We start from the raw sequence: 212,359 nt of genomic DNA on the forward strand, positions 1-212,359 counted from the left end.
GCGGATCGCCCCGGAGTCCAGGGTCGTCTACGTCGACAACGACCCGCTGGTCCTGGTCCACGCCCGCGCACTGCTCGTCGGCAACTCAGAGGGTGCCACCGACTACATCGACGCCGACCTGCGCGACCCCCAGCACATCCTGCGGGCGGCGGCGGAGACCCTCGACCTCACCAGGCCCGTCGCGCTGATGCTGCTGGGAATCCTGCACCACCTCACCGATGACGAGGAGGCGGGAAAGGTCGTGAGGGAACTGGTCGACGCCGTCCCCTCGGGCAGCCACCTGGTGATCGCGCACGCCACCGCCGAGGTTCACGGCGAGGCGATGCACGAGGCGATGCGACAGTTCATGGAGCGGGGCGGCACCCCGATCGTGGCCCGCGACCGCCACCACGTCGCCTCGTTCTTCGACGGCCTGGAACTCCTGGAGCCCGGCGTGGTCTCCTGTTCACGCTGGCGTTCGGAACGCACCCCGTGGGGCGATTCTCCTGAGGTGTCCCAGTTCTGCGGTGTCGCCCGCAAGCCCTGACAAGTCCTTCTCCGGCCTTTTGTCGTTTGCGTCCTTCCGGCCTCTCGGTGCGCACCGGCTTCGGTGCTCCGATTGCCGGCACATCGCCCCGTACGTCCCCTGTGGGGGCCGGATCGCGCCCCCTCGATGGCGCGGCGCGTCACGGAGAGCCCTCCCGCGCCCCACCAGGGGGCGGAGTGCCCAACTTCGGGCACCCGACCGGCGAGAAGATTCAGCGGAGATCGTCAGACACGGCCCCCGAACCGGGTTTATTCAGGACGCTCCGGTGCAGTCCCATAGTCGTCCGCTCGTTGCCTCCCGCAGCAACCAACTGCGACAAACAGTGACATATCTCCACAAAAAGATGTTTTTTGTAACGCCGACCCCGGATCGCGCACCACTCATCCGGCCAGGCCGTCGCGAAGATCAACGAAGATCGACATGGGAGGTCGTCTCCATGAACCCCGCTCAGGCCCCCGCCTCACCGCCCCCCGGCGCCGTACTGATCGTCGTCATGGGGGTGACCGGTTCCGGCAAGACCACCGTGGGCGCCGCCCTCGGCCAGCGGCTACGGGTGCCGTTCGCCGACGCCGACGACTTCCACAGCGAGGCCAACATCGCCAAGATGTCGGACGGGATCCCCCTCGACGACGAGGACCGGCTGCCCTGGCTGCGCGCGATCGGCACCTGGCTCAGCGAGCACGCCGCCACCGGTGGTGTGGCGAGCTGCTCAGCGCTCAAACGGAGCTACCGCGACATCCTGCGCGAGGCCGCGCCGACGGTGAGCTTCGTCCACCTCCACGGCGAGGTGGACGCCGTACGCCGCAGAGTGGCCGGCCGCCCGGGGCACTTCATGCCCACCTCGCTGGTCGAGTCGCAGTTCAAGACGCTGGAACCCCTGGAGCCCGACGAGCAGGGGATCGTCCTCGACTTCTCCGCCTCCGTGGACGAACTCGTGGACGCCTACCTCGCCGCGACCGCCCAGACGACGTCCGCCCCCGGAACGGAAACGAACCCGCCCCCCGCCGACTCCGCCGCCCCGGCCGCGTCCCGGACCTCAGACCCGGACGACGAGGCCGGGAGCCCGAGGTGAGCCCCCTCCTCACCACCCTCGCCGCGCCCGCCGACACCTCCCCCGGAAGACTCATCCCGGCGGCGCTCGTCGGCATCGCGCTGATCGTCGTACTGATCACGTACTTCAAGCTCCACCCCTTCCTGAGCCTCACCCTCGGCTCGCTCGCGGTCGGAGCCGTCGCGGGCCTCGCGATGACCGACACCATCGCCGCCTTCAGCGACGGGTTCGGCAGCACCGCGGCCGGTGTCGGCACGCTCATCGCGCTCGGCGCGATGTTCGGCAAGCTGCTCGCCGACTCCGGCGGGGCCGACGAGATCGTGGACACGATCGTCGGCCGGTCCAACCCCCGATCCCTGCCCTGGGCGATGGCCGCGGTGGGCGCGCTGATCGGCCTGCCGATGTTCTTCGAGATCGGCCTCGTCCTGCTGATGCCGGTCATCTTCCTGGTCTCGCGCCGCTCCGGCCTCTCCCTGATCCGGGTCGGCATACCCGCGCTCGCGGGCCTTTCCGTGATGCACGGGCTCGTTCCCCCGCACCCGGGCCCGCTGGTCGCCATCGACGCGCTCAACGCCGACCTCGGCATCACGCTGGGCCTGGGCGTGCTCGTCGCCATCCCGACGGTCGCCATCGCGGGGCCGCTGTTCGCCAAGTACGCGGCCCGCTGGGTGGACGTACCGGCGCCGGAGCTCTACGAGGCCCGGCCCTCGGCGGAGGACACCCGGCGCCCGTCGTTCGGCGTCACGCTCGCCACCGTGCTGCTGCCGGTCGTGCTGATGATGGGCAAGGCCCTCGCCGACATCCTCCTCGCCGAGGGCAACGTCCTGCGCACCGTGCTCGACTTCCTCGGTACGCCGTTGGTGGCGCTGCTCATCGCCGTCCTCGTCGCGATGTTCACCCTGGGCCTCGGCGCCGGAATGGACAGGAAGGCGGTCGCGAAGTCCCTGGAGCAGTCGCTGCCGCCGATCGCGGGCATCCTGCTGATCGTCGCCGCGGGCGGTGGTTTCAAGCAGACGCTGATCGACACCGGGATCGGCGACCTCATCGCCACGTGGGTGGAGAACAGCGGCCTGTCGGTGCTGCTGCTCGCCTGGCTGGTCGCCGTGCTCATCCGGCTGGCCACGGGCTCGGCGACCGTCGCGACCGTCACGGCCTCGGGGATCCTCGCCCCGCTGGTCGCCAACCTCAGCGTCGGGGAGACCTCGCTGCTCGTGCTCGCCATCGGCGCGGGTTCGCTGTTCTTCTCCCACGTCAACGATGCGGGCTTCTGGCTGGTCAAGGAGTACTTCGGGCTCACCGTGGGCCAGAACATCAAGACCTGGTCGGTGATGGAGACGGTCATCTCGGTGGCCGGCCTGGTCTTCGTCCTGATCCTGAGCCTCTTCCTGTAGTCCCGCGAGAGCCGCGGCCTTCGCGCGGCCCGGGACCGGTCAGTGGTGTCCGGAGACCGTGTCGCGCAGGCAGCGGACGGCGGAGGCGACCCGCTCCAGGCTCTCCTCGTCATCGGGCCCGGGACCGGCCGGTTCGCGCCCCTCGCGGACATCCTGCGCGATCTTCTCCAGGGAGTCGGCGAGGGCGCGGACGGCCTCCTTCGGAGGTGGCGGCGCGCCGCGCCCGGTGCGCGCGACGGTGGTGGCGGTCGCGTCGGCCACCTGTTCCAGCGCGGCCATCGCGGGCATCCAGGTGGTGACACGCCTGCTGATCACCGGCGGTTCGGACAGCGCCCGCTGGAAGACCGTCCGCAGGTCGGCCAGGGCGTCGTACGCCCCGCGGTGCAGTCGCGTCCCGCCGGCGTGCCCGCCGTCGAACGCGTGCCGCAGGTAGTTCGCGGTGGCCGTCACCGCGTCGGCGAACCTCGGCCCGACCGGCGCCTCCCAGCTCGACGACCACGGCAGGTAGCCCAGCACCAGGACGATCACACATCCGACCAGCGTGTCCACCAGCCGGATCCTCCCCAGCTCGGGTCCCCCGCGGGTGAGCAGGTCCACCAGAAGCAGGACCAGCGGCGCCTGGAAGGCCGACATCAGGCCCCAGTTGCGTTGCAGGCCGTACGGCAGGAGCGCCGCGCACACCGCGATGGGAGCCAGGAGCAGCGGGCCGTACGGCACCAGGACGAGTACGAGGGTGCCGATCAGCGTCCCCACGAGGGTGCCGAGCACGCGCTGCACGGCGCGGGCGAACACCGACCCGAAGTCGGGCTTGAGCACCAACGCGACGGTGAGCATCATCCAGTAGGACCGCTCGAACCAGCCGAACTCGCTGAGCGTGGTGGCCACACCCATGCACAGCGCGAGCCTGACCGTGTAAACGCGGGCGAGGTGGCCCCGCCACATCTGCTCCAGCACGCCACGGAGCCGGGAACGGTAGCCGACCCGTTCGTACGGCAACTGGTCCTTCGCGACCTCACCGCCGGACACCAGCTCGACGGCCCCCCGCACCGCGAGACACAGGGCGCGCGTGACGGGCGGGTCGCCTCGTTCGCAGGAACACGACGGCACCCGGGGCGCGGGTCCACCGGCGAGCGATGCGGCGACGGCCCCCGGGGCGGAGGCGGGTCGCACGAGCGGCTCGGGCAGCCCGCGTTCCTCGTAGCGCAGCGAGAGCAGGGCGTTGCGGATCAGCGAGGCCTGGTTCAGCAGGGCGACCAGGCGGGTGCGCTCCGGGTCCAGCCCTCCGGCCAGGGAGCGTGCGCCGAGCACGACGTCGTAGCCGTTCTTGAGAGTGGTGTCGAACGTCCTCAGCGCGAGAGTGTCGTGATCGGTGAACAGCCGGTCGAGAGCCTCGTAGACCGCGATCACGGCGGCCCTCTCCGGCGCCCGGGGGTGGAACGGCCAGTCGGCGACCCCCAGCACGATCACCCAGAGCGCGCCCAGCAGGAACGCCAGCGCGTTCGCGCCCGGCGCCCCCGGCAGCTTCACCCCGGTGGCGATCACGGTCATCACCAGCAGCTGCAGCCCGGCCGCCGAGCCCGTCGCCCCGCTCGTGCTGACGAGCGCGGACAGCACGGCGACCGCCACCACAACCGGCACCGTCCACCAGCCGTGGCCGTGGGCCGCGGCCCCGATGAGATATCCCAGTGCCCCCGCGACACCGGCCGCGCCCATCCTGGCGATCCTGACCAGGTAGGGACCACCCCGGTCGGCCAGACCGGCGTTCGTCGCGCCCATCGCGGGCAGCAGACCGGCCACGACGTTCCCGGAGACGAGTGCCACGAGAAGCGGGCCGGTCACCGCCACGGCCATGCGCAGCATCGGCCACCACCGCAGCGGCGCGGGTGCGGGCCTGACCGTCTCGACCAGCCAGCCGGGAGCGGCGTCGGCCAGCCGGTCGGCGGTCCGCCGGAAGAGCGAGGGCATCGCTCGCCGTCGCTCAGGGGACGATGGCGTCGACGTATCCACCGTCGACGCGCAGGGCACCACCCGTGGTGGCGGAGGCCTGTGGTGAGCTGAGGTAGACGACCATGTTGGCGATCTCCTCCGGCTCGATCAGCCGTCGCAGGAGCGACTGCGGGCGGTGCTCTCGCATGAAGGCACGCTGGGCCTCCTCCCAGGGCAGGTCACGGTCGACGAGTTCGTAGACGAACTCCTCCACGCCACCGGTGTGGGTGGGGCCCGCGATGACGGAGTTCACGGTGACGCCACTGCCCGCGGCCTTCTTCGCGAAGCCGCGTGAGACGGCCAGGAGCGCGGTCTTGGACATGCCGTACTGGATCATCTCGACGGGGGTGACGATCGCGGAGTCGCTGGCGATGTACTGGACGCGGCCCCAGGAGCGTGCCACCATCCCCGGCAGATAGGCACGGGTGAGGCGGACCGCCGCCAGGACGTTCACCTCGAAGTAGCGGCGCCACTCGCCGTCGGTGATCTCCAGGGCGTCCTTCGCTCCGAAGATCCCGAGGTTGTTGACCAGGATGTCGACCTCCGGCAGGAGGTCCACCGCGTGCTCCGCGCCCTCCTCGGTGGCGAGGTCCGCCGCGAGCGGGACGATCTCCGCACCGGGGACCTGCGCGCGCAGCGCCTCGCCGGCGGCCTGGACCTTGTCGGGTGTGCGGCCGTTGACGGCCACCGTCGCGCCCGCCCGCGCGAGGCCGACGGCGATGGCGGCCCCGATGCCCTGGGTGGACCCGGTGACCAGCGCCGTCTTGCCGGTGAGATCGATATGCATGCGTCACGTCCTTGGAACCCGGTGCGGAGCCGCCCATCGGCGCGGGCGAGACCATCACGACCTGGTGATACGTCGTCCAGCTGATCCGGTGTTCGTTCCCGCGCCCATCGAGGTGGAACGCGCGGGCAGCGATCATTTGCAGAGAACCGGTCCGCATGACGACGCTTTTCCCGATAATGCGCTCATGTCCCTGTTCGGCACCGACGCGTACCGGAGCGAAAGCTGCCGCCTCCCTGGCAGGTGATCTCAGCACCGTCATCGGAGTTCGCCGCCCCCTTTGGCCCGTTGCTCGGCGTACGGCGCGGTCGCGTCGGTTCCGAGTGGCGCCGGAGTCGAAGACGGTCCCTCAGTGGTGGTAGGAGTGGACGACGGCGTGTCCCCTGCCTCGGCCGATGATCCACTTGTTGATGGGCGTGGTGACCAGGAAGGCCACCAGGAGGGCGAAGGCGAGGGCGCCCCAGAAGAGGCCGGAGGTGAGTTCCGCGTCCATCGCGCCGGGAACCGCGATCATGACGGTGTTGTCGACGATCTCCATGACGAGGATGGACAGGGTGTCGGCCGCCAGCGCCAGCCGTACGGCCTTGCGCCAGTCGACGCCGGCCCTGCGCAACCCGAGCAGGGTGAGGGCGTAGCCGAAGAAGAAGGCCAGCACGATGGAGAGGACGACGGTGGACACGTTCGGCCATCCCAGAGCCGTGCCGATCACCATGCCGAGCACCTCTCCGATGGCGCATCCGGTGAGGCAGTGCAGGGTCGCCGACGCGGCGACCCGCCAGGTGGCCTTCGGCGGGTGGTGGCCGGACCCGTGATCGGACCCGTGATCGGACCCGTGATCGGATCCATGGTCGGCCCCGTCGTCGGCGTGACTCGCGTGCCGTGCCGGTTCGGACATCCCTACCTCCTCGTAGCTCTCTGGCAAGAGCCTCAATTTATACCGGTGGGGGGTATGCGACAACCGCCAGAGAGCCCGGAGGGCGAACCGGTCGCCCCTATCTGTCGTCGCCGTCCCAGGCGAAGGCGTGGAACGGCGGGTCGAGGGGCGCGTCGATCAGACGGTTGGCGAAGGTCGAGATCGTGTACGCGCCGACGCCGAGGACGACCTCAAGGGCGTTTTGCGCGCTGTAGCCCGCGTCGAGGAACGCCCGCGTCTCCTCGTCGCCGACCGCGCCATGATGGTCCATGACGGCGAGGGTGAACGACCGGAGCGCCTCGGCGCGCCCGTCCGGGAGCGGCTTCCCGGCGCGGAGCGCCTCGACGACCTCGGACGGGGCCTCCAGCCTGACCAGCGTGGCGGTGTGCATCGCCACGCAGACGTGGCAGCCGTTGCGGGTGGCGACCGTCATGACGACGATCTCGCGGTCGATCGGATCGAGGGTGGTCTGCTCGAAGGTGGCGCTCGCCGCCAGGAATCCCTTGAGCAACTGCGGGGAGGTGGCCATCCGGCCGACCGGCGCGGGGACGTAGCCGAATTTCCGCTTCACGTTCTCGACGGTGGAGCGGGCGTCGGCCGGGGCGCTCTCGGTGGTGTGGGTGGGGAAGAGGGGGTGGACGTCAGTGGTCACGGAAGCCTTCTCTCTGGGTGTTCCGAGCCCTCGGAACACGGGCTCGGCGATCGCACGTCACGGCGGTATCGTCAATGTGGTTGTCTATACCGTAAACGAGGTTGACGACTTTGGCAACGGCCGCCCCCGGACGCGGGCCCGCGAGGCTCAGCCGCCGCGGGCGGCGGTGATGAAGTCCCTGATGAGGCCGGGGTCCTTCACCCCTGGCGCGACCTCCACACCGCTCGACACGTCGACTCCCCAGGGCCGGGCGGCGGCGATCGCCTCGGCCACGTTCGACGGGGCCAGTCCCCCGGCCAGCATCCAGCGGCCCGCCGGGCGCCCGCGCACGGCCGCCCAGTCCCACGGCTCCCCCGAGCCGGGCCTGGGCGCGTCGACGATGAGCAGGTCCTCGTCGAGGGCGCCGCAGCGCAGGTCGGTGCTCGCGGCCCCGGCGCGGACCAGCGTGACGCCGAGGTCCTTCAACGCGGTGAAGTCCTCGTGCGGGTGGTCACCGTGCAACTGGACGGCGCGCAGTCCCGCCTCCAGGGTGGCCGCCCTCACCTCCTCGGAGGGCTCTCCGGCGAAGACCCCGACGGTCAGCACGTGCGGGGGCACCGCCGAGGCCAGCTCCCTCGCCCGCACGGGGGTGACCCGCCGCGAACTCCTGGTGAGGACGAACCCGATGGCGTCGGCCCCCGCCTCGACGGCGGCCGTCACATGTCCGGGCTCGCGCAGCCCGCAGATCTTCACGTACACCCTGTGTACGGTAGCCCGTCTCCCCCACCCGGAACGCCTCAGAGGGCGTTCAGGAACCTCGCGGCGATCGGCGCCGCGACCTTGCCTCCCGCACCGCCGTGCCGGATGAAGACCGCGAAGGCGAGGGAACCCCGGTAGCCGATGAACCAGGCGTGGTCCCCGCCGCCGGCGACTTCGGCGGTGCCGGTCTTGCCCGCGGTGTCCGGCGGGAGCCCGGCCTGGGCCGCCGTTCCCTGGGCCACCACGGCGCTCATCATCGTCCGCAGCCCCGCGGCCACCTCCTCGTCCAGCGGCACCGGGGCGGGCGAGTCCGCGGGAGGCTCGTCGGTCGTGATCGCGGGCTTCCAGACACCGCTCGCCACCGCGGCGGCGACCTCGGCCATGCAGAGCGGGCTCGCCTGCACCGAGTTCTGGCCGATGGCGTCGGAGCCCAGCTCGTCCGGGTTTCCGGGCGGCTGGATCCGGCAGGAGCTCAGCCCCGGCTTCTCCCGGAAACCGAACCGGTCGGCCGCCTCGGCGCGCAGCTGGCCGTCGCGCAGCCGCTCGTACGCCTGCTGGGCGAAGGTGGTGTTGCACGAGAGCGCGAAGGCCGTGGTGAAGGCCACGCCGCCGTGGTCGACGCCGTCGGAGTCGCTGAAGCTCCTGCCGTTGGGGATCGTGTAGCCGGCGGGGCAGGCGACCTGGGAGTCGGGGGTGAGGCCACCGCGAAGCAGCGCGGCGGCGGTCACGACCTTGAACGTCGAGCCTGGCGGGTAGAGCCCGTTGAACGCCTCCCGCCCGTCCAGCGTGTCCGCCACCGCTCGCACCTGGGCCGTCCCGACGTCCACGGCCACGATCGCGGCGGGCTGGGAGACACCGTCCAGGGCACGGGCCGCGGCCGCCTGCACGGGCTGGGAGATCGTGGTCTTCTTCCCCGAGGTCGGCGGGAGCGGTGACTCCCGCAGCACCTGGCCGGAAGGCTCCTCCCGGACTTTCAGGATGACCGCCGTGTCGCCCAGCCCGGTGAAGTAGTCCTCCGCCCTGCTGTCCTGGGGGAACGGCACTCCCTCACGGGTCACCGTGGCCGGTCGCCGGACCTCGGTCTCCTCCAACCGCACGCTCCCGCCGTTCTTGAGCGAGGGGTGCATCGTCTCGGGGGTCCAGCGCACCTTCCACACCCCGAACCGCGACTCCAAATGCAGGACGGAGGCGAACGGCCACTCGCCCAGCCCCGTGACCTGTCGTACCCCGTTGAAGGACATCTCGGCCGCGTCCTCACCTCGGTGACGCAGGTCGCCGGGGGCGAGGGAGAGCGAGGAGATCCGCAGGTCGCCGTCGAAGCCGCGGTGCCGCAGGACGAAGTCGGCCGGGGGGTCGACGACCATGCCCTCCATCGCGGCGAGGTCGCCCCCCTGCCAGGCGGTGAGATAGTTCGTCGCGGTCGTCTCGGGACCGCTGTTCGGGTTCGGCGTGGCCGGGGTCAGCGTGACCAGGTTCGCCGGCGGCGAGGCGGGCACCGGGTTGGGCGACTCCCCCGCCCGTACCGCGTTCGTCCTGACGTCGGGGTCACCGGCCGGCGAGGGCGGTGAGGCAACGACGGCGCCCGGCGCGGCCACCACCGCGTACACGCCGAAGAGGAGGATCGTGGCCGCCGAGATGACCAGTGCGAGGAGCCGTCGATCACGCATACCGTCTACTCCCCCGGGTGTGCAGAGTTGCATACCAGAGAAAAGATCGTAAAGGCGACAAGAAGCGGCGAACCAGATTTTTCCCTACTTCGGTATGACACCGTATCCCACGGCGCAACCGGGGAGCCCCACGACAGGTCACCTCTCCCCGGCCGGGGACCTCTCCCTAACGGAGACCGTCGAAAAGGTCGTCCTCTCGATCGCCCGCGGCGGGAACGTGGTTGATGTGACGGATGAAGGCCTCCTGCGCGAACACCTGGTGCTGCGCCTCCGCGGGCATGCGCAGCAGGAAGATGCTGTCGCCCTGGCTCGCGTGCGCCTCCAGCGCCTTGCGCTTGCGCTCCACCTGGGAGGACACGTCGACCACGGCGGTGATCTGCTCCTCGGGAACGCCGAAGTCGTCGGGAAGCTCGACGTCCTCGGGACCGGCGCCGATCGAGCGGAGATACGCGAACAGTTCGGCCGTCCGCTCCCGGGGCACGGCGGTGTAGTAGAGCTTGCGGGGAATGCCGCTCGCCTCGGTGGCGGCCACCGCGATCCGGTGGGCCTGGATGTGGTCGGGGTGGCCGTAACCGCCGTTCTCGTCGTAGGTGACGACGACCTGCGGGCGATAGCGCTCCATCAGCTCGACGAGCCTGCCGACGGCCTGCTCGAAAGGCACGTTGGCAAAGGAGTCCGGCGCCTCGTTGGCCGCCCAGCCGACCATGCCCGAGTCCTGGTAGCCGAGCAGCTCGACGTGGGAGATCCCCAGATGGGTCGCCGACTCGCGGAGCTCCTCCAGCCGCAGCGCTCTCACCGCCTCCGCGTCGTGGCCGGCCTCCCCCGGCTTCACCCCGCCGGGACCGTCGCCCTGCTCGCCGTTCGTGCAGGTCACCAATACGGTACGGACACCCTCGTCCGCGTATCTGGCGAGGATCCCGCCGGTGCTGATCACCTCGTCGTCGGGATGGGCGTGCACGGCCATCAGCGTCAACTTCTCATCCATGATTTTCCACCCATTCGCAAAAAGCCATGCGGACCGGCCCACTCTACGACCGCTGCCGAGAGGCCGAGCGCGACAGGCGGATCACCTGGAACGACGTCTCCGGGCGGGAGGCGTCCAGACCCTGAACACTCCGGGGCGAGCGGCCCACCCCGCGCCCCGCGTCGCGGGTCCACCCTCGTCGGGTACGCCGCGCCGGCCGCTATCCGGGCGGGGGGTAGAGGTCGAACCCGTACAGGCCCTGATCGCCACCGGCGGCTATGGCGAACCCGGTGGGAAACCAGGCGAGGCAGTTGAGGCCCGCCTCGACCCGTGCCCCGGCGGCGAACGAGTCGCCGTACCTGTCCCACACCCGGATGGTGCCGTCGTCGGAGCAGGTGGCGAGCAGGTTGCTGTCGGGCGAGATGGCCACCGCGCGGATCCTTCCCTCGCCGCCGGACAGCCTCGCCCGCTCCGTGCCACCCGCCGACCAGACGCGGGCGCCGCCGTCGTCGAAGTAGGCGGCGAGCCAGGTGCCGTCGGGGGCGATCGTCACCCCCCGAGCGGGGCCGGGGCATCCCTTGAGCGAGGCCCGCGACTTGCCGTCGGCTCCCCACAGGCCGGCCGTGCCGTTGGCGGAGAAGATGGCGAACCACCTGCCGTTCGGCGCCACGGTGATCTCCTCGATCGCCTCCACCCTGCTTCTCAGCGTGGCGTACCTGGCACCGTCCGGCTTCCAGAGCTGGATCTTCCCGTAGATGGACAGTGTGGCGAGCCAGCCGCCGTCCGGGGAGACGAGGAGGTGTGCCGTCGCCCTGATGTTCGCGACCAGGACGGCGCGCTCGGTGCCGTCGGCCCACCACACGCGGGCGGTGCCGTCTTCGGAGCAGGTGGCGAGCCAGGTGCTGTCGGGAGCGATCACCACCTCGCGCACCGGCCCGGTGTGACCGTTCAGCACCGCCCTTCTGCTGCCGCCCGCACCCCACAGTCGTACGGCCCGATCGGCCGACCAGGTCGCGAGCCAGGTGCTGTCGGGGGCGATCGCCACCCCCCGCAGGCGTCCGGCGTGCCCCGTCGGAATGGCTCGCCTGCGGCCACCGGCCCCGCGTATCCGCACGACGTGATCGGTGGACCAGACGGCGAGCCACGTCTTGTCCGGTGAGACCACGCCGTGGTGACCGTCTTCCAAGGGAACGGTGAGGGTCGCCTCCTCTATCCTGTCCTCGTTCCAGAGTTTCACCGATCCGTCACCGGAGTGGGTGGCGACCCAGCTCCCCTCGGGAGAGATCGTCACCTGGCGGACCGTCCCGGTCCTCCCCCTGCGGCTCTGCCTCGCGGCGCGCTCCGACTGCCAGATCCGGATCGTCCCCTCGTCGGAGCAGGCGGCGAGCCAGGTGCTGTCGGGAGAGATCACCACCTGACGAACCACCCCCGCATGCCCCGTCAGAGCGGCCCGCTCACCACCGTCGGCCTCCCACAACCGCACACTCCGATCACCGGAAAGCGTCGCCAGCCAACCCCCGTCCGGAGAGATCACCACCTGACGAACCACCCCCGCATGCCCCGTCAGGACGGCCCGCTCACCACCGTCGGCCTCCCACAACCGCACACTCCGATCACCGGAAAGCGTCGCCAGCCAACCCCCGTCCGGAGAGATCACCACCTGACGAACCACCCCCGCATGCCCCGTCAGGACGGCCCGCTGCCTGCCGTCGGTCTCCCACAGCCGTACGGGACCGGTGGACGACCAGGTCACGAGCCACGAACCGTCGGGAGAGATCCGCACCCCCGCCCCCGCCCCGGTGTGCCCCGTCAGGACGGCCCGCTCGACGCCGTCGACCCCCCACAGGCGCACGCTCCCGTCTCCGCAGAGGGTCGCCAGCCACGAACCGTCAGGGGAGACGACCAGCGCGGAGACCTTGCCGATCGGCCTGTTCCTGCCGGGGACCTTCTCGTCCTCCTGGTTCCAGCCGCGCATCCTCAGGACGTCCTGCAGCCTTCGCGGCTTGGTTCTCACCCGCACCCGGCTTCTGAGGATCAGATGTCTCTTCCCGGCGGGGCTCCAGAGAGCGACCCCTCCCGTCGCGGAGCGGGTCGCCAGCCACGAACCGTCGGGCGCGGCCACCATACCGGTGAACTTGCCCGTCCCCCTCCTGAGGACGGCACGCCTGCTCCCGTCGAAATTCCAGAGACGGACTCCTCCCCTCGCGGAGCGGGTCGCCAGCCACGAACCGTCGGGCGCGGCCACCATACCGGCGAGCCTGCCGATCCCGTTGCGCAGGACGGCCCTCTGGGCGCCGTCGATCCCCCAGATCTGCACCCTCCTTCTCCCCGAGCGGGTCACCAGCCACGCGCCGTCAGGGGAGACGGCGACCTCGTGAACAGGTCTGCCGTGCGTGGCCAGCGTCGTCCGGGTGGTGCCGTCGGCCTTCCAGATCTGCGCGCCGCCGTCGCGGGCGTGCACGACGAACCGTGATCCGTCCGGTGTGATCGACACCTCCTCGAGGTGTCTCGCCGCCGAGGTCAGGGTGCGCAGGAGGCGGGTGGAACCGTCCTCGGGCAGTGGCCAGCGGGCTCTCAGGAAGGTGGTCTCGTTCTCCCTGCTGTAGCGCTCGACCGACGCCCGCATCGGCGGGAACGCGTAGAGGCGGGCGAGCAGGTTCGCCGTGGAGACGGCGTCCGACTCGAAGGGGGTGAGCAGATGGGTGCTGCGGGCGATCAGCCGGCGGACCCCCGCGACGGAACGGGAGGTCGACAGCGTCAGATCCGACTCCGCCGCGGCCACCCCGAACGCGCGTACGCGGGTGACGAACCAGCGCACGTCATGCAGCAGGGCTTCCAGCTCCCGGTATCTCCTCGCCTCGGAAAGATGGAACAGCAGGTGGTTCCAGAGGTAGGGCACGGTCGGGGGCAGCCTCCACCATTCGGCGTCCGCCGTGAGATCGTCGTCGGGGACGAGGTTTCTCGCCTCGTCGAGGAAGTCACGGTTGGCGACCTCGGCGCGCTCCTTGCCCAGGCCGTCCTCCGAACGGAGGGCGGAACGGACGACGTCGTGGATCGTGATCGACGGCGCCGCCCCCTCGGCGGGGTGCCTGCCGATCAGCGCGAGGTCCTGAAGCCGTCCGCAGAGCCGCTCGGCCTGCTTGGCGGTGAGCCCCGCGGTGCCGCGCCAGAGCAACTCGACGACGGCGGCCGGTATCGCGACGTCCTCGGGGAAGACGCCCAGTTCCAGGAAGCGGGCGCGGTCGAACGCGCCGAGGGCTTCGAGGCTGTGCTCCACGGTGGCGAGCACCGCGCTCTCCCGCTGGGAGGCGACCGTGACGTCCAGGGGGGCGGAGACGGTCCGGCCGAGCCGACCGGCCGCCCGGCGAGCGGCGACGTCGGCGTTCGTCCCCGCGCCGTGCTCGTCGCGCAGCCGGGCGTTGAGCAGGGACAGCAGTAGTGGCCACCTCCCCGTCAGGGCCACCAGGTCGCCGAGGACGCCGGGGTTCATCGGCGGCAACCCCCGGCTCAGCACCTGGACGGCCACCCTCGGCGCCAGCTCGTCGACGATCATCGCGATCGCCTTCGGGGGCAGCGCCCTGGGCAGCCGGGTCGTCACCAGCACCCGGGACCTGGTGGCCGCGGACAAAAAGGGTCTCAGCTGCTCGAGGCTCCACACGTCGTCGACCACCAGCAGCATGTGGCCCCGCTCCGCCAGGGCCTCGGCCATCCGGTGGCCGGCCTGCTCGGGGCTGGAGAACTCCGGCCGGACGCCCAGCACGGCCTCCGTGACGTCGTTGGCGAGCGCCGCGATGTCGGCCCCGGCGCGGTCGCGGCCCACGGTGACCCATATGACGCCGCCGTCGAACCGCTTCCTCACCTCGTCGCTGTGACACACCTCCACGGCCAGGGAGGTCTTGCCGAACCCGCCCGCCCCGGCGAGACCCGTGGTGAGCCCGACCGTGCCCGAGCGCCGCATCGTCAGGGTGGAGACCACGTCGTCCAGCTCGCTTCTCCTGACCCACCCCGCCTGCCTGTCCGGCACCAGGAAGAGCCCGCCGCGCGTGCGTGATTCCATCAGTTTCGGCGTCAGCCGTGTCAGCAGAACGACAAGGAAGGCGGTTAATCCGAAAACAACGACCCATTCGACCCTGCGCGCGACGACCGTTTCCGGCAGATATTCTTCGACCGTTCGCACCGGAAGTCCGACCAGAATTCCGAAAACCACCAGAATCGCCACGGCGACATCGGCGATTCTTTTTGTGCGGCGAGCCACCGACCACCTCTACAGTGCCGACCCCTGCCCCGACGGGCGCCGGGAACCCTGGAGGCACGATATCTGTTCCCCATTGACCCCGAGTTGAATCACCGACATCCCGGCGATTAAAGCGCATACGAAAAGCCACGTTGCACAGTTTGAGCCGCTATGTCCACGACATCACATCTACCATTCCAGCCCGCATTCAAGGTAGATCTTTTTCCGTGACGACGCGATCGCCCTTGGTGACCCCTTTCGAACTCATCCGACAGGGGCGGCTCATCCGGGAGGCGCGGACCGGGAAAGGCGGGGGAACGGCGAACCCGCCCGGCGTCCACCGGGCCGGAGACGGCGCGGGACGCCGCCGGGCCCCCTCCCGCTCAGGCGCGCATCCGCCGCCCCTACTCAGGCGCGCATCCGCCGCCCCCGCTCAGGCGCGCATCCGCCGCGCGATGTCCCGTACCGCCGTCGCCAGCAGGTCGACGTCGTCGCGGCTGGTGAAGAGCGCCGGCGTCACCCGCACGCAGTCCCCCCTGGCCGGCCCGCCGCGGTGCACCGTGAAGATCCGGTACCGCTTCATCAGGTCCGTGGCGATCGCGACGTTCTCGGCCTCCGACGTACGGCCGGTGATCCGGAACGCGGTGATCGTGCCGTACATGGCGGGCTCCTCGGGGGTGAGGATCTCCAGGTTGCCGATGTCGAGCACCTGGCCCACCCACCGGTCACGCAGGAAGCGCAGCCTCGCCTGCTTGGCTGCGGCACCGAGGGCGTCGTGGAAGTCCAGGGCGGTGCCGGCCGTCAGGAAGGGCGCGACGTCCATGGTGCCGGAGTGCACCCGTGAGCGGATGTCCTCCCGCGGGAAGGTCTCGTCGCGGAACGCGACGTCGATGTCGGCCAGGCGGCTGTCGCGGATGTAGAGGAAGCCCGCACCCAGCGGCATGCCCATCCACTTGTGCAGGGAGAACCCGGCGAAGTCGGCGCCCAGGTCGTCCACGGTGAAGTCCAGGTGTCCCCAGGAGTGGGCGGCGTCCACGATCACGTCGATGCCCCGCTCGCGAGCCATCGCCACGATCTCCCGCACGGGGACCACCAGCCCGGTGCGGTTGTTCATGTGGCTGAGCAGCAGCAACCTGAGCTTCGGATGCTCAAGGAACGCCGCGGCGTAGGCGTCCAGCACCGCCTGCCGGGTCGCCGGCTCGGGGATGACCAGCTTCTGCACCCGGACGCCTCGCCGGTCGCTCAGCCAGTTCATGGCGTACTGCATGCTGTGGTAGTCCAGGTCGGCGTACATCACCGAGTCGCCGGGACGCAGCCGCCGGTAGCCGGCGATCAGCAGTTGCAGGGCCTCGGTGCCGCCCCGGGTGAGGGCGATCTCCTTCATGGAGACGCCGAGCATGGTCGCGATACGCCGCCTGACCTGGTCCGCCTGGTCCTTGTAGGCGGTGCGCAGCAGGTAGGAGTTCACCTCGTTGAGGTGGTCGGTGTTGCGATGGTAGGCGCGGCGCACCGGCTCGGGCATGATCCCGTAGTAGCCGTTCTCCAGGTTGACGAAGTCCCGGGTGACTCGATACTGCCGCGCCACCCGGCTCCAGAAGCCCTCGTCCTCGGCGAGCCGCTCGGGGGCCGTGCCGACGGGAGCGGCGACAGCGCCGGACGGCGGGGACGGCCGAACGTCCTGGCCGGCGGGCGGCGGTGGGGGCGGTGAAGGCGGGAGGGCCAACGCCCCGAGCCCGGCGACCATCTCACGCCTGGACAAGCTCATAGAAAACCACTCCACCCCGGTCGGCGAGAGCCCGCGGCGGCCCCGGCCTGTTCCAACGCATCACTCCCAGTGTGCGCGGGGCCGGCTCCGCGAGCGGGCATCCGTACAGCTCAGGCGTGGCGTGGCGGCGGCGACACGCCACACCCCCGGCTCCAGGCAAGCAAGCGCGTGCTTGACGATCAGGGCGATACGCGATCTCTTAGATGAGGCGGCGGGTCTCCTGAGAATCTTGACGTCATTCAGGTGGCGTGCTGTGATCCGGATACACGTTATTTCATACTTGTTCAGTAGGAAATGAGGCGGTAGTGAGGGTTCTCCGGCGTGCGGCCGCGATGGTGGCGCTCTTGGTGGGCGCGGTCGGCATCCAGGTCGTCCAGAGCGGAGCCGCCCAGGCGGCCCTGCCCACCGCGGCCGTCGCGCTCGGCGACAGCTTCATCAGCGGGGAGGGCGCGGGAGCCTACCAGCCCGTCGCCGACGCCTCGGGGACGCCGCAGTCCTTCCCCGGCTGGTCGGCTCCCAACAGCAACGCCTACTTCTGCCACCGGTCGGCGAACGCCTCGCTGTTCAAGGCCTCACTCCCCGGCATCCAGGACCGCTTCAACCTCGCGTGCTCCGGCGGCCAGCCCGCCGACATCGCCAACCCCTCCGGCGCCCGCGCCAAGGGCCGCTCCGTCGCCTCGCAGCTCGACCAGCTGCGTGCCGTCGCGCAGACCCACGACATCGACGTCGTCCTCATCGGCCTCGGCTCCAACAACACCCAGTTCACCTTCGGCGACGTGGCCACGCTGTGCGCCAACCGCTTCATCGCCGACGCCTGGACGGGCTGGTGGGAGTTCTGGGCCTACCTGGGCGGTGACGTGCCGCAGGAGCCCTGCACCGTCTCGGACCTCGCCTCCGACGCCGAGGTCGCCGCGGCCACCACCGAGACCACCGCCGCCCTGCGCCAGATCCTCGACACCCTCGCCCAGATCGACGCCGACGGCGTCCACAGCGTGATCCTGCAGACCTACACCAACCCGCTGCCGCTCGACGTCGCCCCGCAGTACCGGGACGAGGACAACCGCACCGACACCCGCGACAAGTTCCGTGCCCTCGGCGCCGAACGGTACGCCGCGGGCTGCCCGATCCACCGCGCGAGCCTCGCTCCCGGGCACGTGTTCTCCCAGAACCTCGGCTCCCTGGTCAAGAACGCCTACACCACGCTGGCGGCCGAGCGTCCGACCGCCGACCTGCGCGTGCTGGACGTCCAGAAGGCCTTCGACGGCGCCCGGCTCTGCGAGAACCCCGGCAGCCCGACGGGCGCGCTCGCCACCCCGATCCGGGTGCAGGACGGGCCGTCCGGCACGTTCGTCACCAGCCTGTCGGGCTGGGACAAGATCGGTGTCCAGCGGGTCGCGAACACCTGCGTCACCTACTTCCAGACCTGCCAGGAGGGCTGGCACCCCAACGCCGCCGGCCACACCGTCCTCGGACATTGCCTCACCGGTGCCCTCACCGCCGCGTCCCGCACGGTCATCACGTGCGCCCGCAACGCGAACGGCACGCTCACTATCTCCTGACGTCCCCGGCACCACGCGGCGACGCGGTGACGGGCGACGTGACGACACGGTGACTGAAAGTTTCACCGTGGGTTGACGGATACGGGGCGACCCCTGACGATCATGTTGCCTCCGGGTCAGGGAGGGGGCGTCGAGTGAACGCCACTATCCGTTGCGAGGTGCACCGATGCCGAGAACATCAAGAACGCCGGGGACACCGGGGACGCCAAAGACGCCGAAGAAGCTGTTACGGGCCGCGTCGGCTCTCCTGCTGACGCTGTCCGTCCTGCATGTCCCCACGGCGCGTGCCGACGAGGTCGCCCCGGTCGCGGTGACCGTCAACGCCCGCGCCGCGCTCGCCACCGTCCCCGAGACCGGCATCGGCACCAACCATGCGATCTGGGACACCAACCTGGGCACCGACGCGACCGCCGACCTGCTCAAGGACGCGGGTATGAAGCTGCTGCGCTACCCCGGCGGCTCGTACTCCGACATCTACCACTGGGCCGACCACACCGCCCCCGGCGGCTACGTGGCTCCCAACACCGACTTCGACACCTTCATGCGCGGTGCGCGGCGCACCGGGGCGCAGCCGATGGTGACCGCGAACTACGGCACCGGTACGGCGGAGGAGGCGGCGGCCTGGGTGCGGTACGCCAACGTCACCAAGGGCTACGGCGTCAAGTACTGGGAGATCGGCAACGAGAACTACGGCAACGGCCACTACGGCGCCACCTGGGAGGCGGACGACCACGCCGACAAGAGCCCTGCCGAGTACGCGCGCCACGTCGTGGCCTACTCCGACGCGATGAAGGCCGTCGACCCGACCATCAAGATCGGCGCGGTGCTGACCACACCGGCGAACTGGCCCGACGGGCTGGTCGCCGAGGGCGACGCCGGGACCTGGAACGACGTCGTCCTCTCGGCCGCGGCATCGAAGATCGACTTCGTGATCCTGCACTGGTACCCCGGCGCCCTCGACAAGGTCGGGCACGTCCCCGACATGATCGATCTCACCCGCCGGCAGATCGCGCGGTACGCCGGGGCCGGCGCCGAGCGGATCGGCATCGCGATGACCGAGTTCAACACCGGGTCGAACGAACGCGGCACGACGACCCAGCCCGGTGCGCTGGCCGCCGCCGACGCCTACGCGACACTGCTCGCCAACGGGGTGTTCACCGTCGACTGGTGGAACGTCCACAACGGCATCGGCAGCGTCACACAGGTCGAGGGGCACACCGACTACGGTGACTTCGGCCTGCTGTCGAGCGGGACGTGCACCTCCGACGGCAGCGTCTGCGAACCCTCGGTCAACACGCCCTTCGCGCCGTACTACGCGCTCCAGATGGTGAGCAGGTTCGCCCGCCCCGGAGACCGGTTCATCAGGGCCGCGACCGACCAGGCGAAGGTGACCGCGCACGCCGCGCGCCGCCCCAACGGCGACCTGGCCGTCCTGCTGATCAACACCTCGTCCGACACGTCCTATCCCGTCGCGATCGACTACTCCGGCTTCAGCCCGGCGTCCGGGGCCCCCACCGTGCTGACCCACACCAACGGCGCCACGAGCATCTCCACCTCGACCACCGGCAGCGCGGCCGCTCAGACGCTGCCGCCGCTCTCGCTGACCACGATCGTCCTGCGGCCCGCCGGCGCCCAGACCGGCCTGCCGGGCACGCCGGGGCAGCCGACGGTCTCGGAGGTGACCGACAGAGCCGCCACGATCTCCTGGCCCGCCGCCTCCGCCGGCGCGCGTCCGATCGTGAAGTACGAGGTCCACCGCCAGAACGGGGCCGTCGGCGGGCAGTTCGGCGAGACCGCCGGCACCTCGTTCACCGTGAACAACCTCAAACCGGGAACGCGCTACACGGTCAACGTGGTCGCACGGGACAGCGGCGGTGGCGTCTCCGCGCCCTCCGCACCGCTGACGTTCACGACCGGCACACCCGCCTCCAGTTCGTGCTCGGTGCGTCTGACCAAGCAGACCGACTGGGCCAGCGGCTACGTCGGCGCCATCGACATCACCAACCACGGCGCGCCGGTCAGCGGCTGGACCCTGAGCTTCAGCTGGCCCAGGACCTGGCAGAGCCTGGGCAGTGGCTGGGGCGCCGTCTGGACACAGGACGGGCAGGACGTGCAGGTCGTCAACGAGTCCGGCAACGGCTCGCTGCCCACCGGCGCGTCGGCCACGATCGGCTTCGTCGGCAACTACAGCGGCCCGAACACACTGCCCGCCGTCTTCACCCTCAACGGAACCGTCTGCACGACCCGGTAGCGGCGAACCGTCCGCGTCCCCACGGCACACGGTCCACGTGTCAGATCCCCGGCCCACCGTGGGCCGGGGATCTGACACACGTCAGGCGTTAGATCTGAGGCAGGTCGGGCGGGCGATGTCCCACCGGTGGATCGTGTGGTCGTAGACATGGGCGGCCATCCCGCGTGTTCGCCACCTTCACCGCTCCGTTCTTCGGCGCGGTCCACGCTCACCGCACGGGTAAGGACGGCAAGTCCCTGCCCTGCCGTCCCCGGCGCGACTCCCCCACCTGCCCCCATGGCCGATACGAGGGCTGCGGCAGGCGTCACGACCGCGATGACCCGCAAGTGGGACAACCGCTCTGCGTGGACTGTTACGACACTCAGTCCATGCTTGTAGGTGTGGATGTCGTTCCGGTGGTCTGACCCGTGCTACGACACTCACACGCACTCGCCGCGGCAGCGTGAGCACAGGCCGGTCGATCCGATGACGTGGAGGCCGACCGAGGACCGAGATTGGTGAACAGGGCGGCGGCGTCACTCTCACCGAAGGCGGCGACCGCCCTTTCTAGCAGCGAGGCGAGGCTGTGATGCGTTTCCTCGGTATTCGGGGCCGCGAAGGTCTTGTGCTCGCTGACTCCTTGACCCCATACCAGCAGACGAAGCCGATCCGCTATCGTGCCTGATGGCGAAGTCCCTCAAGGAGGCCGCCATGGGCATCCGGAATTCAACGTCGTTCACGACGGCTACTCTGACCGGTTTTCGTCTCATAGGACTGACGACGGTCACCGCGCTCCTCCTCAGCGCCTGCGGTACGCCTCGTGATGAAGAACAATTCATCATCATTAACGCCACACAAGAAACCGTCACGGTGAAGGGGAAGCTCAACAAGGGGTCCTTCGCCGTCCTCGCTCCGGGAGAGGACGTCGGCATCAGCCTGCCGGACTCCATGTGCCATCAGCCTGAGGCGACCGACGTTCTCGTGGCGACCAGCACGAAGACAGGAAAGTCTTATACATACGGTCCGCCGATCTGTTATGGCACAAGATGGAAAATCGGAGGCTGACCAGAGATCTTCAGATGGGGTCAGGCGGAGCAATCCGCCGCCCCGTGACATCGGCGGGTAGGATCATCCGCGTGGATCTGGACGCCGCCGCCCGGCTCGGGGTGCCCGTCGAGGACGTCGACCGCGTGCACCGGCTCGCCGGCGACCGGCCATCGGCCCCCCTGCCCGCCAAGGCCGACGCGCCCGCGATCCTCGATCGGCTCGCGGTGCGGCCGGACGACGCCGCTGAGATCATGGAGGGCTGGCCCGACCCCGGATCCCCGCTGTGGACTCCGGAGTTGCGCTGGCTGCTCGACCGCTCGATCGCCCTGGTCCGCGCCGATCTCGGCGGCCACGGCTGGTTGTCGCCCGGTCCGGAGCTGCCGCGCGAACGAGGCCCCGCCTGGCGGCATCTCTACGTGTACGCGTACCTCGCCCTGGTCGGCGTCACCACGGGATACCACCGCGACCACGGCGTCGCCGACGCCGTGTCATGGGCGAGCCTCGCCGACCTGGGCCGCAACCTCGCGGTCGACCGGCGGATGCGCGGCGAGGGCTGGCCCGTCATGCAGAGCTGGCTCACCCTGCACGCGCGCGGCAGCATCTACGAGCTGGGCCGGTTGCAGTATCACCGCGGCGGCGCCACCCTCGACCTGCACATCCCCGAGTCGGGGCCGATGACCCCCGAGGCGGTCGCTGCGTCGCTCGACGAGGCCCGCGTGTTCTTCCCGCGCCACTTTCCCGACGAGCCCTACACGGAGTTCGCCTGCGGTTCGTGGCTGCTCGACCCGCAACTGCTGGAATACCTGCCGGAGGACTCCAACATCGTCCGGTTCCAGCGGAGGTTCGAGCTGGAGCCGTACGAGGAGCCGGAAGGGCTGGACGCCGACGTCGAGGTGCGGCGGTTCGTGTTCCGCGACCTGTCCACGCCGCTCGACCGGCTGCCATGCCGCACCGCGCTCCAGCGCGCGGTCGTCGACCACCTGAGGGCCGGCCGCCACTGGTACTGGCGCCGCGGCCGCTTCCCGATCCAGCCACACCCCTGACGCCTATTTCGCCGGAGCGGCTCGACATGCCGACCTTCCTGAAAACGACAGAACTCCATATGGGAGTCATTGATCGTTAGGATGCCGGATGGAGGCGTTCAGGTGCCTGGTGGCCCGCCCAGTCTTCGAAACCGGTGACGCCGCGTATCTCGGCGCGGGGGGTTCGATTCCCGTCCGCCTCCGCTGAGCCGCTGCGACCGAGCAGGAGCGCCATGGGCATCGACGATGTGCTGACCGCAGCCTGGGCCGGGCTGCGGCGACTGCATCCGGCCGAGGCATGGACAGCGGCACAGGAGGAGGACACGTTCCTCGTGGACACCCGGCCCGCTTTCCAGCGCCGCGTCGGCGAGGTTCCGGGAGCCATCGTCATCGAGCGCAACCACCTGGAGTGGCGGCTGGACCCGAATTCTTCGTCACGGATACCCGAGGCGGTGCACACGGACATCCGGTGGATCGTCCTGTGCGATGAAGGGTACTCATCGAGCCTGGCGGCTCTGTCCCTCAGAGCGGTCGGCTTGCCGCATGCCACGGATGTGATCGGGGGGTTTCAGGCGTGGACGGCGGCGGGACTGCCGTTCACTCGCCGGTCTCGCCCGACCCGCCCCAGAGGTCCCGGCGAAGGAGCGGAGATCTGAGCAGGGGCGACCTGTCCGGCGAGGTGGTCGTGATCGGCGGCCCAGATCACGGAATCTACACAACGGGGCAGATCCGAAAGAGGCGATGCCACAGGGTTTCTCGGCGCGGCCACCGGCTCGACGGGCACGAGAGCCCACTCCTCTCCGGGGAAATCCGCGCCCCAGTTCATCGAGGAGGCGACCGCGTGAGTCTCCTGGCTCTCGGGTCGAGGCTCGTCCCGGCCTTCCCACCCGTCATCCGGGCAGTGGCTTCGTCGGGATTCGCTCGCCGATCACGGTGGCGGGACCGCGCCGGATTCACACCGGCTTCCTCGTTCCGCGCTCGCCTACGCCGATCATGCTCGCACACCGCCGATCAACGACAAAGGGCGCACCACCTGTCAGACTCGGTGCGCCTCCTTACGTTTCACCCCAAGAGGAGAACGACTCGTCGGGCTGCGGCTCAACCACCAACGCCAGGCGCCGAGGGAGGAATCCAACTCTCATCTTCGACTCCTCACTCTCAAGTCGACTCTCAAGATCCGCGCCGGACTCTCAAGTTCGACGGCGCCAGACAACCCATCCCACCGCCGCCCCGCTGTTGACAACATCAAATGAACGTTCTTTTAATTGACGCATGGGGCGTATCGCGGGCGTCAGCGCCGCCGAGACCCGTGAGCGATTGCTGCGCGCGGCGGCCGAGTCCTTCGCCGCGCGCGGCTACGACGGCACGCGCGTGGCCGACATCGCCTCCGCCGCCGGGGTGAGCAACGGTGCCCTGTACGCGCACTTCGGCTCGAAGGCCGAGCTGCTGGTGGCCGCGTTGCGCGAGCACGGGCCGCGGCTGCTGGCCACGTTGTTCGCCGCGGATCCCGAGCAGTCGATCACGAAACTACTCGCCGTCGTCGGCCGAGGGCTCCCGCACCGGCGGCCCGACGCCCACAACCATCTCATCGTCGAGGCGCTCGTGGTGGCACGCCGTGACGAGGACGTCGCCCGGCCGATGCGCGACTACGTCGGCGAGCGCACCGACTGGCTCGCCGGGCTCGTCCGCGCCGCACAGAACGACGGCGAAGTGGACGGCACCCTCTCGCCGAACGCGTTGTCGCATCTCTGCCTGCTGCTCGCGATGGGCAGCGCGCTCGTCACACCCGACCTGCACACGGTCGACGAGGAGGAGTGGGCCGCGTTGCTCACCCGTCTCGTCGCCGCCTTCGCCCCTGACGGCGACACGCCACAGCCCTCGTCCCCTGCCGACAGCACAGCACGGAGAGAGGCGCGACAGTGAGAGTGAGAATCAACCCCGAGGGGTGCCAGGGACACGGTCGCTGCTACGTCCTCGCCCCCGCCCTGTTCGACGAGGACGACGAGGGCTACGGGCAGGTCGTCGGCGACGGCGTCGTACCGCCTGGCGAGGAGCGGGCGGCGCGCCTGGCCGTTGCGAACTGCCCGGAAAGAGCGATCGAGATCCTCCAGGAGGCGTGACATGACCATCGATGACCGTTTCAGTGAGCAGGCGCTCGGAGGGAGGCAGCAGAACCGCCCCGACGGCGTGCGCAACGAGATCATCACCGGACCTGTCTCGGACTGGGCGACCGACTTCTCCCACACCGAACCGGAATGGGCGGCCGACCCGTACCCGATCCAGGACGACCTGCGGCGGCGCTGCCCGATAGCGCACACCGATCGGTTCGGCGGCGCCTGGCTGCCGACCCGCTACGAGGACGTCGCGGCCATCGCCTACGACACCGAGCGCTTCTCCTCCCGGTCGATCATCGTGGGCAACTTCCGGCCACCACGCGAGGTGGCCCCGGTGGGCGGCACACCGCCGATCTCCTCCGACCCACCCTTCCATCACGACGCGCGCAAGCTGCTGCTGCCGATGTTCACCAAGACGGTGGTCGCCAGGCAGGAGCCGGCGACGCGAGCGTTCTGCCATTCGCTCGTCGACGCGCTTGAGGGGCAGGACGTCGTCGACGCCGCCCGTGACTACGCCCAGCACATCCCGGTGCGCGTCATCAGCGACATGCTGGGCTTCCCGCCCGAGGACGGTCCGCGGTTCCGTGAGTTCGTCGAGAACGCGCTGGAGGGCGTCAACCGGCCACCGGAAGAGCGTATCGCCAGGATGGACAAGCTCTTCGACTACCTGCTGGAGCAGATCCGCGACCACGTCGCCAACCCGCGTGACGACCTCACGACCTACCTCGTCAACGCGGAGCTGTACGGCAGGAAGCTGGAGCCGGCCCATGTGGCGGGCACGATGGCGCTGCTGCTCATTGCGGGCATCGACACGACGTGGAGCGCGATCGGCGCGTCGTTGTGGCACCTGGCCAAGACTCCGGCCGACCGTGAGCGCCTGGTCGCCGAGCCGGCTCTGCTGCCGACCGCGATGGAGGAGTTCCTCCGGGCCTACGCGCCGGTCACGATGGCCCGGCTGGTCAAGGAGGACATGCACTGGAACGGTGTCGACATGAAGGCCGACGACTGGATCCTGCTGTCGTTCCCGGCGGCCAACCGCGACGAGGCCCAGTTCGACCGGGCGGGCGAGGTCGTCATCGACCGCGAGGTCAACCGGCACGCCGCGTTCGGCCTGGGCATCCACCGCTGTGCGGGCTCGCACCTGGCCCGGATGGAACTGCAGGTCGCCCTCGAGGTCTGGCTGGAGCGGAATCCGCGCTTCACGCTCGACGACCCGGCGGCGGTGACCTGGTCCACGGGCCAGGTCCGCGGACCACGCACGCTCCCGCTGCGCATCGGCTGACCCGCGCCCGGGTCTTGTCCGCCCAGCGTGGCGCCCGGCTTTCGCGGCCGGATTCGACGGCGGCCGGACTAAGGTGGCGGTGTCCGTGTAGATCCGTGTAGATCCGTGTCGCGCGACCGACGATGTGCGGCCGCTCCCCCCTCACGCTTCGGAAGAGGCAGAGGAGAGAGCACCATGTCCCGTCGCCGCATCGCCACCACGGGGGGCACTCTGGCGATCACCGCACTCGCCCTGGCGTCTCTTCCGGCCGTCGCCACGCTCGCCCTGACGCCCCCTACCACCGTCACCACACCCCGGACGGCGGGCACCGTGCCCCCGCACAAGACCCGCCTCTCGGGCGCCGCGTGCGCGCCGACGCCCCGTCCCACCGTCACCACGCCCCGGACGACGTGCCCCGCACCCGTACCGACCGCCGGTCCCAGCGTCACCGCGCCGCCGCCGGACCCGCCCATCCTGTCGAACCTGCCGCCGGGCTTCATCGAGGCGCTCCAGCGCGACCTCGGTCTCACCAGGCAGCAGGTCGCGACCCGGCTGCTCAACGAGGCCCGGCTGTCACCGGTCGAGGCGCGGCTGCGCGAGGAACTCAGCGACCGTTTCGGCGGCTCCTGGTTCACGGGAACCCTCGCGGAGACCCTCATGATCGCCACCACCAGTGCCGCCGACATCCCGGCGATCGTCTCCGCGGGCGCCACACCCAAGGTCGTCCGCGCGTCACTGGCGACGCTGAGAGCGGTCAAGGAAAGGCTCGACGACGTCCTGTCCGCCCACCCGGACGGCGGGACCATCCGCTACGTCGACGTACGGATCAACAAGGTCGTCGTCCTGTCCAGGAACGCCCCGGCGACCCTGAATGTCGTCAAGTCCATCGGGACGGACAGCGACCTGGTGGTCGTGGTGCACTCCGAGGAGAACCCTCGGCCCGCGCATGACCCGAAGGCGGCGACGCCTGCCACGCCGGTGCGGGGCCCCGCTCCCTCCAGCCGGTCCGCGAGATCCTCCACCTGACCCCGCCGGCCACCGTCTCAAGCTCTGCGAGCCGGTGGCCGGCGGGGTCAGCCCGCGAAGAGGAGGAAGAGGCCCACCACCGTGTAGACCACCATCAGCACGAGGAGGGGAATCTGCCCGAGGACGGCGGTCCTGCGGGGGAACAGGGCGAGCGCGCGGTCGTGGGCGAGCACGGTGCCGAGAACGTGACCGACGATGATGACCGTCACCTGGAGCATGGCGATCCCGGCGGGCGAGGTACCGGCCGCCTGGACGGTCCAGTCCGCGGTGCCCAGCCAGTCGGCGCCGGTGCCCAGCGGATCGGAGAGCAGGGCGATGGTCCGCTGCCCTTCGAGGAGGAGCAGCGTGTAGTAGTGGGCGACCACGTATCCGACGGCGATCGGGACGACCGCGTGGGCGAGTTCGCCCGACGTCGTCCCCGGCTCCGCCGCCCCCCAGCGACCGGCGAGCGCGGTCGCCCCGCGATACGCCGCGAGCACCAGGCCGATGACGATGAACAACCCCGCCGTTCCCATGACCGGTGCCGGCAGCGAGCTCTCCTGCACGAAGCGCACCCAGACGGGGGCGTTGGAGAGGCTGTCGTACATGGTGGAGCCGAGAAGCACCACCACCAGCACCGTCAGCCCGGGCACCGGCCGGAGCCCGGCCATGCCGTCGAGCGAGTTACGCCAGGTCACGACGCCGTCGGGGCGCCTGGTCACCGGGGCGAGGTGGCCGACGAGGGTGCTGTAGACCTCGAACGCGTCCGCGTGGTCGAACCAGCGCGCCCCGAAGAGCACCGCTCCCCCGAGCACGAACACGACGTACACGGCGAGCCAGGCCCCGATGACCGGCAGGGTGGCCCGTTCCGGGGCGACCAGCTCCAGCCAGACGAAGGCGAGGAGACCGCCCGCCGCGGGCCAGTAGCCGAGCCCCGGCGGCAGCGGGCGCATCCCGGTCTCGGGATCGCGTCCGAGTCCCCGGCAGGCCAGCAGGTGCAGTGTCCGCAGCGGGTTGAGAACCGGCCACACCGGTCCGAACAGCAGCGAGAGCGGCACCAGGCCGACCCAGAACAGGACGTAGAACACTCCCGCCGTGGGATTCTCTACCCGGTCGGGGCCGAAGAGCAGGCCCACGCAGAAGTACGCCGCGGCGACGAGCCCGGCGACCCGCCAGACCCACGGCCACGCCCGTGCGGAGACCATCCTCTGGACCAGGGGGGCGAGTGGGCGGGGACGGCGGGCGTCGAGACCCAGTCGCGGCTCGGTCCACAGGGCGCCCAGCGCCACGAACGACACCAGCAGGGCGAGGATCGCGCCGATCAGCGCGGCCTCGAAGGGGATCGGCAGATCCTGGCGCCCGCCGATCCCGTGAGCCAGGAACATCACGCCGGCCTAGCGCACCACGAGCTGCAAGAGCTGCAGCTTCGATTCGTGGGTCTCGAACTCGAACAGGCCGTCCTGGTCGGCGACGAACTCGATCGTCGCGGGCGTGCCGGGCGTCAGGGTCACGGCCTTGTCGTAGCCGTGGACGTGCGCCTCGTCGGGCGCGTCACCGGTCACCGTGATCCGTACCGTCTGCCCCTTGGTCACGTCGATCCGGCCGGGCGGGGGCGTCACCTGCCGTCCGGCGATGGTCACCGTGATCTCCTTGACCGTCGAGGCGCCGGGGTCCGCGGCGGACGAGCCACAGGCCGTGGCCGTCAGCAGGGTCGCACCGAGCATGAGCACGGCGAGCAGGCGGCGGGCAAGGGTGGGCGTCATGACTTTTCTCCTGGGGGGTCGGTGGTCGGGCCGACGAGTCGGCGGGGGGCGGGGACGGTGAATCGGTATGAAAACAGTGAGGTCGGTACGGGACCGGGTGTCGTCGGCGGAGCCGGAGCGCGGAGGGGGCGGATCAGCGTCGTTTGGCGGACTTGACCGCCTTCGCGCTCCCCGTCCTGCGCGACGCGGCCGTCGGCCGACCCGCGGGTTTCCTTCCGGGCGGCCCGGTGGAGCGCCGACGGACCTGCGCGCCGGAGGGCGCCGGCCGCCGTGCCGCCCGGACCACCATGAACCCCGCTCCGACGACGAGGAGGGCGGGCAGCAGCCACACCGACAGGTCGAAGCCCGAGGTGGCCTGGGGCGCGTTCGAAGCCGCGGCCTGGGGCGTGGTCTGCGGGGTGGCCTGCGGGACGGCGGGTCCGGCCGCCGGGGCCGACGGCGTGGTGGCGCCGGGTTCCAACATGGCGAGCAGCGCGGGGTCGGGTTCGTTCGTGGGGGCCTTCCAGCCCTTGGGCGGACCCGACGTCGGGCCCTTGTAGGTGAACCGGACCTCGCCTTCCACCTTCTCGCCGTCCGAGGCGACCGATATGTAACGGGCGACGTACAGGCCCTTCTCAGGCCAGTGGGCGACGGGGACTTTCGCGGGGAAGCCGGTGTGGTACAGGCTCGGCTGCCAGGTACCGTCCACGAGGTTGTATTCCCTGACCGGCTCGTCGAGGCGCTCGGGCTGCCCGTGCGACCAGGGCTCGTCGACGCGGACGCCGCTGGGGGCGGTGACGGTGAAGTACGCGTTCGGAGCGGGCTTCTCGGTGAAGTAGAGCGCGAGCGACTCCAGCGGCTCTTTCACCGTGCTGTCCTTGGCCGGCGTCGACATCGCGAGCTGCCCGTGCGCGGAGGCGGGCGTCGCGAGGGTGGTCAGCGCGACGACGGCGACGACGGCCAGCACGAGCAGCTGGCCCAACCAGCGCGCCATCGCCACCCCTGCTCTCCACCGAAAGGCCCGCTGGCCTGCGGAATCACGGACGATTCCGGCCGATCACGGTCAATGCTCGTCGAGAATAACCGCTTTTGTCCCATATGAACAGAACTTTGGCACGCATCCAACCGAAGAACGCCAAGGACTGTGAGCCTCACCCTTCCGCACCTGTTCATGCCGGTAGGGCGCCCCGCCCCCCGACCCGCTCCCCCGCGTCCACGTCCCGCGCCCGTCCGGCACCTGTTCCGCGGCACGCGACGGCCTCCCCGAAGCCCGGCGGCCGAGCCCCTTCTCTCCGCTCGACGTGACCGGGTGCGAGCCCTCCCCGGCCGGGCCCACCGCAGTACGCCTGAGCCATGCCGTTCCGGATCCCGGCTCGCCACGGATCCGGAACGGCGGGGACGTATCGTCCGGCCTCAGTCGTCGACCCAGCCGTGGGACCGGGCGAACGTCAGGAGACGATTCCTGACCTGCCCGATCTGCGCGCCCGTCAGCGTGGGCGCGTGCTCGATGAGCAGCTCGGTCACCGCGCCGTTGAAGGACTTCGCCGACAACACGTCGCACACCCCGTCGTCGTCGCCGAACTGCTGCGAGGAGACGGCGTCCGAGAGAGGCACGGCCGCGACCGGCCGCCGGCTCGGCGGCGGGTCCAGAAGACTGACGGTCGAGACCTTCAGCCCCCGCTCGCCCTCCATGACCTCGTACTCCACTCGCAGGCCGGGCTGGAGGACGTGCCTGCTCTCACCGAAGTCGTTGGCGTGGAAGAACACATCCTCACCCCCGCCGACCGCGGCGATGAACCCGTACCCGCGTACCTCGTCAAAACGAAGGATCGTACCGACTGCCACCACAACACCACCTACACCGAGGATCGCACCACTGCGCGCTCACCTTCCGGCACTGTCCGGCCGGTGAATCCGGCCTGCCTGTCACACCGGACGACCCGATGCTAGACCGGACGGCGCGCCGTGTCCTCATCGTCCTCGTCGATTCCGTGCCGCGCCCCCGCGCCCCCACGGCGCCGTCCCAGCCGGCACCGCGCACACCGCCTCACGACACCGCGTACGGGTCGCGTGCCGGGGATCGTCGGACGGCGGCGCCCCCGGTACACCGCCCGCACGACGGGAATGCCAGGCTTCGAGGAGCCGCGCCGACCGAGGAGAGCCAGCCGATGTCCCAGTCATCGACGTCCCCGATGCCCCTTATGTCCCCGACCTACGACGACGTCCTGAGCGCCGCCGACCGCATCGCTCCGCAGGTGCACCGCACCCCCGTGCTGCGCTCACGCCGGATCGACGAGAGCGTCGGCGCCGAAGTGGTGTTCAAGTGCGAGAACTTCCAGCGGATGGGCGCCTTCAAGTTCCGCGGCGCGTTCAACGCGCTGTCACGGTTCACCCCCGAGCAGCGACGCTCCGGCGTGATCACCTACTCCTCGGGCAACCACGCCCAGGCGATCGCCCTGGCCGCCCGGCTGCTCGACATCCCGGCCACGATCATCATGCCGCACGACGCGCCGGCCTCGAAGGTGGCCGCCACCGAGGGGTACGGCGGGGAGATCATCCGCTACGACCGCTACACCGAGCACCGGGAGGAGATCTGCGGCGCGCTCGCCGCCGACCGCGGTCTCACCCTGATCCCGCCGTACGACCACCCCCACGTGATCGCCGGTCAGGGCACCGCCGCCAAGGAGTTGTTCGACGAGGTCGGCGACCTCGACGCGCTCTTCGTCCCCCTGGGCGGCGGCGGGCTGCTCTCCGGCACGGCGCTGTCGGCTCGCGCGCTGTCGCCCGGCTGCGCGCTGTACGGCGTCGAGCCGGAGGCGGGCGACGACGGGCGGCGGTCGCTGCGGCAGGGCTCCATCGTCCAGATCGACACGCCGAAGACCATCGCCGACGGCGCGCAGACCCAGCGGCTCGGCACCCACACGTTCGAGATCATCCGCCGCGAGGTCGACGACATCGTCACCGCCACCGACGCTGATCTCGTCGACGCGATGAAACTCTTCGGATCGGCGATGAAAATCGTCGTCGAGCCCACCGGATGCCTCGGCCTGGCCGCCGTCCGCGACCTCGCCGACCGGCTCGGCGGGAAACGGGTCGGTGTGATCGTCAGCGGGGGCAACGTCGACCTCGACCGCTACGCCTCACTGCTCGCCTCCTGACCGCCACGTCCGGGGCCCGGCCGAAGGGCCGGTTCCCGGGACGGTCTTCGCGGGGCCTCGGGACGAACCGGCCTTCGCCGTGAGAGCCTCCGCCGGGCCGTCAGTACCCTCGCCACCCTCGCCACCCTCGCCACCCTCGCCGTCAGGTCGTACGGCCTGGTCAGCGAAGCGAACGGTAGGCCGGGATCGTCGCCATCGGGGGGCGTTCGGCGACGGCGACGTCCCTGACGCTCACCTGGTGGCCGTCCGCGCCCCGGCGGAACTGGGCCAGGCGGGGAGACGGCCGATGCAGGGAGACCATCATGTTCTGGCGCTCCAGGCGTGACCAGGAGGTCTGCAGGATCTGGGCGGCCATCCCGCCGAGCGCCTCCGTCGACTGGTGGGAGTGCACCCGGCGTCCCAGATCGACCTGGGCCAACGCGTCGAGACCCGCGAGGTCGAGCAGGTCGATCAGCAGGGCGAGCTCCACGCCGTAGCCGGTGACGAACGGGACGCGCTCCAGCACGGACCTGCGCCCGGCGTACTCCCCCGCGAGGGGTTGCACGAACCCGGCCAGCCGTGGCCAGTGCAGGTTGAGCAGGGGGCGCGCGACCAGCTCGGTGACCCGCCCGCCACCGCTCCTCGCGTTCCACAGGGGCCGGTCGTAGCAGCCCTTGACGTAGACCACCGCCGGATCGGCGAGCAGCGGGCCGAGCAACCCGGTCACGAAGGACGTGCGGAACTCGCGCAGATCGGCGTCGACGAAGACCAGCAGGTCGCCGGAGGTCGCGGCGAGGGACTTCCAGAGCGCCTCGCCCTTGCCGTCCAGCGGTTTGAGATCGGGCAGGACCTCGTCCTGGGCGACCACCCTCGCCCCGGCCCGCGCCGCGCGTACCGCGGTCTCGTCGACGGAGCGGGAGTCGATGACCACGAGTTCGTCGACGAGCGGAACGGCCTCCATGAGATCGCGGCGGATCGCCGCGACGATCTCCCCGACCGTCTCCTCCTCGTCGCGGGCGGGCAACACGACACTGATCGTCGTCTCACCCTTGGCTTCCAGCAGCTCCGGCAGCGCCCAGTCACCCGAGGATGAGGTGCGCCCGCGTAGCCATGCCTCGACCTCAGGCAGCACGACCCACCCTTTCCATCACCTCGGCGGTTAGGGGTATCACCCTATGTGGCGCTGATTCCGGACACCTACCGGCTCCCGTCTCCGCCACGCAGGTGGGAAGATCAGTTCAGTCCGGAATGAGGGGGGACGAGATGAACCCGGTAGCCGTGATGCGGGCGGCGCGCGGCGTCCGCGACGAGCTCGACAGCCTGATGGGGGGCGCCTCCGGCGAGCTTCGTGACCGGCTGGATCCGCTGCTCGCCGAGGCGGGCAGCCGGCCCTCCGACCAGCTGGCGGACGCGGTCATCAGGCTCGTCGCCGAGTACGGCCCCGCCTGGGACCGGCTCACCGCGCTGCTGAGCCTGGAGCGGGGCGTCACCCCCGAGCAGGTGATTCCCCTGCTCTCCCGGCGGCCGGGCGCCGAGCCGGGCTCGCCCGGAGGCGGGAGCGGTCTCGGCTTTCCGCCGGGCGGCGCGGGCCCCACCCCGTCCTCCTGGGGCGCGGCGCCCCCGAACGGCACGGACCCCTCCGGCTGGGAGCCGATCGACGCTCCGGCGACCGGTGCCTACACTCCCGCCTGGCTGCTCCCCGACATGGGCGGGCAGAGGCGTCCCGCTCCGGGGTCAGGGCAGACGCCCGGAGAGGATCCGCCACCGTTCCCCGAAGCGCCGCGGACAGCCCCGGAGCCACCGCCCCCGACGCCTCAGGCACCGTCACCGCAGGTCCCCGCGCCGCAGCCTCCGGCGGCATCGTCGACGGCCGCGGCACCGGGTCCCGCGGAGAGCCGGGGCCCCTCGGTTCTCGACCGGCTGACCGGGGCCTTCCGCAGGCGGCGCAAGGAGACACAACCTCCGGCACCGGGGCCCGGCTGGGAGGTGATCCCGCTCATCGAGGCTCCCGCGGAGGTGGTCGCGGGCTGGGGCTCGGAGGTGACGGTCGGCGTCGCCCCAGGCCAGGGGCAGGACGGCACCGCGACACCGCGCGAGCCGATCGACCTGGACATCCAGATCGTCGCCGAGGGCTTCGACGCGCCCGGCGGCCGGCGGGTGCGGCTGCGTGCCGACGAGACGTCACCGTACCCACGGGCCGTGGTCGACCTCGTCGCCCTGGCTCAGGAGGAGCCCGAAGCCGCCCGGCAGATCCAGGTGACCTACTCCGTAGGCGGCCAGGTGGTCGGGTTCGGCCTGCGTGCGGTCACGGTCCACGGTTCGCCCGGCGCCCTCGGTGGACACGAGGCGCTGGAGCCGGTCTCGGGCACCCGCATCCGTCCCGCCCTCGTGGGAGAACCCGCCGACGTCACGGCGATCATCGTCCACGGTGACAGGCCGGGACTGCTGTGGTGGACCTACCAGTCACCGCACTTCGTCACCCCGGACCAGGCCGAGCCCTGCGACCTCGGCACCCGGGCCTCGGAGTTCGGCCGGCAGCTGACCGATCGGGGCCGTCTCTCCGAGGAACTGGGGCGGGAGGTCGGCTCGCGCGTGCCCTGGGGTTTCTGGGAGCTGCTGTACGCGGTGGCCGGCCGGGTCGCGCCGCGCCGCCCGAACGTGCTCATCCTCTCCCAGGAGCCGCACGTGCCCTGGGAGCTGGCCGTGCTCGAGCAGCCGTACGATCCCTCGCTGCCCCCTTACCTGGGCTGCCAGCTGGCGACCGGCCGCTGGCCCCTCGGCGGACGGCGTCCCGAGCTGCCCCCTCCCGTGCACGCGCGGGCCGACCGCGTCGCGGTGGTGTACGGCGAGGCGCAGGCACATCCGCTGGTGACGGAGTACGGCGCCACGCAGGTCTCCCCCGCGCTCGGCGACGTCCTGGGCGCGCTCAGGCAGGGGCCCGACATCGTCCACTTCACGGACGGCGGGTCCGCCTCCGAGGCGCTGGACTACGAGCTGGCGGGGGCCCCGTTCGTCTTCCTGGAGGAGCCGGGGGACGCCCAGGCGTTCCTGCTCGCGGGCGCGAGCGGGGTCGTCGCCCCGCTCTGGCCCGCGGGCGGCGGTCTGGCGCCGGAGTTCTATAGGCGCTGCTTCGCCGGTGAGCCCCCGGCCGAGGTGCTGCGCTCCATGCGCGGGCAGGCCCCCGACAGCGCGGGTGCCTACCGGTTCCACGGCCACCCGTCCCTGACGCTGCGCCGGACGGCCCCGCCCACGGGGTGACCGCCGCCGGCTCGCGACACGGGTACCTGTGGCGGGGATCCTCATCGCGCTCGGAGGGCGCACCGCGCGTCTCAGCCCGCGGCGTGGCGCTCCAGGAACGTGTAGACGTCGGCCTCGTCCACCCCCGGGAAGGATCCGGGGGGCAGCGCGGCCAGGACGTGGGAGTTGCCGCGGGCCGAGGGCCAGGCGTACCCCTCCCAGCGCTGGGTCAGCTCGGCGGGCGGGCGGCGGCAGCACTCGCCGGTGGGGCAGCCCGATCTGGTGCGGGTGGTGGTCTCCCTGCCACGGAACCAGCGCGACTCCCGATAGGGAACGCCGAGGGTGATGGCGAAGTCACGCTCGCGTGAGATGTCGACGTGCGCGAGACAGAAGTAGGTGCCGGTGGGCGAGTCGGAGTACTGGTAGTGGACGGAGAAGCGGTCGGGTGACAGGAAGACCTGGCGCCCCGACCACTGCAGGCACATGCGCTGGCCTTCGATCGCGCCCTGCTCGTCGGCGGGAAAGACGATGCCGTCGTTCTCGTACGCCTTGTAGATGATCCCGTCGGCGTTGTTGCGGACGAAGTGGCAGACCAGGTCGAGGAAATTGGTGGCCAGGTTGGTGAAGCGGTGCGCGGCCATCTCGTAGGAGACGGCGAACACGTCGCGCAGGTCCTCCACGCTCAGCGCGCGGTCCTTCTTCGCCTCCCGCAGGTACGGCACGGCGGCGGCCTCGGGCACCAGGACGGCGGCGGCGAAGTAGTTGGCCTCGGTTCGCTGGCGCAGGAAGTCGGCGAAGTCGCGGGGCCTGTGGTGGCCGAGGGAGAGATGACCGAGGGTCTGCAGCAGGATCGTGCGCGGGGTGTGCATGCCGACCTGTTCGTGCTTGACGTAGATGCGCCGGTTGCGCAGGTCGGAGATGGAACGCACGGTGCGCGGCAGGTCCTGGACCGTCTGGACGGTGTAGCCGAAGTGGCTGACCAGCGCCTGGACGGTGCTCTGCGACAGCGCGCCCGAGCGGTAGCCGACCGCGGCGAGCGCCTCGGCGGCGGCCTGCTCGATCTCCGCGAAGTAGTTGCCCTGCTCACGCTGCTTGCGGCGGAGTTCGGCGTTGGCCGCGCGGGCCTCCTCGGGGGTGGCGGTCCCCCTGGCCTGGCGTGAACGCAGTTCCTCGTAGAGGCCGAGGATGTGTTCGAGCACGTCGTTGGGGACCCGGGCGGAGATCTTCAGCCTGGCCAGGCCGAGCCCGGCGTACAGGGGGTCGCGCTGCGCCTCCTCCAGCGCCATCTCCAGCTGGGCCCGCCGGTTGGGTGCCTGCCTGCGGAGCAGTTCCTCGACCGGCACGTTGAGCGCGGCGGCCAGCGACTTCAGCAGCGACAGCTTCGGCTCGCGCTTGCCGTTCTCCAGCAGGGAGAGCTGGCTGGGCGCGCGGCTCACGCGTTCGCCCAGGTCGGAAAGGGTGAGGCCACGCTGTTTCCGCAGGTGTCTCAGCCGCTGGCCGAACGCGATGAGATCGAGCTCCTGCGTCAAGGAAAGCGGTTCTTCACCGACCAAAGATGCCATGACCCGATGCTAAACGAAATTTCCGAGGAAATTTCGCCCCCGGCAGGTCGCGGAGCGGGCATCGCCGCACCCGCGCCCGGAGCCGCCGGAGTCGCCCCTCGCATCGACGCCACCCGGAGTCGCGACCGTCAAGCCCTCGCCACGGCCAGGAACCGGCGACCGCGATCACCGGGTCCCGGCGCCGGAGCTCGCACGCGTCCCCGGTGGAGGGCATGCGCACACCCGATCCCGGCACAAGAATTGGTCTAGTCCATAGAGAAAACTATTAACTTCTTCTCCCCTGAATACCAGCGAGTATTGATCTGAGGAGAATAATTTCTAGTTTTTCGTCCGACTCGACCTTGTTTGACCGTTTCGTCGGAGCACACACTCGAAGTAGGCCACCCAGGGGACGAAAAGGAGTCACCGATGAACGATCGCCTCAAGGGAGCCGCAGACGAGCTGCGGCACGAATGGGAGACCAGCCCTCGCTGGAAGGGGACCGAGCGGACCTACACGGCCGAGGACGTGGTTCGACTCCGAGGTTCCGTCCAGGAGGAGCACACCCTCGCCCGGCTCGGCGCCGAGCGGCTGTGGGACCTGCTGAACAGCGAAGAGTACGTGCACGCCCTGGGCGCGCTCACCGGCAACCAGGCCGTGCAACAGGTCAAGGCCGGGCTCAAGGCCATCTACCTGTCCGGCTGGCAGGTCGCCGCCGACGCCAACCTCGGCGGCCAGACCTACCCCGACCAGAGCCTCTACCCGGCCAACTCGGTCCCCGCCGTCGTGCGGCGTATCAACAACGCGCTGCTGCGCGCCGACCAGATCACCTGGTCGGAGGGCGACCGGGACGCGCCGCACTGGCTCGCGCCGATCGTGGCCGACGCCGAGGCCGGCTTCGGAGGCGTGCTGAACGCCTTCGAGCTGATGAAGGGCATGATCGCCGCGGGTGCCGCCGGGGTGCACTGGGAGGACCAGCTCGCCTCGGAGAAGAAGTGCGGCCACCTCGGCGGCAAGGTGCTCGTCCCCACCGGCCAGCACATCAAGACCCTCAGCGCCGCCCGCCTCGCGGCGGACGTGCTGGGCGTGCCGACCCTGATCATCGCGCGGACCGACGCTCAGGCCGCGACCCTGCTCACCACCGACGTCGACCCCCGCGACCAGGCGTTCACCACCGGCGACCGCACCGCGGAAGGCTTCTACCGGGTCCGTAACGGCGTGGGCGCCTGCATCGCCCGCGGCCTGGCCTACGCGCCCCACTCCGACCTGCTCTGGATGGAGACCTCCACCCCCGACCTGGACGTGGCCCGCGAGTTCGCCGAGGCGATCAAGGCCGAGTACCCCGACCAGATGCTGTCCTACAACTGCTCGCCCTCGTTCAACTGGAAGAAGCACCTGGACGACTCCACCATCGCCAAGTTCCAGCGGGAACTCGGTCACATGGGCTACAAGTTCCAGTTCATCACGCTGGCGGGCTTCCACTCACTGAACCACTCGATGTTCGACCTCGCCCGAGGGTACGCCGAGGAGGGCATGACCTCCTACGTCGAACTCCAGGAGGCCGAGTTCGCCTCCGAGACACGCGGCTACACCGCCACCCGCCATCAGCGCGAGGTCGGCACCGGATACTTCGACCTGGTCAGCACGGCCATCGCGCCGGACTCCTCCACCACGGCCCTGAAGGGATCGACGGAGGAGCAGCAGTTCGCAGAGGCTCACTGACTCTCCGGACCGAGCTCGCCGGCGACCTCCAGGGCATGGGAGGTCCCCCGAGACGGGCTCGACGACCAGGTCGTCGATCGATCGGAGGGCCCCGCCGCACGGACTTCCCCCGAGTCCGTGCGGCGGGGCCCTCCCGTCTTCCCGCCCGTCCCACGTCCGCGACCTGGGGTATCCCGTTCGGCCGCCCGCCGTTCCCGGGAGTCCTCCTCACGGGAACGGCGGGCGGCGGCGGGTCGGGGACATCTCAGCGGCCGACGGCCTCGATCAGCTTGCGGCGCTGCTGGGTACCGAGACCTCCCAGCCGACGCGCCTCGTCCACGTCGGCCTGCTCCATCAGCTGCGCGGCCTTGACCGTTCCGACCCCGGGCAGGGCGCGAAGGGCCTGGGACACCTTGATGCGCTTGGCGATGTCGTCCTCACGGCCAAGCAGTTGCTCCAGGCTGAGCGCGCCGTTCTTGACCTCGGCGAGAAGCTTGGCGCGAGCTGTGCGGGTCTCGGCGGCCTTGACCAGGGCGGCCTGACGCTGTTCGGGGGTGAGCTTGGGCAAAGCCATGGTGTTTTCTCCCTGATGACGGTAATTCCAGGGTCCTGCTACCCAAAGCCACCCGGTTAATCATCGGAGGACATACAGATAGATCCCCGATATACGTACTGCGCATCACGATATGCCTGTTTGGTTACCCCGCTCTTACCTGGTTCTCCGTAGCCTCGGGCTCATGGGTATCTGGCGAAGCCCTCAGGGCATCGAGGTTGAGGCGATCGTGGTCCACGACGGCCCCTGCCTGTTGGTCAGCCGCCGGATCGACGGACGGCGGGTCCTCGTGGCGTACTGCATGAGCATCCGCGAGGTCGGAGAGCACGTCGACCTGGCGGAGCTGGTTCCGGCGTAGACGGATCCCCGCGCATGCCGGCGATCGAAGTCGGATCAGGTTCGAGTCTTGTTCGGTACGCCTGTCAACTTCCGAGACCACTGGGACGTCAAGTAGTCAGGGAGGCTCGATGGATGTTCTGATCGGCCTCGTTGACGAAGATCTCCTCCTGGAGCTCATCCTCGTCGAGGCACTGCACACGGAGGCGGAACGGCTGGCCGCCCAGCCCGAACGCTGAACGAGGACGGGTGCCCGCCTGAAACGGCGGGCACCCGCGCGGCGAGCGGGGCAACAGGGCGCAGGGGCGTTACCTTCGTGGCCCGGTTCACCGGGGAGGCATCCCGCTCCCCCGACCGGTGCGAGTGGGGAACGGGGCTCGATTCACCCGGTGGTGATGGCGTTAACTGTTCCCTATGAACAAGCGCGAGCTGATCGAGAAGGCCGCCGCCGAGGCCGGGCTCACCCGGAGGCAGACGGCCGCGGCTCTCGACGCGATCCTGGGGACGATCCAGACGGCCGTGGCGGCCGAGGACAAGGTGGCGATTCCCGGGTTCGGGTCCTTCGAGATCGTCCACAAGCCCGCACGGACCGGACGCAACCCGCAGACCGGGGAGCCGCTGGAGATCGCGGAGACCTGGACGGCGAAGTTCAAGCCCAGCCCGGGGTTCATGGGCCTGATCCGCCAGCGCAAGAAGGACTGACCTTCCCGCGACCCTACGCACCGACCGGCCTCCTCGTGCCCGCGCAGACCGTCCGGGGCCTCACCCGAGACGTGGGCGGAGCCGAGGGCGACATCGGGAAGACGGCGGCCCCCGGGGAAGTATCCATTCCCCGAGGGCCTGGAGTGCCGCCATGTCGGGGCACCGGCACGTTTAAGGACCCGGGTCACTCATGATGAGGTCGCACTCTGCCGTTAAGTTATGGGCGCACGTGGAGCACCCAGCGGGATTCGAACCCGCACTCGACCTCGTCGCCCGCATCCGTTCGATCCGGCGCCCGGCGGCGAATGCTGAATCTGGAGCGAGAGTCTGAGCGTGAGCGGCTGCCTCTACCAGTTGGGCCATCCCGGCTCGACGGTGCCGGGAGAGGGACTCGAACCCCCACTGTGACCGCGTGTCAGTCTGACGGTTCAGTTTCAGCTTTCGCGCTTTCGCGCATCCCCGTGCTCCAACGGGGAGTCCTGTGATCTTACCCGAGAACGTAGCCCAGCACCTTCTCGCCGACGCGCTGGTAGGTGATCTCGGTGCCGTTCGCCTCCTCACGGGCGAACTTCACCGCGTTCTGCAGCCTGCCGACCCGCTCCAGGAGCTCGTTCACCCGCTTCTGGGGCACGGCTCCCGAGAAGGTGACCTTGGTCCAGAAGCCGACGACGATGTCCTCGTGGTAGACCTCTACCTGGGCCGGATGCTTGTCGGTCGCCTCCGCCTTGACGTGGTTGCGGGGCACCTTCTTGGTACGGGTCGTCTTGACCGGCTCGGTCCGCCAGCAGTCGGTCGACTGGTCCAGCGTCCACGCCTCGGCGGCGTCCAGGACGGGCAGCTTGGCGATGAAGGTGTGCAGGTCGACCAGCTGCTTCTCCAGGAACAGCAGGTAGGTGACGGGCACGTCCTCCAGGAGGGTGGAGCCGTCGACCTTGATGTCGGCCCTCGCCGAGCAGTTGGCCCAGTCCTTGGTGGCGGTGACGTCGAACAGCCGGGTGAGCGCGGCGCCCACCTGCTTGAGCAGATCCTCGCCCTGCACCTGCACCCGGGTCGACTCCGGGGGCAGCTGCTCGCCCTCGTCGTCGATGGGCTGGTAGGTCCGTGAGAGACCCGACAGCAGGGCGTTCTTCTGGATCGTGTGGTAAGCGTCGGTCACCTTGCGCTGGGTGTCGGACTTGACGCCCTTCTCCACGGCGAGGATCTGGTTCAACTTGGTCGCCATGGGTGACACCGTAGCGGGAAGATCACCCACATAACACCGCTTTTCCGCAGATCACCCCGCGCGGTACCCGCCGCGGACCGCGCGGGCGGCCCAGCGACCGTCGAAGTGGTCGACGCGCAGCGGACGCCCGAAGCACTCGGAAAGGTTCTCCGCGGTCAGGATCTTCGCCACCGGACCGCCCACCTGGACGCGGGCGTCGCGCATCAGCAGGGCGTGGGTCGTGGTGGCCGGGACCTCCTCCAGGTGGTGGGTGACGGTGACCGTGGTCAGCGCCGGGCGGACCTCCGCCAGATCCTCCACCGCGGTGATCAGATCCTCGCGGGCGGGCAGGTCCAGCCCGGCGAACGGCTCGTCGAGCAGCAGGATCACCGGCTCGGACATCAGCGCCCTGGCGACGCGGACGCGGGCGCGCTCCCCCTGGGAACAGACACGGAAAGGCCGGTCCGCGAGATCCTTGCAGCCCAGGTCGGCGAGCAGGTGATGGGCGCGCTCGTGCTCGGCGGGGCCGTAGCGGTCCCAGAGCGGGGCACTGGTCCCGGTGTGGCCGGTCAGCACGACGGTGTGGGCGGTGGCCCCCTCCTCCTCCAGCAGTTCCTCGTCGACGAGCCGCTGGCTGGCCGCGACGAGACCGATGTGGCGGCGCAGCTCGCGAAGGTCGACCCGGCCCAGCCGCTGGCCGAGCACGGTGACGGCCCCCTCGGTGGGGTGGCGCACGGCGGCGGCCAACGAGAGCAGCGTGGTCTTTCCCGCCCCGTTGGGGCCGAGCACCACCCAGTGCTCTCCGTATCCGACCCGCCAGTCGATGCCTTCCAGCAGGGTACGGCCGACCACCCGGACCCCGACGCCGCTCAACTCCACCGCACCGGACACAGGCCCGCCCATCGGTATCCCCCTCCGCGTCGATTCGCGGCGCTCACTTTAACCGATGCGTCGATACCTTCCCGTCCGTCGCCCGCGAAGCGGGTCTCAGCCCATCTGTATGGACGGGCCCGGGGTGGGGTGCGGGGTGATGGTCGTCCCCGAGGGGGCGGGGACGGTGGGGGTCGGGCTCTCACCGTCGCCCGTCTGCGGGATCTGGGTGAAGGAGGGCTTGGTGCCGCCCGAGGGCCTGGGATCGTCCGAGGCCGTCGGGCAGTCCCTCACCCTGCCCTTGCCCCTGGCGGTCGTGTCCGCGCAGTCGCGCGGGTCGTCGCCGTCGTCGGGCGAGTCGCCGGAGCCACCGGGGCCGCGCGGGCGTTCTGGCGCCGGTTCCCGCCGTCCGTCGCCGCCGTCGTAGCTCGTGGTGGGCGGTGAGACGGTCCTGGTGGTGGTGATCTCCACAGTGGAGGGGGTGGTCGGCGTCCGGTCCCGCGGCGTGCCGGGGGGCGGACGGGTGGCGGCGTGGAAGATGGAGGCCGTGGGAGTGCCCTCGGCGGGGAGAACCAGCGGCACCGACTCGGGGACATCGAAGCCGCCGTCCGAACCGGAACCGCCGCCACCGGTCGCCGCGGCCACGGTGACCGCCGCCATGGAGACCGTGGCGAGCGCCGCGAAGCCGGCCTGCGACAGGTGCGCACCCTTGCGCGCGGCCCTGCGGGCCCTCTTGCCGGAGATCTCCACCGGGATCGAGGGCTCGTCATGCGTACGGACGGGCGGGGAGGACCGGGCGAACGCGTGCGACAGACGCGACGACGGCGACTGCGGTGATGGCGGGGCCTCAAACGATGGCGGGGCCTCAAGCCGCACCCTCCCGGCTCCCGGGGTGCGGGGCATCGGTGTCCAGATCTCCGCCAGCACCTCCGCGACCGCCTCGCGCAGGTCCCAGGGATCGCCCACGCCGCCCGCGGCGAGCAGCGCTCCGAGCAGGTCGGCCGCACCGGGTCGTTCCGCGGGGTTCTTGGCCAGGGACGCCTCGACGGCCGGGCGCAGCAGGGCGGGAACCGAGGCCACCCTCGGCGGCTCGACCAGGATGCGCCGGGTCAGCGTGTCCGCCTCCCCCGCGCCGAAGGGGTGGTGGCCGCCGGCGGCGTAGGCGATCAGGCAGCCCCAGGCGAAGACGTCGGAGGCGGGCATCGCGAGCCCTCCGGTGAGCCGTTCGGGGGCGACCCAGCCTGGGCTGCCCATGACCTGCCCGGCCTGCGTGTGCGCGGCGAGCACGTCGACGTCCCTCGCGATACCGAAGTCGATCACCCGGGGACCGGTGTCCGACAGCAGCACGTTGCCGGGCTTGAGGTCGCGGTGGACCAGCCCCGCCTCGTGCACCGCCACCAGCGCGGCGGCCACCCCCAGGGCGACACCGTACGCCAGATCGGGGGTGAGGGGGCCGTACGCGGAGACCACCTGGGAGAGCGCGGGGCCGGGAACGTACTCCGACACCAGGTAGGGACGGTTCCCGTCGATGCCGTCCTCGATCACCGCGGCGGTACAGAAAGGCACCACTCTTCGGGAGAATCGCACTTCTTCCGCGAAACGGGCGCGGAGCGTGGCATCGTTGAGATGCACCGGATGCGGCGTCTTGAGCGCCACCACCCCGCCCTGCGGATGCTCGGCCAGATAGACGATGCCCATCCCACCCACCCCGAGGCGGCCGAGCAGAAGGTAGCGGCCGATGCCGATCGGGTCTCCGACGGTCAGCGGACGCACACCGGTCGGCATGCCGTTTCCAGGACCTGCTCCCCCACGTGCCATCCTCGTTGAGCCTCTCGTGCGCGGGCTACCGGCAAGCACACTGTGGCGGGATTCGAGCGTCCTTCGCCCCCGACCGGCCAGAAGGGGTATGAGAGGTAAGGCGAATGATCCCTCAGGGTAAGAAATCCGTGGTGTGCGGGATGCCCTTGGGACGTGGTGGAACGGTGTGACCAGCGCGGAAGGCCCGCGGCCTGTCGCGGGCGCCGCGTCTCAGGCGGCGGCGGATCCGGGGCGTCCGGGACGTCCGGGACGCCCCGGAGGCACTGCTCGCTTGCGGAGCGCCGGAGCGGTGTCCTCGGGAGTGAGATCCGGCACGGAAAGGTCGGGAACGGAAAGCCCCGACGGGAGAAGGTCCGGCACGGAGAGATCCGAAGCGGTCAGGTCCGACGCGGTGAGGTCCGGCATCGCGCGCCTCCGCTTCGAGCCGTCATGGACGGGCGGGAGGTCCTGGGCCGCGGCGAGGAAGCGGGCGATGTGCGGATACACCTCGCGGGCCTCGGGGACGACGTCGGCGAGGATGGGGAAGACGTGCGGCATGCGGGGCCACTCCTCGTACGTGACCGGCACCCCCGCGGTGCGGGCCCGCTCGGCCACGCGGCGGCCCTCGTCGCGCAGGACCTCGGTGGAGCCGGTGACGACCATCAGCGGGGGCAGGCCGGTGTAGTCGCCGAGGACCGGGGAGAGCAGGGGGTCGTGGGGGTCGAGGCCCGCGGTCCAGCGGCGGGCGAGCCAGTCGACGCGACCGGCCGGGATCATCGGGTCGAGCAGCCGGTTGACCCTGCGGGGCGCGCCGGTGAGATCCGCCCACGGGGAGAGGCACACGGCGGCGGACGGCAGCGGCATCTCCCGGTCTCGGAGCGCCAGGAGCGTGGCGAGGGTGAGGTGACCTCCGGCGGAATCCCCGCCGAAGACGACGTCGGCGGGGTCGTACCCGTTCTCCAGGAGACACTGGTAGGCGGCGATCGCGTCCTCAAGGGCCTCGGCCGGCCGGTGGACGGGCCCCTGGCGGTAGTCGACCGCCAGTACCGGGCGCCGGGTCGCGGCCGCCAGGCGCCAGGTGATCGGCCGGTGGGTCACCGGGGAGCAGGCGAAGTAGCCTCCGCCGTGGAAGTAGAGCAGGACCTTGTCCTCGTCGAGTTCCTCCCCGGCGCGTACCCACTCACCCGGGCACGGTCCCGCCTCGTCGGGGGTGACGGTGACGTGGACGGGCAGGCGGAACGGCACCCTGCCCGCCAGCGCGACGATGCGGGAGGCCGCGGCGAAGCCGACGTCGTTCCTCAGCAGCAGGTCGGAGATGGGCTTGAAGGTGCCACGCATGATCACGTTAAGGGCTGCGGCCTGCCAGCTGAAGGGATAGGCCGGACTGACGTCCATATCGATCTCATCGTGCATGGGGGACCTCCAAAAAAGGACATTCCCCCCAGAATGGGCTTCTATCGGCGATTGAACATATCGAGAAGATTACAACTATGTATCACGCAGGTACAAGTCACTCTAAAGACACACCTGAGCACCGAAAGTAACCATCCTCGAACTCCTGCTCAGGCCGTCCCGGCGACCGGCCTCCCGCCGCGTTCCACCTGGGGGCGCCGCCGAAAACCCGTTGCCCCTCCCCGGAGCCCCCAAAGAGGATAGGAGGGTTGTCCTGACACCTTCGGGAGGCAGCCTTCCTGCTCTACGCGCGCATCGCCGGATACGGCTTCCGCCGCCACTCCACCTACCGCGCCGCCGCCGTCGCCGGAGCCTTCACCAACACCATCTTCGGCATCCTCCGCGCCTATGTCCTGATCGCCCTCTGGCAGGCCCGTCCCGGCCTCGCCGGATACGACCTCGCCGACGCCGTCACCTTCTGCTTCCTCAGCCAGGCCTTCATCGGCCCCATGCAGGTGTTCGGCGGCGGCCTGGAGCTTTCCGAGCGCGTGCGAAGCGGGGACGTCGCCCTCGACCTGCTCCGCCCCGCGTCCCTGCAGATGTGGAGCCTCGCCGACGACCTCGGCCGGGCCGCCTACCTCCTCCTCGTACGAAGCCTGCCGCCCACGGCCGTCGGCGCCGCGCTGTTCGGCTTCGTCGTGCCGGTCGACCCGCTGACCTGGCTGTCCTTCGCGGCCGGCCTCGTCCTCGCGGTGATCGTCAGCTTCACCCTGCGCTACCTGGTCGCACTGTCCTCTTGCTGGGTCATCGACGACCGGGGCGTGCAGACGATGTCGCTCGTGATGACCCTCTTCTTCAGCGGCATGGTCCTGCCCCTCAACCTCTTCCCCGGCTGGCTCGGCACCCTGGCCGAGGCGCTCCCCTGGTCGGCCATGGTCCAGGTCCCCGCCGACATCTACCTCGGCAAGCGCGACGTCCTGGAGGCCCTGGGGTTCCAGGCCGCCTGGGCGGTGGCGCTGCTGGCCCTGGGCGCCCTGGCCACGAACGCGGCCCGCAGGAAGGTCGTGATCCAGGGTGGGTGACGAAGGCGGCGGGAACACCGGAGACTCCAGGGACCCCGGGGGCGACGGTGACAACGGGCCCGCCGCGCGGGAGACGGCCGAAAAGAGCGGGCGACGCCACGGGAAGACGGCCACGGGAGGCACCCGATGGTGAGGACGTACCTCATGCTGGCCTGGACCTGGCTGAGAGCCTCGGCACAGTACCCGGGATCGTTGATCATGATGATGCTGGGCTCGTTCGCGGTCAACGCGCTGGACGTGGCGGCGATCTGGGTGATCTTCGAGCACACCGAGTCGCTCGGCGGCTTCGAACCGGCCGAGGTGATGTTCCTGTACGGCACCGCCGGCCTGTCCTTCGCCCTGGCCGACATGCTCTTCGGCAACGTCGACCGGCTCAGCCAGCACATCAGGAGCGGCGACTTCGACACCATGCTGATCCGCCCGGCGAGCGCGTTCACGCAGATGGCCGTCGACCGCTTCGGGGTACACCGCTTCGGCAGGGTGACCCAGGCCGCCGTCGTGCTCGCCATCGCCCTGCCCCAGCTCGGCCTCTCCTGGAGCAGGACCTGGATGATCCCACTGATGGTCGTGTGCGGGCTCGTCATCTTCGCCGCGATCTTCACGCTCGGCGGGGCCATGCAGTTCCTGCTCACCGACGCCCCCGAGGTGGCCAACGCCTTCACCTACGGAGGCGGCACCCTCACCCAGTACCCCCTGAGCATCTACGGCTCCGAACTCGTCAAAGGAGTCACCTTCGTCGTGCCGCTGGCGTTCGTGAACTGGCAGCCCGCCCTTTTCGTACTCGACCGCGACGATCCCCTCGGCCTGCCGTACTGGCTCCGTTTCGCCTCGCCCCTGGCGGCCGTCGCCCTGACCACCGTTGCCGCCCTCGCCTGGCGTGCGGGCATCCGCCGCTACCGTTCGACGGGAAGTTGACACATGATCGAAGTTGACCGGGTCGGCCGCTCGTTCACCGTGGGCCGCCGCAGGACCAGGAAGACACTGCACGCCGTACGGGATCTGTCGTTCACCGTGGAGCCCGGGGAGTTCGTCGGCTACCTCGGCCCCAACGGCGCGGGCAAGTCCACCACCATCAAGATGCTCACCGGCATCCTGGCCCCGACCTCGGGCAGCATCCGGGTGGCCGGGCTCGATCCGACCCGCCGCCGTACGGCACTGGCGCGCAGAATCGGAGTGGTGTTCGGCCAGCGGACGACCCTGTGGTGGGACCTGCCGCTGCGGGACAGTTTTGAACTGATCCGGTACCTTTACAAAGTAGATCAACCGGATTTCCGCAGGCGACTGGCCGAGCTGACCGAACTCCTCGGCCTCGCCGACTTCATGACCACCCCGGTCCGCCAGCTCAGCCTCGGCCAGCGCATGCGCGGCGACATCACCGCGGCCCTCCTGCACGACCCCGCCGTGCTGGTGCTCGACGAGCCCACGATCGGCCTGGACGTGGTCAGCAAGGCCGCCATGCGCGACTTCCTCCGGCGCCTCAACGCCGACCGGGGCACCACCGTCCTGCTGACCACCCACGACATGGGCGACATCGAGAAGCTCTGCCGCCGCGTGATGCTGATCGACCACGGCAGCCTGGCCTTCGACGGCACCCTCGACGACCTGCGCGCCACCGCCCCCGAAGGGGGGTCCATGGAGGAGGTGGTCGCCCGCCTCTACTCCGGCTGATCCTCTTGAGCCCGGGAAAGGCCGGCACCGGCTTTCAGGGGGCCGCGACGCCCACCACGAATCCCGACCACAGCGAAAGTGATGTTTATCACATTTTGGGCGATCGTCGCGAACCGCGGACACTACCTCGGTGCGCACTTGAAGCCACCTTGACCCGAATGATCTCTCCCATACATAAACCCGGCCTTCGGGAAGCGCCATCCTTCTCTCTACGCCACCGAAACCCCCTACACATAGCCGCGAACGCCATCGGGAAGATGTAGGTAAAACACGACTGAAAAAGGTCGGGTGATCGCCGCCACAGGCAAGCCGATCATCATGGATGATCTACCAAAAGTGGCCTTGAGCAGGAGATTCGTCAAGGCGGGGAAAGCTTTCATGGAGTAATGCTGTCACCTTGTCAAATAGATTCTGACATACCGTAATGCTATGGACAGCGACAAGTTCCTAGGTGGGTTCCTGTGCGCCCGGCGTGAACTCATCGCCCTTGAACAAGCGGGCCTCCCGCCATCAGGCGGCCTCTCCGCGCCGGAGTCGTCATGAAGGACATGAAGGGGCCGCGACTGCGCTCGATCCAGGCGCGATACACGATCGTCACGACGATGGTGCTCCTCGTCATCCTCGCCGTGGTGGGAGCGAGCATCGACATGGCGATCCGCTACCGGCTCCAGGACGACGCCTTCGGCAACGCCGAGCAGGTCGCGAGCCAGTGGAGCGCTATGGCGAGGCTCGGCACCCTTCCCGATCCGATCCCCGGCTCGGCTCCGGTCGATCTCGTCCAGGTGGTGAACGCCAACGGCGTGGTCGTCAACTCCAGCACGGGAGCGATGGGCATGGCGCCGATGAGCTCCTTCCGCCCTCCGTCCGACGACCGGTTCCAGCAGCTGACCGAGGGCTCCCTCATGGTCGTGGCCTTCCGGGTCTCCGCCGCGGCCGACTCACCCGTCGTCTACGCGGGCCTCAGGGAGCCGGCGATCCTGTACAAGAACCACCTGGAGTACTTCATCAGCGCGGGTCTCCTCGTTCTCCTCGCCCTGGCGTCCTGGATGACCTGGTGTGTCGTGGGCCGGACGCTACGGCCGGTCGCGGCGATACGCGGGCGGATGTCCGAGATCACGGTGAGCGACCTGAGCCTGCGGGTGCCCGTCCCGCCGGGCGAGGACGAGATCGCGCTGCTCGCCCGCACCGCCAACCAGACCCTGGCTCGGCTGGAGGAGGCCGTGGAACAACAGCGCCGTTTCGCCTCCACCGCCTCCCACGAGCTCAGGACCCCGATCACCGGGCTGCGCGTGCAACTGGAGGAGGCGCTGCTCTATCCCGACGACACCGATCCTCGCGACACCATCCGGAGCGCGCTCACGACCAGCGGCCGGCTGGAGGCGATCGTGAACGACCTGCTGCAGCTGGCCAGGCTGCGCGCCGCCGCCCCCGCGCCGCGGGAGCCGATCGATCTCGGCGCCCTCGTGAAGGAGGAGGCGACCCAGGGCACCGGGATGCCGATACGAGTCCAGGCGTCCGACGGGGTGTGGGTCCGCGGCTCCCGGATCCAGCTGATCCGGGTGGTGGGCAACCTGCTGAGCAACGCGCGGCGGCACGCCGACAGTCGCGTCGAGGTCTTCGTCGGCTCCGAGGACGGCAAGGCCGTCGTGGCCGTGGTCGACGACGGCGCCGGCATCGCGCCCGCCGATCGCGAGCGCGTCTTCGAACGCTTCACCCGCCTGGACGACGGGCGTCTGCGCGACTCCGGCGGCAGCGGGCTCGGCCTCGCCATCTCCCGCGACATCGCCCACGCCCATCGGGGAACCCTGCTGATCGAGGACTCGCCACGAGGAGCGAGGTTCGTCCTGCGGCTACCGCTGTCGGACGCGCAGCCGAGCGGGAACGGTTCGCAGGCCACGTTCGACGACACCTCGAAGGCACCACCGCCCGCCGGGAACGCCACCGGCGAGAAGAGCCCAGACGAGGAGAGCACCTCCGAGAAGAACGACGGCGCGGAGGGCCGCTGCGCGGAGAACCCGGTCAGCCCGGCCGGGCACCACCGGCGGTGACAGAGGGTCACGCTCATCGGACTTCTTCGTAGTCCTCCTCGTACTCCTCGTCGTCCCGGAACCGCGGTGCCCAGCGGGAGGGCATCAGCACCGGCAGGAAAAGCAGGATGCCGAGGAGTGCGTAGACGCCGCTGGTCAGCAACAGGCCCATGCCGCGACCGGCCTGCAGGAGCACCTCGTGGAAGGTCGGATCGTCCGGGACCAGGCCCATGGCACGCCTGACGTCCAGGGCGTAGACCACGGTCCAGGCGAGCAGGACGATCGACGGGACGAAGGCCGCCATCGGGGAGACACGACCGGCGACCACCAGTCCGACCAGGAGACCGATCCCGGCCATCACCCCGAGGGCGATCCAGGTCCTCGAACCGCTCTCCGCCGAGGGAACAGCCGCCAGGCTCGCCCCCGCCTCCTGCACGGCCCAGCCCGCACCGAAGAGGAGAACGGCCGACACGACCAGTCCGACCAACACCCCAGCGACGTGCCGCATCGCCATCACCTCGGCTCGAAGGAGCTCTCACGGTCGCGGCAACCATAGCGACAAAAACCTTAAAACGGCAGACGCCCCGGAACGTGAGAATATGTGGGTCACCATGCGCGCTCGCCTCCCATTACGCCTCCTGCGCGCGGCCGCCTTCTCGGCCGTCTGCCTGGCACTCGCCGTCCTCGGCCACGTGGCCGCGGGCGGTTCGGTGCCGGGGCCGTGGGCGGTGACCGCGGCGGGCGCGTCGGTCACCGCGATGGCCACGCTGCTCGCGGGACGGGAGCGGTCGGCGGTGGCGATCGGTGCCGGGCTCGCCACCCTGCAGCTGTCGCTGCACGAGGTGTTCGCCCTCGGTGACGCCACGGGGATCTCGCTTCCGCATCCGCACGTCAGAGGGTTGGGCGAGAGCCTCGGCATGCTTGTCGCGCACCTCACCGCGACCCTCGTCACCGGCTGGTGGCTGGCCCGCGGCGAGAGTGCCCTGTGGGCGCTGCTCCGTTCGGCCGGCCGGCGTCTCGGCGCCATGTTCCCGCTGCTGCGGCCCCCGGCGGCCGTCGCCGCTCCGCCACGTCCCGCGTACGCCTCGGTCACGCCCGTTCTCCCGCGTGCCGTCCTCCGTCACTTCGTCAGCCGGCGCGGTCCTCCACTTCCCGCCGCCTGACTCGACCAAGGAAAACCCCAACCCCCGAATTTTCGAAGTGGAGAACCTCCATGTCGCTCACGCATGCCTGCCGTCGACTCGCCGCCGTCACCGCCGGTGTCACCGCGCTCACCCTCGGCCTCGCCCTTCCCGCCCTCGCGCACGTCACCATCAATCCCAATAGCGCCCAGCAGGGCGGTTTCACCAAGGTCGCCTTCCGGGTCCCGAACGAGCGTGACGACGCCTCGACGACCAAGCTCGAGGTGACCTTCCCCACCGACCACCCGCTGGCGTTCGTCTCGGTCAAGCCGGTGCCCGGCTGGGAGGTCAAGGTGGTCGAGGGCAAGCTCCCCAAACCGGTCACCACCGAGTACGGCGAGCTCACCGAGGCGGTCACGAAGGTCACCTGGTCGGGCGGGAAGATCGATCCCGGCCAGTTCCAGGAGTTCGAGGTGTCCATGGGAGCCCTGCCCACCGACACCGACCAGCTCGTCTTCCCCACCACCCAGACCTACAGCGGCGGCGAGGTCGTGAAGTGGGCGGACGAGCCCAAGGCCGACGGCTCCGAGCCCGAGCGCCCGGCCCCGACGCTGAAGCTCACCCCGGCCTCCGCCGAGGGAGACGGCCACGGCGCCGCCGCCTCCGCCACCCCCTCGGCCGCGGCCCCCGCGTCGGCACCCTCCGTGGCTCCCGCCGCCTCCGCCGAGAGCTCGGACGGCACCGCCCGCCTGCTCGGCGGGGCCGGGCTCGTACTCGGGATCGCCGGGCTCGTGGTCGGCGCCCTCGGCCTGCGCCGCGGGCGCGCCTCCTGAACATCCTTCGATCGCCTTGTGATCGTCTTCTGGTCGCGCGCGGAACGGCCCCGGGAAGGCTTGGGTTCACGAGGTCGTCGCGACTCCTCGATCCGAGGAGTCGCGACGCCCCCTTGAAACCACCAGGAACTTCCCGGGACCGTTCCGCGTCCGCCCGCACCTTTCCCGGAGACCGGCGCGGGCCCCGGCACGGAGGCGGCGACGGCGCCGTCCGAGATCAGGCGGATCAGGCGGATCAGGCGGATCAGGCGGTGATGTCCTTGCCGGTGAAGCGCGCCCAGGCGACGGAGCCGAAGACGGCGACGTAGGCGGCGAAGACCAGCAGCCCCTGCCCCATCTCACCGGTGGCCACCGGATCTCGCAGGACACCGTCGAAGCCGCTCCACCAGTGGGTGAGCAGGTAGGGCTGGATCGCCGACAGCTGCGGGATGACCCCCAGCAGCTGGGACACGATGACGACGACCACGGTCGAGGCGATGGCGCCGACGGACACCTCGGTGAAGGTCGACAGCGCCAGCGCGACGGCGGCCAGCGCGGCCATGCCCGCGGTGACGTACAGCGCCACGACACCGATTCGCAGCACGCCGTCGAGGAAGGGGATCGTCCCTCCCGACAACAGCGTGATCGGCCCCGCGGGGAACAGCAACAGGCCGACGAGCAGCGCGGACAGCGCCACCGCGGCGACGGCGGCCAGGCAGAAGACGACCGCGCCGGCGTACTTGACGGCCAGCAGGCGGGTCCGGCCGGCCGGGGCCGCGAGCAGGTAGCGCAGCGTGCCGATGCCCGCCTCCCCCGCGATCGAGTCACCGGCGACGACCGCGACGGTGACCGGCAGCAACAGCTGCACCAGGACGGAGAACGCGGCGAAGGTGAGGAAGAGCCCGTTCCCCGCGACCTGTTCGAAGATCGCCGACCCGCCGCCGGCGCCTCCCTCTCCCCCCATGGACCCGCTGAACATCCGCAGCGCCGCCCCGATCAGCGCCGGGATCACGGCGAGCACGGCGAGCATCGCGATGTTCCTCGGCCGCCGGAAGATCAGGCCGATCTCCGAGCCGAGCAGCCGCAGCCACGCCCGAGGGGCGCCCACCGCCCGCGCGAGCGGAGGGGCACCGCTAACCGTCGACATCGAATCCCTCCCCGGTCAGGCCCACGAACATGTCCTCAAGGCTCGGTCGCTGGACGGCGAGGCCGCGGACGGCGACGCCGTCGGCGACCAGGGCGGCGCACACCCGCTCCGCCGCGCCGCTCCCCAGCGCGGCGCCGACCTCACCGTCACCGAGGCGGATCTCCGCCAGGCCGAGCCCCGCCAGCACGGCCGCCGCCTCGACGGTGTCGGGGGTCTCCACCCGGATCCTCACCGTCTCCCGCGCGCGCAGATCGGCGATGGATCCCTGGGCGACGAGCCGCCCGGTTCGCATGACGGCGATGTGGGAGCACATCTGCTCCACCTCGGCCAGCAGGTGGGAGGAGACGAACACCGTCGTCCCCTCGGCGGCGATCTCCTTGACCAGGCCACGCACCTCGCGGGTGCCCTGCGGGTCCAGGCCGTTGGTCGGCTCGTCGAGGACGAGCAACTCCCTCGGGCCGAGCAGCGCGGCGGCGATGGCCAGCCGCTGGCGCATGCCGAGCGAGTAGGCGCGGTAGCGCTTGCCCGCCGCGGCGGCGAGGCCCACCCGTTCCAGCGCGTACCCGATCCTGGCCGAGACCGTGCGCGGATCCGCGGAGGGATCGGCGGCGTCGTAGCGGCGCAGGTTGGCCTCGCCCGACAGGTAGGGGTAGAAGGCCGGCCCCTCGACGAGGGCGCCCACCCTCGGCAGCACGCCGCCCGCCGCCGAGGGCATCGGCGCGCCGAGCAACCGCCACTCCCCCGCCGTCGGGGCCACCAGACCGAGCAGCATACGAATCGTGGTGGTCTTTCCCGAGCCGTTGGGGCCGAGGAAGCCGAACACCGACCCGCCGGGTACGGCCAGGTCGAGGGCGTCCACGGCCACCTGACCGCTTCCGAAGCGCTTGGTCAGCCCGCTGGTGACGATGGCGAGATCCCCGTCGGCGGCGGGACCCGGCACCGGTCTCTCGTCCGTCAGCACGGCACCCCCGGCCACCCCGCCGTCCCCGACCTCGCCGGCTCCGCTCTCCGAGGTCTCGCCGCTCCGGTTCTCACCGTCCCCGCCGTTTCTCGCGTTCTGGACGATCGGCACTTCTCCCCCACTGCTCGTCGGTCGTGGGACGGCCGCGCGGCCGTCCCGTCTCATCTCACGCCCCGGACGTTCGCGGGCCGCCGGATCCGCCGGATCTCCCGAACGCCCGCGTGGTCCGGAGGGGCGTCCCCGGTTCACGCCCCCTGATCCCGCACACGGGATCGGAGGACGCCCGCCGGGAGCCGGGCGCGGACACCTGACTCCCGGCGTCGTGTTCACTTCCGACCGGCCGCCTCGGACAGCTTCTCCGGGGTGACGGCACCGACCAGCAGGCGGCCGTCGTCGGTCAGCAGCGCGGAGACCAGCTTGGTCTGGACGACCTTGCCGCTGCCCCACGTGCCACTGATCGGCTTGGCCGACTTCAACATGGCGTCGGTGATCGCGTCGGCGTCCTGTCCGACCGCGTCTCGTGAGGCCTCGTCCCGTGGTGCCGAGGTCAGCTTCCGCATCTCGGAGGCGGGGATCACCGCGACCGTGGTCCAGCCTTCGCCGACGATCTCGGCCTTGTTCCTGATCTCCTCACCTTCCCTGAGCTTCTCCCCCTGCCGCCCGCGCTCCTCGGCGAGCTCGCCGAGCGACGTCTCCTCGACCTTGGCGCCCGCGGGCGGGGTGAAGGTGAAGTTCTCCGCGGCGGGCGGGGAGAAGGTGACCGAGGTGAAGCCGATCTCGAAGGCGGGCTCGGCCGCGCTCCTGGCGTACACCTGGATCCGCAGCGGGACGAAGGTCTCCCCGTCCAGCGCCACCTTGACCTCCTTGACCAGGGAGGAGGCGTCCTTGGGCGCGAGGACGAGCTGGTAGGCCGCACGGTCGGCGACCTTCTCGGTGTTGGTCACACTGATCGCGGTGTCGTCCCCGGCCTTCTCCAGCAGCTGCCGGGCGAACTGCTGCGGTGTGGCCGCCGTGGGCAGCGCGCTACGTGCGGCGCCGTCGGCCGGCCCCCCGTGCCCGAGTCCCTCGGCGTCCTTCGCCTCCCCCACCTTGATACGGGTGGCCTTGTTCGCGTCGCTCTGCCACATCCACACCTGGTCGCCGTTGACGATCAGGTTGGTCTCGCTCATCCGCCCCGGAAGGGCGAAGCGGACCTTGTCCTCACCGCCGTACCAGACCTTGAGCTCGTGCGAGCCCGCGAGCAGGCCCGCGGGCGAGGATCCCCCCATGCCCGCCACGTCGGGCAGCCCCGGCAACCCGAGTGAGGCGGTCTGCACGACGGTGCCCGACATGGGTTTGAGCCCGGTCTGGCTCGCCTGGACGGCGTCGGCCAGCAGCTGCTCGGCGGTGCGCTCGGGCAGCGCGGGATCCCCCTGGACGGCGGCGATGACCGGTCCGGCTCCGATGGCTCCGGCGACCACCGCGATCGCGGCGACCGGCACCGCCCACCTCACCGCGCGCCCCCGTCTCGCTTGCTCAGACATCTCATTCCTCCACGGTATGCCGTCAATCCCTGTCAGCAGCAGCCTGCGCGACGGGTCCTGTGCCGAAGCTGAGACAGACTGAGAGGGCTCACAGGCTTCTCAGCCGCCTCTCAGGCCGGGTGGTCGAGGATGGGCACGTCGGGACGGTGAAAGGGGCAGTCATGCGGGTTCTCGTCGTCGAGGACGAGCGGAGGATGGCCGCCGCCCTGCGGCGTGGTCTGCAGGCCGAGGGGTTCGTGGTCGACCTCGCGCACGACGGGGAGGACGGCCTGCACCAGGCGAGACACGGCGACTACGACGTGGTGGTGCTGGACATCATGCTGCCCAGGATCTCCGGCTACAACGTCTGCAAGCAGTTGCGGGCCGAGGAGAACTGGGTTCCGATCCTCATGCTGTCGGCCAAGGACGGTGAGTACGACATGGCCGACGGGCTCGACCTGGGCGCCGACGACTACCTGACCAAGCCGTTCTCGTACGTGGTGCTGGTGGCCAGGCTGAGGGCGCTGCTGCGGCGCGGGGCGAGCCGGCGCCCGGCCGTGCTGAGGGCCGGAGACCTGGAGCTCGACCCGGCTCGGCGGCGCGTCACCAGGGGGGAGACGCCGGTGGAGCTGACGCCCAGGGAGTTCGCGCTGCTGGAGTTCCTGCTCCGCCACCACGACGAGGTGGTCTCCAAGACGGAGATCCTGGAGCATGTCTGGGACACCTTCGACACCGATCCCAACGTGGTGGAGGTCTACGTCGGCTACCTGCGGCGCAAGATCGACGTGCCGTTCTCCCGGAACGCGCTGCAGACGGTACGGGGAGCGGGATACCGGCTGGCCGGCGATGGCGGCTGATCCGGCGCACCGGGATTTCGGGGACCCACCCGCCAAGGCGGGCACGGGCTCCCGCACCGGCACGGGTCCGCACGGAGGAGGGCGCGCGGTCGGCAGGTGGCGGCGCAAGAGCCTGCGCTTCCGGCTGACGGCGGTCGCCTCGGCCGTGCTGGCGGTGGCGCTGGTGGTCTCGGCCTACGTGATGATCACCGTGCTCGGCAACGCGCTGCGGGACACCATCGACGAGTCGATCTACCAGCGGGCCAGGGACACGGTCTCGCTCGCCGACGCCGGACGGCTGCCCGACGAGATGACCTCGCCGGACGGCACTCTCCTGCAGGTGATCGACGGCGCGGGGCGGATCACCCACACGACCACCGGCACCGACAGGCTGGTGCCGCTGCTGGACGCGGAACAGCGGGCGGCGGCGATCGGCGAGGGCGAGGCGCGGTTCCTGGACGGCAAGCCGTACGGCATCCCGCACCTGCTCCGCGTCCGGGTGCTCAGCGCCGACCGGGGGCAGACGGTGATCGCGGCGCGTTCCTTCAGCGAGGTGCAGACCAGCATCTCCACGGCGGGGAACGTGCTGATCGTCGGCACGCCACTGCTGCTGGTCCTGCTCGCGGCGGCGAGCTGGGTGATCATCGGCGGGACCCTGAGGCCGATCGCGGCGCTGCGCCGGGGTGCGGACGAGATCACCGACACCGCCCGCTCGCGTCGCCTGCCGGTGCCCGAGGCGCGCGACGAGGTGCACAGTCTGGCCACGACGCTGAACGCGATGCTGGCCCGGCTGGAGAAGGCGGGCATCCGGCAGCAGGCCCTGGTCTCGGACGCGGCGCACGAGCTGCGCAGCCCGCTGGCGAGCATCCGGCTCCAGTTGGAGGTGGCTCTCGGCCACCCCGAGGGGCAGGACTGGCGGGAGACGGCCGAGGGCGTGCTCGAGGACACCATGCGCCTGTCCCGGCTGGCCGAGGACCTGCTCTCGCTCGCCCGCCTGGACGAGCGCGGCGGCACGCCCGCGCGGGGGGAGCCGGTGGAGCTGGACCAGCTCGTCCCGCAGACCGTCGAACGCTACGGCGAGGCCGTCACGGTGAGGATCATCGGCGACCCGGGCGGTGCGCCCGAGAGCGGCCCCGCCCCGGCCGGCGGCGCGGTCGTCGACGCGACCGGCGACGCGACCGGGGGCGTGTCCGGCGGCGCAGGCACGCCGGAGAACGGGTCCCGCGACGCCGGCGGCGCGGTGGAGAGCAGGTCGATCACGGTCACCGGGGACGCGCTGGACCTGGGCCGGGTGCTCGTCAACCTGGTCGACAACGCGCTGCGGCACACCTTCGCCCCCGTGGTGGTCGAGCTGCGGACCGAGGGGGCCGACGCGGTGCTGACCGTCGCCGACGACGGGCCGGGCATCCCCGAGGCCGACCGGGAGCGGGTGTTCGACCGGTTCACCCGGCTGGACAGCTCGCGCAGCCGCGACGAGGGCGGAGCCGGGCTGGGCCTGGCCATCGTGCGCGAGACGGTCCACGCCCACGGCGGCGCGGTCCATCTGGAGGACGCCTCCCCGGGTCTTCGCGCGGTCGTACGGCTTCCGCTGTCCTGATCGAGGCCGTTGGATCACCCGCTCGGCCGGGCGACGGGCCTCCGTCGTATCCCCCGTACGGGTCGATTCGTGTGATGCTGGCATTTTCCCGGCGGCCCTCGCGGGCCGTTCCCTTCCGGCCCGCGCGAGCCGTACCCCCGAGGAGAGCGATGAGCCTGCCCGACAAGGGCCGCAGCACCGAGGAACTGCTGGCCGAGATCACCCGCCTCAAGCGGGAGGACCTGCCGGTGCGCGGAGGCAAGGTGACCGCGTACGTCTACGACACCGGGCGGCCAGAGGTGCACGAGGCCGCAGCCAGGGCCTACTTCGAGATGCTGGAGGTCAACACCCTCGACCCGACGGCCTTCCCCAGCGTGGTGGAGATGGAGAAACAGGTCGTCGGCGCGGTCGCCGAGCTGCTCGGCGGCGGGTCGGGCATCTTCACCAGCGGCGGCACCGAGTCGATCATGCTGGCGGTGAAGGCGGCACGGGACGCGCGGGAGACCGCGGGGCGCCCCCGGATGGCGGTCCCGGTGACCGCGCACCCGGCCTTCCACAAGGCCGCGCACTACCTGGGGCTCGTGGTGGACGCCGTGCCGGTGGACCCGGTGACCTTCCGCGCCTCCCCGGCGGACGTCGAGGCCGCGATCACCGAGGACACCGTCCTGGTGGTCGCCTCGGCTCCGTCCTACCCGCAGGGCGTGATCGACCCGGTCGCCGGGATCGCCGCGATCGCCGCCGCGCGTGGCGTGCCGTGCCACGTGGACGCCTGCGTGGGCGGGTGGCTGCTGCCGTGGCTGCGCGAGGCCGGGGCGGACATCCCGCCCTTCGACCTGTCGGTGCCCGGGGTCACGTCGCTCTCGTGCGACCTGCACAAGTTCGGCTACGCCCCGAAGGGCGCCTCGGTCGTGCTGTTCGCCGATCCGGCGATGAGGCGGCGGGCGTACTTCGCCTCGGCGTCGTGGCCCGGCTACACGGTGATCAACGCCACCGTGCAGAGTTCGAAGTCCGCGGGCCCGCTGGGCGGCGCGTGGGCCACCCTCCAAGCCCTGGGCCGGGAGGGCTATCTGGAGCTCGGGCGCACCACCCTGGCGGCGGCCCGCGAGCTCCGCGCGGGCATCGCGAAGATCCCGGGGCTGCGGGTGCTCGGTGACCCGGAGTCGGCGCTCGTCGCCTTCGGCTCCGACGGAGGCTCCGGCAGTGGCTCCCACGGGGACTCCGGCGGCGAAGGGGTGGACGTGTTCGTGCTGTCGGACGAGGCGCGGAGACGCGGCTGGTTCCTGCAGCCGCAGCTGTCCTACTCGGGCATCCCGGCCAACATCCACATCACGGTGACCGGGGTGACGCTGCGGGGCGTCGAGGCGATGCTGGAAGTGATCGCGCAATCCGTGGAGGCCGCGCGGGAGCGGGGTCCCGCCAAGCTGCCGGAAGGGCTGGTGGAACTGGTGGCGGGCCTGGACCTGGACGCGCTCGACGACGCCGCCTTCGGTGAGCTGGCGTCCGCGGTCGGGGTGGACCTGGGCGGTTCAGGGCAGCCGGAGATGGCCGTGGTCAACGCGGTTCTCGACGCTCTTCCCGCCGATCGGCGAGAGGCGATCCTGATCCGCTTCCTCTCCGTCATCTATTCCTGATCCACCGGCGTCACCGGCGCAGTCTTTCCACGGTGGCCAGGGCGGCGCGGGCGGAGGCGGCGTCGTGGACGCGGAAGACCCGGGCGCCCTGCCAGGCGGAGACCGCCAGCGTGGCCATGGTCCCGGCGTGGCGTTCGTCCACCGGCAGGCCGCCGAGGGTCTCTCCGACGAAGTCCTTGTTGGAGACCGCGACGAGCACCGGCCAGCCGGTGGCGACCATCTCGTCCAGGCGGCGGCTGACCTCCAGGGAGTGCCAGGTGTTCTTGCCGAAGTCGTGCGCCGGGTCGATGAGGACCGACTCCCTGGGCACCCCCGCGGCGACGGCGCGCTCGGCGAGGTCGACGGTGTAGCCGATGACGTCGGCGACCACGTCGGCGTAGGCGATGCGGTGCGGGCGGGTGCGCGGGGTCACGCGCCCGGCGTGCGCGCAGACCAGGCCGATGCCGTGCCTGGCGGCGACTCCTGCCAGCTCGGGGTCCACCCCGCCCCAGGTGTCGTTGAGAAGGTCCGCGCCCGCCTCGGCGACGACCTCGGCGACCTCGGCGCGCCAGGTGTCGACACTGACGATGAGCCGGGGATGGCGGCGCCTGACCTCGGCGACCAGGTCGGCCACCCGGCGGATCTCCTCGGCGGGATCGACCTCGTCGCCGGGACCCGCCTTCACGCCGCCGATGTCGACGATGTCCGCGCCTCCCGCGACGGCACCGTCCACCGCCTCCAGGGCCGCCGCGAAGCCGTACGTCCTTCCCCTGTCGAAGAAGGAGTCGGGGGTGCGGTTGACCACCGCCATGATCGCGAACTCGCCGGGCCGGAACTCACGGCCACGCAGGCGCAGGATAGTCATCGAGACCGAGCCTATAGCCCCGGTGTCGGAGAGGACGGCGCTCCCACCTGCGCCGCCTCTGGGGGAAATCTGGGAAAACCAGCGAACCACAGGGTCCTTACGCGGCCGACCCACTTTCGGCCACGGACAGGAACTCCTGGGCGATGGCGGGCAGCCGCCGCCGCGCGTGAACGATGGCGATCACCCGGCGGACCGAGGGATCGAGGGTGCGGACCACGAGCCCGGCGCGGGAGGCCTGCTCGGCCATCCCCCGGTACCAGAGCATCGAGGCCGTACCCGAACGGACGGTGCCCAGCCAGTTGCCGCGCTCGTCGAGCTGCGTCGCCACCACGGGGGCCACACCGTGCTTGGCGAAGAGCGCGTCGAACTCCCTGCGCCGGGAACTGCCGGGAACCGGCAGCACCAGCCGCATGCCGTTGAGTCTCCTCATCGGCACCGGGTCGGGCAGGTCCACGCCGGGCGGGGAGATCAGCACGATCTCCTGGCGCTCCAGCGGGTGGCTGACCAGATCGGTGGGGACGGGCAGGTCCGTCAGGCCGAGATCGGCCCGTTGGTCCCTGATGGCGCTCACCACGCCGTCCCGCCCGTCACAGCGGACGATGTGAATGCGTACCCCGGGATGTTCCGCGGTGTACGCGGGGAGGAGGCGTCCTGCCAGCCCCGGTTCGAGGCTGGGTATCGAGGCGATGCGAAGCTCCGCCTCGGACGCGTGGCCGTGCGTGGACAGTGACTCGATCTCGCGGACGGCGTCGAGTGCCTCCCGGGCCAGCTTGACCACCCGGCGTCCCTGTGCCGTGACGACCACGCCACGTCCGGAACGTGCGAACAACGTCATCCCGAGCTCTCGTTCCAAATCCCTGATCGCACGGGAAAGGGCAGGTTGTGCGATGTACAGCGACCTGGCCGCGTCGGTCATGGTGCGATGCTCCGCCGTCGCGACCACATAGCGGAGCTGCTGCAGATTCATGGTTTGAAGCTAGGTCACGGGCCCTGGATCGGTCCGGTACATAGCGGAGATCACCTCGGATGATTTCGGAATGTAATCGAATGCAGCGACATCCGTGACGGATGATAAATCAGTATGCTTACGCCCCAAATTCGGCAAAAGTCCGGACCTGTAGCTCATATCAGACGCTCGGGGTAACGGGGAGACAGCGTGACAGGCAACGGACAACATCCTCCACCACCCCCTCCACCAGGGGGGCGACCACCTCAGGAGCCGCCCGGGTGGGCGGCTCACGGCCACCCCCAGCCGCCACCGGGGTATCCACCGCAGCCGGGACAGGGAGACCGTCCGGCGTCGCCGTGGCAGGGACACCCGTCGCCGCCGGGGCAGGGCTATCCGCACACGCTCATCCTGCCCACGTACCCGGAGCAGGGGCACCCCTCGCCGGGACAGGGAAACCCTCCGGCGCCGCCTCCGGGACAGGCCGGATATCCGCCGGCACCCCCGTCAGGACAGGCCGGATACGCACCGGCACCGCCGAGGCAGGGAAACCATCCAGCGTCGCCGCCGGGGCACGGGAGCCACCCGGCGTCGCCGCCAGGACAGGGATTCCCTCCCGGCTACGGGTATCCCCCCGCCTCCCGGCAGCCGAGCCCGCCCCAGAGCCACCCCCAGCCACCGCCCTCCGGATATCCGCCCCGGTTTCCGTCTTCGCCGGCGCGCCCGCAGCAGCAGCCGCCGGAACAGGGATACCGGCATATGCCCACACTGCCCGGCGGTCAGGCGCCGTACGGCCATCCGGCCCCACCGCCGCCGCCGTACGGTCATCCGACCCCACCGCCATCGCCGTACGGCGATCCGGCCCCACCGGCGCCGCCGTACGGTCATCCATCCCAGCCACCGTCGCCGTACGGTCATCCGCCCCCGCCGCCGTACAGTCACCCGGCCCCGCCACCACCGGACCTGCGGCAGCGGCACGCCTACCCGCCACCGCAGTGGCAGCCGCAGCGCTCTCGTTCCAGTGGCGCCGGGGCGATCGCCGGCGGGTTCCTCGGTGTGTTCGCGCTGGTCTTCCTCGGGCTCGTGGTGATGGGCGCGGTGGCCAAGAACAGCCGCCGCTCGGTTTCGGTCTCGCCGGTCGCGATCTCGCCGCCGCCCACCTCCCTGGACGGCAGGCCCACCGCGAAGCCCGCGCGGACCGCGTCCAGCGAACCGCGGCGGACGACGACCTCCTCCGACGCCTCGAAGGACACGGTCACGCCCCCGACCAGGGCACGGGCGCTCAACACCAGCCTGGAGAAGAACACGCTCTACCGGGCCGGCGGGCTTCCCAGGGTCAACTGCCCGGCGGGATCGGCCAGCATCTACGACCACAGTCAGCTCAAGGCACTGATCCTCAAGACCTCCAGATGCATGGACAAGGGGTGGTCCCGGATCATGCGCGAGCAGGGCATGGACTGGCGTCCGCCCGGCTACGCCCTCACCGCGACGAAGGGCCGCGGCGCCTGTGGCGACTTTCCCTCGCCGGGCAGCATGGTGCCCTACTACTGCCCGCGCAACACCACCATCTACGCCTCGACCAGGGCGATGGTGCGAGGGGTGGGCAACTCCGGCGGGTACGGCTCCATCACCGACTGGCACGGCGGGGTCGTCAGCATGATGGCGCACGAGTACGGACACCATGTGCAGCATCTGTCGGGGTTGTCCGACACCTGGTGGCAGAAGTCGCTCCGCTCCGGCAGTCAGAGCGGAAGGCTCGCGCTCAGCCGCCGGTTCGAGCTCCAGGCGACCTGCTTCGGCGCGATGTTCATGCGCTCGGTCTCGGCCAGCTATCCGGTGACCCCCGCCCGGCGCAACACCCTCTACTACTTCTACTCCCGCGTGGGCGACTGGCCCGGCTACCCCCGTGACCACGGTTCCCCGGCGAACAACCATCGGTGGTTCCGGCAGGGCTACGAGAAGAACAAGACCTTCCAGTGCAACACCTGGTTGGCACCGTCTTCGGCGACATCTTAGATAACATCACGACTTAAACGATCATTCACCACAGATTAGCTATCTGTCTGTCATGTCCAGGTATGGGGACTAGAATCCTGGCAAATTCCGTTCAATCGGGGAACCTTGGCTGTTTTGCCAGGTAGACCGGGGCAAGACGTAGTAGGAAGCGGTGTGACGATGCGCCTTGGGCAAGACTCGGGGGATCTCGCCGGCGACAGTGGGAACGGGAAACGGCGCCCCCGGCGCCGCAGCGGTGGCCAGGGCGCGGGCCGCGGCGGCGGCCAAGGTGCAGGTCGTGGCGTCGCGCAGGGGCCGGCCGAGACACAGCCCCCCGCCGCTCCACCCGGCACGCCACAGGCGCAGGGCTCTCCCTCCGGGCAGAACGCGTCCCCCTCCAGGGACGCGGCGAGCGGACTCCGGGCGGCTCCCGGCCAGGCCCAGAGCGTGCCGGACGGGCGGGGCACACCCCCGCAGACCCGGCCCGGCGTACGGGGCGCCGCCGACGGACAGGAGGCGCGCTCCCCTCTGGGCGCGCACAACGGGCCGGGGACGCCCTCCCCCCACGACGTACGCGGCGGGCAGGGAACGCCTCCCCCGAACGGCGTACGCGACGGGCAGGCCACGCACGACGCACAGGAGTCCGTTCCTTCCCGAGGGGCGCCCGAGACCGAGGCGGCCTCTCCCTCGCAGGCCGGAGCTGGACCGCGGCCCGACCAGCCCGCGGGACCGGCTCAGCCTCAGGGAGCAGCCCCGCCCGGAGGGCCCGGCAGCCCCGGAGGACCGGGCCAGAGCGGAGGGTCGCCTCCCGGCCCCCCTGCCCCTCCCGGGCCGCCCGGGAAGCGGCCGCGGTTCGCCAAGCCGATGACGGTCGGCGCGCTCATCGGCTGGACCGCGTTGTCGGCGCTCCTGCCCGGCGCGGCGCACCTGCGGGCGGGACACCGCCGCACCGGATACATCCTCCTCACGATCTTCGGCGCGCTGTTGCTCGCCGCCCTGGTCGGCGCGCTCGTCCTCAGCGGTGACGGCAACGCGGGCTTCGTCGCCCGCGACAGCACGCTGATGACCGGGGCGGTCCTCGCCATCGTCGGCGCGATCGCCTGGTTCCTGCTGGTGCTCTTCTCCTACGTCTCCCTCGGGCCCGACCGGCTCAGCGGCAGGGGACAGATCGTGTCGGGAATCGCGGTCGGCGTGCTGTGCGTGTCGGTGATGGCGCCGTTCGCGCTGACCGCGAGCACCGTGCTGACCGTCAAGGACGCGGCCAACAGCATCTTCGAGAGCGCCTCGGCCAACCCCACGGCGGCCCCCGTCAAGCACGAGGACCCGTGGGGCGGGCGCAAGCGGGTGAACTTCCTGCTCGTCGGCGGCGACGGCGCCGGAAACCGGGAGGGCGTGCGGACCGACAGCATGACCATGGCCAGCGTGCACGTCGCGACCGGCAACACCGCCATGTTCAGCCTCCCCCGCAACCTCCAGCACGTCCGCTTCCCGCCGAACACCCCGCTCGGCAAGCGGTTCCCCGACGGGTTCATGCGCGAGCTGCCCAACGGGGGCCTGCTCAACGAGGTCTGGCAGTACGCCGAGGACCACCCCGAGCTCATGCCCGACGTCAAGGACGGCCATCGAGGCCCTCGGGCCCTCATGGAGGCGATCGGCTACACGCTCAACCTGAAGATCGACTACTACGCCCTGGTCAACATGTTCGGTTTCGCCCACCTGGTGGACGCCATCGGCGGCCTGAGGATCAGGGTGGAGAGCGACGTGCCCTGGGGCGGCCTCTACGGCACCGCGGGGACCATCAAGGCCGGATACCGGAAGCTCACCGGCGAGGAGGCCCTCTGGTACGGGCGCTCCCGCGTCGGCAGCGACGACTTCTCCCGGATGGCCCGCCAGCGCTGCGTCATCGGCGCCTTCACCCAGCAGGCCACCCCGTCGGTCGTGCTCACCAACTTCGTCAAGATCGCGAACGTGGCCAAGAAGATGGCCAAGACCGACATCCCTCGCGAGTTGCTCGAGCACATCACCGAACTGGGGCTGAAGGTCAAGGACGCGAGGATCGTGAGCCTCCAGTTCGTGCCGCCGGAGTTCTACACCGGCTCGCCCGACTGGCAGAAGATCCGTGCCGCGACCGCCAGGACGCTGCGCCAGTCACTGCAGCCGGCCCGTCGGCCCCTCGCCGCGACGGCCTCCCCCGGGACGAGCGGCACGAGCGGATCAACGCCCACCGCCACACCCAAGCCCTCCAGGACGGCGGTGGCCAAGCCGAGCCAGACGCCCACCCCGAACGGCAAGGGCGAGGCCGCGTCCCTGGACGAGCTCTGCGGGTTCTGACCGCCCCGCGCGACCGGCTCCGCCGCCGACCATCCCGCACGCATGTGGCCCGCCCTCCGCGAAGGAGGACGGGCCACCGGCGCTTTTCCCGGAGCCCGCCGGGCTCAGCCGGCCTTGGCCGCTCCGACGCCCCTCGCGGTCCTGGGCAGCAGGACGAAGGCCCCCAGATAGATCAGGCCCGCGACGATCAGCAGTGCCTGGTAGCCGATGACCAGCGCCAGATACTCCAGGCAGCCTCCGACCATCGCGCCCAGCAGGTTCGCCCCGAAGGACACGGTGGCGTCCGCGGAGTCGGCGAAGCGCTTGGCGAACACCACGTTGGCCGCGAAGATCGGCAGGAACGCCACGACCACGGCCGCCACGGCGCGCACCGGCAGCGGCAGGCTCAGCAGCCACGAGTTGGGCACCAGCCAGGCGAGGACCAGCCCCGCGAGCAGCACCCCGTACATCACCGGCAGCGACGGCACCCTGAAGCGGCGGGTCACCTCCACCGCGGCGAGCACGGCGACCAGCACCCCGCCGAACACGATCGCGTTCACCACCCAGGTGGTGCCGAACAGCAGCGCGAACCCGGTCACGCTCTTCGTCTCCAGCAGCAGGAACGCCACCCCGAGCAGGAAGAGGTCGGCGTACGGGCGCATCCGCCGGTAGGGACCGGCGACGGCGCGGACGGCGAGCAGGCTGACGACGAGGATCAGGCCGAGGGTGATGACGTAGATCTGCGGGATCGTCCGGTCCTTCAGGTAGAGGAAGGGCCGGTCGTCACCGCTCGGCGGCGGGGTGTCGGCGGTCGCCCCCGCCCATTCGGAGTCGCAGCGCTGCGCCTCGGCGGTGAGACCCGCGGTGATCACCGCCTGCTGCCCGGTCTCGCTGACGATGTCGACGCAGGGCTTGTGGCCGAAGGCGGCCTGCATGGTGGAGCCGAGGCGGTCCACCAGCCAGGTCTCGCGGTAGTAGTTGTACATCGAGAAGGTGCCGCCGGGCTTGAGGTGGTCCCTCGCCGCCTCCATCGCCTGCTGGGTGAACAGGTAGCTCTCCAGCCGCAGCGAGCTCGCCCCGGACACCAGGGTGAGCGAGTCGGGCAACGCGAAGAGGATGAGGTCGTACTTGTCGGAGGTCCGTTCCAGGAAGGCGCGGCCGTCGGTGACGTGGGCGGTGACGCGGGGGTCGCTGTACGGACTGTCGGGGTGGTAGGAGCGGCCGAGTTCGAGCAGTTTGGGGTCGATCTCCACGGCGTCCACACGCTTGGCGCCCTTCGACAGCGCGATCGACACGTCGGTCCCGCTGCCCGCGCCCACGATCAGCACGTCGTCCAGCTTGCCCGAGGTCGCGCGCTCGTACGGCAGGGCGTACTGGCGTTCCCACTCCAGGCGGCTTTTGGCCGGGCTGGCCTGCTGGTGCGGGATGCCGTTGACCTTGATGTCCATCAGCGGCACGTCGTTCCAGTAGCCGCGCACGTAGGTCACCTTGTAGTAGGGCGACCACAGCGCCCCGGCCGTCAGCGACTCCGTCGCGAGGACCCCGACGACGATGAGGGAGGGCACGAGCAGCGCCGCGCGGGCCCAGACCCTGCGGGGCCAGAGCAGCACCGCGTAGGCGACCGCGGCGATCAACCCCCACACCACCGGGGGCGCGCTGAGGAACGACAGCGCGGTGAACAGCGCGATGCCGCCGAGGCTGCCGATCAGGTCGTAGCGGTAGGCCTCCAGCCGTTCCAGCTCGGGGAAGCACCGCCCGACCAGCTCGGCCGGGCCCATCAGCACGATCGCCGCCGCGGCGAAGATGACCGGCAGGATCAGCCAGGCGGGCGGCCCGCTCTCGCTCAGGCTCGTCCAGTACAGGACCCCCTCGGTCTGGCGGTCCACGGTGACCGGGAAGAGCCACACGACCAGCACCAGGACGGCGAGCACGATCGGCGAGTAGTACGGCTGCCGGGTGGTGCGTCCCACCCGGAGGAAGCCGAGCCCGATACCGAGAAACGACCCCAACAGGACGAAGTTGGTGAAGTAACTCAGATGAACGATGTTCGATCCGGTCCATCGGATCAGGGCCAGCTCCAAGAAGAGCATGAACCCACTGGCGACGATCAGTCTGGGCCGGGTGCTCAGCCAGTGGGTGTGCCGGACATCTGGGGTGGGGGGTGGAGTCGTCTCCGCCTCTGCGGTCATGCCGCCCAACGCTAGTCACCGGCACCCGCACAGGGAAGGAAATCCATCCCTGTCGTTTGCGTGGGTTACATGCCATGAGACCAGATAGAGGGTGGTTTCAACGGCTGGACGCGATCGAGGCGGATGCAGGAACGTGGTGGAGCCCGATCCTCTCAAGCCCCGGTGGTGCACATGCGGGTCCTGCTCCAGCTCCGTCCATCCCCCGACGTCGTCGCGGCCGTGGCCGACCCCTCGGTGAGCACGGCGGCGGCCGACGTCGCCGACGCGTTGCCCGGCGTCGTCGTGGACCCCTCCTTCACCCCTGTCGTCGCTCCCCGCCCGGTCCCCCTCGCCGGGGGCGATCCCCTCTCGCTCAACCAGCCGCTCACGTTCTCCTTCGCCGACGACGAGGCCTCCGTCCTGGTCCGCGGGGAGATCTCCGACGACGAGATCTCCACCCGGGTCACCCTGCTGCCCTCGCTGCGTCCCGACGTGGTGGGGGTCTTCGCCGACCCGATGATCCAGCGGAGCCTCACCTGCGGCGGAACGCCACCGGTGGGCGACTGGCGCGACGTGGAGCGGCTGCTCCACGTCCCCGAGCTGGCGCGCGAGGGCCTCGACGGCTCTGGCGTCGCGCTCGCGGTGCTCGACAGCGGCATCAACGCCGCGCACGTGGCCCGGCAGTTCGACCGCGGCGTGGCCCTCGACGCCCAGCGCAGCTGGAAGCCGTCGGGGGTGCGGGGCGAGGCGGGCGAGTTCCCCGTCGACCACGGCACGATGTGCGCCTTCGACGCGCTCATCGCCGCCCCGAGGGCGTCGCTGATCGACGTGCCCGTGCTGCTCTCCCGGCGTCCGGGCGGCTCGGCGCTGGACGGCCTGCTGTCGGACGCGGTCGCCGCCTTCGCCCACCTGCGCACCGTCCTCGAAGACCAGCCCGAGGCATCACGCTCCCTCGTCGTCACCAACAGCTGGGGCTCCTTCTCCCCCAGCTGGGACTTCCCCGCGGGCCATCCCGGCAACTACTCCGACAACCCGGCCCACCCGTTCAACCTGATCGTCTCCAGCCTGGAGCAGGCGGGCGCCGACGTGCTGTTCGCCGCGGGAAACTGCGGGCGCGACTGCCCCGACGGCCGGTGCGCGTACGCCAACCGGCCGATCACGGGCGCGAACTCCCACCCGCGCGTCCTGTCGGTCGGCGGGGTCGACATCCGTGGCGAGCGGGTCGGCTACTCCTCGCAGGGGCCCGGCCGCCTCACCGTGAGAAAGCCCGATCTCTGCGCCTTCACCCACTTCTCCGGCTCGCGGGCCTTCGGCGACGACGAGGCCGACTCGGGCACCTCGGCCGCCTGTCCCGTCGTCGCCGGGGTCGTCGCGGCCATCCGCACCCTGTGGCCCTCCTCCCGGCTGTCACCCTCCCAGCTGCGCACCCTGCTCCGGCGCACCGCCGACGACCGCGGCGACATCGGGTTCGACCACGACTACGGCTACGGAGTCGTCGACACCCCCGGGATGCTCGCCTCGTTGCGACGCCGCGCCAGGCGCGTAGCGTGAGTGCATGCTCCTGATCACCGTACGGCTCCCGCCCGACGCCACGCTCGCGCAGGCCATGCGGCGCCTGAAACTGCCCGAGGAGGACGTCGACACCGACTACGGCCTGGTGCTCATCGACCCCGACCAGGGCCTGTACGGCCTGCGGGTGAGCGAGGTCGCCGCCCGCCGGGTCGCCCCGAAGGAGGGCGGCCCCTACTCCGACCCGAAGATCGAGCCGTACGGCCCTCCAGGCTGAACCCCGCACTCGCCGGGCGGGGCCCGGCCCCCTGCCCCTCTGCCTGCCGGACAGAGCACAGGGGCAGGGCCGAAAGCAGTGGTGGCACTCTCTTCCCGGCACGGAACGTTCCCGTACCGCAAAGCCCGAATATTTCGGACACCTCACTCCACGAAAGGCGGATTTCGGTCTTCACCGGTCCGTTATGATCTTTGCTTGTCCTTGACCTTTTGACTTCCGGGAGTCCCCGTGCCACCGCGCGAGCGTCTCCGCCGCCTGCTCGAAACGCAGCGTTTCCAGCAGTTCATCATCACCGTCATCGTGATCAACGCGGCCACGCTCGGACTGGAGACCTCGGCGACGCTCGCCGAGCCGTACGGCGCGGTGCTCACCGTCGTCGACCACCTCGCCCTCTACGTCTTCGTCGCCGAACTCACCGCCAAGCTGTACGCCTACGGCTGGCGGTTCTTCCGCAACCCGTGGAGCCTCTTCGACACCGTGATCGTGGTCGTCTCGCTGCTCCCCACGGCGGGCGGGCTCTCGGTGCTGCGCGCGCTGCGCATCCTGCGGGCGCTACGGCTCATCTCCGTGCTTCCCAGCCTGCGCCGGGTGGTGACCGCGCTGCTCACGGCACTGCCGGGGATGAGCTCGATCGTGCTGCTGCTGGCACTGGTGCTCTACGTCGCGGCGGTGATGAGCACGAAGCTCTACCACGTCACCGCCCCCGAGTACTTCGGCGACCTGCCCACCTCGCTGTTCACCCTGTTCCAGATGATGACCGGGGACGCCTGGTCCGACATCACCAGGGAGGTGATGGACGAGCATCCGTCGGCGTGGCTGTTCTTCGTGGTGTTCATGCTGGTGTGCACCTTCGTGGTGCTGAACCTGTTCATCGCGGTGGTGGTCAGCGCGATGGAGGAGGAGCACGCCGAGGAGTCCGTACAGGCGACCGAGGAACTGGGCAGGACCGTACTCGCCGAGCTGGCCTCGCTCCGGGCCGAGGTGCGGGAGTTGCGGGACCGGGTTCCGGTGCCGGTGAACGGCGCCGCGGGAACGAACGGAACGGCGAACGGCGACTCGGGCTCCGCGGGGAAGAACGACACGAACTCCGGCGGAAAGAACGGCTCAGGCTCCGCGGGAAAGAACGGTTCTGCGGGAAAGAACGGCTCGGATTCGAAGGGCTCGGCGAACGGTGGCGTGAGAAAGCCCGCCACCCGGAAGGCGGCGGGCCGGCGGCGCGGATAGGCGCCGGGTCAGCGCGAGTAGAACTCCACCACGAGCTGCTCGTCCACCGGGACCACGATCTGCTCGCGCAGCGGGCGGCTGAAAAGGGTGAACCGGAGGTCGGCGTGGTCGACGTCGAGGTAGGCGGCCGTCCGGTCGTCCGCGTACACGCCTTCGGACGCCGCGACGAACGGCTGCATCCGGCGTGATCTCTCGCGCACCGCGACGACCTGGCCCGGCTTGACGAGGTAGCTGGGGATGTCGACCTTGCGGCCGTCCACGGTGATGTGGCCGTGGGTGACGTACTGGCGGGCCGCGTAGATGGACGGGGCGAGCCCTGAGCGCAGGACGAGGGAGGCGAGGCGCGTCTCCAGCAGCACCACCAGCTCCGCGCCCGCCCGGCCGGTGCCGCGCAGCGCCATGTCCCAGTAGCGGCGCATCTGCCGTTCGGAGACGTCGTAGTACCAGCGGAGCTTCTGCTTCTCCATCAACCGCAGCCCGTAGTCACCGGTCTGCCGCCGGTTGGTCTTGCGACCGTGCTCACCCGGCGGGTAGGGGCGCTCCTCGAAGTATCGGACGGCCTTACGGGTCAGCGGCACGCCGGCCCTCCGGGAAAGACGCACCTTCGGCCCGGTGTAGCGCATGCTCACTCCTCTGTGGTTAGGTTTACCTTAGTTAGGCAAGGCTAATCTTATACACAGCAGTGCCCCCGACCTCAAGGAGAGCCGGTTCATGCAGCCCGTCACCGCTCCGCCGATCCCCGAGCGGGTCCGCACCCTCGCAGCCACCGCCGCTCCCACCCACGTCTCCGTCTCCGGAACCAACGCTCCCGCGACACCCGCCAGGGGCGGCGTGGACGGCGCCGGACGACCCGTGCTGCTCGTCCTGCCCGGCGATCCGCTCCATGACGTGCGAGACGAGCCCGTGGTGACCGTGGATCTGACGTCGACCCGCTCACTGGGAGCGCACGAGCTCTCGCGGGGCCTGCTCAAGGTGCAGGGCTGGGCGCAGGCGGTGCCCGAGGCCGAGGCGAGGGAGACGGCGGTGGCGATCGCCGAACGCTGCCCGGACGAGGCCCTGTTCGAGACGCTGGAGGGGATGGACGGCCCCCGGCTGATCCGCGTCGACGTCGGCAGGGTGATCTATCTCACCGGGCCGGAGTCGGGCCTGCTGGACGCGGAGGAGTATCTGGGCGCCGCCCCCGACCCCCTGATGGACGACGCCGAGCGCATGCTCCACCACATCAACGGCTCCCACCGCCGGCAGTTGGAGGCCGCGCTCGTCTCCCTGCTCGCCGCACCGGTGCCGGAGGCCTGGCTCTGGGAGCTCGACCGCTTCGGGGCGACCGTCCGCTGCGGCGTCGACAGCGACCCGACGCTGATCCGGCTGCCATGGCCCTCGCCCATCGGCGACGCGGAGTCCCTCGAACACGCCGTACGCTGCCTGCTCTGCCGGCACTGACGAGGAAAGCCCGGCCGGGGCCCCTCGACGACCAAAAGGGCGACGATTCATCGCGTGGCACCGTTTTATCGCACGGCGCCATTTCCGGGCTAGGCAGGAAATGGCGCCAGACCATTTCATGTGAAGCACGCAGAATGGCCGTAGGAAACCGCTCCGAGAGCGCGATCACTCCCGGAGTGGAATATCCTCCCGAAAGGAGATCGTCCTCGGGAGCGGAATGTCAGCCCTCGGACACCACCTCGCTGGTGTTTCTGATCACCTGGTCGACGAAGCCGTAGTCTCTGGCCTCGGTGGCGGTGAACCAGCGGTCGCGATCCCAGTCCTCCTCGATCCGCTCCAGCGGCTGGCCGGTGTGGAAGGCGATCCGCTCGCGCATCATCTGCTTGGTGTAGAGCATCTGCTCGGCCTGGATGGCGATGTCGGCGGCCGTGCCCCCGAGGCCTCCCGAGGGCTGATGCATGATCACCCTGGCGTGCGGCAGGACGTAGCGCTTGCCGGGAGCGCCCGAGCAGAGCAGGAACTGCCCCATGGACCCCGCGATGCCCATGCCCACGGTGGCGACGTCGTTGGGGATGTACTGCATCACGTCGTAGATGGCCATTCCGGCCGACACCGAGCCGCCGGGTGAGTTGATGTAGAGCCAGATGTCGCGACGGTCGTCGTCGGCGGAGAGCAGGAGGAGCTCCCCGCAGATCCGGTTGGCGACCTCGTCGTTCACCTCACTGCCGAGCACGACGATCCGCTTGCGCAGCAGCCTCTGATACAGCTGGTCTTCGGGGACGATCTGGGGACCGCTCACGTCTTCCACCTACTCCGAACCCGAGGTTTGCCGATAAACGAATACCCGCGACCATAGTCCAGCGGGGAGCCGCGTTTTCCGTTCGTTCGCTGTCAGCGCTTTTCGCTGAAAGCGCAGCATCCCTCATTTCGTTTTTCCTCCGGGTGCGGCCGTCGCCCGGCCGGAACGGCCGTTCCCCCTGGCCACGAGCGTTTCCCGGCCGGATGAGTGCCCTCGGGCGGCCCCGGGGCGGGGCGTGATCACGCTCCCCCCTCGCGAGCGCCTCCAGGAGAGCGACGCCGGATCGGCCGGGCGGCGACCGCGCCCAGAGCAGGCATGTTTACCCCCTCCTCTGGAGGAGAGGGGACCTGTCGAAGTGGACAAAACTCCACAACGGGAGGGATAACACCATGGGTCACGACGACAAGATCGCCAACAAGGCCGAAGAGCTCGGGGGCAAGGTCAAGGAAGGCGCGGGACGTGCCACCGGTAACGAGCGGCTTGAGGCCGAAGGCAAGGCCGACCAGAGCGAGAGCAACCTCAAGCAGGCCGGGGAGAAGGTCAAGGACAGCGCGAAGAAGGTCAAGGACGCCTTCAAGAGCTGACTCGCGACTCACATGGCGGTGGGGGCCCGGTTTTCCGGGCCCCCACCGCCATGTCGGGAGGAGTCCTTGCCCCGGGCCCTGTCCGCCCTCGTCGGGCGGGGCCGTCCGCCCTCCTCGGGCCGGGGACCATAGGGCGCCAGGTCAAAGAGGTCGGCTCTCAGGAGGCCGGGCCGACCTCCGGTTCCGGCGCCCCGTCACCGGACGTGTCCTCTCCCTCGTCGCCCGCGATCTCGCCGTCGGCCTCGTTCTCGGTTTCGGTCTCAGCCTTGGCCTCGCTCACACCCTCTGGTCTCTCCTCTGCAGGAGTGCGGCGCGCGTCGTCGGGATCCGCCAGAAGTGGTCGCTCGGGGAAGGTCGTGTCCGCCCCCGACCGCTCCGCCACGACCCTGCTCTCGCCGTCGATGCCCCGCGGACCCGCGGGCGGCGGATCCTGCGCGGGGGCGTCACTTTCGGCACCGGCGCCCTCGGCACCGGTGCTCTCGGTGCCGCCCGTCTCGGCACCTTCACGCTCGGCCGTGTCTTCGCTCGTCTCAGGAGTGTCCGTCATGCCGACCCCCTCCCCTGACAAAGTCCAAATATGTCGCCGGGCAGGCATGGGGCCGGTCAGCCGGGTAGGGAAACCCTCGACGAAGGGAGCGAGATCATGACGGTCACCCGGTTTCAGGATCTGCCACTGGCCGAGCACGACAGGGCCTGGGACGGCGAAGCGGCCGAGAAGCGCGTCCGATCATGGTCGGACGCCGAGGAGGAGCCCAATGCCCGATATCGAGAGGCCCACCTCTGGTACGACGGCGACGAGCCGGACAACTTCGGGAGTTACAAGCTTCCCATCGCCGACGTGATCGACGGCAGGCTCAAGGTGGTGCCGCAGGCCGTACGAGCCGCGGGAGGGGTCCTGCAGGGAGCCAGGGGCGGGGTCAAGGTGCCCGAGGAGGACCTCGAACGGATCAAGGCCCACCTGGCCAGGTACTACGCCAAGATGGGCGAGAGCGCCCCCTGGGAGTCCTGAGGGGATGACGCGTTTCGCGTTCGAATTCGACCCGGCGTGGCGGATACCGCTGCTGATGGTCGGGGTGAGCCCTCAGAGGGCCTTCGCCGAGGTCCGCGAGGGCGATCTCTCGGTTCGCTTCGGCCCCTGGTCGCTGCGCACGCCCCTGTCCAACGTCGCGGGCACCACCGTGACCGGCCCGTACGCTCCGTGGAAGGCCATCGGACCGCACCTGTCGTTCGCCGACCGCGGGGTGACGTTCGGCACCGGCACCGGGCGAGGCGTGTGCGTCCGGTTCCACGTCCCGGTGCCCGCCCTGGTACCCGGCCACCTCCTCACCCACCCGGCCGCAACTCTCACGGTCTCCGATCCCGAAGGACTGGTGAGAGCCCTCGGGCAGTCGCACGAGACGTGAGCCGGACACATGACAGAGGGGCATCCGGGTAAAAGGGCGTTCCAACCAAGGAGGGAAACATGACGGCCGAAGGAGAGATGCCGGAGGAGACTTCGGCGAGCGGGAAGCCCATGGTCGCGGCCACCCCGCGCGACGTCGTCCACATTCGCCTGGGCTCGTTCGCCCTGATAGCGGCGATCGGCCTCGGGGTGCTCGGTTTCGTGGCCGGGATCACCTGGCTCACCGTCGTGATGGCCGTGCTGGCCGTGATCGCGATCGTGGACATCGCCCTGGCGGTGCACCGGCAGTCGCGTTCCGCTCCGGGTACGACGACGGAAGCGGGCTGAGCCGCCGCGTTCGGCGGTCGTCAACGGGCCACGACGGGGCGGGTCCCGGCCGGATCGTCCACCGCGCCTCGGCGGACGACGGCGCCACGGGCGCCGTGACGGCGAACGGTGCCGGGCGTGGTCACCACGCCCGGCACCGTCACGCCTCGCCTATTACCGTTTTCTACTTTTTCCTGGTTTACCAGTAGGTGTAGACAACGGGACGGTAATAGGGCTGGAAGCCGAAGGGCGTATAAGTGTTGTAGAAAGTGAATGGCGAATACCTGCTGTAGACGTAGGGACCGAAGGGGTCGTGGTCGTTGCTTCCGGCGACCACCGAGACCTGCTGTGGCGCCACGCTTGCCCCGGCGGGCTGAGCCGACACCGTCATGCCGACGATCAGGGTGGAGGCCACCAAGGTGCCGGCGGCGAGAGCCTGCTTGAACATGAAAGATCACTCCGTGTCTGATGGTTGAACCCGGCATGCCGCCAGGACTTACAGAGCGCCGATCAGATTTCCAGGAAATATGACGAATCGACGCCATGTAAGACGCTAGTTCAGAGCCATAACGACCTTCGCCCCAGAAAGGACAAAGCCTTGGTCCGGGATCATTTCCCGGCAGGAAAGGCGGAGGTTACATCCGAGCGGCTTCTCCGCTCCGCCAAGGGAGCGGCTTCTCGCCGAGCCGCGCGCACGGCATGGAGTGCGCATCCATGTCGATCTTGATGTGCTTCGACCCCGCCGAGCCGCCCACGCGGCACGGAGATCACGAGCCCGCTCACGCCGGGGATCCGCCACCCGTCCGCGCGGGCCCGCGCATCGGCAACCCGAACCGGCCGGTCCATCCCAGCCGGTCCAGCAGATAGGCCACCCCACGCACGGTGTAGGAGACCTGGAACCTCTCCGCGATCACCACGGCGACACGCGCGGTGGTCCAGTGGCCGTCGTCCCAGCCGTGGGCGGCCGCCCCCTCCGCCAGGACCGCCTCCAGCCGGGCCAGTTGCTCGTCGGTGAGCTTCCTGCCGCCCGCGGCACCCCTGGAGACCAGTGCCGCCCTGCCTCCCCGTCTCCAGAGCGCGTACCACTCGTAGGCGGACTTGCGGGTGACTCCCAGCAGCCGGGCCACCCGCGCGGGCGTGATCTCCCCGGCGAACATGTCGGCGGCCCGGAACCGCAGCCTCTCGCGCCTGGCCCGCTCCTGCGCCGACAGCCCACCGCCCCTGTCTGAATATCTCATACTTTAAGGCTCTCACCTGGGCAAATGGGGCCTAACAGGCACCCACCCTCGTGTCACCCCCGCGTTTCCCCGCCGGGCCGGCGAGAGGCGCCCCCTGCCCCGGAGCCTCGGGGGACGCGAGGGCGACGCTCCTGAGCGAGGCGCCGTTCCCGCGCGAACCCCGGCGCGTGGGCGGGAACGGAGACCGCGCCCGCCCGCCGAGGTCCCGCCGGCCCACCCCGGTGTCAGACGCCCACCGGGTGCCAGACCGTCTTGATCTCCATGAAGGACCTGATCCGGGAGACGCCGGGATCGGCGACGGTCCAGTCGTCGTGAAGGCCCGGCCGCAGGACCCGCTTGAGGGTGGTCGCCGCGCTCTCCTCCAGCTCTGAGGCCAACTCTGAGCCGGGGTCGCCCGCCCCGGTCAGGTCGAGGGCGTTCACGTCGGCGTGCCCGGCGAGCGGCGGGGCGAGCTCACCCAGGCGTCCGGTCAGGATGTTCACGACCCCCGCCGGCAGGTCCGAGGTGGCCAGCGCCTCGGCGAGCGTGACGGCGGGGAGCGGGGCACGCTCGCTCGCCACCAGCACCGCCGTGTTGCCCGAGGTGATCACCGGCGCCAGCACCGAGACCAGTCCGAGCAGCGGGGAGCCGGCCGGGGCGATGACGCCCACGACCCCGGTCGGCTCGGGCTCTGAGTGGTTGAAGAACGGGCCCGACACCTGGTTCGCCCCGCCGAGCACCTGGCCGACCTTGTCGGCCCAGCCCGCGTAGTAGACCCAGCGGTCGATGGCGGCCGAGACCAGCCTCTCGGCCCCCGCCCTGCTCACCCCCTCGGCCGCGGCGGTCTCCTCGGCGAACTGGGCCCGGCGCCCCTCCATCATCTCGGCCACCCGGTACAGGATCTGGCCCCGGTTGTAGGCGGTACGGCCGGACCAGCCGGGAAACGCCTTGCGCGCCGCCACCACGGCGTCGCGCGCGTCCTTGCGGGACGCCTGGGCCGCGTTGGCGAGATGGACCCCGCGGGAGGATGTCACCGGATAGGACCTGCCTGACTCCGAGCGCGGGAACGCCCCGCCGAGATACAGCTTGTACGTCCTGCGCACGACGACGCGGGCCGGCGCGGGGAACGGGGGGTCGGTTCTGTCAGCCAAGGTATGCCTCCAGCCCGTGCCGGCCGCCCTCGCGGCCGTAACCGGACTCCTTGTATCCGCCGAACGGGCTGGCGGGATCGAACATGTTGAAGGTGTTGGACCACACGACGCCGGCGCGCAGCCGGCTCGCGGTCCACAGCATCCGGGAGCCCTTCTCCGTCCACACCCCGGCGGACAGGCCGTACGGCGTGTTGTTCGCCTTGGCGACGGCCTCCTCCGGTGTGCGGAAGGTGAGCACCGAGAGCACCGGGCCGAAGATCTCCTCGCGGGCGACCCGGTGCGCCTGCGTGACGCCGGTGAACACGGTGGGCGGGAACCAGAAGCCGCGCTCGGGGATCGGGCACGCCGGTGACCAGCCGCTCACGCCCTCCGCCTCGCCGACGGCGACCAGTTCGCGGATCCTGGCGAGCTGCGCGGCCGAGTTGATCGCCCCGATGTCGGTGTTCTTGTCCAGCGGGTCGCCCAGCCGCAGGCGCTCGATCCTGGCGCGCAGCTTCGCCAGCAGCTCCTCGGCGATCGACTCCTGCACCAGCAGCCGCGATCCCGCGCAGCACACGTGTCCCTGGTTGAAGAAGATCCCCGAGACGATCCCCTCCACGGCCTGGTCGATCGCCGCGTCGTCGTACACGATGTTGGCGCCCTTGCCGCCCAGTTCGAGGGAGAGCCGCCTGCCCGTGCCCGCCACGGCGCGGGCGATCTCCCTGCCCACCTCGGTCGAGCCGGTGAAGGCCACCTTGTCGGCGTCCGGGTGGGCGACCACGGCCCGGCCGGTGTCGCCGGCGCCGGTCACGATGTTCACCACGCCCGGCGGCAGTCCCGCCTCCTGGCAGATCTCGGCGAACGCCAGCGCGGTCAGCGGGGTGGTCTCCGCGGGTTTGAGCACCACCGTGTTCCCGGTGGCCAGCGCGGGCGCGACCTTCCAGGCGAGCATCAGCAGCGGGAAGTTCCACGGGATGACCTGGGCGGCCACGCCCAGCGGGCGCGGCGAGGGGCCGAGCCCGGCGTGGGCCAGCTTGTCCGCCCATCCCGCGTGGTAGAAGAAGTGCGCCGCGACCAGGGGCAGGTCGACGTCCCTGGTCTCCTTGATCGGCTTGCCGTTGTCCAGCGACTCGAGCACGGCCAGCTCGCGTGCGCGCTCCTGGATGATGCGCGCGATCCTGAACAGGTACTTGCCGCGCTCCGCTCCCGGCAGCGGCGACCAGACCCGCTCGAAGGCCCGCCGGGCCGCGGTGAAGGCGCGGTCGACGTCGGCCTCGGAGGCGACGGCCACCTCGGACAGCGGCTCCTCGTCGGCCGGGTTGATCGTGACGATCCGCTCGTCGCTCTTGGCCTCGACGAACTCGCCGTCGACGAACAGGTCGTAGGACGGCCGGATCGACACGGTCGACCGTGACTCCGGCGCGGGCGCGTACTCGAAGATCTCCTCCGTCATGTGATCGGAGTCCCCCTAGTCGATCGTGTAGTAGTCGGGCCCGGCGTAGTGTCCGGTGTTCAGCTTGGTGCGCTGCATGAGCAGGTCGTTCAGCAGGGTCGAGGCGCCGAGCCTGAACCACGCCGGATCCAGCCAGCTCTCCCCCGCCACCTCCTTGACCAGCACCAGGTAGCGCATCGCGTCCTTGGTGGTGCGGATGCCGCCCGCGGGTTTCACCCCCACCCGCCGCCCGGTGGCGGCCAGGTAGTCCCGCACCGCCTCCAGCATGACCAGGGTGACCGGCAGCGTGGCGGCGGGCGTGACCTTTCCGGTGGAGGTCTTGATGAAGTCCGCCCCGGCGTGCATGGCGAGCCAGGAGGCCCGCCGCACGTTGTCGTAGGAGACCAGTTCCCCGGTCTCCAGGATGACCTTCAGGTGCGTCTCGCCGCAGGCTTCCTTCACCGCCGCGATCTCGTCGAAGACCTTGCGGTAGTCGCCCGAGAGGAACGCCCCCCGGTCGATGACCATGTCGATCTCGGTGGCGCCGGCGGCCACCGCCAAACGTGTGTCGGCCAGCTTCACCTCCGGCGACGTGCGGCCCGCCGGGAAGCCCGTGGCGACCGAGGCGAGTCCCACCCCGCTGCCGGACAGCGCCTGGGCGGCCACCGGCACCATGTCCGGGTAGACGCAGAGCGCGGCGACCGCGGGCGTGGTGGGGTCGGCGGGGTCGGGACGCATCGCCTTGCTCGCCAGCGCGCGTACCTTGCCCGGGGTGTCCGCCCCTTCGAGCGTGGTCAGGTCGACCATCCGGATGGCCAGGTCGATCGCCCGGCGCTTGGCCGTGGTCTTGATCGACCGGGTCGCCAGGTCCGCGGCCCGCCGATGCACGCCGACCTCGTCGACCCCCGGCAGTCCGTGCAGATAGGCCCGCAACGAGCCAGGGACGGTGTCAGGCACGAGCGCCCCGCCTTTCGATGAGCATGTTGAGGATGAGGGCGACCAGCAGGATCAGGCCGGTCACCACCATCTGGAAGAAGGAGCCCAGTCCGAGCAGGTTGCACAGGTTGCGCAGCACCGACAGCAGCAGCACCGCCACGAACGTGCCGAACACCCCGCCCCGGCCGCCGAACAGGTTGGTGCCGCCGAGCACGACGGCCGCGATCGCGTCCAGCTCCAGCCCGCTGAAGGCGGTGGGCTGGCCCACGGTCAGCCGGGAGGTGAGCAGCACCCCCGCGAGCGCGGCGAGCGCGCCGGACACCGCGAACACGGCGGTGATCACCCCGCGCACCGGCAGGCCGGACAGCCGCGCGGCCTCCTTGTTGCTGCCGACCGCGTAGACGTACTCGCCGAAGGTCGTGCCCCGCAGCACCAGGGCGGCGAGGATCGTGATCACGACGAACACGATCCCGATGATCGGCACGTAGCCGATGAACCCGCCGCCGAGGAGCTGGAACGCCTCCGAGCCGCCGCCGCCCGCCGGTTTGCCGTCGGTGAGCAGGTAGGTGAGCCCGCGAATGGCCGTCAGCCCGGCCAGTGTGGTCATGAACGAGGGCAGCGACAGGTAGGCCGACAGCCCGCCCATGAGCGCGCCGAACAGCGCGCCCACCGCGACGCTGAGCAGGATCGCCGGTACGAAGTGCACGTCCGACCCCATGAGCAGGGCGACCGTCATCCCGCCGAAGGCCGCCACGCTGCCGACCGACAGGTCGATCCCCGCGGTCAGCACCACCATCGTCATGCCGATGGCGACGATCCCGGTGAGCGACGACTGCTGCAGCAGGTTGGCGATGTTGCGGCCGGTGAGGAACTGCGGGGCCAGCAGCGTCGCGACGACGCACAAGGCGATGAAGACCAGCAGCAGGTTGGATTTGACGATCAGGTCGGTGCCGCGGCGCGACCTGGAGCCGCCGGGGTCCTTGGTCGCCGGGGTGGCGGATCCGATCGATGTGGTCATGGAGTCGCTCCTGTGATGACGGTGTGCGCGATGACGTTCTCCGGGCTGACCCTCGGGTCGAAACACGCGACGTTGCGGCCCTCGTACAGGACCTGGATGCGGTCGGCGTTGGCGGTGAGCTCGGTGAGCTCGCTGCTCGCGAGCAGTACCGCCACCCCCTGGTCGGCCAGGTGGCGCACCTGCCGGTAGAGGTCGGCCTTGGCCCCGACGTCGAGGCCGCGGGTGGGCTCGTCCAGCAGCAGGACCCTGATCCCGCCCCGGGTGATCCACTTGGCCAGCACGACCTTCTGCTGGTTGCCGCCCGACAGCTCTCCCACGAGCTGGTCGGGTCCGGCGGACTTGATGCCCAGGTCGGTCAACGCCGGCCGGGTGAGCCGCCGCCCGAGGCGGCCGGGCAGCAGCCAGGGGGGCCGGCCGATCGCCGCGATCGCCGCGTTGCGGCCCACGGACAGGCCGAGCATCAGCCCCTGCTCCTTGCGGCTCTCCGGCACCAGCGCGAGCCCGGCGCGTACCGCGGCCGACGGGCTGCCCACGCGCATCGGGCGCCCGTCCAGCTTCGCGGTGACCTGTGCCCTCAGGTCGCCGAAGAGCGCGCGCAGCAGGGTCGTACGGCCCGCGCCGCCGAGTCCGGCGAGCCCGACGATCTCGCCCGGCCGCACCTCCAGGTCGCGGACGTCGATCAGGCCCGGCAGGTGGACCCGCTCGACGCTCAGCAGCGGCTCACCCTCGGGCGCGGGGTGGTCGGTGGGGCGTATGAGTTCCCTCGCCTCACCGATCATCGCGGCGACGATCTCGCCGGGGCCGGTCGAGGCCAGGTCGTAGACGCCGACCGTGCGGCCGTCGCGCAGCACCGTGGCGCGGTCGCCGATCTCCATCACCTCGTCCATCCGGTGCGAGATGAAGATCACCGAGCGTCCCTCGGCGGTGAGCGACCTGATGACGTCGAAGACGGCGAGCAGCTCGCTCTCGCCGAGGGTGGCGGAGGGCTCGTCCATCACGATCACTCGCGCGTCGGCGGTGAGCGCCTTGGCGATCGCGGTGAGCTGCTGCGCCGCGATGGGCAGCTCCCTGACGGGCGTGGTCACCGAAAAGCGCGCGCCGACCCGGTCCAGCGCCTCGCGGGCCAGCCGCGCCCGCCGGGACCTGCGCACGAACGGGCCGAACCTCGGCGCCCTGCCCAGCAGCAGGTTCTGCGCGACGGTGAGATCGGGCAGCAGGTCCAGCTCCTGGTAGATCACGGCGATGCCCGCGGCGAGCCCGGCGTGCGGGGTGGCGGCCCTGAAGGGTTCCCCGTCCAGCAGGATCGTGCCCTCGTCCGGCTGGTAGGAGCCAGAAAGGATCTTCATGAGCGTGCTCTTGCCGGCGCCGTTCTCGCCCAGCAGGCAGTGCACCTCGCCGGGGCGTACGGTCAGCTCCACGCCGTCCAGGGCGACGGTGCCGGGGAAGCGTTTGACGATCCCGGCCATCCGCAGCCTCGGGTGCTCGGCGGTGTCCGTCATGGCTCCTCCCTCGTCGCGGTGTCCAGCAGGTAGGTCGCGCTCTGGTCGTCGGTGATCAGCACGTCGCAGAGGCGGCTCACCACGACCGCCCGGCACACCGCGTGTTTCGCCGCGCCGCTGACGAGCGCGACGGAGGTGGTGGCCGAGCGCAGGGCGTCCAGCGAGAGGCCGAGCGTGCGCCCGTCCAGGCCCGGATCGACGATCCGGCCGCGCTCGTCGACGAAGCGGCCGAGCACGTCGCCGACCGCGCCGGCCCGTGCCAGCCGGGTGACGTCGTCGGCGTCGATCTGGCCGGAGTCCACCAGCACCGAGTCGCTGCCCATGCCTCCTGGGCTGAACAGGAACAGGTCGGCGCGGCCGGCGAGGGCGAGCACGTCGGAGACGGCCCGGTCGCTCTCCAGCACCGCCCGGGTGCTCTCCTGCTCCAGGATCGCCGGGGCGGGCAGCAGCGTCGCGGTGCCGCCGCCGTGGTGCGCGATCAGGTTCGCCATGCTGTGCGCGGTGGTCGGCTGCCGTGATCGGCTGTGCGCGCCGTTCACCTGCACCACGTTGACGCCCGTGGCCCACCCGGGGGTGAGCCCGCCGGCCAGCCGGTCGAGCGTGCGTCCCCAGGAGACGCCGATCAGCTGGGGCGCGGGACGCATCGCCATCAGGTGGTCGGCCCCCGCGGCGGCCACCCGGTCACGCAGGTACTCCGGGTCGTTCCTGGCGTTCCCCGCCACCACGATCGCCTCGCGCAGGCCGAACCGCTCCCTGAGCGAGCGCTCCAGGGCGTGCACCCTCGACCTGGGGTGCAGCACCTCGATCCGCACGATCCCGGCCTGGCGGGCCTCGGCGAGCATCCGGCCCACCTTCCAGCGGGTGAGATGCATGCGGTGGGCGATCTGCTCCTGGGTCTCCCCGCTCTCGTAGTAGCGGACGGCGACCTGGTAGAGCTGGTCGTGATAGTCCACGGGAATGCTCATGTCAGCCCGTCCCCTCGTCGCGGTGCGCTCAGCCGGTGCGCGATCGCCGTGGTGGCGGCGGTCGCCGCGAGATAGTCGTCGTAGCCCTGCCGGTACGGGTTCCGGTGCTCGGCCACCGGCTCGACCACGCGAATCCTCGGCTCGTAGTGTGCCGCGGCCTCGGCCAGCGAGGCGTACCGCCCCGCACCCACCGAGGCGATCACCGAGCAGGCCCGCAGCGTGAGGTTGTCCCCGGTGGCCAGGCTGATCGGCCGGCCGAGCACGTCGGCGGTCGTCTGGAGCCACAGCTCGTTGTGCCGGATGCCGCCGGAGACGAAGATCTCCTGCACGCCGATCCCACCCGCGACGAAGGAGTCGATGACCTGGCGGGTGCCGTACGCGACCCCTTCCACGGCCGCCCGGTAGACCTGCTCGGGGGTGCTGGCGAGGGTCAGCCCGAGCACCGCGCCGCGCAGCCGCGGATCGCGCAGCGGCGTGCGGTTTCCCATGAAGTAGTCCAGGACGATCAGCCCGTGCTCGACCGGCGGCAGCGCCGCCGCGGCCTCGATGAGCCCGCCGATCTCCGATCTCGGCCGCCCGATGAGCCGCTCGCCCGCCCAGGCCAGCACCGAGCCCGCGCTCACCTGACCGCCCTCCACCAGCCAGTGCCCCTCGCGCAACGCGTCCGGGTACGGGCCCCACACGGTGGAGGGGAAGACCGGTTCCGCGATCTCGGTGACGAACGCGTTGGACGTGCCGCACACGATCGACACCCGCCCCTCGCGGGCGCCCCCGACGGCCAGCAGGGACAGGTGCGCGTCGATCCCGCCGGAGGCGACGACGGCGGGGCCGACGATCCCGAGCTGTTCGCGGGCGTCGGGGCCGAGGGGCCCCACCGGGTCACCGACCGGCACGATCTCGTCCGGCAGCTTGTCGCCGAGATCGCCGATGCCGAGCTTCTCGTACAGGTCGTGCGGGAACCCCGCCCCGCGCGGATCGTAGTTGCTCTTGCAGACCGCGTTCATCTGCGATCCGGCCCACCGTCCGGTGAGCCGCCACACGATGTAGTCCACGGCCTCGACGACGCGTGCGGCGGCGCGGTAGACCTCGGGCTCGTGACGGGCCAGCCACATGGCCTTGGGCACCAGCCACTCCACCGCGTCGCAGTCGCCCGAGTAGCGCAGGGCCGGGTGGTCGATCCGCGCGGTCAGCGCCGACTCCTCGCTCGCCCTGCCGTCCATCCACAGCAGGGCCGGGCGCAGGGGGCGCCCGTGGCGGTCGAGCACGGCGACCGTCGAGGCGGTGGTCGCCACCGCGACACCGGCGATCTCCGGGTTGCCCGCCTCGGCGAGCGCCGCCCGCGCGGCGTGGACGCTCGCCCGCCACCAGTGGTCCGGGTCCTGCTCGGCCCAGCCCGGCCTGGGGAAGGTGGTCGGGTAGGACTCGTCGCCCGCCCCGAGCCGCGCGCCGTCGGCGTCGTAGACCGCCGCGCGGGCGCCTTCGGTTCCCAGGTCGAGGGCGAGGAAAGCGCTCACGGTCACCCCTCGTTCGGCATGAACAGGACCTTGGAGCTGAAAATGGAGCGTTCGCCGAGGCTGACCATGGTCTCGGGGAGCGCGTCCAGCCCCAGCTCATGCGTGATCATGAACTTCCAGGCGAGGTCGCCCGAGGCGAGCGTGCTTGCCGCCACCCGCCACTCCTCGCCGGGGAACGGCGCGGAGAAGGAGTTCCACGCGCCGTGCAGGGTGACCTCGCGGCGCAGGAAGGAGCTGAAGGTGGACTTGGGCAGCACCACGGGGTCGTGCGGGATGCCGATGAACACCGCCTCCCCGTGCCGTCCGGCCAGGCCCACGGCCTGGTCGACGGTGGCGGGCACGCCCGCGGACTCGATGACCACGTCGTAGCCCTCTCCGGCCACCTCGGCGGCGGCCTCGGCGCTGACCGCGGTGTGCGTGGCCCCGGCCTCCGTCGCCATGGCCGCCTTCCGCTCGTCCAGTTCGATCACGAGCACCTCGGCGGCCCCGGCGATGCGCGCCCACTGCACGGCGAACAGCCCGATGGGGCCTGCGCCCACCACCGCCACCCGGTAGCCTCCGCGCATCTTCGTGCGCCACAGGGCGTGCAGCGCGATCGCCGCCGGGTCGAGCATCGCCGCGGCCCTGGGGTCGAGGCCGTCGGGGAGCACCATCAGGTTCTCGGCCGGTACGGAGACGTACTGCGCGTACGCTCCGTCCCTGCGGCTGCCGAAGTAGCCGTAGTTCTTGCACAGGCCGAACCGGCCCTGGCTGCAGGGTCCGCAGGCGTGGCAGGGAATGAGCGGCGGCACGGTGACCAGGTCGCCCTCCCGCACCCGGCCGGTGGCCGACAGCCGATCGCCCATCCGCACCACGTGCCCGGAGAACTCGTGGCCGCAGATGATCGGGAAACGGTAGGCCCCGGCACGCAGCATGCGCGGGATGTCCGAGCCGCACACTCCGCACGCCGCGACGCGGACGAGCGCCTCGTCGGGGCCCGGTGTGGGCACGGGTACCTGCTCGACCCGGATGTCCCCGGGGGCGTGAAGCACTGCGGCCTGCATGGTTTCCGGCATTTCTTCTTTCTTCCTCGTCTTCTGCTTCTCGCGTGTCGGTCGTCGCGGGTCGTGTCCTCCAGGGGTCCTCCCTGGGTCTTTCACGACCCGGACCACCGGCCTTCGCCGCGGATGCCCGCGTGCCCGCCCCTGCGGGCCGGTCCTTCGGGGAACGGTCGCCTACGGGAGGGTCTGGGCGAACTCGGTCTCTCCGACGTACTTCGCGGCGTTCTCACCGTCGATCAGCGCGGTGCCCGCGTCGACCGAGGGCTCGACCTGCTCGCCCTTCTGGACCTTGAGCACCGTCTCGACGGCCGTCGCGCCGAGGGAGATGGGGTCGTTGAGCGCGGTGGCCACGTACCGGTCGCCGTCGGCGATCTGCTTGACCGCCTCCATGAGCCCGTCCACTCCGGCGACCAGGACCTTGTCCTTGCCGTTCTCGGTGAGGACCTGCAGCGCGCCGAGCGCCATGTCGTCGTTGTGGGCGTAGACCGCGGCGACGTCCGGGTGGACCTGGAGCAGGTCCTGCATCGCGGTGACGGCCTTGGCGCGGACGTAGTCGGAGTACGGCCCCTCGACGATCTTGATTTTGGGGTTCGCCTCGACGGCCTCGTGGAAGCCCGCGCTGCGGTCGCGCGCCACGGCTCCACCGGCGTCCCCGCGGATCTCGATGACGGTGCCGCCCTCGGCTCCGAGCTTCTCGCTGAGCCGCTTGCCGACGAGTTCTCCCATCGCCTTGTTGTCTCGCCCGACGTGCGCGACCGCGCCCTCGGCCACCGGCCGGTCCACGGTCACCACGGAGACCCCGGCCGCCTTGGCCGCGGCGAGGCTGGGCTGCACGCCCTGCGGATCCACCGGGTTGATGAGCAGGATGTCGACCTGCCGGGTGATGAGGTCCTGGATGTCGTTGTTCTGCTTGGTGACGTCCCCGTCCGCGTCGGCGAAGTGGAGCGTGGCGCCGGCCTTCTTCGCGGCGGCCTCGGCCCCCTCGCGCAGTTGCACGTAGAAGGGGGACTGCTGGGTCGCCTGGCTGAAGCCGATGGTGATCGCGCCGTCCGCCTTCTGGTCGGCACCGGCGGTGGATCCGCCGGGGGTGGACGACACCGAGCAGGCGGACATCGCCGTGAGGGCGAGGAGGAGCGCGGGCATGGTGAGCAGCCGCAATCTACGCATATGGGACCTCCGGGGTGTGATTTAGATAACGCACGCTAAATCGGACGTTAACCTCACGGCAACACATGAGCCAAAATTTGCTCATATGAGCACGCTACCCCGTCTCCCCACCACCGGCTCCCGAACATACCCGCCCTACCTGCGGAAACGTGCCGATCCCCCCATCAGGGGCGGTTCGGTCCGAGCCTCGCGTTGACGTGGGCCCGACCATGTCTAGGGTGAACACGTGCCCGCCATGCTGAACGCCACCAAGACCCGCACCGCGCTGCGCACCTCGGCGCGCATCTCCCTGGAGATGCTGCTCGTCGTGCTCATGACCGCGGTCAGCCTGTGGATCCTGGGCCAGATGTGGTCCATCCTCTGGCCGCTCGTGATCGCCCTGCTCCTCACCACGCTCACCTGGCCCGTGACCCGCCTGCTGCGCCGGCACGGCTGGCACCCCACCCTCGCCGCCACGACCGTCACCGTGCTCTTCCTCCTGCTCGCCGCCGGCACCGTGGTGCTGATCGCCGTCCCGGTGGCGTCCCAGTCCGGCGAGCTGGCCACCGGTGTGGGCAACGGCATCCAGCAACTCCGCAGATGGGCCGCCGGGCCGCCCTTCAACATCGGCGCCGACCAGGTGAGCACCGCGCTCGACACCGCGGCCTCCCGCATCCAGGACAGCGTCGGCAGCATCGTCACCGCCACCCTCAGCGGGGTCGGCACCGTGGTGAACGGCCTGGTCAACACCGTCCTCGCGCTCTTCCTGATGTTCTTCTTCCTCAAGGACGGCCCGCGTTTCCTGCCCTGGCTCACCCGCCAGCTCCCCGGCCGCCTCGCCACGGACGTCCCGGCCGTGGCCACCCGCAGCTGGGACACCCTCGGCTCGTTCGTCCGCTCCCAGGCCTTCGTCGGCCTGCTCGACGCCGTCTTCATCGGCCTGGGCCTGTGGATCGTGGGCGTGCCCCTCGTCCTCCCCCTCGCCGTCCTCACCTTCGTCTCGGCGTTCATCCCCATCGTCGGAGCCCTGTTCGCCGGCTTCGTCGCGGTCCTCATCGCGCTGGTGTCCAACGGCCTCACCGACGCGCTGATCGTGCTCGCCATCATCGTCGCGGTGCAGCAGCTTGAGGGGAACGTGTTCCAGCCCATGGTGCAGAGCCGCGGCCTCGGCCTGCACGCCGCGGTGATCCTGCTCGCGGTGACACTGGGCGGCAACCTCGCGGGCATCGTGGGCAGCCTGCTCGCCGTACCGGTCGCCGCCCTGATCGCCGTGGTGTGGAACTACATCCGCGAACAGCTCAGCGACCCGCCCCGGGAACCCGACACCGGCGCGCCGGACACGAGCGGGCCCGGCACGGGCGGGCCGGAGGCCGAGAAGCCGAAGACCGAGAAGCCTGGCACCGGCGCGACCGTCCCCGCACAGAACCCCGGCTGACACCGTCAAATACTGCGCGTAACTCACCAAAAGGTGTCGAACTAGGCTAGAACGGGAATTTCCCCTCCAGAGCCACCATTTCTCCGGCGCCCTCCGTCCAGGAGGGCGCCGCGACGACCGAAAGGCCGGACGAGACGCCGCGACCTCGCGCGCCTCGACGCCCTCCACTCCCCCTGACGCCTGAGCCTTCGCGGCTCTATAAATCCATACCTAAATGGACATATAAGGCGAAAGGGGATGAGGATGACCGGTCTGGCGACCGAGAACACACTTATCCGGAACGCCGCGGATGTGGAGACCTTCGCACGACGCTGTTTCCTCGGCTCCCCCGGCGACCGGGTGGGTGTCGAGCTGGAGTTCCTGGTCTTCGACCGTACGGATCCCGCCCGCCAGGTTCCGCCGGCGAGGATCACCGACGCCCTGCCCCCGCTCCCCGGAGGGAGCCTGGTGACCTACGAACCCGGGGGGCAGCTGGAGCTCTCGGGACCGCCAGGCTCGCTGCCGAAGGCGATCGCCCTGCTGAGCGCCGACGTGAACGCGGTACGCCGGGCACTGCGGGACGCCGGCCTGGTGCTGGGCGGGGTGGGTCTCGACCCGCTGCGACCGCCCAGGCGGCAGCTGCGCCTGCCCAGGTACGAGGTGATGGCGCGCTTCCTCGGCACCCCGTACGGGGCGCTGATGATGTGCTCGACGGCGTCGGTCCAGGTCAACCTGGACCTGGGCGACAGACCCGCGGCCCGCTGGGAACGCGCCCACCTGCTGGGGCCCGTCCTCGTGGCGGCCTTCGCCAACTCGCCGCTCAGCGAGGGACGGCCGTGCGGATGGATGTCGGGACGCCAGGCGGTGTGGGAGCGGCTCGACCGCACGCGCACGGCCGCCGTCCCGGTGAGCCGCGACCCCGGCGCCGCGTGGACGGACTACCTGCTCGACGCCCGCCTCATGGCCGTACGCGACACCGACCGCGACACCGGCGGAGACGGGGAGGACGGTGAGGACGGTGAGGACACCGAGTCCTACCGTCCGGTTCTCGACGGCTCGACCTTCCGCGACCGGCTCGCCTCGCCGGAACACCCGCCGACCCTGGCGGACCTGAGCTACCACGCCACGACGCTCTTCCCGCCCGTACGGCCGCGCGGCTGGCTGGAGATCCGCTACCTCGACGCCCAGCACCCGGCGATCTGGCCGGTGTGCGCGGCGGTCACCCACGCCCTGGTGACGGACGACCGCGCGGCCGACGCGGCGCTGGCCGCGGCCGGGCCGTGCGCGGGGATGTGGGCGTCGGCGGCGCGCCACGGCCTGGCCGAGCCCCGGCTGCGCAGAGCCGCCGACGTCTGTTTCCGCGCCGCCCTCGGCGCGCTGCCCCGGCTGAGGGCGACCCCGGCCCTGGTCTGCGAGGTGGCCGCCTTCGCCGACCGCCACGTGACACCCGGCCGGTCCCCGGCCGCCGACCTGCTCGATCTGGTGACGGGATCGGCGGAACGTCTGCCCGGCTGGCTGGCCGAGGAAGGACAGACCCGATGAGCGACTTCAAGGAACGGATCGCCGCCGAGTTGACCGCCGCGCGGAACCGCTCCACGACCTACACCGACGCCGAGGACGACCTGCTGGTCAGGCAGCACTCGCCGCTGATGTCACCTCTGGTGTGGGATCTGGCCCACGTGGGCAACTACGAGGAGCTGTGGGTGCTGCGGGAGGTCGGCGGGATCACCCCGCTCCGCCCGGAGATCGACGACCTGTACGACGCCTTCAAGCACCCGCGTGCCGACCGCCCGTCCCTGCCCATCCTCGGGCCGGCCGAGGCGCGCCGCTACATCGAGGGGGTGCGCGGCCGGGTGCTGGACGTCCTGGACACGGTCGACCCGTACGACCCCGACCCGCTGCGCAGGAACGGTTTCGTCTTCGGCCTGGTGATCCAGCACGAGCACCAGCACGACGAGACGATGCTCGCCACCCTGCAGTTGTCGGGGCGGCCGAGACTGGTCCGCGACGGCGACCTGCCTCCCGCGGGAGCGCCCGGCTCCGAGGAGGTGTTCGTCCCCGCGGGGCCTTTCATGATGGGCACCGACACCCAGCCGTGGGCCTACGACAACGAGCGCCCCGCCCACCGGCTCGACCTGCCCGGCTACTGGATCGACAGACTGCCCGTCGGCAACCGCGCCTACGCGGACTTCGTCGAGGACGGCGGCTACGACGACCCCCGCTGGTGGTCCCCGGACGGCCTGCGCTGGCTGCGGCGCAACCACGCCTCCGCCCCGCTGTTCTGGACCAGGGACGGCGACACCTGGTGGCGTAGCCGTTTCGGCAGGACCGAGCCCGTGCCCATGGACGAACCCGTGCAGCATGTGTGCTGGTACGAGGCCGACGCCTACGCCCGGTGGGCGGGAAAGCGACTGCCCACCGAGGCCGAGTGGGAGAAGGCCTGCGGCTGGGACGCCGAGGCCGGTCGGGCCCGGACGTACCCGTGGGGCGACGACGACCCCGGCCCCGGCGTGGCGAACCTCGGGCACCGGGCGGCACGGCCGGCCCCGCTCGGCGCCTTCCCGCTGGGAGCGAGTCCCTGCGGCGCCGAACAGATGATCGGGGACGTGTGGGAGTGGACCGGTTCGTGGTTCCTGCCCCACCCGGGCTTCCGCAGCTTCCCCTACCGCGAGTACAGCGAGGTGTTCTTCGGCGCCCGCTACCGGGTGCTGCGCGGCGGGTCATGGGCCTCCGACCCGGCCGTGGTCCGCACCACGTTCAGGAACTGGGACCGCCCGGCCCGCAGGCAGATCTTCGCCGGCTTCCGGTGCGCCCGCTCGGCCTCCCCCGAACACTCCCCGCGGCGTTCCCCCGGCCACTCCGCCAGGCGCTCCACGCCCCGATCTTCAGGGGACTCCCCGAAAGGTCCGCCCGGAAGTTCGCCGGGACGCCACCGGGAACGCCCGGCGGAGCGCCTCGCGGAACGTCTTACCGGGCGTCCTGCGGAGCGCGGTTAGATGTGCCGCCACGCGTCCTGGCTGGGCGCTCCACGCACCCTCGCCTCGCTGATCCACGAGCCGGTCAACGGCCTGCTCCGGCAGTCCTACGCCCCGCGCCTGCAGCGCCACGGCAGGCTGAACGCCGACGGCTTCGGCATGGGCTGGTACGACGCCCTCGCGGAGCCGGTCCGCTACCGCCGGACGATCCCCGCCTGGGCCGACGCCAACCTGGCGGGCCTCGCCCGAACGGCCCGCTCCGGCTGCCTGCTGGCCTGCGTACGGTCGGCCAGTGCCGGGATGCCGATCGAGGAGAGCGCGACCGCGCCCTTCGCCGACGGGCCGTGGCTGCTCAGCCACAACGGCCGCGTCTCGCGAGAGACGGTGAGGGAGCTCGCTGACGAAGCGGAGAGTTCCTGCGACTCCGCGTGGCTCGCCGCCGCCGTGTTCGCCAGGCGGCGGGTGGGCGACCCGCTCGGCGAGGCCCTGGCGGAGGTCGTCACCCGCGCCGGGCTGAAGGATTCCCGCGCCCGCCTGAACCTCCTCGCCTGCGACGGCGCGTCGATCGCCGCGACCGCCTGGGGCGACACGCTCTTCCTCCGCCTCGACGGCCACCCGCGCGACGGCGTGCTCGTCGCGAGCGAGCCGCTGGACGACCGGCCCGGCTGGCAGGCCGTACCGGATCACACCCTGGTCCTCGCCTCACCCGACGGAGTGAGCGTCCAGCCGCTGTGACCGGGCGGGACGAGACCACGAGAAAAGCACAGCACCCGGCCACGGACCGGCGAGCGGGATCGTGGCCCCCACACATCCAGGAGGCCCAGTGACCGTCAGTGAGCCGACCATCCGCCTGGTCAACCATCTCGGCCGCGACCATCTCCGGCAGGCACTCGAACACGACGTCCGCGCCGGGCTGACGTCGACGCCGAAGTGGCTGCCGCCAAAGTGGTTCTACGACGAGGCGGGCAGCGAGCTGTTCTCCCGCATCACCCGGCTGCCCGAGTACTATCCCACCCGTCGCGAGCTGGCCATCCTGCGCAGGGAGGCCCTCGACATCGCCGTACGCGGCGGCGCGGACACCCTGGTCGAACTCGGTTCGGGGACGAGCGAGAAGACCGTCCTGCTGCTGGACGCCCTCTCCGCGGCCGGGACGCTGCGCGCCTACACGCCGGTGGACGTCGACGCGGCCACCCTGAGCGAGGCCGCGCACCGCCTCGCCTCCCGCTACCGTGGCCTCACCGTGCGCGCGGTCTGCGCCGACTTCGAGGCGCACCTCGCCCTGCTGCCCCGTACCGGACGGCGGATGGTGGCCTTCCTCGGCGGCACCATCGGCAACCTGACCCCGGCGGCGCGCGAGGTCTTCCTGAAGGAACTGCGCGCCACGCTCCGCCCCGGCGACACCTTCCTGCTCGGCGCGGACCTGGTCAAGGACGCCGACCGGCTGGTCGCGGCGTACGACGACGTGAGCGGGGTGACCGCCGCCTTCAACCGGAACGTCCTGCGCGTGATCGCCAGAGAGCTGGACGCCGACTTCGAGCCGGACGCCTTCGAGCACGTCGCGCTGTACGACGCGCGGCACGAGTGGGTCGAGATGCGGCTGCGCGCGAGCCGCGCCATGCGCGTGCGGATCGGCGACCTCGGCCTGCGGATCTCCTTCGCGGCCGGAGAGGAGATCCGCACCGAGATCAGCGCCAAGTTCCGCACCGAGGGACTGCGCAGGGAACTCCTGACGGCCGGTTTCGGGATGATCCGCCAGTACATCGACCCCACCGGCGACTTCGTCCTCGTCCTCGCCCACCCGTGACCCGCGCTCCCCTCAGGGCTCGACGCCGTATTCCGGATTCCGGGCAGCGCGGGTGAACTCGGCGGAGGCGTGGAACCGCTCGCAGCCGCCCCGGAGCCCGGCGCCGGCTCTCGCCGGGCACCGGGCCGGGGTGGCAATCGGCGAGTAACCACCGGCTGAACACCGGCCATCGACCACGGCGCCCCGTCGATCGTTGAGGGCGATCCGATCCAGCGAAGCGCCCGGGTTCGAGCCCGGCACGATGGGTTTCGAAAGGGTACGGGTAAGGGGCGGCCATGACCGACAAGCGCAGGCAGGACGACCTCGACGTGGGTGACGAGGTCACGTGGGAGAGCCACGGCTCGTCGACCTCGGGCAGGGTCGAGAAGAAGATCACGGAGCGGACCGAGGAAGCGGGCCGTACCGTGGACGCCTCGGCCGACGATCCGCAGTATCTCGTGCGCAGTGACAAGAGCGGCAAGACCGCCGTGCACAAGCAGTCGGCGCTGCGCAGGAAGGATCGCCATGACTGACGACGGCGAGCAGATCACCTCGGACTTCGACCAGGCGGTCAACATGACGGCCACGGAGCTGGAACGCTGGCTGGACACCGAGGAGTCCAAGAGCGTCGGGGACAAGTCAGGTGGCGAGGAGTCGACAGGCCACCGGTCCGGCCGCCGGATCATCGAGATCCTGCGGAAGCGGAAGGACGACCTGGGAGAGGACGACTACGCCCACATGCGCAAGGTGATCGGCTATGTCCGCCGCCATCTGACGCAGCGGCCGTCCGGGGACGTGAAGGAGACCCGCTGGCGATACTCCCTCATGAACTGGGGGCACGACCCGCTCAAGTGAAGGCGCGGCCCGCGCCGCCGGTCACGTGCGGACAGCCGTCCTGACCTCGTCCCCGGCGAGCCGGAACCGGCCGAGGGACGTCGCGGTGTTCTCCGCTTCGCAGAGGGCGACCACATAAAGTTCGCCTGCCTTGTGCAACTGACGTTGATCGTTTACGCCTGGGTCTGAGTCTTCTGCTTAAGGCGTTCGTAGGGGGTCTGGCCGCTGAGGCCGCCATGGGGTCGATCGTAGTTGTAGTAGTCCTCCCATTCGCGAAGCTTGTCGTTGAAGACCTCGGCGTCGTCGATGACGACACCGTCCAGCATCCGGTAGAACTCTTCGGCGTCGATGCGGTGTGAGCGTTCGACCTTGCCGTTCAGCCGCGGTGTGCGGGGACGCACGATTCCCAAGGCGGGCGGCAAGCTACGCCGTCTGGGGATCGCCACAGTGGCCGATCGGGTTGTCCAGGCGGCGCTGAAGCTGGTGCTGGAACCCATCTTCGAGGCCGCCTTCGAGCCGGTCTCCTACGGGTTCCGGCCCAGGCGGCGAGCCCACGACGCAATCGCCGAGATCCACTACTTCGGCACCCGCGCATACCGGTGGGTGCTGGACGCGGACATCAAGGCGGCCTTCGACAACGTCTCACACCCGGCCCTGATGGACCGGATACGGGCAAGAGTGAAGGACAAACGCGTCCTGGCGCTGGTCAAGGCGTTCCTCAAGGCCGGGATCCTCACCGAACTCGGCGAACACAGGAACACCCACACCGGCACGCCGCAGGGGGGCACCCTGTCCCCGTTGATCTTCAACATCGCCATGTCTGCGCTCGATGAGCACCTGCACGGCCCGTGGAAGGAAAACGGGACGATGAGCACCCACAGCCGACGCGTGCACCGCCGCCGCAAGGGCATGCCGAACTGGCGCATCGTCCGCTACGCGGACGATTTCGTCGTGCTCGTGCACGGCACCCGCGACGACGTGCACACCCTGCACGAAGAGATCACTGATGTGCTCGCCCCGCTGGGTCTGCAACTCTCGGAGTCCAAGACCCGCATCGTGCACATGAGTGAGGCGTTCGACTTCTTGGGGTTCCGCATCCAGTGGCGCCGCAAGCAAGGCACCGACAAGTGGTACGTCTACACCTTCATCTCCCACCGGGCCATCCGGTCGGTGAAGGCCAAGATCCGTGCCCTCACGCGCAGAACGTCACAGCAGGACCTCGAACACGTGCTGAGAAGACTCAATCTGATCATGCACGGCTGGGCCATCTGCTTCAAACACGCCGTCGCACAGACAGTGTTCGACATGCTGGACAACTTCACCTGGTGGAGAGTCATCCGCATGCTGGGCGAACGGCACCGTTGGAGGTGGAAGGACATCCGCCGACGGTTCACCACGCCCACTGGGCAATGGCTACCGATCGTCGCGGGTGAGATCGAGCTGAAGCGCCTCGCAGCGATCCCGATCATCCGATATTGCTACCGAGGCAGCAAGATCCCCAACCTTTGGGGTCCTACCCCCACCTAACGACAGAGACCGTGGAGAGCCCGTTGCGATGAGAGTCGCACGGCGGGTTCGGCGAGGGGTCCGGGGAAACGGACCGGAGGAAACTCCGACACCGCGCCCCGGGCCTACTCAGCGCGACCCGCCTGCGGCGTCTCGCCGCGCGTAGGGCGGTCGCTGGCCGCGCTACGGCTCTTCGGCCGGTCGCGGCCAGCACCGCCCACGCGCCCGACAGCCACAATGAACCGCGCCAATCGGTTAATACGCATCTCGACCATAGGGAACAAACCGACGCAAAGATCGTAGCCGGTGATTCTCCGAATACGCTGCCGATGGGCTCTATGGCCGCGAGGCGACCACCCCACTGGGGACTCAGCTTGTGGAGTGGCTTGCCTGGTACCTGATCACTGCTGTGGACGACTGCCAGAGCAGGGCGCACCTCCTTCTTTTGGCATTCACGGACATACAACCCAGTTCCCAATTACAGTCGACGCGCGAGGCGCGCAGTTCGAGGACGCTTTCGGTGAGGGGTTGGCAATGATTGGGGACCTTCCCACGTTGGTCGGCCAGGCATGGCCCTACATGGGCGCCGCAGTGGCTGCCTACGGTGGGGCCGTCTTGGCCAGGGCGCAGGACGAAGCCGCAGATGTCACGGTCACATGGGGCCGAAGGATGTTGCAACGAATCTTCGGTGTCACTCCGGAGGGTGAGGATGCGCCCACGGCGGTGGTCGAGCTCGCAGACGACCCGAGTGATTCGGATCTACAATCGACGCTCCGCATCCATATTCGCAAGGCGCTGGCCGCTGACTCAAGCCTCGCGGCCGACATCCGAAGGATGCTGGAGGAAGCTGATCGCGCATCGGGCGTGCGCGTAGAGATCGGCACACAAGCTGTTGGCGTAGCACAATCAGTTGGCATAGTAATTGGACCCAATTCCACTGTGGAAAAGGCCGTCCACATCGAAAATGTTGAACAGGATGTCAATTTCTAAACCTGAGTAATGTGGATGGTTTCGAGGATGGAATCGCGCGGTCCTGCATCATCGGACGGTGAAGAGCCGGTCTTCGCTATGTGGTCATCAATGGATGCCGGGATAGTAGTGGGCGCCCATGCTCACATAGATAATGCCGTATCTATAGGTCACGCTCAGAGTGTTAACGTACATCTATCTGAAAACGAGCCACCTTTTTCAGCGCCTCCACTGCCCAAGAGGCCGGCACTCTGCATAGGCCGCGAAAATGAGTTAGAAGAACTCACAGCCGGGATCGCCTCATTATCCCCACCGACGGGCATGGTTACCACCGTAGCCATAGTCGGCTCTCCTGGGGTGGGAAAAACTACGTTAGCTCTAACGTTCGCTCACTCAATCGCCGAAAAGTATCCAGACGGTCAGATCTATCTTCAACTCGAAAATACCGAGAGGAGAGGAGAATCCGAAGACCTACTTGAGTTAATTCTTCTGTCGCTAGGCCAGCGGGGATCACAGATTCCCAAGTCGGTCACCGGCAGAATCGGGCTTGTGCGTTCTATTTTATCTAAACGCCAAATACTCATATTGGTGGATAATGTCACAAGAGAAGCGCAACTGCGAGGAATGCTCCCCATTCCAGACGGATCTCTCTTAGTGTGCACAAGCCGGTCGGGGCTGAGTGGATTGCGAACACCTGGCGTGCACCATCAGCACATTGGGACACTCAGTCAATCAGCTGCAACAGCATATCTTTCGGCAAGGGTCGGTGAATCTCGAGTCCTGCCTCCAGATCAAATGGACCGTTTAGCGGAGCTTTGCGGAAGGCTACCTCTCGCGCTTCACTTGATATCGGCTAAGCTTCTTGCACGACCGAACCTGACAGTCGCGAAAATGATTTGTGCCCTCACCGATAAAAAGCAGCGTTTGAAGGGCCTGCGGGTGGGCGAGCTCTCGATTAGGGCTGCTTTCGAGATGAGCTACACAGATCTAGCGGTCGATTCGGCATGTGCGTTCCGCGCGCTAGGCTCGCATCCGACAGGTAATATCAGTGCGAGCATTGCAGTTGCAGCGACTGATGCCCTTATCTCTGCGACGGCAACTTTCACCGATCTTGATGCAGAAGAGTTGCTCGATGAGCTCGTCGAGCAAGGCTTGGTCGAACATGTAGGTGTCGAACGGTTCCGCATACACGACTTAGTGCTGAGCTATGCATCAGCGCTATTTCTTGAAGACGAGGCAACAGAGGCGCAACATAAAGTAACTATCGCTGTCTGCCAAGCCTACGTGGCGCTCGCAATGGAGCTCGCAGGGCAAATAAACCCCCAGAAAAGCAATGAGCAGGACGGGTCACCTATAGCCGTCGAAATTATGGAGATCACCACAAATGAGGACCTCGCGAACTGCCTAGAAGTTGCTCAGCAGGCTGTAGATATCTGTGAATGGAATCTTGCTGCAGAGCTAGCATTTTCTGCCGATCCCATACTTCGCGCGCGCAGTCGCTGGAGAGCGCTTCTTCGCATGAACGAGCTCGTATTGGCAGCTGCAGCAGAAACTTTGAACAGCTGGTGGCAAGCACGTGCTCTGCTTAGTATTGGTCACGCGCGTGTGAGGCTGGGTGAAGTTTCTGCGGGCCAGTCAGCCATCCACGATTCCTTCGAGCTGTCGCGCGAATCCGGCTACACAAACCTAGCGATCGAGGCCCTCCATCATGTGGCACAGCTCCAGGCGGAGTCTCAGCCTGACGAGGCCGCAAAACTATACAAGCTGATCCTCAAGTCTCTTCGCCAGACTGGAAATAGGGAAGGTATAGCAAGCGCGCTCTCGGGTCTAGCGGACTGTATGCTAAGGACTGGTCGGCCCGAAAGAGCAGAGCAGCTTCTACAGCACGCCCTTGCGATCGTCAAAGACGCCACGAACCTGGCATTTCGCGCTGCTATTCTCGCTAACCTCGGGCTGGTTTGCCTCGAACTGGAAAGGCCACATGAGGCGCACGCATTCATAGACATGGCTCTCCGTGATCACATAGCTGCCACTGATCCATCAGGTGAGGCCGGGGCCCACCTGCTCAAAGGACGAATTGCCGAAGCGCTGAGCGACACCGGAAGTGCGCTATGCGAGTACCAGCGGGCACTTGAACTCTACGAAAAACTGGAAGAGGTAGCTGGTCAGCAGACCTCTTTTAGTCACATTGGCGGACTCTTCCACGCTACAGGTCGACCAGCGGAAGCAGCCGAATATTATCAAAAGAGCCTTGATCTCGCAGAAACCTTATTCGATTCTCAGGCCATCGTTGTGTCACTAGCAAACCTCGGGACACTTTGGCTGAACGTGGGCGAGCTTGAATCTGCCAAAGAGGCTCTCACAAGAGCTCTGCGTGTGGCTGAAGATTCCGAGAACTCATTCCTAGTTACACAAGCGTTACAGCAGTTCTCTAAATATTGGACACATCAAGGGGAATGGGAAAGAGCAGCCCAGACACTAGAGCGGGTTCTAACGCTTGTTCGGAACATGAGAGCAAATCCGAATACCGCGGAAACGCGCGTGTCGCTCAGCTATGCATATTTCCGCTTGGGGCGACAAAAGGATGCACTCCGAGAACTTCGTCTGGCAGAGTCGGAACTTGGGGCTGGTTCTACATCGATCTCCATTGTTGCAGTAAAGAGGCAGCTCGCGACGATACTTTCAAGCCGTGGAATGTTCGATGAGGCAATTGCAGAAGCAGAGGATGCCTTGGAACGGTCAAAGACTATAGGGCTTAACCCTGGCATTGCAGAGTCATTAGGTGTGCTCGCTAACGTGTTAGCTCGTCAAGGCGAATTCGCTCGAGCTGCCGGTATATATCGTGAGTGTATTCAGCTCGCTAGCGATGCGCTCGACCTGCGTCTACTTGTCTCACACACCGTAAATCTTTCTACCTGCCTAGCGAATTCTAGCCAAGCGGAGGACGCCTTTGAGGGATATAAGAATGCACTTAAGCTTGCAGGTCGGCTCCAAGATCGATCATTGCAAGCAACAATTCTCCGTTGCATTGGGGTCGAGCATGCTAAGAGTAGCCGCTCAGCTGAAGCGCTGAAGCGCTTTGCCGAGTCAGAAAGAATTGCTACCTCGCTAGGCGACAAGCACCTGATTGCTGTACTACGAACTGACCAGGCTCAGGTTTACGTTGGACGACAGAAGCTAGACAGGGCTCGGCAGTTGCTAGAGAACGCTCAGCACATTTATGCGGAGCTCAAAGACGTTGATGCAGAGCGGAAGACCCTCCTCCGGATTCTGGGCGTTGAGGTGCAGCGTGACGGCCTGTCGGGTAAACAGCTTCCTCAAAAGGTCAATGAGCTCCTCTGTCAGAATGGTCACTCCCCAGCCGGCGCGTTCCTGAGGCGTGATCTCATTGCACCCACTGAGGCCTATCAGTTCCTCGGTAGTGAGCACCAGCTTCCTGGGCGTCGAATAAACATCTCTAGCGATGTGCGAGAAAGTCTACCTCCAGTTGATATTGAAGGCGCTCTTCAGCATATGAGTGTCTCGCGTCAGAACTGCATAGTTTGCAGACAGCCGCTCGCCTTGGGAGGGGAGGCGAATCTAATTCGGCTCTTGCATCGGGGAGAGGATTCGCTGCTATGGCTTAAACTGAGCCACTCTAGATGCGGCCCATCGGAGATCGTGACTATTGATGAGATCCCTCAGGCTGGCATAGTAAACATGGAGATTGAATGCGCCCTAATGTCGTTGGGTGACACGCTGATTCCCAGCCTCATTATCGATATCCCCTACCTAGCTCGTAGTGCGGATGGCGACGGTTCCTCTGATACGTTTCTAGATGGACTGGTTGAGCGTGGATTTACGCGCATGAGTTTGGACTCTCACTCGAAGCAGATCCAAGCGGAACTAGTAGCCGCCGTTCAGAATCCAGAGATCCTTGCTGTGTTACACAACGGCCGAGTAGACGTTTCTGCCCGCGACTTGAAGGTTCTCTCAAATGCCCCGCTTAGCTTTCTTCCAGCATGGTATGAGCGGACATATGAAGGCATTCTTGGCGTGATGGTTGGCCACAACCTCCAAGGCATGAGTTGGGAGAGTACTGATCATATTATTGACGCAGCGATGCGTGGTCGTCTTGTCTTCGGCATAGCTCCTCTTGTCGTCCACCATCCCCCCAAGGGCCGCCCATGTATTTGCACGCCTTCTACGGGAAGAAAGTTCAAACGTTGCTGTGGCTCGTCTGTGTAGGCGTCAGACTAGATCTCCCATCGGCATACCATATTGCTATGAAACTCCGCCACAGCGAACCTGGATGGCAGGGGAGGCCAGAAGATGAGGGTGGCGCCTACCAGGTCCTGAACAGGAAGCGCAGGTGCCCGTGGGCGGATCATGATCGCCCCTTGCCAACAGATGCTTCGATATTGCGATGCACCCGCAGGACAATCATCAGGATGATGTAGATCTCGATCGTAAATGAGCAGGTGGGGGTGAGGTTTCAGGAGGCGTAGAACCGCGCTCCTCATGCAGGTGTTTTTGTCGAGTCCTACGGGGAGGCTGTGACGATCGCTGACTTCGGTAGCCGCCGTTGGCTGCTGGGGCGATCGACGCCAAGACCCTCCTTTGTTGGGACTTGCCATCGATGACCATGGTTGAGGTGACAGCGGCGCTGACAGCAACGTCCCCGCACACGGACTCACTTCGGCTACCGTCCACCCCCCTCTGACCACGGTCTCAGCTACCCCACCAGCGTGATTGGTACGCCTGAAAAGCGGAAGGTCGTATTTCTGTTTGCTGAGGCGTGGCGACACGGGTCCCTCCAGATCCCGCGCCGCCACGCCCGTCTCACCGAGCTCTTCCGGACAGCAACGCCGTCCAGATCGCCCGAGCCTCATTGATCGGCCAGGAAAAGGTCTCTTGGACCTGGTGGCCGCTGTCGAGTTGGATGGTTCGCCGGACGAACGCCCGACCGGCGCCTTCGTACAGTTCGTAGACCGTGGCACGGCACCAACAGGTCCAGGCCACCGAGCGCGCCCGCTCAAGTGCTGGATAGGGCTGTTGCCAGTCCAGCCGGATATGGTCTCGCTGCGGCATTGCCACATGTGGGCTCAGGCACTCGTCGAGCAGAGTCACGACGTGCGCTCCGCGACGCCTCCGCACCGGTAGGCCGCTTTGAGGAGCTCTTCGTACCGCTGGGCGACGTAGTGGGCGACGGTGATGGGGTTGTCCACGCCGTAGACCCGATACAGGCGGCGCCCCGTCTTCACCGAGGTCTTCCCCGTCCACCAGCGGTAGGCGCGCCCGTCCGTCCAGACCAGGAGATCGGCCCAGACGGAGACCAGGGCGACGCCGTGGCCCTCGTGGACGTCGGCCGAGACGCCGCAGTGTTCGAGGCCGATCCGCAGGCGCTCAGCAGCCAGGGCCGCCGGGCATCGTTGAGCCGGCCCTTTGCCGCCGAGGGCGCTCACGACTCCAGCCCTTCCTGGTCGCGGAGCTGCTGGGCGAGTTCGGTGACGTCGTCGGCGTCGATTGTCCGGTAAATGCCACGATTTATCTCTTCGTCGGTGAGGTGTCGGCCATTCCGGGTTGCCCACAAACGACCCGCAGAACTACGCCAAATACACCATCCGGGAAATTCTGCCTGGAGGTCTTCCAGAATCATGGGTGTTGACATGGAGTAAGCGTCGTTCCATTTGAGTGACGAACCCACCGCGTTCCAGAGACGTCCAGGACGTTTCAAAGTTAGAGTCGAAAACGTCCTTGACGTCCTCACTTCCCGAGGTGCACCGTGGCCAACGTCCCCTTACGCCGCGCCATGCTCGATGCGAAGCTGAGCAACCAGAATCTGGCAGACCGCTGCGAGGTGGACGTTAAAACGGTGGAACGCTGGTTACAGGATGAGGCACGAGTCCCGCACCTCCGGCACCAGTTGGCCGCCGCCGAGGCATTAGGAGTTGATACGTCCGTGTTGTGGCCAGAGGCTATCCGTAACACCGTGAAAACCGGCCCGGATCGAGAGGTTCTGACCGTTTACCCATATCGGTCGGCGTGCCCCAAGTCGATCTGGCGCAACCTGATCACCTCGGCCCGCAACGAGATCGTCTTCGCCGGGTACACCAACTACTTCCTGTGGCTGGAACACCCCAACCTCGCCAAGGTCCTCAAGCGCAAGGCCGAGCAAGGGTGCAAGATCCGGTTCCTGATCGGTGATCCGGACAGTGAGGTCACCCGCCGCCGGGAGGAGGTGGAGAGCGTTCCGTTGACGGTTTCCACCCGCATCCGGATCACCCTCTCGGAGATCGAGCAGGTTCGGGACGTGCCCGGTATCGAGGCGAGGTTCGGAGACGAGCACATCGCGATGAGCGTCTTCCGCTTCGATTCGGAGATGCTCGTGACGCCGCACCTGGCCAAGCTCGTCGGCCACGACTCGCCGATGATGCATCTGCGCCGCTACCAGGACGACGGCCTGTTCGACCGGTTCGGCTACCACGCCTCCGAGTTGTGGAGCAATGGGAGGAACGTCTGGGCAGAGGAGCCACGCAAGCCTGCGGGGAGCGCCAGTTCTGGGTGACCAGCGCCCCCGGACGGGAGCATTTCCGATGGCCGCTGCGTCGCGGTGAGGGCCGGGACACGGCCCCGTCCGCGTCGCAGCCGGCGCGGATCGGAGCACGACCCTTTCGCACCGCGCGCCGGAGCACGGAACCCGGCCCTCGTGCGCGGTACGCGTCAGGGCAGAGGGTTCGGCTCCGGGGCGGTGAGCCGCCGGAAGAGCGGGCGCGGCTCGGGAAGGCCCTCCTCCCCGGCTGTGCACTGCGCGGCGATCCGGGCGGCCGTACCTGGCAGGAACGGCGCCAGCTGATCGGCCAACGTCTCGCACGCCCGGACGAGCGCGGCGAGGACGGCGTCGAGCCGAGCCGCGGCGCCGAGGGCGCCGTCGCGTTCGGCCCGGGCCAGCTCCCAGGGCCGGATGAGGTCGACGTAACGGTTGGCCTCGTCGACGATGGCCCAGACCGGCGCGGTGGCCCGGCGGAACGCGAAGTCGTCCAGGGCCGAGCGGACGAGACCGGGCGCCTGGCGGCAGGCCGCCTCCAGGGCCTCCCCTCCCGGCGCGCCGATCCCACCGCCTGTCCCTGGCCCTGTGCCGGTGAGGGGAACGTGCCCGTCGCGGTAGCGGTGGACCATGGCGACGACCCGGTTGACGAGGTTGCCCAGCCCGTTGGCGAGCTCGTCGTTGGCGCGGGCGACGAGCCGGTCGACCGTGAAGTCGGCGTCCCCGACGCGCGGCACCTCGCGCAACAACCACCAGCGGACGGCGTCGGTGCCGTACTCTCCTGCCAGGGCGATCGGATCGGCCGTGCCCCCACCGGATTTACTGATCTTGCGGCCACCGGCGGTGAGGTAGTCGTGTACCACCACGTCCGTGGGCGGCGGCTGCCCGGCCGACAGCAGCATCGCCGGCCAGTAGACGGCGTGGAAGCGCAACACTCCCTTGCCGACCAGGTGGATCCGGCGGTCGGCGCCGACCCACCAGCGGCCGTGGTTCTCACCGCCGGTGCCGTAGTCCAGGGCCGTGATGTAGTTGCCGAGCGCGTCCCACCACACGTAGACGACCTGGCCGGGGTCACCGGGAACCGGGATTCCCCACCCCCGGGCACGGGCGGTCGACCGGGAGACCGAGAGGTCCTCCAGGCCACCGGCGATGAAGCCGAGGACCTCGTTGCGACGCTCCGCGGGCTCGATCCTCAGGCGTCCGTCGGCGACGAGGTCGTGGAGCCGGTCCGCGTAGCGCGAGAGGCGGAAGAACCAGTTCTCCTCGGCCACCCGCTGGGGCTCGACACCGTGTTCCGGGCATCGTCCGCCGGTGAGCTCGGCGGGGGTGTAGAACTGCTCGCAGCCGACGCAGTAAAGACCCTCGTAGTGCTTACGGTAGAGGTCACCGGCATCGGCGCAGGCCCGCCAGAGCCTCTCCACGCCACTCCGGTGGCGGGGGTCGCGGCTGGTACGGACGACGTCGTCGACCGTGAGTGCCAGCGGCTCGCGCAGCGCGACGAACGCCTCGGCGTTACGGTCGACGAACTCCTGGACGGGAACACCGGCCGCCTCGGCGGCCAGCACGTTCTTCAACGAGTTGTCGTCGGTGCCGGTCTGGAACCGTACCCGGTCGCCCTGTGCCCTGCGGAACCGGGCGAGCACGTCGGCCTGCACGAGCTCCAGCGCGAACCCCAGGTGGGGGCGGGCGTTGACGTAGGGGATGGTGGTGGTGACGTAGGTGTGCGGTGTGGTCATCGGAACCTCCGAAAGAACGGGGGCTCCGGCCGGTGAAACGCGCCGAGGCCCCGTGACAGGGCCTCGGAAACGAACGTCCGTGCAGCGTCAGCGGCCCCGTGAGCGGGGCATCATCACCTGGCGTCCGGACGTGTTCATGCGGTCAGGTTAACACCCGCCCCTTGGCACGAGCCGCCGGTTTTACGGCGAACGGCCTCAGCGCGAGGAGGGATCAGGTGCCCCCGCGACGAGCCGCCGGGAATCGCGACACGCCGCGCGGCCCACCTCATGGCCTCGGCGATACCTCCGGCAGGTGATCCGGACCATGCACCGACCACCTCCTTCACTCTGAGTGATAGTCTCGTTACTCATTGCAGAGAATCGAGATCGTCGAGAGGATCGTCGTGAAGCGAATCGCCCTCGTCCCCGTCATCTCCGCCGCCCTGGTCGTGGTCATGGGCAGCGCCGCCTACGCCTCGCAGTACGTGGCCTACGAAGGGCCGGGCTTCACCGGCCGGTCGGTGGTCATCGACCGGTGCGGCCCGTCCAACATCCCCTTCCACGGGTCCTACAAGTGGTACGGCGACGGCCAGAGCGGCCGGATGTACAACCAGCCCGACACCCAGGGAGTGATGCACTTCGAGCTGGCGCCCAACCGCAACGCGGAGCAGAGGACACCCGTCGGCTGGAAGAGCATCTTCATCGTGTGCTGACGCCCGGAAGACGTGGCCGGAAGCCGGAGCCTCTCCGGCTTCCGGCCACGCGCCTGTGTCTTCCCGTGTCTTCCCCGTGTCTCGCCGCCCGCCTCCTCAGACCGCCTCATTCAGCCGGGAAGCGGCCACGGCCCGCTGCAGGGTAGGTCCACTTTCTCCTCGTCCAACGATCCCGCCGGGGCTACCGGTTACCTGGCCGACTCCATGATGGCGAGCACCTCCGGCATCATCTCCCGGTAACCGGCGCCTTGCTTGACCCGCGCGCTGAAGTTCTGGGCTTCGTGCGTCGTCGGCAGGACGCCCACGAGCAGCATCGGCAGGAACAGGCGACGGGCCAGCAGTTCGGGACCGGAGACGGCGTGGGGGCGGCGCAGGACCGAGACGTTCACGCGGACCGCGTGCTCGTTCAACCGGGGCACCCCCGGCCGGTCGGTCTCGATCGCCGCGTAACGGAAACCATGGGCGAGGTCACAGGGGTCGCAGCCGACCGGCCCGCGGCTCAGGACCCCATGACACTTCGGGCACACCATTTTGTCGAGCGCGGCATCGACCACCCGCCAGTCGTGCCGGTCCGGCTCATCGACGACCATTTCTCCGACGGCCATCGCCTCGGCGGGAGAGACGGGGCCGATTTCCGTGCGCAGGAACTCCTGCCAGCCTTCCTCGACGATGTCGTCCACGAGTGCGGCGCAACGTGCGCAGTCCGGGGCGCCACCGTATTCCCAGCAGTCGCAGGCCGGACAGATCCTCAGCGGGTCACCCACCGCTGGCCGCATCGCTTCTCCATGCACATAGACCGCGTCCACCGACGTTCTAACCCTACCGATGGGGTGTACGGGCTCGACTGGATTTCACGCCGGAGGAAGCCCTCCCGGGGAGCCCCGCCGGCCCGTACACCTTGGAGAAGATGCGCAGGACCGCCAAGACCGGGTGACAACGACTCGGGACGGTGGACGGTCGTGACACCGTACGCCCAGGTCAGGGTCGATTCCTGTCCTGGGCGCCGGAGGCGGTCGTCTTCCGAAAGCCCGGGTAGGCGGGTGTGTGAGGACCCGCCTACCCGGGGGTTCTAGCGGCGGGTGATGTTGGACTCCGAGTACAGGCAGTTCGTGCCGTCGGGTCCCTCGCCGATCTTGCTGGGCTCGCTGCCCTTCGGCACGCCCTTGTAGCGCTCGCAGATGGTGGTGTTGCCGTAGACGGTGATCCGGCTGAAGCGCGCGGTGTCGCCCCAGTTGGAGTTGATCCCGGCCAGCACCTTCGTGGAGCGGGCGGTGATGCCGTCCATCACCACGTGGCGCGTGTAGGAGGAGGAGCAGTTGCCGCAGGCCCGGTACAGCTTGCCGGAGCTGTGCACCTGGAAGTTCCTGATCGTGAGCGTGCCGGCGCCGTTGTGCTGGAAGACCTTGTCGGCGCCGGACTTGGCGCCGCCGCCGTCCACCAGGTAGGTGGCCGAGGAGCTGGAGGACTTGAACGTCGCGGCGTCCTCGCCGACGTCGTTCCACCACACGTTGCGGATGGTGCAGGAGCCCTCGCAGTGGATGCCGTCACCGGCCGGGGCGTCGAGGATGACGTTCTGGATCGTGCCGCCGTTGGCGACGACGAACATCGGGTCCTGGCTCTCGCTCTGGCCTCCGTCGCCGATGCCGTAGTAGCGCTTCATGCCGCCGTCGAAGAACGTGCCGGCGTTGCGGGTGGTGGTCTGGTGCACGCTGCCGGTGTCCGAGGGCCACGAGCCGCTGCCGTCACCGTTTCCCGGGGGCGGCGAGGTCGGGGTCGGAGTCGGGGTGGGGTTCGGCGGCGGCGTGCCGCCGGCGGTCCGGAACGTCCACTGTTTGGTGGCCACCGAGTCGCAGGAGTTCTGCTGCAGCAGGGCGCCGGAGGAGGTGGAGTTGTCCTGGACGTTGAGGCACTTGCCGCCGTTGGCGTTGACCACCCGGTAGTTGGACCCGGAGGCGGTAAGCTGCCAGGTCTGCGACGCGGCCCCGGTGCAGGACTCCTGCTGGACCGCCTTGCCGGCGCTGGTGGAGGCGTCCCGCACGCCGAGGCACTTGCCGCTGTGCGTCGCCTTGATCTGGTATCCGCCGCCCGAGGAGGTGAGCGTGAAGACCTGTCCGGCGGCGTTGGTGCAGGCGTTCTGGGCCAGTTGCACGCCGTCGCCGGTGCTCTGCCCCGGTACGGCGGCGCACAGGCCGCTGCCCGCGTTAGCGAGCGTGTAGTTGCCGTTGGAGGGGGCCGCCGAGGCCGGGGTGGAGAGCACGGTCACCAGCCCGCTGCCCGTCACGAGGGCGGCGGCCAGCATGACCGCGAGTCTTCGGTCCTTGCGCATCGTCATCTCCAGTTCGGTCGGGGGGGTGTGAGCGCTTGGCGGGGTCGAAGCGCGTCAGGGGCGATCTTCTCGACGGCCACACCTGCGGCGGCCCGGACGCCCTGATCGTCACCGTCCTCGTCAAGCTCCCTTCGCCGGCGGGCACGCCCGCCGGACAGCATGGAGAAGGTCGCCCATCTTCTATTGGTAAGCGCTTTCCCACATGCGTTTGGAGTGAAGCACACGGTGGACGAGGATGAGAAGCCCTGATGGGCGAAAGGCCCCGACGACTCGTCATCGGGGCAGGTCACCGCGATTTTCCGAGGGCCGCCCACCTCGGGACGACCCTGAAACTTTCATTTCGGGAGGGGTGGGTCGCTCACCGCGCTTGGGTTCTCGCCCTCGAAGGAGTCCGGAGACATCGTCACCGGCGGGCGTCGACGGTGACCGGGTTTCCTCCGGGCCCGCTCGGATCCGATGGCGGCAGGTACGACAGGTATCGGTGCGGGTCCGTTACCGGGGGACGATCGGGAGGGTGATGGAGGAGCCGGGGAAGACGGTCTGGTGCTGGACGACCAGGTCGGCCTCGGTGGAGTCGGCGGAGGTCCGGCCGGTGCCGGGGTTGCGGTCGAAGCGGGGGAAGTTGGAGCTGGAGATCTCGACGCGGATGCGGTGGCCGGTCTTGAAGACCTGGCTGGTCGCGACGAGGTCGATCTCGTGCACCCCGGAGGCGACGGAGGTCCGGACGATGCCGTCGGTCACGCTCATGGCACGGCCGTCGGGGTGGACGTCGACGAGCTTGGCCGTCCAGTCGGTGGAGACCGCCGAGGTCTCGGCATGCAGGGTGACACGGAGGTGGCCGGTCACCTCGACATCGGCGGCGAGCGCCTCGGTCGTGAAACAGAGCACGTCGGGGCGAAGCTCGACGTCGCGCTGGTCCTGAGGGCCGATGTTCGTCACGTCGGGGAGCAGGAGCGGGCCACCGGTCGTGGGCACGGGATCGCGGGGGTCGAAGGTGAAGGTGGACGGCGCGGGGTCCGAGGGGGCCTCGGCGGACAGCAGGCCGCCGGTGTGCAGGTAATAGCGGGTGTCGACCGCGCGAGACAGCGGCCACTCCTCCTCGTCCCGCCAGACGTTGTCGCCCATGACGAAGATCTTCACGGGCGGGCCGGCGTCCTCGCCGCGGAGGAAGCCCAGCTGCCGCTGCGGCAGCATGATCGCCTGCGCCGAGGCGGAGAACCCGAAGTCCAGGCGGCCGGTGCCCGTCGCCTCCGAACCGTGCGACCAGGGGCCGATGACCAGCGGGCCGCCCAGCCGCCGATGGTTCTCCAGGGTCCCGGCGAGGAACAGGTCGAACCAGCCCGCGACGTGCATCACGGGCACCTCGATCCGGTCGTGCCGCAGGGTCTCGGCCGGCCCTTCCCAGTAGGCGTCACGGGTCGGGTGCGAGATCCAGTCACTCCACCACGGCCCGGCGGGGACGTCGCGCAGCGGCAGCGTTCGCGCGGCGGCGGCCTGGTCGCCCAGTACGGGCAGGAGCGTGCCGAAGCCCGCCCCCACGTCCTGGCCGGCCTCCATCGCATGCGTCAGACCGAGCATCTCCTGCAGCAGTCCCCAGTTCAGCGCCGAGCCGAGCGCGAAGGCCCCGCCGTGATACTTCAGCCCGTCGTAGAAGTCGTGCGGGGTCATCGAGGCGACCACCGCCCTGAGCCCCGGCGGGCGGGTCGCGGCGGCCTGGAGCGCGCATCCGGCGAGGTAGGACATCCCGAAGGCCACGACCTCGCCGTTCGACCACGGCTGGGAGGTGATCCACCCGACGGTGTCGTAGCCGTCGTCGCCCTCGTCCAGCCACGGCCGGAACTCCCCGTCGCTGCTTCCGCGTCCCCGGCAGTGCTGGAGCACCACCGCGAAGCCGGCTTCCAGCGCGGGGATCGTCGGTGCCGTCGAGAACGAGCCCGAGCCGTACGGTGTGCGGACGAGCAGGGCGGGGAAGGGCCCGCCGGAGGCGGGGCGGTAGACGTCGCCGCGCAGGATCGTGCCGTCGCGCACCGGCATCGGGGTGTCGTGCTCACCGACGATGGAGAGCGGAGGGCGGTTCAGCTTCGGCATCACGAGTTCCTTGGGACGTCCGTCGAGCTTCGGGGATCGTACCGGGGAGCTGATCCCCCTTGATGTACATCATCATGTACACTGACGACATGAAGGTGATGACCATGTCCGAATCGCGGGCCAACTACGCCGCCACCCTCGACGCCGTCATCGACGACCAGGAAGAAGTCCTCATCACCCGCCCCGGCGGAGAAGGCGTCGTCATGGTGTCGCAGCGCGAATACGAGTCGATGCGCGAGACGCTCTATCTGATGGCCTCTCCCGTCAACCGCAGAAGGCTGTCGGAAGCGGTCGCCCGGTTGGAGGCCGGAGGCGGCACCATCCGCGAGCTGGCGGATGAGGACGCCACCTCGTGAAGATTCTTTTCGACGAACTCGCCTGGCAGGACTACTGCTACTGGCAGCGAGAAGATCGACGCATCCTCAAAAGGATCAACCAGTTGATCGCCGACATAGCCCGGAACGAGAACGAGGGCATCGGCAAACCAGAGCCGCTGAAGTACGAATGGTCCGGCTACTGGTCACGGCGCGTCACCTCGGAACACCGGCTCGTCTACCGTGTCAACGACGACACCATCATGATCGCCGCCTGTCGATATCACTACGAGAAGTAGCGTTCGTCCGGCGAACCCCGCGTCCTGCTTCAGCCCCGACGGCTAGCCATCGGGGCAGGTCACAGCGATTTTCCAAGGGTTGCCCGCATCAGGGCAACCCTTGAACCCTCATCCGGGAAAGGCGGGTCACTCACCGCCGCGCAGGTCGGCCAGGCGCTTGGGCGAGTACTCGATGTCCTCGAAGCGTACGGTGCAGCCGTCGCCGGTGGGGCTCTGCGCGAGGAAGCCGACCTCCGGGTCACCGTCGAGCGCGAAGTATCTGATGAGGTTCCAGAAACCGGACTCGTCGGCGACGTGGAAGGCGAAGGCGGAGCCGATGCGGGAGATCCGCAGCCGGATGTCCCGGCCGTCCATGGTCACGGAGTTGCAGTCGTCGGACACTCCGCGGGTGACCACCGAGACGATCGTGGGCTTGCCCTGCGGGGAGAGTTCGAGGCAGAACTTGGCCCACCGGTCGTCGTCGGCGTACAGCAGCAGGACGGCCGCGTCGTAGGTGGAAAGCAGGTCGAGCCTGACCCGCGCACTGAGGGTGAAGTCGCCGTCCAGGCGGCCGACGAGGGCGGGGGCGTTGGCGTAGCGGTTCGGCTCTCCGGGGTCGGAGAAGAGGTCGGTGCCCGCCCCCGCGACGATGGAGAGCGCGTCACCGTCCGCGCTCCAGTCCTCGGGCCGGTTCAGCCAGCGCAGCGGCGTGGGGAAGGCGGGCAGGGAGACGGTTTCGCTCACGGGTGTTCCTCCAGAGGGGTTGCGATCGCGTAGACGGTCGCGATGAGACGGTCGACGGTGTCGGCGTCGCGGACGGTGCAGACCGGATCGGTCCCGTTCCTGACGCTACGGGCGAAGTCGGCCATGAGGGGGAGATGCGGGTTCTGCGGCGGGGGAAGAAACTCGTCGACGGCGACCCCGTCGACGATGCCGCGCACGGTCCCCGAGTCGAGGGGGTCGAGTTCCAGGTGACCGCCGTCGAAGAACAGGCGCAGCCGGTCGTGGCGGGCACCGGGCCTCCACGCCGCCTCCAGGCCGGCCGTGGTCCCCGACGGCCAGGCCAGTTCCATCCGGGCGAGGCGCTCGGCGCCCAGGTCGAAGGGCCGCCCGGTCCACGCGGCGGTCACGACCGGCTCTCCCAGCAGCCAGCAGAGCAGGTCCAGACGGTGACTGCCCACATCGGCGAGTACTCCCCCGCCGGAGAGCGCGGGGTCGGTGCGCCAGAGCCTGGGATCGTCGGGGCCCGGGTCGAAAGGGCTGGAGAACTCCACGATCGCGCGGTGTACGGCACGCCCGCGCAGGATCTCGCGCACCCACCCGAGCGCGGGCGCGAGCCGGCGGTAGTAGGCGACGCCCGCGTGGGCGCCGGCCAGTTCGGACACCATCTCACGGTGGTGGGCGATCCCCGGGTGGGTCCAGGCCGGGACATATGGCGATCCGCGCCGGCGGGTGTCCCTCGCGCGAGCCGGGGCCGGCTCGGACGCCGTTCCGTGCCGGCGGTCGATTCCCACGTGGGCCGCGGCCGGCTCGGGCGCCGCCCCGCCGAGCGGTTTCTCCACCAGGACCGGCAGTCCCGCACGCGCCGCCGCGATCGCGAGCGGCAGATGGGCCGCGACCGGTGTGGCGACGTAGACGACCTCCGCCGCGTCGAGCAGTTCGGTGTAGTCGGACGTGCCGAAGGCGCCGGGAGAGGTTCCGAACTCCTCACAGATCGCCTGGGCCCGCGTGGCGTCCCTGCCCCACACGCAGGTGACGGTCTCCTCCAGGGAGAGCAGGGCGGGAAGTGCCTTCCTGCGGACGATGTCGCCGTATCCGGCGATCCCCCATCTCAGTCCTGGCCGGGACATATGGCGATCTTCAGGGTTTGCGGGGGCGGGGTCTGGAACGGCGCCGCGCTTCCCGCCGGATGAAGGGTGGGACTCTCGGAGAGGCGGTCGAGGGCGTCCTGAAGCCGTTCCAGTGGGTAGACGGCGCTGAGGATCGCGTCGAGACGCAGATCCTTGGTGAACGTGGCGGCCAGCCGCTCGGCCACTCGCATCGCCTCGGCCCTCGCGGTGTCGGTCGGCTCGGCGGAGCTGTGCACCCGCAATCCCTTCTTCTCCCACTTGACCATGTCGAAGGTGACGTGGGTGTCGATGTGGTGGGTGCCGAGGAAGACGACGAGACCGTTCTGCCGGACCAGGTCGACGCAGGCGTTGGCGGTGTGCGGGGTGCCGACCGCCTCGATGGCGACGTCGAACTCCCCTCCCAGCTCCTCCGGTACGGCCTGCGGTGACTTCACCAGCGAGGTCCGGTCCGCGCCGAGGAGCACCGAGCGCTCCAGACGCCAGGGGTCCAGGTCGGCGACGGCGATCTCGGCCGCGCCGCGCAACCGTGCGACCCGCAGGGCCATCAGCCCGACCGGCCCCTGCCCCACGATGGCCACCCGATCGCCCAGCCGCACCCCTCGGGTCGCGTGCACGGCCAGGGGCAGCAGTTGCAGGATCGCCCCCTGCTCGAAGGGCACGTCGTCGGGAAGGACGCCCACGCTCACCTCCCTCGCCGCCGCGTACTCGGCGAAACCCGGGGTGAGCGGGGTGCGGACGAACACCCGCCGCCCCGGCTCGACGCGGGTCACCCGCTCCCCCACGGCCTCGACGGTGCCGGCGACCTCGTGGCCGAAGCAACCGGTCGCGCAGTGATCACGCAGGCCGAAGTAGTGATAGTAGGCCAGGTCGCTGCGGTTGCAGACGGTGCAGGCTCCCACCCGGACGAGCACGTCGCCCGGCCCGATGGGCGGGACCGGCGCGTCGCCGTCCAGGCGGATGCGATGTCGGCCGACGAGTTCGATCCGGCGCACGTCACTCCTCGTTGTTTCCGGTTTGCGGATGTCCCGTGATCGCTTCGCCCGCCAAGGGCCGTGGACGTCCCAGGGCCGCATCGCCCGCCAGAGGCCGTGGACGTCCCGGACCCGTATCGCCCGCCACGGGAGGTGGAGGTCCCGTGAACGCGCCACCGACGAGTTCGCGCCAGAACAGGTCGCCGCCCGGCGTGGCGCCGACGAGCCTGCCGGTCGTGCCGGTCAGCGTGGCCAGCCCGGGTGTGGTGCCCAAAAACACCCACTCGTCATCCCGTGTCCTGACCCGCAGTTCCCCGTCGGGAGTCAGCCCGATCAGCCGTCCCCCCACGTGGGCGAGCGCGGCGAGCCTCGGCCCTTCGCCCGCACGGGTCCACGGCCGCGACCGACCCGCGGCGAGCGGGCGCTGCCACAGCTCGCCTCCGGCACCGGCGGCGAACATGGTCTGGTCGACGGGGGCGATCCCGACCGCCTCCGGCGGGGCGTCGTACAGGTCCTGCCACGAAGCCCGCTCGGTCACCGGCTCGCGGACGACGACGCGCCCTTCGGAGTGCAGGCCGTACAACAGGACGGGTGAGCCCGGCGTCGCCTCTCTCGGCGCGGTCAGCGCCACCAGACCGGGCGCGGGCTCGATCCGCCGCCATCTCAGGTTCTGGGTGCGGTACGGCCTCACCCAGAGGTCACCGTCGGTGCGGACGGCGAAGAGACGGTGCTCGCAGGCGGCGAGCGCGAGCGCGGCGGCCCCGTGCCCCATCGGCTCCCACCAGCCGGGATCACCGGCGAGCCTGGCGAGCACGTTGCGGGTGACGCGGTCGAGCACCGGGTCGTCGAGGGCGTCGCCCCAGCCGATCGTGGCCGCGTTGAAGACGGTGCCCGCCCCACGGCGCATGATGCCCATGGTGGCGTGGCCGCCCTGGCCCAGGTGCCGCCAGTGGCGCAGGTCGGCGGTGGCCAGGATGGCGAAGTCGGCGGGAGTGCCGTCGGCGCCGGTCGCGAGCGGGACGCCGTCGACCTCGACGTACTCGGCGGCGTCGGTCTCGTACCCGACCGCGCCCCTGCCGAAGGTGTCGCCGTCGCGCAGTCCCGTGCCCTCGAACACCCAGTGCTCGGCGAAGCGCACCGTGTACGACTCGGACTTCATCGCGTCCATGTCCTCCCAGCAGCCCGCGCCGCGCCGGAAGCTCACGCCGGTCAGGCTGTTCTCCGGCCGGCCCACGGGCGAACCCGACCACTCCACGGTGACCAGGCTCGGATCGGTCGCGGCCATCGGGTCGAGCAGGGCGTCGCGGTGGCACACCATGGTGCGGCCTTCGTCCTCCAGCCGGATCTGCCACCAGCACGTGTTGCCGGCGAAGAAGGCGATGTTGCCTCCGGAGGCCACGAAGGACTCCGCGGCGTCGCGCATCTCCCGGGTCCAGTACTCGTCGTGCCCGGGGATCACGAGCAGGCGGCGGCCGCGCAGCAGCGTGTCCGGATCCTCGTGCAGGTCCAGGTTGGAGCAGTAGTCGGCCCGGACGCCGTTACGGCTCAGCCACCGGTAGAAGTTGTCCTCCCAGTTGCCCGCGGGTCCGCCGCCCGGCCGGTCGAAGGTGACCCGGCCGGCTCGCTCAGGGCTCTCCGTGGGATACAGGCCCTCTCCCGGGACTCCGGCCCTGTTGTACGCCTGCCAGGTGAGGAAGGGCACCGACACCAGGACCGCCCCGGTGGGTCCCGGTTCGCGGGCCAGGACGACGAAGTAGGTCTCGTCGTCCCCGCTCTCGTCGCTCCCGCCGGCCCGGGCCTCGCCTTCCCAGGTCCCGTCGTCCTCCTCGCCGAGGGTGAACCGCACGGCGTAGAGGGAGCTGGGCCAGCTCTCGGGGACCCGCAGGGTCCACCAGGGCCCGGAGGCGTCCAGCTCGGCCCTGACCTCGCCGGTCACGGCGTCACGAACCCGGGCACGGCAGCCGGCCGCGCCGTGCCCGCCGCCTGCCGCCGTCTCGTCGGCGGCGACACCGCCGGGCATCGGGTCCTCGGTCGTCGGATCGTCGGGCAGGAGACGAAAGCGCAGCGATCCGCCCTGCGGCACCGAGGTGCGCGCCGCGTAGGCGCGAACGGCCAAGGTCATGCCCTGGGACCTCGCAGGTCGCCGTATCCGCCGGCGACGCTCCAGCTCAGCGGGGCGATGTGGGCGTTGAACGGCACCCCGTCCAGGGTCATCTCCGGACGCGGGTGGGCCAGGTGCAGCAACGGGTCGTCGAACCGGGTGAACCCTCCCGCCAGGCTCAGCCGCGCCACGACGTCGTCGTCCTCGCCGCCCCAGCCCTGGTATCGCTCGTCGAACCCGCCGATCGCGTCGAAGGTCGTCCTTCTCGCCCAGAGGCAGGCGCCCGGCGGTTCCTTCAGCACCAGCGCGCGTACGGCGTCGAGCGGCACGCCGGCCTCGCCGTGCTCGCAGCGCCGGCGGACGGCGGCGGCGGAGGACTCGGGATCGAGGCAGAACATGCGACGGTAGGGCAGGAAAGCCGAGAGTTCGGGCTCGCTCGCCATGCGGTCCAGGTTCCGGCTCAGGAACCGGCGGTCGGCCAGGATGTCGGTGTCCAGCACGCAGATCAGCTCGGGCTCGCCGGGGGTGTCGCGAACCCCGACGTTGACCGCCCAGGACTTGTTGAAGTGCCCGTCGTGTCGCGCGAACACGTAGTGGTCCACCAGTGGTTCGACGGTGTCACGCCAGGTGGGCGCCGAGTCGGACTCGACCACGGTGACGCTCACCCGGGCGTCGTGACCGTCCTGGTCGCGCAGGGCGGCCAGGCAGGCCAGCAGGTTGCGGGTACGGGCGCCCCCGACGCGGTCCCTGAAGGGGATGACGACCACCGTCCGCACCCCCGACGCCCCCGGTGTCCCCAGCGTTCTCGGCCGTGACCAGGCGGAGGCGTCGGCCACCGACACCTCGGCGGCGGAGCGGTCGGCCGACACGCCGTTGTGGTAGTCAACCAGCACGCGCGCGTCGGCCGCGACGACCAGCTCCCCGAGGCGCGCACGGTCGGCGGGTGAGCGGTCCAGCAGGGGAAGGAGCGCGTTCACCAGCGCGGTCTCCAGCTCGCCGTCCCCGGGGCGGGCGGCGAAGCGGCGCAGGTCCTCCGCCGCGGGCTCTCCGGCCACGAAGTGGGCGAGAGCGGCGGCCACCGCCTTGTAGTGCGGGCCGCTGATCTCCCACCAGTCGGCGGCGACCATGGGAACCGACGGGTCGTTGGCGAGGAAGGCATAGGCGGCCAGCCTGGACCCGAGTGTCCGGGTGTCCGGGAAGGAACCTGGCATTTGGGGTGACGCTATTGGGGTTTCTGTCATGCCGTTTCCCTCCACCTGCACGAACTCCCTCCGGCCGCGCGAATGTCGGACCCCGACGTACCGTACCGTGTCCGAAAATGCCCTACAAGAGGTCTTGACCCATTTTGAAGCGTCATTTAGGATCCCCATTTGGGAGCGCTCCCATAGTCCGAATGTCACGATCCCGACCCTAAATCGACCTACTTCAACACGTATCCGAACGACGTTGCCAGCGCGCCGAATTTGGCACAAGGACCGGGTTGATCAAATCCTTCCTGGTCGATTGGGGATGAAATGTCGAACGAGAGTTACCGGGCGGCGAGACCCACCAATGGAGAGGGCCTGGCGGAGGTCGAACTCGACCAGGCACACGCTCCCGACAAGGTCATGGCCCACGAGGATCTGCTGAGGAAGTTCGTCAACGGGGAGAGCTTCCGGCCCGTCCATATGCGCATCGGCATCATGGGTGCCTGTAATATGCGCTGCAATTTCTGCAACTTCCACTCGCCGAACGAGGAGAATTTCTACGATCTGTTCTCCTTCAAGGACGCGATTCCCACCGACAAGAGCGTCAGGCTCATGCGGGAGTTCGCCGAGTCCGGCGGCCGGGCCGTCACATTCTGCGGCAGCGGTGAATGCACCATTCACAAGGGCTATACGGAGATCTGTGATTCCGGGCACGCGGCCGGGCTGCGCATCGGTCTCATCACCAATGGCTCCCGCCTGCACAGGGACGACATCGCCGACTGCGTGGTGAACACCCACACCTGGGTGCGCATCGGCCTCAACGCCGGCACCGAGGCCACCTTCAACGAGATCACCCGGGACCGCGAGCAGACGTTCAAGTCCTTCCTCGGCTCCGTCCGCAGGTTGCGCGACAACGCCGTCGACCCCGAGTTCCGCATCGGGTTCAACTTCGTGATCACCATGCAGAACTACCGGGAGATCACGCAGGCCGCCCTGATAGCGCGCGACTCCGGAGCCCACTACGTACGGTTCGAGCCGGAGTTCTACAGTTCGATGGGCCACGAGACGATCGAGCAGGTCATGGCGGAGGTCTCCGCCTCGCTCGACGAGGTCTCCGCGCTGTCGTCGGAGGAGTTCGAGGTCTCCGTGCCCAAGCTCGACCGGGGACCGATGGACCAGGTGGAGTCCGTCGAGGGCGACTTCGACCACTGCCACTACAGCCGCTTCGTCACGGCCGTCGGAGCGGACGGCCATCTCTACCCCTGCCCCCAGGTCCACCTGAACAGCCGCTACCGCATCGGCAACGTGCTCCAGGACGGCTACCTGAACGTCCTGGAGGGCGGTCCCAGAGCCGAGTGGGAGTCGAGCAACCCGCTCAGGACCGACCTGTGCAAATCCTGTTTCTACCGGCCGCAGAACGAGCTGCTCGAATGGCTGCGCAAGGGGCGGATCAAGCTGGACGACGCACTGAACACCTACCGCGTCGAGGTTCCGCACACGCTCCACGCCGACTTCGTCTGAGATCCGGGGTTCGCGTTGACGTCGATCGACCGGTTCCACCATCTCGGCCACTCTCCGGTCGATTCCGCCCCCGGCTCCCCCACGTCCGACCCCGCCCTCGCCGCCGTCCGCAACGCCCAGGTGCGCAGGGCGGTGGCCCGGCTGGCCGCCGTCCGGCAGGTGCCCCTTCGGGTGCGCTCCACCCGCAGGCAGGAGGGCGGGGAGCCGCGGGTGGACCACTACCTCTTCGAGCACGAGGGCCGCCGGGAGCTGCGCGCGGTCATGCTGGCCCCGCCGGGCCCGGGGCCGTGGCCGGCCGTGCTGGTCTGCCCGGGGCGCAACGCGACCCTGGAACGGGTCACCGGGCTCCTGCCTCCCGACCATCCCGGGCGCGACGTCGCCGCGCACCTGACCCGGGCCGGTTTCCTCACCCTCACCCTCGACCACGGTCTCGACCGGTGGGCGGAGCCCGCCACGCTGGGCGGGCGCGATCCCGGCGACGTGCTGGACGGCACGCTGCGGCTGCGCGGCGGGAGCCTCCTCGGGGCGATGGCGGAGGACGCGGGAGCCGCGCTCGACTGGCTCGGCGCGCATCCGGACGTGGCGCCCGGGCGGGTCGGCCTGTTCGGGCACAGCATGGGCGCGGCCGTGGCGCTGCACGCCGCGCTGCTGCGCGAGGAGCCGCTCCCGCTGTGCGCCGCCAGCCATCTGGGCACGTACGAGACGATGATCGGCCGGTCGCTGGCCTGGAACCAGTACGTCGCCCTGCCGTCGATCCTGCGTCACGCCGACCTCCCCGACCTGTACGCGGCGCTCGCCCCCGCTCCGCTGCAGGTCCAGTACGGCACGGCCGACGGACGCCTCGATCCCGGCGACGCCAAGACCGCCGGCGAACGGATCGTGAGCGCCCATTCCTCGGCCGAGATCCTGCCGCTGCCCATGGGCCACGGCACCGGCCTGCCCGAGGCGGCGGACTTCTTCACCCGGTCCCTGGCCGAGCCCGCCACCGCCGCGCCGGACGTGCCCGCGGCCAAGATCGGGTTCGATGTCCGGGCCCGCCTGGACATCCTGGACCTCGTCGACGACGCCCTCGCCTCCGGGTCCCTCACGCTCGGAACGCGCGGCACCCGGCTGGAGGCGCTCGCGACCGGGGAGATCGGGCGTGGCACGGCGGCGGTGAGCTCGGGCTCCTCCGCCCTGGAGATCGCGCTACGAATCGTCGGGGTCGAGGGGCGCACCGTCCTGGTCCCGGCCAACACCTTCTTCGCGACCGCGGCGAGTGCCGTCCGCGCCGGCGCCCGGGTCGACTTCGTCGACATGGAGCCTGACGGTCTCGGCATGGACCCCGAAGGGCTGCGCGCCGCCCTCGCCGCCCACGAGGACGTGGCCGCGGTCGTGCCCGTGCACATCGCCGGGGTCGTCCCCGACTCGCTGGCCGAGGTGCTGGCCGAGTGCGACAGGCAGGGGATCGCCGTCGTCGAGGACGCCGCCCACGCCCTCGGCTCCTCGCTGCACGGACGCCGGGCGGGCACCTTCGGCCGATTGGCCGCCTTCTCCCTGTACCCCACCAAGATCATCACTAGTGGCGAGGGCGGCCTGCTCAGCGCGGACGAGAACGACCTGAGGCGCGTCATGCACCTGCGCGACCACGGCAAGCGCTCCTTCGAGGAGAACCTCCACGACGATCTCGGCAGCAACTGGCGGATGAGCGAACTGCACGCGGCGGTGGGCCTCACCCATCTGGCCCGGCTGGCCGAGGTGCTGGCCGAGCGTACCGAGCTGGCCGCCCGGTACGACGACGGCCTGGCCGGCGTGCCCTCACTGAAGCGCCCCGCCGTACCCGCGGGGTGCGCGACGAACCACTACAAGTATCTCGCCCTGCTGCCCGAGGGCGTCGACCGCGCGGCGCTCAAGCGGCACCTCCGCGCCGAAGGGGTACGGCTCGCGGGCGAGGTGTACGACGTCCCGCTCCATCGCCAGCCCTACTTCGCCCGGCGCTTCGCGAACCGGTCCTTCCCGAACGCCGAGGCGTTCACCTCCCGGCACATCTGTCTGCCGCTCTTTCCCGGCATGACGCGAGCCCAGCAGGAGCGGGTCGTCCACGCGCTGCGGGACGCGCTGTCGTGACCGGCGAGGCGGTCCTGCCGTTGCTGCGCGCGGGACGGTGGTACCGGTCGATGGACACCGTGCCCGTCCCCGGAGGGCCGTCGCTCTCCCTCGCCCCGGAGATCCTCGTCCGCGACGACGCCGCGCGCCTGCGGGCGCGTCGTGCCGCGACGACCGTTCCCCCCTTCGCCCGGCGCATGGAGATGCTCCGCGAGGCCGTCGCGCTGTTCGGGCACGGCCGCGTACCCGTCGAGTCCCTCGGCGTCCAGGACGCCGGGGGGTTCGACGAGGCGATGCGCGCCACGGCGGGGCTCCCCTCCGTTCTCGTGCGCCGCTGGTCGGCGATGCTCGGCGAGCGGCTGGAGGAGCTCGCGGCGGACGTGCGCGAGACCGGCGGGCTCACCCTGGTCTCCCTGCCCGCCAACACCTTCACCTGCCTGGAGGGAGTGCTCGAGGCGGCGCTGTCGGGCGCGGCGGTCTGGGTCCGCCCCAGCAGGCGCGAGCCGCTGTCGTCGGCCCGCCTGATCGGTGCCCTGCTGAGCGTGGGCTGGCCGCCGGAGACGCTGGGCTACTACCCGAGCGCGCCCCGGGTCCTGCCCGCGCTGATCCGGGCGACCGACAGGCAGGTCGTCTACGGCGGCGACGGCCTGGCCGCGGAACCGGCGATGGACACGCCGTCCCTCGATCTGCGCGGCCCCGGGCGGGCCTGCGTGATCGTGGGCGCGCGGGAGCCGGTGGATCCCACCGAGCTCGCCTTCCGGATCGCGCGGGACGCGGGCCGGTTCTGCACCTGCGTGTCCACGGTGGTCTGCCTGCGGACGGCCGGGGAACCCGCCGTCGAGCGCGGCCGCGCGGTCGCGGCGGTGCTCGACGGCATCTCCCTCGACCCGCCCGACCCGCGCCTGCCGCAGGCGTCGTGGCCCGAGGCCGACGCCGCGCGCATGGCCGCGTTCGTCTCCGACCGGCTCGCCCCCGGCGGGCGCGTCCTCACCCGGCGGCCGCTCCTGGTCAGGTCGGGCGGGACGACGTTCCTCGCGCCCACCCTCGTCCACGTCGACGACGTCGGCCATCCACTCGTCGGCTGCGAGCTGCCCTTCCCCTTCGCCGTCGTCGTCTCCGCGGACGAGGCGGGAGCGCGTGACGTCGCCGCCGGGTCCCGCTTCGTACACCCGGCCTGCTTCGCGGCCGTTCCCCAAGGAGTGTCGTCCTGAACCCGAGCAGTCATCACCTCCCGGTCGGCTCCCTGCTGGACGCCATGCGAGAACAGATCCCCGCCATGCGCGAGTCCCTCGACGAGTGGACGGCGCGCATGATGAGCTGGCACTTCAGCGAGGAGACCGGCTCACCGTTCTGGCTGGCGCGCAGGAGCCGCCTGCCCTTCGACCCGATCCGCGACGTCACCGACTACGCCTCCCTGCGCCTGTTCGGCCTGTTCGACAAGACCGACCTGCGGGGGGTGAGCGCGCGCGACCTCGTGCCCAGGGGCTTCGCGGGGCGGCCGTTCCGCGTCGTGGAGACCGGCGGGACGTCCGGGCCGCCGTACCGGGTCGTCGATGTGACCCGCGCCGTCTACGACGTGAAGATGTACCGCGTCATGCTGGAGGCCCGCGGCCTGCTCGGCGGCGACATCCTGGCCATGACGCCCAGCGGCCCGCACGCCTACGGGCATTTCGTCAAGCTGCTCGGCGACAGCTGGGGGGCGGCGGTCTTCTCCGTGGACTTCGACCCGCGCTGGGTGAAACACCTGCTTCGCGCCTCCAACGACGGCGACGGCGCCGACGCCTACGTCGAGCACCTCGTCGCGCAGACGGCGGACCTCCTGCGGGACGAGCGGGTCAGCCTGCTCTTCACGACCGCCAAACTGCTCCTGTCGCTCGCCCCCGCACTGGACAAGCCCCTCGCCGAGTACGGCGTCCGCGCGGTGTGCACCGGCGGCACCTCCTGCTCCCCCGAGGAGGCGCGCTATCTGCGCGAGGAGTATCTGGACGGGGTCCAGTGGATCGACACCTACGGCAACACCCTCGTCGGGCACGCCCTCCAGGGGGACGCCCCCTCCCCCGAAGAGCCGCACAGCTACCATCTGCCGCCGCCCTTCGCGGTCATGCACGTCGTCCGGCCCGACGACGTCTGGCGGGAGGCCGCCACCGGTGAACGGGGCCGGATCAGGGCGGTGACCCTCCTGGAGGATCTCTTCCTGCCCAACCTGCTGGAGCGGGACAGCGCCGTCTCCGCCCCGCCGCATCCCTGGTTTCCGTGGCCGGGGGTGGCGCGAGTGGGGCCCTACGAGGCGGAGGACGCCGACCAGATCACCGAGGGGGTCTACTGATGCCAGGAGACAGGCGGGCCGTCTCCTCCAACGGCGTGCCCATCCCGTTCACCGACGAGTTGTTCGCCCCGCTCGCCGACAGCAGCGCGCTGCTCGGCGATCCCGAGGCGCTCAGGCGGCGGTTCCACGACGACGGCCTGTTGCTGCTGCGGGGGTTCCTCGACCGCGAGGCGGTCCTCTCCCTGCGGGCGGCGTACCTGTCGGCGTTTCCCGAAGGTCTGCTCAAGCCGGGGACCACCCCCGAGGAGGGCGTCTTCTCCGGCCGTCCGCCGGAGGGGCTGCCCTCCCACGGGGTGAGGGACCACCCCGCCTACGACTTCGTGCGTACCGAGCGGTTCGCCTCCTTCGCCCGGCAACCGGCCCTGACGGAGCTCGCCTCGACCCTGCTCGATGGCCCCGTCCGGCTGCTGCCCCGGGGCATCCTGCGCCACTTCTACGCGGGCTCGCTGCGGGCCTCCCGCGCCCACACCGATCACGCGTACATGTCCCAGGGCAGCGACCGCGTCCTGACGATGTGGATACCGGTCGGCGACTGCCCGATGGAGACCGGGGGCCTGGTCTACCTGGAGGGCTCGCACCGGGAGTCCGCGGAGCGGTTCGACCCGGCGCGGCTTCGAACCGATCGGGCCCACGACTCCCGGCCGATCAGCCACGACCTCCAGACGACGGCCCGCGTCGTCGACCGGCGATGGCTGTGGAGCGACTACGAGGCGGGCGACCTGACCGTGCACAACCCGTACGTGGTGCACGCCTCCCTCGACACCGTGACCGACGTCATGCGTGTCTCGGCCGACGTGCGGTTCATCCGCGAGGAGGACGAAGTGGACCCCAGGTGGATGAAGGAGTGGGCCGGCGATGACGGCGCCTGAGAACATGACCGAACCCGCCTCCGGAGGACGGCCTCCCAACGAGCCGCCCGGGGTTGACTCTCCCGCCGGTGAGCCGCCGGGGACGCCTCCCGAAGCGGTGATGTCGCGGGCCGCGGGCCTGACCCGCCTCGCCGCGATGTCGGCGTTCCTGATCGTGGGGATCTCCTACGCCAGCTTCCTGATCAGGGTCCCCTCGCTGAAGGTGGAGCACGACCTCTCCGCCGGGCAGCTCGGTCTCCTGCTCGTCGTCCCCTCCGTCTCGGCCCTGGTCGCCATGCAGCTCGCCGGTGGCCTGGTGGCCCGGTACGGCAGCGCGCCGATCGCCCGGGTGACCGGGGTGGCGCTGCCGCTCTCCCTGGTCGGCCTCGCGCTGGCCTCCGATCCGATCCAGCTCGCCGTCGCACTGGTGATCTTCGGTCTGATCGACGGGCTTCTCGACGTCTCCATGAACGCCCACGCCATCGCGGTCGAGCGCGCTCACAAACGGTCCGTCATGAACCGCTGCCACGCCGCCTGGAGCATCGGCGCGATGATCGCCTCCGTGCTGGGCGGCCTCGCCATCCAGGCCGGCCTCACCCCCATGTCGCACTTCCTGTGGCTGGGCGTGGCCGTGGCGCTGTTCTCGCTGGTCACCGGGCTGTGGATGCTGCCGGCCTCGGCCGACCGGCACGCGAGCCGGGAGGGCGAGAAGAAGGTCCGGGTGAAGTGGCGGGACGGGTGGACCCCGCGGGTGCTGATGTTCGGCGCGATGGGCGCCGTCATCCTGATCCTGGAGGGCGCGGTCGGTAACTGGAGCGGTGTCTTCCTGCTGGAGGATCGCGGCGCCACCCTCGCCGTCGCCTCGCTGGGATACACGTTCTTCAACCTGTGCCAGACCGCGGGCCGCCTCGTCGGTGACCGCCTCCACGAGCGGTACGGCGCGCCCGCCCTGGTCAGGGTGAGCGGCGGCATCGCCCTCTGCGGCCTGCTGATGGTCGTGCTCAGCCCGGGGATCGTCGTCGCGATCGTGGGTTTCGCGGTGGTGGGGATCGGTCTCTCGGTCCTGCTCCCCCTCATCTTCAGCGCGGTGGGGCACGGCGGCGCGGAGGGCCTCGGGGCGGCCGCGGCACTGGCCAGGTTCACCACGCTGACCTACTCGGGACTGCTGCTGGGCCCCGTCCTGGTCGGCTGGTTCGCCGAGTTCGTGGGCCTGGCCGCGACCTTCGCCGGGTTGCTCGTCCTGCTGGCGCTGGTGGTGCTCAACGCCAGGTCCACCGGCACGGCGGATCGCAGGGAGACCCCGCAGGAGGCGTAGCAGGCAACGAGACGGGCTCCAGACGAGAGGGCTCAGACGAGGGAGCGGACGGAGCGGACCGAGCGCGGCGGTTGCCAGCCGGCGGAGTCGACGGCCTCGGGCGACAGGATGTGGTCCAGGACCATGTGGGCGCAGCCGATGATCCCGGCGCTCGGGCCGAGCCGGCTGCGCTCTATCCGCAGGTTGCGGGTGGCCAGCGCCGTCGAGCGGCGGTAGATGACCTCGCGGACCCCCGAGACCATCGGCTGGAAGGTCTCCGCGACGTCTCCGCCGAGAACGACCACCGAGGGGTTGAGCAGGTTGACCGCGCTGGCGACGACCTCGCCGAGCATCCGGGCGGCGTCGCGGACCACGGTCATGGTCTCCGCGTCCCCTGCCCTGACCAGGCTCACCACGTCGGCGAGACTCGTGACCTCGTGCCCCCTGGCCCGGAGCTGACGCAGGATCGCGGTGCCGCTGGCGACGGAGTCGACGCAGTCGATGTTGCCGCAGCGGCACAGGACGCCCCCGCCGTCGCGGACCGGGATGTGCCCGATCTCCCCCGCGGCGCCCAGCGCGCCCCGCAGGATCTCGCCCCCGGCGATCACTCCGGAGCCGATCCTGGTGGAGACCTTGATGAACAGCAGGTCGTCGGCCTCGCCCGCGTAGACCTCGCGGTGCTCACCGATCGCGATGACGTTCACGTCGTTGTCGAGGAAGACGGGGGCGGGGAAGCTCTCGGCGATGATCGGCGGGATGGCCACACCGGTCCAGCTGGCCATGATCCGGGCGCTCTCGGTGCGACCGGCCGCGAACTCCACCGTGGCGGGGACCCCCAGGCCGACGCCGCGGACCAGGGAGACGGGGCGGTCGCCGAGCAGCTCGCTCCAGCTCCGCATGACCAGCGGCAGGACGACGTCCGGCCCCTCCTCCACGTCCACCGAGAGGGCGGTGTCGGCCAGCACCTTGCCCGCGAGGTCGCAGACGGCGACCTGTGCGCGGCTCGCGCCGAGAGATCCGACCAGGACGACCCCGCCTGAGGCGTTGAAGACCAGGCGGGTGGGCGGGCGGCCTCCGGTGGAGGGGCCCTCACTGTCCTCCACGACGAGGCGCCGCTCCAGCAGCTCGGTGACGCGCAGGGACACGGCGGGTCTGGACAGGCCGGTGACACGCCCTATGTCCGCTCGGGTGGCGGCCTCGCCCGAGCGGATGAGGTGCAACACCTCACCGCTGGTGGCCAGCGCGGCAGCGGGACGTCGAGGCATCCGCCAAGTGAATCACACCCACTTAGGAAATGAAAACTTCCTACTTTCTCATCTCAAATTACAAAACTCCGCTTGTGTAGAGCGCAAGATCTAGCTAGTGTCCGATCTATCCCCAAATTCGATAGATCATCACGGAGAGTTCCCCCGATGTCCGAGACCCCGCAACCCGCCGACCTCATCGTCTTCGGCGGCACCGGCGACCTCTCCATGCGGAAACTCCTCCCGGCGCTCTACCACTCCGACCGGGACGGACGTCTCGCCCCCGAGACCCGCGTGATCGCGATGTCCCGCGGCGGGCTCGACGACGCCGACTTCCGCGGCAAGGTGGACGCCGCGATGCGCGGCTCGGTGCCGCAGGACGACCTCGACACCTGGCGGCGCTTCCTCGGCCGCCTGCACCACGTCACCATCGACATCAGCGGCCAGGACCCCACGGGGTGGACGAGACTCGCCCAGACGCTCGACGGGCACGAGCGCCGCGACCGGGTGTTCTACCTGGCCAGCCCGCCCATGACATTCGGCCCGTTCTGCCGCGAGGCACACCGCGCCGGCCTGGTCACCCCCGCCTCGCGGGTGGTGCTGGAGAAGCCGCTCGGACGCGACCTGCGCAGCGCGATGCGGATCAACGACGAGGTCGGCGCCATCTTCGACGAGCGGCAGATCTACCGTATCGACCACTACCTGGGCAAGGAGACGGTCCAGAACCTCCTCGTGCTCCGGTTCGCCAACGCGTTCCTGGAGCCGATCTGGAACTCCCTGTGGATCGACCACGTCCAGATCACCGTCGCCGAGACCGTCGGCACCCCCGGCCGTCGCGGCTACTACGACCACGCAGGCGCGCTGCGCGACATGGTGCAGAACCACCTGCTCCAGTTGCTCTGCCTGGTGGCGATGGAGCCGCCGTCGCGCAACGACCGCGAGTCGATCCGCGACGAGAAGGTCAAGGTCCTCCAGGCGCTGCGGGCCATCACCGGCGGCGAGGTGGACCGTTTCACCGTGCGCGGCCAGTACACGGCGGGCGAGTCCGGCGGCGTCCCGGTGCCCGGCTACCTCGACGAGCCCGACAAGACCGCGCCCACCGACGACTCCCGCCGGGTGGAGACCTTCGCCGCGATCCGCGCCGAGGTGAGGAACTGGCGCTGGGCAGGGGTGCCGTTCTACCTGCGTACGGGCAAGCGCATGCCGCAGCGCTACTCGGAGATCGTGGTGCAGTTCAAGGACGTGCCCCACTCGATCTTCCCTGACAGCACGCCGAACCGGCTCGTGCTGCGGCTGCAGCCGAGCGAGGGCATCCAGCTGAACATCATGGCCAAGGAGCCCGGCGCGGGCGAGGTGGCGCTCAAGCCCGTCCCGCTGAGCCTCAGTTTCGCCGAGACCTTCACCGGCCGGGTGCCCGAGGCCTACGAGCGGCTGCTCATGGACGTCCTCGCCGGCAACCCGACCCTGTTCATGCGGCGCGACGAGGTCGAGGCCGCCTGGCGGTGGATCGACCCGATCCTCGACGAGTGGGAGTCGCGGGGAACCCCGCCCGAGCCGTATCCGGCGGGCAGCGCGGGACCCGCCGCGGCCCACGAGCTCGTCGGCCGCAGCGGCCGCGTCTGGCACGAGGAGGGGGCGGAGTGAGCACGCGAGCCGACCGCCCTGCCCGAAGCGACCATCCCGGCAACGATGACGCCGACCACGATCGAGGAGTCCGGATGCACCCCGTGATCCAGGAGGTGACCGACCGTCTGGTCGAGCGCAGCCGCCCCAGCCGCACCGCCTACCTGAACCGGCTTCACGCCGAGGCCGAGGCGGCCCGCCTGCGCGGCCCCGCCAGGGCGAGCCTGGGCTGCGCGAACCTCGCGCACGGCTTCGCCGCCGTGGGCGAGAGCGACAAGCGGGACCTGCGCGCAGGCGTCAAGCCCGGCGTGGCGATCGTGTCGAGCTACAACGACATGCTGTCGGCGCACCAGCCGTACGAGACCTACCCGGCGATCCTCAAGGCCGCCGTCAGGAAGGCCGGCGGCGTCGCGCAGTTCGCCGGGGGCGTGCCCGCGATGTGCGACGGCGTCACGCAGGGCCGGGCGGGTATGGAGCTCTCGCTCTACAGCCGCGAGGTCATCGCGATGGCCACCGCGATCGCGCTCTCGCACGACATGTTCGACGCCTCCCTCATGCTCGGCGTCTGCGACAAGATCGTTCCCGGCCTGCTGATCGGGGCGCTGCACTTCGGCCACCTGCCCGCGGTGTTCGTCCCCGCCGGTCCGATGACCTCCGGCCTGCCCAACAAGGTCAAGGCCCGCACCCGGCAGCTGTTCGCCGAGGGCAAGGTCGGCAAGGGCGAGCTGCTGGACGCCGAGGCGAAGTCGTACCACTCCCCCGGCACCTGCACCTTCTACGGCACCGCCAACTCCAACCAGGTCATGATCGAGGTCATGGGCCTGCACCTGCCGGGCTCGACGTTCGTCAACCCGCGCACCGAGCTGCGCGAGGCCCTGACGAAGGCCGCGGGCAGGCGGGCGGTCGAGCTGACCGCGCACGGCTCCGAGTACACCCCCGTCGGCGAGGTCGTCGACGAGAAGGCGATCGTCAACGCCTGCGTGGCACTGCTCGCGACCGGCGGCTCGACCAACCACACCATGCACATCGTCGCCATCGCCGCGGCGGCCGGCATCGAGCTCCTGTGGGACGACCTGGCCGCGCTGTCGAAGGCGGTGCCGCTGCTGACCCGCATGTACCCCAACGGCCACGCGGACGTGAACCACTTCCAGGCCGCGGGCGGCATGCAGGTGCTCATCGGCGACCTGCTGGACGCCGGGCTGCTCCACCGCGACGTGCTCACGATCGCCGGGCGAGGGCTGGACCACTACCGCTCGGCCGCCGAACTCAAGGAGGGCGAGCTGGTCTGGCAGGAGCGCACCGAGGGCAGCACCGACCTCGACGTGCTGCGCCCGGTCTCCGAGGCGTTCTCCGCCGACGGCGGCATCCACATGCTCGACGGCAACCTGGGCCGCGCGGTCAGCAAGGTCTCCGCCGTCAAGGACGAGCACCTCGTCATCGAGGCCCCGGCCAAGGTCTTCGACGACCAGCTTCAGCTGCTGCGCGCCTTCGACGCGGGCGAGCTGGACGGGCAGGACTTCGTGGCGGTCATCCGCTACCAGGGGCCGAGCGCGAACGGCATGCCGGAGCTGCACAAGCTCACCCCGCCGATGGCGGTGCTGCTGGACAGGGGGCAGCGGGTGGCGATCGTCACCGACGGCCGCATGTCCGGCGCGTCCGGCAAGGTCCCCGCGGCCATCCACCTGTCGCCGGAGGCCGCCGACGGAGGCCCCATCGCACTGGTGCGCGACGGTGACCCCATCCGCCTCGACGCCGCCGCGGGCACCCTGGAGCTGCTGGTCGGCGCCGAGGAACTGGCCGCCAGGCCCCTTCAGGGCGCGCCGCTCACCGACGCCCAGTGGGTCGGCACCGGCCGCGAGCTGTTCGGCGCCTTCCGCCGCGCGGCGGGCCCCGCGGAACGCGGCGCGGGCGTCTTCGCGCTGAACGGCCACGCCGAGGCCGTCGCGAACGGCACCCGCCCGGCGACCGCCCAGAGCGGGATCCGGGCGTGAGCGCGCACATCGTCTCCTTCACACGGTCCGCGAAGGAGATCTCGTGAGCCTTCCCTGGCTCGTCGCCGACATCGGCGGCACCAACGCCCGGTTCGGGCTGGTCACCGAGCCCGGTGGACAGCCCGAGGCGGTGGCCGTGCTCGCGGGCGCGGAACACGATGGCCTTCCCGAAGCCGTAGCCGCCTATATCGCAGATCATGCGGGCGGAGTTCAGCCGGGAGCCGCGTGCGTCGCGATCGCGGGGCCCGTGGAGGGCGACCGCTATCGGCTCACCAACTCCGGGTGGACCGGGTCGGTACGCGACCTGGGCATCCCGAACGCCTGGCTGCTCAACGACTTCGAGGCGCTGGCCGCGTCCCTGCCGTACCTGCGGGGCGACGACCTGGTCTCCCTGGGCGGTCCCGAGCCCTCGCACGGCGTCAAGGTCGTGCTCGGGCCGGGGACGGGTCTCGGCGTGGGCGGTCTGGTGCCCGCGGCCGAGGGATGGGTGCCGATCCCCGGGGAGGGCGGGCACGTCACGGCGCCCGTCCTCGACAGGCGGGACCACGAGATCGTCCGGGCACTGCGCGGAGACGGCCTGGAGCACGTGGTGGCCGAGCACCTGCTGTCCGGGCCGGGGCTGTCACGTCTGCACCGAGCTCTCGCGCTCGTCCGCGGAACGGACGCGCCGGCACTGCCCGCCTCCGACATCGTGGCCCGGATGGACGACTCGCTGTGCGCGGAGACCGTCGAGGTCTTCTGCGCCATGCTCGGCACCTTCGCCGGGAACGTCGCCCTCACCCTCGGCGCGCGGGGCGGCGTCTACCTGGGCGGCGGCGTGCTGCCACGTATCGTGGACCGGGTCCGCTCCAGCGACTTCCGCCGTCGCTTCGAGGCCACCCCGACCCTGAACGACTACCTTTCCGACATCGCCACGGTGCTGATCGTGGCCCCTCAGCCCGCCCTCACCGGCGCGGCGGCCTGGCTGAGCCGGCGCCTGTCCAACCTGGAGTTCGCATGAGTCTGCTCGACATCGCCCCGGTCGTCCCGGTCGTCGTGATCGACGATCCGGAGACCGCGGTCCCCCTGGCCCGAGCCCTGGTCGCGGGCGGCCTGCCGGTCATCGAGGTGACCCTCCGCACCACCGCCGCCCTGGACTCCATCACGCGCATCGCCGCCGAGGTCCCGGAGGCGGTGATCGGCGCCGGCACCATCCGCACCCCGGCCGACGTGGCGGCCTCCGTCGCGGCCGGTGCCAGGTTCCTGGTCAGCCCGGGAACCACCCCGGGGCTGGTCGACGCCATGGAGGTGAGCGGGGTGCCGTTCCTGCCCGGTGTGGCGACCGCCTCCGAGGTCATGGCGCTCGCCGACCGCGGGGTGACCGAGATGAAGTTCTTCCCCGCCGAGGCCGCCGGCGGCCTGCCGTACCTGAAGGCACTCGGCGGCCCGTTGCCGCAGGTCACGTTCTGCCCGACGGGTGGCATCAAGCTCGCGACGGCCCCCGACTATCTCGCGTTGCCGAACGTCGGGTGCGTGGGCGGCACCTGGCTCACCCCGGCCGACGCGCTCGCCGACGGCGACTACTCGCGCATCGAGAAACTGGCCGCCGAGGCGGCCGCCCTCCGCTGACTCCCCCGTCCCCACGACTCCTCCCGGGTGCCGGCCCTGGAGAAGCGGACTGAACCGCGCACGGACCCCACGCGTATCTCGCGGCGAAAGGCACTCCCTCACAGAGGAGCCATGAATGCGAGTACGCACCGTCACGATCTGCGCCACGGTCCTGGTCATGGGCGTCGCCGGTACGGCGTCCGCCGGGACCCATCAGGCGCGGGCCGGAGCGAAACAGGCCGGGACCGCGAGCGGTCCCGAGAAGGCCGGTCAACAGAGCCTGCGAAAGCATTTCGCGGTCACCAACCTGGTCTCGGACGTCAGCGGACGGGCCGCGGTCACCGACCCCGCGCTGGTCAACCCGTGGGGACTGGCGATGGGCAAGACCCTCTGGGTCTCGGCCACGGGCACCGGCCTGGCCACCGTCTACTCCGGCGGCGCGGGCACCGTGAAGCAGGAGAAGACCCAGGTCCGCGTCCCCGGCGGCAGGCCCACCGGGCAGGTCGTCAACATGGGCGAGGAGTTCGTCGTGAAGGGGCCCGGTGGTTCCGGGCCGGCCACGTTCATCTTCGCCAGCCCCAGCGGGGCGATCACCGGCTGGAACGCCGAGGCCGACCCCGACGACGCGATCATCAGCGCGTTCGTCAAGGGCGCCGACTTCAAGGGCCTCGCCCTCGCCCAGACGAACCGGGGGCCGATGCTGCTCGCCGCCGACTTCGCCCGCAACCGGATCCACGTCTTCAACGGCGACTTCGACCGGATCTCGATGGGCCGCCGCGCGTTCCAGGACCCCGGCCTGCCGGAGAACTACGCGCCGTTCAACGTGGAGGTCGTGGGCAACTCCGTGCTCGTCGCGTACGCCAAGCGCGACCCCGAGACCGGCAAGTCCGTGGCCGGGCAGGGCAAGGGGTTCGTCAGCCAGTTCAACGGCTCCGGCCGGTTCCTCGGCCGCTTCGTCGCTCGCGGAGCCCTCAACGCCCCCTGGGCGATGACGCTGGCCCCGAAGAACTTCGGCAACCTCTCCGGTGCCCTGCTGGTCGGCAACTTCGGCGACGGCCGCATCAACGCCTACAACCCGCGCAACGGCCGCTCGCTCGGCCCGCTGCGCTCCTCCGACGGCAGGCCCATCACCCTGAGCGGCCTGTGGGACCTGGAGCCAGGTACCGAGACCGTCGGCGGCACGAACTCCCTGTGGTTCAGCGCGGGCAGCGACGGCGGTACGCACGGCCTGCTCGGCCTGATCAGGCCCGGCGGAGCGGCCACCTCGACGACCTCCCCCACGGGCGGTTCCTCCCCCACGCCCTCCTCGCACCCGAGTTCCCACAACTCCGGCAACTCGAACAACTCCGGCTCCAACAACTCCGGTTACAACTACTGACGGACCACCGACGGGCGTCAGGCCCAGGGCTTTCCCGGCGGCGCCGGCACCCCTACACCAGCGGACCACGAGGCCGAGCCGGCAGACCGGCCCGTACGGATCGCGGGAGGGGTGCCGGCGCCGCGGCGCGTCCGGAAGAGTCACCCTTCATGAACGCGAGATCGCCCGCTTTCCTTTAACCTTGAACGAACGAGGGGAGTACTTCCCAAAGACCGGCCCGGTCAGTACGGACGCCCTGTGGCGTCCCCGGGCGGTCGCCCGCGAGACGCGGGTGAAGGAGACCTCGAATGGCCGAGCGCATTCGAGGAGCGAGCATGCCCCCTGACACCCCCCTCCCCCTCCGGGCACCGTCCCACCGGCTTCTCCCCCGGAACGCGGGACGCGGCATGAGTGAAGCCCCCCACACCAGCGAGGTGCACGTGATGGCCACCACACCGGCCAGCGGGCCCTCCGCCGGGGATCTGCGCTATCCGGCCGGATCGCTGGTGCTCCTCGCGGGGATCCCCGGCGCGGGCAAGAGCACCCTGCTCGACCGTCTGTACGGGCTGCGCGGCGACGAGAGGGAGCCGGTGCGCGCCGGTGACGCCCTCGTCATCGACTCACGCCAGTCCCGCAACTGGTGGGCCCCCTACCTGGGACCGATCCCGCAAAGAGCCCGCGTCCCGCTCGTGCACACCACCCACGCGGTGCGGATCGCCCGCGCCATGTGGAAGGGGCACGCCGTCGTCGCGCACACCCGCGGCACGTGGCCGCACATCCTGTACGGGTTCGCCTGGCTGGCCCGCAGGGCCGGCAACGAGGTCCACCTGATCCTGCTCGACGTGGAGCCGAGGCTCGCCCGCGAGGGGCAGCTCTCGCGCGGCCGGGTCGTCACGAGCGCGACCTTCGCCCGGCACTGCCGCCGCTGGCGGGTGCTCGTCGAGCGTGCCCGCGGCGGCTCGCTCCCTCCCGCGGCGAGCGTCACCATCCTCGACCGTCCCGCCGCGGACCTGCTTCGGACCATCCGCTTCGACGGGCGGCCCTCCGCCCGGCGGGGCGGATGACTTTACCTTCGCCTGGCTCTGCGTCTCGCCCGCCCAGGGCAAGATTCACAACGACCGGAAGGAAACCCGATGACCGACGTACTGGCTCTCGCCCAGGAGCATCTCACCCTCGCCAGGGCGAGCGCGCACGGCCGCAGCGCCCACACCTACCTCAACGAGGGCACCCTGCGCCAGGCGGTCATCGCGCTGACCGCCGGGACGGCCCTCGGTGACCACGAGGCCGCGCCTGCCGGGAGCCTGCACGTCCTGATGGGACGGGTACGGCTCGTCGACGACGAGCGGACCGTCGAACTCGGCGAGGGCCACACGGCCCCGATCCCGCAGCGGCGGCACTCGCTGGAGGCCGACGAGGAGTCGGTGGTCATCCTCACCAGCGTCGTCAACATCGGCGACTGAGGACGCACGCCCGCCCCCTCTCTCAGGTGAGGGACGAGCACAGGCGCGGGACGGCGACGCCGATGGGGTCGTGGATCACCTCGTCGGCGAGGTGGTCGTACGGGGTCGGCTCGGCGTTGACGACGATCAGCCGGGCACCCGCGCGCACCGCGACCGCCGCCAGGGAGGCGGCGGGCTGCACCTGCAGCGAGCTGCCGACGGCGAGGAACACCTCGCACTCCTCGGCCGCCTCGGCCGCGCGGGTGAGGACGACCGGGTCGAGGGACTGGCCGAACATCACGGTGGCCGTCTTGAGGATGCCCCCGCACTCGTGACAGGCGGGGTCGCTCTCGCCCGCGTCGATCCGGTCGATCGCCTCGCGCGTGGTGGAGCGGGCGCCGCAGGCGGTGCACAGGGCGCCGAACATGTTGCCGTGCAGTTCCAGCACCCGCTCGGGCGGCGACCCGGCCCGCTGGTGCAGGCCGTCGACGTTCTGCGTGACGATCCACGCGTCCGGCAGGGCGGCGAGGGCGCGATGCGCCGCGTTCGGCTCGGCCTCCCACGCGGGGTTGTCGCGGCGCATCAGCCACGAGCGCCGCCGGATCTCGGGATCGGCCATGTAATGGTCGTAGGTGACGAGCTTCTCGTGGTCGGGGTCCCTGCGCCACATGCCGTTCGGCCCGCGGTAGTCGGGGATCCCCGACTCGGTCGAGATCCCCGCACCCGTCAGCACCGTCACCCTCATGACGAGTGATCCTAGCCAGCCGGAACGGGGCCGGTGCAAGCCCGGCCGACCGGCGAGCCATGCGTCACGGATCCTCCTGGCCCCGCCTCGAACTCCGGAGTGTCCTGAGGGCGGCCGGAAGCTCAGAGGGGCAGGACGCCGCCGGGTTTGAGGGCTTTCATGGCGATCTGGGAGGTGAGCTTGTCGAGACCGGGCAGGCGGCCGAGCTTCTCCAGGCACAGCTGGCTGTAGGCGTCCATGTCAGGCACCGCCACCCGCAGCACGTAGTCGGGGCGGCCGAACATGCGCAGGCACTCCACCACGTCGTCGATCTCCATCACGGCGGCCTCGAAGGCGGTGACCGTCTCGGCGTCCTGGCCCTCCAGCTCCACGTAGGCGACGACCTGGAAGCCCCGCCCCACCGCCACCGGGTCGATCACGGCACGGTAGCCGGTGATCACTCCGGTCTCCTCCAGGTTGCGGACCCGGCGCAGGCACGGCGAGGGGGTGAGCCGCACCCGTTCGGCCAGCTCCAGGTTGCTCAACCGCCCCTCCACCTGCAAGAGACCGAGAATTGCGCGATCCGTCACATCCATGACATCGGATGCTAACGAGAGGTGCTCTCCCTGGAAAGTTTGACATCGAATTTTGTTCTACCTGGCATAACCTTGCGGCACTGCAGGAGCGCCGACGACGGGACGACAAACCATGACGATCTTCGCAGACGCCCGTGAGATCTCCCCCGACGACCGCTACCTGCTCGACGAGAGCCAGGTCTTCATGACCGGCACCCAGGCCCTGGTGCGGGTCATCCTCGACCAGATGCGCGCCGACAGGGCCGCGGGCCTGCGTAGCGGCGCGATGGTGTCCGGCTACCCCGGCTCCCCGCTCGGCGGCTTCGACCAGGAGCTGGCCCGCTCCCGCCGGCACGCCGAGCCGCTCGGCGTCGTGCACCGCCCGGGACAGAACGAGGAACTCGGCGCCACCGCCGTCTGGGGCAGCCAGCTCGTGCCCGCGCTTCCCCGTCCGCGCACCTCCGGCGTGCTGGGCGTCTGGTACGGCAAGGCGCCCGGTGTCGACCGCGCGGCCGACGCGTTCCGGCACGGCAACTTCGTCGGCGCCCACCCCGAGGGCGGCCTGATCGCGCTCTGCGGCGACGACCCCACCTGCAAGTCCTCCACCCTCCCCTCGGCGACCGAGGGCACGCTCGCCACGCTGGGCATGCCGATCGTTCATCCCGGCAGCGTCCAGGAACTGCTCGACCTGGGACGCCACGCGATCGCGGCGTCCCGGGCCAGCGGCCTGTGGGTCGCGGTGAAGGCCGTCTCCAACGTCGTGGACGCCACCGGCACCGTGGACGTCGGGCGTGACCGGGTCGTCCCGGTCACGCCCGTCGTCGAGTACGAGGGCAGGCCGTACCGGCACGTGCCCGACGCCACCCTGCTCACCCCGTGGTCGCTGGAGATGGAGCGCACGCTCTTCGGCCCCCGCCTCGACCTGGCCCGCGCCTACGCCCGCGAGAACGGGCTCAACCACGTCACCGCCGACCCCCGCGACGCCTGGCTGGGCATCGTCGCCTCGGGAACCGCCTACCACGACGTCCGCGAGGGCTTCCGCAAGCTCGGTGTCACGCCGGAGGAGGCCGGTGTCCGCCTCCTGAAGATCGGCATGCTCTGGCCGCTGGACCCCGAGATCGTCAGGACCTTCGCCAGAGGGCTCTCGGAGATCCTCGTGGTGGAGGAGAAGGCCCCGCTGCTGGAGACCTCGGTCAAGGACATCCTGTACGGGACCGCCGACGCCCCGCGCGTGCTGGGCAAGCTCGACGAGAACGGCGCGCGGCTCATTCCCCCGCACGGCGCGGTCGACGCCGACCTGGCCGCCAAGGCCGTCGCCTTCCGGCTGCGCCGCAGGGGGCTGACCGACCTCGGCGAGCGGGTGGCGAAGGGGCTCTCCGTCATCTCGCGCCCGGCACCGCTCACACTGCTCGCGCCCAAGCGCACCCCCTTCTTCTGCTCGGGCTGCCCGCACAACCGTTCCACCGCCGTCCCCGACGACGCGCCCGTCGGCGCCGGGATCGGCTGCCACACGATGGTGGTGCTCAACCGCGAGGGCAAGGGCACGCTCACCGGCCTGACCCAGATGGGCGGCGAGGGCGCGCAGTGGATCGGCCAGGCGCCGTTCACCGACACCCCGCACATCTTCCAGAACCTCGGCGACGGCACCTTCCACCACAGCGGCTCGCTCGCGGTGCGGGCCGCGGTCGGGGCGGGCGTGAACATCACCTACAAGCTGCTCTACAACAGCGCGGTCGCGATGACCGGAGGCCAGACGATCACCCCGGCCCTGTCGGTGCCCGACCTGACCCGCTGGCTGGAGGCCGAGGGGGTGCGCAGGATCGTCGTCACCACCGACGAGCCGGAACGCTACCGGGGGGTCAGGCTCGCGGGCATCGCCGAGGTCCGCGACAGGACGGCCCTGGAGGACGCCCAGCGCGAGCTGGCCGCGATCCCCGGGGTGACCGTCCTCGTCCACGACCAGCAGTGCGCGGCCGAGAAACGGCGGCTGCGCAAGAAGGGCGACCTGCCCGACCCCGTCAGGCGGGTCGCGATCAACCAGCGCGTCTGCGAGGGCTGCGGCGACTGCGGGCAGAAGTCCGAGTGCCTGTCCGTGCTGCCGGTGGAGACCGAGTTCGGCCGCAAGACCGAGATCCACCAGTCGTCCTGCAACAAGGACTACTCGTGCGTGGAGGGCGACTGCCCGTCCTTCCTGACCGTCATGCCCGCCACGAAGAAGGCGTCCTCCCGCGGGCGCGCACCGGTGCCCGCGCCGCCGGACATGCCCCTCCCCGAGGCGCGCACCGGGGACGCCTCGATCAGGCTGGTCGGCATCGGCGGCACCGGCGTGGTGTCGGTCGCGCAGATCCTCGGCACCGCCGCGATGCTCGACGGCAGGCGCTCGCGAGGACTCGACCAGACCGGCCTCGCCCAGAAGGGCGGCACGGTCGTCTCCGACATCCTCATCTTCGACGGTGACGGCGAGCGCTCGGCGCGGGGCGGGGCGGCCAGTGTGGACGCCTACCTGGCGCTGGACCTGATCGGCGCCACCGACCCCGCCCACCTGGCCGCCGCCGACCGTGACCGTACCGTGGCGGTGGTCTCCACCAGCCTGGTGCCGACCGGTTCGATGGTGCTCGACCCGTCCACCCACCTGACCGACCCCGGCTCGCCGATCGCCGCGCTGGAGTCGCGGACCCGGCGCGAGCTGAACGTCTACCTCGACGCCGAGGAGCTGGCCCAGGCGCTGTTCGGCGACCACATGCCGGCCAACACGATCATCGTCGGGGCCGCCTGGCAGCGCGGGCTCATCCCGCTCGGCCTGGAGTCGGTCGAGCGGGCCATCCGCGCGGGCGGAGGCAGGGCCGCCGAGCGGACCGTCGCCGCCTTCCACTGGGGCCGCGCGGTGGTCGCCGCCCCCGAGGCCGTGGCGGCGGTGACCCGCCCCGCCGTCCCCGCCGCGCCGCTCCCCGACAGGTCGGCGGCACAGCTGGTCGACGCGGTCGCCGAACCCGGCGGCGAGCTGCACCGGATCCTCACCGTCCGGGTCCCCGACCTCGTCGCGTACCAGAACGCGCGCTACGCCGCCGGGTACGTCGACGCCGTCCGCGCGGTCCTCGCCAGGGAGCGTGAGGTCTTTCCGGACGGCACCGCCGTCACCGAGGCCTACGCCAGGCAGCTGCACCGGCTGATGGCGTACAAGGACGAGTACGAGGTGGCGCGCCTGCACCTGGACCCGGCCGAGCGGGCGCGGATCGCCGCCGAGTTCGGAGAGGGCGCGAGGGTCTCCTACAACCTGCACCCGCCGTTCCTGCGCGCCCTGGGCATGAGGCGCAAGCTCCGCCTCGGCCCCTGGTTCGACCCGGCCTTCCGCCTGCTGTACGGCATGCGCGTGCTGCGCGGCACCCGGCTGGACCCGTTCGGCCTGGGCGGGGTGCGCGCGACGGAGCGGGAGCTCGTCGCCGAGTACACCCGCGACGTGCACCGGGCGCTGGACCACCTGCGCCCGGCGACCGAGGAGCGGGTCCGCGAGCTCGCGGAGCTGCCCGCCATGGTGAGGGGGTACGAGCACGTGAAGCTGCGCAACGTGGCCGCCTACCGTGAGCGCGTGACCGCGCTCCTCGACGACCTGCGCGAGGGCTGAACGTCAGGGCGTGGGGACGACTCCCGTGCCGCCGGCGGGGGGCGACTCCCCGCCGAACCGCTCGCGCGGCCTCACGGGGACCGGCTTCCCTGTCCGGCCGAGGAGGTCAGCGAACTTGTCGCGACACCTGAGCTCCGTCACCGAGCGCTCCCGCGCGGCCGAGGAGGTCCGGCTCGGTGATGGGGTTCTCGTGGGTGCCCTCCGACGTGCAGGCGTGGGCTCCGGCGACGGCGCCGAGGGGGATGGAGTCGTCGAGGGAACGGCCGGAGAGCAGGCCGTACAGGACCCCCGAGACGAACGCGTCCCCGGCGCCGTTGCTGTCGGCCACCGGGCCCGGCAGGGGTGCGGCGGGGAAGGCGCGCGGCCCGTCCGCGTCCAGGACGTGGCAGCCCTCGGCGCCCTCCGTGCAGACCACGGCCCTCGCCCTGCCGCGCGCCAGGATGTCGCGCATGACCTCGTCGCGGCGCGGGCCGAGTGCGGTGGCCGACAGGAAGACCAGGTCGGAGGAGTAGGCGAAGTCCCTGTGGTGGTCGTTCTCGCCGTCCCAGTCGTGCAGGTCGGTGGAGACCGACCCGGCGCCCAGGGCGATCCCCGCCGCCGGTCCGGCTCCCGCCCCGGTGCCGCGGACCGGCTCGGGAGCGGTACGCGGGCCGGACCCGTCGCGCAGGTCGGGGTAGACGTGCCGGGAGAAGTCGGTGATCGACACGTGGACGTGCCGGGCCGCGCGGACCGCGTCCAGGTAGAGCTCCCTGGGCAGTCGCTCGCCCGCCGCGGCGCGCGGGTCGAACAGCGAGGTGCGCCGCCCGTCCGGGCCGACGAGCAGGACGCTGCGCCGGGTCCCCTGCGGGGCGAGCGCCCAGCCGGTGTCCACCCCCTTCTCCTCGAAGTGGGCCCGGATGAACCTGCCCTGCGGGTCGTCGCCGATCAGGTCGACCAGCTTCACCCTCAGCCCGAGCGCGTGACAGCCGAGGGCGACACCGCTGCCGGTGTTGCCGATCCGGTCGATCACCGGGGGGACCGGGTAGGTGTCGGCGTACGGCAGGGGGAGCGAGGGCACGTAGGCGGTGGTGTCGACGCCGGTACCGCCGATGACGACGACGTCGTGGACAGCGTTCACCGTGTTCAACGTGTTCAACGTGTTCCCTTGACCAGGGGGCCCGAGCCGGTGGAGCGGCGGACGACGAGTTCGGGCTGGAACATCAGCTCGACGTGTTTGGCACGGACGCCGTTGATCTCCTCCAGGAGGGTCGCCACCGCCGCCGAGGCCATCGCGCCGATGGGCTTGCGCACGGTGGTGAGCGGCGGATCGGTGAACGCGATCAACGGCGAGTCGTCGAACCCCACCACCGACACCTCACCCGGCACCGACAACCCCCGATCCCGGCACGCCCGGATCGCCCCCAACGCCATCAGATCCGACGCGCACACGATCCCCGTACACCCCCGCGCCAGCAACTGCGCCGCGGCCGCCTGACCACCCTCCACCGAGAACAACGAATGCGAGATCCACTCGTCGACCTCCGCCACCCCCAGCAACTGCGCCATCGCCTGCCGATACCCCTCGATCTTCCTGATCACCGGCACGAACCGGCCGGGGCCGACGGCGAGACCGATGCGCTCGTGCCCGAGATCGGCCAGATGCTGCACCGCCAGCCGGGCCGCGGCCCGGTCGTCCGGGGAGATGAACGGGGCCTCGACGCGCTCGCTGTAGCCGTCGAGCAGGACGATCGGCAGTCCGCGTTCGATCAGGCGGCTGTAACGGTCCATCTTCGCCGTGGTGTCGGCGTGCAGCCCGGAGACGAAGACGATGCCGCTCACCCCGCGGTCCATCAGGAGTTCGGTGAACTCGTCCTCGGGGGCTCCTCCGGGCAGCTGGGTGCACAGCACCGGGGTGTAGCCGTGCTGGGTGAGCGCCTTCTCGATGGCCTGGGCGAAGGCGGGGAAGATCGGGTTGTCCAGCTCGGGGGTGACCAGGCCGATCAGCCCGTTGCTGCGCTGCCGCAGCCGCTGGGGACGCTCGTAGCCCATCAGGTCCAGAGCCGTCAGCACCGCCTGCCTGGTGAGGGCCGACACGCCCGGCTTGCCGTTCAGCACCCGGCTGACCGTGGCCTCGCTCACCCCGGCCTGCGCGGCGATGTCGGCCAGCCGTATCGTCGTCCCGTCGGAGCGGGATCGCGAGTTCCGAGGGAGCTCATCGTCCATCAGGAAGTCACCCCACCATGCGGCTGAACCGGGCGCGAACCGATCGGCGTCCGGCGCCCTCCATGAAATTCGTTTCTGCAACTTTTCGCAAACTGTAACATTTCAACCCTCGTCTGGCGGTCTGGTCAGGGCTCCCTGTCACCGCTGGTCGTCACGTCGGGGAGCGGAGAAGTAACTAACAGATGAGCGATTTCTAACGACATCTATGGACACGCGGGTAAGTGTCGCGATGTACTACCTCATCAATCACACAGCTGGGATCCGGGCGGGGGCGCCCGGGAGGAACGAGCGCGCATGAGTACCGTCGTTCTCGACAACGTGAGCAAGGTATACCCGGGCGGATACCTCGCGATCGACCGCATGAGCCTGCGGGCCGAGAACGGGGAGTTTCTCGTGCTGCTTGGCCCTTCGGGCTGCGGTAAATCCACCCTGCTCCGGATGATCGCGGGCCTGGAGGAGGTCACCGAGGGAGACCTGTGGCTGGGCGGCACGCTCGCCAACGATCTGGCTCCCCGCGACCGCGACGTGGCGATGGTGTTCCAGAACGGTGCGCTCTACCCGCACCGGACGGTACGCGGCAACCTCTCCTTCCCCCTGGAGATAGCCAAGGCCGACCCCTCGCTGGTGAAGGAGCGGGTGACGGAGCTGTCCAAGGCGTTGCACATCGACGAGACCCTGGAGCGGCGCCCTGGAACGCTCTCCGGCGGCCAGCGCCAGCGGGTGGCGATGGGCCGCGCGATCGTCCGTCAGCCCTCCCTCTTCCTGATGGACGAGCCGCTCTCCAACCTGGACACGGGCATGCGCACCGAGCTCCGGATGGAGATCTCGTCGCTGGTCCGCTCCCTCGGAGTGACCACGATCTACGTGACGCACGACCAGGTCGAGGCCCTCACCCTGGCCGACCGGATCGCCATCATGAACCGCGGCGTCCTGCAGGACGTCGGCACCCCCGCACAGGTCTACAACGACCCGGCGACCGCCTTCACCGCGGCCTTCCTCAGCTCCCAGCAGATCAACCTGCTCGCGGCCACCGTCCGCACCCCGCAGAACCAGTTCATCCTGCTGGACTTCGGCCCGCACCAGATCATGATCCCCTGGACCGATCCCAGGGCGTACGTCATCTCACAGCACGTGGGCCGCCAGATCATCGTCGGCCTGCGTCCCGACTGCCTGGCCCCGGTCCCCGACAGCTTCGAGGGACCGACCTTCCTCGGCCGCGTCCGCGCCCTGGAGTACCACGGCCACGAGTGGCTCGCCTACGTCGAGAGCGGGCTCACCTCCGTGACCGTCCCCGAGCCTCCCGACCCCCGGCAGAAGATGAACGGCATGGGCGTCCCCCTCGTCGGCGGGCGGGTCCGTTCGGTGTTGCGGAGGCTGATGCCCAGTGCCATGTTCGACGAGGACGAGCCCCAGCCGGAGCAGGAGCAGGAGCGCTCCGGCGGCCACCGCCGGGCCGACCTCATCGTCCGTCTGGGCTCCCGGCCGGTCTGGCGGGCGGGAGAGCCCGCCAGGGTGGGGGTCGACGTCACCCGCCTGATGCTCTTCACCATGGACGGCGCCCGCATCGACCCGCCGCAGCGCTGAGACGACACTCACCCCGGCACCACCCCGGCACCGTCGTGGCGGCGGTCGTACGGGCGGGGGCGCCGGTCAGACCGTCCTGATCGTCTCGCCGATCCGGTCGAACAGCGCCTGCTCGCCCTCGGTGTCGGTGCTGAGCGTGACGATGCAGGTCTTGTCCTCGGCGGGCACGTAGTACTGGGTGCCCCGGATGCGGACGCCGTTGGTCTCGAACGAGTAGACGAGCCGTGCCGCCTCCTTGGAGCCGATCGGCACCCTCCTCGCCTCGACGACCTTGGCGCCGAGCTGTTCGAGCTGGGTTCTGGTCTCCTTGATCAGCTGCTCCGTCGAGATCTGCCGGCCGGCCTGGCAGAAGGCGTTGAGGTTGGTGGGAAATCCGTTCGCGGAGGGCCCTGCCGAGGCGCCGCCCGAGGCCCAGAGGCCCTTGTTTTCGACCAGGGTCTGCAGGCTCTCCTTGGCCTGCTCCAGCATGGGCCCCGACAGGCCGCTGTTCCTCAGTCCTTTGTCGAGGTCGTCCTTGGCCAGGTCGAGCGCGACCCAGTCCTTGGGGACCGCGACGACGACGCCGTTGGCGGGCCCTCCGATCAGCTTGAATCCTTCGGGCACGGATGCGGGGCTTCGCGTGGCGGTGGCACCGGGGGTCGCGCCCTGCCCGGGACCGGGGCTTCGCACCGTCTCCAGGCCCCGCGCGGGGGCGGCGTCCACGGCGACCGGTCCCCCGCTCCCGCAGGCCGTACTCACCCCCAGACAGAGCCCGAGCAGGCTCGTCGTCACGACGTGATGGCGCTTAGGCATCAGGCTGCCCTCCTCCCGGACCCGCGAGGGCCCGGTACCGATACGACCTGCGGCGTCTGTCGGGGGGAGAGCTGATGCGGGTGTGGGCGGCGGCCATCGCCTCGCCGGGGAGCTGGCCCGCGACGGGCGGGACGGGGCACGACGGGCGGGAATGCCCGGTCACGGGAGTGGCATCAGGCCACTCCTCGTCTTCCTACCCCATAACAGACATATCGGAAACGCTGGCACTCAAGCAGTACGTCCCATGATGGAGACGATCTCCAGGACACGCATGGCACGGTCCAGCTCCGCGCGGTGGAAGGGCGGGCCGTCGGCCCTGGCCAGGATCAGGTGCCGGCTCGTCCCAGGCACCGGCAGGCTCATCAGCTGGTGCCGCCCCGAGCCGAGGACGGCGGGCCTCAGCGTGGCGAGATCGGTCACCTTGACACCGACGAGACCACTCCCCTCGTCGAATGCCTCGGGCGCCTGCCAGCTGCGGTGCAGGAGCTCCCCGCTCTCCGGCGACACGATCACCGCCCAATCGGCGCTCACCAGGTCGGGCACGGCGTCCACGAGGGTGGCGAAGGCCCTGCCCGGATCGGCGGCGACATGCTTCAGCAGGTCGTAGTCGGGGGCGGCGCCGGGAATCTCCCGGGTGGGCCAGACGCCCTCGACGCGCATCCCGGGGACACCGGAGAGACGGTCTCGCACCGTCTCCGCGTCCACGGTGCCGGGCCAGGAGACGGTGAAGTCGTCCATCGCCCGGCCGAGTTCACGTTCCAGCACCGTCACCTGGAGAATGTCCGCGCCCAGCGTGCCGAGCACCCGGGCCGCCTGCCCCAGGGCGCCTGGCCTGTCGGGGAAGGAAACGCGTAGCCGCAACATCATGCCGATCACCTCACTCTGCGCACCAGACTGTCCTAGCCAGGTTTCACGGAGGTTCCAGGGAGATGTCCAAAATAAGACCTGAAATAGGTATAAGTCAGGACTGATAGGCCCCGGCGGCGGGAGACGCGGACAGCGCGGCGCCGGAGAGGTCACGGGCGAGCCCCGTGCCCCCGTACCAGTCGGGGCCGAGCTTGACACCGCGGCCGAGCGCCGGGGAACCGGGGCGCAGGCGCAGGTCCGTCCGGCTCCTGAAACGCGGATCGGCCATGATCGACCGTGGACCGAGCTTGAACTTGCGGGAGCGGCCCTTGTAGACGCCGGCGTCCTCGTCGGCCCCCTTGCCGTCCTCGAAGCCCACCTCGCCGCCGACCACGATGATGTTGTTGCGCAGCTTCAGGATTCCCGGGGAGCAGCCGTCGTGACAGATCCAGCCGAGGGTTTTCCGTGCGGGCAGGTAGACCGAGTTGTGCACCGCGACGGTGCCCTTCACCGGCCCGACCGCGTGGCGGGCGCCTCGGGTGACGAGGAAGGCGGCCCTGCGCGAGGAGGTGACCACGTTGTGGGCGAAGACGTTGCCCGCGGCGGTTTTCCCCTTCTGCGCGCCGAGCTCGACGAAGGTCTCGTTGTTCCTGGCGATGTTGTGGGTGACCCGGTTGCGGTCGCCGTTGAACACCTCGACGGCGGCGCCGTCGGTGCCGTAGTCCTCGCTGGCGGCGTAACTACCGGTGATCACGTTTTCCGTGACGAGGTTGTCGTCGCCGTTGAGCAGCACGCCGAACGCGCCGGAGTCGTCGTCGCCGCCCTTGGTGTTGACGCTCATGCGGTTGTTCTCGCTCAGCAGGCTGTTCTTGACGACGTTGTACCTGCCCATGAGGTGGACCCCGGTGATGTTGCGCTCGGCGATCACGCGGTCGAGCTCGTTGCGGTTGCCGCTGACCTCGAAACCGGCCCACCGGCAGTTGACGGCCCTCACCCCGACGACCCGCACGTAGGAACCCGTGATCACCACGCAGTCCTCGTCCCTGCCGCTGATCCTCGGAGCCGTGCCCCTGCCGTAGGGCTCGACCACGACGGGAGCGGCGGCGGTGCCCCTGCCGGACAGCGTGAGCACTCCCGGCCAGCTGCCGCCGCGCTTGAGACGCACGGTGTCACCGGCGCCCAGGGTGGCGGCGTTCACGTTGTCCAGGCTGCGCCAGGCCGTCGCGGCCGAGGTCCCGGCGGCGGAGTCGTCACCGGATCTGGAATCGACGTAGTAGACGGTGCCCGCCGTGGCCGCGGTGGCTCCGGTGGCCCCCGTGGCTCCGGCGGCCCCCGGCACGGCGACAAGCAGGCTTCCCACCATGAGAGCCCCCGCCACGGGAGCGGCCCACGGCCTCGTCGAGTTCATTCCTGGTACGCTCCATCGCCTTCACCGCCGGTATGTCAGCGCAGATCTTCGCACACCCGGAGTTCGCTCAGCGATCCGAGTGACGGACCCACAGCCGACCGTTATCTACGCCTCGCCCAGGCGGGGCACGGATCGTGGCGAGAGGGCGGCGCGGGCATGTTCAGCGAACGATCTTGGGACCCGATCCCGTCGAGCCCCGCACGATGAGTTCCGGCTGGAAGATCAGTTCGGAGTGCTGTCCCGGCGCGCCCGCGACGGCCTCCAGGAGGGTGTGCACGGCGGCGGTGACCATCGGCTGCACGGGCTGGCGCACGGTGGTGAGCGGCGGATCGGTGAACGCGATCAACGGCGAGTCGTCGAACCCCACCACCGACACCTCACCCGGCACCGACAACCCCCGATCCCGGCACGCCCGGATCGCCCCCAACGCCATCAGATCGGACGCGCACACGATCCCCGTACACCCCCGCGCCAGCAACTGCGCCGCGGCCGCCTGACCACCCTCCACCGAGAACAACGAATGCGAGATCCACTCGTCGACCTCCGTCACCCCCAGCAACTGCGACATCGCCTGCCGATACCCCTCGATCTTCCTGATCACCGGCACGAACCGGCCGGGGCCGACGGCCAGGCCGATGCGCTCGTGCCCGAGGTCGGCCAGATGCTGCACCGCAAGCCGGGCCGCGGCCCGGTCGTCCGGGGAGATGAACGGGGCGGGCACGTCGGCGGCGTGCCCGTTGAGCAGGACGATCGGCACGCCCTGCCCGATCAGCTGGGTGTAGCGGTCCGAGCGCGCGGTGATGTCGGCGTGCAGCCCGGAGACGAAAATGATGCCGCTCACCCCGCGCTCCACGAGGACCTCGGTGAACTCGTCCTCGACCGCCCCGCCGGGCAGCTGGGTGCAGAGCACCGGGGTGTAGCCGTGCTGGGTGAGCGTCTTCTCGAACGCCTGGGCGAAGGCGGGGAAGATCGGGTTGTCCAGCTCGGGAGTGACCAGGCCGATCAGCCCGTTGCTGCGCTGCCGCAGCCGCTGGGGACGCTCGTAGCCCATCAGGTCCAGAGCCGTCAGCACCGCCTGCCTGGTGAGGGCCGACACCCCCGGCTTGCCGTTCAGCACCCGGCTGACCGTGGCCTCGCTCACCCCGGCCTGCGCGGCGATGTCGGTCAGCCTCGCAGTGCCGCCGCCGGTGCCGAGCTGCCCGGTGCTATGCGACATCGGGTTCCCACCAGACGGCGGAGTCGGGGGCGAGCCGCACCACGCCGTCCTCGACGGCCGTCTCCGCGCTGGCCAGCAGGATCCGCCCGAGGGCGGGCAGTTCCACGGGCTCGCCGGTGAGGTTGAGCGTGCAGGCGAAGCCTTCGCCCCTGGAGAAGGCGAGGGTGCCCTCCGGGGAGTCGAGCCAGGTGAGCGGGGCGTCGTCGAAGGAGCGGCGCTCGCGTCTGATCCGCAGCGCCTCCCGGTAGAGGTTCAGCGTGGAGAGCGGGTCGTCGAGCTGGGAGGCCACGCTGAGCGGCCCCCAGGAGGGCGGCATGGGCAGCCAGGTCGCCTCGGCGCCGGGCAGGCTGAAGCCGAAGTGCGGCTCGTCGCCGGCCCACGGGAGCGGCACCCGGCAGCCGTCACGCCCGTGGTCGGGGTTGCGCAGGCGCTGCGGGTCGCGCTGGAACTCCTCAGGCAGGTCGAGGACCTCGGGCAGCCCGAGTTCCTCACCCTGGTAGACGTAGACCGAGCCGGGCAGGGAGAGCGTCAGCAGGGCGGCGGCACGGGAGCGGCGCAGGCCGATCTCTCCGCCGCCGTACCTGGTGAGATGGCGTTTGACGTCGTGGTTGGAAAGCACCCAGGTGGACGGCGCGCCGACCGTCCCCGCCGTGGTGAGCGACTCCTGGATGACCGCGCGGAACGGAGCGGCCTCCCAGGGGGTGACGAGGAAGTGGAAGTTGAACGCCTGGTGCATCTCGTCGGGACGGACGTAGTTGGCCAGCCGCTGCGAGGACGGCGCCCACGCCTCGGCGACACCGATCCGCTCCCCGGGGTAGGAGTCGAGCAGTTTGCGCCAGGCGCGATGGATCTCGTGCACGCCGTCCTGGTCGAAGAACGGCACCACCTCGGTGCCGATCATCCCGACCTGGTCGGCGTGGCCGACGTCGGGCAGGCCCTCGGCCTTGACCATGCCGTGGGCGACGTCGACGCGGAAGCCGTCCACGCCCATGTCGAGCCAGAACCGCAGGATCGACTCGAACTCCGTGTGGACCTCGGGGTTCTCCCAGTTCAGGTCGGGCTGCTGCGGGGCGAACAGGTGGAGGTACCACTCGCCGCCGGGCAGCCGGGTCCACGCGGGGCCGCCGAAGACCGACTCCCAGTCGTTGGGCGGCAGTTCCCCGTCGGCGCCCCTGCCCCGGCGGAAGATGTAGCGCTCACGCGCGGGGTCTCCCGGAGGCGCCGCCAGGGCCTCCAGGAACCACGCGTGCCGGTCGGAGGTGTGGTTGGGCACCACGTCCACGATGACCCGCAGGCCGTGCCGGTGCGCGTCCTCGATCAGCGCCCCGGCGTCGGCGAGCGACCCGAAGATGGGGTCCACGTCCCGGTAGTCGGCCACGTCGTAGCCGAAGTCGGCCATCGGCGAGGTGAAGAACGGGGTGAGCCAGATCGCGTCGACCCCCAGGTCGGCCAAGTATGGGAGCCTGCCGCGCACGCCGAGCAGGTCTCCCACGCCGTCGCCGTTGCCGTCGGCGAAGCTGCGCACGTAGACCTGGTAGATCACCGCGTCGCGCCACCATCGGGTGACGGCCCCGGCAGCGAGGCCCGCCCGGACAAGCTCGGTCATATTAAATCCCCCGATCGGATGACGTACCAGGATGTAGTAGCACGGTGGTGTTACGACTTCGTGGCACCGGCGGTAAGCCCGGTGACCAGATGCCGCTGGACGAGCAGGAAGACGACCGCGGCCGGGACCGCGATCAGCACCGCCGCGGCCGTGAGCAGGCCCCAGTCCGACCAGTGCTGGCCGACGAACTGCTGGAGCCCGATGGCGAGTGTGCGCTTCTCCTCCTGCGACATGAACACGGTGGCGTAGGCCACCTCGCCCCAGGCGGTCATGAACGAGTAGAACGCGGTGACCGCGAGGCTCGGCCTGGCCAGGGGCAGCACGACCCGCCAGAACGTGCCGAACGGGGTGAGCCCGTCGACCAGCCCGGCCTGGTCGATCTCGCGCGGGATGGAGTCGAAGTAGCTCTTCATCATCCACGCGCAGAACGGCACCGCCACCGTCATGTAGGCGATGACGAGTCCGGGGATCTGGTTGAGCAGCCCGAGGCCCGCCATCAGGTTGTAGAGGGGGACGATCAGGATCGCCACCGGGAACATCTGGATGACGAGCAGCATCCACATCACCCCGCGATAGCCGGGGAAGCGGAAGCGGCTGACCGCGTACCCGGTCGTGGAGGCGAGGAAGACGCCGATGACCGTGGTGAGCCCGGCGACGATCACCGAGTTGAGCAGCCAGGTCGGGAACTGCGTCTCGGTCAGCACCCGGACGTAGTTGTCCAGCGAGGGCTGGTTGAAGATCTCCAGTTCGCTGGAGAGCCAGCCGTCGCGCGGCTTGAGCGAGGTGAGGAAGAGCCAGACGATCGGGAACAGCGAGACGGCGACCGCGGCGAGCAGGGTGGCGTGCAGCAGGATCGACGCGCCCACACCGCGTTCCCCGCGTTCCCCGCGTCCCTTGACGCGTCCGCTTCCGGCCCCGGTGGTGGCGGTGCTGCCGGCGGTGCCACTGACGGTGCTCACCAGACCTCCCCTTGCTTGCGCAGCGAGCGCCGGTAGACCACGGCCAGCACGACGAGGAGCAGAAGGATGATCACTCCCCAGGCCGCGGAGTTGGAGTAGTTGCGGACGCCGGTGAAGGCCTCGCGGAAGGCGTAGGTGACCAGGATCTCGGTGGAGCTTCCCGGCCCTCCCCCGCTGATCAGATAGATCACCGGGAACATGTTGAACGTCCAGATCGTGCCCAGAAGGACAACCGTGCTCGACACGGTACGCAGGCTGGGAACCGTGATGAAGCGGAAGCGCTGCCACGGCGTGGCGCCGTCCACCTCGGCCGCCTCGTACAGCTCACCGGGGATCGACTGGAGCCCGCCCAGCACGGCGACCATCATGAACGGCACACCCATCCAGACGTTGACCGCGATGACCGCGATCTTCGCGGTGGTCGGGTCGTCGAGCCAGCCGACCCCTCCCAGGCCCGCGGCCCGCAGCATCGCGTTGATCACGCCGAAGTCGCTGTTGTAGAGGTAGCGCCAGATGAACGCCGAGACGAACCCCGGGATCGCCCACGGCAGGATGAGCAGCAGCCGGTAGGCCGAGCGGAACCTGACCTTGCGGTTGAGCAGCAGGGCCAGACCGAGCCCGAGCCCGTAGTGGAATCCCACGCAGGTGACGGTCCACACGACCGTCCAGGTCAGCTTCTCCCAGAACAGCCCGCTGGTCAGGATCGCGACGTAGTTGTCGAACCCGACGAACTCATACGTCGAGGGGATGACGTTGACGCCGATCGTCCGGCCGATGTTGGCCTCGGTGGCGTCGGTCAGCGACAGGTAGACGCCCCTGGCGAGCGGCCAGCCGACCAGCAGGGCGGTGACCAGGATCACCGGGGCGACCATGGCCCAGGCGTACCAGTGCCTGCCCAGCGCCAGCCGGAGGGCCCCCGGGGGGCGGCCCCGGCCGCGGGTGCCGTCGGCACCCGCGGCCCGGTCCCTGGCCGTGTTGTTCACACGCCCAGTCGAGAGCGCCACGGATCAGCTCCAGTCCTTGAAGATGCCTCGGTACTGGTCGTCGACCTTCTTGAGCATGTCCTCGGGGGTCGCCGTGCCGCCGACCAGCGACTGGTAGCCCTCGAGGAGCGGCTGGAAGAGCTGGCCGCCCTCGGGGATCCACGGCCGCGCGGTCGCGGTCTCCATGATGGGCTTGAAGACGGAGACGTCCTTGTTGGCCTGCACGTCGGGGTTGTCGTACGCCGAGACGCGGGTCGGCAGGAGGCTGATCTCCTTGGCGACCTTGGCCTGCGCCTCGGGGGTGCTCATGAAGCGGACGAACTCGTAGGAGGCGTCCAGGTTCTTGGAGCCGGCGTAGATGGCCAGGTTCCAGCCGCCGGTGGGTGCCCCGGCCTTGACCGAGCCCGCGGGGACGGGCGCGATGCCCAGGTTCTCCTTGTCCTTGAACTCCTTGCCCTGGTAGATCTCCGACAGCGCCCACGGGCCGTTGTAGATCATCGCGGCCTTGCCGTCCTTGAGGGCGGTCATCGCGTTGGCGTAGCTGTCCTGGATCGCGGGCTTGGGCGCGGCACCGGAGGTGATCAGGTCGGAGACGGTCGCCATCGCCTTCGCGTTCTCCGGGGAGTTGACGGTGATCTTCTTGTTCTGCACGTCGAGGAGGTCACCGCCCTCGCCGTACATGAAGGGCAGCAGGAAGTAGGAGTCGACGTTGAGCGCGAGGCCGTTGGCGCCGGTCTTCTTCTTGACGTCGAGCGCGGTCTGCTTGAGCTCCTCGACCGTGGTGGGGGCCTCCTCGTGCCCCGCCTCCTTCAGCAGCCGCTTGTTGTAGATGAGCGCGAGGGTGTCGGTGACCTGCGGGACGGCGTACGTCTTGCCGTCGTACTTGGTGCTGCTCAGCGGTCCCGGCAGGAAGTCCGCCTCGTTCTCCACCGCGCGGGTGCCCTCCAGCGGCTGCAGGTAGCCGAGTGAGGCGAACTGGGAGGTCCAGGCGACCTCGGAGCGGATCACGTCCGGTGCCCCCGCGCCCGCCTGCGCCGCGGTCTGGAACTGGTTCTGCGCCTGGTCCGAGGGGACGTTGACGTACTTGACCTTGATGCCAGGGTATTTCGCCTGGAAGTCCTGGATGAGCGCCTGGAACGTCGGGCCCTCGCTGTCGGGCCTGACGGTGTCCCACCAGGTGATCTCACCGGTGATCTTCGACGGGTCCGCCGCCGCGGACTGGGCGGGGGCCGCCGTGCCGGCGTCACCGCCACCGCAGGCGGAGACCGCCAGGGCGAGGGCCGCGACGATCGTCGCGGCCGAGAAGGCTCGCCGCATGTTCTTCTCCTCGTGTTCAAGGGGCGGCCGGGACCGAAGAGCCGTCCGGCCGGGGTCTGGAGTACGCCGGACGTTACGCCTACGTGAACCCCATTGGAAGAAGTTTCTGCAAGAGTCTGCAAAGTCGTTACAAAGCCACCCCAAACCCAAGGAGCCGGACCACCTTCCGACGGGATCCTAGATGGCGATATCAACCATTTAAGGGCCATAAATCCCTTTTTGTGTGTTTTGGTCGCTCGACCGGATCTCTTCGGGACGCTCACGAATTGCCGGGATTCAGAAATTTGCCGCAAGGGATTGCATCGACCATCACTAGTGAGTAACTTCCGGGCAATACCCCCGAAACAACATCCCGTGGAGGCCCCCGTGGTCTGGCCGCTCCCCCCACGGCGCGCGAGAACGACCCTCCTGACGGGCGCCGCGCTCGCGGCAGCCCTGATCGCCACCCCTCTCGCCGCCACCCCGCCCCCCGCCGCCGCGTCCACCTCCCCCGCGTCCGCGCCCCTCACCGCACCGGTCTCCGCAGCGCCGTCCACGGTGCCGTCCGGTGCGCCCGCGACGGCCGGCGATCCCGTGGTCTCCGCGCTCAGCCGCACCGCCGAGCCCTCCGACAGGGACCTCGCCCGCGACGCGCTCCGCACCGACCTGAGCCGCGAGCGCTTCTACTTCGCGATGACCGACCGGTTCGCCAACGGCGACACCCGCAACGACCGGGGCGGCCTGTCCGGCGACCGGCTCACCACCGGCTTCGACCCCACGCACAAGGGCTTCTACCAGGGCGGCGACCTCAAGGGCCTGCTCGGCAGGCTCGACTACGTCAAGAACCTGGGCAGCACCGCGATCTGGATCACCCCGGCGTTCGTGAACCGTCCCGTGCAGGGCACCGGCGCCAACGTCTCGGCCGGCTACCACGGCTACTGGATCACCGACTTCACCAGGATCGACCCGCACCTGGGGACCAACGCCCAGATGAAGGAGCTGGTGCGCGAGGCGCACCGGCGCGGGATGAAGGTCTTCTTCGACATCATCACCAACCACACGGCCGACGTGGTCGACTACGCGGAGAAGACCTACTCGTATCGCGGCAAGGGCGCCTACCCCTACGTCGACACCCGCGGCACGCCGTTCGACGACCGCGATCACGCGGGCAAGGACACCTTCCCCAAGGTGGACACCGGATCGTTCCCGTACACCCCGGTCGCGCCGAAGAACGTCAAGACGCCGGCCTGGCTGAACGACCCGACGATGTACCACAACCGGGGCGACTCCACCTTCAGCGGCGGCGAGAACGACGAGTACGGCGACTTCTTCGGCCTCGACGACCTGTGGACCGAGCGCCCGGAGGTCGTCAAAGGCATGATCGACATCTACAAGACGTGGGTGCGCGACACCGGCCTCGACGGCTTCCGCATCGACACCGCCAAGCACGTGAACATGGAGTTCTGGGAGAGGTTCTCCCCCGCCCTGCGCGGCTACGCGGCCCAGCAGGGCAACAAGCGGTTCTTCATGTTCGGCGAGGTCTACTCGGGCGAACCCTCCTTCACCAGCCGATACTCCACCCGGGGCGGCATGAACGCCACCCTGGACTTCCCGTTCCAGGAGGCCGCCCGCTCCTTCAGCGGCGGCACGGCGGACGCGTCCAGGCTGGCACGGCTGTACGCCGAAGACGACTACCACACCGACGCCGACGGCAACGCCGCGTCGCTGCCGACCTTCCTCGGCAACCACGACATGGGCCGCATCGGCCGCTTCGTCTCCCAGGACAACCCCGGCGCCCCCGACTCCGAGCTGCTGCGCAGGTCGCTGCTCGCCCACGAGCTGATGTATCTCACCCGCGGCCAGCCGGTCGTGTACTACGGCGACGAACAGGGTTTCACCGGAAAGGGCGGCGACCAGGACGCCCGCGCGTCCATGTTCGCCTCCAGGACCGAGAGCTACCTGAGCGACGACCTGATCGGCACCGACTCCACCCACGCCAGGGACAACTTCGTCCCCTCCCACCCGCTCTACCGGGGGATCTCCGCCCTGGCCGCGCTGCGCGACGCCCACCCGGCCCTCGCCGACGGCGCCCAGATCGAGCGGCTCGCCTCCGGCGGCGTCTACGCCTTCTCCAGGATCGACGCCGCCCGGCAGGTCGAGTATCTGGTGGCGGTCAACAACGCCGAACAGCCCGCGACCGTGAGTCCGCCCACCTTCTCGGCGGGCGCGACCTTCACCAGGGTGTACGGCGAGGGCGCCGCCACGCTCACCACCGGCGCGGACACGAAGCCGGCGCTCACCGTTCCCGCCCTGTCGGCGGTGGTCTACAAGGCGCCCGCCAAGCTCGCGGCTCCGGCCTCGGCCCCCGCCGTCTCGGTCGCCCTGCCGGGAGCCGAGATCAGGGGCACCGCGCAGGACGGCCGGATCCCGGTCGTCGCGATCGTGCCCGGCACCGGCTTCGACCAGGTCACCTTCGCCGCCAAGGTGGGCGAGGGCCCCTGGCGGGCGATCGGCACCGACGACGCGCCGAACGCCACCCCCTCGGGCCGCGCGTTCCGGGTCTTCCACGACCTGCGCGGCATCGCGGCGGGCACACCGATCTCGTACAAGGCCGTGGTGAAGGACTCCGCGGGCCGGTTCGCCTCGGCGGTCGCGGCGGCGACCGTCGGCGCCGAGCCCGCCCCCGAGGAGCCGGGCGCGGTGAGACGCGACTGGCTCGTCGTGCACTACCAGCGGGAGAACGCCGGCGACTACGACGGCTGGGGCCTGCACGTCTGGGGTGACGTGGAGAACCCGACCGAGTGGGCGACCCCGCTCCCGCTGACCGGTGAGGACTCCTACGGCCGCTTCGCCTGGATCAGGCTCAAGCCGGGTGCCACCAGCGTCGGGATCATCGCCCACCGGGGTGACGAGAAGGACGGCGGCGACCGGATCGTGAACCCCGCCAGGAACGGCGAGGTGTGGCTGGCGAAGGGAAAGGCGGAGACGTACCCGTCCCGCGCGGCGGCCCAGGGGTACGCGACCGTCCACTACAACCGCCCCGACGGGAACTACGAGGGCTGGGGGCTGCACCTGTGGGGCGACGGGCTCGCCGACGGGGTGCCCACCGACTGGGCCGCGCCGCGCCCGCCCGACGGCACGGACTCCTACGGCGCGTTCTGGAAGGTGCCGCTGAAGGACGCCTCCGTCCCGGCGAACTTCATCGTGCACAGGGGCGACACCAAGGACCCCGGGCCCGACCAGTCGTTCACCCCCGCCCTGCGGCCCGACGCCTACGTCGCCTCGGGAGTGGCGAAGGTCCATTCGAGCCGGGCCGCGGCCGAGAACGTCGCGATCCTGCATTACCACCGGCCCGACGGGAACTACGACGGCTGGGGACTTCACCTGTGGGGTGACGTGGCGACTCCCACCGAGTGGGGCGCGCCGCTGCGGCCCGCGGGCGAGGACGGGTTCGGCGTTCACTTCCGCGTCCCCCTGACCGAGGGGGCCAAGACCGTGAACTACATCATCCACAAGGGCGACACCAAGGACCTGCCGGACAACCAGTCGCTGGACCTGACGGCGACCGGCCACGAGGTGTGGCGGGTCGCGGCCACCGAGGGCCACCTGCTGCCCCAGTCCTCGGCGCGCGGCGCCGACGCCGACCTGTCGAAGTCGTCGGCGCACTGGATCGACCGCGCCACCGTCGCCTGGAAGATCGACCCCTCCACCGCCGGCCGCTACTCCCTCGCCTTCTCCGCCAAGGGCGACATCGCCTATTCGGGTGGCGACCTCACCGGCGAGGTCAGGCTGATTCGCCTCGCGCCCGGCGCGCTGACCGACGCGCAGAAGGCGAAGTGGCCGCACCTGGCCGGGCACGCCGCGTTCACCGTCGACCCGCGCGACGCCGACCTGGTGAGGGAGGCCACCCGTGGCCAGGTCGTCGCCGTCGAGCGCGACGCCTCGGGCGCCCTGCTCGCCGCCACCGGCGTGCAACTGCCCGGTGTGCTCGACGACCTGTACGCCAAGGCGGCGACCGCCGGCCTCGGCCCCTCGTGGAGCGGCGGCAGGCCCGGCCTGTCGGTCTGGGCCCCCACCGCGGTCAAGGTCGAGCTCGCGCTCTACCGCGACTCCTCGGGCGGCAGACGCACCGTCCACCCCATGCGCCGCGACGACGGCACCGGCGTCTGGTCGGTGCGCGGGGAGCGGGACTGGAAGGACCGCTACTACACCTTCCTGGTGACGGTCTACGCGCCCGGCGAGGGCACGGCGGGCAAGGTCGTCGTGAACGAGGTGACCGACCCCTACAGCCTGTCGCTGTCGGCGGGCTCGGGCCGCAGCCAGCTCGCCGACCTGTCCGACGGTGCCCTGCGGCCCGACGGCTGGACCTCCCTGGCCAAGCCCAGGGCCGTCCCCCAGGAGAAGGCGTCGGTCTACGAGCTGCACGTGCGCGACTTCTCCGCCTCCGACACCACCGTCCCCGCGGCGAGGCGCGGCACGTACGCCGCGTTCACCGGCGACTCGGCGGGGATGAGGGAGCTGCGCGGGCTGGCCGAGGACGGGCTCACCCACGTGCACCTGCTGCCCGTCTTCGACATGGCGACCGTCCCCGAGCGGAGGGCCGACCGGACGGAACCGGCCTGCGACCTCGCCTCGATGCCCCCGGACTCCGAGGAGCAGCAGGCCTGCGTCGCCAGGACCGCGGCGAAGGACTCCTTCAACTGGGGGTACGACCCGCTGCACTACACCGTGCCCGAGGGCTCCTACGCCTCCGAGCCGGACGGGTCGTCGCGGATCAGGGAGTTCCGCGGCATGGTCGGCGGGCTGAACAGGGCCGGGCTGCGGGTGGTGATGGACGTGGTCTACAACCACACCCACGCCTCGGGCCAGGACGCCTCCTCGGTGCTCGACCGCATCGTGCCGGGCTACTACCACCGGCTGCTCGACGACGGCACGGTGGCCACCTCCACCTGCTGCGCCAACACCGCGCCCGAGCACGCCATGATGGGCAGGCTCGTCGTCGACTCCGTCGTCACCTGGGCCCGCGAGTACAAGGTGGACGGCTTCAGGTTCGACCTGATGGGCCACCACCCCAAGGCGAACCTGGTCGCGGTCCGCGCGGCCCTGGACAGGCTCACCGTCGCCCGCGACGGCGTCGACGGAAAGTCGATCATCCTGTACGGGGAGGGCTGGAACTTCGGCGAGGTCGCCGACGGCGCCCGCTTCGAACAGGCCACCCAGGCGAACATGGCCGGCACCGGCATCGGCACCTTCAACGACCGGTTGCGCGACGCGGTGCGCGGCGGCGGCCCGTTCGACGCCGACCCCCGCGTGCAGGGCTTCGGCTCGGGGCTGGCCGGGGCGCCCAACGACTCACCGGCCAACGGCGACGAGGCGCAGCGGCGGGCCCGGCTGCTGAACTACCACGACCTGATCAAGGTCGGGCTCGCCGGCAACCTCCGCGACTACACCTTCACCGCCACCGACGGCAGGCGGGTCAAGGGCTCGGAGGTGAACTACAACGGCTCTCCCGCCGGGTACACGGCCGCACCGGGCGAGGTCGTCACCTATGTCGACGCCCACGACAACGAGACGTTGTTCGACGCGCTGGCGTACAAGCTGCCACCGGCGACCGCGATGGCCGACCGGGTGCGCATGCAGTCGCTCTCCCTGGCCACGGCCGTCCTCGGGCAGGGCACCTCGTTCGTGCACGCGGGCAGCGAGCGGCTCCGTTCCAAGTCGCTCGACCGCAACTCCTACGACTCCGGTGACTGGTTCAACCGGCTGCTGTGGGACTGCTCGGCGGGCAACGGGTTCGGCGCCGGGCTTCCCCCGAAGCCCGACAACGAGGACAAGTGGCAGTACGCCAGGCCGCTGCTGGGCGATCCGGCGCTGAAGCCGGACTGCGCGGCGATCGACGCCGCCCGCGCCCGCTACGGCGAGCTGCTGAGGATCCGCTCATCGTCCCCGGTCTTCGGTCTCGCCACCCTGGCCGAGGTGCAGAAGCGCCTCACCTTCCCGACCGGCGGCACCTCGGAGACCCCGGGTGTCGTGACCATGCACCTGGACGCCACGGGGATCGACCCGCGCTGGAAGTCGGTCACCGTCGTCTTCAACGCGACCCCCGAGGCCCGGCCGCAGGCCGTCGCCGCGCTGAAGGGCGCCCGGGTGACGCTCCACCCCGTCCAGACGGCCGGCGACGACGCCGTCGTGAAGCAGTCGACGTTCGACCCGGCCACCGGCACGCTCACGGTCCCCGCTCGCACGGTCGCCGTCTTCGTCCAATCCTGACAAACAGCGCAGAACTCCCCGCGGGGAGTTCGCGCACAGCCCCGCAGAGCCCATGAAAGCCGCCGGGCCGGGTGTTGCAGCACCCGGCCCGGCCAGGGAACCCGTCCATCGATCCTGGAGGCCCCACCCGTGAAACCCTACAGAGTCGTCCTCGCCACGGCGTTGAGCGCCCTGGTGAGCGCCGCCGTGCTGGTGCCCGGCGCGCTCCCCGCCCAGGCCGCGCCACCCACCCCCGGCCCGATCGTCAAGCTGTGGAACTGGAACTGGAACTCCGTCGCCAGGGAGTGCACCGACGTCCTCGGCCCCGCCGGGTACGCCGCCGTGCAGGTCTCCCCGCCGAACGACTCGATGTCCAAGGGCGGGTCGGTCTGGTGGGACATCTACCAGCCCGCCCGCTACACCCTCACCAGCAAGTTCGGCGACGAGAACGCGTTCAAGAACATGATCAACGCCTGCCACGCGGCGGGCGTCAAGGTCCACACCGACGCCGTCATCAACCACATGACAGGCCAGGGCAGCACCAGCTACGGCGGCTACACCTTCGGCAAGTACAACTACCCCGGCCTCTACTCCGCCGCCGACTTCCACTCCCCCACCTGCACGATCAACGGCTCCGACTACGTCAGCGACGGCTGGCGGGTGCAGAACTGCGAACTGGTCGGCCTGGCCGACCTCAACACCGGCTCCGAGTACGTCCGCGACCAGATCGCCGGCTACCTCAACAGGCTCACCTCCCTGGGCGTGGACGGCTTCCGCGTCGACGCCGCCAAGCACATCAACCCCGGTGACCTGGCCGCGATCAAGGGCAGGCTGACCGGCTCGCCGTACATCCACCAGGAGGTCATCCAGGGCAACGGCGAGGCGATCAGCCCGAGCCAGTACACCGGGATCGGCGACGTGCACGAGTTCGTGTACGGGCGCAAGCTCAAGGAGCAGTTCGGCGGCGGCCAGATCAAGAACCTGCAGTCCTTCGGGCAGAGCTGGGGCCTGTCGGTGCCGAGCGACAAGGCCGTGGTCTTCATCGACAACCACGACACCGAACGCAACGGCTCGACCATGAACTACAAGTACGGCGACTCCTACAGGCTGGCCAACGTCTTCATGCTCGCCTGGCCGTACGGCACGCCGAGGGTCTACTCCGGGTTCACCTGGAGCGACGGCGAGGCCGGCCCGCCCTCGTCGGGCGGCGGCTTCGCCGCCGACGCCGACTGCGGCAACGGCCGGTGGACCTGCTTCCACCGCCAGATGAACGGCATGGTCGGCTTCAACCGTTCCGTCCAGGGCACCACGGTCGGCAACTGGTACGACAACGGCAACAACGTGATCGCCTTCAGCCGGGGCGCGAAGGGCTGGGTCGCGATCAACAACGAGGGCGGCAGCGTCACCCGCACCTTCTCCACCGGCCTGCCAGCCGGGACCTACGCCAACGTCGCCGGAGGCGGCTCGGTCACCGTCGGATCCAACGGCACGGCCTCGGTCACCGTGCCCGCGAGGGGCGCGGTCGCGATCCACACCGGCGCCTCGGGCCCCGGCCCCAGCCCGACGCCGACGGTCAACCCAGGCCAGGTCGCCACCTCGTTCAACGCGACCGTGACCACGAACTGGGGCCAGAACGTCTTCGTCGTCGGCAACGTCGCCGCGCTGGGCTCCTGGAACCCGGCGAACGCCGTCGCCCTGTCGTCGGCCGCGTACCCGGTCTGGAGGGCCACGGTGAACCTGCCGCCGGGCACGACGGTCCAGTACAAGTACATCAAGAAGAACCCCGACGGCTCGGTGACCTGGGAGAGCGACCCCGACCGCTCCTTCACCACCCCCTCCGGCGGCACCGCCACCCGCACCGACTCCTGGCGCTGACCTCCCCGGCCCCATCCCCTGATCGGCCCCGGACGGTACGGCCTCCCGGTCGCGCCGGTCAGGAGCCGGTCAGGGGATGAGCCGTTCGGGGCCGGTCAGCCCAGGCGCCAGACGCGGACGGTGTCGTCGCCGCCGCCGGTGACCGCGACGGGGCGCCCGTCGAGTTCGGTCACCGCGGCGGCGAACACGTTGTGGTCGTGGGCCTTGAACGGCCGTCCCGCCCGTTTCCCGGTGTCGAGGTCGTGGACCTGCGCGGTGGCGTCGTTGCTGCCGGAGACGACGACGGTGAGCGACCCCACCCGGCCGACCGCGAGGGAGTAGATCCAGCCGCTGTGGCTCTGGATGGGCGGGCGGGCCTCACCGGCACCGGCGGCGTCGTCGATGTGGATGTCCTGCGCGCCGCCGGCGGAGAGCACCACGAGCCTGCCGTCCAGTTCGGCCGTGGTGACGGCGGTGACCTGGGCGCGCTGGGTGAGGAGCGTCTCGCCGGCCCCCGAGCGGAGCGGCCAGCGACGTACCGTACCGTCGCCGCCGCCGGTGAACACGACGGGCTCACCGTCGAGGGTGGCCGTGGCGAGGCCGAACACGGCGCCCTCGGAGGCGCGACGGGCCTTGCCGATCGCGGCGCCCGTCCTCAGGTCCCACACGCGCAGGCTCCCGTCACGGCCTCCGGTCACCACGACGGGCTCGCCGTCGAGGGTGGCGAGAGCGAGGGAGAAGACGGGCGCAGCGACGTCGAAGGGCTTGCCGACCGGCTTGCGGGTGGCGAGGTCCCAGCGGCGTACGGTGCCGTCGTCGCCGCCCGACACCGCGATCGTCCTGCCGTCCAGCTCGGTGACCGCGACGGAGCGCACCCAGTCGGTGTGCCCGGTGAGGGTGGCCAGCGGCTTGCGGGTGGCTAGATCCCACAGGCGGACGGTGCGGTCGTTGGCACCGGAGACGATCACGGACCTGCCGCCGACCTGGGCGATCGCCACCGACTGCAGGTCGTCGCGATGGCCGCGCAGCGGGCCGCCGACCGGTGCGCTCTTCCAGTTCCCGGTGACCGAGGTGGGGGTGGCGGCGGGGGACGGCGCTCCACCGGTAGAGGGTGAGGTGCTGGGAGACGGTGAGGCGCTGGGCTGCGTGGACTCGCCCGGTGAGGGGGAGCCGCCGGAGATCGAAGGGGAGCCGGTCATCGCGACGGGAGTGGGGTCCACGCCCTCCTCCCCGGTCCCCGCCAGCAGTGACGGGAGCACGAAGACGCCCGCGGAGACCGCGGCGGCGCAGACGGCGACGACGGCCCCGATCCGCCACGGGCGCGATCGTCCTGACCCGCCCGGCGCGGTCGCGCCACCGGCCCCCTCCCATGGGTCACCAGGAGAGGTGGAGACCCCGTGGCCCTGCCGGTGCCACTGTCCGGGCTCGGTGCTCGGACCCGTCGGTGACCACCCGGCGTACGGCGGCAGCGAAGGTGCCGCGCCCGGCTCGAACGGCGGCGACGGCCGGGACGGCGGCCGCTGAGGGTCGGCCTCCCACCCGGGGGACGGCTGTCGTTGCGACGAGGGCGGCCGGTCGTGGAGCGGTGATTGCGAAGACTGTGGCTGAGAAGACTCGGGCTGCGAAGGCTGCGGGGACGGGGACGGCTGCGGGGACGGCTGCTCGGTCCGCGACGGCCACTGGGACGACGAGGACCGGCCCCGGGCCGACTGACCGGTCTGCGGCGATTCCGCGGGCGGCATGGCGGTGCCGGCCGACGGCTGGCGGATCAGCCGGAACAGCAGGTCGGAGGCGACCGGCCGATCGGCGGGATCCTTGGCCAGGCAGGCGCGCAGCAACGGGCGCAACCCCTCGGGAACCCCCGACAGGTCGGGCTCGACGGTGAGGATGCGGTGCAGCACGGCCGGGATGGTGTCCCGGCCGAACGCGGGGCTGCCGGTGGCCGCGAACACCATCGTCACGGCCCAGCTGAACACGTCCGAGGGGGCGGCGGCGGGCTGGCCGTGGATCTGCTCGGGCGACATGTACGTCGGGGTCCCGACGGCGCCGCTGGTCTGGGCGAACCCGGCGTCGAGTGCCTTGGAGACGCCGAAGTCGATGACGCGCGGGCCGTCGAAGCCGAGGAGCACGTTGGCCGGTTTGAAGTCGCGGTGCGCGATGCCCGCCTGGTGGATGGCGACGAGCGCGGTGGCCGTGCTGATCGCGATGCGCTGCAGGGCGGCGCCGTCGCGCGGCCCCTCCCTCTCAACGGCCTGCTGCAGCGAAGGCCCGTCGATGAACTCGCTCACCACGTAGAGGTGGTCGCCGCTCTCCCCCGCGTCGAGCACCCGGGCGGTGCAGAACTCGGCGATCTGCCGGGCGACGGCGATCTCCCGCTCGAAGCGCGCCCTCGCGACCTGGTCGGCGGCGAACCTGGGATGCAGCACCTTGACCGCGACACGCTCACCGGCCGGATCACGACCGAGGTAGACCGTCCCCTGCCCGCCCTCGCCGAGCCTCGCCTCGATCACGTACGGCCCGAAGGCGGTGGGGTCGCCGGATCTGAGCTCCGTACCGGCCATCGTGCTCCTCCCCCGCCGCGAGCCCGCCCGAGTGGTCCGGCGGCCACGCCCTGCCGCACGCGCCGGGTTCCGGGCAGTCTGGTCCCGGAAAAGAGCATGCCAGTATCGGCAAATTTGACCAAATGCCCGCAGCTATCAGTCGAGAAGGTTGGCGTGCAGGGCGCGCAACACCGCGTTGGTCCGGTCCCGCGCCCCGAGTTTGAGCAGCATGGTCGAGACGTGGTTCTTCACCGTGCCCTCGGCCAGGAAGAGAGCCTGGGCGATCTCGCGGTTGCTGTAGCCCTCCGCGACGAGCCGCAGCACCTCCACCTCTCGTTCGGTGAGCCGCTGGATCGCGGGCAGGTCGTCGTCCGCCGGGCGGCGGCGCCGCACCGCGCGCAGCAGCCGGTCGGTGATCGACGGCGAGATCAGTGTCCCCCCGTCGGCCAGGACGCGGATGGCCCGGGTCAGCCGTTCGAGCGTCACGTCCTTCAGCAGGTAGCCGCACGCCCCCGCCCGCATCGCGTCCAGCACCAGGGTGTCGTTGTCGAACGTGGTCAGCACGAGCACCGGCGGCGAGTCGTCCGCGCGCTCCCGCAACGCCCTGAGCACCCAGATGCCGTCGTGGCGGGGCATGCGCAGGTCGAGCAGGACGACGTCGGGGGCGTGCTCCCCGATCGCCGCCAGCGCGGCCATGCCGTCGTCGGCCTCTCCCACCACCTCGATGTCGTCGGTCAGGTCGAGCAGGCTGCGGATGCCCTGCCGGACCAGGGTCTGGTCGTCGACCACGATCACCCGGATCATCGCGCGGGCACCGTGGCGGTGACCCGGAAACCGTCGCTGCCGTCGAGCCGTACGTCGCCGCCGATCGCCTCGATCCGCTCGCTCAGGCCGCGCAGCCCGTTGCCCGGCCGCAGTTCGGGGCTGCCGCGCCCGTCGTCGACGGAGGTGAACCTCACCTCCCGCTCCGGTGTGCTCTCGATCCGGATGCGCAACGAGGTCGCGTCCGCGTGCCGGATGGTGTTGGTGACGATCTCCTGGACGACACGGATGAGCGCCAGGGTCACCTCCTCGGTGGGGCACACGTCGTCGTCGATCCACACGCCGATGTCGAGGCCGGGAATGTCGCGTACCACGGCGGCGAGGGCCTCGCGCAGGTCGGGCGCGTCGGTGCGCAGCTGTCCGACGGTCGCGCGCACGTCGCGAAGCAGGTCCCGCGCCACCCGGTCGGCACGCTCGATGTGCACGCGCGCGCCCGCCCCTTCGCGGTGCCGGGCGACCTCCAGTTCCAGGGTGAGCGCGGTGAGCTGGTGCCCCATCAGGTCGTGCAGTTCCCTGGCGATGCGCAGGCGTTCGTGAGCGCGTGCGGTGTCGGCCAGGATCACACTCGCCGCCCGCAGTTCCAGATGAGCCTCGCTCAGCTCGCGGCGCATCCGCTGCTCCCTGATGGTCACCAGCACGCTCAGCAGCGTCGCGATCTGGATCAGCAGGTACAGCAGCGCACTGAGGCCGATCTCGGCGACGGTGGAACCGGTGAGACCCACGGTCACGGCGATCACGACGACGTTGAGCACGATCACCACCGGGCCCGCCCACGGCGGCGCGACGTACGCGCTCAGGGCGGCGGTGAAGACCAGCAGGATCGGCAGCCATCCGGCGCCGGGGGCCGTCAGGATCGTGAGCCATCCCAGCACGACGGCCGCGCCGTAGCAGACCCACGCCTGCCTCGGCCGGCATTCCTCCCAGAGCGCGGCGATCAGCGCGGTGACCAGCAGCGCCACGAAGAGCGCGCCCCACACCGGCCGGGGGATCTGTGTCTCGGCCACGCCGAGCAATATCGGGGTGCCCACCGCGAGGCACACCAGCAGTGCCGCCAGCCCCGCCCACACGTCCGGCTCGATTCGCCGCATGCCGTTCACCCTAACGTGCGCTCGTGCCCCCGCTGAGGTGCCGAAAGTCATGGGTGCCGATACTGACCATCGGCACAGGCGCCGGCGGCTCGCCCTTCCTAACGTCGACGGCATGCATGCGACAACGTCATCTCCCGCCGTCGAAGCGGACGGCCTGCACAAGCGCTACCGCTCCAAGGTCGCCGTCGAGGAGGTCGGCCTTTCCGTCGCCGCCGGTGAGATCTTCGGCATCCTGGGACGCAACGGAGCCGGTAAGACGACCACCGTCGAGCTGATCGCCGGGCTCAGGCGGCCCGACCGCGGCACCGTCCGCGTGCTCGGCCTGGACCCCCGGCGGGACCGGGCCCGGCTGCGCCAGGTCCTCGGGGTCCAGCTGCAGGAGGCCGTCCTGCACTCCGCGCTCACGGTCACCGAGCTGGTCCACCTGTACGGGACCTTCTACCGCGACCCGCTGCCGTCCGACGACCTGATCGAGTCGGTCGGCCTGACCGCCTCCCGGCGCACCCGCTTCGAGAAGCTCTCCGGCGGCCAGCAGCAGCGACTGTCGATCGCGCTCGCGCTCGTCGGACGGCCCCGGGTGGTGATCCTCGACGAGCTCACCACCGGCCTAGACCCCGAGGCGCGCCGTCGGATGTGGTCGACCCTTGAGCGGTTGCGCGAGTCAGGCGTGACCATCCTGCTCGTCAGCCACACCATGGAGGAGGTCGAACGACTGTGCGACCGGGTCGCGCTGCTCGACGAGGGCCGGGTCGTCGCCCTCGACTCTCCCTCGGGGCTCGTGCGAAGGGCCGGGTTCGCCCAGCGGGTCACCTTCCGCGCGATCACCCCTGTGCCGGGCGGGCTGCTCGAAGGACTCGACGGGGTCGACCGGGTGCACGCCGACGGCGACCGCGTCGTCGTCGAGGGCCGCGGTGAGCTGCTCCAGGCCGTCAGCGTCGCGCTCGTGCGCGCGGGCGTCGCGGCGGCCGAGACGCGCAGCGAACAGGCCGGCCTCGACGACGCCTTCCTCGCGCTGACCGGGCATCGGCTCGACAACACCAAGCTCGACGCAGAGTTCGACACCGTGCCCGACACGAAGGGGGAGACGATCCGATGACGGACATCACCGTCCACCGCCCAGGCCCGCGGGCCTGGGCCGCACTGCTGATCTGCGAGCTCAAGATGGTCACCCGCGACACCGCCGGGCTGATCGTGCCGATCGGCCTGCCCATGCTCATCCTGGTGATGAACGCCTCGTCCGCCGGCCGGGAGACGATCGCGCACGGTCGCACGGCGTTCGACGTCTACGTGCTGCCGCTGGTGTTCACGATGGTCGTGGCCACGACCGGCATCGTCAACATGCCGAGCTTTCTGGCCTACTACCGTCGCAGCGGCATCCTGCGACGCCTGGGGGTGACCCCCGCCTCGCCCGCGCTGGTCCTCGTCGCCCAGGCGGCCGCCGGCGTGCTGCAGATGGCCCTCGGTATCGCGGCCGCCTGGATCCTCGCCCTGCTGGCGTTCGGCGCCCACCCCCCGGTGCGCGTCGGCGCGGCCCTCGGTGTGCTGGCGTTGACGGTGGCCGCCATGTACGCCCTGGGGCTGACCGTCGCCGCGCTCTCGCCCACCCCGAACTCCTCCGTCGCGATCGGCCTGGTCGTCTTCTTCGTGCTGGGCGCCACCGGCGGCATGTTCGGCGGGCGCGGCAACCTCCCGGAGGTGATCGCGACGATCGGGCAGTGGCTGCCGTTCGGTGCCGGGAGCCAGGCCCTGTCGGCCGCCTGGATCGGCGCGCCCATCGAGGCCTCCAACCTGATCGGTCTCGCCGCGGCCATCGTGCTCGGCGGCGTCGTCGCGGCCGTGTTCTTCCGCTGGGAGTAGCCCGCCGTACGTCCCCCGGGGCGACCGGCGCTCGGGCACGGCCCGATGGGACGGTCCGCGAGCCGGCCCCCGCCAGGCTCGCGGCTTTCCCGGCACCCGGTACGACACCCACGAGGAGCGGCGCCGACGTCATCGAAAACGACGGGTAACGACGGGTACGGATCCAGCCCTTGCACGCCCGCCCCGTGGATCGGCCGGGACGGGTCTTTCCGAACGCTAGGCGGGGGAACGGCGGAAAGCATGAGTATCCCCTACTCATGCCCTGCGGTTCTCGGCTAACAAATCACGCAGATGCTCATATATCCATGTCAGAGGTCATCGCAGGATGCGCAGGAACGTTGCCCGCTGAGCAGGGGACCCGGGCAGGCCGGACGTCCACGAAGACCGCTCCGGCGCCTAGCCGAGCGGCAGCGTCTCGCCCGATTCCAGCAGGGTCTTCAGGTTCGACAGGATCTCGGGCCAGCCCTCGCTGACGCCCTTGATCATCTCACTGCCCGCGACGAGGCCCTCATGGGTGACGATCAGCTTGACCGTGGCCCCACCGGCGGGTTCGATCTCGAAGGTGATCTTCGAGATCGGCTCCCTCCTGAGCTCGGCGAGCTTCTCGTCGCTCCAGCCGAACATGTCGGCCACCTCCTGCTCGTAGTTGTGCCAGGTGTACGACAGGCGCTTGCCGGGGTCGGCCTCGAGCACCCGCTGGCCCCAGTCGTGGTACTCGCCGTCCGCGGTGACCTTCCACTCGACCGGGGCACCCGGCGTCCAGTCGGATCGCGGGCCCCCGCCACCGAAGTAACGGGTGATGAAGGCCGTGCCGGTCAGGGCCTCCCACAGCCGCTCCGGCGTGGTTTTGATGTAGCTGACGTAGACGAAGCTGGTCTCGGACACGTCCGTACCCTCCAGGGCTCGTTTCAGGTCGGCGAGCGCGCGCGCCCGCTCGCGGTCGTAGCGGCCGATCCACCGGTCGGCGATCTCGTTGATGGGCGCGGCGTTGAGGTGGTGGAGCTTCTCCCTGCCGCGCCTCACCGTCTCCACCAGGCCGGCCGCCTCCAGGACGGACAGGTGCTTGGTCACGGCCTGCCGGGTCATGTCCAGCCCCGCGCACAGCTCGCGCAGGGTCTGGCCGTTGTGCCGGTTGAGACTGTCCAGCAGCCTCCGGCGACTGGCGTCGGCGAGTGCTTTGAATACCGCGTCCATGCTGTCTCACAGAGTTAGGCAACCGTTTGGATGCATGTCTGAATATAGGCAACCTTTTAGTTGCCCGTCAATACGGACCTTCGCGCCTTCACGATCTCCCGTCGGGCGACCAGCGCGGCGGGCGCGACCACAGCGGGACCCCGAGGGCTTGCGACCGCGGTTCAGGAAGCCGCGCCGGGGTCCCGGCTCAACACGGCGAGCACTCCGTCGATCTCGGAGAGCGCCGTGGTCAACTCCGTTATCGACCCGACGCCGTGCACGGTGAGCCAGAGCGACACGACGGCCGGGCTCTGGCCATCGCTGCGCCGGTCGACCGACAACTCGTCCACACCGAACCCTCGCTCCGTGCATTCGGCCAGTGCCGACCGCAGCACGCCCCGGCCGCCGAGGTAGGTCAACCGGAACCGCGAGGGGGCGTACTTGGACCCGGGAAGCCGCTCGGCCAGCGGCGTGAGGACGAACACCGTCACGAGGTATCCGGCGGTCACGATGACCGCCAGAAGCCACAGCCCGGCCCCGGCCGCCATCCCCACCCCGGCGGTGAGCCAGACCGCCGCGGCGGTGGTGAGGCCCCGGACCACGTCACCTCGGACGAATATCAGGCCCGCGCCGATGAAACCGATGCCGGACACGATCTGGGCGGCCACCCGGGACGGATCGACCGTGACGTGATCCCGCAGAACATCGGAGAAGCCGTACTTCGACACCAGCATGATCAACGCCGCGGCGAAGCCGACCAGGGTGTGGGTGCGCAGGCCCGCGCTCTTCTGGCGGGCCTCCCGCTCAAGGCCGATCAGGGCCGAGAGCACGAAGGCGAGGAGCAGCATCCCCACCTGCGCCCAGCCCTGTCCGGCGAGTTCACCGAGAGGCGCCATCGCCGTCACCCCCGTCCCGTGTCCCGGTGGGGGCATTCTCGTTTCCGGCTACGCCGCCTCCGCGGCCTCCCCCGCCTGCCGCAGCATCGGGAACCGCCGCTGTTCCGACAGGTAGTGGCCGAACCCGACGACGAGCGCGACGGGCCAATCGATGACTCCCAACGCTCCCAGCGCCCCCAGCACCCCGTAGAAGACCAGCCGGTCAGGCGTCGGCAGGGTCAACGTCCCGATCACCGGCACGGTGATGTGCGGCGGCGACTGTCCCCCCTCCGCCCTGCCACGCGCCCTGCCGTTCGAAGCGGTGGTGGTTGTCCTCGCCATGGCGGCCTCCACAAATCACGACATATCCCGCCAATCCCCTGCCTCACTCAAGCCGTAACGCCGTTTGACCAGGACTTTACCCCTCCGACCGGCTCTCGGACCGTCGGCTCGCGAAGCCCTGCGCGTCGCCGGAATCGATACGAACGGACGATCCGGATCAGCCGAACCGCATCGACCATGAGCTCCAGTGCCTCCGCGAAAAGACACCGCTTCGTGGCCGGTACGGCAAGTAGGCTTCACGCGATCAGCGGGAGGCGGCAGGATTGGCGGCGTGAACCGCACCGCTGTACGTCTGGGAGTGCTCCTGCTGGCCGCCGTCGCGGTCGGGGCGGTGCTGCTCGCACTGCTGCCACCGTCCTCGACAGGCACGTACGGCAAGGAGGGCATCCACGTCTCCACCGTCGCGGTGAAGAAGCTGGGCGAGCGCGACCACGAACTCACCGTCACCTCCGCCGCGCTCGGCCGCGAGGGCAGGGTGAGGGTCCTGCTGCCCGAGGGATGGGCGCCGGGCTCGGGTCCGTGGCCGGTGCTGTACCTGCTGAACGGCTGCTGCCAGTCCGGCTACGACACCTGGATCACCAAGGGCGGCGCCGCGGAGCTCACCTCCGGCTACCGCGCGCTCGTGGTCGTCCCCGAGGGAGGCACCGTCGGTTTCTACTCCGACTGGCGCGAGGGCCCCGGCTGGGAGACCTTCCACCTCAGCGAGGTACGGACCATCCTGGAGCGCGACTACGGCGCCGGAGACCGGCGGGCGGTGGCGGGGCTGTCCATGGGCGGGTTCGGGGCGATGTCGTACGCGGCCCGCCACCCCGGCATGTTCCAGGCCGCGGCCTCCTTCTCCGGGGTGCTGCACACCCGCGACGGCAACGGCGGCGTCGACTGGCTGCTCGGGCAGTACGGCGAGAAGTCCGTGAAGCTCTGGGGTCCCCCCGAGGATCCGCGGTGGGCCGCCCACAACCCGGCCGACCTCACCGGCGCGCTGCGCGGGATACGGCTCTTCGTCTCCAGCGGCGACGGCGCCCCCGGACCGCTGGACGACGTCTCCGAGGCCCGGGACGAGGGCGAGGCCTCCCTTCTCCTCCAGGCCGTGACCTTCGTCGAGCGGGCCAGGGCGAACGGCGTCGACGTGGCGGTCGACTTCTACGGCCCCGGTACCCACTCCTGGCCCTACTGGCGACGCGGCCTCGAACGCTCGCTTCCTCTGCTCATGGGCTCCATCGGCGCGGCGGCCTGAGGACCCCGACTCGTCCTCGTCCGGCGCCACGAGCAGCAGGCCCTCGTCCTTCTTCTCCGCCCGCTCCCGGCTGGGGCTCCCGGCGGCGCGGAAAGTTAAGACTGGCGACTCTGGACGTTCAGCTCAGACACCCCTTTTCGGTCTATCCCCGTAGCTAGGTTCCTATGACACCCCAGCTCAGGGGCGTTCGCCGTATGTCATGAGGAGCCACCTTGCGAGTCCTGGCCGTTGTCCCCGCCCGTGGAGGTTCGGTGGGGGTCCCCCTGAAGAACCTGGCCGCGGTGGGCGGCACTCCCCTGGTCGCCCGTGCGGTACGAGCCTGCGTGCGCGCCGAGTTGGTCGACGAGGTCGTGGTCAGCACCGATCACGAGGGAATCGCCGAAGTCGCCCGCGCCGCGGGCGCGACCGTGATCGACAGGCCGGGAGAGCTGAGCGGCTCGACCGCCTCCAGCGAGTCCGCCGTGCTCCACGCGCTCGACCACGTCCCCGACGTTCCCGACGTGGTCATCCTGGTGCAGTGCACCAGCGCGTTCATCGACCCCGCCGACCTGGACGGCGCGATCGCGAAGGTCCTGGACGGCAGCGCCGACGTGGTGTTCTCCGGGCTGGAGACCCACGAGTTCCTCTGGGACGCCGCCGGCGCGGGCGTGAACCACGACCCGTCCTACCGTCCCCGCCGCCAGGATCGCGAGCCGCACTTCCGCGAGACCGGCGCGTTCTACGTGATGCGCACCGAGGGTCTGCGCGAGCACGGCCACCGCTTCTTCGGCTCCGTCGCCGTGCAGCAGGTGCCCTCGCGCCACGCCATCGAGATCGACACCCCCGAGGACCTGGAGATCGTACGGGCGCTCGCCCCCTTCGTCGACGAGCCCGAGCCGATCGACGTGGACGCGGTGATCACCGACTTCGACGGCGTGCACACCGACGACCGCGCCTACGTCGACCAGGACGGCCGCGAGACGGTCGCGGTGAGCCGTTCCGACGGCATGGGCATCTCGCTGCTGCGCCGCTCGGGCGTCAAGCTGATGATCATGTCCACCGAGCACAACCCGGTGGTCGCGGCCCGTGCCCGCAAGCTGGGCGTGCCCGTGCTGCAGGGCCTCACCGACAAGCGGACCGTGCTGCGCGACTGGCTCGCCATCGAGGGGATCGACCCGGCCCGCGTCGCGTACGTCGGCAACGACGTCAACGATCTGGGCCCGATGAGCGACGTCGGCTGGCCCGTCACGGTCCCCGACGCCCACCCCAGGGTCCGCGCCGCCGCCAGGACCGTACTGACCAGGCCAGGAGGCGCCGGGGCCGTACGGGAACTGTGTGACCGCGTCCTCGCGGCCCGCCCGGTGGACGAGGTCGCCGTCGCCCCCGCGCCGCGCGCCGAGCTGCGGCTCACCTCGACCGCCAGGCCCGTCCAGATCGGCGACGCGCTCGTCGGCGCCGGGCAGCCGGTCTACGTGATCGGCGAGATCGGCATCAACCACAACGGCGACCTGGACATCGCGCGCAGGCTCATCGACGTGGCGGCCGAGGCGGGCTGCCAGGCGGTCAAGTTCCAGAAGCGCACGCCGGAGATCTGCGTGCCGCTTGAGCAGCGCGACCAGATCCGGCAGACGCCCTGGGGCGAGATGACCTATATGGAGTACAAGCTCAGGACCGAGTTCGGCCTGGACGAGTACACCCAGATCGCCAAGTACTGCCAGGAGCGCGGGCTGCACTGGTTCGCCTCGCCGTGGGACGTGCCGTCGGTGGAGTTCCTGGAGTCCATGAACGTCGTCACCCACAAGGTCGCCTCGGCGAGCGTGACCGACCTGGAGCTGCTCCGCGCGCTCGCCGCGACCGGCAAGCCGATCATCCTGTCCACCGGCATGTCCACGCTGGAGGAGATCGACCGGGCGGTGGAGATCATCGGCACCTCCAGGCTGGTCCTGATGCACGCCACCTCCACCTACCCCCTGCCTCCCGAGGAGGCCAACCTCCGCGCGATCATCACCCTCCAGGAGCGGTACGGCGTGCCGGTCGGCTACTCGGGCCACGAGCGCGGCCTGCAGATCTCGCTCGCGGCGGTGACCCTGGGCGCGGTGACCGTGGAACGACACATCACGCTCGACCGCACCATGTGGGGCTCCGACCACGCCGCCTCCCTGGAGCCGGCCGGGCTGGAGCACCTGGTCCGCGACATCCGGATCATCGAGACCGCCCTGGGCGACGGCGTCAAGCGCGTCTTCCCCGGTGAAGAGGCTCCCAAGTCGCGGTTGCGCCGAGTCACAGTATGAATTGCGACGCTGGCGCGTCGCGGTGAGGCGGGTGATTTGCGACGCTAACGCGTCGCGGTGAGGCCGCTCTTACCCGGCTCCTTCCCTCGTCGAGGGAGGTCGCTCGTTCCTCGCGACCTCCCTCTCCTCGGTCCAGTCGCCGGCGCGGCCTCACGGGTAGTCCCGTCGGGGGCGTCATGGGGGTGGTCCCGTGGGGAGGGAGGTGAAGGGGTCGATATGAGGTGGGGATGGGAGGGTGGAGTTGATCAAGTTGTCGGTGGTGGTTCCGGTGCGGGACGCGGAGGACTACATCGGTGACGCGCTGACCTCGCTGACCAGGAACGCGCGCAGGGACTTCGAGTTCATCGTGGTGGACGACGGCTCCGCGGACGCGACCGGGCAGATCATCGAGGACTTCCGCGACGACCTGCCGGGGCTGGTCGTGCTGCGCAACGAGGCGCCGGTCGGGCTGGCCGACGCGCGCAACCTCGGGGTCTCCCTGGCCTCCGGCCGTTATCTGACCTTCATGGACGGCGACGACTGGCTCGCGCCCGGATACCTGGAGAGCCTGGTCGGGGCGATCGAGCGGCTCGGCTGCGACTTCGTCCGGGTCGACCACGTCCAGGTGGAGGGCAGGAAACGGACGATTCACCGGGCGCCGCTCGCCACCCGGGAGGTGGTGGTGAAGCCGCGCGACCACATCCTGCCCGCCGAGTCGAAGACCATGGTCGACTACCCGTACGCGTGGGCGGGGATCTACCGCCGCGACCTCGGCGAGTTGCTGACCTTCCCTGGGCACCTGCACACCGCCGAGGACAGGCCGTGGATCTGGCGGCTGCACCGTGAGGCGGGTTCCTTCGCGGTGGTGTCGCTGGCCGGGCTGTTCTACCGGCGGATGGTGGCGGGCTCGCTGACACAGATCGGCGACGCGAGGCAGCTGCACTTCTTCGACGCCTTCGACCTGGTCTTCGAGGGCCTGGAGGAGGAGTTCACCCCCAAGGCGGTGCGGATGTTCCTCGCGCTTCTCGCCCACCACCTGGAGACGGGCGAGCGGTTCTCCCCCGAACTGCGCGCCCGCTTCGAGGAGTGCGGCGCCGCGGCCCTGAGGCGCTTACCCCCGGATCTGCTCGCCGAGATCCGTCTGGACCCGGAACGCGACCAGATCCTGCGCAGACTCCTGGAGGGCTGATGACGCAGCTGTTCTACGCCTCGACCCTGTTCGGCGCGATGACGCTGGCGGCGGCGATCGACGACGGCCGCTTCGGTCCCCGCGAAGGGCGCCGGATCCTGCTGGTGTCCAACAACGCGGCCATCCCGGAGATCACCCCGCCCCTGGACGAGGCGCCCGGTTTTGCCGCGCTGCGCCCGCACTTCGACGAACTCCACTCGTGGAACGAGATCATCGCCCCGCTGCATCCCTCGGACTGGAGGGCCCGCGTCATCGAGGTGCCGATGCTGAGCCGCCTGGTCGCCTCGCGTCTGTCCCTGGGTGACGGCCCCGCCGAGCTGATCCTGGAGTCCGTCGCGGTCCCCCCGGCCAGGACCCTGGGAGGGCTGGTCAGGGACTGTCCGATCACGGTCTACTCCGACGGCCTGATGAGCTACGGCCCGACCCGCGACCCGCTGCCGTCGGAGATCTCCGGGCGGATCACGCGCCTGCTCCACCTCGACCTGGTGCCCGGCCTCACGCCGTTGCTGCTGTCGGAGTACGGGGTTCCCGCCGAGTCCCTTCCCGGCCGGGCCTTCCTCGACGTGATCGGGAAGGTCGGCGGGGAGACCGGGCACGCGCGTTCGGGCCGGGCGATGATTCTCGGACAGTACCTGTCCGCCCTCGGCATCCTCACCCCCGAGGAGGAGGCGCGACTGCACGCCGACATGCTGCGCGGCCTCGTCGCCCGGGGATTTCGCGGCGTGCTGTTCAAGCCCCACCCGGCCGCCGGGCGCAGGCACGCGCAGCGGTTACGCGAGACGGCCGCCGAGCTGGGCGCCGAGCTCGACGTGGTGGCGGAGACCGTACCCGCCGAGTCGTGCTTCGCCGCACTGAGGCCCGAACTCGTGGTCGGCTGCTTCTCCACCGCCCTGATCACCGCGAGCCGGTACTTCGGGCTCCCGGTGGCGACGTCGGGCGTCGAATCGGTCCTGGAGCGGCTCACCCCGTACGAGAACAGCAACCGGATCCCGGCCACCATCGCCGACGCCCTGCTGCCGCGCCTGTCGGCGGACGGCTCGCTGGAGGAACCGCCGCCGGTGGATCTTCCCGCCCTGGTGAGCGCGGTCGGCTACTGCATGCGGGCCGAGGTGTATCCGGGGCTGCGCGAGAGTGCCGCCGCCTACCTGGAGGCGCACGGCACCGCCCGCTACTTCAAGCGCCAGCGCCTCGGCGCCCTGGATCTGATCACCGCTCCCCCGGCCGCCGCCCCCAGGGAGCGGAGCCCGCTGGTCAGGCTCCGCGACCGCCTGTCGAAGGCGCTCCCCTAGAGGGCCGGTCGGGTAGTCGCGCAGGAGCGTTGATCGACATGGGACGTGGCCAGGCCGATCCGTTGCGAACCGCGGTTTTACCCGGTGACCGGCCCTTACCCGACCGGTGCTCTAGGGTCGGCCGAACCCCTTGAGGTAGCGGCGCATCCGGCGCTTGGCGCGGTAGCCGACGCGCAGCATGTTCGGCGGCACCTCCACGCGCATGCGGGCGCGGCGGCGGGCGGTGGTGTACTCGGGACCTTCGAGCAGGGACATCGCCGGGGCGAGGCGGCCGGAGCGGGCCTTTCCCACCAGGGAGACCATCCGCGACACCCAGTCGCTCTCGCCACCGGGGTGGAAGTAGTTGACCTTGCACCAGGCGTCGTCCGGGTGCAGGAAGCGCCCGGCGGAGAGGTCGTCGAGGGTGCCGAGCAGGCCGCTGTCCTCGAAGACCAGATTGATCATCTCGGCGCCGACCCCGAAGTCCGACAGCACCAGGAGCGGTACCTTCTGGGCGATCGCCTCCAGCGCGGCGGTCGAGCTGACGGTGACGAAGCCCGTCGCGTGGGCCAGGTGCTCGTGCATGGGCCCCACCGCGAAGCGCACGGCCTCGGCGCGCACCCGGCCCTCCTCGGCGAGCGACTGCCACAGGCGCTGGTAGTGGTAGCGCTCGTTGTGGGTCTGACGCTCGGTGTCCAGGGCCCGAAGCTTGACGACGACGTCCAGGTCGGGCCGCCTTCCGGCCAGCTCGGCCAGGGCGAGCAGGACGCGTTCGCGCTCCTCCCTGCGTTTGGGCACCTTGGCCTGGGTGGCGAACACCACCCGGTCGCGCGGCCCGGTGGCGGCGATCTCCGCGTCACCGCGCAGGAACGGCAACCTGGCCAGCCCGATCTGGCCGCCCCCGCCCAGTCTGGCGCCGATCTCGGAGAACTCCTCGACCTCCCGGCCGCTGTGCAGCACGAACAGGTCGCATCCGCTGCGGAACAGCCACGCCTTCTCGGTGGCGGGGACGGAGATGCCCGGCAGCCCCGAGACGAACACCGGCCGGGGCCGCAGCCCGGTCAGCACGTCTGCGGTCAGCACGTCCACCACCGGTCCCGTACAGGCGACGAGCACCACGTCGGGTCTGAATCGTTCGGCGGCCCGGCGCAGCGCGCGGGCCGACAGCACCGGCGGGTCTGCCGCCGAGCCCGCCACGGCGGCGTGGATCTGCGCCGGCGAAGGGGTGATGGGGGTGCGGACGACCGCCAGTTCCGACTCACAGCCTGCGGGCAGGTCCCGCAGCAGGCAGGCCGCCCACTTCAGGTAGGAGTCGGAGTCGGCCACGGCCAGGACCTTCAAAGAAAACCTCCGGCGGGGAATTCCCCGGTTTCGTGTGCGGGCACGGTGTGCGTGGCGCGAGCGGCGAGCCCGCCCGGCCTCGGCCGTCGGGTCATGACCCGGTGACTCCCGTGTCGTGATGGGCGAACCTCGACAGGTGGGAGCGCAGTGACGGCGCCGCCTCGGCCGTCCACCACTCGTCGGGAACGTCCACCGTCTCCACGGCGACCCCCCGGGCCGAGAGCAGGACCCGCAGGGAGGTGACCGCGGTGGACGGCAGGCTCAGCACCCGCTGCTCGGCGGCCAGGCCGCGCAGGGTCATCTCGGCGGGGATCCCGCCGTCGTAGACGGTGATTCCCGGCTGCTCCCCGACCCGGGCCAGGTCGCCGGGGTCCTCGCGGCGGTGCGGGAAGTAGGCCACCGGCTCGGCCGATCCGAGCCCGGCCAGCCAGCCGAAGTAGCGTTCGCGGTGGATCAGGCCGTTGCGGACCAGCGAGGTGCCGAGGACGACGGTGCGCTCGGCGGGGCGGGGCCTTCGCAGCGGCTGGGATCGCAACCAGGCGAAGTCGTGGGTGACCAGCTCGACTCCCCTGGCACGTACGGCCTTCGCCAGGTCGGAGGGCACCGGCAGCGCGGTGAAGATCGACAACCGCCCCGCGCGGGCGGCGGCGCGCAGCCTGAGCCCGGCCGCCGTGGCGAGGACGGTCCTGAGCCTCCCCGCCTTCCCCCTCGCCCTCAGCAGGGGCGTTCCCGTCCTGCCGGTGAGCAGTTCCAGGAGCCTGATGGTGGCGAGCCCGTCGTCGACGATCACGATCCGGCCGGGGGACGCGGTGAGCCAGCGGAACTGGACCTTGCCGGAGAAGGCGTCGCCCACCGCCCAGGTCTCCCCCCGGCGCGGCCTGGGCATGTCCGGGCGCGCCGGGGTGAGCTCAAGCCCTCTCGGCAGGGTGAGGCGGCCGAGTTCGCGGCCTGTCACGGCCAGCGGGCGGAGTTTCGCCCGGGGTACGAGATGGCTGCGGGCGCCGAGCAGCCCGGCGTGGTGGGCCTCCACCGCGCAGAGCATCTGCAGCGGGGATTCCACCCAGGCGATGGCCGAATCCTGCTCCCGCGCGTGGTCTCGACCGTCCTCCACGCCGGGCGATGACCCGTTCACGACTGGCACAACCTAACCCGGTGGCCTTAAGGAGCAGGGAACTGCGGGTGAACAGCCGACCACGCGAGATTGCAGATGATCTCTCTGGTCTTTACCTCTCCGCCGCCACCGTCCGAGATCGGATGCGACCGGATGTCCGTCGGGCGGGCCGGCGTCGGCGGGGCCACGATGATTCATCGTCGCGGGCCGGGCGGGGAGGCGCCGGCCGTGGACCCCGATCACCTGGAGGCCGCGAGAACCTCCTCGGACATGGTCGTGAGCCGCCGGGCCCCGTGCGCGCTCTCAGGCACTTCCATGGGAGAACTCCTACCATCCGCATACTTTTTACCATCGAATACTTGTTCTAAAAAATGGTGACTATACGATCTTCGACGGAGGGTCCCCCCACGCGCGGTAGCACAACCTGGCCGACGCCTCGCGAGCGGGTCGGGAAAACCCGGATCGCCGTGAACGCGGGGGATCCCGGACGCCCCTCCATCCCCGGAGGAAGGTGCGCCCGGCGCCGGAGGGGCGTGATCGACTCCCCTCTTCCCCTCCAGGCGGCACCCCGCCGTACCCCCTCATTTAGGACGTATTACCAAGTCAGAGCAATGTGTCCCACTTGTAATCGTCTGCCGTGTTGTCGTACGTTCGTCCTGTTCATGGCAATTGTCTAGGTCTATACAGATCTGTGCATTGCCGTCACATTGCCCGACCGCGCTCCACCCGGCGGAACCTTCCGCCGTCGGTGAGCACGGCCGCCGAATCCGCGAAGTCTGCGGAACCGGGGAACCACGTTCCTGGGGTGAATCAACGCACTCATGCGTCGTAGGGCACTTCCCAGCCCGAACCCGTCAGCTAACCCGGTAGGCGGTATGGAAGCGAAGCAAGGAGTCGAACCCCCGCATGACCAAGCATCGCCTCACCTCCACCCCCCGCGCCGTCTGCGCCGTCCTGGGCGCCTGCGCCGTCCTCGCGACGGGCACCACCGGCGCGGCTCTGGCCGACGGCCACGGCGTCGTGAACGCACCGCCCGCCGACACCCGCGCGCAGGACGCCGGGGCCGCGAAGACCTCCCTGCAGGTCATCGCCGAAGGCCTTCCCAAGGTCTCCGCCGCACAGATCCTGGACATCGCCTCCAAGCAGATCGGTGTCCGCGAGAACGCCCAGGGTGGTGGAACCAAGTTCCAGTCCTGGTACGTTTCGAGCCCTCGCGCCAAGGAGACCATGGCCCGCGACGGCGGCAAGAGCGTGTACGAGTACGCCAACGCCCCCTGGTGCGCGATGTTCGTCTCCTGGGTCGGCGAGACGGCCGGCATCCGCCCCACGATGGGCTGGGACGCCTACACCGTCGCCCACGCCAAGTGGTTCAAGAACAACGGACACTGGGGCACCGTCCCCACTCCCGGCGCCGTCGTCTACTTCGACTGGGCCGGCGGCAAGAGCATCGAGGGCATCGACCACGTCGGCTTCGTGAAGAAGGACAACGGGAACGGCACGATCACCACGATCGAGGGCAACACCGGCAACGGCGCCGTCGAGGAGCGCGTCAGGCCCGTCTCCCAGGTCGTCGGTTACGGCTACCCGGTCTACTCGGACTGACCTCCGGCCGCCCCGGCCCCCCGCCGGTGAACGCGGACCGGTCATCACACTCCCAGGGGCGCCGCTCGTTCGAGCGGTGCCCCTGACGATATTCCATATTCCACCCCGCCCGCCCCTCTCTCTCCCCTCCGCGAGCCCCGCACGGCCACGAAATGCCCCAACTGGTATGCCCGTGAGGTGGGAGCGCTCCCAATCACCCTTGTGGGAGGTATGTCGACTTTTCACACCAAAAGTCCCACCTAAAGCGGCTGGATGTAACGGTTGAGTTTCGGCATATTGACGTCCTGGTTGCCCATCGTCCACTCTTCGTGGGAGCGCTCCCAAAAGCACATTGAGGAACGATCTCGTCGCGACGACCGCGTTTGTCGGGGACCGGTCCGCGATGTCGCCTCCCAATGAAGTTCGGGCGACCACCTGAGAGGGGTCCGGAATGTTGAACAACAAGCGACACGGCAAGCTCGCCGCCGTCGCGGTCATGGCGGCCACCGCCCTGGCCATCACGTCATGCAGCTCCAGCGAGCCGGCGGCACCCGCCGCGGAGGGCGGTTCCTCCGCCCCGGCCGAGCCGGTAACCATCACCGTGCACACCTTCGGTGGCGGTGAGAACTTCGGCTACGACAAGGCCGTGGAGACGTGGAACGCGGCGAACCCGAACATCCAGGTCAAGTACCAGAACCTGACCGACCGTTTCGAGGACGTCTATCTTCCGCAGCTGCTCCAGCGCCTGCAGGCGGGCAGCGGCGCGGCCGACATCATCGCCCTGGACGAGGGCGCGATGGGTCTCATGAAGGCCCGCCCGCAGTTCTTCACCGACCTCGCCGAGTACGGGCTGGACAGCCGTAAGGCCGACTTCCCCGCAGCGAAGTGGGACAACGGCATCAACGCCGACAACAAGCTCTTCGCCCTGGGCACCGACATCGGTGGCATGACCATGTGCTACCGCAAGGACCTGTTCGAGAAGGCGGGCCTGCCCACCGACCGCGAGGAGGTCGGCAAGCTCTGGCCGGACTGGAACGCCTTCAAGGCGATCGGTGAGAAGTTCAAGGCCGCCAACCCCGGCAAGACCGATCCCAAGTTCCTCGACGGCCCGAACACGCTCTACAACGTGATCCTGTCGCAGGAGGCGCCGAAGAACGGCAACGTCGCCTACTTCGACAAGAACAACCAGCTCATCATCGAGAGCAACCCGGCCATCAAGACCTCCTTCGACACGGTGAAGGACTTCAGCGAGGCCGGTCTGACCGCCAAGCTCGCCTCGTTCACCCCGCCGTGGAACGCCGCGATCAAGAAGGGCGCCTTCGCGACCATGGGCTGCCCTGCCTGGATGCTCGGCGTGGTCTCCGGTGCGGCCGGTGACGACAACAAGGGCAAGTGGGACGTCGCGGCCGTGCCCGGCGGCGCGGGCAACTGGGGTGGCTCCTACCTCGCGGTTCCCAAGCAGAGCAAGCACCCCAAGGAGGCCGCCGAGGTTCTGAACTACCTCACCGGCAAGGAGGGCCACGTCATGGCCTTCCAGGAGGCCGCGGCCTTCCCGAGCTCCATCCCCGCCCAGCAGGACCCGGCGGTCGCCGACCTGAAGAACCCGTTCTTCAACGACGCGCCGACCGGTCAGATCTTCGGTGCCTCGGTCAAGGACCTGCTGCCCGTCTTCCTCGGCGAGAAGCACGCCCAGGTCAAGACCGCGGTGGAGAAGGTCCTCGAGGGCATGGACCAGGGTTCGGTCCCCTACGACCAGGCCTGGACCAAGTTCCTTGAGGCCGGCGTCAAGGCAGCGGGCTGATCCCCGTACCGCCCCGCATCGGCCCGGCTGTGGCGATCCCGCAGCCGGGCCGGTCGCCTGCCCCCGCTGAAAGGCTCTGACCGATGACACTGCACGTCGACTCCCCGGCCGCGCCGCCACGGCCCGGCCCCCGCCGGTCCGGCGGGCGCCGCGGACCGAAGCAGGGCGGTGGGTGGTCCCGCTTCGACCTCCGGGCGACCCCCTACTTCCTCGTATCCCCGTACTTCCTGCTTTTCGCCGTCTTCGGCGTCTTCCCCCTCGGCTACACCCTCTGGGTCTCCCTGCACGACTGGGAGCTCGCCGGAGACAAGACTCTCGTCGGCCTCGACAACTACATCGAGCTGATCACCGACGAGGCCTTCTGGAACGCGGTGATCAACACCCTCGGCATGTTCGTCATGTCGACGATCCCGCAGCTCGTCCTGGCCCTCCTGCTGGCCAACGCGCTCAACAAGCGCATCCGGGGACGGCTCTTCTTCCGCCTCGGCGTACTGCTGCCGCTGATCACCTCCGTCGTCGCCGTCGCCGTCGTCTTCACCCAGCTCTACGGGCGCGACTACGGCATGATCAACTGGTTCCTGAGCTTCTTCGGGGTCGACGCGATCAACTGGCAGAACGAGAAGTGGTCCGCGTGGATCGCGATCTCCACGATGATCGACTGGCGCTGGACCGGCTACAACTCGATCATCCTGCTCGCCGCCATGCAGACCATCCCCAAGGACCTCTACGAGGCCGCCGCCATCGACGGCGCCACGCCCAGGCGGCAGTTCTGGCAGATCACCATCCCGATGCTCCGCCCGACGATCATCTTCGTCGTCTTCATCTCCACCATCGGCGGCCTGACGCTGTTCACCGAGCCGGTCATGTTCGACGGCAACCCGACGATGAGCGGTGGCGCCACCGGCCAGTACCAGACCGTGGCGATGTTCATCGTCAAGGAGGCGTTCCGCGACTTCGACTTCGGCTACGCCGCCGCGGCCTCGTGGCTGCTGTTCGCACTGATCCTCATCGGGACGCTCATCAACTACTCCTTCACCCGCCGTATCGGGGGTTCCAAGTGACGGCCACCCAGCTCCGGCGGCCCCCCGCGCAGCACTCCCGACGCCCCTCGGGCCAGTCGGCCGCGCGAAACCGCATCTGGGACGCGGGCCCGCTGACGAAGGTCGTCCTGGCCTTCGCCCTCGTGCTGTCGGCGTTCCCCATCTACTACATGTTCATCATGGCCACCCGGACCAACGAGGAGGCCATCGACGTACCCCCGCCGCTGTTCCCCGGCGGCCACCTCGGTGAGAACATCGCGCGACTGCTGTCCACCGAGGACGCCTACTTCATGACCGGCCTGATCAACTCGGCCATCGTCTCGGTCACCGTGACGGTCTCGGTCGTGCTGATCTCCACCCTCGCCGGCTTCGCCTTCGCGAAGCTGCGCTTCAGGGGCAGCAAGATCCTGCTGGGCCTGATCCTGGTGACGATGATGGTCCCGCTCCAGCAGATGGGCGTCGTGCCACTGTACGAGCTCATGGTCACGCTCGGCTGGACCGGTCAGCTGAAGGCGGTGATCCTGCCCTTCCTGGTCAACGGCTTCGGGGTCTTCATGATGACCCAGTACGCCACCCAGGCGGTGCCGGACGAACTGGTCGAGGCGGCCCGTGTCGACGGCGCCTCCACCATGCGCATCTATCTCAACGTCATCCTCCCGGCGCTCCGGCCGGGAATGGCGGTGCTCACGCTCCTGGTCTTCATGCAGACCTGGAACGAGTTCATGTGGCCGTTGATCGTGCTGAACCCGGACAACCCGGTGGTCCAGACCTCGATCGCGGCGCTCAACCAGGCCCACGGAACCGACTACGTGATGCTGTTCACCGGCACCGCGGCATCGGTCCTGCCGCTGTTCATCGTTTTCATCGCGTTCGGCCGCCAGATCGTCGGCGGACTCATGGAAGGTGCGGTCAAGGCGTGACCACGCAAGAGACGCGGATCAAGAGCCCGGATCTAATGTTTCCGACGAACTTCGTCTGGGGTGCGGCCACCTCCGCCTACCAGATCGAGGGCGCTGTCTCGGAGGGCGGCCGAGGCCGCTCCATCTGGGACACCTTCGTCAAGCAGCCGGGAAAGGTGGTGAACGGCGAGCACGCCGACATCGCCATCGACCATTACAACCGCTACCGGGACGACGTGCGGATGATGGCCGAACTCGGCCTCAACGCGTATCGGTTCTCCGTCTCCTGGCCCCGGATCCAGCCCGAGGGGCGCGGGGCCGTCAACCCCGCGGGCATCGACTTCTACAGCCGCCTGGTCGACGAGCTCCTCTCCCGGGGCGTCGACCCGTGGGTGACGCTCTACCACTGGGACCTGCCCCAGCCCCTGGAAGACGCGGGCGGCTGGCCGGCACGGGACACGTCGAAGCGCTTCGCCGACTACGCGCTGGCCGTGCACGACGCGCTGAGCGACCGGGTCCGCAACTGGAGCACGGTCAACGAGCCCTGGTGCTCGGCGTACCTCGGGTACGCCTCGGGAGAGCACGCCCCCGGGCGGCGTGAGCCGGAAAAGGCGGTGTACGCCGCCCACCACCTCCTGCTCGCGCACGGCCTGGCCGCCCAGGCGATCCGTGCCCAGCGGCCGGAAAGCATGATCGGCGGCTGCGTCAACCTGTACGCGATCTCGCCCCAGACCTCCTCGGAGGCCGACCAGGACGCCGCCCGCCGCATCGACGGGCTGCAGAACCGTTTCTTCCTGGACGCCCTGCTCAAGGGCGAGTACCCCGACGACGTCCTGGTGGACCTCGGCCGGCCCGAAGGGCTCGTCCACGACGGCGACATGGAGATCATCTCGACGCCGCTGGACAAGCTGCTGATCAACTACTACAGCCGCTTCACCGTCTCGGGAACCCCCGGCGGCGCCGCGTCGGCCGCGGCGGCACCCACCGACAGCGGGTCGCCCTGGGTGGGCAGCGAGCACGTGTCGTTCGTCGAGGGCGGGCGCCCCGTGACGGCCATGGGCTGGGAGATCGACCAGGCGGGACTGCTGGAGATCCTGCACCGGCTGGCCACCGAGTACCCGCGCGTCCCGCTGGTCATCTCCGAGAACGGCGCGGCCTTCGACGACGTCGTGGGCCCCGACGGGGTCGTCCACGACCGCGACCGAGTCGACTACTTCGACGCCCACCTGCGCACCTGCCACGCCGCCATCGAGGCCGGGATCCCGCTGGAGGGCTACTTCGCCTGGTCGCTGATGGACAACTTCGAGTGGGCGTGGGGGTACGGCAAGCGGTTCGGGCTGGTACACGTCGATTATGAAACCCAGATTAGAGTTCCCAAAGAGAGCGCTCTCTGGTATGCCGGGACCATCAGGCGTGGAGGCCTGAGCGGTCCGGCAGAATAGGGGCCGGGAAATTCATCACTGGGGGCACAATCACATGAACGGCGACCGTCGTCCGACGCTTGAGGCGGTCGCGGCCCTGGCAGGTGTCGGCCGGGGCACGGTGTCGCGGGTCATCAACGGCTCGCCGAAGGTGAGCGAGAGGGCTCGCGACGCCGTGCTGCGGGCGATCCAGGAGCTGGGTTACGTGCCCAACCGGGCGGCCCGCGCGCTGGTCACCCGGCGCACCGACACCGTGGCACTGGTCGTCTCGGAGTCGGAGCTGAGGGTCTTCGACGAGCCGTACTTCGCCGGGACCATCCGCGGCATCGGCTCGGCCCTGTCGGAGACCGGCCTGCAGCTGATCCTCGCGATGGCGCAGTCGGCGCAGGAGCACGAGCGGCTGGAGCACTATCTGACCGGGCAGCACGTCGACGGGGTGCTGCTGATCTCCCTGCACGGCGCCGACCCGCTGCCGGGGCGGCTGGAGGCGATGGGCGTGCCGACCGTCATCGGCGGTCGGCCGGTCGGCCTCACCCCCTACAGCTACGTCGACGTCGACAACCGGGCCGGGGCCAGGCAGGCGGTCAAATACCTGCTGAGCAAGGGCCGCCGCCGGATCGCCACCATCGCGGGCACCCAGGACATGGGCGTGGGCGTCGACCGGCTCGCGGGCTACCGCGACGCGCTGATCGCGACCGGCGTGAGCGAGATGGTGACGTACGGCGACTTCAGCGAGGAGAGCGGCATGGCGGCGATGCACAGGCTGCTCGCCGAACACCAGGACCTCGACGCCGTCTTCACCGCCTCCGACCCGATGGCGCTGGGTGCGATGCGTGTGCTGCGCGAGGCGGGGAAGTCGATTCCCGGTGACGTGGCGGTGATCGGCTTCGACGACTCCCCCGCGGGGGCGCACTCCTCACCCGCCTTGACCACCGTGCACCAGCCCACCGAGTCGATGGGCCGGCAGATGGCCCATCTGCTCGTCGCCCGCATCAACGGCGAGCAGCTGGAGCAGCCGGTGGTCATACTGGACACCCACCTGATCGAGCGCGACTCAGCCTGAGCCGCCCTCGACGGCCGGCGCCCACCTTCTTCCCTGCCCCGGCGCGCCGTGTTCCGGCCGCACCGCTCCCCCAGCAGCGCCGAGGCAGGACGAGGTAGGAGATGGACAGCAGGACGAAACGCCCGCTCACGCTCGCCCAGCTCGACGCGCTGACGCGGCGTGCCCTGGGGGTCGGCCTCTCCTCCGCCACCGAGCTCACCGGCGGCTTCGCCAACGCCGTGTGGCGGCTCGCCCTGCTGGACGGGCGGGAGGTGGTCATGAAACTGGCACCGCCGCCCGAGCTGGAGCAGCTGCGCTACGAACGCAACCTGTTGCGTACCGAGGCCACGGTCTACGGCCTGGCCGCTCAAGCGGGGATTCCGGTCCCCGAGCTGCTGCGCGCCGGGTTCGACGATCCGGTGCTGGGCGGCGACTACCTGGTCCTGTCCGTCCTCGACGGGGTGCCCTGGAGCCGGGCGAAACCGGCGGAGGCCGACCGGCGGGCCCTGCGCAGAGAGCTCGGCGGCCACCTGGCCAGGCTGCACGCGATCACCGGCGACGTCTACGGCTACCCGTACGCGGGCCTGACCGGGAGCACGTGGCGGGAGGCGTTCCTGGTGATGACCGATGCGATCCTGGCCGACGCGGGCCGCTACGCCACCCCGCTGCCGAGGCCGGTGTCCGAGATCGCGGCGGCGATCGAGGCGGGTGCGAGCGCGTTGGAGGAGGTCGTGACCCCCTGCCTCGTCCATTTCGACCTGGGGTCGGGCAACGTCTTCCTGACCCGCGACGAGACACCGCGCATCCAGGCGATCATCGACCACGAGCGGGCCTTCTGGGGTGACCCGCTCGCCGACTTCGTCGTCCCGACGATCTTCGGCGAGCTGGAGGAGTCCGATCCGATCGTCGCCGGATACCGCGACGCGGGCGGCGTCGTGGAGTTCACCGGCCCCGCCCGTACCCGGATGGTCCTCTACCGTCTCTACCTGGCGCTGATGATCCTGATCGAGAACGGCCCCCGCCGGTATCCGGAGAAGGAGTACGCCCCCCTGCGCGACCGCTGCGCCGCCGACGTGCTCGAAGCCCTCGGCAAGCTCTCGGCGACGCCGTGACCCGCGTCACTCGGGTGACCTGAGCCGCTCGTCGCCGCCGACACGAGAGGGCACGGGAAAGCCGGGAAGGCACGGACGGGCGGCGACTCGCGATCATCCGGGCCCTCCGACGAGGCGTCGTACGACGGCGAGCCCTTCGGGCGTACCGGGCCAGTGTCCTGCCAGAGCGTCCGGGCCCGCACGTCTGACGACCGACCGCAGGACGAAGGCGACGACGATCGCGTCGTCGGCGTAGCCGAGCACCGGGATGAAGTCGGGGATCAGGTCGATGGGCAGTGCCAGGTAGCCCAGCAGCAGCCACAGCCGGACCCGTACCCCGCGAGGCAGGCCGTCGTCGCGCGCGAGCCTGGCGACCAGGCGGAGCAGGTCGGGCAGCAGGCGCAACGCCTCACCCAGGGCGCCGCCCCTGGGGCGCGCCATCACCAGGAAGACGGCGAGCACGAGCCAGAGCAGCAGCATGCCCCCCGCGATCGCCGCGGCCACCTGCCAGACCTCGGCCACCTTCCCTCGCCTTCCTCGTTCTCACCGGCTCTCACCGGCTCTCACCGCCCGCGAACGCCCTTCACACCGACGGTTCCGTGGCAGCGGAACGGGCATGGCCAGACCGTAGGTCAGGATACGTGCCCTCGGGAAGACGGTCCGCGGCGAAGAGCTTTGATCACCACTATCGCCCCCCAACCTGCTTTCCTTCCCCCGGATCCTGTGTCAGAATTTCACTAGGTGATGAATTATGCGGAGAAACACATGCGTGATCGCCGGGGGCGGCCCGGCGGGGGCGATGCTGGCGCTGCTGCTCGCGAGGGCAGGCGTCGAGGTGACGCTCCTGGAGAAACATGAGGACTTCCTGCGGGACTTCAGGGGTGACACCATCCACCCCTCGACCCTCCAAATCCTCGACGAGCTGGGGCTGGCCGAGGAGTTCCACCGGCTCCCGCACCACAAGGCGTACACGATGGAGATCCACACCGACGACACCACGGTGCCGGTCGCCGACCTGAGGCGGCTCAAAGGCAGGTATCAGTACATCGCCTTTGTCCCGCAGTGGGACTTCCTCGACCTGCTGACCAACGCCGCCGGGCGCTATCCGAACTTCCGCCTCATCATGAAGGCCGAGGTGTACGGGGTGATCCGCGAGGGCGACGCGGTGCGCGGGGTCCGCTACCGAGACCCCTCGGGCGAGCACGAACTGCGCGCGACCCTCACCGTCGCCGCCGACGGCCGCCACTCCGACGTACGCCGGGCCGCCGGGCTCGTCCCCGTCGAGCACAGCGCCCCCATGGACGTGCTCTGGTTCCGGCTGCCGCGCGAACCCTCCGACCCCGACGAGACGTTCCTTCGGCTGTCCAACGGACACATGATGGTGTCGATCAGCCGCGAGACCTACTGGCAGCTCGCCTATCTGATCGACAAGGGCGACTTCGAAACCCTGCGCTCGGAGGGGATCGAGGCGCTGCGCGGGCCGGTCGCCAGGCTCCTGCCCTTCCTCGCCGACCGGGTCGGGCGGCTGCGGGACTTCGGGGAGGTCAGCATGCTCTCGGTCGCCCTCAACCGGCTGCGCCGCTGGCACCGGCCCGGCCTTCTGGTCATCGGCGACGCCGCGCACGCCATGTCCCCGATCTTCGGCGTCGGCATCAACCTCGCCGTACAGGACGCGGTCGCCGCCGCGAACCTGCTGGCCGGGCCGCTCGCCTCCGGGGCCGAGATTCCCGAATCCCTGCTCGCCAAGGTCCAGCGGCGGCGCACCCCGCCCACCGTGATCACTCAGTTCGCCCAGCGCGTCGTCCAGAGCCGGCTCATCCGTCCGACGCTGAGCGACCGCGGCCGGCCGGTGCGGCTACCGCGCGACATCTCCCGCCTTCCGCTCATCGGCTGGCTGGCCAGGCGTTTTGTCGGATTTGGCGTCCTCCAGGAGCATGTTTCCAGCCCCGAGGAATCTCACCAGGTATAAAGTCCTTCTCACTACGTGGACGATCGGGTCTGTTCCGACACCCGGTTGCAATAGCCTGGTATGTCGTGAGCATCAACCTCGAATCCTGGCGGCGGCTGCCCGCGGCACAGCAGCCCGAGTGGCCCGACCGTGGCGAGCTGGAGAAGGTCGTCACCGAGCTGAAGAGCCTCCCGCCCCTCGTCTTCGCGGGCGAGTGCGACAACCTCAAGGCCGACCTCGCGGCGGTGGCGCGGGGAGAGGCCTTCGTCCTCCAGGGCGGAGACTGCGCCGAGACCTTCGCCGGCGCCACCGCCGACGACGTGCGCAACAAGCTCAAGACGCTGCTCCAGATGGCCATCGTGCTGACCTACGCGGCGAAGGTCCCCGTGGTGAAGATCGGCCGGATGGCCGGGCAGTTCGCCAAGCCGCGCTCGAAGAACACCGAGATCCGCGACGGTGTCGAGCTGCCCGCATACCGGGGCGACATGGTCAACGGCTTCGAGTTCACCGCCGAGTCCCGCGTTCCCGACCCGTGGCGGCTGCTGCGGGCCTACCATTCCTCGGCGGTGACGCTCAACCTGGTCCGCGCCTTCACCAAGGGCGGTTACGCCGACCTGCGCCAGGTGCACGCCTGGAACCAGGACTTCGTGATCGAGTCCCCGGCCGGCAAGCGCTACGAGCAGCTCGCCCGCGAGATCGACCAGGCGCTCGCCTTCATGCGCGCCTGCGGGGCGGAGCCCGAGGAGTTCCACACCGTCGAGTTCTACTCCTCGCACGAGGCGCTGATCCTCGACTACGATCAGGCGCTCACCCGGATCGACTCGCGGACCGGCCGGCCGTACGACGTCTCGGCGCACATGGTCTGGATCGGCGAGCGCACCCGCCAGCTCGACGGCGCCCACCTGGAGTTCTTCGCCAGCATCCGCAACCCGATCGGCGTCAAGCTCGGCCCGACGACCAGCTCCGAGGACGCCCTCGCGCTGATCGAGAAGCTCAACCCCGACAACGAGGCCGGACGGCTCACCTTCATCACCCGGATGGGCGCGTCGAAGATCCGCGAGCACCTCCCCGAGCTGGTGGAGAAGGTGACCGCGAGCGGCGCCCAGGTGGCGTGGATCTGTGACCCCATGCACGGCAACACCTTCGAGGCGCCCAGCGGTCACAAGACCCGCCGCCTGGACGACGTCCTGAACGAGGTGGCGGGCTTCTTCGAGGTGCACCGCGCGCTCGGCACCCACCCGGGCGGCGTCCACATCGAGTTCACCGGCGACGACGTCACCGAGTGCGTGGGCGGCGGCGCCGAGATCGTCGAGAACGACCTGGCCAGGCGCTACGAGACGGCCTGTGACCCGCGTCTCAACCGCGGCCAGTCACTCGACCTCGCCTTCCGGGTGGCCGAGCTCTACCGTTCGGTCTGATCTCACCGGCAGGTTCTGCCATCACGCGAAAGCCCCGCGCCATCGGTCTTCCTCCGGTGGCGCGGGGCTTTTCACGTGATCGGGAGCCGGGCATCAGCCCTTCTGCGCGCCCAGCTCGTTGGCGAGCTCGGCGCGGATCGCGTCCATGTCGAGCGCGCGAACCTGGCCGATGAGGTCCTCAAGGGCGGGCTCGGGCAGCGCGCCCGGCTGGGCGAAGACGACGATGCCATCGCGAATGGCCATGATCGTCGGAATCGAGGTGATCTCGAACCCCTGTGCGAGCGCCTGCTCGGCCTCAGTGTCGATCTTGCCGAACTTGATGTCGGTGTGCTTCGCCGACGACTTCTCGAAAATCGGCCCGAAGGTGCGGCACGGTCCGCACCAGGCCGCCCAGAAGTCCAGCAGGACGATCCCCTCGTCGGCGATGTCGTTGAAGTTCTTCTCGGTTACCTCGATGGTGGCCACCGGTGGCTCCTTCTGTCGTTCACGTCTGTATGGCTGGCATAACCACTTCCCCTCCCCGCGCATTCCATCCCGCCATCCCGCCGGGCATGCTCCTCGCACGGCCCGCACGCCTCCCGCCCGGCGTCGCGCGTCGCACCGGATCTCTCCTTTTCCCCGGAATCGGAACCGGAGGCCGAGGGCGGGGGGCGGTCCCACGCCCCTCGCCGGCCGGGCCTGGCCTGGCCTGGTCTGGTCATACGGCGAGACCTCCGCGGGGCGGCCCCGCGGAGGTCTCGCGTCAATGTGCCGTGGTCGCGATCAGTGCTTTCCACCGGTCAGCGTCAGTCCGATGATCACGGGGTCGTGGTCGGAGGAGCGGAACGCGTCGGGCTGGTAGAGGCTCGGCGGGTTGAACTCGGTGTTGTAGTCGAGGATCCGGCTCTCGTCGGCGTTGATGTGCCAGATCGTCGCGCTGGTCACGCGCTTGAGCAGGTCCTTGCCGACCAGGGCGTGGTCCAGCTCGCCGACCAGTCCGTCGAAGAGGTAGCTGTAGCGCAGCGGCGCCGGGACGAACCTCTTGGTCACGCTGGTCAGGCCCGCCGCCTCCAGGGTGTCGATCGGGTCCTCCTCGCCGTAGGCGTTGAGGTCGCCGAGGACGAGCGGGTTGGTCAGCTTCAGGCTGTCGATCAGGCCCAGCGTCGCCTGTGCCTGGCGGACGCGCTCGCCGTTGTAGCAGCTCTGCCCGTCACCCTGGTCGGCGTCGGGGCCCACCGCCTGCGCGTCGCAGCCCTTGGACTTGAAGTGGTTGACCAGCACGGTGAAGGACTGACCGCCCTGGACCCTGCGGAAGGTCTGGATCAGCGGAGGCCTGCGGAAGACCGGGTCGGTGGAGGAGCGGGCGGCACCCACCGGCTCGACCCTGCCCGGCTTGTAGATGGCGGTCACGTGGATCAGGTCGGTGCCGGGATAGGGGTGGGTGATCGCCGCGTAGGTGCCCGCGCCGACCTCGGCGTTGAGCGCGTCGACCAGGGCCTGCACCGCGGTCTGGCCGTTGTTCTGGACCTCCATGAGGCCGACGACGTCGGCGTTCATGCCCTTCAGCGCGGCGACGAGCTTGGCCAGCTGGCGCTGCTGCTCGGGGGCGTTGCTCGCGCCGCGCGAGCCGAGGGTGGTGAACCAGTTGAGCGTGTTGAGGCTGGCCACCTTGACGTTGCCGATGACCGGGAACGGCGCGGGCAGGCGCGGGTTGGTCCGCAGGAAGTTGACCTGCTTGGTCGGCTGGAGGCGGTACTTGCCGAAGCCGTACCCCATCACGCCGGTGACGCCGAGCGCGGTGTCACCAAGACGAACGGTGCGCGGGTCGGTGTAGGGGATCGTCGCCGGGTTCTCCACCGTGGAGCCGTCGTCCAGCAGCAGGGTGCGCCGCGCGTTCTTGGCGGCGTCCACTCCCGCCCGGTCGGTCGGCTGGAACACCCGCCCCCCGGAGGCGACGGTGACCTCGCCGTAGCGGCCCAGGTTGTAGTGGTCGTTGACGGTGAGCAGCTCGGGGAAGGTGACGAGCATGCTCTCGACGGGCTCGAAGGTCGCGCCCTCGGCGAGCGGCAGCTTCTGCTTGAGCGGGGTGATGGTGCCCTTTCCACAGACGTCCACCGCGGTGACCGGCGACAGCTCGGTCCAGCCGTTGAACTCGATGACCCTGCCGGTGACCAGGACGCGGTCGCCGACCTTGACGTCCTTGAAGGTGTCGCGGGCGAAGGCGAACAACCCCTCGGAGGTGGCCGGGTCGGAGTCGGGGGTCGGGTCCTGCAGGAAGAAGCCGCTGAGCTGCGTGCTCTTCTGGAGGTCGGCGGTCACGACGCCCTCGACGCGGACGGTCTGGCCCGCCAGCGGGCTGACGTCACCGCTCCCCTGCACCTGGGCGATCTGGTGGGTGACCGGAATCTCGCACGGCTCCCCCGTCGGGGTGGGGGTCGGCGTGGGCTCCACCGTCGGGGTCGGCGTGGGGGTGGGGGTGGGGGTCGGCTCGACGTCGCCGCAGGGCACGGGGGTGGTCGCCCGGTTGCGCGGCGCCGGGTCCCCTGTCTCCACGTCGTCACCGTTGACGTCGGTGTCGGCGCAGCCGTGGTCCTTGCGCAGGCCCGCCAGGGCGACCGCGAGGGCGGGGGCGGCGGTGCCCTCGAAGTAGTTGGCGCCGCCGTACCCGATCAGGTCGGCGATGAGTGCCGTCTGCTCCGGTGCGCAGGGAGCGGAGCCGCCGTTGCACGCCAGGCCCGTGGCCGAGCGGACCAGGGCCACCTTGCCCGCGGTGCCGCTCAGGTTGATCGTTCCTGTGGTGTCCGCGGCGGGCAGCGGGGAGCCGTTGGCGCCTCCGGCCAGCTGGACCAGGTGGTACTGGCCGGGCGCGAGGGTGCCCGCCAGAGGGACGACCGGGTTGGCGCCGAAGTTGCCCGTACCGGTGGCGCTCGCGTACTGGACGGACCAGCCGTCCAGGGCGACGGGCGCGGCGCTGCGGTTGAACAGCTCGACGTAGTCGTTGGCGAGCGGCGCTCCGGCGTTGCCGCCACCGCCGTAGACCTGGCTGATGACGACGGTGCCCGGTTCCGCCAGGGCCGGGGATGAGGCGAGGGCCGCGACGCCGGTGGTGGCGAGGCAGGCGGCCACGAGGGCGGCGAACGCCCGGGTTGAAGCACGCATGAACCGGAGCGTAAGGCTCCATGCATTGCTTATCACTCACATATAAGTGGATAGATAGTGAAATCCCGAATATTGACACTTCATGTCTATCCGACCCGGTCAGATATGGCTTTCCTTGACCTAGAAGTCGCTTGTCCCGGCGTTCGCGGGTATCACTGGAATCATGAGAACTCTGGACGTGGGTTGGGTCACCTGCGCCGCCTCCCCCGAGTGCGCCGGATCCGCGCGGCAACCATACGGACGGTGCCTGGCACATCTGGACACCGCCGAGCTCGACGAGGTCACCCACGGCCTCTCCCCCGGTTCCGCCGTCGACCTGCGGGCCACCGTCGTCGGCAGGGATCTGCTGGAGCGGATCCTCACCGCCACCCGAGGTCGCCTGGGCCGGGCCCGGTTCGACTGGGCGACCTTTCCCGAGAGCGTACGGTTCGGCGACATCACGTTCGGCGGGGACGTCTCCTTCGACCACGCCCACTTCCGGCGTCTCGCCTCGTTCTTCAACGCCCGTTTCGCACGCAACGCCTCCTTCAGGGAGGCGAGGTTCGACCGGGGGTTGTCCCTGCACGGTGTCGCCGTCACCGGGCACGCGGCCTTCGACCGGGTCTCCATCGACGGTGACGCCCTGTTCGGGGCCGCCCTCTTCGACCGGACCGCGTCCTTCGAGTGCGCCGACTTCCATGGCTTCGTCACCTTCGACGGCACCGGCTTCGCGGGCGACGCGACCCTGCGAGGATGCAGGTTCCGCCGTACGGTGTCCTTCCGCAAGACGAGCTTCGGCGGGCTGGCCGGGTTCGACGGCGCGCGTTTCTCCGCGGGCGGCTACCTGGCCCCGATCTCGGTCGGCCGCCACCTCACCCTCGCCGGGGCGTGGGCGGGCAAGGGGCTCGACGTGACCACGGGCGGGTGCTCGGTGGACCTGCGGCGCCTGGAGGTGGGCGGGCGGTTGAACGTCCGGCTCGACGACGCCGAGGCCGACCTGGAGGGGGCGACCCTGCGCGGCCCCGCCACGGTGCGGGGCCGGGACGGCGCCAGGGTGACCTCGCTGCACGAGGTGGACGCCGAGGAGCTGGAACTCGCCGACCTGGATCTCAGCACCTGCCTCTTCACCGGCATCCGCCATCCGGAAGGACTCAGGATGAGCGGCTGCGCGCTCGCCGTCGTCCCGCGCGGGACGCGCTGGTGGTCCCTGTGGCGCTCCCCCGACCACGGGTGAGAGCTTTTCGCGCGGCCGGACGGCCCACCGGGGTCCGGCCGCGCGAGCCTGCGACCGGACCGGAAGAGGGCAGACCGTGGCAGGCCCGGGAGAGAGCCGGCCCAGTCAAAAGGTCAGGCAGGTGGCCTCTCCCCGGCCTCCCCCGCCAGGTCGGGGCGCGACGCGGAGGAGAGTCGCGGCGGTCAGGAGGTCGTGAGGGTGATCTCTCCCGGCCCGGTTCCCGTCAGGAAGGCCGTGACGTCCTCCGCGAACCGCCCGCTGCGGAAGGCTCCCAGGTGGCCGAGGCCCGGATAGGTGATCAGGCGGCCGTCACGGACCCCCTCGGCGGTCCGCCTGAAGAGTTCGACCGGGTAGTCCAGGTCTCTCTCGCCGCCGATGACCAGGGTGGGGGCGGCGACGTCGGCGAGACGGCCGGTCAGATCGAACCTCTCCTCGGCGCGGGCGAAGGCGAGCATGTCGCGAGGGTCGTCGGGGCGCGCCAGCGGGTCCAGCAGCCACAGCAGCGCCCCGGCGAGGGCCTGTCCCGCGGGCGAGGCGGCGGCCGTGACCGCCTGGTGCTGCAGGCCGCGCCGCCCGGCGGCGACCGCCTCGGTGTAACGGCGCTGGAGCCGCCGGACGCGTGGCGTGAGCCTGCAGGCCGCCCCCGCCACGACCAACGTGCGGACCACGTCCGGCCGGTCGGCCGCCATTTGCAGCGCCACCGAACCTCCCGACGACAGGCCCATCACGTCGACGGGTCCGCCGAACCGCGCGTGCAGGGCATCGGCGTGCAGGGCGGCGATGTCGGCCATGGTGGTTCCCTCGGCCATGCCGGGGGCGCGGCCGACGGCGTACAGCCGGAAGCGGCGGGCCAGCGGGGCCAGCACCCGCAGTTCCAGGCCGCGCGCCAGTCCGGTCGGGTTGGCGTGTGCGGGGGTGAACCAGCGCAGCACGACGAGCGGCGCGCCATCGCCGAGGGCGTAGTACGGCAGGCCGCCCGCCAGCGTGCCCTCACGCACCTCAAGATCCTTGATCCTCACGACGAGCCCCTCCCTCCCACCGGTGCCGCTGGGTTCGAGCGTATTCGCAGGTGGGCGTGGGCCGCCTCGGGGTCTTCTCAGGGGCCTCCCCGATGCGCGGGTTCCGGACGGGAGACCAGGATGGGAGACGCGTACCCTGGATGGAAATCGGGCGACTGGAGAGCACATGGCAGGCACCGGGGTCATCGAGGATTACGTGACCGGGCTCAGCCGCACTCTCAGGGGTCCTCGGAGACCGAAGCTCGACATGATCGCCGAGGCGCGCGACAGCCTGCTCGACACCGCCGAGGCGCTGGAGGGCGAGGGCCTGAGGCGTGAGGAGGCCGAGCGGGCCGCGGTCGAGGAGTTCGGGACGATCCGCGAGATCGCGCCCGGCTACCAGGAGGAGCTGTCCAACTCGGCGGGCCGGAGGCTCGCGGCCCTGCTGTTCGTCACCGTGCCGCTCACCACGGTCATGTGGAGCGTGATCTGGAAGATCTTTCCCGCCGCCCCGGCGTACGAGACCATGCCTGACTGGTTCGTCCCGGTCGCCCGTGGCGTGGACCTGCTCCAGATGCTCACCGGCGTGATCGGCGGGGTCGCGCTGTTCGCGCTGGGCAGAGGGCTGCGCAGGATCAGGCGGCCCCGGCTCGTCACCCGGGCCCTGGCCGTGTTCGTCTGGGCCATGCTGCCGGTCATGCTCGTGCTGTGCGGGGCGCTGATGTTCGGCTCACGCGACTCGGCCGGGTTCGGCGACTATCCGCCGGGGATCGTCGCGTCGCTGATGAGCTACGTGTTCTGGCTCGCACAGCTGTACTGCGCCTCCCGTTGCCTGAGTGTCACCCGGCGCGGCCCCGTCCCCGTGACCGCCTGAGGGCGGCTCGGGAGGGCGTCAGCGGGTGGTGCGCGGTTCCAGGACGCTGCCGATCACCCCGGCGAACTCCCGCCAGGCGGAGCGCTCGCCGGCGAGGGCCGTACGCCCCGGCGAGGTGAGCCGGTAGGTGCGCCGCTTGCGCCCGCCCACCGTGGCCCACTCACTGGCCAGGTATCCGGCCTGCTCCAGCCGCCGCAGCGCCGGGTAGACCGTGCCCGTCGGCACGTTCAGCGCGCCACCGCTGCGCGCCTGGAGCGCCTCGATGATCGCGTAGCCGTGCAGCGGCTCGTGCTCCAGCACGGAGAGCAGCAGGGCGTCCATGTGACCGCGGAGCGCGTCGGTGTTCATCCGGTCGCCTCCGCCCACCGGGCGGATCCCGTCTCACCGCACCCGGCGGTTCGTTCACTTCGCTGGCTCACGTCGTCAGCCTACCTCTCGTATAGGCATGCTACATGTAGGCCTTCTACATGTAGCATGCCTATAGGTAGACAGACATAACAATGGAGGTGAGACCGTGGACGTGCTCGACCTGGCCCGGACGCAGTTCGCCGTGACAGGAAGCCTCCACTTCCTGTTCGTCGTGCTGACCCTGGGCCTGGCCCCCCTGATCGCGATCATGCACACCCGCTACGCCGTCACCGGAAAGCCGGTCCACGAAAGGGCGACCCGCTTCTGGGGCCAGATCTACGTGATCAACTACGCGCTCGGCATCCTCACCGGACTGGTGATGGAGTTCCAGTTCGGCATGAACTGGAGCGGCCTCTCGCACTACGCGGGAGACGTCTTCGGCGCGCCGCTCGCGATCGAGACGCTCGTCGCGTTCTTCCTGGAGTCCACCTTCCTCGGGCTGTGGATCTTCGGCTGGCACCGGCTACCGAAATGGCTCCACGTGGCGTGCATCTGGGTGGTGACGCTGACCGCCTACGCCTCCGCCTTCTGGATCATGGTGGCCAACTCGTTCCTGCAGAACCCGGCGGGAGCCGTGGAAGGGGACGGCCACCTCGTCCTGACCGACTTCGGCGCGCTGCTCACCAACCCGACGCTCACCATGGCGCTGCCGCACGTACTCGGCGCGGGCCTGTGGACCGGCGGTTTCGTGCTGATGGGGGCGAGCGCGTACCAGCTGTTCCGGCGCACCGCCGAGCGGGAGTTCTTCACGAGTTCGCTCCGCACCGGAGTGATCACCTCGCTCGTCGGCTCGCTGATCACGGTCGGCTTCGGCTACGCCCAGTTCGGCCCGCTCTCCCTGTTCCAGCCGGACAAGTTCGACAACGGGGGGCCGGCCGCGTGGGCGCTCGGCCTCATGATCGCGATCGGCCAGCTGCTCCAGTTCTTCGTCATGCTGGTGCTGGCGCCGACCGTGTACTGGCTGCCGCGCTGGCGCTGGGCACACCCCCTGCTGATCGCGATCACCCCGCTGCCGTTCGTGGCGGCGATCCTGGGCTGGCTGGCGCGGGAGTCCGGCAGGCAGCCCTGGATGATCAACGGCAGGCTGACCGTCGCCGACGCCATGTCCCCCGGCCTCACCTCCCAGATGGTCAGCGTCTCGCTCATCGCCTTCGGCGGTGTGCTCGCCCTGCTCGCGGTGATCGACTACGTGCTGATCGTCCGCACCGTACGGCGCGGACCCGCCGCCACCACCCTCGGCGCGGACGCACCGGCCGACCCCACCGAGCGCGCGCACGCGCTCAGCCACTAGGGAGACAGACCGTGGACATCCTCTGGCTCGGCGTGTTCGCCCTACTGCTGATCGGCTACTTCGCCCTGGAGGGCTTCGACATCGGCCTGGGCATGCTGTTGCCCGTACTCGGCAGGACGAGGAGGGACCGGGACGAGATCGTCGCCGCCATGGCGCCGTTCGTCCTGGCCAACGAGGTGTGGCTGGTGGCCGTGGCGGGCGTGCTGTTCGGCGTCTTCCCCTCGATCGAGGGAGACGTGCTGTTCGGCCTCTACCCGCTGGTGGTCTCCCTGCTGGTGTCGTGGATCGTGCGCGACGCCGGGCTCTGGTTCCGCCGCCGCGCCGACGGGGGCGCGTGGCGGACGACCTGGGACTGGGCGATCGTCGCCGGCTCGTACGGTCTCGCGCTGAGCTGGGGCATGGCCCTGGTCGCGGTGGCCGGCGGCCTGACGGGGTCCCCGATCAGCCTGCCGGGACTGGTCGGCGCTCTGGTGGTCGCCGCGCTGCTCGCCTTCCACGGCTGGACGTTCGCCTCGTGGCGGCTGCCCGGACAGGTGACCGGCGCGCGCCGCACCGGACGGGCGCTCCTGCTCTCCGCGGGCGCCGCCGCGGCGCCCGTCGCGGTGCTGCTCGCCGTACTCGCCCCCTGGCTGCTCGACCGTACGGCGCCCGCCGGGACGCTGAGTGTGTTGAGTGTCATGATTCTGCCCTTCGCGCCGGTCATGGTGGCTGCGCAAGTATGGGTATGGCGGACGTTCGGTCCCGGGCGCGCCGCCTCCGATCGGGTTCCTTCGTTCTTCTGAGCTCTCTAGGGTTGGCATGCACAAGGATCTTGTACGGCTGGCACTGGGCGAGCGGGCCGTCCGCCGCCACCTGGCCCTGTGCCTGGCCGCCGCCGTCCTGACCGGGCTGCTCGTCCTCGTCCAGGCGGAACTGCTCGCCGGGGTGCTGTCCGGACGGTTCGCGGCCCAGGCCCTGATCCTGCTGGCGCTCGTCGTCGGCGTCCGGGCGCTGCTCACCCTGGGGCAGGGAGTCGCCGCCGGGCGCATGACCACCGGGGTGAAGTCCGCCCTGCGGCACCGCCTGCTGGCGCGGCTGCGGGATCTGGGTCCCGTCAGGCCCGCCTCGCAGCGCTCGGGCGAGTTGGTGACCCTGACCGGCCGGGGCCTGGACGCCCTCGACCCCTACCTGTCGGGCTACCTGCCGGCGGTGGCGGTCGCGGGTGTCGTGCCGATCGCGGTGCTCGTCCGGCTGTTCACCGCCGACCTGGCCAGTGCGGTGATCGTACTGGTCACACTGCCGCTCATCCCGATCTTCGGGGCACTGGTCGGCATGCACACCAAGGCCGTGACGGAGCGCCAGTGGAAGGCCCTGTCCCGCCTCGGCGGGCACTTCCTGGACGTGGTCAGGGGCCTTCCCACGCTGCGGGCCTTCGGCAGGGCCCGCTACCAGGCCGAGGTGATCCGGCGGGTGGCCGACGCCCATCGGGCCGCGACGATGCGCACGCTGCGGGTGGCGTTCCTGTCCTCGCTCGTCCTTGAGCTGGCCGCGTCCCTGTCGCTCGCCCTGGTCGCCGTCCCGGTGGGCCTGCGGCTGCTTTCCGGCTCCCTGGACCTGTCGACCGCGCTGCTGGTCCTGCTCCTGGCGCCGGAGGCGTACCTGCCGCTGCGCACCATGGGCGGCAGGTTCCACGCGGCGATGGAGGGCGTCGCCGCCGCCGACGAGGCGTTCGCCGTCCTCGACGGCGAGGCGGGAGCCCCGAGGGCGACGGGGGCCGCGGGAGCCTCGGCGATCCCGGCGGTCCCGGCGGTCCCGGCGGTCCCGGCGGTGGGGCCCGCGCGCGGCGGGCGGGCGGGAACGCGTCCGGCGGAGGAATCCCCGCCGGAGGCGCGGTCCGGAGCGGGGAGGGCGCCGGAGATCCGGCTGGAGCATGTCACGGTGCGCTACCCCGACCGCGAGGAGGCCGCGCTGCGGGACGTGTCGCTGGTGATCGCCCCCGGCGAGCGGGTGGCCCTGGTCGGCGAGAGCGGTGCGGGCAAGAGCACCCTGCTCCACCTGCTGCTCGGCTTCGTCACCCCCACCGAGGGCCGGGTGCTCGTCGACGGCGCCGAGATCGGCGACCACGACCCCTGGCGGGCGCGCCTGGCGTTCGTCCCCCAGCGCCCGCACCTCTTCGCCACCTCGGTGGCCGACAACATCAGGCTCGGTGCCCCCGGTGCGACGATCGAGGAGGTCGGGGTCGCGGCGCGGGCCGCGCAGGCGGAGGAGTTCATCCTGGCGCTGCCCGAGGGCTACCACACGGTGCTCGGCGAGCGCGGGACGAACCTGTCGGCCGGGCAGCGGCAGCGGGTCGCGCTCGCCCGCGCGTTCTGCCGCCCGGAGGCCGACCTGCTCCTGCTGGACGAGCCGACCGCGCGGCTCGACGGCCGCAGCGAGGGCGCGGTCGTGAACGCGACCCGCGAGCTCGCCGAGGGCCGCACCGCCGTGATCGTCGCCCACCGGCCCGCGATGATCGACCTGGCCGACCGGGTGATCCGGATCGCCGACGGCCGGGTGGTGGCCGGGGAGAGACCTCCGGCGGGGACACGAGAGGAGGTCTCCCCGTGACCGATGTCAGCCAGATCCCGACGGGCCGGACGGACGGGGAGCGGACGGAGGCGCGACCGGTGGACCGGGCGGGCGGACGACCGGTGGGCCGGTCCGGCGGGCGGCTCGCCCTCGCCGCGGCCGCGGGGGCGGCGGCCGAGCTGGCCGGGCTCGGGCTGATCGGGTCCGCCGCGTGGCTCATCACCAGGGCCGCCGAGCAGCCGCCGCTCGCGGCGCTGAGCGTGGCGATCGTCGGGGTCAGGGCGTTCGCGACGACCAAGGGCGTCTTCCGCTACGGGGAGCGGCTGGCCGGTCACGACGTGGCGCTGCGGGCCCAGGCGACGACCAGGGAGCGGCTCTACCGGGCGCTCATCCCCACAGGATCGCCGAAGCAGCGGGGGGCCGACCTGCTCAGCCGCATGGTCGACGACACCGACGCGGTACAGGACCTGCTCGTACGCTGCCTGCTGCCGGCGCTGGCGGCGCTGGTCACCGGCGTGGCCGCGGTGGTGATCGGCCTGTTCCTGCTCCCGGTGGCGGCATTGGCGCTCCTCGCCGGGCTGCTGGTGGCCGGGGTGCTGATCCCGGCGGGCACGGCCGCCGCCGCGCGGCGCTGGTCGGCGCGGATCGCCCCGGCACGGGCCGACCTGGCCGCCCGGGTCGCCGATCTGGTGCACGGGGCCGCCGACCTCGCCGCCTACGGGGCGGACGAGCGGGCACTCGCCGCCGCCGCCGAGACCGACGCCCGGCTGGCGGCGCTGGAGCGCAGGCAGGCGCGGGCGAACGCGGTGGCCTCGGCCCTGGGCATGCTCACCCAGGGACTGACCGTGACGGCCGTCGTGCTGCTGGCGGGAAGCTCGGGGGCGGGTTCGGTGACCACCGCGGTGCTCGCGCTGGTCTCGCTGGTGTCCTTCGAGCCGGTACTGCCGATGGCCGCGGCCGGGGAGCGGCTGACCGGGGTGCTCGCCGCCCTGCGCCGCCTGCGGGAGGTGGGCGCGACCCCGCCGGCGGTGACCGAGCCGTCCGTCCCGCTCCCTGTCCCCGGCGGGCCGCCGACCGTCGAGATCGAGAACCTGGTGGTCCGGCACGACACCGGCCTCGCCCCCGCCCTGGACGGCGTCAGCCTCACCCTCACCCCCGGCAGGCGCGTCGCCCTGGTCGGCCCCAGCGGTGCCGGCAAGAGCAGCCTGCTGTCGGCCCTGATGCGCCTGGTCGAACCCGAGTCGGGGACGATCAGGGTCGGCGGGGTGGACGTCCGGGAGCTCGCCTCCGACGACGTGCGGCGGGTGATGACCGGGCTGACGCAGGATCCGTACGTGTTCCAGACCTCGCTGAGGGACAACCTGCGGCTCGCGGGCCCGGAGGCCGGTGAGGAGGAGCTGGCCGAGGCGGTGCGGCGGGCACGCCTGGACCGGTGGGTGGAGCGCACCGGCTGGGACGCGACGCTCGGGGAGGACGGGCGTACGGTGTCCGGTGGCCAGTTGCAGCGGCTGGCGCTGGCGCGGGCGCTGCTGCACGACCCGCCGGTGCTGCTGCTCGACGAGCCCGCCGAGGCCCTGGACGAGACGACGGCGGACGCGCTCATGGCCGACCTCCTGGACGCCACCCACGGCCACACGACGCTGCTCGTCACGCACCGGCTGCGCGGGCTGGAGCGGGTGGACGAGATCGTCGTACTGGAGAACGGGTCGGTGACGCAGCGGGGCACCCACCGGGAGCTGGTCTCCTCTCCCGGCTACTACCGTGACCTGTGGCGCTCGGAGGCGCTCACCGCCGGCCGGTGACGCCTGCTCACCCGCCGCCCGTCCCTCCTCTCCGGCCGGAGCGAAACCAGTGATCTTGGTCGATTGGACGAACAATTCACCATTCTTAGGAAAAACAGCCGAATTACATCTCCCTCAACCTGTCGTACCGTCGCGGTAACCACGCAGGAGGGCTGGCCCGTGTCCGTTGAGCTCCACCACCGCGCCGTCGTCGCGGACACCCACAACGATCTGCTGATGGCGGTCACCGCGCGTCCGCCGGACCGCTGGGCGTCGTTCTTCGTGCGCGAGGTGCTGCGGGAGGTGACTCCCCCGTGCTGCGAGCAGGACTACGGCGCCGATCCCTTCGCGGCCCTGCCGGGACTGTCGGGACTGTCGGGACTGTCGGGCACCAGCGGGCTGCCCCTGGTCACCGACGCCCTGCTCAAGCACGGCTTCGCCGACGAGGAGATCACGAAGATCATCGGCGGCAACGTACACCGCCTGTTCCGCGCCGAGTTGGGACGAGCACGATGAACCTGGACGTCATGCTCGAGGACCTGGAGGAGCTCGTCGCGTGCGAGTCGTTCTCCGCCGACCACGAGGCGGTGGCCCGTAGCGCCCGGGTGGTCGCCGACCAGGGGTTCAGGAGGCTCGGCGCACGCGCCGAGACGATCGTGATCGACGGGGTCACCCACCTGCGGTGGACCTTCGGCACACCTCGGGTCCTGCTGGTCGGCCACCACGACACGGTCTGGCCGCTCGGGACGCTCGCCGAACGCCCCTGGTCGGTGAGCGGCGGGATCGCCCGGGGCCCCGGGGTGTTCGACATGAAGGCCGGGCTGGTGCAGGCGTTTCACGCACTCGCCGCGCTGCCCTCGCCGGACGGGGTGTGCGTTCTGGTCACCGGCGACGAGGAGGTCGGTTCACCGTCCTCACGCGCGCTGATCGAGGAGTCGGCACGCGGCCTCGCGGCCGCGTTCGTGCTGGAGGCGAGCGCCGACGGCGGAGCGCTCAAGACGGCACGCAAGGGAACGTCGCTCTACGAGCTCGTGGTGCGCGGAACGGCCTCGCACGCAGGCCTGGAACCGGAGAAGGGGGTGAACGCGGGGATCGAGCTGGCCCACCAGATCCTCGCCGTCACCGGGATCGCCGACCGGGTGAACGGTGCTCCCCATGCCGTGACGACGGCGGAGACGCCGCCCGCCGCGACGCGCGGGCTGCCCCTGCTCCACGATCCGCGGCCGGGCTCCACGACACCGGGGACGCCATCCGGCGGGCCCGGCGGCCTGGGCCGGACCACCGTCACGCCCACGGTGCTGTCGGCGGGGACCACGGTCAACACCGTGCCCGCGCTGGCCCGCCTGTCGGTGGACGTGCGGGTGCCCACACTCGCCGCGCAGGAGCGGGTGGACGAGCTGATGAGGGCACTGTCCCCCCGGCTCGCCGGAACCCGGCTGGAGGTGACGGGCGGCCCGAACCGCCCTCCCCTGGAGGAGGCCTCGTCGGCCGGACTGTTCGCCGTCGCCCAGCGGATCGCCGACGGCCTCGGGCTCGCCCCGCTCATCGGTGTCGGAGTGGGCGGAGCCTCCGACGGCAACTACACCGCCGGAGCCGGCTGTCCCACCCTCGACGGGCTGGGCGCGGTGGGCGGCGGCGCCCACGCCGACGGTGAGCACGTGGTCGTGGCCGAGATGCCCGGCCGTACGGCGCTGCTGGCCGGCCTGCTCCGGGCGACACTCGGATGAACGGCGTGATACTGCGCGAGCTGCGCTCCATCGAGGAGATGGAGGAGGTCTTCCGGCTGTTCGACGGCATCTGGCACCCCGATCCCGGCGGGGAGCCCATCACCGTCGAGCTGATGCGGGCGCTGTCACACGCGGGCAACTACGTCACCGGCGCCTACCAGGGCGATCGGCTGGTGGGCGCCTCGGTCGGCTTCCTCGCCGCCCCGGCCGGGCAGGTGCTGCACTCGCACGTCACCGGCGCCGCCGTCGGGCGCGGCATCGGATTCGCGCTCAAGTCGCACCAGCGCCGCTGGGCACTCGACCGGGGCCTGGAGCGCATCACCTGGACCTACGATCCGCTGGTGCGCCGCAACGCCCACTTCAACCTGGTCAAGCTCGGTGCCCGTCCCGAGGAGTACCTGCCGTCCTTCTACGGCGTGATGGAGGACGCGATCAACGCGGGCGACGAGTCCGACCGGATGCTCACCGTCTGGCGGCTGACCGAGCCGCAGGTGCTCGCCGCCGTACGAGGCGAGCCGGACCGGCCGAAGATCCCGTCGGACGCGGTGACCGCACTGGCCGAACGCGACGGCCGACCGGTCCCGGGAAGAACCGACGCCCGGACGCTGCTGGTCGCGATACCGGCCGACATCGAGGCGCTGCGCCGCACCGATCCCGGCGCGGCCACGTCATGGCGCCACGCCGTACGCGACGTGCTCGGCTCACTGATGGGAGAAGGCGCCCGGGTGACCGGGTTCACCACCAAGGGCGACTACCTCGTGGAAAGGGCGCCCGGGTGACCGGGTTCACCACCAAGGGCGATTGCCTCGTGGAGCTGACCGGGTTCATCGCGAGGGCCGCCACCCGGTGGAGGTGCGCCGCTGAGTGTCCCGATCTGCGAGGCTCGTGGCGGAGGCTCCGGAGACGTCCGGCGAGGCGCGCGGAGAAGGACGCGGCGCGAGCCGCGCGACAATCGTGGAACGGGTCGCCTGACCGGCGGCGCTAGAGGAGGGAGACGCGGCGGAGGCCGCACATCGTCATGAAGATCACTGGAATCGAACTGCGGCGGATCAGAATGCCGCTGGTCGCCCCCTTCCGCACCTCGTTCGGCACCGAGACCGAACGCGACGTCCTGCTGCTGCGCGTCGTCACCCCCGACGCCGAGGGCTGGGGCGAGTGCGTGGCCATGTCCGACCCGCTCTACTCCTCCGAATACGTCGACGGCGCCGCCGACGTCCTGCGCCGTTTCCTCATCCCCGCCCTGCCCGCCCACGTCGACGCCCACGGCGTGAACCGCGCCCTGCGCCCTTTCAAGGGCCATCGCATGGCCAAGGCGGCCCTGGAGACCGCCGTCCTGGACGCCGGGCTCCGCACCTCCGGCGAGTCCTTCGCCTCCTTCCTCGGCGCGGAGGCCGACCGTGTGCCCTGCGGAGTGTCGGTCGGCATCATGGACTCCGTCCCCCGGCTCCTCGACGCCGTCGCCGGCTACCTCGACGAGGGCTACGCGCGGATCAAACTGAAGATCGAACCCGGCTGGGACCTCGCCCCCGTCCGCGCCGTCCGCGAACGCTTCGGCGACGACCTTCTCCTGCAGGTCGACGCCAACGCCGCCTACACCCTCGCCGACGCCCCCCACCTGGCCAGGCTCGACGACTTCGGCCTGCTGCTCATCGAGCAGCCCCTCGCGAACGACGACATGGTCCAGCACGCCCGGCTCGCCACGAAGATCACCACTCCCATCTGCCTGGACGAGTCCATCGAGTCGGCCGAGCACGCGGCCGCCGCCATCACCCTGGGCGCCTGCTCGATCATCAACGTCAAGCCCGGCCGCGTCGGCGGCTACCTCGAGGCGCGGCGCATCCACGACCTCGCCCGCGCCCACGGCGTCGCCCTGTGGTGCGGCGGCATGCTGGAGACCGGGATCGGCCGCGCGGCCAACCTCGCCCTCGCCGCGATGCCCGGCTTCACGCTGCCCGGCGACACCTCCGCCTCGCGCCGCTACTACGCCACCGACATCACCGCCCCCTTCGAGCTGGACGAAGGGCACCTGGAGGTCCCCACCGGGCCCGGCATCGGTGTCGCCCCCGTCCCCGCGATCCTGGACGAGGTCACCGTCTCCACCGAATGGATCACCGTCTGAAGCGTTCCCCACCTCGGCGAGAACCCAGATGGAGCCGGTCGCGGCCGGCTCCCTTCCGCCCCTTCCGCGGCGCGGCCGGTTTCCGCTTCGTGCTATCGCCCGAAGAGCCGCATCTGGAGCATCACGGTGAGCCGTGCGTCGGGATCGGCCAGGTCCAGGCCACTGATCTCGACGAGTCGCTTCAAGCGGTAGCGGAAGGTGTTGGCGTGCACGTGCACCCTCGCCGAGGCGGCGTTGACGTCGCCGAACGCGTCCAGGTAGGCCCGCAGGGTGGCGACCAGTTCGCTGCCGTGCTCGGCGTCGTGCCTCACGAGCCGCTGGTAGGGCCCGGTGGGAACCTGCTCCTCGGCCTCGACGAGGTCCGACAGCCGCAGCAGCAGCGCCTCGAAGTGCACCCCCGTGTAGCCCACGACCGCGCCGGACGCCTCGCGGGCACGCAGCACCCGCAGCGCCCGGTCGGCGTCGACCCGGGACCTGGCCACCTCGGCCAGGTTGCCCGCGAGGCGTCCCACGCCGATGTTGGCCGCGTGCCGGGGGCCGACCCGGGCGAGGAAGCTCTCGGCGACCCGCACGGCCCGTGACTCCTCGTCGCCTCCGGCGTGCAGCGGCAGTATGGCGTAGGCCACCGAGCCGACCAGCGCGGCGGCGGCCTTGGGATGGATCGCCCCGACATGCAGGGCGAGCGCGTCGCAGAATCGCTGCCTGTCGCTCTCCCTGTGCGCGGCGTCGGTGTGGGATCCGCCGCTGAGCTGGGCCGCGAGCACGCACAGCCGTCCGCTCGCGACACCGAGCCGCCCGGCGGCCTCCGCCGCGTCCCGGCCGCCGGCCAGCACGGTGGAGAGCAGGTCGGCGCGGAGCCGCCGCCTGGTGTCGGCTCCGGCCCGCTGCCGGAGCAGTTGCAGCGCGACGATCTTGGCGGCGTCGGCGAGGGCGCGCTGCCGCTGCTCGCTCAGCGGTTCCCGCACCGCGGCCCAGATGGAGCCGAGGATCTCGTCCCCGGACCTGACGGCCATCGCCGCCCGGTTGATGCTGTCGCCGCTCAGCTCCATGTAGATCGGCTCGCGGCTCTGGTAGAGCCGGCGGAAGAATCCGCGATCCTCCAGCATCCGCTGGTAGCGTTCCGGCACCTGGCGGCCGAGCACGGTCGCCACCCTGCCCGGATCGGCCTCGTCCTGCCGCCCGGAGTACGCCAGCACCCGCGACGACCGGTCCTCGATGGTGACCGGCGCGTCCAGAAGCGCGCACACCGCGTTGGCCAGCGCGAACAGGTCGTCCGGCGGATCCTCCCCCGGTTCCGCGAAGTCGCCCTCGGCCAGCAGGGAACGCAGCAGCGCGGCCACCTGCGCCCACGAGGCGGCACGGGTGAGGCCCAGCACCGCCACCCCGGTTTCCAGGACCTTCGCCCGGACGAGCTCGTCGACGTCCACCGGTTGCTTGACGACCACACCCGCCGCCGGGCCCGCCTCGTCGAGCAGGGCGCAGATCCGCTCGGCGCGGTCGACCCCGACGGCGAGCAGGAGACCTCCCTCGGGGAGCAGGAGCTCGTCGAGAGGGTCGTAGATGTGCACGCCGGTGACCTCGGCGTCGAGCTCCCCGGGGGAGACCGCCACCTCCAGCACCGTGCTGCCCAGATCCTCCAGGATCCGCTGCAGGCTCGCCCGCGGCTGGCTGGTCATCCACTCACGGTAACGGACATACAGCGATATTGTTCTCTGTCCGCACCATCGGATGCCTCACGCAGTGATGACCTTCTCCGCGCCGTCGGCGACGGCGAACTCCGGCAGGTATTCGCGGACCGGCCGGTCCAGCTCGATCAGCCCTTCGTCGACGAGCTGCATCACCAGGGCCGCGGTCCAGACCTTGGTGGTGGAACCGACCTGGAAGACGCTGTCGGCCGTGGTCCGTACGCCGGTGTTCCTGTTCACCACCCCGGTGGCGGCCTCCACGAGTTCGCCGCCCGCCCAGATCGCGAGCGCCGCACCGGGCACGCCGTGCCGCCGCGCCGCCGCGTCGAGGCGCTCTCGCAGGTTCTCGGACATCCCGGCTCCTCAGGCGATCTTGGGCGTGGCACGCACACCCAGGTGGATGTACGGCGAGCCGTCGGGGAGTTCGTAGAACACCGCCGACAGCCACTGCGGCTCTCCTTCGGGACGGCCGACGAAGGTGACGTCGTCCACCGCGACGAGACCGAACTCCATGGGCTGCTTCAGCCCGGCGAGGGCTCCGGTGGCCTCGATGTGCAGCGAGAGCCCGCCGTCGCGGACCGTGAGCGTCATCCGGCTGCCCGCCCGCTCGTACACGCCGGCGTACCGCTCGACGTCGGTCTCGAACGGCACGGCCGGCGGTCCCAGCACGGGCGGCACGGCCAGGCCGAGCAGTTCGTCGAAGAGTTCGGTGGCGAGGGCGTGGTGGAACGCGGCGGTGTGGCCGCCGTTCGCCAGCACGCACACCACGGTCTCGCTGTCGGGTACGGCCCAGAGCATGGCCGCCTGGCCGATGGTGTTGCCGCCGTGGGAGATGATCCGCTGCCCCTGCCACTCGTCCAGGATCCAGCCCAGCCCCCACTGCCTCCCCAGGGTGTACGGGTTGGGGATGTCGACCTGCGGCTCCCACATCGCCCGCGGGTCGGCGAGCAGGCCGGTGCCCAGGTGCGCGCGGGCGAAGGCCACGACGTCGGCGGGACGCGCGCAGATCAAACCCGCCGGGCCGCAGGAGCGCATCAGGCCCCAGACGGGGGCGGGTGCGCCGTCGATGTGGCCCATCGCGCCGCGGAAGCGCAGCACGTCCTCCGGCAGGGTCCAGGTGTGGGTCAGGCCGAGCGGCTCGATGATCTGCTCGCGCAGCGCGGCGTCCCACACCTTGCCGGTGAGACGTTCGACGACGCGCCCGGCGATGACGAACCCCGAGTTGCAGTACGACTGGGTGGCGCCCAGGGGGTGGTTCTGCGCGAGGTCCGCGCAGGCCTCGACGTACTTCTCGACGCAGTCGTCGCCGCGGCCGGTGTCGAGGAAGAGGTCCCCGTCGATGCCGGAGGTGTGCGAGAGCAGGTGCCGGATGGTGACGGTCTTGGTCACCTCGGGGTCGGCGACCCGGAACTCCGGCAGGACCTCGGCGACCGGGGTGTCGAGCGTGAGCGCGCCCCGCTCGACGAGGAGCATGATCTGGGTGGCGGTCCAGACCTTGGTGACCGAGCCGATCTGGAAGAGCGAGTCGGTGGTCGCCTCCACCCCGGTCTCCACGTTGAGCACGCCCGCGGCGAACTCGTGCACCTCCCCCTCGTGCAGGAAGGCCAGGCCCGCGCCGGGTACCTCGTACTCGGTGATCAGCTCGGCGAGACGGGCGTGCCAGCGACCGGGATCCGCTGCTCCAGCCATTCGACGATCCTTTCTTCGTGGTCCACCCGAAGGCGAGGCATGTCCGAACGTTAAGCCCACCCGGGCTGCGCTTCTTCGGCCTTCACGACGAACCGGGCCCGATCCGTTGTGTCGTTCTCCAACCGCCTCGCGGGAGCGCCCGTTCTCCGGCCCCGCGCGAGGGGCGCCTCCGGCGAGGGCTCGAGACCAGCGGGACCCGGCGACGGCCCACGGCCCACGGCCCACGGCCCACGGCCCACGGCGAGGATGTGCCGTGAACGACGAAAACGGATGTGCCGCCGGAGCCGTGGTGGCTCCGGCGGCACATCCGTCGGGGAACCTTACTCGCCGGTCTTCTCCGCGAGGGTCACCGTGACGCTGTGGGGCTGCCCGTCCCGGACGTAGGTGATGCTCACCTGCTGGCCGGGCTTGAAGCCGCGGACGGCTCCGACCACGGTGGCGGCCTCGTCCACCGCCGTGTCGTTGATCTTGGTGATCAGATCGCCCTGCTGGATGCCCGCCTTGGCCGCGGGGCTTCCCTCGGTGACCTGGCCGACCAGGGCTCCGCCCGCGTCCCCGGTGGCGTCGGTCATGCTCACGCCCAGGAAGGCGTGGGAGACCTTGCCGCTCTCGATGAGCTGCTGGGCGACCTGGTTGGCGGTGGTGATGGGAATCGCGAAGCCGACGCCGATGCTGCCCTCCCCGCCGTTGGTGGCGATGGCGGTGTTGATGCCCACCACCTGGCCGGCCGCGTTGACCAGCGCACCTCCCGAGTTGCCGGGGTTGATCGCCGCGTCGGTCTGGATGGCGCCGCCGATGGTGGTGCCCGCGCTGCCGCTCTGCTGCTGCCTGCCCCAGCCGGGCGGGAGCTGCTGCCGGCCCTGGTCGCCGCCGACGGTCAGGGTACGGTTCAGCGCGCTGACGATACCGGCGGTGACCGAGCCGGACAGGCCGAGCGGGCTGCCGATCGCGAGGACGGAGTCACCGACCTTCAGCCGGTCGCTGTCGCCGAGCGATGCCTTGGTCAGGCCGGAGACCCCCTCCGCCTTGATGACCGCGAGGTCGGTGGCCGGGTCGGTACCGACGATCTTCGCGGTGGCGGACTTCCCGTCGCTGAACTTGACGGTCACCTGGCTGCCCGGACCCCCCTGGCCTCCGGCCTCCACCACGTGGTTGTTGGTCAGGATCAGTCCGTCCTCCGACAGCACCACCCCGGACCCCTCGCCCCCGCCGGCGGCGGTCCTGATCTCGATCGACACCACGGAGGGCTGGACGGCCTGGGCGATGTCGGCGACCGTGGTCACGTTGCCGACCTGGCTCACCACCGGGCCGGCCGACGAGACCTGGGCGACGGCGCCGCCGTTGAGACTCGTCGCGGCGAAGGCCCCCGCGACCCCACCTCCGACGGCCATGGCCGCCAGAGCGAGACCGGCGCCTACCTTCTGCCCGACGCTGAGTCTTCCTCGCTGCGGGGGGACCGCCCCCGATCCCCCGTACCCTCCGGCTCCTACCGGCGCCTCGGCGGCGAGCTGTTCCGGCACCGGGTGGATCAGCGTCGGCTGCGGTCCGGTGTCGGCGTCGGCGCGGTAGGCGCCGACGCGTGGCGGCACCTTGCCGAACTGGGTCCAGCCGTCGTTCCCGGGGGTCGCCTCGGCCGGTGTGCCCTGCTGCTCATTCCTGTTCGGGTCCATGTCTTCCCCCAAGTCCTACATCCCCCACGATTCGACGGGGCGGAGGCCGGTACTCACCGGTTAGGGAAAACAATGCCCGACCGCACGTAAGACCAGGTTAAGAGCCTGATCGCGTCGAGCGGGATCCTCTGACAACGGCTTTATCCGCCGTGCTCAGCGGGCACCCCGCGGCCCGGAGACCAACGTGAAGATCTTTTCCAGACTCGGCGCGCGGACGGGGATGCCGAGGACCACCCGCCTCTCCGGCCGGGAAATGCGGCGATCACCCGTGAGGACACCACCGGCATTTCGCCTCGCTCTCTTGTTCTCAGCCCATCTCAGCTCCATACTCAAATATGATTATTAATCACCATGACTGTGGTGGCTAGTCGATGGCCTTGCGACACGCGGTGCTGGCCGCGCTGCTGGACGGCGAGTACAGCGGTTACCAACTGACCAAGATCTTCGATGTGGGGGTCTCCAACTTCTGGTACGCCGCCCCCCAGCAGCTCTACGCCGAGCTGGCCAAGCTGGAGTCCGACGCTCTGGTGACGGGCCGCGAGGTCGTGCAACGAGGACGTCCCAACAAGCGGGTGTTCACCGTGACCGAGGCCGGGATGAGCGAGCTCGCCGCCTTCGCCGCGAGCCCGGTCAAGCCCCTGCTCATCCGCGACGACCTGGCCGTGAAGGTCCACGCGTCCGACCTGCTCGACCCCGAGATTCTGATCGCCCAGCTCCACGAGCGCGCGGAGGCGGCGGCGGCCAAGCTCGCGCTGTTCGGCAAGATGCTGGTGCGCCTGCGCGGCGACATGGACGAGGAGTCTTTCCTGCGCGAGGGGGAGCGTGTCGGCCCGTACCTCACCTGCCTGGGAGGGCTCCGGCTGGAGCGGGAGATGCGCGACTGGTGCCTGCAGACCGCCAGGACGCTGGGTGAACGCGCCGTACACAACGAGGGAAAGCCGACGTGAAGACCTACCACCGCTACGTCGCGCTCGGCGACAGCCAGACCGAGGGCCTCGGCGACGGCGACGACGTGAGCGGGTACCGCGGCTGGGCCGACCGGCTCGCCGAGCACCTGGCCGCCGCCAACCCGGACCTGCTCTACGCCAACCTCGCCGTACGCGGCCGCCAGGCCGCCCGGATCCGCGACGAGCAACTGCCGGTCGCCCTGGAACTGCGCCCCGACCTGGCCACGGTCGTGGCCGGCATGAACGACGTCATCCGGCCCGGATACCGGGCCGCCGAGGTCGCCGGTGCCCTGGAGGACATGTTCGCGGGCCTGACCGCCATCGGGGCGCACGTGGTCACCGCGACCTTCCCCGACATCACCAGGGTCGCGCCGCTCACCCGCCCGCTCCTGCCCAGGGTGGTCGACCTCAACGAGCGCATTCGCGAGGCCGCCGCCCGCCACGGCGTCACCGTGGTCGACATGTACCCGCTCGCGTTCGTCACGGATGCCCGGATGTGGCACGAGGACCGCCTGCACATCAGTTCCGTGGGGCACGCCAGGCTCGCCGCCGCCATGGCGCAGGCCCTGAGCCTTCCGGGTAGCGATTCCACCTGGATGTCTCCGCTCCCCGCGCTGCCCGTCCCCGCCGCCTGGCGGACCGCGGCGACGGAGCTGCGCTGGCTGGTCACCTTCGCCAGGCCGTGGATCGGCCGTCGTCTGCGTGGCCGATCCTCGGGTGACGGCCGCACGGCCAAGCGTCCCCTTCTCGCTCCACCGGCGATGAACGATCAGCCGATGCCCGGCAGATCGGGCATCGGCTGATCGACGAGCTCGCCCCGCGGGTTCGGCGGGAGGTGCCCGTACACGACCGGGCCGCGATCTCACGGACGAGATCGCACCTTTCTCGGGCGCCAACCCCATGCCCAGCCGCACCGCACCGGTCGTGCCACCGCCCCGGCGCACCACCTTGCCCTCCAGCATCACCTGCCCGGAGAAAC

At 70.3% G+C, this 212,359-nt stretch carries 179 protein-coding genes, 2 tRNA genes and 2 riboswitches (1 of these 183 running past the window's edge); of the genes, 96 read left to right on the forward strand and 85 right to left on the reverse strand.

Annotated elements, in window-relative coordinates:
- The 3 genes from AB0B90_RS26720 to AB0B90_RS26730 all read left to right on the forward strand — a co-directional run.
- Window positions 1-526: the 3' portion of an SAM-dependent methyltransferase gene (locus tag AB0B90_RS26720; protein WP_350949070.1), read on the forward strand. 290 nt of this gene lie to the left of the window's left edge; 526 of the gene's 816 nt are visible here — the last part of the coding sequence; the start codon falls outside the window, past its left edge; it ends in the stop codon at window positions 524-526.
- A 436-nt stretch (window positions 527-962) separates the two neighbouring features.
- Window positions 963-1,598 carry a gluconokinase gene (locus tag AB0B90_RS26725; protein ID WP_362925374.1) on the forward strand — a complete coding sequence of 212 codons (636 nt, stop codon included), beginning with the start codon at window positions 963-965 and terminating at the stop codon, window positions 1,596-1,598.
- The gene (locus AB0B90_RS26730) at window positions 1,595-2,968 is read left to right on the forward strand and encodes a gluconate:H+ symporter (RefSeq protein ID WP_362925376.1); all 1,374 of its coding nucleotides are present in this window, start codon (window positions 1,595-1,597) and stop codon (window positions 2,966-2,968) included. The genes AB0B90_RS26725 and AB0B90_RS26730 overlap by 4 nt, the downstream gene beginning before the upstream one ends.
- Before the next feature lie 39 nt (window positions 2,969-3,007).
- Here the strand turns inward: AB0B90_RS26730 and AB0B90_RS26735 are convergent, their stop codons facing one another.
- The 9 genes from AB0B90_RS26735 to AB0B90_RS26775 form a co-directional block, all read right to left on the reverse strand.
- Window positions 3,008-4,933, reverse strand: coding sequence for an FUSC family protein (locus AB0B90_RS26735; protein WP_362925378.1), 1,926 nt, complete (start codon window positions 4,931-4,933; stop codon window positions 3,008-3,010).
- A 13-nt stretch (window positions 4,934-4,946) separates the two neighbouring features.
- Window positions 4,947-5,741, reverse strand: a complete 795-nt coding sequence (locus AB0B90_RS26740; RefSeq protein WP_362925380.1) for an SDR family oxidoreductase — start codon at window positions 5,739-5,741, stop codon at window positions 4,947-4,949.
- A 346-nt stretch (window positions 5,742-6,087) separates the two neighbouring features.
- Entirely contained in the window at window positions 6,088-6,633 is a 546-nt protein-coding gene (locus tag AB0B90_RS26745; protein WP_362925382.1) for a DUF4396 domain-containing protein, read from the reverse strand.
- A gap of 97 nt (window positions 6,634-6,730) precedes the next feature.
- On the reverse strand, window positions 6,731-7,303 hold the full coding sequence (locus AB0B90_RS26750; protein ID WP_362925384.1) for a carboxymuconolactone decarboxylase family protein: 573 nt from the start codon (window positions 7,301-7,303) through the stop codon (window positions 6,731-6,733).
- A gap of 147 nt (window positions 7,304-7,450) precedes the next feature.
- The gene (locus AB0B90_RS26755) at window positions 7,451-8,041 is read right to left on the reverse strand and encodes a phosphoribosylanthranilate isomerase (RefSeq protein WP_362925386.1); all 591 of its coding nucleotides are present in this window, start codon (window positions 8,039-8,041) and stop codon (window positions 7,451-7,453) included.
- A gap of 38 nt (window positions 8,042-8,079) precedes the next feature.
- Window positions 8,080-9,708, reverse strand: coding sequence for a penicillin-binding transpeptidase domain-containing protein (locus AB0B90_RS26760; RefSeq protein ID WP_350949078.1), 1,629 nt, complete (start codon window positions 9,706-9,708; stop codon window positions 8,080-8,082).
- Between the two features lie 166 nt (window positions 9,709-9,874).
- Window positions 9,875-10,693 (reverse strand): PIG-L family deacetylase, encoded by an 819-nt coding sequence (locus AB0B90_RS26765; RefSeq protein WP_350949079.1) that lies wholly within the window; start codon window positions 10,691-10,693, stop codon window positions 9,875-9,877.
- A 199-nt stretch (window positions 10,694-10,892) separates the two neighbouring features.
- Window positions 10,893-14,729, reverse strand: a complete 3,837-nt coding sequence (locus AB0B90_RS26770; RefSeq protein ID WP_362925388.1) for an NB-ARC domain-containing protein — start codon at window positions 14,727-14,729, stop codon at window positions 10,893-10,895.
- Between the two features lie 610 nt (window positions 14,730-15,339).
- Window positions 15,340-16,671, reverse strand: a complete 1,332-nt coding sequence (locus AB0B90_RS26775) for an aminotransferase class V-fold PLP-dependent enzyme (protein WP_362925390.1) — start codon at window positions 16,669-16,671, stop codon at window positions 15,340-15,342.
- A gap of 305 nt (window positions 16,672-16,976) precedes the next feature.
- Between AB0B90_RS26775 and AB0B90_RS26780 the strand changes: the two genes are divergently transcribed.
- The 11 genes from AB0B90_RS26780 to AB0B90_RS26830 all read left to right on the forward strand — a co-directional run bounded on the left by AB0B90_RS26780 (window position 16,977) and on the right by AB0B90_RS26830 (window position 26,930).
- Complete coding sequence (locus tag AB0B90_RS26780) at window positions 16,977-18,230, forward strand: hypothetical protein (protein ID WP_362925392.1); 1,254 nt, start codon at window positions 16,977-16,979, stop codon at window positions 18,228-18,230.
- A 166-nt stretch (window positions 18,231-18,396) separates the two neighbouring features.
- Window positions 18,397-20,481, forward strand: a complete 2,085-nt coding sequence (locus tag AB0B90_RS26785; RefSeq protein WP_362925394.1) for a cellulose binding domain-containing protein — start codon at window positions 18,397-18,399, stop codon at window positions 20,479-20,481.
- 164 nt (window positions 20,482-20,645) lie between these two features.
- On the forward strand, window positions 20,646-20,885 hold the full coding sequence (locus tag AB0B90_RS26790) for a replication initiator (protein WP_350949085.1): 240 nt from the start codon (window positions 20,646-20,648) through the stop codon (window positions 20,883-20,885).
- 259 nt (window positions 20,886-21,144) lie between these two features.
- Window positions 21,145-21,525, forward strand: coding sequence for a hypothetical protein (locus AB0B90_RS26795; protein ID WP_350949086.1), 381 nt, complete (start codon window positions 21,145-21,147; stop codon window positions 21,523-21,525).
- Window positions 21,526-21,596: 71 nt separating this feature from the next.
- Window positions 21,597-22,550: an acyltransferase domain-containing protein gene (locus AB0B90_RS26800; protein WP_362925397.1), complete on the forward strand. Its 954-nt coding sequence runs from the start codon at window positions 21,597-21,599 to the stop codon at window positions 22,548-22,550.
- A gap of 90 nt (window positions 22,551-22,640) precedes the next feature.
- Window positions 22,641-22,734 (forward strand) — tRNA-OTHER (locus AB0B90_RS26805).
- A gap of 28 nt (window positions 22,735-22,762) precedes the next feature.
- On the forward strand, window positions 22,763-23,185 hold the full coding sequence (locus tag AB0B90_RS26810; protein ID WP_362925399.1) for a rhodanese-like domain-containing protein: 423 nt from the start codon (window positions 22,763-22,765) through the stop codon (window positions 23,183-23,185).
- Between the two features lie 166 nt (window positions 23,186-23,351).
- Window positions 23,352-23,551: riboswitch (cobalamin riboswitch) on the reverse strand.
- Window positions 23,552-23,801: 250 nt separating this feature from the next.
- Window positions 23,802-24,452, forward strand: coding sequence for a TetR/AcrR family transcriptional regulator (locus AB0B90_RS26815; protein WP_362925401.1), 651 nt, complete (start codon window positions 23,802-23,804; stop codon window positions 24,450-24,452).
- Window positions 24,449-24,649 (forward strand): ferredoxin, encoded by a 201-nt coding sequence (locus AB0B90_RS26820; RefSeq protein ID WP_350949089.1) that lies wholly within the window; start codon window positions 24,449-24,451, stop codon window positions 24,647-24,649. The genes AB0B90_RS26815 and AB0B90_RS26820 overlap by 4 nt, the downstream gene beginning before the upstream one ends.
- Window position 24,650: 1 nt before the next feature.
- Entirely contained in the window at window positions 24,651-25,925 is a 1,275-nt protein-coding gene (locus AB0B90_RS26825) for a cytochrome P450 (RefSeq protein ID WP_350949090.1), read from the forward strand.
- A gap of 174 nt (window positions 25,926-26,099) precedes the next feature.
- Complete coding sequence (locus AB0B90_RS26830; protein WP_350949091.1) at window positions 26,100-26,930, forward strand: S1 family peptidase; 831 nt, start codon at window positions 26,100-26,102, stop codon at window positions 26,928-26,930.
- 47 nt (window positions 26,931-26,977) lie between these two features.
- Here the strand turns inward: AB0B90_RS26830 and AB0B90_RS26835 are convergent, their stop codons facing one another.
- The 4 genes from AB0B90_RS26835 to AB0B90_RS26850 form a co-directional block, all read right to left on the reverse strand.
- Window positions 26,978-28,294, reverse strand: coding sequence for a hypothetical protein (locus tag AB0B90_RS26835; protein WP_362925405.1), 1,317 nt, complete (start codon window positions 28,292-28,294; stop codon window positions 26,978-26,980).
- A 9-nt stretch (window positions 28,295-28,303) separates the two neighbouring features.
- Window positions 28,304-28,672: a cupredoxin domain-containing protein gene (locus tag AB0B90_RS26840; protein WP_350949093.1), complete on the reverse strand. Its 369-nt coding sequence runs from the start codon at window positions 28,670-28,672 to the stop codon at window positions 28,304-28,306.
- 133 nt (window positions 28,673-28,805) lie between these two features.
- On the reverse strand, window positions 28,806-29,645 hold the full coding sequence (locus tag AB0B90_RS26845; RefSeq protein ID WP_350949094.1) for a copper resistance protein CopC: 840 nt from the start codon (window positions 29,643-29,645) through the stop codon (window positions 28,806-28,808).
- Window positions 29,646-30,064: 419 nt separating this feature from the next.
- On the reverse strand, window positions 30,065-30,496 hold the full coding sequence (locus AB0B90_RS26850) for a cold shock domain-containing protein (RefSeq protein ID WP_350949095.1): 432 nt from the start codon (window positions 30,494-30,496) through the stop codon (window positions 30,065-30,067).
- 356 nt (window positions 30,497-30,852) lie between these two features.
- On the opposite strand from AB0B90_RS26850, the gene AB0B90_RS26855 reads away from it, so the two are divergent.
- On the forward strand, window positions 30,853-31,809 hold the full coding sequence (locus AB0B90_RS26855) for a threo-3-hydroxy-L-aspartate ammonia-lyase (protein ID WP_362925408.1): 957 nt from the start codon (window positions 30,853-30,855) through the stop codon (window positions 31,807-31,809).
- A 160-nt stretch (window positions 31,810-31,969) separates the two neighbouring features.
- On the opposite strand, the gene AB0B90_RS26860 is transcribed toward AB0B90_RS26855, so the two are convergent.
- On the reverse strand, window positions 31,970-32,920 hold the full coding sequence (locus AB0B90_RS26860) for a glucosyl-3-phosphoglycerate synthase (protein WP_362925410.1): 951 nt from the start codon (window positions 32,918-32,920) through the stop codon (window positions 31,970-31,972).
- Window positions 32,921-33,051: 131 nt separating this feature from the next.
- Here AB0B90_RS26860 and AB0B90_RS26865 point away from each other — a divergent pair, with 131 nt between their 5' ends.
- The gene (locus AB0B90_RS26865; RefSeq protein WP_362925412.1) at window positions 33,052-35,046 is read left to right on the forward strand and encodes a hypothetical protein; all 1,995 of its coding nucleotides are present in this window, start codon (window positions 33,052-33,054) and stop codon (window positions 35,044-35,046) included.
- A gap of 71 nt (window positions 35,047-35,117) precedes the next feature.
- Here AB0B90_RS26865 and AB0B90_RS26870 read toward each other — a convergent pair whose 3' ends face one another.
- Entirely contained in the window at window positions 35,118-36,554 is a 1,437-nt protein-coding gene (locus AB0B90_RS26870) for a helix-turn-helix domain-containing protein (protein ID WP_350949114.1), read from the reverse strand.
- 441 nt (window positions 36,555-36,995) lie between these two features.
- On the opposite strand from AB0B90_RS26870, the gene aceA reads away from it, so the two are divergent.
- Window positions 36,996-38,288 carry an isocitrate lyase gene (aceA, locus tag AB0B90_RS26875; RefSeq protein WP_350949099.1) on the forward strand — a complete coding sequence of 431 codons (1,293 nt, stop codon included), beginning with the start codon at window positions 36,996-36,998 and terminating at the stop codon, window positions 38,286-38,288.
- Between the two features lie 244 nt (window positions 38,289-38,532).
- Here aceA and mihF read toward each other — a convergent pair whose 3' ends face one another.
- Window positions 38,533-38,841, reverse strand: coding sequence for an integration host factor, actinobacterial type (gene mihF / locus AB0B90_RS26880; protein ID WP_329083125.1), 309 nt, complete (start codon window positions 38,839-38,841; stop codon window positions 38,533-38,535).
- Window positions 38,842-39,004: 163 nt separating this feature from the next.
- Here mihF and AB0B90_RS26885 point away from each other — a divergent pair, with 163 nt between their 5' ends.
- Together AB0B90_RS26885 and AB0B90_RS26890 are read left to right on the forward strand one after the other, a co-directional pair.
- Window positions 39,005-39,178 (forward strand): hypothetical protein, encoded by a 174-nt coding sequence (locus AB0B90_RS26885; RefSeq protein ID WP_350949100.1) that lies wholly within the window; start codon window positions 39,005-39,007, stop codon window positions 39,176-39,178.
- 392 nt (window positions 39,179-39,570) lie between these two features.
- Window positions 39,571-39,858, forward strand: a complete 288-nt coding sequence (locus AB0B90_RS26890; RefSeq protein WP_030909250.1) for an HU family DNA-binding protein — start codon at window positions 39,571-39,573, stop codon at window positions 39,856-39,858.
- Between the two features lie 230 nt (window positions 39,859-40,088).
- Here the strand turns inward: AB0B90_RS26890 and AB0B90_RS26895 are convergent.
- The 5 genes from AB0B90_RS26895 to AB0B90_RS26915 all read right to left on the reverse strand — a co-directional run bounded on the left by AB0B90_RS26895 (window position 40,089) and on the right by AB0B90_RS26915 (window position 45,139).
- Window positions 40,089-40,221, reverse strand: a tRNA-OTHER gene (locus tag AB0B90_RS26895).
- A 124-nt stretch (window positions 40,222-40,345) separates the two neighbouring features.
- Entirely contained in the window at window positions 40,346-41,080 is a 735-nt protein-coding gene (locus AB0B90_RS26900; protein WP_350949102.1) for a hypothetical protein, read from the reverse strand.
- Between the two features lie 51 nt (window positions 41,081-41,131).
- On the reverse strand, window positions 41,132-41,962 hold the full coding sequence (locus AB0B90_RS26905) for an ATP-binding cassette domain-containing protein (protein WP_362925414.1): 831 nt from the start codon (window positions 41,960-41,962) through the stop codon (window positions 41,132-41,134).
- Window positions 41,963-42,046: 84 nt separating this feature from the next.
- Window positions 42,047-43,714, reverse strand: coding sequence for a serine/threonine-protein kinase (locus AB0B90_RS26910; protein WP_362925416.1), 1,668 nt, complete (start codon window positions 43,712-43,714; stop codon window positions 42,047-42,049).
- Window positions 43,715-43,957: 243 nt separating this feature from the next.
- Window positions 43,958-45,139 carry an alpha/beta hydrolase gene (locus AB0B90_RS26915; protein WP_362925418.1) on the reverse strand — a complete coding sequence of 394 codons (1,182 nt, stop codon included), beginning with the start codon at window positions 45,137-45,139 and terminating at the stop codon, window positions 43,958-43,960.
- Between the two features lie 395 nt (window positions 45,140-45,534).
- Between AB0B90_RS26915 and AB0B90_RS26920 the strand changes: the two genes are divergently transcribed.
- The 3 genes from AB0B90_RS26920 to AB0B90_RS26930 all read left to right on the forward strand — a co-directional run bounded on the left by AB0B90_RS26920 (window position 45,535) and on the right by AB0B90_RS26930 (window position 47,868).
- Window positions 45,535-46,200 carry an ABC-2 family transporter protein gene (locus AB0B90_RS26920; protein ID WP_350949115.1) on the forward strand — a complete coding sequence of 222 codons (666 nt, stop codon included), beginning with the start codon at window positions 45,535-45,537 and terminating at the stop codon, window positions 46,198-46,200.
- A 126-nt stretch (window positions 46,201-46,326) separates the two neighbouring features.
- The gene (locus AB0B90_RS26925) at window positions 46,327-47,115 is read left to right on the forward strand and encodes an ABC-2 family transporter protein (protein WP_362925420.1); all 789 of its coding nucleotides are present in this window, start codon (window positions 46,327-46,329) and stop codon (window positions 47,113-47,115) included.
- 3 nt (window positions 47,116-47,118) lie between these two features.
- Complete coding sequence (locus AB0B90_RS26930) at window positions 47,119-47,868, forward strand: ATP-binding cassette domain-containing protein (RefSeq protein ID WP_350949107.1); 750 nt, start codon at window positions 47,119-47,121, stop codon at window positions 47,866-47,868.
- 227 nt (window positions 47,869-48,095) lie between these two features.
- Here AB0B90_RS26930 and AB0B90_RS26935 read toward each other — a convergent pair whose 3' ends face one another.
- Entirely contained in the window at window positions 48,096-48,248 is a 153-nt protein-coding gene (locus tag AB0B90_RS26935) for a hypothetical protein (protein WP_350949108.1), read from the reverse strand.
- A gap of 159 nt (window positions 48,249-48,407) precedes the next feature.
- On the opposite strand from AB0B90_RS26935, the gene AB0B90_RS26940 reads away from it, so the two are divergent.
- On the forward strand, window positions 48,408-49,916 hold the full coding sequence (locus tag AB0B90_RS26940) for a HAMP domain-containing sensor histidine kinase (RefSeq protein WP_362925423.1): 1,509 nt from the start codon (window positions 48,408-48,410) through the stop codon (window positions 49,914-49,916).
- A 13-nt stretch (window positions 49,917-49,929) separates the two neighbouring features.
- Here AB0B90_RS26940 and AB0B90_RS26945 read toward each other — a convergent pair whose 3' ends face one another.
- On the reverse strand, window positions 49,930-50,403 hold the full coding sequence (locus tag AB0B90_RS26945; RefSeq protein WP_350949110.1) for a hypothetical protein: 474 nt from the start codon (window positions 50,401-50,403) through the stop codon (window positions 49,930-49,932).
- 103 nt (window positions 50,404-50,506) lie between these two features.
- On the opposite strand from AB0B90_RS26945, the gene AB0B90_RS26950 reads away from it, so the two are divergent.
- Both AB0B90_RS26950 and AB0B90_RS26955 read left to right on the forward strand, forming a co-directional pair.
- Entirely contained in the window at window positions 50,507-51,058 is a 552-nt protein-coding gene (locus AB0B90_RS26950; protein ID WP_350949111.1) for an MFS transporter, read from the forward strand.
- A gap of 50 nt (window positions 51,059-51,108) precedes the next feature.
- Complete coding sequence (locus AB0B90_RS26955) at window positions 51,109-51,849, forward strand: YcnI family protein (RefSeq protein ID WP_362925425.1); 741 nt, start codon at window positions 51,109-51,111, stop codon at window positions 51,847-51,849.
- A gap of 244 nt (window positions 51,850-52,093) precedes the next feature.
- Here the strand turns inward: AB0B90_RS26955 and AB0B90_RS26960 are convergent, their stop codons facing one another.
- The 3 genes from AB0B90_RS26960 to AB0B90_RS26970 form a co-directional block, all read right to left on the reverse strand.
- Window positions 52,094-52,975, reverse strand: a complete 882-nt coding sequence (locus AB0B90_RS26960) for an ABC transporter permease (protein ID WP_350949197.1) — start codon at window positions 52,973-52,975, stop codon at window positions 52,094-52,096.
- Window positions 52,962-54,047, reverse strand: coding sequence for an ABC transporter ATP-binding protein (locus AB0B90_RS26965; RefSeq protein ID WP_350949198.1), 1,086 nt, complete (start codon window positions 54,045-54,047; stop codon window positions 52,962-52,964). Before AB0B90_RS26965 ends, AB0B90_RS26960 begins: the two co-directional genes overlap by 14 nt.
- A gap of 215 nt (window positions 54,048-54,262) precedes the next feature.
- Window positions 54,263-55,459, reverse strand: a complete 1,197-nt coding sequence (locus AB0B90_RS26970) for a DUF2092 domain-containing protein (protein WP_350949199.1) — start codon at window positions 55,457-55,459, stop codon at window positions 54,263-54,265.
- Window positions 55,460-55,620: 161 nt separating this feature from the next.
- On the opposite strand from AB0B90_RS26970, the gene AB0B90_RS26975 reads away from it, so the two are divergent.
- From AB0B90_RS26975 to AB0B90_RS26985, 3 genes are all read left to right on the forward strand, one after another.
- Window positions 55,621-56,295 (forward strand): response regulator transcription factor, encoded by a 675-nt coding sequence (locus AB0B90_RS26975; protein ID WP_350949200.1) that lies wholly within the window; start codon window positions 55,621-55,623, stop codon window positions 56,293-56,295.
- Window positions 56,285-57,871: a HAMP domain-containing sensor histidine kinase gene (locus AB0B90_RS26980; protein ID WP_362925428.1), complete on the forward strand. Its 1,587-nt coding sequence runs from the start codon at window positions 56,285-56,287 to the stop codon at window positions 57,869-57,871. Before AB0B90_RS26975 ends, AB0B90_RS26980 begins: the two co-directional genes overlap by 11 nt.
- Before the next feature lie 149 nt (window positions 57,872-58,020).
- Window positions 58,021-59,481 (forward strand): aspartate aminotransferase family protein, encoded by a 1,461-nt coding sequence (locus tag AB0B90_RS26985; protein ID WP_362925430.1) that lies wholly within the window; start codon window positions 58,021-58,023, stop codon window positions 59,479-59,481.
- A gap of 10 nt (window positions 59,482-59,491) precedes the next feature.
- Here the strand turns inward: AB0B90_RS26985 and folP are convergent, their stop codons facing one another.
- Together folP and AB0B90_RS26995 are read right to left on the reverse strand one after the other, a co-directional pair.
- Window positions 59,492-60,325, reverse strand: a complete 834-nt coding sequence (folP, locus tag AB0B90_RS26990) for a dihydropteroate synthase (protein WP_350949203.1) — start codon at window positions 60,323-60,325, stop codon at window positions 59,492-59,494.
- A gap of 97 nt (window positions 60,326-60,422) precedes the next feature.
- Window positions 60,423-61,292: a LysR family transcriptional regulator gene (locus AB0B90_RS26995; protein WP_350949204.1), complete on the reverse strand. Its 870-nt coding sequence runs from the start codon at window positions 61,290-61,292 to the stop codon at window positions 60,423-60,425.
- 738 nt (window positions 61,293-62,030) lie between these two features.
- Between AB0B90_RS26995 and AB0B90_RS27000 the strand changes: the two genes are divergently transcribed.
- Entirely contained in the window at window positions 62,031-63,287 is a 1,257-nt protein-coding gene (locus AB0B90_RS27000) for a neutral zinc metallopeptidase (protein WP_362925433.1), read from the forward strand.
- A gap of 843 nt (window positions 63,288-64,130) precedes the next feature.
- A complete protein-coding gene (locus AB0B90_RS27005; protein WP_362925435.1) occupies window positions 64,131-65,597 on the forward strand; it encodes an LCP family protein in 1,467 nt (488 codons plus the stop codon).
- Window positions 65,598-65,701: 104 nt separating this feature from the next.
- Here AB0B90_RS27005 and AB0B90_RS27010 read toward each other — a convergent pair whose 3' ends face one another.
- On the reverse strand, window positions 65,702-67,765 hold the full coding sequence (locus AB0B90_RS27010) for a spermidine synthase (RefSeq protein WP_350949206.1): 2,064 nt from the start codon (window positions 67,763-67,765) through the stop codon (window positions 65,702-65,704).
- Window positions 67,766-67,936: 171 nt separating this feature from the next.
- Here AB0B90_RS27010 and AB0B90_RS27015 point away from each other — a divergent pair, with 171 nt between their 5' ends.
- From AB0B90_RS27015 to AB0B90_RS27025, 3 genes are all read left to right on the forward strand, one after another.
- Complete coding sequence (locus AB0B90_RS27015) at window positions 67,937-69,295, forward strand: S8 family serine peptidase (protein ID WP_350949283.1); 1,359 nt, start codon at window positions 67,937-67,939, stop codon at window positions 69,293-69,295.
- 4 nt (window positions 69,296-69,299) lie between these two features.
- Window positions 69,300-69,530 carry a hypothetical protein gene (locus AB0B90_RS27020; RefSeq protein ID WP_350949207.1) on the forward strand — a complete coding sequence of 77 codons (231 nt, stop codon included), beginning with the start codon at window positions 69,300-69,302 and terminating at the stop codon, window positions 69,528-69,530.
- A gap of 228 nt (window positions 69,531-69,758) precedes the next feature.
- Window positions 69,759-70,754, forward strand: a complete 996-nt coding sequence (locus tag AB0B90_RS27025; RefSeq protein ID WP_350949208.1) for an ion transporter — start codon at window positions 69,759-69,761, stop codon at window positions 70,752-70,754.
- 8 nt (window positions 70,755-70,762) lie between these two features.
- On the opposite strand, the gene rpsD is transcribed toward AB0B90_RS27025, so the two are convergent.
- Window positions 70,763-71,377 (reverse strand): 30S ribosomal protein S4, encoded by a 615-nt coding sequence (gene rpsD, locus AB0B90_RS27030; protein WP_350949209.1) that lies wholly within the window; start codon window positions 71,375-71,377, stop codon window positions 70,763-70,765.
- An 88-nt stretch (window positions 71,378-71,465) separates the two neighbouring features.
- On the opposite strand from rpsD, the gene AB0B90_RS27035 reads away from it, so the two are divergent.
- Window positions 71,466-72,194 carry a DUF2470 domain-containing protein gene (locus AB0B90_RS27035; RefSeq protein ID WP_362925438.1) on the forward strand — a complete coding sequence of 243 codons (729 nt, stop codon included), beginning with the start codon at window positions 71,466-71,468 and terminating at the stop codon, window positions 72,192-72,194.
- 220 nt (window positions 72,195-72,414) lie between these two features.
- Here AB0B90_RS27035 and AB0B90_RS27040 read toward each other — a convergent pair whose 3' ends face one another.
- A complete protein-coding gene (locus AB0B90_RS27040) occupies window positions 72,415-72,993 on the reverse strand; it encodes an ATP-dependent Clp protease proteolytic subunit (protein ID WP_350949211.1) in 579 nt (192 codons plus the stop codon).
- 389 nt (window positions 72,994-73,382) lie between these two features.
- On the opposite strand from AB0B90_RS27040, the gene AB0B90_RS27045 reads away from it, so the two are divergent.
- Window positions 73,383-73,577, forward strand: a complete 195-nt coding sequence (locus AB0B90_RS27045; protein WP_350949212.1) for a CsbD family protein — start codon at window positions 73,383-73,385, stop codon at window positions 73,575-73,577.
- Between the two features lie 157 nt (window positions 73,578-73,734).
- On the opposite strand, the gene AB0B90_RS27050 is transcribed toward AB0B90_RS27045, so the two are convergent.
- A complete protein-coding gene (locus tag AB0B90_RS27050) occupies window positions 73,735-74,124 on the reverse strand; it encodes a hypothetical protein (RefSeq protein ID WP_362925440.1) in 390 nt (129 codons plus the stop codon).
- Between the two features lie 96 nt (window positions 74,125-74,220).
- Here AB0B90_RS27050 and AB0B90_RS27055 point away from each other — a divergent pair, with 96 nt between their 5' ends.
- From AB0B90_RS27055 to AB0B90_RS27065, 3 genes are read left to right on the forward strand one after another with little or no spacing between them, the layout of a single operon-like run.
- Window positions 74,221-74,586 carry a hypothetical protein gene (locus tag AB0B90_RS27055; protein WP_362925442.1) on the forward strand — a complete coding sequence of 122 codons (366 nt, stop codon included), beginning with the start codon at window positions 74,221-74,223 and terminating at the stop codon, window positions 74,584-74,586.
- Window positions 74,587-74,590: 4 nt separating this feature from the next.
- The gene (locus tag AB0B90_RS27060) at window positions 74,591-74,980 is read left to right on the forward strand and encodes a hypothetical protein (RefSeq protein WP_350949215.1); all 390 of its coding nucleotides are present in this window, start codon (window positions 74,591-74,593) and stop codon (window positions 74,978-74,980) included.
- Window positions 74,981-75,039: 59 nt separating this feature from the next.
- Window positions 75,040-75,306: a hypothetical protein gene (locus AB0B90_RS27065; RefSeq protein WP_350949216.1), complete on the forward strand. Its 267-nt coding sequence runs from the start codon at window positions 75,040-75,042 to the stop codon at window positions 75,304-75,306.
- 178 nt (window positions 75,307-75,484) lie between these two features.
- Here AB0B90_RS27065 and AB0B90_RS27070 read toward each other — a convergent pair whose 3' ends face one another.
- The 11 genes from AB0B90_RS27070 to AB0B90_RS27120 form a co-directional block, all read right to left on the reverse strand.
- Complete coding sequence (locus AB0B90_RS27070) at window positions 75,485-75,733, reverse strand: hypothetical protein (protein ID WP_350949217.1); 249 nt, start codon at window positions 75,731-75,733, stop codon at window positions 75,485-75,487.
- A 331-nt stretch (window positions 75,734-76,064) separates the two neighbouring features.
- A complete protein-coding gene (locus AB0B90_RS27075; protein ID WP_350949218.1) occupies window positions 76,065-76,523 on the reverse strand; it encodes a winged helix-turn-helix domain-containing protein in 459 nt (152 codons plus the stop codon).
- A 224-nt stretch (window positions 76,524-76,747) separates the two neighbouring features.
- Window positions 76,748-77,653, reverse strand: a complete 906-nt coding sequence (locus tag AB0B90_RS27080) for an aldehyde dehydrogenase family protein (protein WP_362925445.1) — start codon at window positions 77,651-77,653, stop codon at window positions 76,748-76,750.
- Window positions 77,646-79,085, reverse strand: coding sequence for an aldehyde dehydrogenase family protein (locus tag AB0B90_RS27085; protein WP_362925447.1), 1,440 nt, complete (start codon window positions 79,083-79,085; stop codon window positions 77,646-77,648). Before AB0B90_RS27085 ends, AB0B90_RS27080 begins: the two co-directional genes overlap by 8 nt.
- 15 nt (window positions 79,086-79,100) lie before the next feature.
- Window positions 79,101-80,021, reverse strand: coding sequence for a deoxyribose-phosphate aldolase (gene deoC / locus AB0B90_RS27090; RefSeq protein WP_362925449.1), 921 nt, complete (start codon window positions 80,019-80,021; stop codon window positions 79,101-79,103).
- Window positions 80,014-81,018 carry an ABC transporter permease gene (locus tag AB0B90_RS27095; RefSeq protein WP_350949222.1) on the reverse strand — a complete coding sequence of 335 codons (1,005 nt, stop codon included), beginning with the start codon at window positions 81,016-81,018 and terminating at the stop codon, window positions 80,014-80,016. The genes deoC and AB0B90_RS27095 overlap by 8 nt, the downstream gene beginning before the upstream one ends.
- Window positions 81,015-82,517: a sugar ABC transporter ATP-binding protein gene (locus AB0B90_RS27100; RefSeq protein ID WP_350949223.1), complete on the reverse strand. Its 1,503-nt coding sequence runs from the start codon at window positions 82,515-82,517 to the stop codon at window positions 81,015-81,017. The genes AB0B90_RS27095 and AB0B90_RS27100 overlap by 4 nt, the downstream gene beginning before the upstream one ends.
- Window positions 82,514-83,482 (reverse strand): sugar-binding domain-containing protein, encoded by a 969-nt coding sequence (locus AB0B90_RS27105; protein WP_350949224.1) that lies wholly within the window; start codon window positions 83,480-83,482, stop codon window positions 82,514-82,516. Before AB0B90_RS27105 ends, AB0B90_RS27100 begins: the two co-directional genes overlap by 4 nt.
- The gene (locus AB0B90_RS27110; protein WP_350949225.1) at window positions 83,479-84,996 is read right to left on the reverse strand and encodes an FGGY-family carbohydrate kinase; all 1,518 of its coding nucleotides are present in this window, start codon (window positions 84,994-84,996) and stop codon (window positions 83,479-83,481) included. Before AB0B90_RS27110 ends, AB0B90_RS27105 begins: the two co-directional genes overlap by 4 nt.
- Window positions 84,997-84,998: 2 nt before the next feature.
- Window positions 84,999-86,051 carry a galactitol-1-phosphate 5-dehydrogenase gene (locus AB0B90_RS27115; protein WP_362896907.1) on the reverse strand — a complete coding sequence of 351 codons (1,053 nt, stop codon included), beginning with the start codon at window positions 86,049-86,051 and terminating at the stop codon, window positions 84,999-85,001.
- A 159-nt stretch (window positions 86,052-86,210) separates the two neighbouring features.
- Window positions 86,211-87,203 (reverse strand): substrate-binding domain-containing protein, encoded by a 993-nt coding sequence (locus tag AB0B90_RS27120; RefSeq protein WP_350949227.1) that lies wholly within the window; start codon window positions 87,201-87,203, stop codon window positions 86,211-86,213.
- A gap of 235 nt (window positions 87,204-87,438) precedes the next feature.
- Here AB0B90_RS27120 and AB0B90_RS27125 point away from each other — a divergent pair, with 235 nt between their 5' ends.
- The 7 genes from AB0B90_RS27125 to AB0B90_RS27155 all read left to right on the forward strand — a co-directional run bounded on the left by AB0B90_RS27125 (window position 87,439) and on the right by AB0B90_RS27155 (window position 94,209).
- Window positions 87,439-88,617: an AI-2E family transporter gene (locus tag AB0B90_RS27125; RefSeq protein ID WP_350949284.1), complete on the forward strand. Its 1,179-nt coding sequence runs from the start codon at window positions 87,439-87,441 to the stop codon at window positions 88,615-88,617.
- 243 nt (window positions 88,618-88,860) lie between these two features.
- A complete protein-coding gene (locus tag AB0B90_RS27130; protein WP_362925452.1) occupies window positions 88,861-90,138 on the forward strand; it encodes a glutamate-cysteine ligase family protein in 1,278 nt (425 codons plus the stop codon).
- Window positions 90,135-91,592: an ergothioneine biosynthesis protein EgtB gene (egtB, locus tag AB0B90_RS27135; RefSeq protein ID WP_362925454.1), complete on the forward strand. Its 1,458-nt coding sequence runs from the start codon at window positions 90,135-90,137 to the stop codon at window positions 91,590-91,592. The genes AB0B90_RS27130 and egtB overlap by 4 nt, the downstream gene beginning before the upstream one ends.
- Window positions 91,593-92,306, forward strand: a complete 714-nt coding sequence (gene egtC / locus AB0B90_RS27140; protein ID WP_350949230.1) for an ergothioneine biosynthesis protein EgtC — start codon at window positions 91,593-91,595, stop codon at window positions 92,304-92,306.
- 88 nt (window positions 92,307-92,394) lie between these two features.
- Complete coding sequence (gene egtD / locus AB0B90_RS27145; protein WP_350949231.1) at window positions 92,395-93,375, forward strand: L-histidine N(alpha)-methyltransferase; 981 nt, start codon at window positions 92,395-92,397, stop codon at window positions 93,373-93,375.
- A 275-nt stretch (window positions 93,376-93,650) separates the two neighbouring features.
- Entirely contained in the window at window positions 93,651-93,887 is a 237-nt protein-coding gene (locus tag AB0B90_RS27150) for a DUF2945 domain-containing protein (RefSeq protein WP_350949232.1), read from the forward strand.
- Complete coding sequence (locus AB0B90_RS27155) at window positions 93,880-94,209, forward strand: DUF3140 domain-containing protein (RefSeq protein WP_350949233.1); 330 nt, start codon at window positions 93,880-93,882, stop codon at window positions 94,207-94,209. Before AB0B90_RS27150 ends, AB0B90_RS27155 begins: the two co-directional genes overlap by 8 nt.
- Before the next feature lie 152 nt (window positions 94,210-94,361).
- On the opposite strand, the gene AB0B90_RS27160 is transcribed toward AB0B90_RS27155, so the two are convergent.
- Window positions 94,362-94,634 (reverse strand): integrase core domain-containing protein, encoded by a 273-nt coding sequence (locus AB0B90_RS27160; RefSeq protein ID WP_362925457.1) that lies wholly within the window; start codon window positions 94,632-94,634, stop codon window positions 94,362-94,364.
- On the opposite strand from AB0B90_RS27160, the gene ltrA reads away from it, so the two are divergent.
- The 3 genes from ltrA to AB0B90_RS27175 all read left to right on the forward strand — a co-directional run bounded on the left by ltrA (window position 94,537) and on the right by AB0B90_RS27175 (window position 100,890).
- Window positions 94,537-95,715: a group II intron reverse transcriptase/maturase gene (gene ltrA, locus AB0B90_RS27165; RefSeq protein WP_362925459.1), complete on the forward strand. Its 1,179-nt coding sequence runs from the start codon at window positions 94,537-94,539 to the stop codon at window positions 95,713-95,715. The two genes, AB0B90_RS27160 and ltrA, sit on opposite strands and share 98 nt — an antisense overlap.
- Window positions 95,716-96,363: 648 nt before the next feature.
- The gene (locus AB0B90_RS27170; protein WP_362896915.1) at window positions 96,364-96,684 is read left to right on the forward strand and encodes a hypothetical protein; all 321 of its coding nucleotides are present in this window, start codon (window positions 96,364-96,366) and stop codon (window positions 96,682-96,684) included.
- Window positions 96,685-96,711: 27 nt separating this feature from the next.
- On the forward strand, window positions 96,712-100,890 hold the full coding sequence (locus tag AB0B90_RS27175) for a tetratricopeptide repeat protein (protein ID WP_362925461.1): 4,179 nt from the start codon (window positions 96,712-96,714) through the stop codon (window positions 100,888-100,890).
- A 594-nt stretch (window positions 100,891-101,484) separates the two neighbouring features.
- Here AB0B90_RS27175 and AB0B90_RS27180 read toward each other — a convergent pair.
- Together AB0B90_RS27180 and AB0B90_RS27185 are read right to left on the reverse strand one after the other, a co-directional pair.
- Window positions 101,485-101,772, reverse strand: coding sequence for a hypothetical protein (locus AB0B90_RS27180; protein WP_362925463.1), 288 nt, complete (start codon window positions 101,770-101,772; stop codon window positions 101,485-101,487).
- Entirely contained in the window at window positions 101,769-102,107 is a 339-nt protein-coding gene (locus AB0B90_RS27185) for a hypothetical protein (RefSeq protein ID WP_350949240.1), read from the reverse strand. The genes AB0B90_RS27180 and AB0B90_RS27185 overlap by 4 nt, the downstream gene beginning before the upstream one ends.
- 320 nt (window positions 102,108-102,427) lie before the next feature.
- Here AB0B90_RS27185 and AB0B90_RS27190 point away from each other — a divergent pair, with 320 nt between their 5' ends.
- Complete coding sequence (locus tag AB0B90_RS27190) at window positions 102,428-103,210, forward strand: hypothetical protein (RefSeq protein WP_362925465.1); 783 nt, start codon at window positions 102,428-102,430, stop codon at window positions 103,208-103,210.
- 155 nt (window positions 103,211-103,365) lie between these two features.
- Here the strand turns inward: AB0B90_RS27190 and AB0B90_RS27195 are convergent, their stop codons facing one another.
- The gene (locus AB0B90_RS27195; protein ID WP_362925467.1) at window positions 103,366-104,925 is read right to left on the reverse strand and encodes a methionine--tRNA ligase; all 1,560 of its coding nucleotides are present in this window, start codon (window positions 104,923-104,925) and stop codon (window positions 103,366-103,368) included.
- 350 nt (window positions 104,926-105,275) lie between these two features.
- Here AB0B90_RS27195 and AB0B90_RS27200 point away from each other — a divergent pair, with 350 nt between their 5' ends.
- The gene (locus tag AB0B90_RS27200) at window positions 105,276-105,617 is read left to right on the forward strand and encodes a MiAMP1 family antimicrobial peptide (RefSeq protein WP_362925469.1); all 342 of its coding nucleotides are present in this window, start codon (window positions 105,276-105,278) and stop codon (window positions 105,615-105,617) included.
- A 188-nt stretch (window positions 105,618-105,805) separates the two neighbouring features.
- Here AB0B90_RS27200 and AB0B90_RS27205 read toward each other — a convergent pair whose 3' ends face one another.
- From AB0B90_RS27205 to AB0B90_RS27215, 3 genes are all read right to left on the reverse strand, one after another.
- The gene (locus AB0B90_RS27205) at window positions 105,806-106,393 is read right to left on the reverse strand and encodes a hypothetical protein (RefSeq protein WP_362925471.1); all 588 of its coding nucleotides are present in this window, start codon (window positions 106,391-106,393) and stop codon (window positions 105,806-105,808) included.
- 293 nt (window positions 106,394-106,686) lie between these two features.
- Window positions 106,687-107,943 (reverse strand): pectate lyase, encoded by a 1,257-nt coding sequence (locus AB0B90_RS27210; protein WP_362925473.1) that lies wholly within the window; start codon window positions 107,941-107,943, stop codon window positions 106,687-106,689.
- Between the two features lie 492 nt (window positions 107,944-108,435).
- Complete coding sequence (locus AB0B90_RS27215) at window positions 108,436-110,031, reverse strand: CocE/NonD family hydrolase (RefSeq protein ID WP_362925475.1); 1,596 nt, start codon at window positions 110,029-110,031, stop codon at window positions 108,436-108,438.
- An 89-nt stretch (window positions 110,032-110,120) separates the two neighbouring features.
- On the opposite strand from AB0B90_RS27215, the gene AB0B90_RS27220 reads away from it, so the two are divergent.
- Window positions 110,121-110,387, forward strand: coding sequence for a type II toxin-antitoxin system prevent-host-death family antitoxin (locus AB0B90_RS27220; protein ID WP_350949247.1), 267 nt, complete (start codon window positions 110,121-110,123; stop codon window positions 110,385-110,387).
- Complete coding sequence (locus AB0B90_RS27225; protein WP_350949248.1) at window positions 110,384-110,644, forward strand: Txe/YoeB family addiction module toxin; 261 nt, start codon at window positions 110,384-110,386, stop codon at window positions 110,642-110,644. Before AB0B90_RS27220 ends, AB0B90_RS27225 begins: the two co-directional genes overlap by 4 nt.
- Window positions 110,645-110,770: 126 nt before the next feature.
- Here AB0B90_RS27225 and AB0B90_RS27230 read toward each other — a convergent pair whose 3' ends face one another.
- Genes AB0B90_RS27230 through AB0B90_RS27250 form a run of 5 tightly spaced genes read right to left on the reverse strand, consistent with a single transcriptional unit; the run spans window position 110,771 to window position 116,756 of the window.
- On the reverse strand, window positions 110,771-111,367 hold the full coding sequence (locus AB0B90_RS27230; protein WP_350949250.1) for a DUF1349 domain-containing protein: 597 nt from the start codon (window positions 111,365-111,367) through the stop codon (window positions 110,771-110,773).
- Window positions 111,364-112,473 carry a Gfo/Idh/MocA family oxidoreductase gene (locus AB0B90_RS27235; protein ID WP_362925478.1) on the reverse strand — a complete coding sequence of 370 codons (1,110 nt, stop codon included), beginning with the start codon at window positions 112,471-112,473 and terminating at the stop codon, window positions 111,364-111,366. The genes AB0B90_RS27230 and AB0B90_RS27235 overlap by 4 nt, the downstream gene beginning before the upstream one ends.
- Window positions 112,455-113,465, reverse strand: coding sequence for a zinc-binding dehydrogenase (locus AB0B90_RS27240; RefSeq protein ID WP_362925480.1), 1,011 nt, complete (start codon window positions 113,463-113,465; stop codon window positions 112,455-112,457). Before AB0B90_RS27240 ends, AB0B90_RS27235 begins: the two co-directional genes overlap by 19 nt.
- A 1-nt stretch (window position 113,466) precedes the next feature.
- Window positions 113,467-115,566: a N,N-dimethylformamidase beta subunit family domain-containing protein gene (locus AB0B90_RS27245; RefSeq protein WP_362925482.1), complete on the reverse strand. Its 2,100-nt coding sequence runs from the start codon at window positions 115,564-115,566 to the stop codon at window positions 113,467-113,469.
- Window positions 115,563-116,756, reverse strand: a complete 1,194-nt coding sequence (locus tag AB0B90_RS27250; protein WP_350949254.1) for a galactosyltransferase-related protein — start codon at window positions 116,754-116,756, stop codon at window positions 115,563-115,565. Before AB0B90_RS27250 ends, AB0B90_RS27245 begins: the two co-directional genes overlap by 4 nt.
- A 303-nt stretch (window positions 116,757-117,059) precedes the next feature.
- On the opposite strand from AB0B90_RS27250, the gene AB0B90_RS27255 reads away from it, so the two are divergent.
- The 6 genes from AB0B90_RS27255 to AB0B90_RS27280 are packed head-to-tail and all read left to right on the forward strand — an operon-like array spanning window position 117,060 to window position 124,827.
- Window positions 117,060-118,253 (forward strand): radical SAM protein, encoded by a 1,194-nt coding sequence (locus AB0B90_RS27255; protein WP_350949255.1) that lies wholly within the window; start codon window positions 117,060-117,062, stop codon window positions 118,251-118,253.
- A gap of 15 nt (window positions 118,254-118,268) precedes the next feature.
- Window positions 118,269-120,359 (forward strand): DegT/DnrJ/EryC1/StrS family aminotransferase, encoded by a 2,091-nt coding sequence (locus AB0B90_RS27260; RefSeq protein WP_362925484.1) that lies wholly within the window; start codon window positions 118,269-118,271, stop codon window positions 120,357-120,359.
- The gene (locus tag AB0B90_RS27265; protein ID WP_362925486.1) at window positions 120,356-121,549 is read left to right on the forward strand and encodes a hypothetical protein; all 1,194 of its coding nucleotides are present in this window, start codon (window positions 120,356-120,358) and stop codon (window positions 121,547-121,549) included. The genes AB0B90_RS27260 and AB0B90_RS27265 overlap by 4 nt, the downstream gene beginning before the upstream one ends.
- Window positions 121,550-121,593: 44 nt before the next feature.
- Window positions 121,594-122,664, forward strand: coding sequence for a hypothetical protein (locus AB0B90_RS27270; RefSeq protein ID WP_362925488.1), 1,071 nt, complete (start codon window positions 121,594-121,596; stop codon window positions 122,662-122,664).
- Entirely contained in the window at window positions 122,664-123,533 is an 870-nt protein-coding gene (locus tag AB0B90_RS27275) for a phytanoyl-CoA dioxygenase family protein (protein WP_362925490.1), read from the forward strand. Before AB0B90_RS27270 ends, AB0B90_RS27275 begins: the two co-directional genes overlap by 1 nt.
- Window positions 123,520-124,827 (forward strand): MFS transporter, encoded by a 1,308-nt coding sequence (locus AB0B90_RS27280; RefSeq protein ID WP_362925492.1) that lies wholly within the window; start codon window positions 123,520-123,522, stop codon window positions 124,825-124,827. The genes AB0B90_RS27275 and AB0B90_RS27280 overlap by 14 nt, the downstream gene beginning before the upstream one ends.
- A 32-nt stretch (window positions 124,828-124,859) precedes the next feature.
- On the opposite strand, the gene AB0B90_RS27285 is transcribed toward AB0B90_RS27280, so the two are convergent.
- A complete protein-coding gene (locus tag AB0B90_RS27285) occupies window positions 124,860-126,071 on the reverse strand; it encodes an ROK family transcriptional regulator (RefSeq protein ID WP_350949261.1) in 1,212 nt (403 codons plus the stop codon).
- Window positions 126,072-126,218: 147 nt separating this feature from the next.
- Here AB0B90_RS27285 and zwf point away from each other — a divergent pair, with 147 nt between their 5' ends.
- From zwf to AB0B90_RS27320, 7 genes are all read left to right on the forward strand, one after another.
- Complete coding sequence (gene zwf, locus AB0B90_RS27290) at window positions 126,219-127,694, forward strand: glucose-6-phosphate dehydrogenase (RefSeq protein WP_350949262.1); 1,476 nt, start codon at window positions 126,219-126,221, stop codon at window positions 127,692-127,694.
- A 74-nt stretch (window positions 127,695-127,768) separates the two neighbouring features.
- Complete coding sequence (gene edd / locus AB0B90_RS27295; protein ID WP_350949263.1) at window positions 127,769-129,664, forward strand: phosphogluconate dehydratase; 1,896 nt, start codon at window positions 127,769-127,771, stop codon at window positions 129,662-129,664.
- 43 nt (window positions 129,665-129,707) lie between these two features.
- Window positions 129,708-130,664 carry a glucokinase gene (locus tag AB0B90_RS27300; RefSeq protein ID WP_362925495.1) on the forward strand — a complete coding sequence of 319 codons (957 nt, stop codon included), beginning with the start codon at window positions 129,708-129,710 and terminating at the stop codon, window positions 130,662-130,664.
- Entirely contained in the window at window positions 130,661-131,272 is a 612-nt protein-coding gene (gene eda / locus AB0B90_RS27305) for a bifunctional 4-hydroxy-2-oxoglutarate aldolase/2-dehydro-3-deoxy-phosphogluconate aldolase (RefSeq protein WP_350949265.1), read from the forward strand. The genes AB0B90_RS27300 and eda overlap by 4 nt, the downstream gene beginning before the upstream one ends.
- Window positions 131,273-131,387: 115 nt before the next feature.
- On the forward strand, window positions 131,388-132,629 hold the full coding sequence (locus AB0B90_RS27310) for a TIGR03118 family protein (protein ID WP_362925498.1): 1,242 nt from the start codon (window positions 131,388-131,390) through the stop codon (window positions 132,627-132,629).
- A gap of 386 nt (window positions 132,630-133,015) precedes the next feature.
- A complete protein-coding gene (locus AB0B90_RS27315; RefSeq protein WP_350949267.1) occupies window positions 133,016-133,672 on the forward strand; it encodes an AAA family ATPase in 657 nt (218 codons plus the stop codon).
- A gap of 69 nt (window positions 133,673-133,741) precedes the next feature.
- Window positions 133,742-134,068: a cupin gene (locus tag AB0B90_RS27320; RefSeq protein ID WP_350949268.1), complete on the forward strand. Its 327-nt coding sequence runs from the start codon at window positions 133,742-133,744 to the stop codon at window positions 134,066-134,068.
- 22 nt (window positions 134,069-134,090) lie between these two features.
- Here AB0B90_RS27320 and AB0B90_RS27325 read toward each other — a convergent pair whose 3' ends face one another.
- The gene (locus AB0B90_RS27325) at window positions 134,091-134,792 is read right to left on the reverse strand and encodes a Sir2 family NAD-dependent protein deacetylase (RefSeq protein ID WP_350949269.1); all 702 of its coding nucleotides are present in this window, start codon (window positions 134,790-134,792) and stop codon (window positions 134,091-134,093) included.
- A gap of 122 nt (window positions 134,793-134,914) precedes the next feature.
- The gene (locus AB0B90_RS27330) at window positions 134,915-135,367 is read right to left on the reverse strand and encodes an Lrp/AsnC family transcriptional regulator (protein ID WP_350949270.1); all 453 of its coding nucleotides are present in this window, start codon (window positions 135,365-135,367) and stop codon (window positions 134,915-134,917) included.
- Between the two features lie 112 nt (window positions 135,368-135,479).
- Between AB0B90_RS27330 and AB0B90_RS27335 the strand changes: the two genes are divergently transcribed.
- Window positions 135,480-138,968 (forward strand): indolepyruvate ferredoxin oxidoreductase family protein, encoded by a 3,489-nt coding sequence (locus AB0B90_RS27335; protein WP_350949271.1) that lies wholly within the window; start codon window positions 135,480-135,482, stop codon window positions 138,966-138,968.
- 106 nt (window positions 138,969-139,074) lie between these two features.
- Here AB0B90_RS27335 and AB0B90_RS27340 read toward each other — a convergent pair whose 3' ends face one another.
- On the reverse strand, window positions 139,075-140,085 hold the full coding sequence (locus AB0B90_RS27340) for a carbohydrate kinase family protein (RefSeq protein WP_350949272.1): 1,011 nt from the start codon (window positions 140,083-140,085) through the stop codon (window positions 139,075-139,077).
- A gap of 14 nt (window positions 140,086-140,099) precedes the next feature.
- The gene (locus AB0B90_RS27345; protein WP_362925502.1) at window positions 140,100-141,170 is read right to left on the reverse strand and encodes a LacI family DNA-binding transcriptional regulator; all 1,071 of its coding nucleotides are present in this window, start codon (window positions 141,168-141,170) and stop codon (window positions 140,100-140,102) included.
- A 294-nt stretch (window positions 141,171-141,464) separates the two neighbouring features.
- On the opposite strand from AB0B90_RS27345, the gene AB0B90_RS27350 reads away from it, so the two are divergent.
- Window positions 141,465-142,754 carry an ATP-binding cassette domain-containing protein gene (locus AB0B90_RS27350; protein ID WP_350949274.1) on the forward strand — a complete coding sequence of 430 codons (1,290 nt, stop codon included), beginning with the start codon at window positions 141,465-141,467 and terminating at the stop codon, window positions 142,752-142,754.
- Between the two features lie 66 nt (window positions 142,755-142,820).
- On the opposite strand, the gene AB0B90_RS27355 is transcribed toward AB0B90_RS27350, so the two are convergent.
- The 8 genes from AB0B90_RS27355 to AB0B90_RS27390 all read right to left on the reverse strand — a co-directional run bounded on the left by AB0B90_RS27355 (window position 142,821) and on the right by AB0B90_RS27390 (window position 151,881).
- Window positions 142,821-143,546: a hypothetical protein gene (locus AB0B90_RS27355; protein WP_350949275.1), complete on the reverse strand. Its 726-nt coding sequence runs from the start codon at window positions 143,544-143,546 to the stop codon at window positions 142,821-142,823.
- A 228-nt stretch (window positions 143,547-143,774) separates the two neighbouring features.
- Window positions 143,775-144,413 carry an amino acid-binding protein gene (locus AB0B90_RS27360; protein WP_350949276.1) on the reverse strand — a complete coding sequence of 213 codons (639 nt, stop codon included), beginning with the start codon at window positions 144,411-144,413 and terminating at the stop codon, window positions 143,775-143,777.
- 94 nt (window positions 144,414-144,507) lie between these two features.
- On the reverse strand, window positions 144,508-145,800 hold the full coding sequence (locus AB0B90_RS27365; protein WP_362925505.1) for a hypothetical protein: 1,293 nt from the start codon (window positions 145,798-145,800) through the stop codon (window positions 144,508-144,510).
- A gap of 160 nt (window positions 145,801-145,960) precedes the next feature.
- Window positions 145,961-147,016 (reverse strand): LacI family DNA-binding transcriptional regulator, encoded by a 1,056-nt coding sequence (locus AB0B90_RS27370; protein WP_362925507.1) that lies wholly within the window; start codon window positions 147,014-147,016, stop codon window positions 145,961-145,963.
- Window positions 147,006-148,622 carry a glycoside hydrolase family 13 protein gene (locus AB0B90_RS27375; RefSeq protein ID WP_362925509.1) on the reverse strand — a complete coding sequence of 539 codons (1,617 nt, stop codon included), beginning with the start codon at window positions 148,620-148,622 and terminating at the stop codon, window positions 147,006-147,008. Before AB0B90_RS27375 ends, AB0B90_RS27370 begins: the two co-directional genes overlap by 11 nt.
- A gap of 50 nt (window positions 148,623-148,672) precedes the next feature.
- Window positions 148,673-149,581, reverse strand: coding sequence for a sugar ABC transporter permease (locus AB0B90_RS27380; protein WP_362925511.1), 909 nt, complete (start codon window positions 149,579-149,581; stop codon window positions 148,673-148,675).
- Entirely contained in the window at window positions 149,578-150,585 is a 1,008-nt protein-coding gene (locus tag AB0B90_RS27385) for a sugar ABC transporter permease (RefSeq protein WP_362925514.1), read from the reverse strand. Before AB0B90_RS27385 ends, AB0B90_RS27380 begins: the two co-directional genes overlap by 4 nt.
- Before the next feature lie 3 nt (window positions 150,586-150,588).
- Window positions 150,589-151,881, reverse strand: a complete 1,293-nt coding sequence (locus tag AB0B90_RS27390) for an extracellular solute-binding protein (protein WP_350943586.1) — start codon at window positions 151,879-151,881, stop codon at window positions 150,589-150,591.
- 366 nt (window positions 151,882-152,247) lie between these two features.
- On the opposite strand from AB0B90_RS27390, the gene pulA reads away from it, so the two are divergent.
- Both pulA and AB0B90_RS27400 read left to right on the forward strand, forming a co-directional pair.
- A complete protein-coding gene (pulA, locus tag AB0B90_RS27395; protein ID WP_350943588.1) occupies window positions 152,248-158,130 on the forward strand; it encodes a pullulanase-type alpha-1,6-glucosidase in 5,883 nt (1,960 codons plus the stop codon).
- 129 nt (window positions 158,131-158,259) lie between these two features.
- Window positions 158,260-159,984, forward strand: a complete 1,725-nt coding sequence (locus AB0B90_RS27400; protein ID WP_362925517.1) for a carbohydrate-binding module family 20 domain-containing protein — start codon at window positions 158,260-158,262, stop codon at window positions 159,982-159,984.
- A gap of 95 nt (window positions 159,985-160,079) precedes the next feature.
- On the opposite strand, the gene AB0B90_RS27405 is transcribed toward AB0B90_RS27400, so the two are convergent.
- The 3 genes from AB0B90_RS27405 to AB0B90_RS27415 all read right to left on the reverse strand — a co-directional run bounded on the left by AB0B90_RS27405 (window position 160,080) and on the right by AB0B90_RS27415 (window position 164,413).
- Complete coding sequence (locus AB0B90_RS27405) at window positions 160,080-162,524, reverse strand: serine/threonine-protein kinase (RefSeq protein WP_362925519.1); 2,445 nt, start codon at window positions 162,522-162,524, stop codon at window positions 160,080-160,082.
- 135 nt (window positions 162,525-162,659) lie between these two features.
- Window positions 162,660-163,307, reverse strand: a complete 648-nt coding sequence (locus AB0B90_RS27410) for a response regulator transcription factor (RefSeq protein WP_350943594.1) — start codon at window positions 163,305-163,307, stop codon at window positions 162,660-162,662.
- A complete protein-coding gene (locus tag AB0B90_RS27415; protein ID WP_362925522.1) occupies window positions 163,304-164,413 on the reverse strand; it encodes a histidine kinase in 1,110 nt (369 codons plus the stop codon). Before AB0B90_RS27415 ends, AB0B90_RS27410 begins: the two co-directional genes overlap by 4 nt.
- Before the next feature lie 112 nt (window positions 164,414-164,525).
- Between AB0B90_RS27415 and AB0B90_RS27420 the strand changes: the two genes are divergently transcribed.
- Window positions 164,526-165,509, forward strand: coding sequence for an ABC transporter ATP-binding protein (locus AB0B90_RS27420; RefSeq protein ID WP_362925524.1), 984 nt, complete (start codon window positions 164,526-164,528; stop codon window positions 165,507-165,509).
- Window positions 165,506-166,270 carry an ABC transporter permease gene (locus AB0B90_RS27425; RefSeq protein ID WP_350943600.1) on the forward strand — a complete coding sequence of 255 codons (765 nt, stop codon included), beginning with the start codon at window positions 165,506-165,508 and terminating at the stop codon, window positions 166,268-166,270. The genes AB0B90_RS27420 and AB0B90_RS27425 overlap by 4 nt, the downstream gene beginning before the upstream one ends.
- A 396-nt stretch (window positions 166,271-166,666) precedes the next feature.
- Here the strand turns inward: AB0B90_RS27425 and AB0B90_RS27430 are convergent, their stop codons facing one another.
- From AB0B90_RS27430 to AB0B90_RS27440, 3 genes are all read right to left on the reverse strand, one after another.
- On the reverse strand, window positions 166,667-167,464 hold the full coding sequence (locus tag AB0B90_RS27430; protein ID WP_350943602.1) for a metalloregulator ArsR/SmtB family transcription factor: 798 nt from the start codon (window positions 167,462-167,464) through the stop codon (window positions 166,667-166,669).
- Window positions 167,465-167,625: 161 nt separating this feature from the next.
- Window positions 167,626-168,339 (reverse strand): MgtC/SapB family protein, encoded by a 714-nt coding sequence (locus tag AB0B90_RS27435; RefSeq protein WP_350943604.1) that lies wholly within the window; start codon window positions 168,337-168,339, stop codon window positions 167,626-167,628.
- Window positions 168,340-168,387: 48 nt separating this feature from the next.
- Entirely contained in the window at window positions 168,388-168,660 is a 273-nt protein-coding gene (locus AB0B90_RS27440) for a hypothetical protein (protein ID WP_350943606.1), read from the reverse strand.
- Between the two features lie 271 nt (window positions 168,661-168,931).
- Here AB0B90_RS27440 and AB0B90_RS27445 point away from each other — a divergent pair, with 271 nt between their 5' ends.
- The 4 genes from AB0B90_RS27445 (at window position 168,932) to AB0B90_RS27460 (ending at window position 174,621) form a co-directional block, all read left to right on the forward strand.
- Window positions 168,932-169,894, forward strand: a complete 963-nt coding sequence (locus AB0B90_RS27445) for an alpha/beta hydrolase family protein (RefSeq protein ID WP_362925527.1) — start codon at window positions 168,932-168,934, stop codon at window positions 169,892-169,894.
- A 212-nt stretch (window positions 169,895-170,106) separates the two neighbouring features.
- On the forward strand, window positions 170,107-172,164 hold the full coding sequence (locus AB0B90_RS27450; RefSeq protein WP_362925529.1) for an N-acetylneuraminate synthase family protein: 2,058 nt from the start codon (window positions 170,107-170,109) through the stop codon (window positions 172,162-172,164).
- Between the two features lie 235 nt (window positions 172,165-172,399).
- Window positions 172,400-173,332, forward strand: a complete 933-nt coding sequence (locus tag AB0B90_RS27455; RefSeq protein ID WP_350943611.1) for a glycosyltransferase family 2 protein — start codon at window positions 172,400-172,402, stop codon at window positions 173,330-173,332.
- The gene (locus AB0B90_RS27460; protein ID WP_350943612.1) at window positions 173,332-174,621 is read left to right on the forward strand and encodes an alpha-2,8-polysialyltransferase family protein; all 1,290 of its coding nucleotides are present in this window, start codon (window positions 173,332-173,334) and stop codon (window positions 174,619-174,621) included. The genes AB0B90_RS27455 and AB0B90_RS27460 overlap by 1 nt, the downstream gene beginning before the upstream one ends.
- A 111-nt stretch (window positions 174,622-174,732) precedes the next feature.
- On the opposite strand, the gene AB0B90_RS27465 is transcribed toward AB0B90_RS27460, so the two are convergent.
- Together AB0B90_RS27465 and AB0B90_RS27470 are read right to left on the reverse strand one after the other, a co-directional pair.
- A complete protein-coding gene (locus AB0B90_RS27465; RefSeq protein ID WP_362925532.1) occupies window positions 174,733-175,941 on the reverse strand; it encodes a DUF6716 putative glycosyltransferase in 1,209 nt (402 codons plus the stop codon).
- A gap of 91 nt (window positions 175,942-176,032) precedes the next feature.
- Window positions 176,033-177,073, reverse strand: a complete 1,041-nt coding sequence (locus tag AB0B90_RS27470; protein ID WP_350943616.1) for a hypothetical protein — start codon at window positions 177,071-177,073, stop codon at window positions 176,033-176,035.
- Between the two features lie 728 nt (window positions 177,074-177,801).
- A riboswitch (cyclic di-AMP (ydaO/yuaA leader) is annotated at window positions 177,802-177,940 on the forward strand.
- Between the two features lie 18 nt (window positions 177,941-177,958).
- On the opposite strand from AB0B90_RS27470, the gene AB0B90_RS27475 reads away from it, so the two are divergent.
- The 7 genes from AB0B90_RS27475 to AB0B90_RS27505 all read left to right on the forward strand — a co-directional run bounded on the left by AB0B90_RS27475 (window position 177,959) and on the right by AB0B90_RS27505 (window position 185,948).
- A complete protein-coding gene (locus tag AB0B90_RS27475; protein ID WP_350943617.1) occupies window positions 177,959-178,654 on the forward strand; it encodes a CHAP domain-containing protein in 696 nt (231 codons plus the stop codon).
- A gap of 430 nt (window positions 178,655-179,084) precedes the next feature.
- Complete coding sequence (locus AB0B90_RS27480; protein ID WP_350943619.1) at window positions 179,085-180,434, forward strand: extracellular solute-binding protein; 1,350 nt, start codon at window positions 179,085-179,087, stop codon at window positions 180,432-180,434.
- 83 nt (window positions 180,435-180,517) lie between these two features.
- Complete coding sequence (locus AB0B90_RS27485; RefSeq protein ID WP_350943621.1) at window positions 180,518-181,495, forward strand: sugar ABC transporter permease; 978 nt, start codon at window positions 180,518-180,520, stop codon at window positions 181,493-181,495.
- Between the two features lie 74 nt (window positions 181,496-181,569).
- Window positions 181,570-182,394 carry a carbohydrate ABC transporter permease gene (locus tag AB0B90_RS27490; RefSeq protein WP_350944235.1) on the forward strand — a complete coding sequence of 275 codons (825 nt, stop codon included), beginning with the start codon at window positions 181,570-181,572 and terminating at the stop codon, window positions 182,392-182,394.
- A 35-nt stretch (window positions 182,395-182,429) separates the two neighbouring features.
- Window positions 182,430-183,815: a GH1 family beta-glucosidase gene (locus tag AB0B90_RS27495; RefSeq protein WP_350943622.1), complete on the forward strand. Its 1,386-nt coding sequence runs from the start codon at window positions 182,430-182,432 to the stop codon at window positions 183,813-183,815.
- Window positions 183,816-183,849: 34 nt separating this feature from the next.
- Window positions 183,850-184,857 (forward strand): LacI family DNA-binding transcriptional regulator, encoded by a 1,008-nt coding sequence (locus AB0B90_RS27500; protein WP_350943623.1) that lies wholly within the window; start codon window positions 183,850-183,852, stop codon window positions 184,855-184,857.
- 101 nt (window positions 184,858-184,958) lie between these two features.
- The gene (locus tag AB0B90_RS27505) at window positions 184,959-185,948 is read left to right on the forward strand and encodes a phosphotransferase (RefSeq protein WP_362925535.1); all 990 of its coding nucleotides are present in this window, start codon (window positions 184,959-184,961) and stop codon (window positions 185,946-185,948) included.
- Between the two features lie 93 nt (window positions 185,949-186,041).
- Here the strand turns inward: AB0B90_RS27505 and AB0B90_RS27510 are convergent, their stop codons facing one another.
- Window positions 186,042-186,449, reverse strand: coding sequence for a YkvA family protein (locus tag AB0B90_RS27510; protein ID WP_362925537.1), 408 nt, complete (start codon window positions 186,447-186,449; stop codon window positions 186,042-186,044).
- A 229-nt stretch (window positions 186,450-186,678) separates the two neighbouring features.
- Between AB0B90_RS27510 and AB0B90_RS27515 the strand changes: the two genes are divergently transcribed.
- On the forward strand, window positions 186,679-187,896 hold the full coding sequence (locus tag AB0B90_RS27515) for an FAD-dependent oxidoreductase (protein ID WP_350943629.1): 1,218 nt from the start codon (window positions 186,679-186,681) through the stop codon (window positions 187,894-187,896).
- A 65-nt stretch (window positions 187,897-187,961) separates the two neighbouring features.
- Window positions 187,962-189,293: a class II 3-deoxy-7-phosphoheptulonate synthase gene (locus tag AB0B90_RS27520; protein ID WP_362896985.1), complete on the forward strand. Its 1,332-nt coding sequence runs from the start codon at window positions 187,962-187,964 to the stop codon at window positions 189,291-189,293.
- Window positions 189,294-189,386: 93 nt separating this feature from the next.
- Here AB0B90_RS27520 and trxA read toward each other — a convergent pair whose 3' ends face one another.
- Window positions 189,387-189,758 carry a thioredoxin gene (gene trxA, locus AB0B90_RS27525; protein ID WP_344748620.1) on the reverse strand — a complete coding sequence of 124 codons (372 nt, stop codon included), beginning with the start codon at window positions 189,756-189,758 and terminating at the stop codon, window positions 189,387-189,389.
- Between the two features lie 297 nt (window positions 189,759-190,055).
- Window positions 190,056-192,431: an ExeM/NucH family extracellular endonuclease gene (locus tag AB0B90_RS27530; RefSeq protein ID WP_362925540.1), complete on the reverse strand. Its 2,376-nt coding sequence runs from the start codon at window positions 192,429-192,431 to the stop codon at window positions 190,056-190,058.
- Between the two features lie 163 nt (window positions 192,432-192,594).
- Between AB0B90_RS27530 and AB0B90_RS27535 the strand changes: the two genes are divergently transcribed.
- Window positions 192,595-193,644 carry a pentapeptide repeat-containing protein gene (locus tag AB0B90_RS27535; RefSeq protein ID WP_350943634.1) on the forward strand — a complete coding sequence of 350 codons (1,050 nt, stop codon included), beginning with the start codon at window positions 192,595-192,597 and terminating at the stop codon, window positions 193,642-193,644.
- 182 nt (window positions 193,645-193,826) lie between these two features.
- Here AB0B90_RS27535 and AB0B90_RS27540 read toward each other — a convergent pair whose 3' ends face one another.
- Entirely contained in the window at window positions 193,827-194,663 is an 837-nt protein-coding gene (locus AB0B90_RS27540; protein WP_362925543.1) for an alpha/beta hydrolase, read from the reverse strand.
- A gap of 166 nt (window positions 194,664-194,829) precedes the next feature.
- Between AB0B90_RS27540 and AB0B90_RS27545 the strand changes: the two genes are divergently transcribed.
- Complete coding sequence (locus AB0B90_RS27545; protein WP_362925545.1) at window positions 194,830-195,516, forward strand: permease prefix domain 1-containing protein; 687 nt, start codon at window positions 194,830-194,832, stop codon at window positions 195,514-195,516.
- Between the two features lie 18 nt (window positions 195,517-195,534).
- On the opposite strand, the gene AB0B90_RS27550 is transcribed toward AB0B90_RS27545, so the two are convergent.
- Window positions 195,535-195,864, reverse strand: a complete 330-nt coding sequence (locus AB0B90_RS27550) for a helix-turn-helix transcriptional regulator (RefSeq protein WP_362925547.1) — start codon at window positions 195,862-195,864, stop codon at window positions 195,535-195,537.
- Between the two features lie 166 nt (window positions 195,865-196,030).
- Between AB0B90_RS27550 and AB0B90_RS27555 the strand changes: the two genes are divergently transcribed.
- The 8 genes from AB0B90_RS27555 (at window position 196,031) to menC (ending at window position 205,389) form a co-directional block, all read left to right on the forward strand.
- A complete protein-coding gene (locus AB0B90_RS27555) occupies window positions 196,031-197,215 on the forward strand; it encodes a cytochrome ubiquinol oxidase subunit I (RefSeq protein ID WP_350943638.1) in 1,185 nt (394 codons plus the stop codon).
- 11 nt (window positions 197,216-197,226) lie between these two features.
- Entirely contained in the window at window positions 197,227-197,997 is a 771-nt protein-coding gene (locus AB0B90_RS27560) for a cytochrome d ubiquinol oxidase subunit II (protein ID WP_350943640.1), read from the forward strand.
- Window positions 197,998-198,013: 16 nt separating this feature from the next.
- Window positions 198,014-199,801, forward strand: coding sequence for a thiol reductant ABC exporter subunit CydD (gene cydD, locus AB0B90_RS27565; RefSeq protein WP_362925550.1), 1,788 nt, complete (start codon window positions 198,014-198,016; stop codon window positions 199,799-199,801).
- On the forward strand, window positions 199,798-201,564 hold the full coding sequence (cydC, locus tag AB0B90_RS27570; protein WP_350943643.1) for a thiol reductant ABC exporter subunit CydC: 1,767 nt from the start codon (window positions 199,798-199,800) through the stop codon (window positions 201,562-201,564). Before cydD ends, cydC begins: the two co-directional genes overlap by 4 nt.
- A 159-nt stretch (window positions 201,565-201,723) precedes the next feature.
- Window positions 201,724-202,059, forward strand: coding sequence for a hypothetical protein (locus AB0B90_RS27575; protein ID WP_362925553.1), 336 nt, complete (start codon window positions 201,724-201,726; stop codon window positions 202,057-202,059).
- Window positions 202,056-203,270 carry a M20 family metallopeptidase gene (locus AB0B90_RS27580; protein WP_350943646.1) on the forward strand — a complete coding sequence of 405 codons (1,215 nt, stop codon included), beginning with the start codon at window positions 202,056-202,058 and terminating at the stop codon, window positions 203,268-203,270. Before AB0B90_RS27575 ends, AB0B90_RS27580 begins: the two co-directional genes overlap by 4 nt.
- Entirely contained in the window at window positions 203,267-204,049 is a 783-nt protein-coding gene (locus tag AB0B90_RS27585; protein WP_362925555.1) for a GNAT family N-acetyltransferase, read from the forward strand. Before AB0B90_RS27580 ends, AB0B90_RS27585 begins: the two co-directional genes overlap by 4 nt.
- Window positions 204,050-204,288: 239 nt before the next feature.
- Window positions 204,289-205,389 carry an o-succinylbenzoate synthase gene (gene menC / locus AB0B90_RS27590; protein ID WP_350943649.1) on the forward strand — a complete coding sequence of 367 codons (1,101 nt, stop codon included), beginning with the start codon at window positions 204,289-204,291 and terminating at the stop codon, window positions 205,387-205,389.
- 92 nt (window positions 205,390-205,481) lie between these two features.
- Here the strand turns inward: menC and AB0B90_RS27595 are convergent, their stop codons facing one another.
- The 4 genes from AB0B90_RS27595 to AB0B90_RS27610 all read right to left on the reverse strand — a co-directional run bounded on the left by AB0B90_RS27595 (window position 205,482) and on the right by AB0B90_RS27610 (window position 210,433).
- Window positions 205,482-207,065 carry a helix-turn-helix domain-containing protein gene (locus tag AB0B90_RS27595; RefSeq protein WP_362925558.1) on the reverse strand — a complete coding sequence of 528 codons (1,584 nt, stop codon included), beginning with the start codon at window positions 207,063-207,065 and terminating at the stop codon, window positions 205,482-205,484.
- A 57-nt stretch (window positions 207,066-207,122) separates the two neighbouring features.
- Entirely contained in the window at window positions 207,123-207,428 is a 306-nt protein-coding gene (locus AB0B90_RS27600; protein ID WP_362925560.1) for a serine hydrolase domain-containing protein, read from the reverse strand.
- Between the two features lie 9 nt (window positions 207,429-207,437).
- The gene (locus tag AB0B90_RS27605; RefSeq protein WP_362925562.1) at window positions 207,438-208,763 is read right to left on the reverse strand and encodes a serine hydrolase; all 1,326 of its coding nucleotides are present in this window, start codon (window positions 208,761-208,763) and stop codon (window positions 207,438-207,440) included.
- A 320-nt stretch (window positions 208,764-209,083) separates the two neighbouring features.
- Window positions 209,084-210,433, reverse strand: a complete 1,350-nt coding sequence (locus AB0B90_RS27610; RefSeq protein ID WP_350943656.1) for a trypsin-like peptidase domain-containing protein — start codon at window positions 210,431-210,433, stop codon at window positions 209,084-209,086.
- Between the two features lie 371 nt (window positions 210,434-210,804).
- Between AB0B90_RS27610 and AB0B90_RS27615 the strand changes: the two genes are divergently transcribed.
- Together AB0B90_RS27615 and AB0B90_RS27620 are read left to right on the forward strand one after the other, a co-directional pair.
- The gene (locus AB0B90_RS27615) at window positions 210,805-211,380 is read left to right on the forward strand and encodes a PadR family transcriptional regulator (protein ID WP_362925564.1); all 576 of its coding nucleotides are present in this window, start codon (window positions 210,805-210,807) and stop codon (window positions 211,378-211,380) included.
- A complete protein-coding gene (locus tag AB0B90_RS27620; protein WP_362925566.1) occupies window positions 211,377-212,183 on the forward strand; it encodes an SGNH/GDSL hydrolase family protein in 807 nt (268 codons plus the stop codon). Before AB0B90_RS27615 ends, AB0B90_RS27620 begins: the two co-directional genes overlap by 4 nt.
- Window positions 212,184-212,359 lie beyond the last annotated feature (176 nt).

Origin of the sequence: Streptosporangium sp. NPDC049078 (genome assembly GCF_040648855.1) — a bacterium.
Lineage (GTDB): Bacteria > Actinomycetota > Actinomycetes > Streptosporangiales > Streptosporangiaceae > Streptosporangium.

Bases quoted from the DNA above. Each gene is read 5' to 3' on its own strand.
- AB0B90_RS26725 (WP_362925374.1), top strand. From the start codon at position 963: ATGAACCCCGCTCAGGCCCCCGCCTCACCGCCCCCCGGCGCCGTACTG.
- AB0B90_RS26735 (WP_362925378.1), bottom strand. From the start codon at position 4,933: ATGCCCTCGCTCTTCCGGCGGACCGCCGACCGGCTGGCCGACGCCGCT.
- AB0B90_RS26740 (WP_362925380.1), bottom strand. From the start codon at position 5,741: ATGCATATCGATCTCACCGGCAAGACGGCGCTGGTCACCGGGTCCACC.
- AB0B90_RS26745 (WP_362925382.1), bottom strand. From the start codon at position 6,633: ATGTCCGAACCGGCACGGCACGCGAGTCACGCCGACGACGGGGCCGAC.
- AB0B90_RS26760 (WP_350949078.1), bottom strand. From the start codon at position 9,708: ATGCGTGATCGACGGCTCCTCGCACTGGTCATCTCGGCGGCCACGATC.
- AB0B90_RS26765 (WP_350949079.1), bottom strand. From the start codon at position 10,693: ATGGATGAGAAGTTGACGCTGATGGCCGTGCACGCCCATCCCGACGAC.
- AB0B90_RS26770 (WP_362925388.1), bottom strand. From the start codon at position 14,729: ATGGAATCACGCACGCGCGGCGGGCTCTTCCTGGTGCCGGACAGGCAG.
- AB0B90_RS26775 (WP_362925390.1), bottom strand. From the start codon at position 16,671: ATGAGCTTGTCCAGGCGTGAGATGGTCGCCGGGCTCGGGGCGTTGGCC.
- AB0B90_RS26785 (WP_362925394.1), top strand. From the start codon at position 18,397: ATGCCGAGAACATCAAGAACGCCGGGGACACCGGGGACGCCAAAGACG.
- AB0B90_RS26795 (WP_350949086.1), top strand. From the start codon at position 21,145: ATGGCGAAGTCCCTCAAGGAGGCCGCCATGGGCATCCGGAATTCAACG.
- AB0B90_RS26810 (WP_362925399.1), top strand. From the start codon at position 22,763: ATGGGCATCGACGATGTGCTGACCGCAGCCTGGGCCGGGCTGCGGCGA.
- AB0B90_RS26815 (WP_362925401.1), top strand. From the start codon at position 23,802: ATGGGGCGTATCGCGGGCGTCAGCGCCGCCGAGACCCGTGAGCGATTG.
- AB0B90_RS26825 (WP_350949090.1), top strand. From the start codon at position 24,651: ATGACCATCGATGACCGTTTCAGTGAGCAGGCGCTCGGAGGGAGGCAG.
- AB0B90_RS26830 (WP_350949091.1), top strand. From the start codon at position 26,100: ATGTCCCGTCGCCGCATCGCCACCACGGGGGGCACTCTGGCGATCACC.
- AB0B90_RS26835 (WP_362925405.1), bottom strand. From the start codon at position 28,294: ATGTTCCTGGCTCACGGGATCGGCGGGCGCCAGGATCTGCCGATCCCC.
- AB0B90_RS26840 (WP_350949093.1), bottom strand. From the start codon at position 28,672: ATGACGCCCACCCTTGCCCGCCGCCTGCTCGCCGTGCTCATGCTCGGT.
- AB0B90_RS26845 (WP_350949094.1), bottom strand. From the start codon at position 29,645: ATGGCGCGCTGGTTGGGCCAGCTGCTCGTGCTGGCCGTCGTCGCCGTC.
- AB0B90_RS26855 (WP_362925408.1), top strand. From the start codon at position 30,853: ATGTCCCCGACCTACGACGACGTCCTGAGCGCCGCCGACCGCATCGCT.
- AB0B90_RS26865 (WP_362925412.1), top strand. From the start codon at position 33,052: ATGAACCCGGTAGCCGTGATGCGGGCGGCGCGCGGCGTCCGCGACGAG.
- aceA (WP_350949099.1), top strand. From the start codon at position 36,996: ATGAACGATCGCCTCAAGGGAGCCGCAGACGAGCTGCGGCACGAATGG.
- mihF (WP_329083125.1), bottom strand. From the start codon at position 38,841: ATGGCTTTGCCCAAGCTCACCCCCGAACAGCGTCAGGCCGCCCTGGTC.
- AB0B90_RS26885 (WP_350949100.1), top strand. From the start codon at position 39,005: ATGGGTATCTGGCGAAGCCCTCAGGGCATCGAGGTTGAGGCGATCGTG.
- AB0B90_RS26890 (WP_030909250.1), top strand. From the start codon at position 39,571: ATGAACAAGCGCGAGCTGATCGAGAAGGCCGCCGCCGAGGCCGGGCTC.
- AB0B90_RS26900 (WP_350949102.1), bottom strand. From the start codon at position 41,080: ATGGCGACCAAGTTGAACCAGATCCTCGCCGTGGAGAAGGGCGTCAAG.
- AB0B90_RS26905 (WP_362925414.1), bottom strand. From the start codon at position 41,962: ATGGGCGGGCCTGTGTCCGGTGCGGTGGAGTTGAGCGGCGTCGGGGTC.
- AB0B90_RS26910 (WP_362925416.1), bottom strand. From the start codon at position 43,714: ATGCCGACCGGTGTGCGTCCGCTGACCGTCGGAGACCCGATCGGCATC.
- AB0B90_RS26915 (WP_362925418.1), bottom strand. From the start codon at position 45,139: ATGCACGATGAGATCGATATGGACGTCAGTCCGGCCTATCCCTTCAGC.
- AB0B90_RS26925 (WP_362925420.1), top strand. From the start codon at position 46,327: ATGGTGAGGACGTACCTCATGCTGGCCTGGACCTGGCTGAGAGCCTCG.
- AB0B90_RS26930 (WP_350949107.1), top strand. From the start codon at position 47,119: ATGATCGAAGTTGACCGGGTCGGCCGCTCGTTCACCGTGGGCCGCCGC.
- AB0B90_RS26935 (WP_350949108.1), bottom strand. From the start codon at position 48,248: ATGAAAGCTTTCCCCGCCTTGACGAATCTCCTGCTCAAGGCCACTTTT.
- AB0B90_RS26940 (WP_362925423.1), top strand. From the start codon at position 48,408: ATGAAGGACATGAAGGGGCCGCGACTGCGCTCGATCCAGGCGCGATAC.
- AB0B90_RS26945 (WP_350949110.1), bottom strand. From the start codon at position 50,403: ATGCGGCACGTCGCTGGGGTGTTGGTCGGACTGGTCGTGTCGGCCGTT.
- AB0B90_RS26950 (WP_350949111.1), top strand. From the start codon at position 50,507: ATGCGCGCTCGCCTCCCATTACGCCTCCTGCGCGCGGCCGCCTTCTCG.
- AB0B90_RS26955 (WP_362925425.1), top strand. From the start codon at position 51,109: ATGTCGCTCACGCATGCCTGCCGTCGACTCGCCGCCGTCACCGCCGGT.
- AB0B90_RS26960 (WP_350949197.1), bottom strand. From the start codon at position 52,975: ATGTCGACGGTTAGCGGTGCCCCTCCGCTCGCGCGGGCGGTGGGCGCC.
- AB0B90_RS26970 (WP_350949199.1), bottom strand. From the start codon at position 55,459: ATGTCTGAGCAAGCGAGACGGGGGCGCGCGGTGAGGTGGGCGGTGCCG.
- AB0B90_RS26975 (WP_350949200.1), top strand. From the start codon at position 55,621: ATGCGGGTTCTCGTCGTCGAGGACGAGCGGAGGATGGCCGCCGCCCTG.
- AB0B90_RS26980 (WP_362925428.1), top strand. From the start codon at position 56,285: ATGGCGGCTGATCCGGCGCACCGGGATTTCGGGGACCCACCCGCCAAG.
- AB0B90_RS26985 (WP_362925430.1), top strand. From the start codon at position 58,021: ATGAGCCTGCCCGACAAGGGCCGCAGCACCGAGGAACTGCTGGCCGAG.
- folP (WP_350949203.1), bottom strand. From the start codon at position 60,325: ATGACTATCCTGCGCCTGCGTGGCCGTGAGTTCCGGCCCGGCGAGTTC.
- AB0B90_RS26995 (WP_350949204.1), bottom strand. From the start codon at position 61,292: ATGAATCTGCAGCAGCTCCGCTATGTGGTCGCGACGGCGGAGCATCGC.
- AB0B90_RS27000 (WP_362925433.1), top strand. From the start codon at position 62,031: ATGCCCACACTGCCCGGCGGTCAGGCGCCGTACGGCCATCCGGCCCCA.
- AB0B90_RS27005 (WP_362925435.1), top strand. From the start codon at position 64,131: ATGACGGTCGGCGCGCTCATCGGCTGGACCGCGTTGTCGGCGCTCCTG.
- AB0B90_RS27010 (WP_350949206.1), bottom strand. From the start codon at position 67,765: ATGACCGCAGAGGCGGAGACGACTCCACCCCCCACCCCAGATGTCCGG.
- AB0B90_RS27015 (WP_350949283.1), top strand. From the start codon at position 67,937: ATGCGGGTCCTGCTCCAGCTCCGTCCATCCCCCGACGTCGTCGCGGCC.
- AB0B90_RS27020 (WP_350949207.1), top strand. From the start codon at position 69,300: ATGCTCCTGATCACCGTACGGCTCCCGCCCGACGCCACGCTCGCGCAG.
- rpsD (WP_350949209.1), bottom strand. From the start codon at position 71,377: ATGCGCTACACCGGGCCGAAGGTGCGTCTTTCCCGGAGGGCCGGCGTG.
- AB0B90_RS27035 (WP_362925438.1), top strand. From the start codon at position 71,466: ATGCAGCCCGTCACCGCTCCGCCGATCCCCGAGCGGGTCCGCACCCTC.
- AB0B90_RS27045 (WP_350949212.1), top strand. From the start codon at position 73,383: ATGGGTCACGACGACAAGATCGCCAACAAGGCCGAAGAGCTCGGGGGC.
- AB0B90_RS27050 (WP_362925440.1), bottom strand. From the start codon at position 74,124: ATGACGGACACTCCTGAGACGAGCGAAGACACGGCCGAGCGTGAAGGT.
- AB0B90_RS27055 (WP_362925442.1), top strand. From the start codon at position 74,221: ATGACGGTCACCCGGTTTCAGGATCTGCCACTGGCCGAGCACGACAGG.
- AB0B90_RS27060 (WP_350949215.1), top strand. From the start codon at position 74,591: ATGACGCGTTTCGCGTTCGAATTCGACCCGGCGTGGCGGATACCGCTG.
- AB0B90_RS27065 (WP_350949216.1), top strand. From the start codon at position 75,040: ATGACGGCCGAAGGAGAGATGCCGGAGGAGACTTCGGCGAGCGGGAAG.
- AB0B90_RS27070 (WP_350949217.1), bottom strand. From the start codon at position 75,733: ATGTTCAAGCAGGCTCTCGCCGCCGGCACCTTGGTGGCCTCCACCCTG.
- AB0B90_RS27075 (WP_350949218.1), bottom strand. From the start codon at position 76,523: ATGAGATATTCAGACAGGGGCGGTGGGCTGTCGGCGCAGGAGCGGGCC.
- AB0B90_RS27085 (WP_362925447.1), bottom strand. From the start codon at position 79,085: ATGACGGAGGAGATCTTCGAGTACGCGCCCGCGCCGGAGTCACGGTCG.
- AB0B90_RS27095 (WP_350949222.1), bottom strand. From the start codon at position 81,018: ATGACCACATCGATCGGATCCGCCACCCCGGCGACCAAGGACCCCGGC.
- AB0B90_RS27100 (WP_350949223.1), bottom strand. From the start codon at position 82,517: ATGACGGACACCGCCGAGCACCCGAGGCTGCGGATGGCCGGGATCGTC.
- AB0B90_RS27105 (WP_350949224.1), bottom strand. From the start codon at position 83,482: ATGAGCATTCCCGTGGACTATCACGACCAGCTCTACCAGGTCGCCGTC.
- AB0B90_RS27115 (WP_362896907.1), bottom strand. From the start codon at position 86,051: ATGCCGGAAACCATGCAGGCCGCAGTGCTTCACGCCCCCGGGGACATC.
- AB0B90_RS27120 (WP_350949227.1), bottom strand. From the start codon at position 87,203: ATGCGTAGATTGCGGCTGCTCACCATGCCCGCGCTCCTCCTCGCCCTC.
- AB0B90_RS27125 (WP_350949284.1), top strand. From the start codon at position 87,439: ATGCTGAACGCCACCAAGACCCGCACCGCGCTGCGCACCTCGGCGCGC.
- AB0B90_RS27130 (WP_362925452.1), top strand. From the start codon at position 88,861: ATGACCGGTCTGGCGACCGAGAACACACTTATCCGGAACGCCGCGGAT.
- egtB (WP_362925454.1), top strand. From the start codon at position 90,135: ATGAGCGACTTCAAGGAACGGATCGCCGCCGAGTTGACCGCCGCGCGG.
- egtC (WP_350949230.1), top strand. From the start codon at position 91,593: ATGTGCCGCCACGCGTCCTGGCTGGGCGCTCCACGCACCCTCGCCTCG.
- AB0B90_RS27150 (WP_350949232.1), top strand. From the start codon at position 93,651: ATGACCGACAAGCGCAGGCAGGACGACCTCGACGTGGGTGACGAGGTC.
- AB0B90_RS27155 (WP_350949233.1), top strand. From the start codon at position 93,880: ATGACTGACGACGGCGAGCAGATCACCTCGGACTTCGACCAGGCGGTC.
- ltrA (WP_362925459.1), top strand. From the start codon at position 94,537: ATGCGGTGTGAGCGTTCGACCTTGCCGTTCAGCCGCGGTGTGCGGGGA.
- AB0B90_RS27170 (WP_362896915.1), top strand. From the start codon at position 96,364: ATGTTGCAACGAATCTTCGGTGTCACTCCGGAGGGTGAGGATGCGCCC.
- AB0B90_RS27175 (WP_362925461.1), top strand. From the start codon at position 96,712: ATGGAATCGCGCGGTCCTGCATCATCGGACGGTGAAGAGCCGGTCTTC.
- AB0B90_RS27195 (WP_362925467.1), bottom strand. From the start codon at position 104,925: ATGACCACACCGCACACCTACGTCACCACCACCATCCCCTACGTCAAC.
- AB0B90_RS27205 (WP_362925471.1), bottom strand. From the start codon at position 106,393: ATGCGGCCAGCGGTGGGTGACCCGCTGAGGATCTGTCCGGCCTGCGAC.
- AB0B90_RS27210 (WP_362925473.1), bottom strand. From the start codon at position 107,943: ATGCGCAAGGACCGAAGACTCGCGGTCATGCTGGCCGCCGCCCTCGTG.
- AB0B90_RS27215 (WP_362925475.1), bottom strand. From the start codon at position 110,031: ATGCCGAAGCTGAACCGCCCTCCGCTCTCCATCGTCGGTGAGCACGAC.
- AB0B90_RS27220 (WP_350949247.1), top strand. From the start codon at position 110,121: ATGAAGGTGATGACCATGTCCGAATCGCGGGCCAACTACGCCGCCACC.
- AB0B90_RS27235 (WP_362925478.1), bottom strand. From the start codon at position 112,473: ATGTCCCGGCCAGGACTGAGATGGGGGATCGCCGGATACGGCGACATC.
- AB0B90_RS27245 (WP_362925482.1), bottom strand. From the start codon at position 115,566: ATGACCTTGGCCGTTCGCGCCTACGCGGCGCGCACCTCGGTGCCGCAG.
- AB0B90_RS27250 (WP_350949254.1), bottom strand. From the start codon at position 116,756: ATGCCAGGTTCCTTCCCGGACACCCGGACACTCGGGTCCAGGCTGGCC.
- AB0B90_RS27255 (WP_350949255.1), top strand. From the start codon at position 117,060: ATGTCGAACGAGAGTTACCGGGCGGCGAGACCCACCAATGGAGAGGGC.
- AB0B90_RS27270 (WP_362925488.1), top strand. From the start codon at position 121,594: ATGCGAGAACAGATCCCCGCCATGCGCGAGTCCCTCGACGAGTGGACG.
- AB0B90_RS27275 (WP_362925490.1), top strand. From the start codon at position 122,664: ATGCCAGGAGACAGGCGGGCCGTCTCCTCCAACGGCGTGCCCATCCCG.
- AB0B90_RS27280 (WP_362925492.1), top strand. From the start codon at position 123,520: ATGACGGCGCCTGAGAACATGACCGAACCCGCCTCCGGAGGACGGCCT.
- AB0B90_RS27285 (WP_350949261.1), bottom strand. From the start codon at position 126,071: ATGCCTCGACGTCCCGCTGCCGCGCTGGCCACCAGCGGTGAGGTGTTG.
- zwf (WP_350949262.1), top strand. From the start codon at position 126,219: ATGTCCGAGACCCCGCAACCCGCCGACCTCATCGTCTTCGGCGGCACC.
- edd (WP_350949263.1), top strand. From the start codon at position 127,769: ATGCACCCCGTGATCCAGGAGGTGACCGACCGTCTGGTCGAGCGCAGC.
- eda (WP_350949265.1), top strand. From the start codon at position 130,661: ATGAGTCTGCTCGACATCGCCCCGGTCGTCCCGGTCGTCGTGATCGAC.
- AB0B90_RS27310 (WP_362925498.1), top strand. From the start codon at position 131,388: ATGCGAGTACGCACCGTCACGATCTGCGCCACGGTCCTGGTCATGGGC.
- AB0B90_RS27315 (WP_350949267.1), top strand. From the start codon at position 133,016: ATGAGTGAAGCCCCCCACACCAGCGAGGTGCACGTGATGGCCACCACA.
- AB0B90_RS27320 (WP_350949268.1), top strand. From the start codon at position 133,742: ATGACCGACGTACTGGCTCTCGCCCAGGAGCATCTCACCCTCGCCAGG.
- AB0B90_RS27325 (WP_350949269.1), bottom strand. From the start codon at position 134,792: ATGAGGGTGACGGTGCTGACGGGTGCGGGGATCTCGACCGAGTCGGGG.
- AB0B90_RS27330 (WP_350949270.1), bottom strand. From the start codon at position 135,367: ATGGATGTGACGGATCGCGCAATTCTCGGTCTCTTGCAGGTGGAGGGG.
- AB0B90_RS27335 (WP_350949271.1), top strand. From the start codon at position 135,480: ATGACGATCTTCGCAGACGCCCGTGAGATCTCCCCCGACGACCGCTAC.
- AB0B90_RS27345 (WP_362925502.1), bottom strand. From the start codon at position 141,170: ATGGACGATGAGCTCCCTCGGAACTCGCGATCCCGCTCCGACGGGACG.
- AB0B90_RS27350 (WP_350949274.1), top strand. From the start codon at position 141,465: ATGAGTACCGTCGTTCTCGACAACGTGAGCAAGGTATACCCGGGCGGA.
- AB0B90_RS27355 (WP_350949275.1), bottom strand. From the start codon at position 143,546: ATGCCTAAGCGCCATCACGTCGTGACGACGAGCCTGCTCGGGCTCTGT.
- AB0B90_RS27360 (WP_350949276.1), bottom strand. From the start codon at position 144,413: ATGATGTTGCGGCTACGCGTTTCCTTCCCCGACAGGCCAGGCGCCCTG.
- AB0B90_RS27365 (WP_362925505.1), bottom strand. From the start codon at position 145,800: ATGAACTCGACGAGGCCGTGGGCCGCTCCCGTGGCGGGGGCTCTCATG.
- AB0B90_RS27370 (WP_362925507.1), bottom strand. From the start codon at position 147,016: ATGTCGCATAGCACCGGGCAGCTCGGCACCGGCGGCGGCACTGCGAGG.
- AB0B90_RS27375 (WP_362925509.1), bottom strand. From the start codon at position 148,622: ATGACCGAGCTTGTCCGGGCGGGCCTCGCTGCCGGGGCCGTCACCCGA.
- AB0B90_RS27390 (WP_350943586.1), bottom strand. From the start codon at position 151,881: ATGCGGCGAGCCTTCTCGGCCGCGACGATCGTCGCGGCCCTCGCCCTG.
- AB0B90_RS27405 (WP_362925519.1), bottom strand. From the start codon at position 162,524: ATGGCCGGTACGGAGCTCAGATCCGGCGACCCCACCGCCTTCGGGCCG.
- AB0B90_RS27410 (WP_350943594.1), bottom strand. From the start codon at position 163,307: ATGATCCGGGTGATCGTGGTCGACGACCAGACCCTGGTCCGGCAGGGC.
- AB0B90_RS27415 (WP_362925522.1), bottom strand. From the start codon at position 164,413: ATGCGGCGAATCGAGCCGGACGTGTGGGCGGGGCTGGCGGCACTGCTG.
- AB0B90_RS27420 (WP_362925524.1), top strand. From the start codon at position 164,526: ATGCATGCGACAACGTCATCTCCCGCCGTCGAAGCGGACGGCCTGCAC.
- AB0B90_RS27425 (WP_350943600.1), top strand. From the start codon at position 165,506: ATGACGGACATCACCGTCCACCGCCCAGGCCCGCGGGCCTGGGCCGCA.
- AB0B90_RS27430 (WP_350943602.1), bottom strand. From the start codon at position 167,464: ATGGACGCGGTATTCAAAGCACTCGCCGACGCCAGTCGCCGGAGGCTG.
- AB0B90_RS27435 (WP_350943604.1), bottom strand. From the start codon at position 168,339: ATGGCGCCTCTCGGTGAACTCGCCGGACAGGGCTGGGCGCAGGTGGGG.
- AB0B90_RS27440 (WP_350943606.1), bottom strand. From the start codon at position 168,660: ATGGCGAGGACAACCACCACCGCTTCGAACGGCAGGGCGCGTGGCAGG.
- AB0B90_RS27460 (WP_350943612.1), top strand. From the start codon at position 173,332: ATGACGCAGCTGTTCTACGCCTCGACCCTGTTCGGCGCGATGACGCTG.
- AB0B90_RS27475 (WP_350943617.1), top strand. From the start codon at position 177,959: ATGACCAAGCATCGCCTCACCTCCACCCCCCGCGCCGTCTGCGCCGTC.
- AB0B90_RS27480 (WP_350943619.1), top strand. From the start codon at position 179,085: ATGTTGAACAACAAGCGACACGGCAAGCTCGCCGCCGTCGCGGTCATG.
- AB0B90_RS27485 (WP_350943621.1), top strand. From the start codon at position 180,518: ATGACACTGCACGTCGACTCCCCGGCCGCGCCGCCACGGCCCGGCCCC.
- AB0B90_RS27495 (WP_350943622.1), top strand. From the start codon at position 182,430: ATGTTTCCGACGAACTTCGTCTGGGGTGCGGCCACCTCCGCCTACCAG.
- AB0B90_RS27500 (WP_350943623.1), top strand. From the start codon at position 183,850: ATGAACGGCGACCGTCGTCCGACGCTTGAGGCGGTCGCGGCCCTGGCA.
- AB0B90_RS27505 (WP_362925535.1), top strand. From the start codon at position 184,959: ATGGACAGCAGGACGAAACGCCCGCTCACGCTCGCCCAGCTCGACGCG.
- AB0B90_RS27515 (WP_350943629.1), top strand. From the start codon at position 186,679: ATGCGGAGAAACACATGCGTGATCGCCGGGGGCGGCCCGGCGGGGGCG.
- AB0B90_RS27530 (WP_362925540.1), bottom strand. From the start codon at position 192,431: ATGCGTGCTTCAACCCGGGCGTTCGCCGCCCTCGTGGCCGCCTGCCTC.
- AB0B90_RS27535 (WP_350943634.1), top strand. From the start codon at position 192,595: ATGAGAACTCTGGACGTGGGTTGGGTCACCTGCGCCGCCTCCCCCGAG.
- AB0B90_RS27545 (WP_362925545.1), top strand. From the start codon at position 194,830: ATGGCAGGCACCGGGGTCATCGAGGATTACGTGACCGGGCTCAGCCGC.
- AB0B90_RS27550 (WP_362925547.1), bottom strand. From the start codon at position 195,864: ATGAACACCGACGCGCTCCGCGGTCACATGGACGCCCTGCTGCTCTCC.
- cydD (WP_362925550.1), top strand. From the start codon at position 198,014: ATGCACAAGGATCTTGTACGGCTGGCACTGGGCGAGCGGGCCGTCCGC.
- AB0B90_RS27580 (WP_350943646.1), top strand. From the start codon at position 202,056: ATGAACCTGGACGTCATGCTCGAGGACCTGGAGGAGCTCGTCGCGTGC.
- AB0B90_RS27585 (WP_362925555.1), top strand. From the start codon at position 203,267: ATGAACGGCGTGATACTGCGCGAGCTGCGCTCCATCGAGGAGATGGAG.
- menC (WP_350943649.1), top strand. From the start codon at position 204,289: ATGAAGATCACTGGAATCGAACTGCGGCGGATCAGAATGCCGCTGGTC.
- AB0B90_RS27595 (WP_362925558.1), bottom strand. From the start codon at position 207,065: ATGACCAGCCAGCCGCGGGCGAGCCTGCAGCGGATCCTGGAGGATCTG.
- AB0B90_RS27600 (WP_362925560.1), bottom strand. From the start codon at position 207,428: ATGTCCGAGAACCTGCGAGAGCGCCTCGACGCGGCGGCGCGGCGGCAC.
- AB0B90_RS27605 (WP_362925562.1), bottom strand. From the start codon at position 208,763: ATGGCTGGAGCAGCGGATCCCGGTCGCTGGCACGCCCGTCTCGCCGAG.
- AB0B90_RS27610 (WP_350943656.1), bottom strand. From the start codon at position 210,433: ATGGACCCGAACAGGAATGAGCAGCAGGGCACACCGGCCGAGGCGACC.
- AB0B90_RS27615 (WP_362925564.1), top strand. From the start codon at position 210,805: ATGGCCTTGCGACACGCGGTGCTGGCCGCGCTGCTGGACGGCGAGTAC.